Annotated in this window: 222 protein-coding genes and 1 tRNA gene (2 of these 223 cut by a window edge); 86 read left to right on the forward strand and 137 right to left on the reverse strand. The window is 70.0% G+C overall.

Annotated elements, in window-relative coordinates:
* From ABC271_RS15810 to hemE, 5 genes are all read right to left on the reverse strand, one after another.
* A protein-coding gene (locus tag ABC271_RS15810; RefSeq protein ID WP_412925792.1) for a hypothetical protein crosses the window boundary here: on the reverse strand, positions 1-153 show its 5' portion. The gene continues 126 nt to the left of window position 1, outside the view; the window shows 153 of its 279 coding nt (coding positions 1-153); the start codon lies at positions 151-153; the stop codon falls past the left edge of the window.
* The gene (locus ABC271_RS15815) at positions 143-553 is read right to left on the reverse strand and encodes a phage holin family protein (RefSeq protein WP_412925793.1); all 411 of its coding nucleotides are present in this window, start codon (positions 551-553) and stop codon (positions 143-145) included. Before ABC271_RS15815 ends, ABC271_RS15810 begins: the two co-directional genes overlap by 11 nt.
* Before the next feature lie 3 nt (positions 554-556).
* Positions 557-958 carry a hypothetical protein gene (locus tag ABC271_RS15820; protein WP_412925794.1) on the reverse strand — a complete coding sequence of 134 codons (402 nt, stop codon included), beginning with the start codon at positions 956-958 and terminating at the stop codon, positions 557-559.
* Between the two features lie 116 nt (positions 959-1,074).
* Positions 1,075-2,580 carry a protoporphyrinogen/coproporphyrinogen oxidase gene (locus ABC271_RS15825; protein WP_412925795.1) on the reverse strand — a complete coding sequence of 502 codons (1,506 nt, stop codon included), beginning with the start codon at positions 2,578-2,580 and terminating at the stop codon, positions 1,075-1,077.
* Entirely contained in the window at positions 2,577-3,614 is a 1,038-nt protein-coding gene (gene hemE / locus ABC271_RS15830; protein WP_412925796.1) for a uroporphyrinogen decarboxylase, read from the reverse strand. The genes ABC271_RS15825 and hemE overlap by 4 nt, the downstream gene beginning before the upstream one ends.
* A 100-nt stretch (positions 3,615-3,714) precedes the next feature.
* Here hemE and ABC271_RS15835 point away from each other — a divergent pair, with 100 nt between their 5' ends.
* The 20 genes from ABC271_RS15835 to ABC271_RS15930 all read left to right on the forward strand — a co-directional run bounded on the left by ABC271_RS15835 (position 3,715) and on the right by ABC271_RS15930 (position 23,053).
* Positions 3,715-5,040, forward strand: coding sequence for a glutamyl-tRNA reductase (locus ABC271_RS15835; RefSeq protein ID WP_412925797.1), 1,326 nt, complete (start codon positions 3,715-3,717; stop codon positions 5,038-5,040).
* 65 nt (positions 5,041-5,105) lie between these two features.
* Positions 5,106-5,387: a hypothetical protein gene (locus tag ABC271_RS15840; protein WP_412925798.1), complete on the forward strand. Its 282-nt coding sequence runs from the start codon at positions 5,106-5,108 to the stop codon at positions 5,385-5,387.
* A gap of 20 nt (positions 5,388-5,407) precedes the next feature.
* Complete coding sequence (locus tag ABC271_RS15845) at positions 5,408-5,980, forward strand: HhH-GPD-type base excision DNA repair protein (protein ID WP_412925799.1); 573 nt, start codon at positions 5,408-5,410, stop codon at positions 5,978-5,980.
* 134 nt (positions 5,981-6,114) lie between these two features.
* Positions 6,115-6,435 (forward strand): hypothetical protein, encoded by a 321-nt coding sequence (locus ABC271_RS15850; RefSeq protein ID WP_412925800.1) that lies wholly within the window; start codon positions 6,115-6,117, stop codon positions 6,433-6,435.
* 20 nt (positions 6,436-6,455) lie between these two features.
* Complete coding sequence (locus ABC271_RS15855) at positions 6,456-6,767, forward strand: pore-forming ESAT-6 family protein (protein WP_228161668.1); 312 nt, start codon at positions 6,456-6,458, stop codon at positions 6,765-6,767.
* A 102-nt stretch (positions 6,768-6,869) separates the two neighbouring features.
* Positions 6,870-7,214: a DUF6507 family protein gene (locus ABC271_RS15860; RefSeq protein ID WP_412925801.1), complete on the forward strand. Its 345-nt coding sequence runs from the start codon at positions 6,870-6,872 to the stop codon at positions 7,212-7,214.
* On the forward strand, positions 7,214-9,892 hold the full coding sequence (locus ABC271_RS15865; RefSeq protein ID WP_412925802.1) for a hypothetical protein: 2,679 nt from the start codon (positions 7,214-7,216) through the stop codon (positions 9,890-9,892). The genes ABC271_RS15860 and ABC271_RS15865 overlap by 1 nt, the downstream gene beginning before the upstream one ends.
* Position 9,893: 1 nt before the next feature.
* On the forward strand, positions 9,894-10,328 hold the full coding sequence (locus ABC271_RS15870) for a hypothetical protein (protein ID WP_412925803.1): 435 nt from the start codon (positions 9,894-9,896) through the stop codon (positions 10,326-10,328).
* Positions 10,325-11,158: a hypothetical protein gene (locus ABC271_RS15875; protein WP_412925804.1), complete on the forward strand. Its 834-nt coding sequence runs from the start codon at positions 10,325-10,327 to the stop codon at positions 11,156-11,158. Before ABC271_RS15870 ends, ABC271_RS15875 begins: the two co-directional genes overlap by 4 nt.
* Before the next feature lie 6 nt (positions 11,159-11,164).
* Positions 11,165-11,299 (forward strand): hypothetical protein, encoded by a 135-nt coding sequence (locus tag ABC271_RS15880; protein ID WP_412925806.1) that lies wholly within the window; start codon positions 11,165-11,167, stop codon positions 11,297-11,299.
* A gap of 97 nt (positions 11,300-11,396) precedes the next feature.
* Entirely contained in the window at positions 11,397-12,242 is an 846-nt protein-coding gene (locus ABC271_RS15885; RefSeq protein ID WP_412925807.1) for a hypothetical protein, read from the forward strand.
* Entirely contained in the window at positions 12,239-12,799 is a 561-nt protein-coding gene (locus tag ABC271_RS15890; protein WP_412925808.1) for a hypothetical protein, read from the forward strand. The genes ABC271_RS15885 and ABC271_RS15890 overlap by 4 nt, the downstream gene beginning before the upstream one ends.
* Positions 12,800-12,902: 103 nt before the next feature.
* Complete coding sequence (locus ABC271_RS15895) at positions 12,903-13,676, forward strand: FHA domain-containing protein (protein ID WP_412925809.1); 774 nt, start codon at positions 12,903-12,905, stop codon at positions 13,674-13,676.
* Entirely contained in the window at positions 13,673-14,746 is a 1,074-nt protein-coding gene (locus ABC271_RS15900) for a DUF6177 family protein (protein ID WP_412925810.1), read from the forward strand. Before ABC271_RS15895 ends, ABC271_RS15900 begins: the two co-directional genes overlap by 4 nt.
* Positions 14,746-15,006 (forward strand): hypothetical protein, encoded by a 261-nt coding sequence (locus ABC271_RS15905; RefSeq protein WP_138177080.1) that lies wholly within the window; start codon positions 14,746-14,748, stop codon positions 15,004-15,006. The genes ABC271_RS15900 and ABC271_RS15905 overlap by 1 nt, the downstream gene beginning before the upstream one ends.
* Positions 15,003-16,349, forward strand: a complete 1,347-nt coding sequence (locus ABC271_RS15910) for an EsaB/YukD family protein (protein WP_412925811.1) — start codon at positions 15,003-15,005, stop codon at positions 16,347-16,349. Before ABC271_RS15905 ends, ABC271_RS15910 begins: the two co-directional genes overlap by 4 nt.
* Positions 16,346-17,140: a P-loop NTPase family protein gene (locus ABC271_RS15915; protein WP_412925812.1), complete on the forward strand. Its 795-nt coding sequence runs from the start codon at positions 16,346-16,348 to the stop codon at positions 17,138-17,140. The genes ABC271_RS15910 and ABC271_RS15915 overlap by 4 nt, the downstream gene beginning before the upstream one ends.
* Entirely contained in the window at positions 17,137-21,303 is a 4,167-nt protein-coding gene (eccCa, locus tag ABC271_RS15920; RefSeq protein ID WP_412925813.1) for a type VII secretion protein EccCa, read from the forward strand. Before ABC271_RS15915 ends, eccCa begins: the two co-directional genes overlap by 4 nt.
* On the forward strand, positions 21,293-21,655 hold the full coding sequence (locus ABC271_RS15925; RefSeq protein ID WP_412925814.1) for a hypothetical protein: 363 nt from the start codon (positions 21,293-21,295) through the stop codon (positions 21,653-21,655). The genes eccCa and ABC271_RS15925 overlap by 11 nt, the downstream gene beginning before the upstream one ends.
* A 117-nt stretch (positions 21,656-21,772) precedes the next feature.
* Positions 21,773-23,053: a hypothetical protein gene (locus ABC271_RS15930; RefSeq protein ID WP_412925815.1), complete on the forward strand. Its 1,281-nt coding sequence runs from the start codon at positions 21,773-21,775 to the stop codon at positions 23,051-23,053.
* A gap of 12 nt (positions 23,054-23,065) precedes the next feature.
* On the opposite strand, the gene ABC271_RS15935 is transcribed toward ABC271_RS15930, so the two are convergent.
* From ABC271_RS15935 to ABC271_RS15955, 5 genes are all read right to left on the reverse strand, one after another.
* The gene (locus tag ABC271_RS15935; protein WP_412925816.1) at positions 23,066-23,539 is read right to left on the reverse strand and encodes a hypothetical protein; all 474 of its coding nucleotides are present in this window, start codon (positions 23,537-23,539) and stop codon (positions 23,066-23,068) included.
* Positions 23,540-23,856: 317 nt separating this feature from the next.
* Positions 23,857-24,789 (reverse strand): chymotrypsin family serine protease, encoded by a 933-nt coding sequence (locus ABC271_RS15940; RefSeq protein WP_412925817.1) that lies wholly within the window; start codon positions 24,787-24,789, stop codon positions 23,857-23,859.
* A 102-nt stretch (positions 24,790-24,891) separates the two neighbouring features.
* Positions 24,892-25,155 (reverse strand): hypothetical protein, encoded by a 264-nt coding sequence (locus ABC271_RS15945; RefSeq protein ID WP_412925818.1) that lies wholly within the window; start codon positions 25,153-25,155, stop codon positions 24,892-24,894.
* A gap of 76 nt (positions 25,156-25,231) precedes the next feature.
* On the reverse strand, positions 25,232-26,926 hold the full coding sequence (locus ABC271_RS15950; RefSeq protein WP_412925819.1) for an amidase: 1,695 nt from the start codon (positions 26,924-26,926) through the stop codon (positions 25,232-25,234).
* The gene (locus ABC271_RS15955; RefSeq protein ID WP_412925820.1) at positions 26,923-27,957 is read right to left on the reverse strand and encodes an agmatine deiminase family protein; all 1,035 of its coding nucleotides are present in this window, start codon (positions 27,955-27,957) and stop codon (positions 26,923-26,925) included. The genes ABC271_RS15950 and ABC271_RS15955 overlap by 4 nt, the downstream gene beginning before the upstream one ends.
* A 97-nt stretch (positions 27,958-28,054) precedes the next feature.
* Between ABC271_RS15955 and ABC271_RS15960 the strand changes: the two genes are divergently transcribed.
* Complete coding sequence (locus tag ABC271_RS15960; protein ID WP_412925821.1) at positions 28,055-29,041, forward strand: LacI family DNA-binding transcriptional regulator; 987 nt, start codon at positions 28,055-28,057, stop codon at positions 29,039-29,041.
* A 266-nt stretch (positions 29,042-29,307) separates the two neighbouring features.
* On the forward strand, positions 29,308-32,151 hold the full coding sequence (locus ABC271_RS15965; RefSeq protein WP_412925822.1) for an ATP-binding protein: 2,844 nt from the start codon (positions 29,308-29,310) through the stop codon (positions 32,149-32,151).
* Here ABC271_RS15965 and ABC271_RS15970 read toward each other — a convergent pair.
* The 4 genes from ABC271_RS15970 to menC form a co-directional block, all read right to left on the reverse strand.
* Positions 32,148-32,951: an ABC transporter permease gene (locus ABC271_RS15970; protein ID WP_412925823.1), complete on the reverse strand. Its 804-nt coding sequence runs from the start codon at positions 32,949-32,951 to the stop codon at positions 32,148-32,150. The genes ABC271_RS15965 and ABC271_RS15970 overlap by 4 nt on opposite strands.
* Positions 32,948-33,958, reverse strand: a complete 1,011-nt coding sequence (locus ABC271_RS15975; RefSeq protein ID WP_412925824.1) for an ATP-binding cassette domain-containing protein — start codon at positions 33,956-33,958, stop codon at positions 32,948-32,950. The genes ABC271_RS15970 and ABC271_RS15975 overlap by 4 nt, the downstream gene beginning before the upstream one ends.
* A 473-nt stretch (positions 33,959-34,431) precedes the next feature.
* The gene (locus ABC271_RS15980; RefSeq protein ID WP_412925825.1) at positions 34,432-35,820 is read right to left on the reverse strand and encodes a glycine--tRNA ligase; all 1,389 of its coding nucleotides are present in this window, start codon (positions 35,818-35,820) and stop codon (positions 34,432-34,434) included.
* Positions 35,821-35,897: 77 nt separating this feature from the next.
* The gene (menC, locus tag ABC271_RS15985; protein WP_412925826.1) at positions 35,898-37,031 is read right to left on the reverse strand and encodes an o-succinylbenzoate synthase; all 1,134 of its coding nucleotides are present in this window, start codon (positions 37,029-37,031) and stop codon (positions 35,898-35,900) included.
* A gap of 242 nt (positions 37,032-37,273) precedes the next feature.
* On the opposite strand from menC, the gene ABC271_RS15990 reads away from it, so the two are divergent.
* On the forward strand, positions 37,274-38,080 hold the full coding sequence (locus tag ABC271_RS15990) for an SDR family oxidoreductase (RefSeq protein WP_412925827.1): 807 nt from the start codon (positions 37,274-37,276) through the stop codon (positions 38,078-38,080).
* 7 nt (positions 38,081-38,087) lie between these two features.
* Positions 38,088-38,297 carry a multidrug transporter gene (locus ABC271_RS15995; RefSeq protein ID WP_134125877.1) on the forward strand — a complete coding sequence of 70 codons (210 nt, stop codon included), beginning with the start codon at positions 38,088-38,090 and terminating at the stop codon, positions 38,295-38,297.
* A gap of 1 nt (position 38,298) precedes the next feature.
* Here ABC271_RS15995 and ABC271_RS16000 read toward each other — a convergent pair whose 3' ends face one another.
* Both ABC271_RS16000 and ABC271_RS16005 read right to left on the reverse strand, forming a co-directional pair.
* Positions 38,299-38,991 (reverse strand): GNAT family N-acetyltransferase, encoded by a 693-nt coding sequence (locus ABC271_RS16000; protein ID WP_412925828.1) that lies wholly within the window; start codon positions 38,989-38,991, stop codon positions 38,299-38,301.
* 169 nt (positions 38,992-39,160) lie between these two features.
* Positions 39,161-40,042, reverse strand: coding sequence for an SDR family NAD(P)-dependent oxidoreductase (locus tag ABC271_RS16005; protein WP_412925829.1), 882 nt, complete (start codon positions 40,040-40,042; stop codon positions 39,161-39,163).
* Positions 40,043-40,115: 73 nt separating this feature from the next.
* On the opposite strand from ABC271_RS16005, the gene ABC271_RS16010 reads away from it, so the two are divergent.
* Positions 40,116-40,598, forward strand: coding sequence for a MarR family winged helix-turn-helix transcriptional regulator (locus ABC271_RS16010; protein ID WP_412925830.1), 483 nt, complete (start codon positions 40,116-40,118; stop codon positions 40,596-40,598).
* A gap of 51 nt (positions 40,599-40,649) precedes the next feature.
* Here ABC271_RS16010 and ABC271_RS16015 read toward each other — a convergent pair whose 3' ends face one another.
* Both ABC271_RS16015 and ABC271_RS16020 read right to left on the reverse strand, forming a co-directional pair.
* Complete coding sequence (locus ABC271_RS16015; RefSeq protein ID WP_412925831.1) at positions 40,650-41,966, reverse strand: MFS transporter; 1,317 nt, start codon at positions 41,964-41,966, stop codon at positions 40,650-40,652.
* Positions 41,967-42,156: 190 nt separating this feature from the next.
* Entirely contained in the window at positions 42,157-42,723 is a 567-nt protein-coding gene (locus tag ABC271_RS16020; protein WP_412925832.1) for a TetR family transcriptional regulator, read from the reverse strand.
* An 85-nt stretch (positions 42,724-42,808) separates the two neighbouring features.
* On the opposite strand from ABC271_RS16020, the gene ABC271_RS16025 reads away from it, so the two are divergent.
* The 4 genes from ABC271_RS16025 to ABC271_RS16040 all read left to right on the forward strand — a co-directional run bounded on the left by ABC271_RS16025 (position 42,809) and on the right by ABC271_RS16040 (position 46,672).
* Positions 42,809-43,927 (forward strand): zinc-binding alcohol dehydrogenase family protein, encoded by a 1,119-nt coding sequence (locus tag ABC271_RS16025; protein WP_412925833.1) that lies wholly within the window; start codon positions 42,809-42,811, stop codon positions 43,925-43,927.
* Between the two features lie 71 nt (positions 43,928-43,998).
* Complete coding sequence (gene purU / locus ABC271_RS16030) at positions 43,999-44,880, forward strand: formyltetrahydrofolate deformylase (RefSeq protein ID WP_412925834.1); 882 nt, start codon at positions 43,999-44,001, stop codon at positions 44,878-44,880.
* 65 nt (positions 44,881-44,945) lie between these two features.
* Positions 44,946-45,470 carry an ArsR/SmtB family transcription factor gene (locus ABC271_RS16035; RefSeq protein ID WP_412925835.1) on the forward strand — a complete coding sequence of 175 codons (525 nt, stop codon included), beginning with the start codon at positions 44,946-44,948 and terminating at the stop codon, positions 45,468-45,470.
* Positions 45,467-46,672 carry an MFS transporter gene (locus tag ABC271_RS16040; RefSeq protein WP_412925836.1) on the forward strand — a complete coding sequence of 402 codons (1,206 nt, stop codon included), beginning with the start codon at positions 45,467-45,469 and terminating at the stop codon, positions 46,670-46,672. The genes ABC271_RS16035 and ABC271_RS16040 overlap by 4 nt, the downstream gene beginning before the upstream one ends.
* Before the next feature lie 183 nt (positions 46,673-46,855).
* On the opposite strand, the gene ABC271_RS16045 is transcribed toward ABC271_RS16040, so the two are convergent.
* From ABC271_RS16045 to ABC271_RS16060, 4 genes are all read right to left on the reverse strand, one after another.
* Positions 46,856-47,743: an FHA domain-containing protein gene (locus ABC271_RS16045; protein ID WP_412925837.1), complete on the reverse strand. Its 888-nt coding sequence runs from the start codon at positions 47,741-47,743 to the stop codon at positions 46,856-46,858.
* 14 nt (positions 47,744-47,757) lie between these two features.
* Positions 47,758-48,033: a hypothetical protein gene (locus tag ABC271_RS16050; protein WP_412925838.1), complete on the reverse strand. Its 276-nt coding sequence runs from the start codon at positions 48,031-48,033 to the stop codon at positions 47,758-47,760.
* Between the two features lie 214 nt (positions 48,034-48,247).
* Positions 48,248-48,727, reverse strand: a complete 480-nt coding sequence (locus ABC271_RS16055; protein ID WP_412926181.1) for a GNAT family N-acetyltransferase — start codon at positions 48,725-48,727, stop codon at positions 48,248-48,250.
* 14 nt (positions 48,728-48,741) lie between these two features.
* A complete protein-coding gene (locus tag ABC271_RS16060; RefSeq protein WP_412925839.1) occupies positions 48,742-49,089 on the reverse strand; it encodes an ArsR/SmtB family transcription factor in 348 nt (115 codons plus the stop codon).
* Between the two features lie 90 nt (positions 49,090-49,179).
* Here ABC271_RS16060 and ABC271_RS16065 point away from each other — a divergent pair, with 90 nt between their 5' ends.
* Positions 49,180-50,499, forward strand: coding sequence for an NAD(P)-binding domain-containing protein (locus ABC271_RS16065; protein ID WP_412925840.1), 1,320 nt, complete (start codon positions 49,180-49,182; stop codon positions 50,497-50,499).
* 126 nt (positions 50,500-50,625) lie between these two features.
* On the opposite strand, the gene ABC271_RS16070 is transcribed toward ABC271_RS16065, so the two are convergent.
* A complete protein-coding gene (locus tag ABC271_RS16070) occupies positions 50,626-51,588 on the reverse strand; it encodes a serine hydrolase (RefSeq protein ID WP_412925841.1) in 963 nt (320 codons plus the stop codon).
* 48 nt (positions 51,589-51,636) lie between these two features.
* Positions 51,637-53,610 (reverse strand): M13 family metallopeptidase, encoded by a 1,974-nt coding sequence (locus tag ABC271_RS16075; RefSeq protein WP_412925842.1) that lies wholly within the window; start codon positions 53,608-53,610, stop codon positions 51,637-51,639.
* A gap of 189 nt (positions 53,611-53,799) precedes the next feature.
* On the opposite strand from ABC271_RS16075, the gene ABC271_RS16080 reads away from it, so the two are divergent.
* Together ABC271_RS16080 and ABC271_RS16085 are read left to right on the forward strand one after the other, a co-directional pair.
* Positions 53,800-55,128 carry an MATE family efflux transporter gene (locus ABC271_RS16080; RefSeq protein ID WP_412925843.1) on the forward strand — a complete coding sequence of 443 codons (1,329 nt, stop codon included), beginning with the start codon at positions 53,800-53,802 and terminating at the stop codon, positions 55,126-55,128.
* 162 nt (positions 55,129-55,290) lie between these two features.
* A complete protein-coding gene (locus ABC271_RS16085) occupies positions 55,291-55,575 on the forward strand; it encodes a hypothetical protein (protein WP_412925844.1) in 285 nt (94 codons plus the stop codon).
* 9 nt (positions 55,576-55,584) lie between these two features.
* Here ABC271_RS16085 and ABC271_RS16090 read toward each other — a convergent pair whose 3' ends face one another.
* Positions 55,585-56,226, reverse strand: a complete 642-nt coding sequence (locus ABC271_RS16090; protein ID WP_412926182.1) for a TrmH family RNA methyltransferase — start codon at positions 56,224-56,226, stop codon at positions 55,585-55,587.
* A gap of 500 nt (positions 56,227-56,726) precedes the next feature.
* Between ABC271_RS16090 and ABC271_RS16095 the strand changes: the two genes are divergently transcribed.
* The 3 genes from ABC271_RS16095 (at position 56,727) to ABC271_RS16105 (ending at position 59,154) form a co-directional block, all read left to right on the forward strand.
* Positions 56,727-58,004, forward strand: coding sequence for an Nramp family divalent metal transporter (locus ABC271_RS16095; protein WP_412925845.1), 1,278 nt, complete (start codon positions 56,727-56,729; stop codon positions 58,002-58,004).
* A gap of 9 nt (positions 58,005-58,013) precedes the next feature.
* Positions 58,014-58,649 carry a metal-dependent transcriptional regulator gene (locus ABC271_RS16100; RefSeq protein WP_412925846.1) on the forward strand — a complete coding sequence of 212 codons (636 nt, stop codon included), beginning with the start codon at positions 58,014-58,016 and terminating at the stop codon, positions 58,647-58,649.
* A 73-nt stretch (positions 58,650-58,722) separates the two neighbouring features.
* Entirely contained in the window at positions 58,723-59,154 is a 432-nt protein-coding gene (locus ABC271_RS16105; protein WP_412925847.1) for a hypothetical protein, read from the forward strand.
* Here the strand turns inward: ABC271_RS16105 and ABC271_RS16110 are convergent.
* Together ABC271_RS16110 and ABC271_RS16115 are read right to left on the reverse strand one after the other, a co-directional pair.
* Positions 59,103-61,589 carry an HAD-IC family P-type ATPase gene (locus ABC271_RS16110; RefSeq protein ID WP_412925848.1) on the reverse strand — a complete coding sequence of 829 codons (2,487 nt, stop codon included), beginning with the start codon at positions 61,587-61,589 and terminating at the stop codon, positions 59,103-59,105. The two genes, ABC271_RS16105 and ABC271_RS16110, sit on opposite strands and share 52 nt — an antisense overlap.
* 42 nt (positions 61,590-61,631) lie before the next feature.
* Positions 61,632-62,579 carry an SDR family NAD(P)-dependent oxidoreductase gene (locus ABC271_RS16115; protein ID WP_412925849.1) on the reverse strand — a complete coding sequence of 316 codons (948 nt, stop codon included), beginning with the start codon at positions 62,577-62,579 and terminating at the stop codon, positions 61,632-61,634.
* Between the two features lie 189 nt (positions 62,580-62,768).
* Here ABC271_RS16115 and ABC271_RS16120 point away from each other — a divergent pair, with 189 nt between their 5' ends.
* The 4 genes from ABC271_RS16120 to ABC271_RS16135 all read left to right on the forward strand — a co-directional run bounded on the left by ABC271_RS16120 (position 62,769) and on the right by ABC271_RS16135 (position 64,601).
* Positions 62,769-62,942, forward strand: coding sequence for a CsbD family protein (locus ABC271_RS16120; protein ID WP_412925850.1), 174 nt, complete (start codon positions 62,769-62,771; stop codon positions 62,940-62,942).
* Between the two features lie 93 nt (positions 62,943-63,035).
* Positions 63,036-63,866 carry an HAD-IIA family hydrolase gene (locus ABC271_RS16125; RefSeq protein WP_412925851.1) on the forward strand — a complete coding sequence of 277 codons (831 nt, stop codon included), beginning with the start codon at positions 63,036-63,038 and terminating at the stop codon, positions 63,864-63,866.
* A 1-nt stretch (position 63,867) separates the two neighbouring features.
* Positions 63,868-64,443 carry a YdeI/OmpD-associated family protein gene (locus tag ABC271_RS16130; RefSeq protein WP_412925852.1) on the forward strand — a complete coding sequence of 192 codons (576 nt, stop codon included), beginning with the start codon at positions 63,868-63,870 and terminating at the stop codon, positions 64,441-64,443.
* Between the two features lie 17 nt (positions 64,444-64,460).
* On the forward strand, positions 64,461-64,601 hold the full coding sequence (locus ABC271_RS16135) for a hypothetical protein (RefSeq protein WP_412925853.1): 141 nt from the start codon (positions 64,461-64,463) through the stop codon (positions 64,599-64,601).
* Between the two features lie 110 nt (positions 64,602-64,711).
* Here ABC271_RS16135 and pyrE read toward each other — a convergent pair whose 3' ends face one another.
* Positions 64,712-65,290 carry an orotate phosphoribosyltransferase gene (gene pyrE / locus ABC271_RS16140; protein ID WP_292902855.1) on the reverse strand — a complete coding sequence of 193 codons (579 nt, stop codon included), beginning with the start codon at positions 65,288-65,290 and terminating at the stop codon, positions 64,712-64,714.
* A gap of 124 nt (positions 65,291-65,414) precedes the next feature.
* Between pyrE and ABC271_RS16145 the strand changes: the two genes are divergently transcribed.
* The 3 genes from ABC271_RS16145 (at position 65,415) to ABC271_RS16155 (ending at position 68,045) form a co-directional block, all read left to right on the forward strand.
* Positions 65,415-66,260, forward strand: coding sequence for an exodeoxyribonuclease III (locus ABC271_RS16145; RefSeq protein ID WP_412925854.1), 846 nt, complete (start codon positions 65,415-65,417; stop codon positions 66,258-66,260).
* 124 nt (positions 66,261-66,384) lie between these two features.
* Positions 66,385-66,810 carry a YciI family protein gene (locus tag ABC271_RS16150; protein WP_412925855.1) on the forward strand — a complete coding sequence of 142 codons (426 nt, stop codon included), beginning with the start codon at positions 66,385-66,387 and terminating at the stop codon, positions 66,808-66,810.
* Entirely contained in the window at positions 66,807-68,045 is a 1,239-nt protein-coding gene (locus tag ABC271_RS16155) for an RNA polymerase sigma factor (RefSeq protein ID WP_412925856.1), read from the forward strand. Before ABC271_RS16150 ends, ABC271_RS16155 begins: the two co-directional genes overlap by 4 nt.
* A 121-nt stretch (positions 68,046-68,166) precedes the next feature.
* On the opposite strand, the gene ABC271_RS16160 is transcribed toward ABC271_RS16155, so the two are convergent.
* Positions 68,167-68,739: an NADPH-dependent FMN reductase gene (locus ABC271_RS16160; RefSeq protein WP_412925857.1), complete on the reverse strand. Its 573-nt coding sequence runs from the start codon at positions 68,737-68,739 to the stop codon at positions 68,167-68,169.
* A 145-nt stretch (positions 68,740-68,884) separates the two neighbouring features.
* Between ABC271_RS16160 and ABC271_RS16165 the strand changes: the two genes are divergently transcribed.
* The 4 genes from ABC271_RS16165 to ABC271_RS16180 all read left to right on the forward strand — a co-directional run bounded on the left by ABC271_RS16165 (position 68,885) and on the right by ABC271_RS16180 (position 72,965).
* Positions 68,885-70,156, forward strand: a complete 1,272-nt coding sequence (locus tag ABC271_RS16165; protein ID WP_412925858.1) for a sensor histidine kinase — start codon at positions 68,885-68,887, stop codon at positions 70,154-70,156.
* A complete protein-coding gene (locus tag ABC271_RS16170) occupies positions 70,149-70,829 on the forward strand; it encodes a response regulator (RefSeq protein WP_412925859.1) in 681 nt (226 codons plus the stop codon). The genes ABC271_RS16165 and ABC271_RS16170 overlap by 8 nt, the downstream gene beginning before the upstream one ends.
* Positions 70,830-70,956: 127 nt before the next feature.
* On the forward strand, positions 70,957-71,841 hold the full coding sequence (locus tag ABC271_RS16175) for an ABC transporter ATP-binding protein (protein WP_412925860.1): 885 nt from the start codon (positions 70,957-70,959) through the stop codon (positions 71,839-71,841).
* On the forward strand, positions 71,838-72,965 hold the full coding sequence (locus tag ABC271_RS16180; protein ID WP_412925861.1) for an ABC transporter permease: 1,128 nt from the start codon (positions 71,838-71,840) through the stop codon (positions 72,963-72,965). The genes ABC271_RS16175 and ABC271_RS16180 overlap by 4 nt, the downstream gene beginning before the upstream one ends.
* 64 nt (positions 72,966-73,029) lie before the next feature.
* Here the strand turns inward: ABC271_RS16180 and ABC271_RS16185 are convergent, their stop codons facing one another.
* From ABC271_RS16185 to ABC271_RS16200, 4 genes are all read right to left on the reverse strand, one after another.
* Positions 73,030-73,410 (reverse strand): VOC family protein, encoded by a 381-nt coding sequence (locus tag ABC271_RS16185; protein WP_412925862.1) that lies wholly within the window; start codon positions 73,408-73,410, stop codon positions 73,030-73,032.
* A gap of 15 nt (positions 73,411-73,425) precedes the next feature.
* Positions 73,426-74,112, reverse strand: coding sequence for a hypothetical protein (locus ABC271_RS16190; RefSeq protein ID WP_412925863.1), 687 nt, complete (start codon positions 74,110-74,112; stop codon positions 73,426-73,428).
* Between the two features lie 159 nt (positions 74,113-74,271).
* Positions 74,272-74,994, reverse strand: coding sequence for a hypothetical protein (locus tag ABC271_RS16195; protein ID WP_412925864.1), 723 nt, complete (start codon positions 74,992-74,994; stop codon positions 74,272-74,274).
* Between the two features lie 41 nt (positions 74,995-75,035).
* Complete coding sequence (locus ABC271_RS16200; RefSeq protein WP_412925865.1) at positions 75,036-76,805, reverse strand: glycoside hydrolase family 15 protein; 1,770 nt, start codon at positions 76,803-76,805, stop codon at positions 75,036-75,038.
* 112 nt (positions 76,806-76,917) lie between these two features.
* Here ABC271_RS16200 and ABC271_RS16205 point away from each other — a divergent pair, with 112 nt between their 5' ends.
* Both ABC271_RS16205 and ABC271_RS16210 read left to right on the forward strand, forming a co-directional pair.
* Positions 76,918-78,285 carry a glucose-6-phosphate dehydrogenase gene (locus ABC271_RS16205; RefSeq protein ID WP_412925866.1) on the forward strand — a complete coding sequence of 456 codons (1,368 nt, stop codon included), beginning with the start codon at positions 76,918-76,920 and terminating at the stop codon, positions 78,283-78,285.
* 170 nt (positions 78,286-78,455) lie between these two features.
* Positions 78,456-79,040, forward strand: coding sequence for a nitroreductase family protein (locus tag ABC271_RS16210; protein WP_412925867.1), 585 nt, complete (start codon positions 78,456-78,458; stop codon positions 79,038-79,040).
* 83 nt (positions 79,041-79,123) lie between these two features.
* Here ABC271_RS16210 and ABC271_RS16215 read toward each other — a convergent pair whose 3' ends face one another.
* The 9 genes from ABC271_RS16215 to ABC271_RS16255 all read right to left on the reverse strand — a co-directional run bounded on the left by ABC271_RS16215 (position 79,124) and on the right by ABC271_RS16255 (position 88,987).
* Positions 79,124-79,456 carry a winged helix-turn-helix transcriptional regulator gene (locus tag ABC271_RS16215; RefSeq protein WP_412925868.1) on the reverse strand — a complete coding sequence of 111 codons (333 nt, stop codon included), beginning with the start codon at positions 79,454-79,456 and terminating at the stop codon, positions 79,124-79,126.
* Entirely contained in the window at positions 79,453-79,857 is a 405-nt protein-coding gene (locus ABC271_RS16220) for a VOC family protein (RefSeq protein ID WP_412925869.1), read from the reverse strand. The genes ABC271_RS16215 and ABC271_RS16220 overlap by 4 nt, the downstream gene beginning before the upstream one ends.
* A 43-nt stretch (positions 79,858-79,900) precedes the next feature.
* Complete coding sequence (gene rraA / locus ABC271_RS16225; RefSeq protein ID WP_412925870.1) at positions 79,901-80,368, reverse strand: ribonuclease E activity regulator RraA; 468 nt, start codon at positions 80,366-80,368, stop codon at positions 79,901-79,903.
* 84 nt (positions 80,369-80,452) lie between these two features.
* Positions 80,453-82,654: an ATP-dependent Clp protease ATP-binding subunit gene (locus ABC271_RS16230; RefSeq protein WP_412925871.1), complete on the reverse strand. Its 2,202-nt coding sequence runs from the start codon at positions 82,652-82,654 to the stop codon at positions 80,453-80,455.
* A 247-nt stretch (positions 82,655-82,901) separates the two neighbouring features.
* On the reverse strand, positions 82,902-84,308 hold the full coding sequence (locus tag ABC271_RS16235) for an FGGY-family carbohydrate kinase (protein WP_412925872.1): 1,407 nt from the start codon (positions 84,306-84,308) through the stop codon (positions 82,902-82,904).
* The gene (locus ABC271_RS16240) at positions 84,308-85,750 is read right to left on the reverse strand and encodes an FAD-binding oxidoreductase (RefSeq protein ID WP_412925873.1); all 1,443 of its coding nucleotides are present in this window, start codon (positions 85,748-85,750) and stop codon (positions 84,308-84,310) included. Before ABC271_RS16240 ends, ABC271_RS16235 begins: the two co-directional genes overlap by 1 nt.
* Before the next feature lie 50 nt (positions 85,751-85,800).
* Positions 85,801-86,580, reverse strand: coding sequence for an SDR family oxidoreductase (locus ABC271_RS16245; protein WP_412925874.1), 780 nt, complete (start codon positions 86,578-86,580; stop codon positions 85,801-85,803).
* Positions 86,581-86,582: 2 nt separating this feature from the next.
* Complete coding sequence (locus tag ABC271_RS16250) at positions 86,583-88,061, reverse strand: NAD-dependent succinate-semialdehyde dehydrogenase (protein WP_412925875.1); 1,479 nt, start codon at positions 88,059-88,061, stop codon at positions 86,583-86,585.
* Positions 88,058-88,987, reverse strand: a complete 930-nt coding sequence (locus ABC271_RS16255; protein WP_412925876.1) for an NAD(P)-dependent oxidoreductase — start codon at positions 88,985-88,987, stop codon at positions 88,058-88,060. Before ABC271_RS16255 ends, ABC271_RS16250 begins: the two co-directional genes overlap by 4 nt.
* A gap of 152 nt (positions 88,988-89,139) precedes the next feature.
* On the opposite strand from ABC271_RS16255, the gene ABC271_RS16260 reads away from it, so the two are divergent.
* The 6 genes from ABC271_RS16260 to fae all read left to right on the forward strand — a co-directional run bounded on the left by ABC271_RS16260 (position 89,140) and on the right by fae (position 94,103).
* Positions 89,140-90,003, forward strand: coding sequence for an IclR family transcriptional regulator (locus ABC271_RS16260; protein WP_412925877.1), 864 nt, complete (start codon positions 89,140-89,142; stop codon positions 90,001-90,003).
* A gap of 107 nt (positions 90,004-90,110) precedes the next feature.
* Positions 90,111-90,776, forward strand: coding sequence for an ABC transporter permease (locus ABC271_RS16265; protein WP_412925878.1), 666 nt, complete (start codon positions 90,111-90,113; stop codon positions 90,774-90,776).
* A complete protein-coding gene (locus ABC271_RS16270) occupies positions 90,769-91,806 on the forward strand; it encodes an ABC transporter ATP-binding protein (RefSeq protein WP_412925879.1) in 1,038 nt (345 codons plus the stop codon). The genes ABC271_RS16265 and ABC271_RS16270 overlap by 8 nt, the downstream gene beginning before the upstream one ends.
* The gene (locus ABC271_RS16275; RefSeq protein WP_412925880.1) at positions 91,803-92,597 is read left to right on the forward strand and encodes an ABC transporter permease; all 795 of its coding nucleotides are present in this window, start codon (positions 91,803-91,805) and stop codon (positions 92,595-92,597) included. Before ABC271_RS16270 ends, ABC271_RS16275 begins: the two co-directional genes overlap by 4 nt.
* Before the next feature lie 52 nt (positions 92,598-92,649).
* The gene (locus tag ABC271_RS16280; protein WP_412925881.1) at positions 92,650-93,597 is read left to right on the forward strand and encodes a glycine betaine ABC transporter substrate-binding protein; all 948 of its coding nucleotides are present in this window, start codon (positions 92,650-92,652) and stop codon (positions 93,595-93,597) included.
* The gene (fae, locus tag ABC271_RS16285) at positions 93,594-94,103 is read left to right on the forward strand and encodes a formaldehyde-activating enzyme (protein ID WP_412925882.1); all 510 of its coding nucleotides are present in this window, start codon (positions 93,594-93,596) and stop codon (positions 94,101-94,103) included. Before ABC271_RS16280 ends, fae begins: the two co-directional genes overlap by 4 nt.
* A 62-nt stretch (positions 94,104-94,165) precedes the next feature.
* On the opposite strand, the gene ABC271_RS16290 is transcribed toward fae, so the two are convergent.
* On the reverse strand, positions 94,166-95,170 hold the full coding sequence (locus ABC271_RS16290; RefSeq protein WP_412925883.1) for a GlxA family transcriptional regulator: 1,005 nt from the start codon (positions 95,168-95,170) through the stop codon (positions 94,166-94,168).
* 85 nt (positions 95,171-95,255) lie between these two features.
* On the opposite strand from ABC271_RS16290, the gene ABC271_RS16295 reads away from it, so the two are divergent.
* Together ABC271_RS16295 and ABC271_RS16300 are read left to right on the forward strand one after the other, a co-directional pair.
* Positions 95,256-95,474 carry a hypothetical protein gene (locus tag ABC271_RS16295; RefSeq protein ID WP_412925884.1) on the forward strand — a complete coding sequence of 73 codons (219 nt, stop codon included), beginning with the start codon at positions 95,256-95,258 and terminating at the stop codon, positions 95,472-95,474.
* Positions 95,475-95,571: 97 nt separating this feature from the next.
* Positions 95,572-95,994, forward strand: coding sequence for a hypothetical protein (locus ABC271_RS16300; protein WP_412925885.1), 423 nt, complete (start codon positions 95,572-95,574; stop codon positions 95,992-95,994).
* 60 nt (positions 95,995-96,054) lie between these two features.
* On the opposite strand, the gene ABC271_RS16305 is transcribed toward ABC271_RS16300, so the two are convergent.
* The 4 genes from ABC271_RS16305 to ABC271_RS16320 all read right to left on the reverse strand — a co-directional run bounded on the left by ABC271_RS16305 (position 96,055) and on the right by ABC271_RS16320 (position 102,600).
* Positions 96,055-97,326: a glycosyltransferase family 4 protein gene (locus ABC271_RS16305; RefSeq protein WP_412925886.1), complete on the reverse strand. Its 1,272-nt coding sequence runs from the start codon at positions 97,324-97,326 to the stop codon at positions 96,055-96,057.
* 4 nt (positions 97,327-97,330) lie between these two features.
* Positions 97,331-98,539 (reverse strand): glycosyltransferase, encoded by a 1,209-nt coding sequence (locus tag ABC271_RS16310; RefSeq protein ID WP_412925887.1) that lies wholly within the window; start codon positions 98,537-98,539, stop codon positions 97,331-97,333.
* A 306-nt stretch (positions 98,540-98,845) separates the two neighbouring features.
* Positions 98,846-100,876 carry an ABC transporter ATP-binding protein gene (locus ABC271_RS16315; protein WP_412925888.1) on the reverse strand — a complete coding sequence of 677 codons (2,031 nt, stop codon included), beginning with the start codon at positions 100,874-100,876 and terminating at the stop codon, positions 98,846-98,848.
* A complete protein-coding gene (locus ABC271_RS16320; protein WP_412925889.1) occupies positions 100,873-102,600 on the reverse strand; it encodes an ABC transporter ATP-binding protein in 1,728 nt (575 codons plus the stop codon). Before ABC271_RS16320 ends, ABC271_RS16315 begins: the two co-directional genes overlap by 4 nt.
* Positions 102,601-102,742: 142 nt before the next feature.
* Here ABC271_RS16320 and ABC271_RS16325 point away from each other — a divergent pair, with 142 nt between their 5' ends.
* Positions 102,743-103,336 carry a hypothetical protein gene (locus ABC271_RS16325; RefSeq protein WP_412925891.1) on the forward strand — a complete coding sequence of 198 codons (594 nt, stop codon included), beginning with the start codon at positions 102,743-102,745 and terminating at the stop codon, positions 103,334-103,336.
* A 152-nt stretch (positions 103,337-103,488) separates the two neighbouring features.
* On the opposite strand, the gene ABC271_RS16330 is transcribed toward ABC271_RS16325, so the two are convergent.
* From ABC271_RS16330 to ABC271_RS16395, 14 genes are all read right to left on the reverse strand, one after another.
* On the reverse strand, positions 103,489-105,123 hold the full coding sequence (locus ABC271_RS16330) for a fucose isomerase (RefSeq protein WP_412925892.1): 1,635 nt from the start codon (positions 105,121-105,123) through the stop codon (positions 103,489-103,491).
* Between the two features lie 50 nt (positions 105,124-105,173).
* Positions 105,174-106,064: a ribokinase gene (locus ABC271_RS16335; RefSeq protein WP_412925893.1), complete on the reverse strand. Its 891-nt coding sequence runs from the start codon at positions 106,062-106,064 to the stop codon at positions 105,174-105,176.
* Positions 106,061-106,930: a dihydrodipicolinate synthase family protein gene (locus tag ABC271_RS16340; RefSeq protein WP_412925894.1), complete on the reverse strand. Its 870-nt coding sequence runs from the start codon at positions 106,928-106,930 to the stop codon at positions 106,061-106,063. The genes ABC271_RS16335 and ABC271_RS16340 overlap by 4 nt, the downstream gene beginning before the upstream one ends.
* Before the next feature lie 20 nt (positions 106,931-106,950).
* On the reverse strand, positions 106,951-107,682 hold the full coding sequence (locus tag ABC271_RS16345) for an SDR family oxidoreductase (protein ID WP_412925895.1): 732 nt from the start codon (positions 107,680-107,682) through the stop codon (positions 106,951-106,953).
* Positions 107,683-107,685: 3 nt separating this feature from the next.
* On the reverse strand, positions 107,686-108,597 hold the full coding sequence (locus tag ABC271_RS16350) for a carbohydrate ABC transporter permease (RefSeq protein WP_412925896.1): 912 nt from the start codon (positions 108,595-108,597) through the stop codon (positions 107,686-107,688).
* Positions 108,594-109,526 carry a carbohydrate ABC transporter permease gene (locus ABC271_RS16355; protein ID WP_412925897.1) on the reverse strand — a complete coding sequence of 311 codons (933 nt, stop codon included), beginning with the start codon at positions 109,524-109,526 and terminating at the stop codon, positions 108,594-108,596. Before ABC271_RS16355 ends, ABC271_RS16350 begins: the two co-directional genes overlap by 4 nt.
* A gap of 56 nt (positions 109,527-109,582) precedes the next feature.
* The gene (locus tag ABC271_RS16360; protein WP_412925898.1) at positions 109,583-110,884 is read right to left on the reverse strand and encodes an ABC transporter substrate-binding protein; all 1,302 of its coding nucleotides are present in this window, start codon (positions 110,882-110,884) and stop codon (positions 109,583-109,585) included.
* Positions 110,885-110,920: 36 nt separating this feature from the next.
* Positions 110,921-111,907: an NAD(P)-dependent oxidoreductase gene (locus ABC271_RS16365; protein WP_412925899.1), complete on the reverse strand. Its 987-nt coding sequence runs from the start codon at positions 111,905-111,907 to the stop codon at positions 110,921-110,923.
* Between the two features lie 249 nt (positions 111,908-112,156).
* A complete protein-coding gene (locus ABC271_RS16370; RefSeq protein ID WP_412925900.1) occupies positions 112,157-112,819 on the reverse strand; it encodes a GntR family transcriptional regulator in 663 nt (220 codons plus the stop codon).
* 72 nt (positions 112,820-112,891) lie between these two features.
* The gene (locus ABC271_RS16375) at positions 112,892-113,338 is read right to left on the reverse strand and encodes a heat shock protein transcriptional repressor HspR (RefSeq protein WP_412925901.1); all 447 of its coding nucleotides are present in this window, start codon (positions 113,336-113,338) and stop codon (positions 112,892-112,894) included.
* Positions 113,339-113,405: 67 nt separating this feature from the next.
* Positions 113,406-114,389 (reverse strand): DnaJ C-terminal domain-containing protein, encoded by a 984-nt coding sequence (locus ABC271_RS16380; protein WP_412925902.1) that lies wholly within the window; start codon positions 114,387-114,389, stop codon positions 113,406-113,408.
* 8 nt (positions 114,390-114,397) lie between these two features.
* Entirely contained in the window at positions 114,398-115,006 is a 609-nt protein-coding gene (grpE, locus tag ABC271_RS16385; RefSeq protein WP_412925903.1) for a nucleotide exchange factor GrpE, read from the reverse strand.
* Between the two features lie 12 nt (positions 115,007-115,018).
* Entirely contained in the window at positions 115,019-116,887 is a 1,869-nt protein-coding gene (gene dnaK, locus ABC271_RS16390) for a molecular chaperone DnaK (protein ID WP_412925904.1), read from the reverse strand.
* Positions 116,888-117,385: 498 nt separating this feature from the next.
* Positions 117,386-119,149 (reverse strand): DEAD/DEAH box helicase, encoded by a 1,764-nt coding sequence (locus ABC271_RS16395; RefSeq protein WP_412925905.1) that lies wholly within the window; start codon positions 119,147-119,149, stop codon positions 117,386-117,388.
* Positions 119,150-119,287: 138 nt separating this feature from the next.
* Here ABC271_RS16395 and ABC271_RS16400 point away from each other — a divergent pair, with 138 nt between their 5' ends.
* On the forward strand, positions 119,288-120,670 hold the full coding sequence (locus ABC271_RS16400; RefSeq protein ID WP_412926183.1) for an MFS transporter: 1,383 nt from the start codon (positions 119,288-119,290) through the stop codon (positions 120,668-120,670).
* Positions 120,671-120,924: 254 nt separating this feature from the next.
* Here ABC271_RS16400 and ABC271_RS16405 read toward each other — a convergent pair whose 3' ends face one another.
* A complete protein-coding gene (locus ABC271_RS16405) occupies positions 120,925-121,440 on the reverse strand; it encodes a MarR family winged helix-turn-helix transcriptional regulator (RefSeq protein WP_412925906.1) in 516 nt (171 codons plus the stop codon).
* Between the two features lie 108 nt (positions 121,441-121,548).
* Between ABC271_RS16405 and ABC271_RS16410 the strand changes: the two genes are divergently transcribed.
* Entirely contained in the window at positions 121,549-122,406 is an 858-nt protein-coding gene (locus ABC271_RS16410) for a MarR family winged helix-turn-helix transcriptional regulator (RefSeq protein WP_412925907.1), read from the forward strand.
* 87 nt (positions 122,407-122,493) lie between these two features.
* On the opposite strand, the gene dcd is transcribed toward ABC271_RS16410, so the two are convergent.
* On the reverse strand, positions 122,494-123,099 hold the full coding sequence (gene dcd / locus ABC271_RS16415) for a dCTP deaminase (protein WP_412925908.1): 606 nt from the start codon (positions 123,097-123,099) through the stop codon (positions 122,494-122,496).
* A gap of 211 nt (positions 123,100-123,310) precedes the next feature.
* Here dcd and ABC271_RS16420 point away from each other — a divergent pair.
* Positions 123,311-123,384 (forward strand) — tRNA-Gly (locus ABC271_RS16420).
* 62 nt (positions 123,385-123,446) lie between these two features.
* Here ABC271_RS16420 and ABC271_RS16425 read toward each other — a convergent pair.
* Positions 123,447-123,590: a hypothetical protein gene (locus ABC271_RS16425; protein ID WP_412925909.1), complete on the reverse strand. Its 144-nt coding sequence runs from the start codon at positions 123,588-123,590 to the stop codon at positions 123,447-123,449.
* A gap of 119 nt (positions 123,591-123,709) precedes the next feature.
* On the opposite strand from ABC271_RS16425, the gene ABC271_RS16430 reads away from it, so the two are divergent.
* Positions 123,710-124,861: an AAA family ATPase gene (locus tag ABC271_RS16430; RefSeq protein WP_412925910.1), complete on the forward strand. Its 1,152-nt coding sequence runs from the start codon at positions 123,710-123,712 to the stop codon at positions 124,859-124,861.
* 87 nt (positions 124,862-124,948) lie between these two features.
* Here the strand turns inward: ABC271_RS16430 and ABC271_RS16435 are convergent, their stop codons facing one another.
* On the reverse strand, positions 124,949-126,502 hold the full coding sequence (locus ABC271_RS16435; protein WP_412925911.1) for a Na+/H+ antiporter NhaC family protein: 1,554 nt from the start codon (positions 126,500-126,502) through the stop codon (positions 124,949-124,951).
* A 72-nt stretch (positions 126,503-126,574) separates the two neighbouring features.
* Positions 126,575-127,540, reverse strand: a complete 966-nt coding sequence (locus tag ABC271_RS16440; RefSeq protein WP_412925912.1) for an alpha/beta hydrolase — start codon at positions 127,538-127,540, stop codon at positions 126,575-126,577.
* 35 nt (positions 127,541-127,575) lie between these two features.
* Here ABC271_RS16440 and ABC271_RS16445 point away from each other — a divergent pair, with 35 nt between their 5' ends.
* The gene (locus ABC271_RS16445) at positions 127,576-128,019 is read left to right on the forward strand and encodes an Lrp/AsnC family transcriptional regulator (RefSeq protein WP_412925913.1); all 444 of its coding nucleotides are present in this window, start codon (positions 127,576-127,578) and stop codon (positions 128,017-128,019) included.
* Positions 128,020-128,052: 33 nt separating this feature from the next.
* Here ABC271_RS16445 and ABC271_RS16450 read toward each other — a convergent pair whose 3' ends face one another.
* Together ABC271_RS16450 and ABC271_RS16455 are read right to left on the reverse strand one after the other, a co-directional pair.
* Positions 128,053-129,402 (reverse strand): aspartate aminotransferase family protein, encoded by a 1,350-nt coding sequence (locus tag ABC271_RS16450; protein ID WP_412925914.1) that lies wholly within the window; start codon positions 129,400-129,402, stop codon positions 128,053-128,055.
* Positions 129,403-129,630: 228 nt separating this feature from the next.
* A complete protein-coding gene (locus tag ABC271_RS16455; protein WP_412925915.1) occupies positions 129,631-132,141 on the reverse strand; it encodes an MMPL family transporter in 2,511 nt (836 codons plus the stop codon).
* Positions 132,142-132,253: 112 nt separating this feature from the next.
* Between ABC271_RS16455 and ABC271_RS16460 the strand changes: the two genes are divergently transcribed.
* Entirely contained in the window at positions 132,254-132,835 is a 582-nt protein-coding gene (locus ABC271_RS16460) for a TetR/AcrR family transcriptional regulator (protein WP_412925916.1), read from the forward strand.
* On the opposite strand, the gene ABC271_RS16465 is transcribed toward ABC271_RS16460, so the two are convergent.
* From ABC271_RS16465 to ABC271_RS16490, 6 genes are all read right to left on the reverse strand, one after another.
* Positions 132,832-133,281: a BLUF domain-containing protein gene (locus tag ABC271_RS16465; RefSeq protein WP_412925917.1), complete on the reverse strand. Its 450-nt coding sequence runs from the start codon at positions 133,279-133,281 to the stop codon at positions 132,832-132,834. The two genes, ABC271_RS16460 and ABC271_RS16465, sit on opposite strands and share 4 nt — an antisense overlap.
* Complete coding sequence (locus ABC271_RS16470; protein WP_412925918.1) at positions 133,278-133,565, reverse strand: hypothetical protein; 288 nt, start codon at positions 133,563-133,565, stop codon at positions 133,278-133,280. The genes ABC271_RS16465 and ABC271_RS16470 overlap by 4 nt, the downstream gene beginning before the upstream one ends.
* A gap of 84 nt (positions 133,566-133,649) precedes the next feature.
* Positions 133,650-134,039 carry an ester cyclase gene (locus tag ABC271_RS16475; protein ID WP_412925919.1) on the reverse strand — a complete coding sequence of 130 codons (390 nt, stop codon included), beginning with the start codon at positions 134,037-134,039 and terminating at the stop codon, positions 133,650-133,652.
* Between the two features lie 83 nt (positions 134,040-134,122).
* Positions 134,123-135,703: a GMC oxidoreductase gene (locus ABC271_RS16480; protein WP_412925920.1), complete on the reverse strand. Its 1,581-nt coding sequence runs from the start codon at positions 135,701-135,703 to the stop codon at positions 134,123-134,125.
* Positions 135,704-135,753: 50 nt separating this feature from the next.
* Positions 135,754-135,930, reverse strand: coding sequence for a hypothetical protein (locus ABC271_RS16485; protein ID WP_412925921.1), 177 nt, complete (start codon positions 135,928-135,930; stop codon positions 135,754-135,756).
* Positions 135,899-137,269, reverse strand: a complete 1,371-nt coding sequence (locus ABC271_RS16490; protein WP_412925922.1) for an MFS transporter — start codon at positions 137,267-137,269, stop codon at positions 135,899-135,901. The genes ABC271_RS16485 and ABC271_RS16490 overlap by 32 nt, the downstream gene beginning before the upstream one ends.
* 270 nt (positions 137,270-137,539) lie before the next feature.
* Between ABC271_RS16490 and ABC271_RS16495 the strand changes: the two genes are divergently transcribed.
* Entirely contained in the window at positions 137,540-137,782 is a 243-nt protein-coding gene (locus ABC271_RS16495) for a hypothetical protein (protein WP_412925923.1), read from the forward strand.
* Positions 137,783-137,804: 22 nt separating this feature from the next.
* Here the strand turns inward: ABC271_RS16495 and ABC271_RS16500 are convergent, their stop codons facing one another.
* The 8 genes from ABC271_RS16500 to ABC271_RS16535 form a co-directional block, all read right to left on the reverse strand.
* On the reverse strand, positions 137,805-138,830 hold the full coding sequence (locus tag ABC271_RS16500; protein WP_412925924.1) for a fumarylacetoacetate hydrolase family protein: 1,026 nt from the start codon (positions 138,828-138,830) through the stop codon (positions 137,805-137,807).
* Positions 138,827-139,852: an amidohydrolase family protein gene (locus ABC271_RS16505; protein WP_412925925.1), complete on the reverse strand. Its 1,026-nt coding sequence runs from the start codon at positions 139,850-139,852 to the stop codon at positions 138,827-138,829. Before ABC271_RS16505 ends, ABC271_RS16500 begins: the two co-directional genes overlap by 4 nt.
* Positions 139,849-140,982: an FAD-dependent monooxygenase gene (locus ABC271_RS16510; protein WP_412925926.1), complete on the reverse strand. Its 1,134-nt coding sequence runs from the start codon at positions 140,980-140,982 to the stop codon at positions 139,849-139,851. Before ABC271_RS16510 ends, ABC271_RS16505 begins: the two co-directional genes overlap by 4 nt.
* Positions 140,983-141,019: 37 nt before the next feature.
* Positions 141,020-142,012: a cyclase family protein gene (locus tag ABC271_RS16515; protein ID WP_412925927.1), complete on the reverse strand. Its 993-nt coding sequence runs from the start codon at positions 142,010-142,012 to the stop codon at positions 141,020-141,022.
* Entirely contained in the window at positions 142,009-142,956 is a 948-nt protein-coding gene (locus tag ABC271_RS16520) for a fumarylacetoacetate hydrolase family protein (RefSeq protein WP_412925928.1), read from the reverse strand. Before ABC271_RS16520 ends, ABC271_RS16515 begins: the two co-directional genes overlap by 4 nt.
* Positions 142,957-142,990: 34 nt before the next feature.
* Positions 142,991-144,007, reverse strand: a complete 1,017-nt coding sequence (locus tag ABC271_RS16525; RefSeq protein WP_412925929.1) for a VOC family protein — start codon at positions 144,005-144,007, stop codon at positions 142,991-142,993.
* 105 nt (positions 144,008-144,112) lie between these two features.
* Positions 144,113-144,853: a hypothetical protein gene (locus ABC271_RS16530; protein WP_412925930.1), complete on the reverse strand. Its 741-nt coding sequence runs from the start codon at positions 144,851-144,853 to the stop codon at positions 144,113-144,115.
* The gene (locus ABC271_RS16535) at positions 144,850-145,896 is read right to left on the reverse strand and encodes a Gfo/Idh/MocA family protein (protein WP_412925931.1); all 1,047 of its coding nucleotides are present in this window, start codon (positions 145,894-145,896) and stop codon (positions 144,850-144,852) included. The genes ABC271_RS16530 and ABC271_RS16535 overlap by 4 nt, the downstream gene beginning before the upstream one ends.
* A 109-nt stretch (positions 145,897-146,005) precedes the next feature.
* Here ABC271_RS16535 and ABC271_RS16540 point away from each other — a divergent pair, with 109 nt between their 5' ends.
* Positions 146,006-147,274 (forward strand): ROK family protein, encoded by a 1,269-nt coding sequence (locus tag ABC271_RS16540; protein ID WP_412925932.1) that lies wholly within the window; start codon positions 146,006-146,008, stop codon positions 147,272-147,274.
* 41 nt (positions 147,275-147,315) lie between these two features.
* On the opposite strand, the gene ABC271_RS16545 is transcribed toward ABC271_RS16540, so the two are convergent.
* The gene (locus tag ABC271_RS16545; RefSeq protein WP_412925933.1) at positions 147,316-147,615 is read right to left on the reverse strand and encodes a helix-turn-helix domain-containing protein; all 300 of its coding nucleotides are present in this window, start codon (positions 147,613-147,615) and stop codon (positions 147,316-147,318) included.
* 1 nt (position 147,616) lies between these two features.
* The gene (locus ABC271_RS16550; protein ID WP_412925934.1) at positions 147,617-148,102 is read right to left on the reverse strand and encodes a DUF2975 domain-containing protein; all 486 of its coding nucleotides are present in this window, start codon (positions 148,100-148,102) and stop codon (positions 147,617-147,619) included.
* A 126-nt stretch (positions 148,103-148,228) separates the two neighbouring features.
* Between ABC271_RS16550 and ABC271_RS16555 the strand changes: the two genes are divergently transcribed.
* The 6 genes from ABC271_RS16555 to ABC271_RS16580 all read left to right on the forward strand — a co-directional run bounded on the left by ABC271_RS16555 (position 148,229) and on the right by ABC271_RS16580 (position 154,646).
* Positions 148,229-148,642 (forward strand): hypothetical protein, encoded by a 414-nt coding sequence (locus ABC271_RS16555; RefSeq protein ID WP_412925935.1) that lies wholly within the window; start codon positions 148,229-148,231, stop codon positions 148,640-148,642.
* Positions 148,639-149,652, forward strand: coding sequence for a restriction endonuclease subunit R (locus ABC271_RS16560; RefSeq protein ID WP_412925936.1), 1,014 nt, complete (start codon positions 148,639-148,641; stop codon positions 149,650-149,652). Before ABC271_RS16555 ends, ABC271_RS16560 begins: the two co-directional genes overlap by 4 nt.
* Positions 149,649-150,611, forward strand: a complete 963-nt coding sequence (locus tag ABC271_RS16565; RefSeq protein WP_412925937.1) for a sugar phosphate isomerase/epimerase family protein — start codon at positions 149,649-149,651, stop codon at positions 150,609-150,611. Before ABC271_RS16560 ends, ABC271_RS16565 begins: the two co-directional genes overlap by 4 nt.
* The gene (locus tag ABC271_RS16570) at positions 150,608-151,579 is read left to right on the forward strand and encodes a sugar phosphate isomerase/epimerase family protein (protein ID WP_412925938.1); all 972 of its coding nucleotides are present in this window, start codon (positions 150,608-150,610) and stop codon (positions 151,577-151,579) included. Before ABC271_RS16565 ends, ABC271_RS16570 begins: the two co-directional genes overlap by 4 nt.
* A 173-nt stretch (positions 151,580-151,752) precedes the next feature.
* Positions 151,753-153,192 (forward strand): HNH endonuclease signature motif containing protein, encoded by a 1,440-nt coding sequence (locus ABC271_RS16575; protein ID WP_412925939.1) that lies wholly within the window; start codon positions 151,753-151,755, stop codon positions 153,190-153,192.
* A gap of 140 nt (positions 153,193-153,332) precedes the next feature.
* The gene (locus tag ABC271_RS16580) at positions 153,333-154,646 is read left to right on the forward strand and encodes a cytochrome P450 (RefSeq protein WP_412925940.1); all 1,314 of its coding nucleotides are present in this window, start codon (positions 153,333-153,335) and stop codon (positions 154,644-154,646) included.
* A gap of 1 nt (position 154,647) precedes the next feature.
* On the opposite strand, the gene ABC271_RS16585 is transcribed toward ABC271_RS16580, so the two are convergent.
* The 14 genes from ABC271_RS16585 to ABC271_RS16650 all read right to left on the reverse strand — a co-directional run bounded on the left by ABC271_RS16585 (position 154,648) and on the right by ABC271_RS16650 (position 168,235).
* Positions 154,648-155,634, reverse strand: coding sequence for a Gfo/Idh/MocA family protein (locus ABC271_RS16585; protein WP_412925941.1), 987 nt, complete (start codon positions 155,632-155,634; stop codon positions 154,648-154,650).
* Positions 155,635-155,728: 94 nt separating this feature from the next.
* On the reverse strand, positions 155,729-156,601 hold the full coding sequence (locus tag ABC271_RS16590) for a ThuA domain-containing protein (protein WP_412925942.1): 873 nt from the start codon (positions 156,599-156,601) through the stop codon (positions 155,729-155,731).
* Position 156,602: 1 nt separating this feature from the next.
* A complete protein-coding gene (locus ABC271_RS16595; RefSeq protein WP_412925943.1) occupies positions 156,603-157,607 on the reverse strand; it encodes a sugar phosphate isomerase/epimerase family protein in 1,005 nt (334 codons plus the stop codon).
* A gap of 11 nt (positions 157,608-157,618) precedes the next feature.
* Positions 157,619-158,806, reverse strand: a complete 1,188-nt coding sequence (locus tag ABC271_RS16600; protein WP_412925944.1) for a Gfo/Idh/MocA family protein — start codon at positions 158,804-158,806, stop codon at positions 157,619-157,621.
* Positions 158,803-159,219, reverse strand: coding sequence for a C-glycoside deglycosidase beta subunit domain-containing protein (locus ABC271_RS16605; RefSeq protein WP_412925945.1), 417 nt, complete (start codon positions 159,217-159,219; stop codon positions 158,803-158,805). Before ABC271_RS16605 ends, ABC271_RS16600 begins: the two co-directional genes overlap by 4 nt.
* Positions 159,220-159,227: 8 nt before the next feature.
* The gene (locus tag ABC271_RS16610; RefSeq protein WP_412925946.1) at positions 159,228-160,010 is read right to left on the reverse strand and encodes a nuclear transport factor 2 family protein; all 783 of its coding nucleotides are present in this window, start codon (positions 160,008-160,010) and stop codon (positions 159,228-159,230) included.
* A 24-nt stretch (positions 160,011-160,034) separates the two neighbouring features.
* Positions 160,035-161,069, reverse strand: a complete 1,035-nt coding sequence (locus tag ABC271_RS16615) for a sugar phosphate isomerase/epimerase family protein (RefSeq protein WP_412925947.1) — start codon at positions 161,067-161,069, stop codon at positions 160,035-160,037.
* 13 nt (positions 161,070-161,082) lie between these two features.
* Positions 161,083-162,186 carry a sugar phosphate isomerase/epimerase family protein gene (locus ABC271_RS16620; protein ID WP_412925948.1) on the reverse strand — a complete coding sequence of 368 codons (1,104 nt, stop codon included), beginning with the start codon at positions 162,184-162,186 and terminating at the stop codon, positions 161,083-161,085.
* The gene (locus ABC271_RS16625; protein WP_412925949.1) at positions 162,183-162,593 is read right to left on the reverse strand and encodes a C-glycoside deglycosidase beta subunit domain-containing protein; all 411 of its coding nucleotides are present in this window, start codon (positions 162,591-162,593) and stop codon (positions 162,183-162,185) included. Before ABC271_RS16625 ends, ABC271_RS16620 begins: the two co-directional genes overlap by 4 nt.
* 89 nt (positions 162,594-162,682) lie before the next feature.
* Complete coding sequence (locus ABC271_RS16630; RefSeq protein WP_412925950.1) at positions 162,683-164,197, reverse strand: GMC oxidoreductase; 1,515 nt, start codon at positions 164,195-164,197, stop codon at positions 162,683-162,685.
* Positions 164,194-164,988 carry a TIM barrel protein gene (locus ABC271_RS16635; RefSeq protein WP_412925951.1) on the reverse strand — a complete coding sequence of 265 codons (795 nt, stop codon included), beginning with the start codon at positions 164,986-164,988 and terminating at the stop codon, positions 164,194-164,196. The genes ABC271_RS16630 and ABC271_RS16635 overlap by 4 nt, the downstream gene beginning before the upstream one ends.
* A gap of 72 nt (positions 164,989-165,060) precedes the next feature.
* Complete coding sequence (locus ABC271_RS16640; protein ID WP_412925952.1) at positions 165,061-165,897, reverse strand: carbohydrate ABC transporter permease; 837 nt, start codon at positions 165,895-165,897, stop codon at positions 165,061-165,063.
* Between the two features lies 1 nt (position 165,898).
* Positions 165,899-166,867 carry a carbohydrate ABC transporter permease gene (locus ABC271_RS16645; protein WP_412925953.1) on the reverse strand — a complete coding sequence of 323 codons (969 nt, stop codon included), beginning with the start codon at positions 166,865-166,867 and terminating at the stop codon, positions 165,899-165,901.
* Between the two features lie 75 nt (positions 166,868-166,942).
* A complete protein-coding gene (locus ABC271_RS16650) occupies positions 166,943-168,235 on the reverse strand; it encodes an extracellular solute-binding protein (RefSeq protein WP_412925954.1) in 1,293 nt (430 codons plus the stop codon).
* A gap of 224 nt (positions 168,236-168,459) precedes the next feature.
* On the opposite strand from ABC271_RS16650, the gene ABC271_RS16655 reads away from it, so the two are divergent.
* From ABC271_RS16655 to ABC271_RS16670, 4 genes are all read left to right on the forward strand, one after another.
* Positions 168,460-169,398, forward strand: a complete 939-nt coding sequence (locus tag ABC271_RS16655; RefSeq protein WP_412926184.1) for a LysR family transcriptional regulator — start codon at positions 168,460-168,462, stop codon at positions 169,396-169,398.
* Positions 169,399-169,568: 170 nt separating this feature from the next.
* The gene (locus ABC271_RS16660; RefSeq protein WP_412925955.1) at positions 169,569-170,732 is read left to right on the forward strand and encodes an FAD-dependent monooxygenase; all 1,164 of its coding nucleotides are present in this window, start codon (positions 169,569-169,571) and stop codon (positions 170,730-170,732) included.
* Between the two features lie 18 nt (positions 170,733-170,750).
* Positions 170,751-172,193: a GH39 family glycosyl hydrolase gene (locus ABC271_RS16665; protein ID WP_412925956.1), complete on the forward strand. Its 1,443-nt coding sequence runs from the start codon at positions 170,751-170,753 to the stop codon at positions 172,191-172,193.
* A 52-nt stretch (positions 172,194-172,245) separates the two neighbouring features.
* Positions 172,246-172,869 (forward strand): TetR/AcrR family transcriptional regulator, encoded by a 624-nt coding sequence (locus ABC271_RS16670; RefSeq protein ID WP_412925957.1) that lies wholly within the window; start codon positions 172,246-172,248, stop codon positions 172,867-172,869.
* A 36-nt stretch (positions 172,870-172,905) separates the two neighbouring features.
* Here the strand turns inward: ABC271_RS16670 and ABC271_RS16675 are convergent, their stop codons facing one another.
* From ABC271_RS16675 to pcaH, 8 genes are all read right to left on the reverse strand, one after another.
* Entirely contained in the window at positions 172,906-173,958 is a 1,053-nt protein-coding gene (locus ABC271_RS16675; protein ID WP_412925958.1) for a Fic family protein, read from the reverse strand.
* Positions 173,959-174,072: 114 nt separating this feature from the next.
* Positions 174,073-175,548, reverse strand: coding sequence for a C-glycoside deglycosidase beta subunit domain-containing protein (locus ABC271_RS16680; protein ID WP_412925959.1), 1,476 nt, complete (start codon positions 175,546-175,548; stop codon positions 174,073-174,075).
* An 8-nt stretch (positions 175,549-175,556) separates the two neighbouring features.
* Positions 175,557-176,858, reverse strand: coding sequence for a C-glycoside deglycosidase beta subunit domain-containing protein (locus tag ABC271_RS16685; RefSeq protein WP_412925960.1), 1,302 nt, complete (start codon positions 176,856-176,858; stop codon positions 175,557-175,559).
* An 82-nt stretch (positions 176,859-176,940) separates the two neighbouring features.
* Positions 176,941-177,345: a 4-carboxymuconolactone decarboxylase gene (gene pcaC / locus ABC271_RS16690; RefSeq protein WP_412925961.1), complete on the reverse strand. Its 405-nt coding sequence runs from the start codon at positions 177,343-177,345 to the stop codon at positions 176,941-176,943.
* Positions 177,342-178,106: an alpha/beta fold hydrolase gene (locus ABC271_RS16695; RefSeq protein ID WP_412925962.1), complete on the reverse strand. Its 765-nt coding sequence runs from the start codon at positions 178,104-178,106 to the stop codon at positions 177,342-177,344. Before ABC271_RS16695 ends, pcaC begins: the two co-directional genes overlap by 4 nt.
* The gene (locus ABC271_RS16700) at positions 178,103-179,428 is read right to left on the reverse strand and encodes a lyase family protein (protein WP_412925963.1); all 1,326 of its coding nucleotides are present in this window, start codon (positions 179,426-179,428) and stop codon (positions 178,103-178,105) included. Before ABC271_RS16700 ends, ABC271_RS16695 begins: the two co-directional genes overlap by 4 nt.
* Positions 179,418-179,975 carry a protocatechuate 3,4-dioxygenase subunit alpha gene (pcaG, locus tag ABC271_RS16705; protein ID WP_412925964.1) on the reverse strand — a complete coding sequence of 186 codons (558 nt, stop codon included), beginning with the start codon at positions 179,973-179,975 and terminating at the stop codon, positions 179,418-179,420. The genes ABC271_RS16700 and pcaG overlap by 11 nt, the downstream gene beginning before the upstream one ends.
* On the reverse strand, positions 179,972-180,784 hold the full coding sequence (gene pcaH / locus ABC271_RS16710; protein WP_412925965.1) for a protocatechuate 3,4-dioxygenase subunit beta: 813 nt from the start codon (positions 180,782-180,784) through the stop codon (positions 179,972-179,974). The genes pcaG and pcaH overlap by 4 nt, the downstream gene beginning before the upstream one ends.
* Before the next feature lie 91 nt (positions 180,785-180,875).
* On the opposite strand from pcaH, the gene ABC271_RS16715 reads away from it, so the two are divergent.
* Together ABC271_RS16715 and ABC271_RS16720 are read left to right on the forward strand one after the other, a co-directional pair.
* Positions 180,876-181,628, forward strand: a complete 753-nt coding sequence (locus ABC271_RS16715) for an IclR family transcriptional regulator (protein WP_412925966.1) — start codon at positions 180,876-180,878, stop codon at positions 181,626-181,628.
* A 115-nt stretch (positions 181,629-181,743) separates the two neighbouring features.
* Positions 181,744-182,922: a 4-hydroxybenzoate 3-monooxygenase gene (locus ABC271_RS16720; RefSeq protein WP_412925967.1), complete on the forward strand. Its 1,179-nt coding sequence runs from the start codon at positions 181,744-181,746 to the stop codon at positions 182,920-182,922.
* Between the two features lie 3 nt (positions 182,923-182,925).
* Here the strand turns inward: ABC271_RS16720 and ABC271_RS16725 are convergent, their stop codons facing one another.
* The 4 genes from ABC271_RS16725 to ABC271_RS16740 form a co-directional block, all read right to left on the reverse strand.
* The gene (locus ABC271_RS16725) at positions 182,926-184,395 is read right to left on the reverse strand and encodes an amino acid permease (RefSeq protein WP_412926185.1); all 1,470 of its coding nucleotides are present in this window, start codon (positions 184,393-184,395) and stop codon (positions 182,926-182,928) included.
* Between the two features lie 85 nt (positions 184,396-184,480).
* Entirely contained in the window at positions 184,481-185,479 is a 999-nt protein-coding gene (locus tag ABC271_RS16730) for a magnesium and cobalt transport protein CorA (RefSeq protein WP_412925968.1), read from the reverse strand.
* A 70-nt stretch (positions 185,480-185,549) separates the two neighbouring features.
* Positions 185,550-186,416, reverse strand: coding sequence for an EamA family transporter (locus tag ABC271_RS16735; protein ID WP_412925969.1), 867 nt, complete (start codon positions 186,414-186,416; stop codon positions 185,550-185,552).
* Positions 186,417-186,420: 4 nt separating this feature from the next.
* Positions 186,421-187,689 carry a serine hydrolase domain-containing protein gene (locus ABC271_RS16740; RefSeq protein ID WP_412925970.1) on the reverse strand — a complete coding sequence of 423 codons (1,269 nt, stop codon included), beginning with the start codon at positions 187,687-187,689 and terminating at the stop codon, positions 186,421-186,423.
* A gap of 184 nt (positions 187,690-187,873) precedes the next feature.
* On the opposite strand from ABC271_RS16740, the gene ABC271_RS16745 reads away from it, so the two are divergent.
* Complete coding sequence (locus ABC271_RS16745; RefSeq protein ID WP_412925971.1) at positions 187,874-188,527, forward strand: biliverdin-producing heme oxygenase; 654 nt, start codon at positions 187,874-187,876, stop codon at positions 188,525-188,527.
* Positions 188,528-188,535: 8 nt separating this feature from the next.
* Here the strand turns inward: ABC271_RS16745 and ABC271_RS16750 are convergent, their stop codons facing one another.
* The 4 genes from ABC271_RS16750 to ABC271_RS16765 form a co-directional block, all read right to left on the reverse strand.
* Entirely contained in the window at positions 188,536-189,909 is a 1,374-nt protein-coding gene (locus ABC271_RS16750; protein WP_412925972.1) for an ATP-dependent DNA helicase, read from the reverse strand.
* A 78-nt stretch (positions 189,910-189,987) separates the two neighbouring features.
* Positions 189,988-191,106: a serine hydrolase domain-containing protein gene (locus tag ABC271_RS16755; RefSeq protein ID WP_412925973.1), complete on the reverse strand. Its 1,119-nt coding sequence runs from the start codon at positions 191,104-191,106 to the stop codon at positions 189,988-189,990.
* 109 nt (positions 191,107-191,215) lie between these two features.
* The gene (locus ABC271_RS16760) at positions 191,216-192,796 is read right to left on the reverse strand and encodes a chitinase (protein WP_412925974.1); all 1,581 of its coding nucleotides are present in this window, start codon (positions 192,794-192,796) and stop codon (positions 191,216-191,218) included.
* On the reverse strand, positions 192,793-195,036 hold the full coding sequence (locus ABC271_RS16765) for a glycosyltransferase family 2 protein (protein ID WP_412925975.1): 2,244 nt from the start codon (positions 195,034-195,036) through the stop codon (positions 192,793-192,795). Before ABC271_RS16765 ends, ABC271_RS16760 begins: the two co-directional genes overlap by 4 nt.
* A 363-nt stretch (positions 195,037-195,399) precedes the next feature.
* Between ABC271_RS16765 and ABC271_RS16770 the strand changes: the two genes are divergently transcribed.
* Positions 195,400-195,987: a TetR/AcrR family transcriptional regulator gene (locus ABC271_RS16770; protein ID WP_412925976.1), complete on the forward strand. Its 588-nt coding sequence runs from the start codon at positions 195,400-195,402 to the stop codon at positions 195,985-195,987.
* 124 nt (positions 195,988-196,111) lie between these two features.
* Positions 196,112-196,967, forward strand: a protein-coding gene (locus tag ABC271_RS16775) for an IS5 family transposase (RefSeq protein ID WP_412926095.1) whose coding sequence is annotated in 2 segments (ribosomal slippage) — positions 196,112-196,429 and positions 196,431-196,967 — 855 coding nt in all. Because the reading frame shifts where the segments join, the coding sequence is not laid out codon by codon here.
* On the opposite strand, the gene ABC271_RS16780 is transcribed toward ABC271_RS16775, so the two are convergent.
* Positions 196,964-197,434 carry a helix-turn-helix domain-containing protein gene (locus ABC271_RS16780; protein ID WP_412925977.1) on the reverse strand — a complete coding sequence of 157 codons (471 nt, stop codon included), beginning with the start codon at positions 197,432-197,434 and terminating at the stop codon, positions 196,964-196,966. The two genes, ABC271_RS16775 and ABC271_RS16780, sit on opposite strands and share 4 nt — an antisense overlap.
* 50 nt (positions 197,435-197,484) lie before the next feature.
* Here ABC271_RS16780 and ABC271_RS16785 point away from each other — a divergent pair, with 50 nt between their 5' ends.
* Complete coding sequence (locus ABC271_RS16785; RefSeq protein WP_412925978.1) at positions 197,485-198,321, forward strand: NAD(P)/FAD-dependent oxidoreductase; 837 nt, start codon at positions 197,485-197,487, stop codon at positions 198,319-198,321.
* Between the two features lie 36 nt (positions 198,322-198,357).
* On the opposite strand, the gene ABC271_RS16790 is transcribed toward ABC271_RS16785, so the two are convergent.
* Positions 198,358-199,212 (reverse strand): helix-turn-helix domain-containing protein, encoded by an 855-nt coding sequence (locus ABC271_RS16790; RefSeq protein ID WP_412925979.1) that lies wholly within the window; start codon positions 199,210-199,212, stop codon positions 198,358-198,360.
* A 101-nt stretch (positions 199,213-199,313) separates the two neighbouring features.
* Here ABC271_RS16790 and ABC271_RS16795 point away from each other — a divergent pair, with 101 nt between their 5' ends.
* Both ABC271_RS16795 and ABC271_RS16800 read left to right on the forward strand, forming a co-directional pair.
* Positions 199,314-199,994, forward strand: a complete 681-nt coding sequence (locus tag ABC271_RS16795; protein WP_412925980.1) for an SDR family NAD(P)-dependent oxidoreductase — start codon at positions 199,314-199,316, stop codon at positions 199,992-199,994.
* A 145-nt stretch (positions 199,995-200,139) separates the two neighbouring features.
* Positions 200,140-201,147: a hypothetical protein gene (locus ABC271_RS16800; protein ID WP_412925981.1), complete on the forward strand. Its 1,008-nt coding sequence runs from the start codon at positions 200,140-200,142 to the stop codon at positions 201,145-201,147.
* Positions 201,148-201,159: 12 nt separating this feature from the next.
* On the opposite strand, the gene ABC271_RS16805 is transcribed toward ABC271_RS16800, so the two are convergent.
* Positions 201,160-203,157, reverse strand: coding sequence for a bifunctional copper resistance protein CopD/cytochrome c oxidase assembly protein (locus ABC271_RS16805; protein WP_412925982.1), 1,998 nt, complete (start codon positions 203,155-203,157; stop codon positions 201,160-201,162).
* A gap of 78 nt (positions 203,158-203,235) precedes the next feature.
* On the reverse strand, positions 203,236-203,523 hold the full coding sequence (locus tag ABC271_RS16810) for an HU family DNA-binding protein (RefSeq protein WP_022878194.1): 288 nt from the start codon (positions 203,521-203,523) through the stop codon (positions 203,236-203,238).
* A gap of 552 nt (positions 203,524-204,075) precedes the next feature.
* On the opposite strand from ABC271_RS16810, the gene ABC271_RS16815 reads away from it, so the two are divergent.
* On the forward strand, positions 204,076-205,953 hold the full coding sequence (locus ABC271_RS16815) for an ETX/MTX2 family pore-forming toxin (protein WP_412925983.1): 1,878 nt from the start codon (positions 204,076-204,078) through the stop codon (positions 205,951-205,953).
* A gap of 67 nt (positions 205,954-206,020) precedes the next feature.
* On the opposite strand, the gene rpsN is transcribed toward ABC271_RS16815, so the two are convergent.
* The 17 genes from rpsN to ABC271_RS16900 all read right to left on the reverse strand — a co-directional run bounded on the left by rpsN (position 206,021) and on the right by ABC271_RS16900 (position 221,910).
* Entirely contained in the window at positions 206,021-206,326 is a 306-nt protein-coding gene (rpsN, locus tag ABC271_RS16820) for a 30S ribosomal protein S14 (RefSeq protein ID WP_412925984.1), read from the reverse strand.
* 2 nt (positions 206,327-206,328) lie between these two features.
* A complete protein-coding gene (rpmG, locus tag ABC271_RS16825) occupies positions 206,329-206,499 on the reverse strand; it encodes a 50S ribosomal protein L33 (protein ID WP_013584775.1) in 171 nt (56 codons plus the stop codon).
* Positions 206,499-206,735, reverse strand: a complete 237-nt coding sequence (gene rpmB / locus ABC271_RS16830) for a 50S ribosomal protein L28 (protein WP_013584774.1) — start codon at positions 206,733-206,735, stop codon at positions 206,499-206,501. Before rpmB ends, rpmG begins: the two co-directional genes overlap by 1 nt.
* A gap of 139 nt (positions 206,736-206,874) precedes the next feature.
* Positions 206,875-207,576 (reverse strand): DNA-3-methyladenine glycosylase, encoded by a 702-nt coding sequence (locus ABC271_RS16835; RefSeq protein WP_412925985.1) that lies wholly within the window; start codon positions 207,574-207,576, stop codon positions 206,875-206,877.
* The gene (locus tag ABC271_RS16840; RefSeq protein ID WP_412925986.1) at positions 207,573-208,979 is read right to left on the reverse strand and encodes a hypothetical protein; all 1,407 of its coding nucleotides are present in this window, start codon (positions 208,977-208,979) and stop codon (positions 207,573-207,575) included. Before ABC271_RS16840 ends, ABC271_RS16835 begins: the two co-directional genes overlap by 4 nt.
* Positions 208,969-209,826: a TIGR03943 family putative permease subunit gene (locus ABC271_RS16845; protein WP_412925987.1), complete on the reverse strand. Its 858-nt coding sequence runs from the start codon at positions 209,824-209,826 to the stop codon at positions 208,969-208,971. Before ABC271_RS16845 ends, ABC271_RS16840 begins: the two co-directional genes overlap by 11 nt.
* On the reverse strand, positions 209,819-210,853 hold the full coding sequence (locus tag ABC271_RS16850; RefSeq protein ID WP_412925988.1) for a permease: 1,035 nt from the start codon (positions 210,851-210,853) through the stop codon (positions 209,819-209,821). The genes ABC271_RS16845 and ABC271_RS16850 overlap by 8 nt, the downstream gene beginning before the upstream one ends.
* The gene (locus ABC271_RS16855) at positions 210,834-211,247 is read right to left on the reverse strand and encodes a Fur family transcriptional regulator (RefSeq protein WP_412925989.1); all 414 of its coding nucleotides are present in this window, start codon (positions 211,245-211,247) and stop codon (positions 210,834-210,836) included. Before ABC271_RS16855 ends, ABC271_RS16850 begins: the two co-directional genes overlap by 20 nt.
* A 49-nt stretch (positions 211,248-211,296) precedes the next feature.
* Positions 211,297-212,157 (reverse strand): metal ABC transporter permease, encoded by an 861-nt coding sequence (locus ABC271_RS16860; protein ID WP_412925990.1) that lies wholly within the window; start codon positions 212,155-212,157, stop codon positions 211,297-211,299.
* Positions 212,154-212,966: a metal ABC transporter ATP-binding protein gene (locus ABC271_RS16865; RefSeq protein WP_412925991.1), complete on the reverse strand. Its 813-nt coding sequence runs from the start codon at positions 212,964-212,966 to the stop codon at positions 212,154-212,156. Before ABC271_RS16865 ends, ABC271_RS16860 begins: the two co-directional genes overlap by 4 nt.
* The gene (locus ABC271_RS16870) at positions 212,963-213,961 is read right to left on the reverse strand and encodes a metal ABC transporter solute-binding protein, Zn/Mn family (protein ID WP_412925992.1); all 999 of its coding nucleotides are present in this window, start codon (positions 213,959-213,961) and stop codon (positions 212,963-212,965) included. The genes ABC271_RS16865 and ABC271_RS16870 overlap by 4 nt, the downstream gene beginning before the upstream one ends.
* 75 nt (positions 213,962-214,036) lie before the next feature.
* Positions 214,037-216,616 carry a family 78 glycoside hydrolase catalytic domain gene (locus ABC271_RS16875; protein WP_412925993.1) on the reverse strand — a complete coding sequence of 860 codons (2,580 nt, stop codon included), beginning with the start codon at positions 216,614-216,616 and terminating at the stop codon, positions 214,037-214,039.
* Positions 216,613-217,653 (reverse strand): NAD(P)-dependent alcohol dehydrogenase, encoded by a 1,041-nt coding sequence (locus tag ABC271_RS16880; RefSeq protein ID WP_412925994.1) that lies wholly within the window; start codon positions 217,651-217,653, stop codon positions 216,613-216,615. Before ABC271_RS16880 ends, ABC271_RS16875 begins: the two co-directional genes overlap by 4 nt.
* Entirely contained in the window at positions 217,650-218,543 is an 894-nt protein-coding gene (locus ABC271_RS16885; RefSeq protein WP_412925995.1) for a carbohydrate ABC transporter permease, read from the reverse strand. The genes ABC271_RS16880 and ABC271_RS16885 overlap by 4 nt, the downstream gene beginning before the upstream one ends.
* A 6-nt stretch (positions 218,544-218,549) precedes the next feature.
* A complete protein-coding gene (locus ABC271_RS16890) occupies positions 218,550-219,434 on the reverse strand; it encodes a carbohydrate ABC transporter permease (RefSeq protein ID WP_412925996.1) in 885 nt (294 codons plus the stop codon).
* Between the two features lie 64 nt (positions 219,435-219,498).
* The gene (locus ABC271_RS16895) at positions 219,499-220,794 is read right to left on the reverse strand and encodes an ABC transporter substrate-binding protein (protein WP_412925997.1); all 1,296 of its coding nucleotides are present in this window, start codon (positions 220,792-220,794) and stop codon (positions 219,499-219,501) included.
* Between the two features lie 93 nt (positions 220,795-220,887).
* Positions 220,888-221,910, reverse strand: a complete 1,023-nt coding sequence (locus ABC271_RS16900) for a LacI family DNA-binding transcriptional regulator (protein WP_412925998.1) — start codon at positions 221,908-221,910, stop codon at positions 220,888-220,890.
* Between the two features lie 163 nt (positions 221,911-222,073).
* Between ABC271_RS16900 and ABC271_RS16905 the strand changes: the two genes are divergently transcribed.
* Entirely contained in the window at positions 222,074-223,516 is a 1,443-nt protein-coding gene (locus ABC271_RS16905; RefSeq protein WP_412925999.1) for an MFS transporter, read from the forward strand.
* Between the two features lie 118 nt (positions 223,517-223,634).
* Here the strand turns inward: ABC271_RS16905 and ABC271_RS16910 are convergent, their stop codons facing one another.
* Together ABC271_RS16910 and ABC271_RS16915 are read right to left on the reverse strand one after the other, a co-directional pair.
* Positions 223,635-224,294, reverse strand: a complete 660-nt coding sequence (locus ABC271_RS16910; RefSeq protein ID WP_412926000.1) for a hypothetical protein — start codon at positions 224,292-224,294, stop codon at positions 223,635-223,637.
* A gap of 326 nt (positions 224,295-224,620) precedes the next feature.
* On the reverse strand, positions 224,621-226,108 hold the full coding sequence (locus tag ABC271_RS16915; RefSeq protein ID WP_412926001.1) for a hypothetical protein: 1,488 nt from the start codon (positions 226,106-226,108) through the stop codon (positions 224,621-224,623).
* A gap of 355 nt (positions 226,109-226,463) precedes the next feature.
* Here ABC271_RS16915 and ABC271_RS16920 point away from each other — a divergent pair, with 355 nt between their 5' ends.
* A protein-coding gene (locus tag ABC271_RS16920) for an MFS transporter (protein WP_412926002.1) crosses the window boundary here: on the forward strand, positions 226,464-227,323 show its 5' portion. The gene runs 364 nt beyond the window's last position; 860 of the gene's 1,224 nt are visible here — the first part of the coding sequence; it begins with the start codon at positions 226,464-226,466; its stop codon lies beyond the right edge, outside the window.

Below are 227,323 nucleotides of genomic sequence, written 5' to 3' on the forward strand. Positions count from 1 at the left end.
GTCCACGGCCTCGCTCACCCGACGCGGAACGTTCGCCTTGACCTCGATCGCGGCCAGAGCCGCCTTGAGCTCGGCGCGCGCCTGCTCGACGGGGTCGGCGATGCCCAGGGGAACCGCCGTCTTCGGCACGGGAACGGGACGATCAATACTCATCGCCGGCCTCCTTCACGATGCGGACGTCCTGCGCGATCGCCTGACCCGGGTTCTCGCGCTTCGACAACTTCTTGAACCGCAGGTATCCCAGCAGCGCGAGGATCGCGGTGATCACGATCATCACGCCGAAGACCACCAGCGCCGACAACCAGACGGGCCACCACGACGACAGCCCGGCGATCACGAACGCGAAGAAGACGGGGACGGCCCAGAAGACGACGATCAGCGCGCCGACGAACCAACCCGCGCCGATCCCGGCGTCCTTGGCCGTCCGCGCGGCCCACGCCTTCGCGCCGTTGATCTCGGCGACGACGAGGTTGCGCACGAGCTCGGGGATGTCGCCGATGAGCGTGAACAGGCTGTCATCGGCGCGGTCACGGAAACCGCGGGGAGTCGTCATGCCTCAGCTCTCCGACGACGTGGAGCTGTTCTTGTTCGCCTGCGCTCGCGAGGTGGCTGTCTTCTCGGCGCTCTTCGCGTCATCGACGGATTCCTCGACGGCGCCGGCGACCTCGTGGGCCGACGCCTTGGCTGCGCGGCCGGCGCGCTCTGCGCGCTCCGAGACGGTGCCGGACTGCGACGCGGCACCGGTGACCGACTTCGCGCCCTTCCACACCACACCGGGCACGGACTTCAGGGCCGAGACGCCGAACGCCTTGACCTTCTCGACCTGTCCCTGGACCACGGGCTGATCCCAGACCTTCTCGGCCTGCGCCTTGATCTGCTCGTACCGTTCGCGGCCGGCGCGTGCTCCGAGCACGTAGCCCGCCACGAGTCCTACGACGAGTGCTGCTTTGCCCCTCATGGGGTCTCCTCACGCTCGATCAGTGCTGGTCGAGTCTCACGATAGCGATGTATTCCCGTTCCGGCATCCGCCCTTGACATCGTGGCAGCGTACGCGAACGATCGCGGAGCGCCCGCTCAGCCGCGGTGCCACAGCGTGGCGCTCCGCACGCGATCGGCCTCGCTCCGCGCGTCGGGAATCACCTGGGCGAGACCCGTCCCCGAGAGCCACGCACCCGTCGCCCCGAGGCCGGCCACCGAGCGGATCGCACCGCGGGCGACGGCCGTCTCTGCCGCGCGCCCGATGGCGGCACCGGGCTGCGACTGCACGTAGCGGACACGGTGCGACGCACGCAGCGTCGCCGGGGCGAGCGGCACGCCCAGCAGAGTGGACGCCTCGGCCAGCGCGAGCGCTCCGGCGGCCTCGTCGTCCAGGGTTGCAGTCGCCGGCTCCTCCCCCTGCGCCCCGAACGACACGCGGACGACGTGGATGCCGGGCTCGGTGGCATCCCGAACCCAGTCCCACTTGGCGGTCGAATGCGTGAGGGCCTTCGCGACGTGGCTGCCGGGGACAGTGAGGACGCCCGTTCCGCGGGGAGCGGCGTCGAGGGCCGGGGCGTGGACGACGAGGGTCACGACCTCGACGACGGGCGCGATCGGCTCGCCGCGGTCGAGTCCGGGCACGACAGGGGCCAGCAGCTCGCGCGCCGCCCCCTCCGGGAGGGCGACGATAACGGCGTCGGCGTGGAGGGAGTCGTCTGCGGTGCCCACGTCCCAGCCGCCGTCCGCGGGCGAGAGCCGCTCGACGGCGATCTCGGTGCGCAGGTCGACGCCGAGCTCGACGAGGCGGGCGACGAGGGCGTCCACCAGGCGAGACATCCCCCCGGCGATCCCCTCGACCGCGCCACCGGGCGCCGGGGTGCGCGGGGCGGCACCGGACACGACGGGGACGTCCGAGGCGGGTGCGTCCGCGGGTGCCGGGGTCGCGCGCGCCGCGCGGAGTTCGGCCACGGCCCCGCCCAACGAGCCGGTGCGCGTGAGAGCGGCGTTCAGGCCGGGAGCGGCGAGGTCGACATCGATGTCGTCCGGCCGGGCGGAGTAGACGCCGCTCGTGACCGGCGCGACGAGTCGATCGAGCACGCGGGAGCCCATGCGAGAGCGCACGAGGGCGCCGAGGCTGCGCTGGTGGCCGATCGTCAGCGGCGGGCGGAGACGGTCGACGTACGCGCGCCACGCACCCGCCCACCCGATCACGCGCCGCACGTCCGGTGCCCACGGATTGTCCGGGATGCCGAGCACCCCGCCCTTGGGCAACGGAGCCGCCCCGATCCCGGGCACGCCCGCGACCCACGCCCCGGCCGCGTTCGGCGGCACGACCTGGTCTTCGAGGCCGAGCTCGGCCAGCAGCGCGCGGACGACCCCGCCGCGCGTGGCGAAGCTCTCGGCACCGACGTCGAGGGTGAGCCCGCCGACCTCGGCCGAGCGCACGACTCCCCCGAAGGCGTCGGATGCCTCGAGCACGGTCACCCGCATGCCGACCTTCGCGCATTCCAGCGCAGCGACGAGGCCGGAGATCCCGCCGCCCGCGACGACGACGTGGCTCGCGTGGGCGTGCTCCGCGAGACGCTCGAGCGGATCGCTCACTCCGCCTCCCCGTGCGCGTGGGCGACGATGCGCGTGAGCACTGTCGGGTCGGCGTCGGGCGGGACCCCGTGGCCGAGGTTCAGCACGTGGGCACGGGCCGCGCGTCCCCGGGCGAGGATGTCGTCGATGTGCGCGGCGAGCACCGGCCAGGGCGCACCGAGCAGCGCGGGGTCGATGTTGCCCTGCAGCGTCGTGTCGGGGCCGACGATCGCGGCCGCTTCGTCGAGCGGCATCCGCCAGTCCACGCCGACCGCGTCGGCGATGCCGCCCAGGCGCATGTCGGCGAGGAACGGACCCGTCCCGACGCCGAAGTGGATGCGCGGCACGTCGACGCCCTCCAGCGCCGTGCGCGAGTGCGGGGCGACGAACTCGAGGAACGCCGCGCGCGAGAGGGAACCGGCCCACGAGTCGAAGAGCTGGACCGCCTGCGCCCCGCCCTCGATCTGCGCGCCGAGGAACGCGCGCGAGACCTCGGCCAGCCAGCCCGCGAGACGGTGCCACGACTCGGGATCGGCGTGCATCATGCCCCGGGCGCGGAGGTGCTCCTTCGACGGACCGCCCTCGACGAGATACGCCGCGAGCGTGAACGGCGCCCCGGCGAAGCCGATGAGGGGCACGGCCTCGTCGAGCTCGCCGGTCACGATGCGCACGGCTTCCCGGATCGGCTCGGCGGCAGCGGCCACATCGGCCGGGTCGATCGAGGTGACACGGGCGACGTCGGCGGCGGTGCGCACCGGCTCGGCGAACACGGGGCCGCGGCCCGGCTCGATCTCGACGGCGACGCCGGCCAGCCGGAGCGGCACGACGATGTCACTGAAGAAGATGGCGGCATCCACCCCGTGCCGGCGGATCGGCTGCAGCGTGATCTCCGCCGCGAGATCGGGGGTGAGACACGCATCGAGCATCCGCGTCCCGACGCGCAGGTCGCGATACTCCGGAAGCGAGCGCCCGGCCTGCCGCATGAACCACACCGGCTGCCGTTCGGGACGGTCGCCGCGGAGGGCACGGAGCAGGGGCGCGTCGGGTGAGGCCATGGCATCCATCCTCCCATTCGCGTTCTGTGAAGAACGGGGATGCCTCGACGTCGAGAGGCGGCCCGGAATACCTCGCGGGTGCCGGGCGTAGAATCTCTGCGTGCTGCTCTGTGTGAGCGCGAGTCACAAGACCGCGTCCTTCGATCTCCTCGAGCGGCTCAGCGTACCCACCACCCCCGTCGCCCCCCTGATCGCCGCGCACGACGAGTGCGTGCAGGGAGCGGTCGTCGTGGCCACCTGCAACCGCTTCGAGGCCTACGTCGACATGGACGAGCCGGTCACGGCCGCCGTCGCCGTGGGAGTAGAGGCCACGCTGAGCGCCATCGAGGCGGCGACGGGCGTGCCCGCGAGCGAGCTCGAGGGTTCGTACACCGTGCTGGGTGGCGGCGATGTGGCAGAGCACCTGTTCTCGGTGGCATCCGGTCTCGAATCCGTCGTCGTGGGCGAGGGCGAGATCGCCGGCCAGGTGCGGCGTGCCCTCACCGAGTCGCGCAACCTCGGCACCACGTCCGGAGAGCTGGAGCGGCTGTTCCAGCGCGCGTCCGAGGCGCAGCGCGGCGTGAAGAATTCGACCGCGATCGGCCGCGCCGGTCGCTCGCTCGTCCGCCTCGGCCTCGAGCTCGCCGACAGCCGGATCGCGGACTGGTCGACGCAGCGCGTCCTGCTGGTCGGCACGGGTGCCTACGCGGCCGCGACGGTCGCCGCCCTCCGCGATCAGGGCGCCGAAGACATCTCGGTGTACTCCCCCTCGGGCCGCGCCGCGAAGTTCGCCGCCAAGCACGGGCTGCGCGCCGTGTCGGCCGAGACCTTCCCCACCGCCGTCGTGCACGCCGACCTCGTGATCACGTGCACGACCAGCGAGAACCACGTCGTCAGCGCCGCGACCTTCGCCGCCGGACGCACCGCCGCCGAAGCCGCCGCGCCGGCGTCCGTCGGCTGTCCCGTCGAGCACTCCGGCCGCCGCCTCGTCATCGACCTCGGTCTTCCGCGCAACGTCGACCCCGACGTCGCCACGGTGCCCGGCGTCGACCTGCTCGACCTCGAGACCATCCGCCTCCACGCCCCGCTCGAAGAGCTGCAGGCGACGGATGCCGCGCGCGACCTGGTGCGCGACGCCGCCCGCCGCTTCGCCTCCGTGGGAGAGCGCAAGAACATCACGCCCGCCGTCGTGGCGCTGCGCGCCCACGTGTTCGGCGTGCTCGACGCCGAGGTCGAGCGCGTCCGCGCCCGCGGCGACGAGGGCGGCCAGACCGAGCAGGCCCTGCGGCACCTGGTCGGCGTGCTGCTGCACACCCCGACCACCCGCGCCCACCAGCTCGCCGAGTCCGGCCGCGGCGACGACTACATCTCGGCGCTGTCCGCGCTGTTCGGCATCGAGGTCGCCGACGCCGAAGCACCCGCCTCACGCATCGCCGACGCGGGCTGAGCTCCGGCACCACCCCTCGGGGCGAACCGTCGCCGTCACCTGCACGCGTCGGGCAGGATGTGCCCATGAGCACTCCCGCATCCGAGGTGTACCGCGTCGCTGGTGAGGATCGCCGCCGCAACGGCCTGCGATGGGCGGCGACGGTCGTCATGGGTCTGCTCGACTCCGGAGCAGACGCACCGTCGACGAGCGAGGTCGTGATCCGGCGGGTCGACGGCTCCCTCGTGAAGCGCCTGAAGCCGGGCAGCTTCGACGATTTCCAGACGCAGCTGACCGAGATCACCGACGACCTGCATCACCTGGATGCCGTGCCCTTCGCGCAGAAGTGGGTCGCCGAACCCGCGTGAACGCGCGGGACAATGAGGGCATGAGCCTGCACATCACCGACGACCCGGCCGCCGACGACCTGCTCTCGACGAACCCCCTCGCGCTGCTGATCGGCATGCTGCTGGATCAGCAGGTGGCGATGGAGACGGCGTTCGCGGGACCACTGAAGATCCAAGAGCGGGTGGGGGCGATGGATGCCAGGACGCTCGCGCACGAGGACCCCGAGGCGTTCGCGGCCGCCTTCTCGCAGTCCCCGGCGGTGCACCGCTTCCCCGGGTCGATGGCCACACGCGTGCAATCGCTCTGCGCCGCGATCGAAAAGGACTGGGGCGGGGATGCCGCGCAGCTCTGGACCCGTGACCATCCCGATGGCGCGACCGTGCTGAAGCGCCTCAAAGCCCTGCCCGGCTTCGGCGAGCAGAAGGCGAAGATCTTCCTCGCGCTGCTCGGAAAGCAGTACGGGTACGACGGCTCCGGATGGCGTGAAGCGTCGGCGCCCTACGGGGAAGAGGGCTCCTTCCGGTCGGTCGCCGACATCACGAGCCCGGACTCGTTGGCCAAGGTGCGCGAGCACAAGCGGGCCGCGAAAGCAGCGGCGAAAGCGACGGACTGACCCCTTCTACACCATGTGAGAGAAAAAGGAGAGTTCTCTCATCTTCGTTCCGCGACCGCTGACCCGTGGTTAGTGTTTCAGGGTTCGTTGCAGGTTGATTCGCGATCGAAGGGTGGGCTCTCGTGAAGTTCGCAATGGGTTCCGACACACTGGGTGTGCTGGGTAAGGCGACCTCGGGTTCGAGTGATGAGCTGTCTCTGCTGGTGCGCCAGCTGTTCGAAGCGGCCGAGCCGCTCGAGGGGCAGTTCCAGGGCGCGGGTCGTGCCGCGTTCGACCGTTTCAAGTCGCGCACCGACGCGATCTCGTCCGAGCTGAAGCTCGCGCTCGACGGCGTGCTCGGAGGAATCTCGGGCATGGACCGCTCCTTCCAGGAGGGCGAGTCGTCCATGGTCGACCAGACCACGAGCCTCGAAGCCGGATCGTCGTTCGACGCCGCCCGCTTCGGCAGCCGCTGAGAATCGGAGAGGACTGACTCATGGTGAACCAGGGAGACCGTCGCGACTACTCGATCGCGGCGTCGCAGAACGCTCAGGACAACTTCAACCGCGTCGCCGCGCAGCTCGAGTCGCTGATCGACCAGCGCGACCGCGACGTTCAGGCCGCCATGGCCGACTACTCCGCCGACGGTGTGTCCGAGGACTACCGCGGCAAGGAGGTGCGCTGGAAGAACGCCGCCGCCGAGGTGCGCGGCATCATCCAGACCCTCCGTTCGTCACTGGAGCGCAACGACGAGTCCGCCCAGACCGCGCTGAGCAAGGCTCGCGCGGCGGTGGAGTCGATCGGCTGACAATCCCTCCGGATGCCGGGTGCAGACTGCGCCCGGCATCCGTGGCGCCCGCGCGCAGGGTGAGCCGCGCGGCAGTCTCGTAATGATGAAGGGGGTCGGGCGATGACCAGCTGGAGCATCCAGCCATCAGGCGTCGTGGCCGTGCTGCAAGACGTCAACATCGATGCCGAGGCGCTCGGCACCGCACTGAACTCGCTCAGTCCCGCTCTCGAAGGAGCGGTGACCGCGACGCAGTCGGGCGCGATCTCGGAGGCCGTGCAGGCGTACTTCCAGCAGGAGGAAGCTCCCCGCATCCAGGGCATGAGCGCCCGTATCGGTGCGGCGGCGCAGGGTGTCGTCAGCGCCACCGAAGCCTACGTCGCGGGCGACACCGAGATGGCGCAGAACGCGCAGTCCGCCGCCGTCGCCGCGATCTACCCGCCCACTCTTCCGCACGGGGTGATGTGATGCCAGACGCGATCAAGGTCGATGCGATTCCGGGTGCCGACATCAACCCGGATGCCATCGACGAGAACGCCCGCACGATCGGAACGATCTCCGGCCAGGTGGCCGATCACGGCTCGAACGTGCACTTCAAGTGGCAGGGCATGGCCGGGGTCTACGAGGCACCCGAGTCGCCTACCCTGCTGGGGCTGATGGCCCCGGTCAGTTCGCAGGCCACGCAGGTCAGCGACAACCTCTCCGAGGTGTCGGCTGCGCTCATCGCTTTCGCCGCGGATGTGCGTCCGATCAAGGCCGAGCTCGACTCGCTGCGCACGCAGGCGCAGGATTTCAACGACTCGATCCAGGGCGGCGTGCAGGTTCGCGAGATCAACCCCGCGTGGACGGCGGCGCAGTCGCCGTACGGAGGGGCCACCGCCGCGCCGACCTACCAGGGTTCGTGGGGCTCGTCGACGACGGGGTCGTCGAGCGCTGCGGCACCGGACAAGTACCGCACGGTGACGAAGGAATGGCACGAGGTACAGGAGTACGTCGACCGCAACAACGAGCTGCTGTCCGCGGTGAACGCCCAGCAGGTCAAGCTGTGGGAGGCCGAGCGGGCCTGCGCGAACCGCATCCGCGCGCTCTACGGCGCCGCGCCGTTGCACGCCGCACAGTCCGAGGACGATGCTCTGGGCTACGGCCTTTCCGAGATCCCCGAGGGCACCGAGATGCCCTGGGGCGCCGAGGTCGAACGCACCGAGGGCTGCGGCGAGGCGACCGCCAAGTTCGTCTTCAAGGACTTCCTCTGGGAAGGCATCGCCGTGGGCGGCGTGTGGGGCACGATCACCGGCCTCGGCACCCTCGTGCTCGGCTACAACCCCGAGACGGGGGACTTCTTCTCCGGCGACGCTTACGGTGCAGCCTGGGGCAACCTGGGAATGCTCGTGTTCGCCGGCGCTGCCAACACCGGCATCCTGGCCCCGATCTTCCAGTCGGACTCTCTCATGCAGTCCATGGGCATGGACGGCTTCCTCCCGCAGGAGGTGCGCGACTTCAAGGCCCAGGCCGATGAAGCGGCGATCAACACCGGCAAGGCTCTCATCGCATGGGACAAGTGGCAGGACGACCCGGGCACCGCCCTCGGCGAGTCGGTGTTCAACGTCGGCACCGCGTTGATTCCCGTGGGCGGCGCGGCCGTCGCCGGCGTGAAGACCGCATCGACCGCGGCATCCGTCGTGTCGAAGATCGCGAAGGTGGCCGACTTCGTCGACCCGGCAGCGTTCGCCATGAACGGCGCGATGAAGCTCGGCGGGGCGGGTATTCGCGGACTCGACGGCATCATCGGACGTCTCGGCACGGATGCCGCAGACGGCTTCCACCTCAATACTCCCGACATGCCGTTCGTCGCCGACGACGCCGCGGCCGGGCTGCGCGCGCTCGACGACGCGGGTGTCGACCTCAGCAACGTCACAGCGCGCGTGGAAGACGGCGTCGCGGTCTACGAGTTCCCCCCGACGGATGCCATCCCCTCGGGTCGCATCGAGATGCCCGCCGGCTCGTTCGACGGCGTGCGCGGCGGCGACGTGCCCGTGCGCACGGACGGGGGAACGGATGCCGGTGTCACGGCGCCGGTGCGCGAGCCCGAGCTCGTCGGCGCCGGTGGTGTCCGCGGCGAGACGGGTCCCGGTCCGGTGAACTCGATCGTCGAGGACGCCCCCGTCCGCACCGAGACCGGTGGAGCGGGTGAGTCGACGGTCGTGCGCGACCCCTCGACCGACACGGGCGGCGGCAGCAGCCACGCCGGCGGCGAGAGCGGCGGCCACGGCGGCTCCGACACCGGCAACGGTGGCGGCCTGGGCCGCGGCGACGACACGAGCGGCGCGGGACGCGGCGACGACGCCGCGACGGGCGGGCACGCGCCTGACGGGGACGTGACCGGACCTGCGGGGGGCGACTCGCCCACCAGCAGCTCGACGACACCCGCCTCGCCTGGACGGGTCTACTCGTTGATGGACGGGACCGAACACACCACCGCATTCGCGCCTGAGGACCTCGGTGGCAGTCGTGTGACCACTCCGCTTCTGGACAAGTACGGAGTAACGCGAACGCACTTCGAAGATCTCATCAACCGCCCGATCGACACCTTGACGCCGTCCGAGAAGACCATCGTCAACGGAGTGCGAAACGAGCTCACCGCTCAGGTGACTCCGGACACGGTCTTCCAGAAGGTTCTTGACCAGCCGCACTTCGACGCTTCGGGGAAGCTGGTGCTCGGACAGGGAGAGAACATTGTTCTCCGTGACGACGGAATGATCACGGGGTCGGTGTCGGTCGCCCAAGACACCGCGCACCTGACGACGCCCGCTGATTTTTTCCAGTCGCTGCGGCTCGACTACCCCAACACCAACTTCTTGCCCGATGACAGTGGCGCCTACGTCGTACGATTCCAGGAGCAGGTCAACGCATCGGGATCCGTCAATCCTCAGCTGCACAGTTCGATGGGCGGCGACGGTTCCGTGGACCACTACAGCCCGCCGTTCACGGGCAACGGCTTCCTGAAGACCGGCGATGACATCATTCCCGAGTATCGAGCCAACCGCGTGAACATGCGTGAAGGAGCCGAGATGTGGGAAGTCCTCAGCGATGGAACTCAACGACTCTTCGCGGTGCTTCGCGCCGGAGAGTGGATCCCGGTGGGCTGAGATGTCAGAAATTCCCGTCAGCGAAACGCAGTACGACTACCGAGGTCGCCGGTACTCCTATCACTCGGGGGGTGACGACTTCGTTCGGGTCAATGTTGAAAGCGGGCCGACCCGGGACGAGTTTCCAGATGCTCTCGAGCTGCACGATGATCCCCGCGAACCGTGGGTGAAGCTGCCATTCTCGGCACTGTCTGCCTACTTCTCTCAAAAGGTGACCGGCACGTGGCACGGCGTACCCGTATCGGTCGGCCCGCGAGTGAAACGCGGTCTGGAGCGCGGCATGGTCACCGTTTGGTACGAGGGCACCGAGCCCGACGCGGCGCTGGCCGCAGGCATGTCGGGAAACCAGAATGATGGATGGTCGGCGCTTGTCGCCCCCGATGAGGTCGAGGACGTACACGTGGCTTCCACGCGACACCCGGTGGTCAGAGCATGAGAACCGTTCTGCAGAAGCTGCTGCATCCCGGCATGTCCCAGCTCGTCCGCGAACGCGGGTACTCCCAGGTCGGCGGCTCCGTCGTGCTCGCGGGTGACGCGACAAACCTGCGAACGGCCAGCGCGCTGCGGGAGGCGTACGGATGGCCGTCCGATGGCTCAGGACACGTCGATGTCGTGCGGTTCGAAGTCCCGCGGTGCGCGAACCTCGCCGTACCACCGCAGGTGGAACGGCCGTGGCCGTCGTACCCGCTCGGGTTCCTACGGCCCGTCGGTGACGAGATCGTCCCGGTCTGGAACATGTCCACGACCCGCTATTCCCCGGGGGCCGAACTGTGGCGGATTTCAGACTCCGGTGAACAGGAGGTCCTCGCCGTGTACCGGGGTGCGGCTCATGGGTGGACCGCGCTCGCGGGGCAACCGCCGGTCACGGAATGGCATCCGTCCAGTCGTTTCTTCGGTACGCGGGCGGTCTATGACGAGACCGAGTACGCCGCGGACATCCACGATGACGAGGTCGATCTCACTTCGTACGTCGAGCCGGCGTCTGCTGACTGGTCACAAGCGCGTCTCGGCGTTTGGACGAAAACGGTTCCGCTCGCGGCCTGCACCGTATACGAGCTCGATTTCACAGCCACCCTCGACGACGTTCCGCTCCGCGTGCTCGAGGAGCACAACGGCGTCGTCCGCGGGCAGCTCCTGACGGACGATCCTGAAATCGCCGGGCGACTGTCGGCCGTCATGGTCGATTACGGCGTCTTCGAGGTGTCCGGCATCCCGGGAACCGATCTCTCCGACACGAAGCTCCTCGCCAATCAACTCGTCGGTTGAGATCGGATGGCGTCAGGTCTCTGCGGCATCGTCGACGCGCTCCTTCATCCGCGAGCAGATGGTGGAGGGGCCCTGGAGGCCGCGGAGGACGTCTTCGACATGGTCGCCCGCCGCATCTACGTCCCGCTGCAACGACGCTGACCACCGGAATGTCCATGCCTGACGGTCACCCCCTCGGGGCAAGGGAAGCGGGGCAGGTCGCCCTTCGCTTCCTTCGGGTCCCAGAGGAGTACCGACAGTGACGCGACCGCAGCCCGCCGACGTCCTTCCGGCAGCCGTCGTCGCGTACCTCGGCTGGGGCCGCGCGGCGATGCCCATCGCCGACGAACCGGCGGTGGCCGACCTCGCCCAGCGCGAGGACGCCGATCCCGCCGCCCTGCTCCGTGGGGTCCACGATGCGATCCGCGCCTCCGACCGTCTCGAAGTCACCGAGCTCTCCGCGAGCGATGACGGCGGAGAGGCTCTCTACAAGCGACGCCTGCGGGCCGCCCGCCCCGACCTTTGGCCGCATGCCGTGGATGCCCTGGCATCCCGGTGGTTCTTCACCCTCCGACGGCTGGGCATCGAGTTCCAGGAGATGGTGAGAACCCGGAACGACGTGCCGTTCAGGGACACACGGGCGCAACCCGCGAAGAGGCGGACCATGGATGCCGAGACGATCCGCGCCACGGGGATCTGGGTCCGAACGAGCGACGGGTGGTTCGCCTCGACAGCGACGGTGGCGCCCGGGGAACGGCCCACCGAGTTCTTCCTCTACGACCGTGAGGGGCTGGGCTATCGGACCGTGCCGGCCGCGGAGGTTCTGCAGGTGGAGCACGTCGACGCCGAGGGACTCTACGAGGGGCATTGGATTCCGCTCGTGTCGACCTGGAAGCAGGATGGTACCCGCGTACACGCCCCCGTGCCCCGATCGGGCGCGGACTACCTGGCCGTCCTGTACCTCTACCGCAGCCCGGACTGGGATGCTCTCGTCGCTCTTCCGCGAGCGGAGGTGCACGACGAGCGCGGCGGCAACGGCGGTGTCTCGTTCCTCGTACCGCTCTCCGTACTCAGCGACTTCCGGGAGAAGGTGATGCCCCTGTGACCGACCCCCACAACAAGCGGGCAAGCGCACAGCAGCGCGAAGAAACGCTCGCGGCAATCCGCGCCGAGGGCCTCGGCGGATATCGCTGGTTCGAAGACGCAATGAACGACACGGACATCGTGGCGATCCAGCGCACGGGAAGCGGCTGGGTGGTCTTCGCAACGGATGAGCGCGCCACGGCGCAGGGCCGACGCGAGTTCACGGAGGAAGGTCCGGCGCTCGAGGACTTCCTGTCGCGCCTCCGGTCGAGCAACAGCGTCGCCGGGTGGCGCGCGCAGGTTCGCCGGGACAGCATGCCCCGCTACTTCGTCCGTGAACTCCGCGTCGACGGTCGGTTGGTTCCCGCCCGGTTGTTCCGGCGGTGCGAGACCGACCACGGACCCGTGGACGAGCTCCTCGTGGACGTCGACCACTGGACCCCGGACACGCGCGGCGTCCTGGATCGTGGCATCCGCTTTCCGATGGATTCCGACCTCGAGGAGATCTCGGATGCCGCAGCGAGAGAGATCTTCGCGATGGTCGCACGGCGCGAGTACATCCCGCTGACCCGCCGCTGAGTCGCGAATTCTGCCGTCCCGCGGGTTATCCACGCAAGGGACGGCGCAAATGCGCGGCGTCAGAGCGTCCCGCATAAGGTGAAAGGTCGAGGGAGGGGGCCCGATGACGAGCACGCACGATCCGTTGCGCTTGGCCGACGTCGATCCGCTCGTGTTCACCGAGCGTGCCCGCGGGGGCCAGATCGTCGGAGCCGTGGCGCTGGATGTCGTCATGCCCCTGGCGTTGCTGGCGGCGGGGATCGTCGTGATCGCGGCCGGTCCCCCGGCGATCGGATGGCTGCTGGTCGTCGCCGCGGTCGCGCTCCTCGCCGTCGCCGTGTGGCTCCTCGGTCGCTCCGGCCGCACCCTCGGCGCCGCGACCGTCGACGCTCGCATCGTCCGCCGCACCACCGGCGCGGCCGCGGGCGGGTCGGCGGTGTGGGCGCTGGCGTCCGGCAAGCTGGCGATGTTCGATCTGCGCAAGGGCCGCGACCCCTTCGCCCCCGCGATCGCCGCGTTCCAGTTCCCCGACGCCACTCCCGCCAGCGCGCCGGGCCGCGCCCGACGCGGCATGGTCCCGACGCTCATGCTCGACTCGGGCGAACGCCTCACGCTCGATACCGCGCTGATCCTCGGCCGCGACCCCTCGGCCCCGGTCGACGCCCCCGCCGAGGTCTACCGCTGGGCCGACATGTCCCGCACCCTGTCGAAGTCGCACGTCCGTCTCGAGTGGGACGGCCGTCAGGTCTGGGTCACCGACCTCGGCTCCACGAACGGCACCTTCGTGCGAGGCGGCGGCAGCTCGACGCCTCTCCTCCCCCACCAGCGCACGCCCGTGCCCACCGATGTCGTCCTCGAGATCGGTGACCGCACCCTGACCGTCCGGGATGCCGCATGAGCACCGTCGCACACCCCCTCCTCGACGCGGCCGGCCCCGGCTGGGCCGGCACCGAGACGCGCGCGCCGATCGTCGCCCTGACGACCGGCATGAGCGACTTCCTCCACAAGACCGCGGGCCAGGGGCTCCGGCCGATCATCGTGTCGAGCGAGTTCTCGCGCCTGACACAGCCGCTGGCGCAGGTGTTGTCCGCCGTGCAGGGGCACTGGGTCGTGCGTACGCGCACGGACGGCTTCTACGAGGCGCGCACGGGAGTTCGCCTCGCCGCGCCCGTCGACGCTCTGACAGCGGATCCGCCGACGCCCGAGAACGTGCATCCCCTCTTCGTCCGCGCGCAGGTGGCATCCACTCTGCAGGTCGTGGCGACGATCTCGACGCGACACCGGGTCAGCCGGCCCGTGCGGCTCGGTGGCGTCGCGGAAGCGGCGGTCGCGCTGTTCACCGGAACGGAGCCCGCGGCGTGGGGCGCGATCGAGCCGCTCCTCGCACCGTGGGACCGCGACGACCTCACCGAGCGGTCGAGACGCCGCATCCCGCTCGACAGCCACTGGGTCGCCGTGGGCGGCGGCGAACGCGCGGCGCTCGCGACGGTGCAGGTCGGCCGCACGAACGAGGGACTGGAAGAGACGACGCGCGTCTGGGCGGCGGTGCCGGGCGTGGGCCGCGAGGCCGGGGCGACGGCGACCGGCGAGGCGCGCGAGCTCCTCGCCCGTGCGGCAACCGTCGGCCTCCCCCTGATCGGCATCGCCTTCGCCGCGATCGGCGCCCCCGATCTGGCGCGCCGGGCGACGGCATCCCCGCAGCCCGAACCTCTGGCGCTGCTCATCGGGCCGGTGGGTATCCGGGCGCTGGGCATCGACGCGAAGCGCTGGATCGACGAGGTCGGCGGCGCCACGGTCGGCAGCCCCCGGCTCCCCGGCGTACTGCTGCCGCTCGGTTCGGTCGACGGCGGCGGGTGGACACGCCTCGATGACGTCCTCAGAACGCTCGACCCCGAGCGTCTCGGCGAACTGCTGAACCTCGCCCCGCACGTGCGGGCGCAGCTGCGCGAGCCGGAAAGGACCCGCTGATGCCCGACCAGCGCGACACCGTCCTCATCGAGCAGGCCAAGATCCAGCGCATGCGCTTGGGCGCCGCCCTCGTCTACGGCCACATCGGCGAGCGCCGCACGGTCAACGACCACATGAAGAGGCTCATGGGCTCGATCATCGTCGCCGCGATCGCGTGCGCCGCGTGCGTCGGCGTCTCGTTCGTCTCGCAATTGCTGACCGAGCGCGCCCAGCAGGCGACCTCGACCGTCCAGACCCCCACCGGAGCCGTAACGCCGTGAGCATCTACACCCGCCTGACCGTCGCCGGGTCCGAACGCCGCGCCGAAGTCGTCGTCCCCAGCGGCGAGCCCGTGGGCGCCGCGATTCCGCGCCTGCTCGACCTCCTCGGCGAGACCGCCGGCACCGTGGCGCGACCGCTCGCCGTCATCGCGCCCGACGGCGAGCAGATCGACATCGCTCTCACGCCGCAGCAGCTCGACCTTGCGGACGGCACCCTGGTGCGCTTGGTCCGCCTGGATGCCGCGCCCCCGCCGCCCGTCGTGATCGACGTCACCGATGCCGCCGCCGACGCGCACGACGCCCGCCCGGATCGCTGGGACGACCGGGCCCGCACGATCGCCGGGGGGACCGGCATCGCGGCGGCGTTCGCCGTCGCCGGGTGGCTGTCGCCCTGGTCGTCACCGACGCTCGCGGCTTTCGCGTTGCTCGCGGCCTCGGTGCTCCTCGCCGCGATCGCCACGGGCCTCGGGCTCGGCGGGCTCCGACGGTTGTCGGCATGCGTGTCGGCGGCGGCCGCGGGCCTGGCGCTGCCGGTGGGGAGTGCGACCTCGTCCGCGCTGGCATCGACACTGGCACCGACCGCCGCGATTCTCGCCGGTATCGCCGCCGCGCTCGCGACCGGCGCGACGGTCGCTCTGCTCGGCGTCGGGGTGGCCCACCGGCGCCGTGGGGCCGCGGCGGGCGGCGCGCTGGGCGCCGTTCTCGCGTCGCTGCTCCTCGGACTTCTGTTGGCGGGGGTGGATGCCGTCGCGGCCTCGGCCGTCGCCGGCGTCGTCGCCGCGTTCGCCACCGGTCCGCTGCCGTGGATCGCCCTGTCGTCGGCGGGACTCACCGACCTCGACCAGCGCGCCGCGGCCGGCTCACCGCCCGCGCGGCCCCGCGCGTTCGCGGCCATCGACGAGGCGTACGCCGCCCTGACGTGGAGCATCGGGGCCGTGGCATCCGTCCTCGGTGTGGCCGGGGTGGTGCTCGCGCTGTCCGGCACGATCTGGACGGAACTGCTGGCCCTGGCGTTCTTCCTCGTCGCGGCACTCCGCACGCGCGCGTTCCCGCTGCGGTGGCAGGGCTGGTTGCTGTGGGTCGCGGCGGGCGCGATCGCCGCCGCCGGACTCACCGTGCTTCTCGTCGGTGGTCTCGGCTGGATCGGCGCGGGCGTGGCGGTCGTCGTGGCCGCCCTCATCGCCACGATGGTGCTGGTGCGGCCGCGGCCGCACGTCCGGGCACGCCTGCGCGGTCTCGGCAACGTCGTCGAGACGCTCGCGGTGGTGGCGCTGATCCCGCTGCTCGTGGGCGCCCTGGGCATCTACGCCGAGCTGCTCGGCATGTTCGGCGGGCGGTCGTGACGGTGCTCGATGTGCGGGCGCTGTCGACCGCGGTGTTCGGCAGCGGTGCCAACGCCCGCGTGCAGCTGACCTCGTGGGATGCCGCGATCCGCGGCGGCCTGTCGACGACGCGTCGCGTCGGGGTGGTGTCGCTCTCATCCGGTGCCGGTACGAGCACGGTGGCGCACCAGCTCGTCCGCGCGGTCGCCGCGCGCCGGAGCGAACCGGTGCTCGCGGTGGACGTCTCGACCGGCACGCCCGGGCTGGCCGCGCGCCTCGGCGCCGAACCGGTGCCGCCGGACGACACGCGCGCCTCGGCCCGCACGACGGCGGAGGCGCTGAGCGGTCTCGAGGTGCGCGACGGCGTCGTCGCTCTGCGTCCGCGCGACGCCGACGACGCCGTGGGCGCGTGGCTCGGCGAAGCCGCACCGATCGCCCGCTTCTTCGATGTGTCGGTCACGGACTTCGGGGCGCGGCATCCCCTCGTCGACCTCGCCGCGTGCGCGGCGCTGTGCGACGTGGTGTGCCTGGTGGGCGACGCGCGCCGCTCACCGGCCGAACACGCCCGCTCCGTCGTCGACGCGATCGCGGGTCTCCCCGAGTCGCCGTCGGTCGTGCTGGCACTGGTCGATCACGCGCGCGAGGGCGACGGCGTCGCCCGTGCCCTCGCGACCGGCGCCGATCACCGGGTCGTCGGTGTGCCGTTCGACCCGGGTCTCGCCGCCGGGGGCCACGCGCGTCGCTCGGCGACCCAACTGGCCGTGGTGCAGCTGGCCGCGGCGCTCGTCTCTGCCACGGGGAGGGCCTCGTGACCGTCCGCATCGTCCACCGCCCCGCCCGCATCAGCGAGGCCGTCGAGCCGGCGCCCGATGTGACCCTGGCGCCGCCCCCGCCGATCGGCGAGGGCGCGACCGGATTCCCCCTGCAGTCGCTGCTGCCCATCGTGGGCAGCCTGTCGTCGATCACGATGATCGTGCTGCTGCGCAACAACCCGATCATGGTCGTGGTGGGAGCCGTCATCCTGGTCGTCGCCCTCGTCGGCGGCCTCGGCATGGCGTTCACGCAGCGCGGCAACGCCGCCCGCCAGCGTCGCGTCCAGCGGGAGCGCTACCTCGACTACCTCGAGGAGACACGCGAGGCCGTGCGGCAGACCGCCGACGCGCAGCGCACCGCCGCCCTGGCCCTGCACCCCTCACCCGGCACTCTCGTCGAGATCGTCGCCGACCCCGCCCGACGGTGGGAACGACGACCCGGGGATGCCGACTTCCTCCGCGTCCGCATCGGGACGGGCGACCTGCGCGCCGTCGAGGTCGCCTTGCCGCCCGAGCAGAACCCGGTGCAACCCTTCGATCCCGTGATGCGCGAATCGGCGGAGCGCATGGTGCGCCTCGCCGGTGTCTCGCAGGGCATGCCCGCGACCGTCGACCTCGAACGCGGCGGCCAGGTCTCCCTCGTCGGCGCACGGCCCGACACGCTCCGTGTCGCCCGGGCGCTGGCCGCGCAGATCGCCGCGTTCCACTCCCCCGACGACGTGCACATCGCCGCGGCGATCGCGCCCGCGCAGCGCCAGGACTGGGACGGCATCGATCTCCTGCCCCACCTTTCGAGCGACACCCCGCCGACCGGGGCCGTCACCGCCCGCCGCGTGGCGCCGAGCCTGCCCGAGCTGTTGTCGCTGCTCCGCGACGAGCTCCGCGACCGCGTCGCCACCGCCGCCGCCTCGCGCCGCGCGGGCCGCCGCACCAAGCCCGGACGCCTGGTGATCTTCGTCGACGAGGCCGACCACGCCGCGTCGCCCGTCCCCCGCCTGGATGCCGCCCTCGACCTGTCCGCGCTGGGCGTGACGGTCGTGCACCTCGTCGACGACCGTCTCAAGGAGCCGACGTCTGTCGCCGTCCGCGTGACGATCGACGCCGGCACCGCGACCGTCGAAACGCCCGGTTCGGGTGAGGCGGCGGTCACCGGCATCCGGATCGATCCGCTGACCCCCGCCGCGCTCGAGGTCGTGGCCCGCCCCCTCGCGGGGCTGCGCCTGACGCGCACGTCGGCCGAGGATGCCGGGACGGCCCTGGCCCCCGACGTGACGCAGCTGCTCGGCGTCGCCGACGTGGATGCCATCGACACCTCGGCCGCGTGGCGCACGCGCAGCGCCGCGGAGTTCCTGCGCGTGCCGATCGGCGTCGACGACCGGGGCGGCCCGGTGCTGCTCGACCTGAAGGAGTCGGCGCAGCTCGGCATGGGGCCGCACGGCATCTGCATCGGCGCGACCGGTTCGGGGAAGAGCGAGCTGCTGCGCACGCTCATCCTGGGCCTGGCGCTGACGCACTCGCCCGACGACCTCAGCATGATCCTCGTCGACTACAAGGGTGGGGCGGCGTTCGCGCCGTTCGCGCGGCTCCCGCACGTCGCGGGCATCATCGACAACCTCGCCGACGACCCGCAGCTGACCGAGCGCGCCCGCTCGAGCATCCAGGGCGAGGTCGTGCGTCGACAGCGCCTGTTGAAGGATGCCGGGAACGCGGCATCCATCGGTCACTACCGGCAGATGCGGCGTGACCGTCCCGAGCTGCCGGCGCTGCCGCACCTTTTCCTGGTGATCGACGAGTTCGGCGAGCTGCTCACGGCCGAACCCGACTTCGTCGAGCTGCTGCTGACGATCGGGCGCATCGGCCGGTCGATCGGCGTGCACCTGCTGCTGTCGAGCCAGCGGATCGAGGCCGGGCGCCTGCGCGGACTCGACACGTACCTGTCGTACCGGATCGGCCTCCGCACCTTCTCGGAGTCGGAGTCGGCCGTGGTGCTCGACACCCCCGACGCGTTCCACCTGCCCGCGATCCCCGGCTTCGGCTACCTGAAGGTCGACACGTCGGTCTACACGCGCTTCCGCGCCGGCTACGTGTCCGGTCCGGTGCCCGACCCGATCGAGTCCGGTCCCCGACACGACGACGCCCCGCCGGTGCTGCGGCTGCCCGCGTATGACCTGCCCGACGACTCGCCCGAGGCCGAGCAGCTCGACAGCGCCGAGCCCGAGACGCCCACCACCGGTCGGACCCTCGTGCAGGCGGCGACATCGCGGCTCGCGCGCGGCATCGCCCGCACGCGTCCGGTGTGGCTCCCGCCGCTGCCGCCCGTGCTCACCCTCGGCGGCGTCCTGCCCCAGGCCGACGGTGCCGGGACGCTCCGCGCGCCGATGGGACTCCTCGACGACCCGTCGAAGCAGACGCAGTCGCCGTGGATGCTCGACCTCACGCGCTCGGGCGGACACGTCTCGATCACCGGCGCGCCGCAGTCGGGGCGCTCGATGTTCCTGCGCACGCTCGCCGCGTCGCTGTCGTTCACGCATTCCCCGCGCCAGGTGAGCATCTACGGTATGGACCTCACGGGCGGCGGCCTCGCTCGCATCGAGCCCTTCCCGCACGTCGGCGGCGTCGCGACGCGCGGCAACCGCGAGCGGCTCACGCGTCTGCTCGAGGAGCTCACCGGCATGCTCGCCGTCCGCGAGCGCGTCTTCCGCGACCACGGTCTCGACTCGCTCGCCGACATGCGCCGCCAGCACGCCGACGGGCGCCTGCCCGACCTGCCGAGTGCGGACGTCGTGCTGCTCGTCGACGGACTCGGGGCGCTGCGGCAGGACTTCGAAGACCTCGAGACCCCGCTCGCCCAACTACTCGAACGCGGCGGCAGCTTCGGCATCCACGTCGTCGTCGCCCTCTCGCGCTGGAACGAACTGCGCATGAACCTGCAGGGCCTCATCGGCACGCGCCTCGAGCTCAAGCTCAACGACCCCGCCGACTCGCAGATCGCGCGCAAGCTCTCGCAGACGCTCCGCGCCGACGAGCCCGGCCGCGTCCTGACCGACGAGAAGCTCTTCGCGCAGATCGCGCTGCCGCTGCTCGAGGAGGTCGACGACGGCGACACCGGCGAGGCCCTCGAACAGCTCGCGCGCGAGAGCGCGGCCCGGTGGGGCGGTCAGGGCGCGGCGCCGATCCGCCTGCTCCCCGAGGTGCTGTCGCCGATCGAGCTGCCCGACGCGATCGACGAACCGGATGCCGTCCCCCTGGGTCTGCGCCAGGACACGATGCAGCCGGTGTCGCTCGACCTGGTCACGCGCGACCCGCACCTGCTCGTCCTCGGCGACAGCCGCTGCGGGAAGACGACGCTGCTGCGCGGCATCGTGCAGGGTGCGATCGACCGGCACTCCGCCGAGGAGCTCGTCGTCGCCCTCATGGATGCGCGCGGGGAGCTGGCATCCGAGGTTCCGGATGCCTATCTCGGCGGCCATGCATCGTCGGGTCGGCAGGCACGGCTGCTGGCCGAATCCATCGCAGTCGAGCTCGAGAAGCGGGCGAACGACCGCGATGCGGGCCCGCGGATCCTCGTGATCGCCGACGACTTCGACATCCTCGCCGCCGGCGGCACCGAACCGCTGCGCCCGCTGCTGCCGTACCTGGCGTCGGCACGCGACCTGCGCCTCAACGTGGTGGTGAGCCGCCCCGTCGCGGGTGCGTCGCGGGCGATGTTCGATGTGGCGCTGCAGGGCATCCGCGACACGGGGGGCACGGCGCTGATCATGTCGGGCGACCGGTCCGAGGGTGCGCTGCTGCCGAAGCTGTACGCCGAGCCGATGATCGCGGGCCGCGGCCGACTGGCTCGCCGCGGCGAGCGCCCCACGCTCGTGCAGGTGGCGAAGTTCGTCGCCAGTGCGGGTGAACCGGAGAATGCAACATCCCCGGGTTCGCCGGCGGAAGCGGCCGTGAGAGATGTGTCGCCCGAGGATGCCACCGACCCGATCCCCGAGAACGAGGATGCCGCCGTACCCGCGCCTCTCGACGAGGAGGTGGGCGAGACGCGAGAGGTCGGCGCGCCCCGCGATTCTGGGTCCCCGTCCGTACCCGCGGCGACGCCCGCACCCCCCGTTCCGGAGGGCGATGAACCGCCCCTGACCCGCCGGAGAAGAGGCAACCGTGCCCCGTAGCAGCGTCGCATTCACCCGTGAACCGATCGATATCGATGCCCTCGCCGAGGCGGTCTCCGCGGTGCTCACGCCCGAGGAACTCGCCGACACGTCCGTCGAGATCCGCCCGCTCGACGACGGCGCGGCGGCGCAGGTCGTCGTGGCCGATCGCGTCGTGCTCACGGTCCTCCTGCCCCGATTGACGCCGCCTGTCACGGAGCTCGCGCGCGTCTATGGCGCCGTCGAGACCGCCCCCGATGCCCGGTGGTCGACCGCGTGCTTCACGACGTGGGAGCCGGAGGGTGTCATCGGCGTGCGGCTGCTCGAGGCGGCCGCGGCTGCCCGCGGGGGCGTCGCCGCGCACCTCGGCTGACGACCAAGATTTCACCCGCCGCACTCGGGGACCCCGTGTTAAGAGTGCGCAACATCGCCTGCGAATAATCGGCGCCCTCCTGGTCACTCCGCAACGACCACCCGAAGGGCACCACGCATGAGCGCCGTACATCGCCACATCCCCGCACATCGACCCCCGGGAGTCGACCGTCGAGCCCTCCTTCGGAGCGCCGCTTGGACGGTCCCCGCGGTCGCCGTCGCCACCGCGGCCCCCGTCGCGGCCGCCTCGAACCCTGCGGAGGTGCGCCTCGCGTTCGACAAGCCGTCCTACGCGGGCGTGTCCTGCGGCACGATCAGCGGCGCCTCCCTCGTCCTCACCGTGGGCGGCGTGCCCGCCTCCGGCCGTGAGGTGACCCTCACTCTCGCCGGGGGATACCAATTCCCGGACGGCACGACCACTCGCACCGTCATCACGGACGTGAACGGTCGTATCGCCCTCCCGGGGATCGCCATTCCCACTCTGGGAGGCTCCGGAACGATCACCGCACTCAGCTCCGGCGCGAGCACGGTCAGCGCGGGTCTGAACTCTCCCGCTGTCACCACCCGATGGGGGCTCCGAGAAGGGAGGAATTTCCCCAGTGGGAGCCCCGGGACGCCGCCGTGGACCGCTCACCCCGTGACGGTCCGCTTCTTCATCGACGGGACGAACCTCTATCACGGCGGCGAACTGTTCGACACGAACGTCACCAAAGTCGTCGGGGGGACCTCGCCGTTCGGCGTCATGCTCCCGTTCAACGAATGGGCCCAGTACCTCAAGGGAGATACCTGGTACATCGTGGACGGCACGAAGAGCTTCGACGACACCACCCTCGCGGGCACGCCGACGACCGCCACCCCATTGACCCTCGGATTCCTGCTCGACGGGACGACGCTCTACTTCAACGGCAGCAGCGTCGACACGAACGTCACCAAGGCCATCGGTGGGACGGCTTTTGGTGCGTCGTGGGTGCAGTACCTCAAGGGGAGCACCTGGATCATCCGGGACAGCTGGGGGTCGGTGGAATCGTTCCGCGCCCCGGCCACGGCCACGGCCGTCACCCGCAACTACGTCATCGACGGCACCACCCTGTACAACCGCGGCAGCGTCTCGGCCACCGGAGTCACCAAGGCGATCGGCGGGTTCTACGGCTCCGTCCAGTGGATGCAGTATCTCCAGGGCGGCACATGGTTCGCGACATCCAGCGACAGCGAGTGGGCTCCCCCGGACGTCCACGGCGCGCCCGTCACCGCCACACCGGTGTCGCTCGGCTACTTCCTCGACGGCACCACCCTCTACTGGTGCGAGACCCCTGTCGACTACGGTGTGACCCGCGCCATCGGCGGTGACAGCGGTATGCCGGGCTGGTGGGTGGAATACCGGATCGGTCCCCTCTGCTAGCCGGCGCGACCCTCACTCCTGCGTCGGGCCACCGACGATCTGCGTGATGACGACCGCCGGTGCGGCCTCGGTGTGCCCGCACGGGCCGTCACGTCCTTCGAGGAAGGCTCCGGGCGCCAGGTCGCCGAGCGTGGTCAACCATCCACGAGCTGGATCTATCGAGTCGCCGATGTCGAATGAGCCATCAACCAGGTCGACTCGACCGGGCCCCGCGCTCGTTCCGATCGGCCAGATCACAACGAGCTCGCTCTCGACGGGAAGCAGGGCTTGGAGCACGACGCATCCCTGGTCGTTGACGGCGAGCGTTCCGGCGAGATCCTCGACGAGGCTCGCCGAGCGCGGCGGCGCCAGCCCGACGAGGATCGCCGGCTGCGCCGAGTACTCCGTCTCCCGCGGTGAGGGCGTAGGCGTCGGGGCCGGCGCTGAGCACGCAGCGAGAACCACGACAGCCGCTCCGGCGACGAGCCCGAGCCCTAGCCGGCCCATAGCCGTAGGTTGAATCGAGTCAGTGCGTTCGTGACATTGCTCCAGATGGAGATGGTGCCGGCCGGATTGGTTCCTTGATGGATGCCATACGCGACGCTGCCGAGAAACCATGGACCGCCGCTATCTCCGCCTTGGGTGATGTGAGTACCCACTCCCCGGAACGGGCCAGCGTAATAAGTCCCGCCCCCGTCTTCGGGCACTACGGTGACATTCTTGTAGATGCCCGAAACCGTGACCGTCCCGCAGCCATACCCTGTGGTATTGCCGAACTTGCACGCACCCGAGTTGAAGGGGGCTATCGCTGCAGATGCAAAAGTTCAAAGGTCGCCACCGCTGACCTGCGTCTGACCAGTGAACATCTGAGAACTCCACAGCCACCTGAAGTCCCCTCCTGGGTCAACGTCCGTCGTTGATTGGCTGTACGGCACGACCGTGAAAATGAAGTTGCTCGCGTTGGCATACGAGACGCTGCCACTACAGTGGCCAGCCGTCAGGATACCCAGCTCCGGTCCGTTGACGTTCTCAACAGGGAAGGCAGTGGAGCAGTGATAGACGCCGGCGCGATAGAGTGCGTAGCCCGCGACCCAGGCTTCGTCGTCGACGACAGGGTACGCCACATAATCGACGAGGATGGGGATTTGGGGGATCAAATTCGCGTCAGTCAGTTCGTCCTGTAGACCCGCGATCATTCCGCTGGCGCGTGCTGTGTCCATGGTTCCGGGTTCGGCCGGTGCCACTTCGACGTGGAATGAGTCGTCTCGAGAATCGAAGTACGTCATCGACTCGAACTCATCACCGGTGGCCTTGGTCGTTTCCAGCAACAATTGGCGGGAGGCGGTGTCGATGTCCGACTCGGTGTATCGCAGCCCGCCTTCCAACCGGACGCCCGGTACCGACGATGCCATGGCGACCGCGCCGGTTGGCGGATCACCCCTGAACCGGATCACGCCAGTGTCCTGGCCAGGATCGACCTCAGCCTCCGTTAAATCATCGGGGTACTCGTCGCGAATTTCTTGCACGATGAGCGCGAATGCCGCCTGCCAAGGGCTGGCCACCGATTGATCAACCGTCTCCGTCGCGGCATCGGAGATGTCATCAGAGGGAAAGTACTCGATCTCGGAGAGATCCGCGTCTTGCTTCTCGACCGCGGGAACGCCCGGCTGTTCTGCGGCAACCGGGCCGACCAGAAGAAGGGTCGCCAAGAGGGCTCCGACGATTCCGGTGACGACAGTCCGGCCCTGAACCCACATCGGGCACTCCCCATTCGGCGCCAAGATCAGATCGACCGATACGGGCGATCGATTGCCTGGATTTTGACACAGCCCGATATATGGCGCTAGCCATTCATCGGGTCAATTGACTGGGAGCGTCCGCGGGGCAATCGTCCGTGGACGCAGCACCTCAAACGCGGCCGCGAGCGCCAGCAACGCCACACCGTCGCGCGCGCGGCCCGAGAAGGTGAGTCCTGTCTGCATTCCGACGTCGGTCAGCGTCCCAGGGGTACCGTCGCGGTCGGAACCCGCGTTGTTCGATACCGCTTCGTGACGGTCAAGTCCGTCGAAGACGAGCTCGAAACGTTCTGGGGCGCGTTCGGTGCGGTGGGGCGGAAGAATCACGCCCAACCGCAGGAATCGTGCCCCACAGCCAGCGAGGCGGCCGCGCCGTAAAACGCCCGCCCCGTGCGCGCCCGCCCTACGCCCCCAGCGCGGGTGTCCGCGCCGGCACCGTCCGCCGAGGACGCAGTGCCTCGAACGCCGCGGCCAGCGACAGCAACGCCGCGTCGTCGTACGCACGCCCCGCGAACGTCAGGCCGGTCGGCATCCCGATGTCGGCCAGCGTCCCTAGTGGGACCGTCACAGTGGGCACACCGCAGTGCCGGATCGCGAGGTTCCCCGTCGCCACCCACACGCCGTTCCGCCACGCGATGTCGGCCGACGCCTCGTTCACGTCGGCATCGGCGGGCGCCACATCGGCGAGCGTGGGGAAGACCACGGCGTCGAGGGACTCGGCATCCATCCACTCCTCCAGGTCGCGGCGACGGGTCTCCTCGAGACCCCGGAGGCCTTCGGCGAGGTGCGGGATTTCGGTGAACGACGCCACCGGGTGCTCGCGGACGTGCGCGGGGTACTCCGCGATGTCATCGTCGAACCCCGTGTACCGGTCGGGCAGCGCACCCTCGGGGTGCGGGAAGATCGCCGCCCCCTCCACCTCGGCGAGGCCGGGGTGTCCGGTGCCGCGGAGGAAGTCGTCCCACGCCCACGCCGACAGGTCGACGATCTCGCGGTGCAGGAACTCCTCCGACACGAGCCCGCGCGTGCGGATCGTCGGCGCACCCGGGCGATCGCCCTCGTAGTTGCTCAAGAGCGGGAAATCGCACTCCACGACGATCGCGCCCGCGGCCTCGAGGTCGGCGCGGGCCACGGCCCACAGGTCGAGCAGCGACGGGCGCGGAACGATCCGCTCGCCGGTCGGGCCGCCGATGCCGCCGGGACCGGTGCCCGCCAGCGGGTCGGTGCCGAGGAACATGCGAGGGATGCCGATGCGCTTCCCCCGGAGCGAGGTCCCGGCCGCGAGCGCGGCGAACGAGGGCGGCCGCACCTCGGACGCCGCGGGCAGCGGAACCCACGGCTGCGCGCGCCAGAAGTCTCCCCGCGTCTCGGGGTCGTCGGCGACGATCACATCGAGGACCGCGAGGAGGTCCGCCATCGAGCGCGTGTGCGGCACGACGACGTCCATCGTCGGTACGAGCGGCCAGTTGCCGCGCACCGAGATCATGCCGCGCGACGGCGTGTAGGCGCACAGACCGTTGCAGGCCGCGGGCGCGCGGCCGCTCGACCACGTCTCCTCGCCCAGGCCGAAGACCCCGAACGACGCGGCGGTCGCCGTGCCCGAGCCGTTCGACGAGCCCGACGCGAACGCCGACGTCAGGTACTCGGCGTTGTACGGACTCTCGGCGCGGCCGTACAGCCCGCGCTGCATGCCGCCATTGGCCATCGGCGGCATGTTCGTCAGCCCGAGGCAGATCGCCCCGGCCTCGCGCAGCCGCGCGATCGTGAACGCGTCGTCCTGGGCGACGAGATCGGCGAACGCGGGGCTTCCCGCGGCGACCGTCAGGCCGCGCACCATGTAGCTGTCTTTCGCCGTGTACGGGATGCCGTCGAGCAGCCCCCGCGCCCGTCCGGCGGCGCGGCGGGCGTCGGACTCGGCCGCCTCGGCGCGCGCGTCCGGGTTGCGGACGACCACCGCGTTGAGCCTCGTCTCGGTGTCGGGGCCGTCGTACGCGTCGATGCGCGCGAGGTGCGCGTCCACGAGCTCGACGGCGGTCGTGCGGCCCTCGGCGAGCGCGGCGGCGAGTTCGGCGATGGATGCCTCGACGACGTCGATCACGCCGTCACCGCCGGCTGCTGCTGCGTGATGCAGTGGATGCCGCCCCCGCGCGCGAAGATCTCACGAGCGTCGACGGTCACGACCCGGCGACCCGGGTACACCTCTTCCAGGATGCCGCGGGCTGTGGCATCCGCCTCCTCCTCGCCGAACCCGCACGCGATCACGCCGCCGTTCACGACGAGGTGGTTGACGTAGCTCCAGTCCACATCGCCGTCGGCGTCGCGGACCGTGGCCGGCGCGGGCAGGTCGCGGATCTCGAACCGGCGGCCGTTGGCATCCGTCTGCGTCTCGAGAAAGGTGCGCAGCTCACGCGTGACGGCGTGGTCGGGGTGCGCGGGGTTCCCCTGGTCGTGGAGAAGCACGACGCCGGGCGAGGGCAGGGTCGCCACGATGTCGACGTGTCCGTTCGTGCCGAAGTCCTCGTAATCGCGGGTGAGGCCGCGCGGCAGCCACACGGCGTGCGTGGCGCCGATCGTGCGGAGCATCTCGGCCTCGACACGTCCACGGTCGGCGTAGCGATTGCGGCGCGGGTCGAGCTGCACGGTCTCGGTCAGCAGGACCGTGCCCTCGCCGTCGACGTGGATGCCACCCCCCTCGTTCACGAGCAACGACGGGACGAGTTCGGCGCCGGCGGCCTCGGCGATGATCCGGCCGTGATGCGCGGCCTTCGCCCACACCGCCCAGTCGTGGTCGCCCCAGCCGTTGAAGATCCAATCCACGGCACCCAGCACGCCGGGGCGCTCGGGGTCGACGACGAACGTCGGGCCCGAGTCGCGCATCCAGAACTCGTCGACGGGCGCCTCGAGGATCTCGATCTCGCCGCCGAGCAGGCGACGGGCGCGGGCCGTCTCTATCGGATCGACGAGCATCGTCACCGGCTCGAACGCCGCGACGGCGTGGGCGACCGCGGTCCAGGCCGCGTAGCCCGCTTCGCGCTCGGCATCCGTCTCGCCCAGGGTGGGCCCTTCGCTCGGGAACGCCATCCACGTGCGGGCGTGCGGAGCGGTTTCGGATGGCATGCGCCAGGTCATCGCGGTCCTTCGGTGGGTGGGTGGTGTGCCAATCGTGACATTAAACGTTTAAGTGATTGCAGCGCAAGATCCGATCCGTCGGGTAACGTCACCCCACGTGACCCCACGCAAGCCGACGCTGCGCGACGTCGCCGCCGCCGCAGGCGTCTCGATCGCCGCAGCCTCGTTCGCGCTGCGCGACAAGCCGGGGGTCTCACCCGAGACACGCGAGCGCGTGCTCGCCGTCGCGCGCGACCTCGGGTACGCGGTCAACGTCCCGGCGCGCAGCCTCCGCACCGCGCGGTACGGCGCCATCGGCCTGTACCTCCCGCCCGGGACCACCCGCCTCCCGTACTACACCGAGTTCGCCTTCGGCGTCGTGGATGCCGCCGACCGCCTCGGCCTCTCGGTCATCCTGCTCCCCCATCGGGATGGGGATGACGCCTCCCCTCCGACGGCATTCGTCGACGGGTACATCGTCGTGGATGCCACGGCGAAGGATGCCGGCATCCCGGCGATCCTCGACACCGGACGACCCGTCGTGAGCTCCGAGCAGCTGCTCGGCGCAGAGGATCGGGTCGCGGGCAGCGTCGTGTCCGACCACGGCACCGCGACGCGCGAACTGCTCGACCACCTCGCAGATCGGGGCGCCGAGCGCATCGCGATCCTGCTCCCGCCGGAGGGCACAGCGTGGAGCCAGAATGTCGCCCGGGCGTACGAGGAGTGGAGCACCGAGCGCGGTGGCATCCCCCTCTCGCGTCGAATCGGGTTCGTGCCAGTGCCCGACGAGGTCGCCGCCGCGGTGTCTCAGGTGATCGAAGGCGCGGATGCCGTGGTCGTCGTGCCGAGCGGATCCGCGGTGCCCGCCCTGGCCGCCGTCGCCCGTGCGGGGCGTAGCGTCGGCGACGACCTGCTGCTCGCCGCGTACGTCGACGAGCCGCTGAACGCCCTGCTGACCCCCACCGTGACGGCACTCGACATGCAGCCGCGCGAGGTCGGCGCCGCGTGCCTCGAGGTCCTCGCCGGGGATGCCGATCGCTTCCGCGTTCACCGCCCGCTGCTCCGCGTGCGCGCGAGCACCGGCGCAGCACCGCTCGGTCGTTGAGTTCCGAGGCTCGGCGCGGCGGCGGGACGCCCTCCAGGGTGGCAACGCCGCGCCGTTCAGTCGCGCTAAGTTGCACGACTTAACGGCCCCGCCGACACTTCGCCGCGACCGAAGCACCAGCGCAGCCCGGGCACCACCTTCGGGGAGCCCGGCGGCATTCAGGCGCGCCAAGTTGCACGACGTGGCCGCCCCGTCGACGTTTCGCCGCGACCGAAGCACCGGCCGCAGCCCGGCGCGGCGACGCCCGCGGACCTAGAGTGAACACCGTGCAGGTGAGGTTCTTCGGCGGCCTCTCCGTGTCGTGGGGCGCGGACGAGGGAGCGGTTCCCGGGCGCGGGCAGCAGGCTCTGCTGCTGCGCCTCGCCGTCGACGCCGGAACCACCGTGGGCTACCGCGCGCTCGCCGACGACGTCTGGCCGACCGACGCCCCGGAAGACCCGCGGGCGGCGCTGCAGTCGCTCGCCTCACGCTTGCGGCGGGCGCTTCCCCCCGGCATCCTCGCCTCCGTTCCCGGCGGCTATCGCCTCGACGTGGCACGCAACGACATCGACATCACGCGGTTCCAGGACCTCGTGGCCACCGCGCGCTCGACGGGCGACGTCGCGCTCGCTCGGGAGGCTCTCGACCTGTGGGTCGGCGACCCGTGGATTCCGCACGACGGCTTCGACTGGCTCGTCCGCGACCTGTGGCAGGACCGCGGACACGCCGAACGGCTGGTCGCCGCCGCACCGGCCGCACCCGCGGTGGACTCCCGGCTCGCTCCCGCGGCGATCGTCGGTCTCGTCGGGCGCGCCGAGGAACTGGATGCCATCCGCGAGCGCCTCGCCACCGACCGACTCGTGACCGTGATCGGGCCAGGCGGTGCCGGGAAGACCACGCTCGCGCTCGAGACCGTACGGGCTGCTTCCGACGCCCTCATCGTCGAGCTCGCGCCCGCGACATCCGGCGAGGTATGGGCGGCTCTGTCGGGAGCAGTGGGGCACGGCATCCGGATGAACGAGAATGCGAGTGTCGCACCGGCGACGCCGCGTGAACGAGTGCTCGACGCGGTCGCCGGGCGCGACATCGTCGTGCTGCTCGACAACTGCGAGCATGTGATCCGCGAGGCCGCCGAGGTCGCCCACGAGTTGCTGCTGCGCACACCGGGGCTGCGAATCCTCGCGACCAGCCGCGAGCCTCTCGGAGTGATCGGGGAGGCGTTCGTCGACCTGGGCCCGCTGCCCGAGCTCGACGCCGACGAACTCTTCGCCCGACGCGTGCGCTCCGCGCGCGGCACCCCGCCCTCGCCGGAGGAACGCGCCACGGCCGCGAGCATCGTCCAGCGTCTGGACGGACTGCCCCTCGCGATCGAACTCGCCGCCGCGCGCGCCCGCACCCTCACCCTCGCCGAGATCGACGCCGGGCTCGGCGATCGGTTCGCACTGCTCTCGCACGGTCCGCGCCTGAGCCCCGACCGCCACCGCACGCTCCGGGCCCTGATCGACTGGAGCTGGGACACCCTCACCGATGCCGAGCGGGTGGCCCTGCGCGCATCGTCGGTGTTCCCCGATGGCATCGGCAGCGGCGACGCCGGTCCCGTGGCCGAGGCGTTCGGGGTGGATGCCGCGGTCTTCGACACCCTCGTCGATCGGTCGCTGCTCGTGCGGCGTGATGGCCGCTTCCGCCTGCTGGAGACGGTCCGCGAGTACGGACTCGACCGGCTGCGAGCGGAGGGAACCGAGACCGAGTATCGGGAGCGCGCGGCCGACGTGCTCACCGTTCTCGCGGCGTCACACGAGAACACGATGCGCGGGCCGGGGTTGCGCGCGGGACTCGTGTGGTTCGACGCCAACGAGGAGAACCTGTCGTCGGCGCTGCGCACGCGCGCGGCCTCGCCGGACCGGCGACCCGGACGACGTCTCCTGCGCGCCCTCCTCTGGGCGTGGGCGGTCCGGGAACGCATGGAAGAACTCCGTCCCGCGCTCGCGACGTTCAGCGACCCGGACGCACCGCTCGACGACGAATCGAGCGTTGTGATCGAGGCTCTCGCGCTGTTCTCGGCATCCTTCTCCGGGGTGGGGCTGGCGTCGACGTACGATCCCGTGGCCTTCGCAACGCGCCGCGCGCAGCTGGCGGAGGCCGCACGTCGGCATCCGTCCGAAGTGTCGGTGCTCGCCGGGCCGCTCCTCGGTCTCGCCGCGTCTGTGCTCGAGGCCGCCGAGAACGGTGTTCAACGTCCATGGCGCTTCGACATCTCGGAAGACGAGATCACGGCCGCACCCCCGTGGTCACGCGCGATGTTCCATGTCATGCGCGCGGGGGCCGCGGTGAACGCGGGCGACCCGGGCGTCCTCGGAACCGAAAGCGAGAAGGCGCTGCGCCTGTTCACCGAGGTCGGCGACCCGTGGGGGACGGGAATCTCCAGCCAGCTCCGGTCGGAGTGGCTCACGCTCTCCGGCCGCCTGGAAGAGGCGCTCAAGGTGACCGACGACGGCCTCGAGGTCGTGGCGGGCATGACGTCGATGTCCGACCTCCTTCAGCAGCGGGCCCAGGGTGTCGGCATCCTGCTCCGGCTCGACCGGCTCGCCGAGGCACGGGCCCGCGCCTCCGACATGGAGTCGATCGCCGTGGCGGACGGCTCGGCGCGAGCACTGACCCAGGCTCGCATGGCGTCGGCGCAGGTCGAGATCGCGGCGGGCGACGGGGAGGCTGCCCTGCGCCAGGTCGCGCAGATCTCCGTCGAAGCCGCGTTCCCCGAGCAGGTCGTGGCCTGGTGCACCGCGTTGCGCGCCGAGGCGCTGCTGCTTCTCGACCGGCCCGACGAGGCTCGTACGGCGTTGCGCGAGGCGCTGCCCCAGGCCGCGAGGGCACGTGATCACCCCGTGGTCGCGACGGTACTCGTCGCCGTCGCCGGGTGGAACGCCACCGCGCGACGCTTCGACATCGCCCGCGAGGCGCTCGCGCGTGCGGAGGCCATCCGCGGGGCGGACGACGAGCTGGATCCGTTCCGGCGCTGGGTCGGGGAACGCCTCGGCGCGGACACCGGGGAAGTTCCGGCATCCGCGCCCGGCATCGCTCCCGCCCTCCTGGGCGTCGTGGATGCCGACGTGCTCACGGCCCTGCTCGACTAGGCCTTCCGCATGTAGGCGCGGACGGTCAGCGGGGCGAAGACCGCCACGATCACGGCCGCACCGACGAGCGACAGGACCGCGTCGGAACCGAGCGTGCCCGCGTTGACGAGATCGCGGACGGCTGTGACGAGGTGCGACACCGGGTTGATGTCGACGAACCACTGCAGCCACGACGGCATGGTGTTCGACGGGACGAACGCGTTCGAGAGGAACGTCAACGGGAACAGGATCAGGATCGACACGCCCTGCACGCTCGACGCGGTCCGGGCGATGACGCCGAAGAACGCGAAGATCCAGCTGATCGCCCACGAGCAGACGATGACCAGGATGCCGGCGAGCACCACGGCACCGAGGCCCCCCGCGGGCCGGAAGCCCATGATGAACCCCATCGTGAAGGTCAGCGTCGTGGCGATCGCATACCGCACGGTGTCGGCCAGCAGCGCTCCCGAGAGCGGGGCGATGCGGGCGATCGGCAGCGACCGGAACCGGTCGAACACGCCCTTGTCCATGTCCTCGCGCAGCTGCACGCCCGTCACGACCGAGGTCGTGATGACGGTCTGGACGAGGATGCCGGGGATGATGATCGGCAGATAGCTCGCGACGTCGCCGGCGATCGCGCCGCCGAAGATGTACGTGAACATCAGGGTGAACAGGATCGGCTGGACCGTCACGTCGATGAGCTGCTCGGGCGTGCGACGGATCTTCAGCAGGCCGCGCCAGGCCATGGTCAGGGTGTTGCGGAACGTCTGACCGAGCCCCGCGGTACGGGGCAGGTCGCGCTCGAGAGTCAGGGCGGTCATGCGCGGACTCCTTCCAGGTCGGTGGCGCTCTCGCGCGCCGCATCGTCGTCGGCCGGCACTCCGCTGCCGGTGAGGGTGAGGAAGACCTCGTCGAGGGTGGGCTGCTGCACACTGAACTCGCTCAGGTGCACGCCCGCGTCGCGGAAGGCCACGAGCAGATCGGTGACCTGGTCGGGGTCGGACATCGGCACCGTGAGGCGCGCCGCCTCCGGAGACACGATGGCCGTGGCATCCAGGACCCGTCCGATCGTCGCGCGGGCGACCTCGAGGTCGGAACCGGGCTGCAGGCGCAGCACGAGCGACGCCTGACCCACGGATGCCTTGAGCTCGAGCGCCGTGCCCTCGGCGACGACGCGTCCGCGGTCGATGACGGCGATACGGTCGGCGAGCTGGTCGGCCTCGTCGAGGTACTGCGTGGTGAGCACCACCGTGGAACCGGTCGCGACGAGGCGACGGATCGTGTCCCACATCTGCCCGCGGGTGCGGGGGTCGAGGCCCGTGGTCGGCTCGTCGAGGAAGATGAGCGGCGGCTGGGCGATGAGGGATGCCGCGAGGTCGAGGCGACGGCGCATGCCGCCGGAGAACTTCGCGAGCGGCCGGGACGCCGCCTCGGTGAGGCCGAACTCCTCCAGCAGCTCCGTCGACTTGCGGCGGGCGTCGGCACGCGACAGCCCGAGCAGGCGAGCGAAGATGATGAGGTTCTCGGTGGCGGACAGCTTCTCGTCGACCGACGCGAACTGCCCCGTGAGGCCGATGAGCTGCCGCACGATGTGCGCGTCCTTCACGACGTCGTGGCCGAAGATCTCGGCCCGTCCGCCGTCGGGACGCAGGAGCGTCGTCAGCATGCTGATGGTGGTGGTCTTGCCGGCACCGTTGGGGCCGAGGACGCCGTAGACGGTCCCGGCTTCGACGACGAGGTCAACGCCGTCGACGGCCCTGTTCGAGCCGAACGTCTTGACGAGCCCTTCGGCTCGCACCGCGGGAACGCGGGTGGATGAAGTGGTCATGACGACAGGATTCGCCGGGCGTCCTGTCGCACCGCTGTCACGGCGGGGGTGGTGCTGTCACGGCGCTGTCACGCCGTGTGTGTCGCCGTGTGTGCCGCGTCCGGTCGCGCCAAGTTGCACGACTCAGCTCCCTGAGCGACGGATTGCCGCGACCCAAGAGCGCGACACCCTGGATGCCGCGGGCTCGAGTCCGTGGCATCCGCGGGGCCGAGTCCGTGGCATCCGCGGGGCCGAGTCCCGTGGCATCCGCGGGGCCGAGTCCCGTGGCATCCGCGTGGCCGAGGTCGCGTGGCATCGGCGGGGCCGAGTCCGTGGCATCGGCGGGGCCTCGGTCGCCGAGACTTCATCCCGCCGACAAGTCCCTTGCAGGCTGCAAGGGAGACGTCGGCGCGATGAATTCTCGCGGTCAAGGACACCGGATGGGGGCAGTGCGCGACGGGGCAGGGAGCCGCAGCGACGCCCGGCCGCCCCGGTCAGGCGCCGCGCAGCCGTTCGGCGAGGTAGGCGTGCAGGCCGTCGAGGGGGATTCGCTCCTGACCCATCGTGTCGCGGTCGCGGACGGTCACGGCGTTGTCGTCGAGCGAGTCGAAGTCGATCGTGACGCAGTATGGCGTGCCGATCTCGTCCTGGCGACGGTAGCGGCGACCGATCGCGCCGGCGTCGTCGAAGTCGACGTTCCAGCCGGCCGAGCGCAGCCGGTCAGCGACCTCGCGGGCCAGCGGCGACAGGCGCTCGTTGCGCGACAGCGGCAGCACGGCGGCCTTGACGGGCGCGAGGCGCGGGTCGAGCTTGAGCACCGTGCGGGTGTCACTGCCGCCCTTGGCGTTGGGGACGTCCTCTTCGCGGTAGGCGTCGACGAGGAACGCCATCATCGCGCGCGTGAGACCGAACGACGGCTCGATGACGTACGGGGTGTACTTCTCACCCGAGGCCTGGTCGAAGTACGTCAGGCTCGAGCCCGAGGCATCCGAGTGGCTCTTCAGGTCGTAGTCGGTGCGGTTGGCGACGCCCATGAGCTCGCCCCACTCCTTCCCCGGGAACCCGAAGCGGTACTCGACGTCGATCGTGCCGGCGGAGTAGTGCGCCCGGTCGTCCTCGGGAACGTCGAACCGCTTCATGTTGACCGGGTCGATACCGAGGTCGACGAACCAGTCCCAGCACGCCTCGACCCAGTGCTCGAACCACTCCTGCGCCTCGGCGGGGGGCGTGAAGTACTCGATCTCCATCTGCTCGAACTCGCGCGTGCGGAAGATGAAGTTTCCGGGGGTGATCTCGTTGCGGAACGCCTTGCCGACCTGACCGACGCCGAACGGCGGCTTGCGACGGGATGCCGTGAGCACGTTGGAGAAGTTCACAAAGATGCCCTGCGCCGTCTCGGGGCGCAGGAAGTACAGGCCCGACTCGTCGTCGACGACGCCGAGGTAGGTCTTCACGAGACCGGAGAACGCCTTGGGCTCGGTGTACTGGCCCTTGGTGCCACAGTTGGGGCAGGGGATGTCGGCGAGACCGTTCTCGGCCTTGCGTCCCTTGCGGGCCTCGAAGTCCTCGATGAGGTTGTCGGCGCGGAAGCGCTTGTGGCAGTGCAGACACTCCACGAGCGGGTCGGTGAAGGTGGCGACGTGCCCCGACGCCTCCCACACGCGCTTGGGCAGGATGATGCTGGAGTCGAGCCCCACCATGTCGCCGCGGCCGCGCACGAACGTCTGCCACCACTGACGGCGGATGTTCTCCTTCAGCTCGGTGCCGAGGGGGCCGTAGTCCCACGCCGAACGCGAACCGCCGTAGATCTCACCGGCCTGGAACACGAACCCGCGGTGTCGAGCGAGCGAGATGACCTTGTCGAGGCGGGACTGTTCGGCCACGGTGGCTCCAATGGTCGGGAAAGTTGTGGGTGCGAGCGCGACTGCGCGGCATCCAGTTTATCGAGCGATGCTGCGACTCATCGCGTGATCCGCTCGCGCTGCACCGTGAACGCGTCGAGCGCGGCCTCGTCGATGTCGACGCCGAGGCCCGGGCCGGTGGGCACGCGCACGTGTCCGTCCTCGATGACGGCGGGCACCGTGACGATGTCGCGGTCGTAGAAGCGGGCGGATGCCGAGATGTCGCCGGGCAGCGTGAACCCCGGGAGGGCCGCGAGCGCGGCATTGGCCGCCCGCCCGATGCCCGTCTCGAGCATGCCGCCGCACCATACCGGGATCCCGGCGGCGCGGCACCGGTCGTGGATCGCGAGCGCCTCGAGGTAGCCGCCGACCCGGCCGGCCTTGATGTTGATGATCGCCGCGGCACCGAGCTGCAGGGCGTCGGCGGCGGCCTTGTCCGACACGATCGACTCGTCCAGGCACACGGGGGTACGCAGACGCTTCGCGAGCGTCGCGTGGTCGACGAGGTCGTCCTCCTGCAGCGGCTGCTCGATCAGGAGCAGGTCGAACGCGTCGAGCCGTTCCAGCGTCTCGGCATCCGCGAGGGTGTAGGCGGAGTTGGCATCCACTTGCAGGGGGATGCCGCCGAACGCCGCCCGCACGGCGGCGGTGTCGTCGACGTCGCGCCCGGGCTTGATCTTGATCTTGATGCGGACGTATCCCTCGTCGAGGTACGCAGCCACCGCGTCGACGAGCGCCGCGGGGTCGCGCTGGATCCCGACCGAGACCCCCGAGGGCACGCGGTCCTTCTCGGCGCCGAGGTAGGAACCGAAGCTGCGCCCCTCCGCGCGCAGCGCGGCGTCGATGACGGCGAGCTCGAGTCCGGCCTTGGCCATGCGGTGCCCGACGACGGGGTGGAGGATGCCGGCGACCTCCTCCGGCGTGAACGTGCGGCGTTCGAGCAGGGCCGGCGCGAGGAAGCGGGCGAGGACGTCCCCCGCGCCCTGCGTGTATTCACTGGAGTAGGACGGCTCCGCCTGGGTGACGACTTCGCCCCACCCGGCACCGTCGGCGGTCTCGGCGCGGACGACGATCACCTCGCGCACCGTCTCGGTGCCGAACGACGTCGTGAACGGCGACACCAGCGGGATGTGCAGGACGCGCAGCTCGACGGCATCCAAAGTCACGGGAGCGGCGGAAGTACGGGGCGGCATGACGGCAGGGTATCCGGCGTTGCGCGCCCGGGCTCGCGCCCGCGGCGAGCCGAACTCCGGAGAATTCGACGCTCAGAGCGTCCAGCGGGCCTCCAACGCCCGAGAGCGCCCATTTCTCAGGAGTTCGGCCCGCCACGACGACACCAAGCGCGGCGACGGCACCAAGCCGGCGACCGTAACGCCCTCGCGACCCCGGGGCAAGGGCGGCGCGCGGCGCGCAGGCAGCGCGTAGCGTCATCGGCATGACCGACTTCACTCCCCGCCATGCGATCGTCACCGGTTCGGACTCGGGCATCGGAGCGGCCACCGCGCTCGCGCTCGCCGAGGCCGGCATGGATGTCGCCGTGACCTATCACAGCGACAAGGACGGCGCCGAGTCGACCGCCGCGGGCGTCCGTGCCCGCGGAGGTCGCGCGATCGTCGCGCAGTTCGACGCCACCGACTTCGATTCCGTCCCTCGCGTCGTGGATGCGATCGCCGACGACCTCGGAGGCCTCGACGTCTTCGTCAACAACGCCGGCGGCGGCATCGGCGGACCGTTCCTCGACCTCGACCTCGACACCTGGCGCACCGACATCGCACTCAATCTCGACGGCGCCTTCCTCGCCCTGCACACCGCCGCGCGACGCATGGTGAAGGCCGGCAACGGCGGTCGTCTCATCGCCGTTTCGAGCGTGCACGAGCACCAGCCGCGCGTCGGCTCGGCGCCCTACGTCGCCGCCAAGCACGGCCTCGGTGGGCTCATCAAGACCATGGCGCTCGAGCTCGGGCAGTACGGCATCACCGCGAACGCCGTCGCGCCGGGCGAGATCGCCACGCCCATCAACAACATGGATGCCGAGGATGCCGACCGCATCCACCGTCCCGGCATCCCGCTCGGGCGCCCCGGCAAGCCGGACGAGGTCGCCGACGTCATCCGCTTCCTGGCCTCGCCGTCCAGCTCGTACGTGACGGGAGCGAGCTGGGTGGTCGACGGCGGAATGCTGCAGATGGGCCCGCAGGCCGGGTCGCACATGGAGTCGGACGCGTGGCGTTCGGCCGGAGAGTGAGGGCGCGATGAGCGACGAGAAGAGCTTCGAAGAGAACCGCCACGATCAGCTGACGAGCGCCCCGAAGGCGACGGAGGAGGATGCCGCTCCCCGCTTCGACGTCACGAAGCGCGACGGCGTCACCCGCATCGACGTGCGTGACGATGCCGCCGTGCGTCCGGGTCCCGGTCAGGGCGACCCCGCCGCGGAGAAGGACGAACCCGTCTCGGGCGACTGAGTCAGACGAGCAGGTACCCACGCCGGTCGATGCCGCCGATGCGGAGACCGGATGCCAGGTACTTCCGCATCTCGTCCCGCACGCGGTACCGCCATTCGGCGGCGGACGCGGGGTCGGTGCGGCGCAGACCCTCGATGTCGTTGGGGATCTCGACGACCGCGCGTACGGCATCCTCCGTCGGGGTCGGGGCGGGCGGCTCCGCAACCGCCCACGACGCCAGCAGCCGGTCGGACTCGTCGCCGCGGTTCACGTCATCGGGCATCTCGCCGTACTGATTGACGAGGTACTCCGTCGCGTGCGCGCCGAGGATCGCAAGGTTGAAGTGCGCATTGCGGCGGATCAGCGGGTCGAACGTCCACGTGATTCTGCCGATGCCCCGCTCGAGCGCCCACTCGCGCTGGTGCGCCTTGAGCTGGCGCCCGAGCCCCCGCCCTTGGTGGCCGGGCAGGATGCCGGTGATGTGCGAGTGCATCGTGCGGTCAGCGGGCGGGCCGAAGAACGCCGCGGACGCGCCGATCATCCGGTCGCCGTCGTAGAGGCCGACGACGTAATTGCCGGAGTGTTCGAGCGCGCGCAGGATGTTGGACGGCATCGTCGCCCGATCGCCGACCCACACGTCGTCGAACAGCCGCGACCCGGCCTCGATGGCCTCCAGGGTGTCGAGCGGGCGGATGTCGATGCCGGTCGTGCTCATGCTCCGAGTCTGGCATCCGCGTCAGCGCGGAAGCACCCCGCTGGCATTGCCACCTCGTCCCACTTCCGGCGGAGCATGTCCCACTTCTTGTCACCTGGAGGCGTCCCCGGCGGCAAGAAGGGGGACAGGGAAGGGATGCCATGAGTCGGCGTGGTCTCTCCCACCCCGACTACCGACCCGGCGAGGTCACGGCGAGCAGGCGTTCCGTCTCCTCCCAGAGCCGTCTCTGCCACGTGGGGTCGTCGCCGGGCGCGGTCGGGACGATCGGCGTGGCTCGACGGACCGTGAAGTAGGAACCGGAAGCCCCCGCGTAGGACGGGTCGAGCGCCGCGGCGACGATGAGGCCTGCTCCTCGACGCGGGTCGCCGATACGAAGCCAGGACAGGACCCGCGCCAACGGCCGGGCGAAGCTCAATTCCCGCCCGAGACCGGTCACGTTGAATCCTGGGTCGACGGCGATGACGGTGACGTCCGAGGGAGCCACGCGGCGCGCGAGCTCGACGCTGAACATGATGTTCAGCAGCTTCGTCTTTCCGTAGATCAGTGAGGACTCCCGCGCGCCGAACGGACTCTCATCGGTCAGGTCCGACGGCAGCGTCAGCTCGCCGTGGCGGCGCGAGGCCTCCGACCCGACGTTGACGATCCTCGCCCCGGGCTTGGCGGCGATCCGCGGGAGCAACGTCCTCGTCAACAGCCACGGCGCGAGGTAGTTCACCGCGACCATCTCGGCGTAACCGTCGGGGGTGACGCGCTGCTCGAATGCGTGGAGTCCGGCGTTGTTGATGAGCACGTCGATGTGCGCGTAGGCGTGGGCGATCCTCTCCCCCGCCGCCCGCACCTCGGCCAAGCGGGTGAGGTCGGCCGACACGACGTCTATCTCGGCGTCGGGAACCGCCGCGAGGATGTGGACGCGAGCACGCTCGGCCCGATTCGCGTCGCGAGCCGGCATCACGATCCGCATCCCCCCTCGCGCGAGCTCGGTCGCGGCGATCAGCCCGAGTCCACTCGTGGCACCGGTGATGACCGCGATGCGCCGGCGGGCACTGTCCATGAGATCGACCTCGCTCCTCGGACCACTCGTTCGATAAAGTGGGTATTTCTCCACTATACAAAGTGATAGGAAAATGTCCACTATCAACGATGCCCCCGGCACCGACGACCGCGAACGGCTCGTCCTGGCCCTCGGCGCCGAGCTGAACGCGCTCATCGGCGCGTCCCGCGCCCTCACCGAGCGCTCCGCCGCCGTGTTCCACCCGGAGCTGCGCCCGGCCGCCTTCCACCTCGCACGGTGGCTCTTCGCCTACGGACCGGCCAAGCCCAGCGTGATCGCGGACGCCGTCGCGATGGATCGCAGCTCGACCAGCGCTCTTCTCGGACGCATGAAATCCCTGGGGTTGGTGGAGAGCCTCCCGGACCCGGCAGACGGTCGAGCGGTCCGCTTGTCCTTGACCGATGACGGCACAGCCCGCGTTCTGGCCGCACTCGATCTGCGCGGCTCGTCGTTCCTCACGCGCCTCGACGGATGGCGGACGGAGGACATCCGCGCCTTCACCGACCTCATGCACGCCTTCAACGCGTCACCCGGCGACGCCGAGCGGGACGACTGACCGGCACGGCCCAGCCGAAAGGCCACGGCGCGGCCCGCGAACACTCCCGCGTCAGCGCGGAAGCACCCCGCCGACGTGACGAATCGTCCGGCCGCGTTCGATGACGATCGCGATCCCACCGACCAGCCACAGCGGCAGCTGGGTGAGGAACGCCCAGCGGAAGGCATCCAGCGAATAGGTGTCGGGGCTGCCCGCGCCCTGGACGTCCATCGCGATACCGATGAACAGGATCGCCAGGAGCGCGGCGAGGAAGCCGCCGCCGTTGACGATGCCGGTCGCGGTGCTCAAGCGGTGGCTCGGAGTGAACGTGCGGGCGTGATCGAACGCGATCATGGACGCCGGTCCGCCGGTCGCCAGCGCGAACATCAACACGATGAGGAGCCACAGCGGAGCGGGGCCGGGCCACGCGGCCACGACGATCCAGACGAGGGCTTGGAAAACGACGGTCGGCAGCACGAGCCAGCGCGAGCGCCGACGCGGGTGCCGACTCGAGAGCGCGCCGATGACAGGACCGCTCACGATGCCGAACAGCACGAACAACGTCATGATGCCCGAGGCGGTCGGGGGCGCGAGTCCCTCGCCCGCGGTCAGGAACGGGAATCCCCACAGCAGCATGAACGCGGTGCCCGCGAACGGCGTGGTGAAGTGCGACCAGAACCCCAGCCGCGTGCCGGGATGGGCCCACGACTCACGGAACCCCTGCCGCAGATCGGGAGCCGAGGTCACGACGCGGATCGCGCCGGTGCGCGTGTCGACCGACAGGTCGACCGGGTCGTCACGCCGCTCGGGGGGACGGTTCCGGATGATCGCGTACGTCAGCACGGCGAACAGCACGCCGAGGCCCGCGACGCTGCCGAACGCGACACTCCAGCTCGTGGCGTGCAGCAGGGCGGCGAGCGGCACGACGGCGACGATCTGGCCCAGCTGTCCGATGATGCCGGTCATCTGCACGAGCACGGGCGCGCGCTGCGCGGGGAACCACGTCGCGATCACACGCAGCACGCTCGGGAAGATCATCGCGTCACCGGCACCGATGAGCACGCGGGCCAGGATGCCGATCCCCACCGCATCCGCGAAGGCCATGACCAGCTGACCCGCCGCCATCAGCACCATGCCGATCGCGATCATAGGACGCGCGCCGTAGCGGTCGAGGAGGAGTCCGACGGGGATCTGCATCGCGCCATAGACGAACAGCTGGATGACGGCGAACAACGACAGCGCCGAGGCATCCGCGTGGAACCGCGTCGCGGCATCCACCCCCACCGCCGACAGCGACGTGCGATTCACGATCGAGACGACGTACGCCAGCACCCCGACCGCCCACAGCGTCCACGTCCGCCAACCGGGGCGTTCGAGGGTGCTGATCACGGCAAGTCCTGGGGAAGAAGGGGGCGGATGCCACGGAAGACGGCATCCACCAGGCTAGTCGCGGGCGCCGACACGGCGGGTCGGTGGGGTCCGTCCGGGTGGGTCGGTGGGGTTCGTGGTGGCCCCGGAGCGGCGCTCGTGGCCCCGGGACCACGGACGGCGCCCCGGATCCCGCGCGGCGCCGATCGCCTCAGGCGTCGCCGAGCGCGCCGGACATGTCGGCGCGGACCGCGGCCAGATGCTGCGTCAGCGGGGTGCCGGGGTCGTCGGCCAGCCACCGCTCGAGCGCGATCTGCAGCAGCTCGACCGCGACACCCGCGACCACGCGCGCGGTCGAGGGATCGACGCCGCGGGCGACGTAGCCATCACGCAGCGCATCGCGGAGGTCGGCCTGCTTCTGCAGGTCGCGCTCGCGGAGGGATGGCTCGGCCCCGATGAAACGCCGCGCGGCCTCCATCTGCGCGCGCCGGGGTTCGAACCGCTCGCCGGCGAGCACGTGGAATCCCCGCCACGCGATCGAGAACGGCGTCGCCCCCGCGGGCGCGGCGGCGACGATCGAGGCGGCGAGCGCGGGAATCTCGTCGTCGCCGAAGAAGACCTCGCGCTTGTCGCTGAAGTGGCGGAAGAACGTGCGCCGGGTCACGCCGGCGCGCTCGACGATGTCGGGCACCGTGGTCGCCTCGAATCCGCGCTCCGCGAAGAGCTCCAGCGCCGCGGCGCGGAGCCGCTCCCGTGTGTCCGGTGCCCACCTGGCCATGTCGATGATCCTAAGTGATGACTCACAGTGTCATCACCTGCGGTACGGTGAAGACACCGAGTGTCATCACGACTGAGAGGCATCCATGCCCGTCCAGAACGCCGCAGTGCTCCCCACCCCGCGCGCACGGCTCGAGGTGATCGCCGCGGACATTCCGCAACCCGCCGCGGACGAGATCCTCGTGCGCGTCCACGCCGTCGCGATCAACCCCGTCGACTGGGTCATCCAGGGCACCAGCCGCGTCACCTACCGGTGGCTGCGGACCCCTGCGGTCCTCGGATCGGACGTGGCAGGAGAGGTCGTCGCGGTCGGATCCGGTGTCACGCGATTCCGGGTCGGGCAGCGCGTGTTCGGCCTTGCCACCGGAACCGACCGCGGGCGCGACCCCCGGCGCGAAGGCGCGTTCCAGGAGTACACCGTCCTGCTCGAACGGCTCGCCGCACCGACGCCCGACGCACTCTCCGACGAGGAGGCCGCAGTCTTCCCCCTCGGCGTGTCCACCGCCGCGTGCGCGCTCTTCCAGCCCGGCCACCTCGGACTCCGGATGCCGATCGACGGCACGCCCACGGGAAACGGGGGCGTGGTGGTGGTGTGGGGCGGATCGACGAGCGTCGGAATGAACGCCGTCCAGCTCGCCCGCGCCGCGGGGTACGACGTCGTCTCGACGGCCTCCCCGCGCAACGCCGCGACCGTGCGCTCCCTCGGCGCCGACACCGTGGTCGACTACAGCTCGGCGAGCGCCGTAGACGACCTCGTCTCCGCGATCGGGGGCCGCCCGGTGGTCGGAGCGGTCGCCCTCGGCGCGGGGTCGACCGACGCCTGTATCGACGTCCTGCGCCGCACCGGCGGTTCGCGGCTGGCGATGGCGAGCACGCCCGTGTCGCTGGCCGACCTGGTCGGGCGACGACGACTGTTCCCCGCGATGCTCCCCGTCTTCGGCCGCATCGGCCTGACCACGGCGCGGTCGACCCTGCGCGCTCGGCGCGCCGGCATCCGAGCCGGATTCGTGTGGGGCAGCAGCCTGCGCGACGACGAGGTGGGCCCGGGGCTGTGGGGCGGGGTCATCCCGCGCGCGCTCGCCGACGGCAATCTCCGACCGATGCCGGAACCGCTTGTCGTGGGTGAGGGGCTCGCCGACATCCAGGGCGCCCTCGATCGTCAGCGCGCCGGAGTCTCGGCATCCAAGCTCGTCGTCCGAGTGTAGGCCTCGGCCGAGTGCCGTGTGCCCGGGCGGGCGTGTCCGTCGTGTTCACTCAGGCACGGCAGAATGGTCCGATGGTCTCCGCGAGTCCCCACCTGCAGCCCGATCACGCGTGCCTCATCGTCCACGGCAGCGACACCCCCGGCATCATCGCCGCGGTCTCGGCTCTCATCGCCCGCCAGGGCGGCAACATCGTCGCCTTCGACCAGTACTCCGACGACCCGCGCGGAGGGGCGTACTTCCAGCGCGTGGTGTTCCACCGGCCCGATCTGGCGGCCGCGCTCCCCGCGATCGAGGCAGACCTCGACGAGACCCTCGGCCGCGGTTTCGAGCTGGAGTGGAAGGTCACCGACCTCTCGACGCCGAAGCGCATGGCGATCCTCGCCTCGAAGCAGGATCACTGCCTGCTCGACCTGCTCTGGCGCCACCGTCGCGGCGACCTGCCGGTGAGCATCCCGATGGTGGTGTCCAACCACACGACCTCCGCGGATGACGTGCGCTCGTTCAACGTGCCGTTCTTCCACGTCCCGTCGACGCCCGGCCCCGACAAGTCGGCATCCGAGGCTCGCATCCTCGAACTCCTCGTCGGCAACGTCGACTTCGTCGTGCTCGCGCGGTACATGCAGATCCTCTCGCCCGAGTTCCTCGAGAAGCTCGGGGTGCCGGTGATCAACATCCACCACTCGTTCCTCCCGGCGTTCATCGGCGCCGAGCCGTACAAGAAGGCGAAGGAGCGCGGCGTCAAGCTCATCGGCGCGACCTCGCACTACGTCACCGGCGACCTCGACGAGGGGCCGATCATCGAGCAGGACACGGTCCGCGTGACGCACGCCGACTCGGCCGCCGAACTGGCCCGCCGTGGCGCCGACGTCGAACGGCAGGTCCTCTCACGCGCCGTCCTGTGGCACGCCGAGGACCGCATCATCCGCCACGGAAACCACACGATCGTCTTCTGAGTCCGCCCGTCGCGACCCCCAAAGAGGCATTTGACGGTCGCGGGGCGGCGCGCCAACATCGACCCATGTCCCGCATCGACGAGCTGCGCGCGACCGCGCACCCCCTCCGACTCCGGATGCTTTCCCTCCTCACCGGCGCCGCGCTGAGCGCCGCCGAAGTCGGTCGAGAACTCGGCGTCTCGCAGGCCGCCGCGAGCTATCACCTGCGTGTGCTCGAGCGAGTGGGACTCATTCGCGTCGTCGAGACCATCCGAGTGCGAGGCGGGGATGCCAAGCGCTACCGCCACGAGTCGTCCTCGCGCCGCGTCGATCCCGCCGCTCCCCCGCCGCCGCGGGCCCCGATCGACGAGGAGGCCCCCTTCGTCGAGGCGATGATCGGCGAGCTGCGGCGGCGAGCACGCCGGCGCGCCGACGGACCCGGTGTCACCGCGGACGCGGAGCTGTGGGTCGATCCCGAGGTCTGGCGGCGGGTCGTGCACCACGTGGCCGAGGCGTCCGCGCTCCTCCACACCGCCGCCCGACCGCCGCGCACCCCGGGAACACGGCCCGTCTCGATGACGGCCGCCCTCTTCCCGCTCGTGCGCCCGTGAGCCCGCGCGGACCGCTCGGTCACGCCCCGTTCCGCTGGCTCCTCGCCGCGCGCACGACGAACATCGTCGGCAATGCGGTCGCCCCGATCGCTCTCGCCTTCGCCGTGCTCGACTTAACCGGCTCGGCCGCCGACCTCGGGCTCGTCGTCGCCGCCCGGTCGATCACGAACGTCGCCATGCTCCTGTTCGGCGGCGTGCTCGCGGACCGGCTGCCCCGCAACGTCGTGCTCGTGGGGACATCGGTCGCGGCCGCGGGGACGCAAGGGGCCGTGGCCGCCCTGGTCATCACCGGCTCGGCGACCGTGCCGGCGCTCGTGATCCTCAGCATCCTGAACGGTGCCGTGTCGGCCGTGAGCCTCCCGGCATCCGCGGCACTCGTGCCCGACACCGTGCCGGCCGAGCAGTTGCGATCCGCGAACGCGCTGCTGCGCCTCGGGTTGAACGGCGGCACGATTCTCGGAGCCTCGGCGGGTGGCATCCTGATCGCCACGTTCGGACCGGGATGGGGTCTGGCGGTGGATGCCATCGCCTTCGCCGCCGCGGCGGCGTTCTTCTCGCGGCTCCGACTGCCGGAACGGGCGCGGAGCGACGGCGAACGGACGTCGATGCTGTCCGACCTGCGCGAGGGGTGGCGTGAGTTCACGAGCCGCTCGTGGGTGTGGATCGTGGTGTTGCAGTTCGCCGTGCTGAACGCCGCGTTCACCGGGTCGGTCGCCGTGCTCGGGCCCGTGGTCGCGGACGAGACGGTCGGCCGAACCGCGTGGGGCTTCGTGATCGGGGCACAGACCGTCGGCTTCGCCGTCGGCGCCGTGATCGCTCTGCGTTGGCGGCCTCGGCGGGCCCTCGGCATCGGTGTCGCCGCGATGGCGTTCGCCGCGGTTCCGGTGGCGACCCTCGCGGCTGCGCCGACCGTCGCCGTCCTGATCGCCGGGTTCGCTCTCGGCGGCTTCGCGACCGAGATCTTCGCGATCGCGTGGGATCAGTCGCTGCAGTCGCACGTTCCGCGGGAGGCGCTCTCCCGCGTCTACTCGTACGACATGGTCGGGTCGTTCGTCGCGGTGCCGCTCGGGGAGGCGGTCGTCGGCCCCGCCGCGCACGTGGTCGGCACGGCCCCGGTCCTGTGGACCTGCGCGGCGCTCATCGTGCTGTCCACGCTGGTCGCCGCCTCGATGCGGAGCGTCTGGCGGGTGCGCGCTGCCTGACCCGGCGCGTTCTTCGCACGCGCGGCGCCCGTTCCGGGCCCCCTGCTCCCGCTCCGGGTTCCTGACGCCGAGACTGCATCCGACCGACATCTCCCTTGCAGCGTGCGGGGGTTTGGTCGGCCGGATGCAGTCTCGCGGGGTCGCGGGGTCGCGGGGTCGCGAGGTCGCGGGGTCGCGAGGGCGTCAATCGGGGTCGGATGCCTTCGACAACGGGCCCGTGCCGCCGCGCGGAGGCTGCTTGCGCTGGCGTGCGAGCTCTCCACCGACGCGGCCGCCGTAGGGGCGGCCGTGATCAGCCCATTCGGCGCGGAAGTACGCCAGGCGCCAGTCGCCGAGCTCGATCCGCGCGCCGGTGCGCAGAATGCGGCCGTTCCCGCGGCGTCCCTCGACCGCGGCTCCGCCACCGCCGACGACGTCGAAGCCGTACAAGACGTACTCGTCGTCGCCCTCGTGCCGGATCTCAGCGTGCACCGGCGCGAGGCCGGCCAGGCGCAGGTCGGCCTCGTCGCCGGACCCGATGACGGTCTTCGTGGGCAGCAGATCGAACTCGCGAGGCGGTCGCCCATCCCAATCGCCGGTGCCGATGGCGAAAATGAGACGCGGTCGCCCCGAGCCCGGGGTGTAGTGCGTCGTGGTGATCCGGCGCCGCACGAACCGGTTCACGGTCGGCACGAGCGGCAGCGGCGTCCCCGGCGGCACGGGGAAGGTGAGCGACTCACCGCCCTTCCGGCGAGTGAGCAGCGGCGCGACCGCCGCGACCGATCCCAGCCGGATATGTGGCGAGCCGGTGACGACCCGCTGCAGAAGGCTGCTCTTGACGTCGCCCAGGTGCAGGATCGGGCCGTCCGGACCCTCCACTCGCACCGAGATGCCGCGCCGAGCGAGCGCGTCGGCGATGGTCGACAGCTCCGCGAGTGTGCGGCGCCCGTTGCCGGGGAGGCGGGACGGATCGTTGACCGTCACCCGCACCTCGGATCCCGCGGCGGTGATCGTGCCTTCGAACCGGGGGAGGGTGGCATCCGCCCCCGCCTCCTGTTCGGAGAAGGCGAGGTCGATGTCGAGGCGCACCATGACGGCGCCTACCCTCAGTTGCCGCGGTACGGGTCGGAACCCGGCGCGGTGTCGTCGCTAGTGGTGACGCGGAGGGTGCCGTTGAGCTTCCACGTCGCGCGCGGGGCGTCGGGGCCGATGTCTCGGGGCACCTCGACGGTCATGTCGACGAATGAGTAGTTGACCGCGGCGCCGCGGCCGGTCAGGTACGACCACATCTCTCGGCCGAGGTCGGTCCAGTCGGTGATCGAGTGCCCTTCGGGGCCGGAGGAGTTGGCGAACGGGTCGGTGGTTGCGGTGGTGTCGGACATCGTCCCTGTCCTTTCTGGTGTTCGGGGGCACCAGGGTCCCACCGGCCGCATTGCGAAACGAGGGATTGCGTTCCCGCTCCCTTTGCGGGATAACCCGCGCGACTTCCCCGCCCCACTCGTCCGCGAGACTTCATCGCGCCGACAAGTCCCTTGCAGATTGCAAGGGAGACGTCAGCGGGATGCAGTCTCGGCGAACCACGGGGGCGAACAGCGCTCAGACCAGGCGCCGCTCGACCAGGATCGTGTCGCGCCACTGCCCCGCCCAGGGGCCGTGTGTCATGAGGGCGATGCGCTCACGCCGTCCGACCCGGCGGAAGCCGGCGCGGTCGTGCAACGCGAGGCTCGCGGTGTTCTCGGGGAAGATGCTCGACTGCACGGTCCAGATGCCGGCCGCGTCGACGGCATCCAGGAATGCCGCCAGCAGTATGGTTCCGACGTGCCGGCCCTGCGCGTCCGGTGAGACGTAGACCGAGTGCTCCACGACGCCGCGATAGACCTCGCGCGCGGAGACTGCGGACGCCGCGACCCAGCCCAGGACCTCGCCCTCGTCCCCGACGGCGACCAGCCGCCCCAGCGAGAGCTTCCCGGCGTCGAACGCCTCCCAGCTCGGAGGTGAAGCCTCGAACGTCGCGTTCCCGGTCTCGATCCCCCACCGGTAGATGTCGAGGACCGCCGGCCAGTCCGCCGCGGTCATCGGACGAACGGCGGTCACGGGCGGAGGGCCAGCGACGCCTGCTCGAGAGCATCGGTCACGACCCGGTAGTACGCCCAGCGACCCCGCTGCTCGCGCGTGGCGAGCCCGGCGTCGACGAGCAGTTTCATGTGATGGGAGACGGTCGGTTGAGAAAGCCCGACGGGCTCGGTGAGGTCGCAGATGCAGGCTTCTCCCTCATCGGATGCCGCGATGAGCGAGAGCAGCCGTACTCGCGTGGGGTCGCCGAGGGCCTTGAAGGTCCGCGCGATCCGCTCCGCCTCCTCGGTTGACAGAGCCCCACCGATGACCGGGGAGCAGCACACCGCGGCGTCGGACGGAAGGAGAGGCAGCGTCGTGGGCATGGGTCGATTCTGGCACGTCACATTGACATTCGTCGATACATCGAGCAATCTCGATCCATCGAGGTCCATCGATACGGAGGAGTGAGGCTGATGGTGAACGAGCTACCCGTCGTGGTGATCGGCGCGGGTCCGCAGGGACTGGCCGCCGCCGCGCACCTGGTGGAGCGCGGGCTTCCGGTGGTCGTGCTGGAAGGCGGTTCGAGCCCGGCGGCAGCGGTCGCCGAGTGGGGTCATGTACGGCTGTTCTCCGAATGGCCCGAGCTCGTCGACACGGCCGCGGCGCGGCTTCTCCAGCGCACGGGGTGGACCGCTCCGACGGCGGGGTACCCGACCGGCAGGCAGTGGATCGACCGCTACCTCGCTCCGCTCGCCGCCGAACTGGGCGACCGCGTGCGATACGACTCCCGCGTCGTGGGCGTCTCGCGCCTCGGCCGCGACCGCCTGGTCGATGCGGGCCGAGCGGACCAGCCGTTCACCGTGCACGTGCGACCGGCCGACGGCGAGGAATGCCGGCTGCAGGCACGCGCCGTCATCGACGCGTCGGGAACATGGTCTTCGCCGAACCCCGCCGGTGCGGACGGCCTGCCGGCGCTCGGCGAGAGGGCCGCGGACGGACTGCTGACCTACCGCATCCCGGACTTCCGCGACCGCGAGGGCTTCGAGGGGAAGCACACCGTCGTGATCGGGTCCGGGCACTCCGCCCTCACGGCGATTCTCGCGCTCGCACGGATGGCCCGCCGCGACCCGAGCACCACGGTGACGTGGGCGCTGCGCCGCGCCACCGCCGGCAACGCCTTCGGCGGCGGCGACGCGGACGAACTCCCCGCACGTGGCGCCCTCGGCATCCGGGCGAAAGAAGTCGTGGATGCCGGACTGGTGTCGCTCACGACGGGCTTCCGCGTCGAACGCGTGAGGGTGGATGCCGGTCGGCCGACGCTGATCGCCGAGGACGGGCGCACGCTCACCGCCGATCGCGTGGTGGTGCTGACGGGGTTCCGCCCTGATCTGTCGTTCCTGTCGGAGCTGCGTCTGGAGTTGGACCCCACGCTGCAGGCTCCCGTGCGCATCGCCGCAGAGATCGACCCGAACGTGCATTCGTGCGGTTCCGTCGCGGCGACCGGCGCGGCCGACCTCGCACAGCCCGAGGCCGACTTCTACCTCGTCGGGGCGAAGTCGTACGGGCGGGCACCGACCTTCCTCGCCCTCACCGGGTACGAGCAGGTGCGGAGCGTCGTGGCAGAGCTCGCCGGCGACCACGAAGCGGCCCGTCGCGTGGAGCTGGCACTCCCCGACACGGGCGTGTGCGGCGGCGCGGGTCTCTTCGATGCGTCCGGCGCCTCGCTGGGCGGCGCGTGCTGCGCCCCTCCGGCGCGGGTATTGCAGATCGGCCGCGCCCCGGCATCCGTCTGACCGATCGACCCGCGAGACTTCATCGCGCCGACAAGTCCCTTGCAGGCTGCAAGGGAGACGTCAGCGCGATGAAGTCTCGGCGAACCACGGCGGGCCACGGCACCGAACCGCGAGGGGCCGGGGGCCTCAGAACACGTACTCCATCAGCTCGACGCCGAGCACGCGGAAGGCGTCGTGCGCGCGCAGGCGGTGTGCGATCGACAGGTCGTCGAAGTTCACGATCATCGAGAACGCCACGCCGGCGCGCGGCCCGCCGAGCACACCCGCCTCCGCCCGCACCCCCTCGGAGCGCCCCGTCTTGTTGATGAACAGCAGGCCGTGCCGGTCGTTCTCGTGCGCGAACGGATCCAGGCCGGTGGCGGATGCCACGAGCGACAGGTCGTGATTCAGGCTCAGCCACTCGGCGACCTGGGCACTCACGCCCGGTGACACCACTGTGGAGTTGACCAGGCCTGCGAACACGCCCGCCATCTCGCGCGCCGTCGACAGCGCGACGTGCGGCGCGTCGTCGGGTCCGCGGTCGTCGCGGAACCGATCGAGCAGCGCGGTACGGCGCAGGCCGAGCTGTTCGATACGGGAGCGGACCGCGGGCAGCCCCACCCGCTGCAGCAGCGCGTTGGCCGCGAGCGCATCGCCGGTCGAGGCGGCGAGCACCGCCACGTCCGAGAGCGGGAGCGCCGGTGCCTTCAGGTGCTGCCACACTCCCCCGGCGGACGCCGAGTCGACGGTCGAGCGATCGACGATCTCGAGCGCGTCGACGCGGCCCGCCTCGATCGCCGCGGCCACCTCGATGAGCAGCGGCACCACACCGAGCCCCGCGACGGGAAGCGTGACGAAGTCGTCTCCTTCGAGCACCGCCGAGCCGCCGTCGAGGTCGTCGATGCGCACCGAGACCTTGGCACCGGATGCCGCGAGCTCATCGAGCGCCCGGAGCGTCGCCGTGAACGACCGGCGACCGGCGGCCGCCCTCCGGGGCAGACGTCGGGGTCCTTTTCGGGCCGACCCGCGGAGGGCCGGGGCGTCGCGTCGCGACGACTCCACGGGCCCTCCGGCGGGTTCGGGTGTTGCGGGCTCGGGAACCGGTGGCATGCCCACGAGCGTGGCTCCTTCCGGGTCAGGAGAGCAACAAACGCGACCTCACCAAATGGTGACGCGCTGGTCTGCGTCCAACCAGAGGGCGTCGCCCTCGGTCACGTCGAACGCATCGTAGAACGCGTCGATGTTCCGCACGATCTGGTTGCAGCGGAATTCGTTCGGCGAGTGGGGATCGATCGTCAAGAGGCGGATCGTCTCGGCATCCCGCCCCTTCTGCTGCCAGATCTGCGCCCAGCTGAGCAGGAGCCTCTGGATGCCGCTGAACCCGTCGACCGAGGGACCGTCGGCGGGCTCGTCCTCGCCGAGGGAGAGTCGGTACGCGCGGATCGCGATGCCCAGGCCTCCGAGATCGCCGATGTTCTCGCCGATCGTGAGGGCGCCGTTGACGTGGTGCTCGGGGCTCAACCCTTCGGGGACGAGCTCCTCGTACTGGGCGATGAGCGCCTTCGTCCGCTCCTCGAACGCCGCGCGGTCGGCATCCGTCCACCAGTCGCGCAGCGACCCGTCGCCGTCGAAGCGGCTGCCCTGGTCGTCGAAGCCATGGCCGATCTCGTGACCGATCACGGCGCCGATGCCGCCGTAGTTCGCGGCGGCATCCCGGTCGGCGTCGAAGAACGGGTACTGCAGGATCGCCGCCGGGAACACGATCTCGTTCATCAGCGGGTTGTAGTACGCGTTCACCGTCTGGGGCGTCATGTACCACTCGTCGCGGTCGATGGGTTGCCCGACCTTGGCCAGCTGACGGTCGTGCTCCCAGACGTGCGCACGTCGGACGTTACCGACGAGGTCGGCAGCGTCGACCTCGAGCGCGGAGTAGTCCTTCCACTTCACGGGGTAGCCGATCTTCGGCGTGAACGCGTCGAGCTTCGCGAGCGCGCGCTCCCGCGTCTCGGGCGTCATCCACTCCAGCCCGGTGATCGACTCACGGTACGCCTCGATGAGGTTCGTCACGAGCACGTCCATGGCATCCTTCGCCGCGGGCGGGAAGTGACGCTCGACGTAGACCTTGCCCACGGCTTCGCCCAGCGCCGCCTCGACGAGGCCGACGCCGCGCTTCCAGCGCTCGCGGTTCACCGGGACACCGGTGAGCTGCGTCCCGTAGAACGCGAAGTTCTCGGCCACGAACTCCTCGGACAGGAACGCCGCGGCCGAGTGCACGATCGCGAAACGCAGCCACGCCTTCCAGTCCTCGATCCGGGCGTCGACCAGGAGCACCGAGAGGGACTCGACGAAGCTCGGCTGGTAGACGACGACCTCGGCGAAGGCGTCCTCGTGGCCGGGCGCGACTCCCTCGCGCCACGGCACGAGGTCGATCCCGGCGAGACCCACGGTCTCGTCCCACGAGCGGAGGTTGTAGGTCTTCACCGCGTCGCGGCTGTCTTCCCGCGACCAGTGGTGCGTGGCGAGATCGGTCTCGAGCGCGAACACACGATCGGCGGATGCCGCGGGCTCGGCGACACCGGCCAGCTCGAACATGCGCTCGATGTGCGCCCGGTAGGCGGTGCGCGTCTCGGCGAAGTTGTCGAGGCGGTAGTAGCTCTCGTCGGGCAGCGACAGGCCGCCCTGGTAGATCACCGGCACGTAGCGCGTGGGGTTGCCAGGGTCGGGCTCGACGAAGAGGGTCAACAGGCCGCTGACGCCGTCGCGCTCGAGTTCGCCGACGAGCCGGAGGAAGCCGGGCACGTCGCTCACGGCGTCGACGCGCGCGAGCTGGTCGCCCAGCGGTGCCGCTCCCGCCTCCTCGATGCGGGCGGTGTCCATGAAGCTCGCGAACAGGTCGCCGATCTTTCGGGCTTCGCTGCCCGGTTCGGCCTCCTGCGACTCCTCCACGATGGTGCGCACGTCCTTCTCGGCCTGCTCGGCGATGAGATGGAAGCTGCCCCATCGGGCTTTGTCGTCGGGGATCTCGGTGCGCTCAAGCCAGCGGCCGTTCACGTGGCGGAACAGGTCGTCCTGCGGGCGGATCTCGTCGCTCAGTTCTTCGAGCGCGAGACCGGAGCGGGGGGTCTCGGTCATGGAGACAGGATAATTGCCCCGGCTCCACGTCGGCTCCGGATGACGGCCCGCGGTACACAACGAAGGAGAACCCGAAGCCCATCGCCGCCGCACGCCGAAATTCCGCCCCGAGCCGTGCAGATCTCCTTCGTCATGTCGCGGGCGCCACGACATGCCGGTCGTGTCGGAGGGCCGCCCTAGGCTCGAACGGTGACCACACCCGCACCGGCGACCCTGAACCGCGCGATCGTGCGGCTCGCCGTACCCGCGCTGGGCGCCCTGGTCGCCGAGCCGTTGTTCCTCATCGTCGACGGCGCCATGGTGGGTCACCTCGGGGTGGCGCCGCTGGCCGGCCTCGGCATCGCCAGCGCCGTGCTGCAGACCGTGGTCGGGCTGATGGTCTTCCTCGCGTACTCCACGACCCCCGCGGTCGCCCGACGCTACGGCGCGGGCGAGTTGGGGCGAGCGGTCTCGGTCGGCATCGACGGCATGTGGTTCGCGCTCACGATCGGGGCGGTGCTCGCCCTGGTGGGCGTGCTGGCGACGCCGGTGCTCGTCGGCGTGTTCGGTGCGGCACCCGACGTCGCCGAGAACGCCCGCGTCTACCTGTCGATCTCGATGTGGGGCCTACCTGCGATGCTCGTGGTGTTCGCCGCGACGGGGCTGCTGCGCGGCATGCAGGACACCGTCACGCCGCTGTGGATCGCGGGGCTCGGCTTCGGCGCCAACGCGCTGCTCAACGCCCTGTTCATCTACGGCTTCGGCTGGGGCATCGCCGGTTCGGCGGTGGGCACGGTCGTCGCGCAGTGGGGGATGGTGGGCGCCTACGTCGTGATCGCAACGCGCCTGGCGCGGAGGCACGCGGCGTCGCTGCGCCCCGAAGCCGGCGGACTTCGCGGCACGGCGCGATCGGGAGGGTGGCTGTTCGTTCGCACGCTGAGTCTGCGCGCCGCGTTCCTCGCGACGGTGGCGGTGGCCACCGGGGTCGGCTCAGCGGAACTCGCCGGATGGCAGATCGCGTTCACGATCTTCTCGACCGCCGCGTTCGCGTTGGATGCGCTCGCCATCGCGGCGCAGGCGCTCGTCGGCAAATCACTGGGCGCCGGCGACGTCGCCGGAGCGCGTCAGGTCCTGTCCCGCACGGTGGCGTGGGGCCTGTGGTTCGGGGTTGCCGTCGGGGCGCTCGTGGCCGCGGCATCCGGAGTCCTCGGTCTCGTCTTCACGGGTGACCCCGAGATCGCCGCCCTCATCCAGCCGGCGCTCCTCGTGCTCGCGGTCGCCCAACCTCTGGCGTCGTTCGTCTTCGTCCTCGACGGTGTCCTCATCGGCGCCGGCGACGCGCGGTACCTCGCGATCGCGGGGCTGCTCAACCTCGTGCCGTACGTCCCGGCGCTCGTTCTGGTGGCGATGTTCGCGGGCGGGGGCGCCACGGGCCTCGCATGGCTCGCCGCCGCGTTCTTCGGCGTGTACATGCTCGCCCGCGCCGTCACCCTCGGACTCCGGGTTCGTGGGAGAGCGTGGATGACATCGGGTGCCTGAGACGCGCACGCGCCTCGGGGGACGCGGGTGCCTCGACAGGGGCGAGCCATCGCCTGCACTCATGCCCGCAGATCATGTCCGTTCACGACGTGCGCCCGCGTTCCCGCACGGACTTCGCGAGATCTTCACACGCCCGTCACCGGGAGTCCCTATCCTGGTCGCATGCGGGGGCATGTGGTGGCGACGGTGATCGTGGCCGCCGCGCTGATTCTGGCCATGGCCATTTTCTGCGCGGGCGGCTTTTATTTCGTCGAGTACGAGGTGTGGGATGCCTCGACGTCGGCGTACGTGTATCGCAACAGGCCGTTCTCGGGTGCGGTATTCGGAGTCTCGGTGATCCTCAGCGCCGCTGTTCTGTACGCCGCGGCGCTGATGCTCCTGCGGACGGGTCGGGTCCACGGATCGCGCCCCCTCGACGAGTGCCCGCAGCGCACCGAGGTGCACTGACCGTGGGGTTCACGCCCAGCGTCGACACCACTCGTACATGACGACGGCGGCCGCGGAGGCCGCATTGATCGACCGCGTCGACCCGTACTGGGTGATCTCGATCACGCTCGACGCGGCGGCGAGTGCGTCGGGAGAGAGTCCCGGCCCTTCCTGACCGAACAGCAGCACGCAGGCCTCGGGCAGCTCGGCCCGATCGACCGGAACCGATCCCTCGACGTTGTCGATCGCGAGCACGGGGAGGCCCTCCCGGCGCGCCCACTCGACGAACGCGGCGACGTCCTCGTGGTGCCGCACGTGTTGATACCGATCGGTGACCATCGCGCCCCGACGGTTCCAGCGCCGCCTGCCGATGATGTGGACCTCGGCCGCGAGGAAAGCGTTGGCGCTGCGGACGATCGACCCGATGTTGAGGTCGTGCTGCCAGTTCTCGATCGCGACATGGAACGGATGCCGCCGCGCATCGAGGTCGGCGACGATGGCATCCATCGTCCAGTACCGGTACGCGTCGACGACGTTGCGTCGATCACCCTCGGCCAGCAGCTCGCGGTCGTAGCGCGGGTCGTCGGGCCACGCGTCCGGCCCGCCCGGCCACGGCCCCACCCCGTGGAGGGGCGCGGGTGCGTCATCCCCCGGCGTCGCGTCGTCAGGCACCGGTGTCGCGTCTTGGGCGCCCGGCGTCGCGTCTTCGGCGCCCGGCGTCGCGTCTTCGGCGCCCGCCGTCGCGTCTTCGGCGCCCGGCGTCGCGTCGTCAGGCACCGGGGTCGCGTCGCCGTGGGTCACCGGTCCAGGCTATCCGCGGCAGCGGCGCGGCGTTCGGTCGCGCCAAGTTGCACCACCGAACCACCGCACGCGCACTTCCCCGCGACCCAAGCCTCACCCAGCTCCGCTCCACCGCCTCCATCGCGCCAAGTTGCACCACCGAACCACCGCACGCACACTTTGCCGCGACCGAAGAAGTCACCGGCCGCGGCGCTGACCTCGTGCCATTCGGCGCGACGGAACCCCCAGTCGTGCCATCCGGCGCGACGGAACCCCCAGTCGTGCCATTCGGCGCGACTGGGCCCTGCGCAGCACCACGTGACGCGACCGTGCGCGACTTCCGACGACATGCCTCATTTTTCGGTGGCCCGAAATATCGCTAAGGTTTCGGCATGCCGAAAACACTGGATGCCGCGCCCCCGCGCCGCGCCACGCGCCGTGCGGCATGGCTGCTCGGGCCGGCGATGGTCGCGGGCGTGGCCTACCTCGACCCGGGCAACGTCGCCAGCAACATGACGGCCGGGGCCGTCTTCGGCTACCTGCTCGTGTGGGTCGTGGTGCTCGGCAACGTGATGGCGTGGCTGATCCAGTACCTGTCGGCCAAGCTCGGCATCGTGACGGGCGAAAGCCTTCCGCAGCTGTTGGGCCGTCGCATCCAACGCCCCTGGCTGCGGCGGGCCTACTGGGTGCAGGCCGAACTCGTGGCGATGGCCACGGACGTCGCCGAGGTCATCGGCGGCGCGGTCGCGCTCAACCTGCTGTTCGGCATCCCTCTGCTGTGGGGCGGGGTGATCACGGGAGTCGTCTCGATCGCGCTGCTCCTGGTGCAGTCGCGCCGGGGGGCGCGCGCGTTCGAGACCGTCGTGATCGGACTCCTGCTCATCATCGCGGTCGGCTTCACCGCGGGTCTCTTCTTCGCGCCGCCCGACCCGGCGGGCGTCGTCGGCGGACTGCTCCCCCGATTCGACGGCGCGACGTCCGTGCTCCTGGCCGCATCGATCCTCGGCGCGACGATCATGCCCCACGCGATCTACGCCCACTCGGCGCTGAGCCGCGACCGTTTCGCGCCCGCCGAGCCCACCGCGGCCGCCGACCTCGAGGCCGCCCGGGGCGTCTCGACCCGACGGCTCCTGCGGGCGACACGGTGGGACGTCACGATCGCCCTCGCCGTCGCGGGCACGGTGAACCTCGCGATCCTGCTGCTCGCCGCCGCGAACCTGACGGGAGTCGCCGGTACGGACAGCCTCGAAGGCGCCTACGCCGCTCTGCGCGACGGACTCGGGCCGCTGGTCGCGACGTTGTTCGCCGTCGGGCTGCTCGCGAGCGGACTCGCCTCGACGTCCGTGGGGGCGTACGCGGGCGCCGAGATCATGCATGGGTTGCTGCGCATCCGCGTTCCGCTCCTCGTGCGCCGCCTCGTGACGCTCATTCCGGCGCTGCTGATTCTCGGTGTGGGTCTCGACCCCACGGTCGCCCTGGTCCTGAGTCAGGTCGTGTTGTCGTTCGGCATCCCGTTCGCCCTCATCCCCCTCGTGGTGTTGACGTCCCGACGCGAACTCCTCGGGGTGCATCGCAACCGCGCGCTCACGACCGCGGCGGGTGTGGCGGCGTCGGTGTTCCTCGTCGCGCTGAACGCCGTCCTCCTGTGGCTGGTGTTCACCGGAGGTTAGGCTGGGCGCGTGGAATCGCCCGTGGCCGACGACTATCTCAAGGCCATCTACCACCACACCGAGTGGCAGGACGACCCGATCACGCCCTCGCAGCTCGCCGGCGTGCTGAGCCTCGCTCCCTCGAGCGTCACCGAGATGGTGAAGAAGCTCGCCGCGCAGGGGCTCGTGAGCCATCGCCCGTACGGTCCGGTGTCGCTCACGCCTGCCGGTGCGCGGCGGGCGGCGTCGGTCATCCGCCGCCACCGCCTCATCGAGACGTGGCTCGTGCGCGAATTCCACTACTCGTGGGACGAGGTCCACGACGAGGCCGAGATCCTCGAGCACTCGCTGAGCGACCGTCTCCTCGAGGGCATCGACGAGCGGCTCGGACGCCCGCGGTTCGACCCGCACGGAGACGCGATCCCGGATGCCACCGGCGCCGTGCACCGTGAGCCGTTCGTGCTGCTGCAGGACGCCACATCGGGTCATTCAGGACGCGTGCTGCGCGTCAGCGACCGCGATCCCGAGCTGCTTCGCGCGCTGGTGGCGCTGCGCATCGACGTCGGCCACGAACTCGAGGTCGTCTCACCCGACGTCGTCCGCGCCGACGGAGTCGAGGTGCCGCTGCCCGAGGGCGCCGGCGCCTCGGTCTGGCTCGCGCGCTGAGCGCCCCGCGCACGACGCTCCGCCGTTACGCTGACCCCACCGGCTCCCGCGGAGCCACCGAGGGGAGGCATCCATGACCAGCACCGTCGAGGTCCATCGACCTCTCCCCGTCACCGTCGCTGTCGTGCTCGTCTACGTCGGGGGGCTGGCGAACACGGCGCTGGGCGTCCTCGTCCTGCTCTCCCGGTACCAGGTGGATGCCGAAGAGGTGCTGCCCGTGTCGCTCGTGGGCGCCGCCACCATCTTGCTGGGCCTGCTCACCGTCGCCGGGGGCTCCTCGCTCGCCCGCGGCAGCCGCTTGGCGCGGAACCTCCTCACGGCGTACCTGTCGCTGCTCGTGATCCTGCAGGGGCTCGCTCTCGCCCTCACGGAACTCGAGCCGACGATCGTCATCGCGCTGCTGGCCGCGGTGGCGGTGCTCGCCGCGGTCTGGATCCCGCCGACGGCGCGGCGCTACTTCCGGCCCGACACCGTCCCGGTGACGGAGCCCTCACCGATGCTCTGAGCCGCGTCGGCGTCACGGCGAGCGGATGCCGGTATCCGGAGCATTCGCCGCACGAAGCGACGGTGCGCGAACCGCACGATCTCGATCGCGCCGACGGCCGCGATCACGACACCCGTCACGAGCCACGCGCCGTCTTCGCCCGGGTCCTGCAGCTGGAAGAACTGTCCCAGCGCCGGGATCGTGAAGATCGCCGTGAGCGCGATGAACATCGCTCCGATGACCAGCACTTTCACGCGCGTCACCGGGCGCGAGAGAACGGTCAACACCCAGATCGCGACGATCGCGAGAATGATCGTCGCGCCGGTACGCAGTTGCTCGACGCTGAGCCCGAGGGCCATCGCGGCGCGCGTGTACAGCGTCAGCGCGACGGCGATGACGAGACCGGCCGGGATCGCGAAGCTCAGCGACCGGCGGAGGAAACCCGGCACGTATCGCTGCGTGTTCGGAAGCAGCGCGAGGAAGAAGGCCGGGATGCCGATCGTCAGGCCGTCCGTGATCGACAGCTGGCGAGGCAGGAAGGGGAACTCCATGACGAGAGCCCCGAACAGCACCGCGAGGCCCGTCGCGTAGACGGTCTTCGTCAGGAACAGCATCGAGACCCGCTCGATGTTGGCGATGACCTGACGTCCCTCGGCGACCACCGAGGGCAGGTGCGAGAAGCGGCCGTCGAGCAGCACGAGGCGCGCGACCGCCTTCGTCGCCGCGGCGCCGGAGTTCATCGCGATGCCGATGTCGGCGGTCTTGATCGCGAGCGCGTCGTTGACGCCGTCGCCGGTCATGGCCACCACGTGTCCGCGGGCTTGCAGTGCCGAGACCATCCGCTTCTTCTGGTCGGGCGTCACGCGCCCGAAGACGGTGTGCTCCTCGAGGATGCGCCCCAGCTCGACATCGTCGTCGGGCAGGCCGCGCGCGTCGTAGCCCTCGTCGACGTCGAGTCCGACCTCGCGCGCGATCGCCGCGACCGTTCGGGGGTTGTCGCCCGAGATGACGCGCACGGCGACTCCCTGTGCACGGAAGTACGCGAGTGCCTCGGCGGCGTCCGGCCGCACGGCCTCGACGAAGGTCAGCACGGCGACCGCGACGGCGCCGGAGGGGAAGCGTTCGGCCGCGACATCGGCGTCGTCGAGCGCTGCGTCGGTGTGGGCCAGCACGAGGGTGCGACGCCCGGACGACGCCAGGCGGGTCACGGCCGCGCCGAGCTCGCTCGTGGCATCCGCGGCGGTGTCTCCGAACACCATCTCGGGCGCCCCGAGCACCCACGCCCCGGGCGCCGCGCCCTCGAACGAGACCGCGCTCCACTTACGGGCGGACGAGAACGGGATGCGCTGCGCCACCGTCAGCGGCGCCGCGACAGGAAAGGGCTCGCGCAGACACTGGGCGGTCGCGTTCGCGTCCTCCGCCGCGCCGTACCAGGCGAGCGCGTCGCGCCACCCGCCGACCGTCTGCATCTCGAGGGCGGCGTCGAAGCGGATCTCACCGGCGGTCAGGGTGCCTGTCTTGTCGAGGCAGATGACGTTGACGCGCGCGAGGCCCTCGACGGCCGGCAACTCGTTGACCAGCACCTTCTTGCCGGCCAGGCGGGCCGCGCCCACGGCGAAGGCGATGGACGTCATGAGCACGAGACCGAGCGGGATCATCGCCGTCAGCGCCGCAATCGTATTCACGACGGCTTGCGACCACGTGCCCTGCTGCCACGCCTCGACCCATCCGCCGGCGACCATCATCTGGGCGTTCAGGACGAGGAGCCCGATCGGCCCGATGCCCCACCCCACCCACCGGAGCACGCGGTCGATCGAGGTCCGCAGCTCGCTCGAGACGAGCTGGAACCGCTTCGCCTCGGCCGCGAAGGCGTTGGCGTACGACTCCGCCCCGACGCGGGTGACCCGCGCCGTCCCCTCGCCCGCCACGACGATGGATCCCGACAGCGCCTCGTCGCCCGGCCTTTTGTCGACGGCATCCGACTCGCCCGTGAGCATCGACTCGTCGATCTGCAGCGCGCGCGTCTCGACGACCACGGCGTCCGCGGGAACCTGGTCGCCCGCGCGCAGCACGAGCAGGTCGTCGCGGACCACCTCGGCCGGGGCGATCTCGGCGTCGACGCCGTCGCGGCGCACGCGCGCACGGGGGGCGTTCAGCAGCGCGAGGCGGTCGAGCGCCGCCTTGGCGCGGAACTCCTGCACGCACCCGATGACCGCGTTCGAGAGAGCCGCGACGCCGAACAGCGCGTCTTGCCAGCGGCCGAGGACCAGCAACACCAAGAAGCACGCCGCGACGATCCCGTTGAACAGCGTGAAGACGTTGGCGCGCACGATGTTCCACGCCGACCGGCTGCTGTCGGCGGAGAACGCGTTGGTCTGGCCGGCGGCGACCCGCTCGGCGACCGCGGCGGCGGTGAGTCCTCGCGCGTCGCCGACGTCGCCGGTCGCCTGCTCCATGCGTTCACTGTAGGGGCAGGGCCCGACATCGCGGGGGCGGATTCAGGATGCCGCGCGCCGCACCCTCTCGAACGGCCACCGCACGTGCGTCGCGGTCTCGCACGCGAGCCAGAGATCCGCACCGAGGGCGCCGTCGCGCGTCCGCCGCGCGGGAGTCGCCGGACGCGGGGTGCCGCGCACGACCTGCGCCGGCCCGTACATCGCGCCGCCCTCGGCGAGCGGATCGGTCAGCGCGCGCACGAGAGCCCAGGCGCCCTCGTCCTTCGACTGTGTGAACGGCGCCTGCAGGTTGTCGACGAATCGCGTGAGGCGCGTGGGCTCGTTCACCCCGCGGATGCCACGAGTGCGGCCGCTCGTGGAGTACCCGGGGTGCGCGACGAGGCTCTCGACGGGCACGCTGTGCGCGCGCAGGCGGCGGTCCGCCTCGAGAGCGAGTGCCGTCGTGGCCGCCTTCGACTGCACATAGGCGCGCCACGGCGTATACCCCTCGACGAGCTCCGGGTCGGTGGGAACGTGCTTCCAGAGCGAGGTGGACATGCTGCCCACCCACACCATGCGCCCGCGCGCGGTGGCGAGGGGCTTCAAGAGTTCGCCGCCGAGTGCGAAGTGCCCGAGCACGTTGGTGGCGAACACGCGCTCGTGCCCGCCCGCCAGCTCGCGCGTCTTGGGCGGGTGCACGATCCCGGCGTTCATGAGGAGGCCGTCGAGTCGACCCCGGGCGCGGACGGTCGCCGCGGCCGCCCGCACCGAGCCGAGGTTGCTCGTGTCGAGCAGGAGCGTCTCGATCGAGGCATCCGGATGCGTTCGACGCACGGCCGCCTTCGCCAGGACGAGCCGGTTCGGGTTGCGGCCCGTCAGCAGCACATGGGCACCCGCGCCGGCGAGCTGCTCGCACGAGAAGTAGCCGAGACCGCGGGTGGCCCCGGTCACGAGGTACGTGCGGCCCGAGAGGTCGGGAAGGTTCCGGGGGTCCCACTCGTCGCGCGCCACCCTTCGACCCTAACCAGATCCCTCGGCCCCGTCACGGGTGCATTCCGGATGCGGAATACCGATCTCGTGAACTTTTTCGCTCGGTCGTGTGACGAAGGCTCGTGTCGCTACGTCTGAGATGTGAGCACACCGGCTCCGCCGCGGCCATCACCCGGCGCGACGAACGTCATTTCAAGGAAGGAACCGATCATGGGTCTCGACGACAAGATCAAGAACGCCGCACAGGACATCGTGGGCAAGGCGAAGGAAGCGATCGGTAACGCCACCGACAACGACAAGCTCGCCGCCGAGGGCAAGGCCGACCAGGTCAAGGCCGACGCGAAGAAGGCGGGCGAGAACGTCAAGGACGCGTTCAACAAGTAACGCCTCGCTGTGAAGGGCCGCCGCGCTTCGCGCCGGCGGCCCTTTCCGCGTCCACCCCCTCGCCGTGTCGGACCCCGGCGATAGGCTGAGCCCATGCGAACCCGTGGCGACGTGGAGTGCTGGCTCACCGACATGGACGGCGTGCTCGTCCATGAAAACACCCCTGTGCCGGGTGCCTCCGAGCTGCTGGCGCAGTGGCGGGCCGAAGGAACCCCGTTCCTCGTGCTCACCAACAATTCGATCTTCACCCCGCGCGATCTGAGCGCTCGCTTGCGCTCGTCGGGTCTCGTGGTGCCCGAGTCCTCGATCTGGACCTCGGCACTCGCGACGGCGGATTTCCTGCAGTCGCAGATGCCGGGCGGCTCCGCTTTCGTCATCGGCGAGGCGGGGCTCACCACCGCCCTCCACGAGGCCGGCTTCATCATGACCGAGACCTCGCCCGACTACGTCGTGGTCGGCGAGACGCGTAACTACTCGTTCGAGGCCATCACCAAGGCCATCCGCTTCATCCGCGACGGTGCCCGCTTCATCGCCACCAACCCGGATGCCACGGGCCCCTCCCACGAGGGCGTGCTGCCCGCGACAGGCGCGATCGCCGCCCTCATCACGAAGGCCACCGGTAAAGAGCCGTACATCGTGGGCAAGCCGAACCCGATGATGTTCCGCTCCGCCCTGAACCGCATCGGCGCGCACTCCGAGAACACCGGCATGATCGGCGACCGCATGGATACCGACATCGTGGCCGGCATCGAGGCGGGGCTGCACACGGTCCTCGTGATGACCGGCATCAGTGACCAGAACGAGATCGAGAAGTACCCGTTCCGGCCCGATGAGATCCTGGCATCCGTCGCCGATCTCGTCCGCGACGAGCCCATCGAAACCGACCTCGCCGACGGCGAAGAGGGTCTGAGCGAAGGCCTGTGACATGGGTGTGCTCGACGACGGGGTGAAGGTCGCGGCGATCGACGCCGTCGAGTGGAGCCTGTGGCTCGAAGAGAACCACACCGTGTCGAAGGGCGCGTGGCTCCTGCGCGGCCGCGGAGCCGAAGCGGGCCGCTACATCGAGTACGAGGATGCCATCTGCGAAGCGCTGCGCTTCGGGTGGATCGACGGCCCCGTTCGCGTGTTCGATGAACTCAGCTCGGGGCTGTGGTTCGCGCCGCGCAAGCCGAAGAGCGGGTGGGCGGCCACGAACAAAGCCCGCATCGCGCGACTGGAGGCGGAAGGTCGGCTGCGTCCCGCCGGCATCCGCGCGCTCGAGGTGGCCCGCGCCAACGGCGCATGGGAGCTGCTCGACGGACCCGAGGCGGGTATCGAGCCGCCCGAGCTCACCGCGGCGCTGAACGCCCTGCCCGCCGCGCGGGCGAACTGGGACACGTTCCCCCCGTCGAGCCGAAAGTTCGGACTCACGCAGATCGCGATGGCGGTGCGACCGGAGACGCGCGACGCGCGGATCGCGAAGATCGTGGCCGACGCCGCTCAGGGGAAACGCCCCGTGTAATCGGAGAGGATCGACCCGTGGACGATCGCACCCTCTGGCTGGGAACGGCCTTCCTCATCACCGCCGGCACGCTCGTGGCGTTCATCGTGCAGTGGCGCCGCTCCCGGCGGGGCAACCGCCGCGACCCGTTCGACGGCCCGGGAGACGGCGGCGACTGACGGCTGGCTGCGGCGGGGCGAGGCGCCGATGGACCATGGCGGTAGGGTCTCGGTATCCCGTGCCGGCACCGCACACCGGCCCCGCCGCACGCGCGGCAGGCGGTGACGGATTACTGCGGCTGCAGGCCCAGGTCGTCGAGGTCGATGGACGCCAGCCACTGCAGGCCCGCGGCCTCGATCGCGGCCTGCGCGCCCGTCTTACGGTCCACGATCACGGCGACCGCGACGACCTCCGCGCCTTCGCGGCGCAGCGCCTCGACGGCCTTGAGAGCGGACTGACCGGTGGTCGAGGTGTCCTCGACGACCACGACGCGCTTGCCCGCGACATCCGCGCCCTCGATCTGGCGGCCGCGGCCGTGGTCCTTCGGCTCCTTGCGCACGACGAACGCGTCGAGCGGGTGGCCCGCGTGCACCGACTCGTGCATCACCGCGTTGGCGATCGGGTCGGCGCCGAGGGTGAGCCCACCGACGGCGACGACGCCGTCGAGGTCCTTCACGAGGTCGAGCACGAGGCGGCCGATCGCGGGGGCGGCGCGGTGGTCGAGCGTGAGCTTGCGCATGTCGACGTAATACGTCGCCTTCTTGCCGCTCGAAAGGGTGAAGTCGCCGTGGAACACCGCCTCGGCGTTGATGAGGCCGATGAGGGCCTGACGGTCGGCTTCGAGCTCGGGCGTGGAGGCGGCAGTCACGGCGTCGATTCTATGTGTCCATATAGATCACGTCGGTCGTGATCAGAGCGGATCAGCCTCCTCCGCCACGTCAGGCCCGGGCGCACGCAAGAGCATGTCCCCGGCCGAAAGTAGGCTGGATGCCATGCGCTTGGCCACCTGGAACGTCAACTCCGTCCGCGCCCGCGTCGCCCGCACCGTCGAGTTCGCCGTGCGCGAGCACATCGACGTTCTGGCGATGCAGGAGATCAAGTGCAAGACGGAGCAGTTCCCGTACGCCGCGTTCGAAGAGGCCGGGTACCACGTCGTCGCCCACGGTCTGAACCAGTGGAACGGCGTCGCGATCGCGAGCCGTGAGCCGATCGAGGACGTCGAGATCGGCTTTCCCGGAATGCCCGGGTTCGAGAAGGGCAAAGAGGGTCCTGACCTTCCGAAAGAGGCGCGCGCGATCGGCGCGACGATCGACGGTGTGCGGGTGTGGAGCCTGTACGTGCCGAACGGCCGCGGGCTCGACGACCCGCATTACCGCTACAAGCTCGACTGGCTCGAAGCCCTGCGCCGCCACACCGAGGACACTCTCGCAGCCGACCCGGGCCTGGCCCTGGCCCTCACCGGCGACTTCAACATCGCGCCGACGGATGCCGACAACGGCGATCCCACGGTGATCGAGGGCGTGACTACCCACGTCTCGCCGCCCGAGCGCGCCGCGTTCGCGGCGTTCGAATCCGCGGGGCTCACCGACGTCGTGCGGCCGCTCATCCCCACCGGCTACACGTACTGGGACTACAAGCAGCTGCGCTTCCCCCGCAACGAGGGGCTGCGGATCGACTTCATCCTCGGCTCCCCGGCGTTCGCCGACGCGGTGCAGGGCGCCGAGATCCACCGCAACGAGCGCAAGGGCGAGGCACCCAGCGACCACGTGCCCGTCGTCGCCGACCTCGACCTCTCGCGGAACGAGGACGACGACGATCTGCCGATGATCTTCGGCTGACGGCATCCTCAGAACTTTTCTCGTCGCCCTGTCGATTCCGGTGAGTGCCGTTCGACGCGATAGTAGGGGCAGGCATTCGCTCCCCGAAGGCGCTCGACCGAGCACACGACGAGAAGAGTTCACGATGAAGTACATGCTGATCATGCGCGGCACCGACGAGGCGTACGCGGCCTACAAGCAGATCCCCTTCGAGCAGATCATCAACGACATGGGCGCGTACAACGAGTCCATGATCAACGCGGGTGTCCTCGTCGCCGGCGACGGCCTCGCGGAAGACATGAGCCAGAACTTCGTCGTCGAGTTCGGGGGCGAGGAGCCCGTCGTCACCGACGGCCCCTACGGGGAGACGCACGAGCTCTTCAACGGGTTCTGGATCATCGAGGTGTCCAACCGCGATGAGGCCATCGAGTGGGCCCGACGGGCGCCGCTCATCGCCGGCAACAAGCTCGAGGTGCGCCGCGTCACCGACGAGACCGATTTCGCCGCCTTCGCCGACAACGAGTACATCCAGAAGGAAGAGGGCTGGCGCGAGGAACTCTCCGGGCGGTGAGCCCCGACACCGACCTCTCGCGCCGCGTCGCGGCGATCTGGCGCATCGAGGGTGCGCGGATCGTCGCGGCGCTGGCGCGTGTGGTCGGCAACCTCGGTACGGCCGAAGACCTCGCGCAGGACGCCCTCGTCGAGGCCGTCGAGCAATGGGAACGAGACGGCGTGCCGCGAAACCCCGGGGCGTGGCTCACGGCGGTCGCGAAGCGCCGCGCGATCGACGGGTGGCGGCGCGAGCAGCGCCTCGGCGAGAAGTACCGCCTCCTCGCCGCCGATCTCGACGAGGTGGCCGACGACGTCTGGGAGCCCATCGACGACGACGTCCTGCGCCTCGTCTTCGCCGCTTGTCATCCGGTGCTCTCGCGCGAAGCGCAGGTGGCGCTGACGCTGAAGGTGGTGGGCGGGCTCGACACCGATGCCATCGCGCGCCTCTTCCTCGTGCCCCTGCCGACAATGCAGCAGCGGATCGTCCGGGCGAAGAAGGCGCTGAGCGCGGCGCGCGTGCCGTTCGCCGTGCCCGAGCCCGCGGAGTGGCCCGCGCGGCGCACCGCGGTACTGACCGTCGTGTACCTCATCTTCACCGAGGGCTATGTCGCGAGCACCGGCGACGCGGTCCTGCGCACCGAGCTCGCTCATGAGGCCCTGCGGCTCGGGCGCGTTCTCTGCGGGCTGCTCCCCCACGAGCCCGAGGTGCTCGCCCTCTCGGCCCTCATGGAGCTGCAGGCCTCCCGCTTCGCGGCCCGCGTCGATGCGAACGGGGATGCCGTGCTCCTGGCCGACCAGGATCGGCGGCGCTGGGATCGCTCGGCGATCGCTCGCGGCTCCCTGCTTCTGGACCGGGCTGATGCCCTCGGCCGCGGACGGGGTCCTTATGCGCTGCAAGCGGCGATCGCCCTGTGCCACGCGGAGGCCGCGAGCGTCGAGACCACGGACTGGGACAGGATCGTCCTGCTCTACGAAATGCACGGCCGGATCACCGCGAACCCGGTCGTCGAACTGAATCGCGCGGTGGCCGTGTCGATGGCATCCGGTCCCTCCGAAGGGCTCGCGATCGTGGACGCGATGGATGCCACGCCCCTGCGCGGCTCGCATCTGCTGCCCTCGGTGCGCGGTGAACTGCTCGCGCGGCTCGGGCGTTTCGCGGAGGCGCGCGCCGAGCTCCTCGACGCCGCCGGCCTCACCCGCAATGCGCGGGAGGCCGCGCTGCTGCGCCGGAAGGCCGAAGCGCTCGGGGCCTGATCCGCCTGGGCCCCGCGCCGCCCGGCGCCCCGAGACACAGGTTTGGGGCGCGTTCTTCGCTTCGGGGCGTGAATCGCATGCCCCGAAGCGCGAAACGCGCCCCAAACCGAGAAACCGTGCCTCAGGCCGCGGGAACCTCCGCGGGAGCGGTGCGCTTCACCAGGGTCACGAGTGCCTCGATGATCGAGCGGAGGAACGCCGCGGTGCCCTCGTCGTTGACGGTGCCGTCCTCGTCGAAGAGGCCCGGCGTCGACTGGATGTAGCCCTCGGGCTGACCGAGCACGAGAGCGTTGTAGTGCAGGAGGACCGAGCGCAGGTGCTGCTGGCCGGCGGCGGTGGCGATGCCACCCTGGGACGTGCCGATGACAGCGGTGGGCTTGTCGTTGAATGACGCCTCGCCGTAGGGGCGCGCCGACCAGTCCAGCGCGTTCTTCAGCACGCCCGGGATAGAACGGCTGTACTCCGGGGTGACGATGAAGACCGCGTCGGCATCCTCGATCGCGTTCTTGAAGTCCGTCGCGACCTGAGGGAAGTTCCCGTCGTAGTCGGGCGAGTAGAACGGGAGGTCCTTGATCGGGATCTCCTTGAGCGTCACGCCCTCGGGCGCGACCTTCTCGAGCGCCTTCGCCAGGCGACGGTTGATCGAGGTGCTGGAGATGCTTCCGACGATGTAGCCGATCGTGTATTCGGTCACGATGATCCTTCCTGTGATGCCGGGGGCGCGGGGGCGCCCGGGTGCATTCATGTGCAAGCTTTTCGTTCCGCGGCCCATTCCCCGCGGGGGTTGACTCCGTCTCGAGGGGGATGCCGAGCAGGCGGAGCCCCCATAACGTGGAGGGATGCCGAATCTCACCCGCGCGCAGTGGCGCAGCGACATCGTGCTCGCGGCGGTGCTGTTCGTGGGCGGGCTGCTCAGCGCGGTGCTGTCGGCCGTCGCGGGACTCTACGGGGATCAGCAGGCCGAGTTCGTCCTCGCGGTCGTCTACGTCGCCGTGCTGTCCGTCCCGCTCGCGTTCCGGCGACGGTGGCCGTCCATCGTGGCCGTGATCGTCTCGGCGGCGTACTTCTTCGCCGTGACCCTGCGGGTCCCCGAGGTGTACGCGGGCAACATCGCGATGTTCATCGCGATCTACACGGCCGGCGCGTGGTCGACGAACCGTCGCCGGGCCACGATCGTGCGGGTGGCCATCATCCTGGGGATGTTCGCCTGGTTGTTCGTCGTGATGTTCCAGGACGCCACGATGCCGGTGGACCAGGTGCCCGAGGGCTTCCCGTCCCGCACCGGCGCATTCTCGCCCTTCGTCGCCTCACAGCTGCTCGGGCTGGGGATCAACGCGCTGTTCTTCGGCGGCGCCTACTTCTTCGGTGAGCGCTCATACCAGCAGCGCCTTCAACGCACAGCGCTCGAGGAACGCACCGCCGAGCTCGAGGCCGAGCGCGAGATCACGGCCGCCCAAGCGGTGGCGCTGGACCGGGTGCGGATCGCGCGCGAACTCCACGACGTCGTCGCGCACCACGTCTCGCTCATGGGCGTGCAGGCGGGTGTGGCCCGCTCGGTGATGGACCGCGACGCCGAGAAATCCCGCGAGGTGCTGAGCGGCATCGAAGAATCGGCGCGGACATCGCTGCGCGAGCTCCGCCAGCTGCTCGAGACGTTGCGGACACCGGATGCCAGTCACGGAAGCGAGCCGAGCACCGACACCGCTCCGACGACCCACGGGCTGGCATCCATCCCCGCGCTCGTCGCGGAGACGTCGGCGGCGGGACTCCCGACGACGTTCGCCGTCATCGGGGAGCCGGTGGCCGAGCCGTCCCCGGTCGTGCAGGTCAACCTGTTCCGTATCGCCCAGGAGGCGCTCACGAACGCCCGCCGGCACGCGGGTCCTGCTGCGACCGCCGACGTGCGTGTCCGCTACGAGGGCACGACCGTCGAACTCGAGGTGACCAACACGGGTCGCCGCGGCTCCGGCGCCCCCGGTCTCGGCCAGCGCGGCATGCGCGAACGCGCCGCCGTGTCGGGCGGCAGCATCGAGATGGGCCCGCGCACCCGCGGCGGGTATCTCGTGCGAGTCCGGGTGCCGCTCGCCACGGCGGAGGTCACGCATGCCTGAGCTGCGCGTCCTGCTCGTGGACGACCACGCGATGATGCGGGCGGGGTTCCGCACGATCCTGTCGCTCGAGGACGACATCGAGGTCGTCGGCGAAGCGGGGACGGGCGTCGAGGCGATCGCGGCCGCCGCGGCGCTGCGACCCGACGTGATCTGCATGGACGTCCAGATGCCCGACATGGACGGGCTCGAGGCCACCCGGCGCATCGTCGGCGATCCCGCCTCTGCCGCCGCCGTGCTCATCGTCACGACCTTCGACCGCGACGATTACCTGTTCGACGCTCTCGCGGCCGGAGCCAGCGGCTTCCTGTTGAAGAACGCCGGGCCCGAAGAGCTCGTGGGCGCGGTCCGCGTGGTGGGCGCGGGCGATGCCCTCCTCGCACCGGAAGTCACGCGCCGCGTCATCGCGCGGTTCGCGGGACAGGGCGGCGGTGCGCCCGCCCGCGAGCCCTCGACCCCGCCGGCCGAGGGGCTCGTCCTCGCCGAACCCCTGACAGAGCGCGAAGCCGAGGTGCTCAAGCTCGTCGCCGAGGCACTGAGCAACGCCGAGATCGCGGCGCGCCTGTTCATCGGTGAGGCCACGGTCAAGACGCACGTGTCGAACCTGCTGCAGAAGCTCGGCGCACGCGACCGGGTCCAGGCCGTGGTGCTGGCGCACCGCCACGGCCTGGCCTGACCGCACCGCGCGACCGCGGCGGGCCCGGACTCCCCCTCAGGGAGGAGGGGCGCAACCCGCCCCGGGACGGATGCCGCGTCGTGTCGGCCTCCGTAGCGTGGAGTCCATCACCAGAAAGGGGTGGACCGTGCTCGAACTGAACGGCATCACCAAGAGCTACGGCGGACGCCGCGTGCTCGACGATGTGAGCTTCACCGTGGCTCCGGGCCGGCTGACGGGCTTCGTCGGCGGCAACGGCGCGGGCAAGACCACGACCATGCGGATCGCGCTCGGCGTTCTGGGCAAGGATGCCGGCACCGTTTCCATCGACGGGGCCGAGCTCACCGCCTCCGACCGACGCCGCTTCGGCTACATGCCGGAGGAGCGCGGCCTTTACCCGAAGATGAAGGTGGCCGAGCACATCGCCTACCTCGCGCGTCTGCACGGGTTCGGCAAGGCCGAGGCCACCGCCAAGGCCACCGCGCTCCTGGAGCGTCTCGGCCTCGGCGAGCGCCTCGGCGACCTGGTCGAGACGCTGTCGCTCGGTAACCAGCAGCGGGCCCAGATCGCCGCCTCGCTCGTGCACGAGCCGGACGTGCTGATCCTGGACGAGCCCTTCTCGGGACTCGACCCCCTCGCCGTCGACGTCGTGGCGGGCGTGCTGCAGGAGAAAGCGGCAACCGGCACGGCGGTGTTGTTCTCGTCGCACCAGCTCGACGTCGTCGAGCGGCTGTGCGACGACCTGGTCATCATCGCGGCGGGCACGATCCGCGCGGCGGGGAGCCGCGAGGCCCTCCGCGCGCAGCACGCGACCCACCGCTACGAGCTCGTCTCGGGCGGGGACGCGGGGTGGCTGCGCGACCGGCCGGGGGTCACGGTCATGGACTTCGACGGTGGGTACGCCGTCTTCGACGCCGCCGACGACGCTGCGGCGCAGGCGGTCTTGCGCGAGGCGGTGGCCCGCGGCGACGTCGCGAGCTTCGCGCCGCAGCGACCGAGCCTTGCCGACATCTTCAAGGAGGTCATCCAGTGAGCACCACAGCGACGTCGCAGGGAACGACCCGCGGTACCCCCAGCGAGCTCAAGAGCGTGTGGCTCGTCGCCGAGCGCGAGATCGGCTCGAAGCTGCGCAGCAAGGTCTTCGTGATCTCGACGGCGATCCTCGTCGTCGCCGCCCTCGCGTCGGTGTTGTGGGGCGGTTTCGCCGCGCGCGACGCCGGGGGCAGTGGCATCCCCGTCGCCGTGACGAACCAGACGCAGCCGGCTCTGTCGGGGCTGGCCGGAGTCGACGCGACGGTGGCTGACTCGGACGACACCGCCCGCGCGCTCGTCGAGGACGGGACGGTGGATGCCGCCCTGGTGTCCGGGTCGACCAACCCGGCGTTCGACTACACCGTCGTGGTCAAGGACGGGGTGCCCGCCGCGCTCCTCCAACTGCTCAGCGAGACCCCGGAGGTCGAGACGATCGACCCCGGCGCGGGTGCCGCGGATGCGCTCCGCTACCTCATCGCGCTCGGCTTCGGCATCGTGTTCTTGATCGCGGCGAGCACCTTCGGCGGCACCATCGCTCAGAGCGTCGTCGAGGAGAAGCAGACGCGGGTCGTGGAGATCCTGATCTCGGCGATCCCGGTGCGGGCCCTGCTGGCCGGAAAGGTCTTGGGGAACACGATCCTCGCGATGGCCCAGATCGTTCTGCTCGCGGCGGTGGCGGTGATCGGGTTGGCGGTCACCGACCAGGTCGGGGTGCTCAGCGCCCTCGGCGCCCCGATCGCGTGGTTCGCGATCTTCTTCCTCTTCGGGTTCATCCTGCTGGCGTCGCTGTTCGCCGCCGCGGCCGCGATGGTGTCGCGCCAGGAGGACATCGGCGCCACGACCACCCCGATCACGATGCTGGTGATGGCGCCGTACTTCCTCGTGATCTTCTTCAACGACAACCCCGTCGTGCTGACGATCATGTCGTACGTGCCGTTCTCGGCACCGGTGGGGATGCCGCTGCGGATGTACCTCGGTGACGCCCAGTGGTGGGAGCCGGTGCTCTCGCTGCTGATCCTCATCGCCTCGTGCATCGCGGCGATCGCGATCGCCGCCCGCATCTACCAGAACTCCCTGCTGCGCATGGGGGCCCGCGTCAAGCTGGCAGAGGCGCTGCGGGGCTGACCGGCTCGGGCCCGGTCACCGGCGGGATGGATGCCACGGCTTCTGGCATCCATCCCGCTTTCCGTCACTCCTCGAGGACGGCGAGGACGTTCCCCGCGGGGTCGCGGAACCACGCGATCAGCGGGCCGCCCTCGCGCATGATTCCGCGCGAGTCGGTGGGGAAGTCGGCGTCGTCGTAGATCTTCGTCTCGACGCCGCGCGCGTGGAGGTCGTCGACGGCGGCCTCGACGTCTGCCACGGGGAAGTTCAGCACCGTGAACGTGGCCGGGACGTGATGCGGTTTGCCATAGACGAGCACGCTCCCCCCGGATGCCAGGTGGAGCCGGAGGAAACCGGACCCCTCGAGCACCTCCACACGCAGGCCGAGGGTGTCGGCGTAGAAGCGGTGGGCGGCGTCGAGGTCGTCGACGGCGAAGCCGGAGAAGGCCCCCTCGGAGTGGAACATGGTCGTGCCCTTTCCCTAGTTCGGCCTCACATAGGCCGTTACGCTCTCGGACAGTCGGATCGGGGTGCCCGCGACGGTGTCGTCGGCCGGGTCGTCGATGGCGACGGTGAGCTTTTCGTCCACGCCGAAGACCGCCGCGCCGGGCTGCGCGCCGCTGGCGCACCCCGCCGACCAGGGCCGATTGTCGCTGGAGGTGAAGACCGCGACGCAGCGACCGTCGCCGTCGTCGGGCAGGGCGAGGTAAATACGGAAATCGCGGATCGTGGCGATGTAGCGGATGCTCGCCGGGTCGATGCCGCTGTCCGAAAGGATGTCACCGGAGATCACGTCCTCCGCGGTCTGGACGAAGGCGAGTTCGGGCAGGTCGGCCGCGGACGAGTCCGCCGATACCGGAGCGTTCGCCAGCCCGTACCCGGTCGCGACGCCGAGACCGACCAGGGCGACCGCGGCGAGGGCCGTGAGGATGCCACGGAGGACGGGGCGCGGGGCGGGGCGGAGAGGCTCGTCGGCTCCTGACGCGTCGGTCTCGGGGTGCCGCGGCTCGGCCCCACCGGCAAGAGGGGGCTCGTTGACACGGGTCGCCGTGCGGGCGCGGTCCTCGAGCGCGCCCAGCCGCGCGATGTCGTCGGGCGTGGGTGCACTCCCCCGCCCGCCGTACACGCGCTCGCGCAACCGTGCGAGCTCGACGTCGTCGTCGCTCATGCGACGACTCTAGGCGCGTGTCGGACCTCGCGGCGTGCGCTCAGCGATCTGCAGCGGCTCAGTGGCATCCGCCGAAACCCACTGACTTTGCGCAGATCACGGAGCTTGTGCAGCGCCAGCCGGGGCCGCCTGCGCCGCGGCACACCAGCGGCCGCCCCGTCAGTCGCTGACGTACGCCGTCACCGACTCCGAAAGCCGCACGGGCGTGCCGCGAACCGACATGCGCGACGTGTCGCCGAGCGCGATGTTCAGGTTCCTGTCGACGCCGAACACCGCACCGTCGTCGAACGGTCCCCCGGTCGTGCATCCCGCCGACCACGGCTGGTCGTTCACGACGATGAGGGTCACCACACAGACGCCCCCTCCCCGTTCCCGCTGAGCCAGGAAGACGCGGAAGCCGCGCATCACGGCGATGTACCGGGTGCTCGTGGGGTCGATGTTGCTGTCGTCGATGATGCTGACCGGGATCACGTCGTCGTCCGTCTGCGGGAAACGCAACTCCGGATATGGCGCCCCGGAGGTCGGTGACGGCGTGGGCGAGGCTCCGACGAACGCGGGCATGCCGACGCCGGCGGCGTACCCCGCCCCCAGCAGCACTCCCGCCGCGGTGAGTGCCGCGATGACCGCAAGCGCGCGGTGGGGGTGGGCCCTGGCATCCATCTGGCCGTCCTCGACGGGCTGCGGCGGATCCGTCGGGACGGTGGGCGGAGCGGACGCCCGGGATCGGGGCTGCGTCTCGGGAGTCGGAGCCGGCGAGCGCCGGGCGCGGATCCCCTCTTCGAGGGCGGCCAGCCGGGAGATCTCCTCCGCCGTCGCCGGGGTGTCATTGTCGCCGTACACGCGCTCGCGCAGGCGGGTCAGCTCGACGTCATCGTCGCTCATGCCCCGACTCTAGAACCGTGGCGACCCGGGTGGGGCGGTTGTCAGGAAGCCGTCGCCCCCAGGGCGTCCGCCGCGCCGACCAGCGCGAGATGCGACAGCGCCTGCGGGGTGTTGCCGGCTTGCCGCTTGCCTCGCGGGTCGTACTCCTCGGACAGCAGGCCGACGTCATTCGCCACAGCGGTCAACCGGCGCATCAGGGCGACGGCGTCGTCGCGGCGGCCCGTGTGCGCGTACTGGCCGACGAGCCAGAACGAGCATGCCAGGAACGGGTACTCGTCGCCCGCGAGACCGTCGACGCCGGTCGTGCGGTACCGCAGCAGCCAACCATCGGGCATGAGGGTCTGCTCCATGCGCTCCACGGTGGCGAGCATCCGCGGATCGTCGTACGCGCAGAACCCCACCTGCGGGAGGATCAGCAGCGAGGCGTCGACCTCGTCCGTGTCGGCGTGCTGGGTGAACCACCCGCCGGCGTGCACCCCGTGCGCGTCGATGTCGGCCTGAACGCGGTCGCGCATCTCCCGCCACGTGTCGACCTCGCCGTCCAACCCGTTCTGCTCGACGGCCCGGATGCCACGATCGAACGCCGCCCACACCATCGCGCGCGAGTGGGTGAAGAAGTGCGGGTCGCCACGCATCTCCCAGATGCCGTTGTCGGGGCGGTCGAACCACTGCGCGAGCTGGTCGAGCAGCGCCCGCTGCAGCGCCCACGAGAACGACGTCTCCTCCACGCCCGCGTCGCGCGCGGCCTCGAGCGCGACCATGACCTCACCGATGACATCGGCCTGGTACTGGTCGACCGCGCCGTTGCCGATGCGCACCGGCTGGGCACCGTCGTAGCCGGGGAGGCTCGTGATCTCGCGCTCGGGAAGGTCGCGCTCCCCCGCGATGCCGTACATGATCTGCACGTCGGCGGGGTCGCCGGCGATTGCGCGCAGCAGCCACGTCCGCCACCTGTGCGCGGCGTCGAGGTACCCGTGGTCGATGTACGCGCTCAGGGTGAGGGCGGCGTCGCGAAGCCACACGTAGCGGTAGTCCCAGTTGCGTTCGCCTCCGAACGACTCGGGGAGCGACGTCGTGGCCGCGGCGACGATGCCCCCGGTCTCGGCGTGCGTCAGCGCCCGCAGAACGAGGAGCGAGCGGGTGACGAGCTCGGCGTGCTCGCCCGCCGCCTGCACGCGCCGCGCCCACGCGGCCCACCATTCGACGGTGTGTTTGAGCGTGGCATCCACGTCGATCGGGGCGGGTGCCGACCGCCACGACGGCCCCCACGACAGCACCGAGTCCACGCTCTCCCCCGCCACGGTCGTCCACAGCGCGCGGTGCGCGGTGTCGACGGCGATCAGGCGCGGACCGCGCAGGATCACGGCATCCGGGCCCGCCACGGCGAGGATCGCGTGCTCGTGACCCTGACCGACCTGACGGACCCACGGCACCGCGCGGGCGTAGTCGAACCGGAACCGGACCTCGCTGACGAAGTCCACCTCGCCGGAGATCCCGACCACGCGCCGGACGAGCGCCTCGATCCCCTCGTCGATCGGCATCGCGTCGTGCACCTCGGCGACGCCGGTCGACGTCTCCCAGCGCGTGACGAGCACGAACGTGTCGTCGTCGTAGCGGCGGGTGACCGTGGCATCCGGGTCGGTCGGACGCAGCGACCACGCCCCGTGCGACTCGTCGCCCAGCAGCGCGCCGAACATCGATGCACTGTCGTACCGGGGCAGGCACAACCAGTCGACACTGCCGTCCCGGGAGACGAGGGCGGCGGATCGACAGTTGCTGAGGACGGCGTAGTCCTCGATCGCGGTACTCACCCTCGTGATTGTGGCAGGGATGCCTGCTTCACGGCCGAGCATCTCGCTAGCGGCATCCGTGTGCCCGCTGCAAGCGACCGTGAGTGTCGCTGGGGAGCGCTACGGTGGCCCCATGCCTGCGGACACCACCCTCATCATCCTGGGCGCTTCGGGCGACCTCACCTCGCGCCTCCTGCTGCCCGCCCTCGGGCAGCTGCTCACGCGCGAGCCGAACCGCTCGCTGCGGTTGCACGGCGCAGGCATGGAGGACTGGACCGACGACCACTGGCGTGACGTCGTGCGCGCGTCGTTCGCGACGATGGGCGCGGAGGGAGCCTTCGACAAGGTCGCCGAGACCACCTACACCCGGGCCGACATCACGAAGGCGGCCGACCTGCAGGCGCTCCTGGATGCCGCGGAGGGCCGGCCCGCGCTGTACTTCGCCGTCCCGCCGGCAGTCGCCGAGAAGGCCTGTGTGGCGCTCGGCGACGTCACGATCCCCACGGGCACGATCCTGGCGCTCGAGAAGCCCTTCGGCACCGACGAGGCGAGCGCCCACGCCCTCAACGTGCAGGTCGCGCAACACGTGCCCGAGAACCAGGTGTTCCGCATCGACCACTTCCTCGGCCGGTCGACGGTGCTGAACCTCCTCGGCGTGCGCTTCGCCAATCGCCTCGTCGAGAGCGTGTGGTCGGCCGACGACATCGCCGCGATCACGGTGGACTACCCCGAGAAGCTCGGGCTCGAGGGACGCGCGGGCTACTACGACCAGGCGGGCGCCCTGGTCGACATGATCCAGAGCCACCTGCTGCAGGTCATGGCCTTCGTCACGATGGAGCCGCCGGCCTCGCTCGACCAGCTCGACCTCCGGGATGCCACCGCCGCGGTGCTGCGCGCCACCCACGTGTGGGACGACGACCCCGTGAAGAACTCCCGCCGCGCGCGCTACACCGAGGGCACGATCGGCGATCGGCACTTCCCGTCGTACGTCGACGAGCCCGGGGTCGACCCGTCGCGCCAGACCGAGACGCTCGCCGAGATGACGGTCGAGGTGCGCACGGCCCGCTGGCAGGGCGTCCCGATCGTCCTGCGTTCGGGTAAAGCTCTGGGGCCGGATGCCGGCGACCCGGCGGTGACCGTCACGTTCAAGCCCGTGCGGCACCTGCCCCACGGTTTCATCGGCGAGAGCGACCCCTCGGTGCTGACGTTCTCGCTCGGCCCCGACACGATGAGCCTCGGACTGAACGTCAACGGCGCCGACGACCCGCTCGAACTCGAGCGCGTGACGCTCGCGGCCGACCTCGGCGAGGGCGGCATGAAGGCCTATGGCGAGGTGCTCTCCGGCATCCTGGACGGCGATGCGATGCTCGCCGTCCGTGGTGACGCCGCCGAGCAGTGCTGGCGGATCGTCCAGCCGGTGATCGACGCGTGGCGTGCCGACGAGGTGCCGCTCGACAGCTACCCCGCGGGGACCGCGGGGCCGGCGGACTGGGGTCTGTGACGGGCGGGGGTCTGTGACGGGCGGGAGTCTGTGACGGACTGGGGCCTGTGACGGGCGGGGGTCTGTGACGGCGACTTTCTCCGTCACACGGGAACACCGGGGTCCGTAAGCGCGTTCGATGGACTGGGTCAACGGCGCCCCGGCATCGTTCTTACCCCCAGGAGTACCCCATGTCACACGTTCTCGACCGCACCGCTCAGACCGACGTCCCGATCCTCGACGTCCTGGCCGAGCGCTGGAGCACCCGCGTCTTCGACGCCGAGACCCCCATCGACGAAGAGGCACTGCGCGCCGCCCTCGAGGCAGCCCGCTGGTCGCCGTCCGCCAACAACACGCAGCCGTGGCGCTTCCTGCTCGCCCGCCGCGGCACCGATGCGCACGCGCACGTCGTCGACGCGCTCGTCGGCTTCAACCAGGGCTGGGCTCCGACGGCGGGTGCGCTGCTGGTCGTCCTGGCCGAGACCGTCGACGCCGAGGGCAACGCCCGCCCGTGGGCGACCTACGACGCGGGTCAGTCCGCCGCGTTCTTCACCGTCGAGGCCCACGCCCGCGGCCTCGCCACCCACACCATGGGCGGCTTCTCGGGCGATGCCCTGCGTACCGCGTTCGACATCGACCCGCGCTTCACGCCCGTGACCGTGATCGCGGTGGGCGCCTTCGGCGATCCCGCCGCCGCAGACGAGGCCGTCCGGGCCCGCGAGTCCGCTCCCCGCACCCGCCGCCCGATCGCCGAGTCGCTGCTCCTCGACGCCTGACGCCCCTGCGGTCTGAGGCATCCGTCCGCCCCCGCGCCCCGTCGCGCGCGTCCCGCGCCCGAGGTCACACGATCTCGCCGAGATCACTCGCTTTTCGCCGAAACGTCGGGTGATCTCGGCGAGGTCGCAGGATCTCGCGGCTGACCGGCACCCCACCGACCCAACGCGACGATGACCTCGCGCAACGCCTCGCCCCGCTCGGTCAGGGCGTAGGCGCGGGTGTTGTGCTTCAGCGGAAGCCGTCGCAGAACTCCGGCCTCCTCGAGTTCGCGCAGCCGCACCGCGAGGATGTTCGTGCCGACGCCGAGGTCGCGCTGCAGGTCGCCGTAGCGCTGCGGGCCGTCGAGCAGCCGCGCCACGATGAGCAGCGCCCAGCGGGCACCGACGACGTCGAGGGCCGCGGCGAGATCGCTCACTCGGCCGCTTCGGCGTCCGGCTTCATCCAGAACGGTGAGTAGTGGTAGCCGTCGGGGTCGTCGAACTGGCGCTGGTACATGAAGGGGTAGTCGTCGGTGTCGCCGATGCGACCGCCCGCCGCGCCCGCGCGCTCGACGAGCTCGTCGACGGCCTCGCGGCTGCCGAGGTCGAACGACACCGTGATCTTCGACGGGGTGTCGGGCCCGCCGATCAGGTCTTCGGTGCCGCCGACGGCGGCGTACATCTCCCGCGAGCCGAGCATGACGTACTGCTCGGGCGCGATGGCGAAGCACGACACGTTGTGGTCGGACATCTGCTCGTTCAGCGTCCAGCCGAGGGCGGTGTAGAACGCGGTCGCCCGTTCGACGGACTCGACCGGGCACGTGAGGAAGAGGCTCATGGCCGTGATACTTCCAAAAGTGAAGTACGCCGTCAAGACCCCGTCAGCGCTCGACCAGCACGCCGTCCGCGTCCGCCCACACGTGCCGCCCCGGAGTGAAGACGACCCCCGCGATCGTGACGGGCACATCGACCTCGCCGACGCCGTCCTTCGCGCTCTTGCGCGGATTCGAGCCGAGGGCCTTCACGCCCAAGGGCAGGGATGCCATGGCCGCGCGGTCGCGGATCGCGCCGTGCACGATGACCCCCGCCCACCCGTTCTCGACCGCGGACGCCGCGATCAGGTCGCCGACCAGCGCGGACTCGAGCGATCCTCCGCCGTCGACGACGAGCACGGCCCCCTCGCCGGGCGTCGCGAGCACCCGCTTCACGAGGGCGTTGTCGCGGTGACAGCGCACCGTGCGGATGGGGCCGTCGAAGGCCACGCGGCCCCCGAGGTCGAGCAGTTGCAGGGAGAGCGAGTCCAGTTCGTCGCCGCGCTCGTCGTAGAGGTCGGCCGTCGCGATCGTCATGCGGCCAGGGTAGCGACGCACCCCACGACGGCACGAAGAAGGGGATGCCACGCGCCCGGCGCGGCATCCCCTTTCGGCATCCGTCTACTCGACGATCTCGGCCTCGATGACGTCGTCGTCGAGGTCGCTCTGTTCGGCGGCGGGACCGGTGCTCGTGAGCACCAGGGACTCGCCGTCGCTCGCGACGTCGACCTTCACCACATCGCCGTCGTGGACGCCGCCGGCGAGGATCGCCATCGCGAGGCGGTTCTGCACCTCGGACTGGATCAGGCGGCGGAGCGGACGGGCTCCGTACACCGGGTCGTATCCGCGCTCGGCCAGCCACGACCGCGCGTCGGGCGTGACCGCGAGCGTCAGACGGCGTTCGCGGAGGCGCTTGTGCAGCGCGTCGACCGCGAGCTCGACGATCTGGGCGAGGTCGTCCTCGGTGAGCGCCTGGAAGATGACGATGTCATCGAGACGGTTCACGAACTCGGGCTTGAACGCCTGCCGTACCAGCGCCTGCACCTGCTCGCGCTTGGTCTCGATCGACAGCGTCGGGTCGATGAGGATCGGCGAGCCGAGGTTGGAGGTGAGGATCAGGATGACGTTGGTGAAGTCGACCGTCCGCCCCTGGCCGTCGGTCAGCCGGCCGTCGTCCATCACCTGCAGGAGGATGTCGAACACTTCGGGGTGCGCCTTCTCGACCTCGTCGAGGAGCACGACGCTGTACGGGCGTCGCCGCACGGCCTCGGTGAGCTGGCCACCCTGCTCGTAGCCGATGTACCCCGGAGGGGCACCGACGAGCCGGGCGACGGAGTGCTTCTCGCCGTACTCGGACATGTCGATGCGAACCATGGCGTGCTCGTCGTCGAACAGGAAGTCGGCGAGCGCCTTGGCGAGCTCTGTCTTGCCGACACCGGTCGGGCCGAGGAACAGGAACGAGCCGACCGGTCGGTTCGGGTCGCTGATGCCCGCACGCGAGCGCCGCACCGCGTCGGACACCGCCTTCACGGCATCTCTCTGGCCGATCAGGCGCTTGCCGAGCTCGCGCTCGAGGTGCAGCAGCTTCTCGGTCTCACCCTGCAGCAGACGACCCACCGGGATGCCGGTCCACGCGGCGATGACAGCCGCGATGTCCTCCTCGGTGACCTGGTCGTTGACCATGCGGTCACCGGCGGGCTCTTCGCGTTCGGCCGTCATCAGTTCGCGCTCGAGCGCCGGGATGTCGGCGTACAGAAGCCGCGACGCGCGCTCGAGGTTGCCCTCGCGCTGAGCGCGCTCGGCATCCACGCGGGCGGCGTCGAGCCGCGTCTTCAGATCGCCGACGCGGTTGAGCGACGCACGCTCGCGCTCCCAGCGCGCCTGCAGCTCGTCGAGCTTCGACTGCTCGGCGGCGAGGGTCTCGCGCAGGGCCGCCAGACGCTCCTTCGAGGCCGCGTCCTTCTCTTTCTTGAGCGCGAGCTCTTCGAGCTTCAGGCGGTCGACGTGCCGACGCAGTTCGTCGATCTCGAGCGGGGCCGAGTCGATCTCCATGCGCAGCCGCGACGCGGCCTCGTCGATGAGGTCGATGGCCTTGTCAGGCAGCTGGCGCGACGGGATGTACCGGTTGGAGAGGGATGCCGCGGCGACCAACGCCGCGTCCGCGATCGCGACCTTGTGGTGCGCCTCGTACCGCTCCTTGAGACCGCGGAGGATCGCGATCGTGTCCTCCACAGTCGGCTCGCCGACGTACACCTGCTGGAAGCGGCGCTCGAGGGCAGCATCCTTCTCGATGAACTCGCGGTACTCGTCGAGCGTGGTCGCGCCGATCAGGCGCAACTCACCGCGGGCGAGCATCGGCTTGAGCATGTTGGATGCCGCGACCGAACCCTCACCGCCACCCGCGCCCATGAGCACGTGCAGCTCGTCGATGAACGTGATGATGCGTCCGTCGGACTCGGTGATCTCTTTGAGAACGCTCTTCAGGCGCTCCTCGAACTGGCCGCGGTACATCGCACCGGCGACGAGCGCCGAGATGTCGAGAGCGACGAGCTCTTTGTTCTTGAGGCTCTCGGCGACGTCGCCCGCGACGATGCGCTGCGCGAGGCCCTCGACGACAGCGGTCTTGCCGACGCCGGGCTCGCCGATGAGGACCGGATTGTTCTTGGTGCGGCGGGTGAGCACCTGGCTGACGCGCCGGATCTCGCTGTCGCGCCCGATGACGGGGTCGAGCTTGCCCTGACGGGCCCGGTCGGTGAGGTTGATGCCGAACTGCTCGAGGGCGCTCCGCGCGTCCTCCTGCCCCGGCTGCTGGGTGGCGTTCATGGTGTCTCCTGGAAATCTTTCGCAAACTTGAGTTGCATTGACTCAAGTTTAGCAGTGCGGCGCCTTCCGGGCAATGGTGCCCGAGGCGACGGCGAGGGCGTTGCACGTCCCGCGAGACTTCATCACGGCGACGAGACCGGCGCGGGCTGCAAGGGAGATGTCGGCGCGATGGAGTCTCGCGGGTCACACGGCCCCGGAACGCCGCGATGCCCCGGCCCGGGAGGGACGGGGCATCGGGGGAGCGGACTCACGGACGCGCGGACACCATCCAGTCCGACAGGTCGGCCACGCGCGAGCGGATGCGGCGGTGCCAGGGCCGCAGCGCACGATACATCTCTGCGTGGTCGCCGGGGAGCACCGGAGCGCCGGTTCCCGCCATCGCGGCAACAGCGGCATCCCAATCCGGAATTAGACCCGCCCCGACCGCTGCACAGATCGCGGCACCGATGCCCGCGGCATCGTCGACGAGCGCCCGCCGCACCGGCCGCCCGAGCACATCGGCGACGATCTGCACGAGCAACGGCGACTGCGCGCCGCCGCCGGTCACGATGACCCCCGCCGCGGCGACTCCCCGCTCGCGCTCCATGTCCTCGATGTGATCGGCCATGGTGAAGGCGATGGCCTCCAGCACGGCCCGGTAGAGGTGCCCGCGCCCCTGCGCGCCCGAGAAGCCGACGAATGCGCCCCGGCGATTCGGTTCGTCGCCCGGTGCGAGCCAATCCAGGACCGCGGCGACTCCTTCGCATCCGGGGGCGACGGCTTCGGCCTCGGCGCCCAAGCTCCGGTCGAAGGCGTACAGGTCGCCCTCGGGCGCGTCCGGGTGCAGAAGATTCCGCAGCCAGCTGACCGTCCACATGCCCCGTCGGATGCCGGTCGACTCGGCGAGGTACTGCCCCGGGCGCGCACCGAAGTTGACCCAGTGCGCGGCACCCGCACCCGGCGCATCCGCGACGGTCATCGCGGCGATGTAGGTACCGAACGACAGCAGCACGTCCGCGTCGGACGACAGCCCGGCACCGAGCGCCTCGACGGCCTTGTCGTTCGATGTGGCGAACACGGGCACACCCTCGGGGAGCCCCGTCAGCGCGGCGGCGGCGGCCGTGACGCGGCCGAGCTCCGCGCCCGGGTCGACGAGTTCGCTCAGCAGCGCGCGCTCCATGCCGGTGGCATCCGTGGCATCCGGCGAAGGAGACCACCGCCAGGTGTGCTGATCGATCGGCCAGAGCCCCTGGTAGTTGCCCGCCGCGTCGCGGAACTCCCCCGTCAAGCGGTGGGCGACGTACCCCGACGACGTCACCACGTGCGCCACGTCGAGCCGCGGCACGTGCGGCTGCGCGACCCGCTCGTCCATCCAGCTCAGCACGGGTTCCGCGAGCGTTCCGTCCGCGCGGAGCAGCGCCCGGCAGAACCGGATCGTGCAGAGCCCCACCCCGACGATCTCGTCGGGACCCCCGTCGAAACGCTCCATCGCGGCACGGCATGCGCGCACGATCGAGTCCCACACGTCGTCGTCCGGGTGCACGCTGCGCCCCGGTGCGGGGGCGGCATACGGTCGGAGCCCCACACGCGCCTGCGCTCGCACGCGCCCGGTCTCGTCGACGATGAGCACTTTCGTCGACTGCGACCCGTTGTCGATCGCGACGACGACGGGCATCAGTCCGCCAACGCGAAGATCGTGCCGGGGTTCATGATGCCGTGCGGGTCGAGCGCGGCCTTCATGCGCTCCAGCAGCACCAACGCGCTGCCGTGCTCCTCGGCGGTCCAGGCAGTCCGGTACTTCCCGATGCCGTGGTGATGCACCATCGAACCGCCCAGGCGCAGCGCCTCCTCGACCACGATCGCGTTGAGCGGCTCGTGGTACTCGGTGATCTCCTCGCGCGGTTCGCACCGGATGTCGTAGTCGTACACGAAGTACAGGTTCGTCCCCGTCTGGTAGCTGTGCGAGGAGTGCGCGCCGAGCATGGTGAGGTCGGCGGCGCGGGGCAACTCCCGCCGCACGCGTGCCATCACCGACTCGTAGAGCTCCACGACGCGCGACCAGTCGACCGAGACCTCGGTCGTGTAGCCGAGGTGCGCCTTCTCGAGCATCTCGCGCTTCTCGCGGTCGATCTTGTCCTGTCCCCAGTTGAGGTTGTCGAACCACTGCGCGATCAGGGCATCGTCGACGCGCTCCAGCGGCTTCCCCTCCGCCGCCTCCGCGATCGCCTCCGCGGTCGCCTCGGCGAGCCGCCGGGGCCCCTCCGCGACGAGGATGACGACGCTCTTCCCCTCGTGGAAGTGCGCGAAGTGCTGTCGCGCGTCTTCGGGCGAGTACACCCGCGCGACGGACGGGCGGTACCCCCGCGTCACGAGCTCGCGCAGCAGCTCGATGCCGGCACCGAAGTCGTCGGTGAGGAAGCCGAAGAAGCGGTTGTTCTCGGGCGTGTAGGGCCAGATCTTCACGGTGACCTCGGTGACGAAGGCGAATGCGCCCTCGTTCCCGATGATCAGGTGGCGGATGTCAGGACCGGCGGCCCGACGCGGCACGTTCTTGATACGCGTCACGGTGCCGTCGGCGAGAACGGCCTCGAGTCCGACGACCATGTCTTCGATCCCGCCGTACAGCGTCGAGAACTGCCCGATCGACCGGGTCGCCACGAGACCGCCGTACTGGGCGAGCGGCTTCGACTGCGGCGAGTGGCCGGTAGTGAAGCCCTGCGCGCGCAGCTCGTCCTCGACGCGCTGCAGCGGCACGCCGCACTGCACCGTCACCATCATGTCGACGGGGTCGATTCTCAGCGTGGCATCCATCCGCGAGCCGTCGAGCACGATCGTGTCGGCGACGACGGTCTCGAGGCCGCCCTCGGTGGCCGTGCGGCCGGTGCGCGGAACGACGGCGATGCGGTTCTCGTCGGCGAACCGCAGGACCGCCGCGACGTCGTCGGTCGACCGCGGATAGGCGATAGCCGCGGGGAACGGACCATCGAAGATGCCGTGCACGGCGGAGTACTTCTTGAAGCGATCGACGCTGGCCTCGCGCAGCTCGGTGTCGCGGGTGTCGACGGCGTCGGCGCCGAGAAGCTCGATGAGGCGCGCGGCGATGTCGGAACGGGTCAAAGGGGAACGGGAATCGGCCATGTCGGTCTTCCTGGATCGGTGTGGTCGGGTCAGCGCAGGAGGTAGCCGCCGTCGACGACGAGCGTGTGCCCGGTGACGTAGTCGCTGGCGCGGCTGGAGAGGAACACCACGGCTCCCATGAGGTCGGCGGGGTCGCCCCATCGGCCGGCCGGGACGTGATCGACGATGCGGCGGTTGGCCCCGGCATCCGATCGGGTCTTCTCGGTCAGGGCGGTCGCGAAGTATCCGGGCGCGATCGCGTTGACCTGGATGCCGAACTCCCCCAGTTCATCGGCGTAGGCCTTCGTGAAGCCCACGATGCCGGCCTTGGATGCCGCATACGCCGGCGACTGACGCCCGCCGAGGAACGAGAACAGCGACGCGATGTTGATGATCTTTCCGCGACCGCTCGGGATCATGACCGCGGCGGCAGCACGGGCGAAGTCGAACGCGGCGGTGAGGTTGACCGCGATCATCGGATCCCACTTCGCGCGGTCGAACGCGACGACGTCCTCGCTCAGCAGGTTGATCCCCGCCGAGTTGATCAGCACGTCGACGCCGCCGAACCGCTCGACGCACGCGCGCACGACCCGGTCCGGCTCTCCGACGGCGGTGATGTCGGACTGCACGAAGGCGTATTCGCGCCCGTGCGCCTCGATCAACCGGGCGGTCTCTCCGTCATCATCCGCGAGGGAGGGCACGAACACGTTCGCTCCGGCCGCGGCGAGCGCGAGGGAGAAGGCACGGCCGAGTCCGCCGTTCCCGCCGGTCACGATCGCGGTCTTCCCCGTGAGCGAGAAGAAGTCCGTAGTGAATTCGCTGATGTCCATGCTCAGGCGCTCCGGGAGGCGAACGGGTCGGCGATGCCGACGTAGACGGTCTCGAGATATTCGTGGATGCCTTCGGCTCCGCCCTCGCGGCCGAGCCCGGACTGCTTGACACCACCGAAAGGGGCGGCGGGGTTGGAAACGACTCCCGCGTTCACGCCCAGCATGCCCGTCTCGAGGCGCTCCGCGAGGCGGAGGCCGCGATCGAGGTCACGGGTGTACGCGAAACACACGAGTCCGTACTCGGTGTCATTGGCCAGTCGGATCGCCTCTTCTTCATCGCGGAAGGTCAGGACGGGGGCGACGGGGCCGAATATCTCCTCACGGAGGATGTCGGCGTCGGCGGGCACGTCGACGAGAACGGTCGGCTGGTAGAAGTAGCCGGGCCCCGGGATGGCGGAACCGCCCACCGCGATGCGCGCGCCCTGCGCGACGGCGCCCTCGACGAGCGAGGCGACCTTGTCGCGGGTGGCCGCGTCCACCAGGGGGCCCACCGTCGAGGTCGGATCGGTGCCGCGGGCCGGAACGAACGCCCCGATCCGCTCCGCGAAACGGCGGGTGAATTCTGCCGCGACCGACTCGTGCACGAGGAAGCGGTTCGCCGCGACGCACGCTTCGCCGCCGTTGCGCATCTTGGCGAGCACGGCGCCCTCGACAGCGGCACCCAGGTCGGCGTCTTCGAAGACGAGGAACGGGGCGTTGCCACCGAGTTCCATCGACACCCGCAGCACCTGCGCGGCCGAATCGGCGATCAGGCGTTGCCCCACGCCCGTGGACCCCGTGAACGACAGCTTGCGCAGGCGCGGATCGCGCACGAGCGGACCGGTGACCGCGCCGGCGTGGGTCGTGGGGATGACGTTGAGCACACCGTCGGGCAGTCCCGCTTCCCGCAGAACCTCGGTGAGCAGGAGGGCGGTGAGCGGCGTCAGCGCAGCCGGCTTCAGCACCATCGTGCAGCCCGCCGCGATCGCCGGGGCGATCTTGCGGGTGGCCATCGCGAGCGGGAAGTTCCACGGCGTGATGAACAGGCACGGACCCACGGGGCGCTGCACGACGAGCAGGCGGTTGCGGCCATCGGGCGCCGCGGCGTACCGGCCGGAGATGCGCGGCGCCTCCTCGCTGAACCAGCGTAGGAACTCCGCCCCGTAGGCGACCTCCCCGCGCGCCTCGGCGAGGGGCTTGCCCATTTCGAGGGTCATCGCCAGGGCGAAGTCCTCGGCCCGCGCGGTGACGAGGTCGAACGCGCGCCGCAGGATCTCGGCCCGTTCGCGCGGGGCGGTCCGCCCCCACGACTCCTGGGCCCGATGGGCGGCGTCGAGGGCCGCGTCACCGTCGGCGATGCTCGCGTCGGCGACGGTCGTGAGGACGTCGCCGGTCGAGGGGTCGATGACGTCGAACCGGTCACCGTTCGACGAAGCCCGCCACGCACCGTCGATGAACAGGTCGGTGGGGAGCGACGCGATGAATGCGCGTTCGTCGGTCATCGCGCGACCTCCGCGGTGGCGGCGGCCCGACGCAGCGGCTCGCCGAGCAAGTCCTCGTAGAGGCGGAACGGGGCCATCTCACCGGCGCGGTCGCCGTACATGGCCTTCGCGCGCCGGAACTGCTGGTCGACGAGACCCGAGAGCTCGTACGGCATCCCGACCGAACGCGCGAGGTCGACGGACAGGCCGAGGTCCTTGCAGGCGAGAGCGAGGGCGAAACCCTCGTCGTAATCCCCGTGGTCGAGGATCGACAGCACGTCGTGTTCGACGAAGTTGCTGTTGGCGGGACTGGCGACCAACGCACGCCGCAGCACGTCGAGGTCGACCCCGGCCTTCACCCCGATGGAAAGCACCTCCGCGGTGGCGATCAGGTGCGAGAACCAGAGCTGGTTGATCATGAGCTTGACGGCGTACCCGGCGCCGTGGCCGCCGACGTGCAGGATCCGCTCCGGCTCGCCCATCGCCTCGAACACCTCGCGCAGGCGTGCGACGTCGGCCTGGTCGCCCCCGATGAAGATCTGCAGCGTCCCGTTGGCGGCGCCCACCGACATGCCGCTCACCGGCGCGTCGAGGATGTGCAGGTCGGGACGATCGGCGCGGGCACGGTCGGCCACGTCGGGGACCGACGTCGACATATCGACCCACGTGCCACCGTCGGGCAGCGCGGCGAGAAGACCGTCGGGCCCGCGGAGCACCTGGTCCACGTGGCGGGGGGTCGGGAGCATCGTGATCACGAGATCGGCTCGGGATGCCACCTCGGCGGCGGTCTCCGCCCACAGTGCGCCTCGCGACACCACTTCTGCAGCCGCCTCGGGCCGCACGTCGGTGACGACCAGGGGGAAGCCGGATGCCTGCAGGTTGCGGGTCATACCGCTGCCCATACTGCCGAGGCCGATGAATCCGACGGTAAGTGTGCGCTTCGTCACGGGATCAGTCCTTGAGATCGTGGATCGGGGGCGAGCGCTCCTGCGGCTCTCGTCTTCGAGCCCGCCAGTGGCGACCGCACCGCCACCATAGATCGAGGATGCCTTAAGAACATCTCTTGATGTGAATATGGCAACGGGTTAGTGTTCCGGCCATGACCGATCATGCACCGGCGCCCCGTCGCAACTCGTCCGGCCTTGCCCGCGATGTCGAGATCCTCGAGATCCTCGGCTCAGCCGAAGCCGTGGCCGGTGGTGGCCTCGGAGTGTCGCGGGTGGCGCAGCTCACCGGCCGAGACAAAGCCGTCGTGTCGCGCAGCCTCGCGACACTCGCCGATGCCGGGCTCGTCGATCGAGACGAGAACACGCTGGCGTACCGCCTGGGCGCGCGCCTCTACGCAATGGCCGCCCTCACTGTGGAGAGCACCCTCACCCGCGAGTCGCAGCCGATCCTCCGCCGCGTCGCCCAGCGAGCCCGCGAGACGACGCATCTCTGCGTGCTCCGCGGCGGCAACGTCCTCACCATCGCGAGCGAACTGAGTCCGCACGAGTTCCGAACCGCCGGGTGGGAGGGCGTCACGACGGCGGCGTGGCGCACGCCGTCGGGGCGGGTGCTTCTCAGCGACTGGGATGACGACTCCCTCGAGCGGTGGTACGCCGAACACGGTCAGGACCAGGCGATCGTCGGCCCCGTCCCGCCGCACGCGGCGGGCTTCTCGGTCCTGCCCAGTCCGCCGGCGGATCGCCAGGTCGTTTCCGATCTCGCGAGCCTGCGCGCCGAGCTCGCTCGCATCCGCGCCACCGGATACGCGTTGCTCGACGAAGAACTCGAGCTCGGAGTCGTCGGGGCGAGCGCCCCGGTGCGGGACTTCACCGGTCGCATCGTCGCCGCCCTCAACGTCAGCGCACCGAAGACCCGCATCGGGGATCGCCTGGAAGGGCTGGCACGGTTCGTCGCCTCCAGCGCGAAGGACCTCTCGCGCTCCATCGGCTTCGCGCCACCCACCGCAACTCCTTAGCCTTTGCCATATACGCAACACCGGTTGAAGATAATCAATCCCCCGCCCTACAGTCAGCCGCAGCCGTGATCCACGGCCCCATCTCGATGAGGAGAGGAGTGCGACGCATGTCCGACTTCGACCTCGGCGGGCTCCTCACGTTCTGGAGCCGCCGCAGCGACGACATCGCCGACCTGGTGCTTCAGCACGTCGCGGTCGTCGCGCTGAGCATCGTCATCGCCGCCGTGATCGGCATCGCCATCGGCATCGGCGTCTGGAACCGCCCGGTGTCGCGATCGCTGACGATCGCCGCAGCCGGCGTCGCCCTGACGATCCCCTCGCTCGCGCTGCTCGCGCTTCTCACCCCGGTCCTCGGTCTCGGGTGGACGCCCACGGTGTTCTCGCTGGTGTTCTACTCGCTCCTGCCCATCGTCCGGAACACGGTCGTCGGCCTTCGCGAGGTGCCGCCGGCGATCATGGAATCCGCCAAGGGAATGGGGATGTCACCGGGCCGCATCCTTCTCTCGGTGCAGCTGCCGATCGCGTGGCCCATCATCCTCACGGGCGTCCGCGTGGCGGCGCAGCTCACCATCGGCATCGCGGCGATCGCGGCCTACGTCGCCGGACCCGGCCTCGGCCAGTTCATCTTCAAGGGACTGTCGTCACTCGGCTCGAAGAACGCGCTGAACTTCGCGCTGACCGGAACCCTGGGCGTCATCGTCCTGGCACTCCTCATCGACGCCGCCTTCGTTCTCATCACCCGCGTCACCACCTCAAGGGGGCTCCGTGTCTGACACCACCACCACTTCCCGCACGTCCACGGCGGACGCGTCCTCGGGGGTCGGCATCCGCCTCGAAGCCGTGACCAAGGTCTACCCCGGCCAGTCGGCCCCCGCCGTCGACGCCTTCTCGATGGATGTCGACCCCGGCGAGCTCATCATGTTCGTCGGCCCGTCCGGCTGCGGGAAGACGACCACGATGAAGATGATTAACCGCATCATCGAGCCCACCTCGGGCACCATCTCCATCGATGGTCGTGACGTCCTCTCCCTCAACCCCAACGAGCTGCGCCGGCACATCGGCTACGTCATCCAGCAGATCGGACTGTTCCCCCACATGACGATCGGAGAGAACATCGCCGTCGTCCCGAAGCTGCTCGGATGGTCGAAGAAGCGCACCGCCGACCGGGTCGAGGAGTTGCTCGAGACCGTCCAGCTCAGCGGGGATTTCGCCGCACGGTACCCGCGCCAGCTCTCCGGTGGTCAGCAGCAGCGCGTCGGCGTCGCCCGCGCCCTGGCTGCCGATCCGCCCGTGATGCTCATGGACGAGCCGTTCGGCGCCACCGACCCCATCACCCGCGAACGCCTGCAGGCGGAGTTCCTCCGGCTCCAGGAATCCATCGGAAAGACGATCATCTTCGTCACGCACGACTTCGACGAGGCGATCCGGCTGGGCGACCGCATCGCGGTGCTGTCCGAACGCAGCCGCATCGAGCAGTTCGACACCCCCGCGGCGATCCTCGCCGCTCCGGCGAACGACTACGTGCGGTCGTTCATCGGGCACGGCGCGGCGCTCAAGCGCCTCGCCCTCATCCCGGTCGCGGACGCCCCACTGGGACCCGCGGGGGATGCCGGATCGGTCACGGTCGCGCTCACCGACAACCTCCGCGATGCGCTGGACCTCCTCGTGCTGCACGGCTCATCCACGGTCACCGTCGTCGACGGCGACGGACGGCCGCGCGGCACCCTCTCGATCGAGCGGATCTCCGCCGCCCTCGGAGTCGAGGTCACCGACCTCTCCCCGCACCCGGATGGCGCACGATGACCACCGTCACCACCGAGACGCAGAGCATCGGCGCCGCGCGCCTGGCCGCCACCCGCGGGGCACGGCGAGGAAAGCGGATCTGGCGCCGATTCCTCACGCCCGCGATCGTCGCCCTCATCCTCGGCGCTCTGGCCCTGTGGGTGTCGTCGCTGACCCTCGACTCGATCGAGCAGCGCACGCTCAACGCCGACTACCTCTTCCTGCGCATTGGGGAGCACCTGAGTCTCACGGTCGCCGCATCGGCACTGGTGGCCGTGCTCGCGATCCCGGTCGGCATCCTGCTCGCCAAGACGCCGTCGCGTGCCGTGCGCGGGTTCGTCCTGGCCCTGGCCAACATCGGTCAGGCAACGCCCGCGGTCGGCGTCGTCATCCTGCTCGCGATCATCTGGCAGACGGGATACACCACGGCGCTGGTCGCGCTCGTCATCTACGCGTTCCTGCCCGTGCTGCGGAACACGATGATCGGCATCGAGCAGGTCGACGGAGCCATTCGCGAGTCCGCCCGAGGGATGGGAATGACCCCCGCCCAGGTGCTGGGCCGGATCGAGCTCCCTCTCGCCGTGCCGGTGATCCTCGCGGGGCTCCGGACGGCGCTGGTGTTCTGCGTCGGCGTCGCCACCATCGCGACCTTCATCAACGCCGGCGGACTCGGCGACATGATCGTCAACGGCCTGAAGCTCCAGCGCTACCCGGTGCTCGTCGTCGGGGCGGTCCTCGTCGCCTGCATCGCCCTTCTCATCGACTGGATCGCCGGCCTCGCCGAAGACCTGCTCACCCCCAAGGGGATCTGATCCCCACCGTTCCACCTGCACCACTCACCGCACCACACCCCAAGGAGACACAATGAAGCGTCGCCCGCTTCTCTCGCTGACCGCCGTCGCGGCTCTCGGCGCCCTCGCCCTCACCGCCTGTTCGGGAGGCTCCGGCTCTGCCGGGTCCGCCGCGGGCGGAAGCGACGAACTCGCCGGTCTCACCGGTCAGATCGGCTCCAAAGACTTCTCGGAGCAGTACATCCTCGCGTACATCACGACGGAGCTGCTTAACGCCCGGGGCGCCGACGTCGAGGCCAACACCAAGCTCGTCGGCTCAGCGAACGTCCGTCAGGCCCTCGAGAACGACGAGTTCCTCGGGTACTGGGAGTACACCGGCACGTCGTGGATCACCTACAACGGCAACACGGCGCCGGTTCCCGGTGCCGAGGCCCAGTTCGACGCGACGAAGAAGGCGGATGCCGCCAAGGGAATCGCGTGGCTCGATCCCGCCCCGCTGAACAACACCTACGCCTTCGCCATCCGCGCGGACAAGGCCGAGGAGCTGGGTGTGAAGACCCTCTCGGACGTGGCCAAGCTCCCGGCGAACGAGCAGACGTTCTGCATCGAGAGCGAATTCTCCACGCGCGACGACGGCTGGCCGGGACTCAAGGCCGCTTACGGCCTGAACGTGCCGGACTCGAACGTCGCGCTCCTCGACACGGGCGTCATCTACACCGCCACGCAGAAGGGCGATGACTGCAACTTCGGTGAGGTGTTCCAGACCGACGGGCGCATTCCCGCGCTGGACCTGGTCGTTCTCGAGGATGACAAGGAGTTCTTCCCGGTCTACCAGGGGGCGTTCACGCTCAAGCAGTCGACCCTCGACGAGTACCCGGCGATCGCCGACGTCATCGCCGAGATCTCGCCTCTGCTCACCACGGAGGAGATGCAGAAGCTCAACGCGAAGGTCGACGTCGACGGAGACGACCCCGAAGACGTCGCGACCGACTGGCTGAAGGAGCAGGGGCTCATCGGATGACCGCCGACGTGCAGATCGGCGAGAGCTTCGTCGGCGAGGGAGCGCACGCCGCCCACATCAACACCGTGCTCGGGCACCGCGACGGACCCGTCGGCACGGCGTGGGCGACGGCGCTGGCCAGCCCCAGTGCGGGCCACGTCCCCTTCGTGGCCGTCCTGCGTCCCTCACTTCCGGTGAAGCCGCTCACGCTCTTCGTCACGAAGTCTGCGCCCGAGAACGACGCCCATGGGCTGTTGATCTGGGGACCGGCGCAGGCGGGGGTGGCATCCGGAATCGCGGACGCCGTCGCGGACGGCGAGATCCCGGCCGAGTGGGCCGATTCGCACGCGGTCATCGCCGCCGTCTGGGTCAACCCCGCGGCCACCGACGCCGAGCAGATCTATCGCAACAACCGCCAGGCGGCCCGCGAGGCGATCCGCAACGGCGCGCGGTCGCTGCCGGCGACGGAGGAAATGCTGGCCGCGCGCGCCGAGCCCTGGAACCCCTTCTTCACGCCCGCGTCCTGAGCGGTTCGAAACGGCCCCACCTTCGGGTGGGGCCGTTTCTCTTTCCACAGGCCACGCACCCGTCAGGCCGGCACGGGCTCCCGCACTGCCGCCGGCGGAATGGATGCCACGGGCTCATCCGCGCACGAGAACCGGGCGCGGTAGGCGGTCGGGGTGAGTCCCATCGTGCGGGCGAAGTTCTGCCGCAGCACGGCCGCGGAACCGAAGCCGCACTCGGCGGCGATGCGATCGAGGCCGAGGGTCGTCTCCTCGAGGAGGCGCTGCGCGTGCAAGAGTCGCTGTCGCGCCAGCCATGCCGCGGGTGTGGCACCGAAGTCGGCCTTGAAGCGGCGCGCGAACGTGCGCGGCGACATGTGTGCGCGTGCGGCGAGCCGCTCGACCGGAAGGTCGGCGTGGAGGTTCTGCAGCATCCACTCGGTGACCGGCGCGAGAGACAGCGACGTGTCGACGGGGAGGGGCGCGGCGATGAACTGGGCCTGGCCGCCGTCACGCTGCGGCGCCACCACCATCCGCCGCGCGATGCGGTTGGTGAGCTCGGCGCCGAGCTCCTGGCGCAGGAGGTGCAGGCACGCGTCGAGCCCCGCAGCGGTGCCCGCACTCGTGATGATGTTGCCCGCCTGGACGTAGAGCACGTCGGGATCGACCTCGATCCGCGGGTACATCCGGGCCATAGTCTCGGCGTATCGCCAGTGCGTGGTGGCACGGCGACCGTCCAGCACGCCGGCGTCAGCGAGGACGAACGAGCCGCTGCACACGCTCAGCAGCCACGCACCCCGTGCGTCGACGCGACGGACGAGCTCCGTCACGCGCTCGTCGATGGCACCCCATTGAGCCCGCGGCACGGGCGCGAGCACCAGGACGTCGACGTCTTCGGCGGCATCGAGGCCGAGTTCGACATTGATCGAGAAGCCGATGTTCGACGGTACGACCCCCGGGTCCGGACTCACGATCCGGAAGTCGAAGTTCGGGATGCCGTCATCACTGCGGTCCAGTCCGAACGCCTCGCACGCGAGACCGAACTCGAACGGCGCGAAGCCGGGCTGGACGACGACGGCGACCGAGCGCATGAATCCTCCGGGTGGCAGAAATACGACGAATGACGTCCATCATGCCACTCGTGGGCATGATTCGTACGGACGTAGCTTATCTGCCATGGCATACCTCATCGCTCTCGGCATCCTGTCCCTCCTCGGCGTCGTCGCAACGCTGTGGCTGATCCGCAGTGACGGCTACGGCCCCGTGCCCGTCGACGAGTCGCGGCGGGTCGTTCCCGAGCCCGCGCCGGCCGACCCTGTCAGTGCTCCGCTGACCCCGGAGCCGGCCCCACGTCGGCGCAGCTTCGCCCACCGACCGGCGCGCAGCGCACCCTGAGTATCGGCTCCGTGTCTGCGCGACACCCTTGCGGGGCCGGCGGGGCCTTGTTTGCGTGGAGAGGTCAGAACCTCATCCCCCCGAGAGGAGCACGACCATGAAGAGCAAGATGAAGAAGCCGCTGCTGTCGGCTCTCGCGGTGTCCGCCGTCGTCGCCGGCGCCGCTCTGGTACCGTCCGCCGCGCACGCTCAAGTGCATGCCGGGATCTTCCTGGACGGCAAGGACGAGACGACCACGATGTGGAACGTGACGAACGGTCCCCTGCCCGGCGAGCCCACGCCGGTGTACGGCAACGCGATGCCCTCGTTCCCCGCGGGCAAGCAGTTCGCAGGCATCGAGAACGGCTACGCCGAGAAGAAGTTCCTCGTCACCGAGACCCCGGGCGTCGAGGGTGGAGTCGCGACGTGCGTGGATGCCGGATCGATCACGTTCGTCGATTCGGGGACGTCGAAGGCGTGGATCGCCCGCTCGCCCGTCGACTACACGTGCAACGTCGGCGAGTCGATCCGGATCACCTGATCTGGCAGTTCTCCTCGGCGGGTCGTGGCGACACGGCCCGCCGCTCGTTTGTGCGGCTCCTCAGGCCCGAACGCGTTCGTAGACCTCGACCATCGCGGCTGTGCGCGACGATTGACGGAACCGCTCCCCGATGGTGGGATCCACCGCGACCGGCGACCCCGCCGCGATGTCGGCGGACGCACGACGCAGCGCCTCGGCGAGCGCCAGGACCGTGGCATCCGGAACACTCCAGACACCGGCGCCCAGTTCAGCGGCGATGTCCGGGTCGCTGACGACGGCCGGCGTCCCGAGCGACGCCGCCTCGAACACCGTCATGCCCTGCGTCTCGAAGCCGATCGACGTCTGTACGACCGCGTCGGCCTCGGCGAGACGCTCAAGCGTCTGGGCGTACGGCATCCGGCCCGAGAACCGAATGGATGCCACCGGCCGCGAGCGCTCCACGAGGCGTCGCGCCGTGCGGAGCTGCGCTCCGCCGCCGATCACCTCGACATCCGCGTCGATTCCGGACGCGGCGACCGCCTCGAGGAAGGGCAGCAGCCGCTTCTCGGGACTCATCCGGCCGATCCACACGAAACGCGGACGTCCCGGGCGGCGTCCGGCGGGACCGGCGGCAAGCGCCGCATCGAGGATGTCGTCGTCGATGCCGTTCCACACGACGTCGACTCCCGAGGCCGTGCCGACGCCCGTGGCGGGCGCGCGGCCGCTCCCCGACGCGCTGCCGACCCCGGACGCTGAGCCACCGGCCGGAAGGGCGCCGTGCGCCTCGAGGCGTCGGGCGAAATGCGCCGAGGGTGCCGTGACCGCGGTCGAGAGCCGCGCGAGGCGCCGTAAGTAGGCCCAGCCGTCGTGGCCACCCTCGCCGCCGCGGCCCGGAATCGCCCGGCGCAGAGCGCGCCGCGCCCACGCGTTGAGCACTCGCAGCACCAACCCCGGAAACGGCGCCGTCGCCTCGATCCCGACGTCGACACGGTTGTGCATGGTGTGCACGACGGGCAGCCCGTGCCGCGCGGCGTAGCGGTGGCCGATGAACGCTCCCCAGAAGTCGGCTTGCACGTGCACGACGTCGACGGGGGGACGGCCCGCCATCGCGGCATCCACGAAACGATCGGTCCGGATGCCGGGCCACGACAGGGCGTACTCCCGGTCGGGGGTGACCGGGATCGACGGGAGATCGACGTAGGCGGTGTCGGCGGGGACGGGACGGTGCATCCGCGGGGCGACGACGGTGACGGTGTGCCCGGCGCGCTCGAGGAACCGCCGCTGCAACCGCATGGACACTTGCGCACCGCCCAGCGACTCCACGTGCTGGTCGGCGAACATCACCACGTGCACAGGGTCACTCCGGCAGGGGGCGTCCGCGGTACAGCGCCTCGAACGTGTCGAGTGTGCGGCCGATGTCGTGCACCTTCACCCCTTCGAGCGAGGCCTGCTGCATGCGGCGGCGGTCGTCGGGCGAGGCGGTGAGGACGTCGGTCAAGCGCGCGGCGAGCTCTTCGACGTTCCCGGGCTCGAACAGGTAGCCGTTCTCGCCGTCGTGGACCAGGTGCGGCAGGGCGACAGCGTTCGCGGCGACGACCGGGAGACCGGATGCCATCGCTTCCATCGTCGCGATGGACTGCAGCTCGGCGATCGAGGCGATGGCGAAGACGCTGGCCCGCGTGTACAGGGCGCGGAGCTCTTCTTCGGAGGCGTGCCCGTGGAACGTGACGCGGTCGGCGACACCCAGCTGCTCGGCGAGCTGCTCGAGGGTGCGACGCTGGTCGCCACCGCCGACGATGTCGAACGTGGCGTTCAGTGCGGGATCGAGCTGAGCGAGCGCGCGGAGGACGATGTCGATCCCCTTCTCGGTCGTGAGGCGTCCGACGAAGAGGATGCGGTTCGCGTCGCGCGGCTCGAAGTCAGGGGTGTAGTTGGAGCGGTCGATGCCGCACGAGACCGGGATGACGCCCGTGATGTCGATCGTCGACTCGAGGAAGTCCGCCGCGCGGCGCGTGGGGGTGGTGACGGCGCGCGTGAGGGCGAACGTGCGCTGGGCGTCGGCCCACGCGAGCTTCACGAAGATGCGGTCGAGAGAGTCGGGGAGCGTCGTGAAGTCGAGGATGTTCTCGGCCATCACGTGGTTCGTCGCGACCACCGGGATGCCACGCTTCCGCGCCTCGCGCGCGAGTCCGCGCCCGATGATGATGTGGGACTGGATGTGGACGACGTCGGGCTTCACCTCGTCGAGCACCCGCCGGGCGTAGTGCTTCGACCGCCACGGCAGGACGAACGTGAGCCAGTCGTGCGGCAGGAACCGCCAGGAGGGCAGCCGATGCATCGTCATCGGCTCTCCCTCGATCACTTCGGTGAAGACGCCGGTGTTGCGGTGGCCGGCGCTCGGGGCCATCACGTGGACGTCGTGGCCGCGCGCCACGAGCCCCGCGGCGAGGCGCTCGGCGAAGCGTGCCGCACCGTTGACGTGCGGGAGGAAGGTGTCTGCTCCAATGAGGACCGTCAGAGGGCGGTCATCCGAAGATGAGGGGGCGGGCGTCGCAGGAGTGGTCACGGGTGGTGAGGCCTATCTGTGCGGCGGAACGGGTCGCACTGTGCGGTGCATGCGCCCCTCAACTGTACCCGAGGGGGTTCGGGGGACCCCGGATGCCGAGGCGCTGAGGCATGGGCGATACCGGGACGCGTCCGGTTCCGGGGTGGCTGCCTTGGGCACGCGCCGCGTCGTGTTCGGGCGGGTCGCGCGCCGCGTCATGTGTGGAGCGGGGCACGCGACGCGTCGCGTTTGGGGCGGAATTCTCCGTTGGGGCGGAGAAATCACGCCCCAAACGAAGAATCCCGCCCCAAACCCACCGCCGCGAGGTCAGCTGCGCGCGACGCTCGGGTCGAGTTCGGGTGCGGCCGCCTCGTCGCCCGCGGCGCTCTCGAACTGCGACTGGTACAGGCGCCAGTAGGCGCCGTGCGCCGTGATGAGCTCGTCGTGCGAGCCCTTCTCGACGATGTCGCCGTGCTCCATCACGAGGATGAGGTCGGCGTCGCGGATCGTGGAAAGCCGGTGCGCGATGACGAACGACGTCCGGCCCTCGCGGAGCGCGGCCATCGCCTGCTGCAGCAGCAACTCGGTGCGGGTGTCGACCGACGAGGTCGCCTCGTCGAGGATCAGCACCGACGGTCGCGCGACGAACGCCCGCGCGATGGTGATGAGCTGCTTCTCGCCCGCGGAGACGTTTGCGGCATCCTCGTCGAGGACCGTGTCGTACCCCTCGGGCAGCGAGTGCACGAACTGGTCGACGCGGGTGGCCACGGCGGCCTCCACGATCTCGTCGTCGGTCGCCGACTCGCGGCCGTACCGGATGTTGTCGCGGATGGTGCCCGCGAAGAGCCACGGATCCTGCAGCACCATTCCCGTGCGAGAGCGAACGTCATCGCGGCGCAACTCGCCGATGTCTTGCCCGTCGAGGAGGATGCGTCCGCCGTCGAGTTCGTAGAACCGCATGATGAGGTTCACCAGCGTCGTCTTACCGGCACCGGTCGGGCCGACGATCGCGACCGTCTGACCCGGCTCGACACGGAACGACAGGTCACGGATGAGCGGCCGATCGGGCGTGTACGAGAAACGGACCGACTGGAACTCGATGACGCCGCGTCCTTCGACGTGCGCGGGGGCGTCCGCGGCATCCGGCTCCTGCTCGTCGGCGTCGAGCAGCGCGAAGACGCGCTCGGCCGAGGCGGTGCCGGACTGGACGACCGCGGCCATGCCACCGAGCTGCGACAGCGGCTGCGTGAACTGTTGCGAGTACTGGATGAACGCCTGCACGTCGCCGAGGCGGATCTGACCGCCGGCGACCATGAGACCACCGAGGACCGCGATGCCGACGTACGTGAGGTTCCCGACGAACATCATCCCGGGCATGATCATGCCCGACAGGAACTGGGCGCGGAAGCTCGCCTCGAACAGCTCGTCGTTCTCGACCTCGAACTTCTCGCGCGCGTCCTTCTCGCGGCCGAAGACCTTCACGAGCGCGTGACCCGAGAACGACTCTTCGACGCGGGCGTTGAGGCGGCCGACCTTCTTCCACTGCTCACCGAAGGCCTTCTGCGAGCGCGGGCCGATGACGCCGAAGATCACCGCCATGAGCGGCAGCGAGACGAGCGCGACCAGCGCGAGCTGCCAGGAGATGCTGAACATCATAATGAGCACGCCGACCACGGTGAGCACCGAGGTGAGGGCGCTCGAGAGCGACTGCTGCATCGTCTGAGTGATGTTGTCGATGTCGTTCGTGACGCGCGAGATCAGCTCGCCGCGCTGCACCTTGTCGAAGTACGCCAGCGGCAGACGGTTGATCTTGGCCTCGACGTCTTCGCGGAGGCGCCACATGGTGCGCACCATGATCACGTTGATGACGTAACCCTGGATCCACGACAGCAGCGACGAGCCCACGTAGATCGCGAGCACGGTCACGATGACGACGCGCAGGGCGTCGAAGTCGACACCGGCGCCCACCTGGAAGTTGTCCATCGCCGAGACGATGTTCGCGACGTCTCCCTGACCCGAGGAGCGGAGGGCGTCGACGACCGTCTCTTTCGGCGTCCCCTCCGGGAATCCCTGGGCCAGCGACTTCGAGACCACTCCCTCGAAGATGATGTTGGTGGCGTTGCCCAGGATGCGCGGCGCGAGCACCGCGAGCACGACACCAACGGCCCCCAGGAACGAGACGAAGGCGAAGGTCCATGCGTGAGGCCGCAGCAGGCCGATGAGTCGCCGGAAGCTCGGCCCGAACGCCGACGCCTTCCCCGGCGCGACGCTGTTCCAGTCGCCGGAGTTCTGGCGCGCCTGCTCGGCGAGTTCGAGCTCGGCGCGCTCCTCTTCCGTGAGGGCATCGGGAGTGCTCATGCTTCCACCCCCAGCTGCGACTCGACGATCTCGCGGTAGGTGGGGCTCGTCTGGACCAGCTCGTCGTGCGTGCCGAGTCCGACCATGCGCCCGTCTTCCAGGACGACGATGCGGTCGGCCCCGGTGATCGTGGAGACGCGCTGCGCCACGACGATCTTCGTGACGTCGGGTAACTCGTCCCACAGCGCTTTTCGCAATCGCGCGTCCGTCGTGAGGTCGAGGGCCGAGAACGAGTCGTCGAAGACGAGCACGCGGGGGCGATGAACGATCGCTCGGGCGATGGCGAGGCGCTGGCGCTGCCCACCCGAGACGTTCGTGCCGCCCTGCGCGATACGGGCGTCCAGGCCGCCCTCCATCTCTCGGACGAAGTCGCTGCCCTGCGCGATCTCGAGCGCGCGCCACAGCTCGTCGTCGGTGGCGTCCTCGCGGCCGAAGCGGAGGTTGGAGGCGACCGTGCCGCTGAAGAGGAAGGGCCGCTGCGGCACCAGACCGATGCCCCGCCACAGTTCGTCGAGGTCGGCCTCGCGCACGTCGACCCCGCCGACCCGCACGGCGCCGCCGGTGACGTCGAACAGGCGCGGGATGAGGGAGATGAGGGTGGTCTTGCCGGCACCCGTGGAACCGACGATCGCGACGGTCTCGCCCGGGGCGGCCGTGAAGCTGATGCCCGACACGACGGGGGCTTCGGCACCGGGGTACGAGAAGGCGACGTCGTCGAACACGACCTCGCCGGGGGCGGGGAACGCGGCGACCGGGTTCGCGGGGCGCTCGAGCGTCGAGGTGCTGTCGAGGACCTCGCCGATGCGCTCGGCCGACACCGCGGCGCGCGGGATCATCACCGTCATGAAGCTTGCCATGAGCACGCCGCCGAGGATCTGCGCGACGTACTGGATGAAGGCGAACAGCGTGCCGATCTCGACACCACCGGCATCCACCTGGATGCCACCGAACCAGATGACGCCCACCACGGTGACGTTCAGCACGAGCATCGCCAGCGGGAACAGGAGGACGAAGAGCGACCCCACCTTGCGTCCGACGACGAGGATGTCGGTGTTCGCCCCGCGGAAGCGCTCCTCTTCGATGCGCTCGCGCACGAACGCCCGCACGACGCGGACGCCGGTCAGCTGCTCGCGCATGACGCGGTTCACGGCGTCGAGCTTGGTCTGGTAGCTGCGGAACAGCGGCACCATGCGCGCGATGATCAGCGCGACGAGCACGAGCAGCACCGGGACGGCGACGCCGATCAGCCAGCTCAACCCGACGTCCTGCTGCAGGGCCATGATGATGCCGCCGATCGCGAGGAGCGGCGCGCTCACGAGCATCGTCGCGCCCATCATCGCCAGCATCTGCACCTGCTGGACGTCGTTGGTGTTGCGCGTGATGAGCGAGCCGGCGCCGAACTGCGACAGCTCGCGCTCGGAGAACCCGCTCACGCGTTCGAACACGTCACGGCGGATGTCGCGCCCCGCGGACATCGCGGCCCGCGCGGCGAAGTAGGTGGCGATCACGGATGCCACGATCTGGCCGAGTGATATGACCAGCATGAGCGCCCCGCGCGACCAGATGTAGCCCGTGTCACCCCGGGCGACGCCCTGATCGATGATGTCGGCATTCAGGCGCGGCAGGTATAGCGTCGCGACGGCCGACGCCGCCTGGAAGAGGAGGATGGCGACAAGCAGCCAGCGATATCGTGAGAGATAGCGGATGAGGAGCTTTCCGAGCACGGCGTTCTCCGGGTGTCAGATCGGTGCGGTGCGACCACCGCGAGATAAGAGTGGCACGAACCTCCGACATCGCGAGAGTGCTTCCGCGGAGGGCGTACGTCGGCCCCGGCAGGCTGGCATCCCGGCTCGTAGGCTAAGTGTCATGCCTCGACTCCAGGCCGACGCCCCCGCCGACCTCTGGGTGCCCGTCACCGGCTCGCTCGGCCTGCGCGGACGCCGACACCGCAAGGCCGCGATCCGCATGCTGCTGACGCAGGCGAACCGCGCCGTCGGCGCGACCGAGCGCCCCGGCAGCGGGCTCTTCGCCTGGGTGGCGAGCCAGGCCGCACCGTTGCTCATGCGCCGAGCCGCGGGCCGCGTGCTCGTGTGGGTGTGGCGGAGCGACCCCGACCTGCTCGTCGTGATGGCGCAGCTGCAGGAGGCGACGCCGCAGCTGCGCGCCGCCCGCGCGATGATGCCGATGGAGTACGACGACACCGAGGCCTTCCGCAATCCTCACCTGGGGGTCGGCGAGAAGCTCGCGATGCCGCTCCCCTCCGACGCGCGCACGCCGCCGTTCGCGACCTACACGTGGGACACCGGGGCCCATTTCGTCACCGTCACCGCGGTGTGCGCCGACCGCCAGCGCTTCGGCACGGTCATCGGCGCCGTGGACGACCTCGCTCGCACCCTGCGCGTGGTCGACGACCTGCGGGTCGGTGAGGCAGCGACCGTCCTGCGACTCGATCCGGCGTGAGCGCTGAACGGAGCGCGTTCGTGATGTCGCAGAACCGGTGGCGGTATCGGTCGGGGCGGCTCATCGAAGACCCTCGCGGTGACGGCTCGGGCTGATCCCTCGAGCCGAGAGAGATCGTGAGGAACCGTACCGCGAGGGCAACGGCGCCGCCGCTACAGGGTGACGCGACCGACGAGATTGACCTTCACGCCGATGTGGTCGAACATCGCCGCCTTGGCGAGGAGCGCACGGTCGGCGGTTTCCGCATCCGGGGCGTAGACGACCTGGGCGTGGTTGGCCTTGTGCCGAGCCATGAACTGATCGCGGTCGATGTCGTGCAGGACGACATGGGCGATCGGCCATTCGGGGTTCGTCATCTCCTTGCGGCGACGGGTCTCTTCCTCGGGCAACTCGATCACCGAGCCGCGAAGGAGGTCCACTTGCAGGATGCCGTCCGCGAGGAACACCCGCGAGATCACCACCTCGCCGGGCCGGGAGACACCGTTGATGGTCGCCCCGCCGGCGGGGAAGAACACCTCACCCTGGCGCCATCCCTCGGCGTGGTCCCATCCACCCAGGTGCGAGGCCGGGACCGACCCCGAGATCTCGTAGACCCAGACGAACCGGCCCTCGTAGTCTTCACCCCACCGCACGTCGTGCAGCGTGTTGTCTGGTACCAGGCCCATCGCGCGCCAGATGCGGTCGGTGATCAGCGCATCGACGGCGACACCCTCGTCGGCCTCGTTGAAGTGCGGGAGGGCTCGTCCCGCGAAGAGTTCACGCTGTCCATCGCGGGAGAACACCGGCGGGCGGTCCGTCGTGTTGAGGATTCCCTCCGCCAGATCCGAGGCGGGCACGAGGTCCTTGAGCCCCTGCTGGTACTGGATGCCGACGGCATCCACACCGAAGTCATCCGCGATGCGCACCGCGGCGATGTACATCTTCAGCTGCCACTGCACCTGATCGCGCGTGAGCTCGGTCGCGGGGTCGGCGCCGAACCGGAACACCATGCCCGCCGACGTCAGCCAGTCGAACGTGGCGTCCGCCTCGGCATCCTCCACACGCAGCATCTCGGCGTAGAGCGCCGACTGCGACAGCCGCTCCTTGTAGATGCCGATCGGGTTGAGCAGCTCGTCGTCGAAGATCGCGTTGTACATGCCCATGCAGCCCTCGTCGAACACGCCGATGATCGCCTTGTCCAAGAGCAGTTCGGCGCCCAGCGCGCGGCCGAGTTCCACCTCCGGAGTCTCGGGGAGGGCGGGGAGCGTCCGGACGTGCGAAACGTCGTGGGCGATGCGGCCGGTCGCGATCCACTCCCGGAGACGGGATCGGAACCAGTCGTCCGTGAAGTCGACCGACCACAGTGTCGAGTGCTCCTTGCCCATCTTCGCCAGCCCCGCGTTGAGCCCCAGCAGGCCCACGAGTCCCGGCCACTCGCCGGCGAAGTTCGCCAGCGTGAGGACGGGTCCGCGGTGGGTCCGGAGTCCGGCGAGAACGTGGTGCGAGTACTGCCACACCGCCTCGGCGACGATCAACGGCGCATCGGTCGGGATGCCGGTGAAGACCTCGAGGCCCATGCGCTGGCTCGAGATGAAACCGTGTCCGGTCGCGGGATCGACGTCGTTGGCGCGCACCACCGTCCATCCCTCCTCGGCGAAGGCGGCGCTGATGGCTCGCTCCATCGCCTCCTGCGTCGGCCAGCCGGCGACGTTCGCCGACTCGCGCAGATCACCCGAGGCGATCAGATAGGCGGTGGATGCCGGCGCCTCGGGGCGGGGACGGAGTTCGGGCAGGGTGTAAGGGTTCAACGCGTAGTCCTTTCGTCGGGAGGCGCGGGGATGCACGGCGGGGCTCGTCGTCAGTGCACGCCTGCGAAGCGCTCGATCTGTTCGCGGGTGCCGTATGACGCGGCGGCTCCGCGGTGGGCGACCGCGTATGCCGCGGCCTGGGTGGCCACCGCAGCGGAGGTGGCCAGATCCGCCCCGGCGGCGAGCCGGGCGGCGAGGGTGCCGACGAACGCGTCGCCGGCCCCGGTGGTGTCGACGACCTCGACCGAACGGGCGGGCAACCGCTGCGTGCCGGCCGCCGTGCGCACGACCGCTCCGTCGGCACCGAGAGTGACGACGAGGGAGCATGCGGGCAATGCCCCGGCCTCCGCCGTCGGATCGATACCGAGTTGTGCGGCCTCGATCTCGTTGACGACCAGGGGATCCGCGGTCGCAAGCGTGTCACCGCCCACCTCGACGAAGGGCGCGAGGTTCAGGACGAACCGGGCACCGACTGCGCGGCACGCGGCGGCGACGGCGTCGATGACCGCCCGCGACACCTCGCCCTGCACGAGCACGACGGTCTCGGCGGCCCAGTGGCCCGCGGCCTCGCGAACCATCTCGGCGTCGATCACGGCGTTGGCCCCGGGATCGACGAGGATCAGGTTCTCGCCGCGGGGGTCGACGACGATGAGCGCGCGCCCCGTGGACCCGGGGACCGTCCGCACGCCGTCCACGTCGACGCCGTGGCCGCGGAGGCTCCGCAGGGCGTCGTTGCCGGTGGCATCCTGACCGACGGCCCCGACGAGGGCGACGTCCGCCCCGGCGAGGGTCGCGGCAACCGCCTGGTTCGCCCCCTTGCCTCCGAGACCGCGGAGGACAGGGCCGGTGAGCAGCGCCGTCTCCCCCGGTACGGGCCACGACGCCACGGGCAGTGTCTCGTCGGCGTTGATGGAACCGACGACGACGACCGTCGCGGTCACCGGTACGTGGCCACGACGCGCTCGATCTCCGCGAGCGCGGCGTCATCGGGCGCGGCCAGCGCCATACGGCAGACTCCGTCCGCGACGCCCATGATCCGGTAGGCGGCCTTCATCCGTGCCATGTCACCGCCGATGACGGCCACGACATCGTCGACCGCGGCCTGCGCACGAGCGAGCGCGTCCGCGTCGTCTCCGTCTGCGGCGCGGGCGAGATCGCGGAACGGCTTCGGCAGCACCGACGACACCCCGGACACGACGCCCTGCGCCCCCGACTCTCCGGCGGCCACGAGCTCACGGTCGGCACCGGTGTACAGCACGAAGTCGTCGGGCACGACCGCGCGGTACGCGGCAAGCTCGTCGAGCGAGAGCTCGCTGACCTTCGCTCCGACGACCGCGGGCAGTTCGGCCAGGCGCGCCAGAAGGGCTGGCGAGACCGGGATGCCGCTGCGCTTCGGGTACACGTAGACGTACAGCGATCCATCGCCCACCGCGTCGGCGACCTGCGTGAAGTAGTCGTAGACCGCTTCTTCCGTGGCGGGGAGGTAGTACGGGGTGAGGGCGGCGAACTCCGTCACCCCGAGCTCGCGCGCGACACGGACGCGGCGGACGGCCTCGTAGGCGCTGGGCTGCCCGACATGCGCGATGACCCGCAGGTGGCCGGAGAGCTCGTCGACGGCCATCGACACGAGCGTGCGGAACTCGTCGTCGTCCACGGCGGGGAACTCCCCGGTGGTCCCGAGGACGAACGCGCCCTCGTTTCCCGACCGGGCGACGTAGCGGAAGATCTCGCGGCTCCCGTCGACGTCGAGGGCGCCGTCGGGGCGGAAGCTGGTGGGGATGGCGGTGACGATGTCACGACGGGACATGGTGGACCTTTCGGCTCGGATCAGGCGTAGGAAGAGTTGGCGGCGGGGGTGACGACGAGCTCGTTGACGCACACGCGCGCGGGCAGACCCGCAAGCCAGGCGATCGCCTCGCCGAGGTCGTCGGGACGCAACATGAGCCCGCGCGCTTCGGCGGAGGGCGGGTCGGGGCGGGTGTCGAGGATGTCGGTGGACACCTCACCGGGGCACAGGTGCGTCGCCGTCACGCCACCGCGTCCTTCCGCGGCGTTCAGGGTCTCCGCGAGAACGCCGAGCGCCGCCTTGCTCGCCGAATAGGCGGCGCCGGCCCCCGGCGAGAAGCGCCATGCCGCCCACGACGAAACGAGGACGATCCTGCCCTCACGTCGTTCCCGCATCGCGGGCAAAACGGCGTGGATCGCACGAACGGCACCGTGGAGGTTGGCATCCATGACGTTCTCGATGTCCGCGGGCTCGACCGAATCCCAGAACCGCTGCCGCACGTTCGTCCCGGCGCTGTAGACGAGCGTGCCGACGGGGCCGTGACGGTGGGCGATCGCCTCCGCCGTCGCGAGAACCGCGGACGCGTCCCCGACGTCGAGGGCCGCGGCGGAGGCGGACCCGCCCGCGGCGCGCACCCGGTTCACGACGCGGTCGAGTTCACCTTGGCGTCGCCCGGACACGATCACATGCCGGTCTGCCAGGGCCAGCGCCCACGCGGCGGCCTCGCCGATGCCGGAGCCGCCCCCGATGATCCAGGCGGTTGATCGAGGCACGCGTCAGCCCTTCGTTGCGCCGGCGGTGAGACCGCTGACGACGTACTTCTGCGCGATGAGCGCCACGATCATCACGGGCACCGTGATGACCACCGCGGCCGCCATGAGCCCGCCCCAGTCGACGGCGGCGTAGCTGGTGAAGTTGACGATGGCGACGGGGAGCGTCCTGGTGCTCTGGCTGGAGAGCACGAGCGCGAAGAGGAAGTTGTTCCAGCTGAAGATGAACGACAGGATCGCCGCCGTCGCGACACCCGGCACCGAGAGAGGAAGGACGACCCGAACGAAGGCCCCGATCCGGCTGGTGCCGTCGATCTGAGCGGCCTCCTCGAGCTCGACGGGGATGCCATCGAAGAAGCTCGACATGATCGCCACGACGAGCGGCATCGTGACGAACAGGTGCGTGAGGATCAGCACGGTGTAGGTGCCCACCAGGTGCACCTGCGAGAACAGGAAGTACCAGGGGATGAGCAGGCTCACACCCGGGATCACACGCGCCATCAGCAGGAACGCGGTCGTGCTGCGCGCCTTGTACCGGGCGATGCCGTACGCCGCGGGCACGCCGACGGCCAGGGCCAGGAGCGTCGCCCCCGCGCCGACGAAGATGCTGTTGCCGATGATGGGCAGGAAGTTCTGCGCGCCGAACACGGTCCCGTAGTTGCCAAGGGTGGGTTCGAAGGAGAACGTCTTGGATGGGTCGACGACGTCGAGGTTGCGCTTCAGGCTCGCCAGGAACATCCAGATCAGCGGGACCAGGAACGACAGGACGACCACGGCGATCGCGACGACGCGGGCGACACCGCCGACCACGGCGGCCGGCCGAGGGCGGCGGCGCTTCGGGATGGGGGACCCCGCGGTCGAGGGCGATGCGGATGCCGAACGACGGGTGGTGGCGGAGGGAGTCAGGGTGGCGCTCATGAGCGGGCTCCTCGATTTCGCAGGATCGCGAGGGCGAGCAGGACGACGATGATCAGGACGAAGAAGAGCATCAGCAGGGCCGATGCCTTGCCGTACTGGGAGAACTGGAACGCCTGCCCGTAGGCCAGGATGTTCAAGGTCTCGGCCTCGTGGCTGGACCCGCCGCCGATGCCCTTGGTGGCGTAGATGATGTCGAAGGTCTTCATCGCGTCGATGGACCGCAGGATTGCGGCAGCGGCGATCACCGGAGCCAGGAGCGGCAGGGTGATGTGGCGGAAGCGCTGCCAGGCGTTCGCGCCGTCCACGCGGGCCGCCTCGTCCGGCTCCTCGGGCAGAGTGGACAGCCCCGCGAGCAGGATCAGGATGACCATCGGAGTCCATTGCCAGACATCGATGAAGATCAGGGTGTTCAGCGCCATCGACGGGTCGGAGAGCCATCCCTGCGGCGGCAGTCCGAGGAAGCGCATCACGACGTTGGCGAAGCCGATGGAGGGCTCGAAGATGAGCAACCACATCATGCCGACCGCGACGGGCGTGGCCACCAGGGGCAGGAGGATGAAGACGCGCACCAGGCTCTGACCGCGGAACGTCTTGCGTAGCAGGAGCGCGATGGCCAGACCGAGGACGATCTCGAGGGCGAGGGCCATGCCGGTGAAGTAGGCGGTGCGCCCGACGGCCGGCCAGAACCGCTCGGTGTCGGTCAGCCAGCCGATGTAGTTCTCGAACCCGACGAACCGGAACGGTCGTGAGACGGCTCCCGCGGAGTCGGTCATCGAGAGGAACACGGTGTAGCCGATCGGGAAGGCGATCAGCAGGGCGATGAACACCACCGACGGGGCGATGAGTATCCATTTCAGATGCGCGTCGATCCAGTCGACGGCTCGGGTCGCGGGGGTGACGCGACGGCGTGAGGCGGTGAGGGTCGCCATCGTTCCTCTTTCGGTCGGGGACGGGGCCCCGGCGGCGTCGCCGGGGCCCCGTCAGGTCACTTCTCGGAGTCGAGGAGGTCCTGGAACTGGGAGTTGGCGGATGCCGCTGCCCCGGCGACGTCCCCTCCTTCGATCGCGGTGATCACGGGGCCGCCGACGATCTCGCGCGCCGCCGCGACCTGCTCGAGGCGCGGACGGTCATGGCCGACGCCGTGGTCGGCGACGTTGCGGACGATGTCGACGAGTCCGGCAGGGAAGGACGCCACGGCGGCATCGTCGGCCCACGCCGACTGTCGCGCGCCCGGAACGGTCTCATTGGCGAGCAGCCACGTGGTGTTCTCCTCGTTGGTCACCCACTTGATGAAGTCCCACGCGGCATCCTTCTTGGTGGAGAACTCGTTGATACCGACCGTCTGGGAAACGATGTTGTAGAAGTGGGAGCCCGCGGGACCCGCCGGGAACTGAGCGAAGCCGACGGTGTCGACGACGCTGCTCTTGCTCGAGTCGAGGAAGGTATAGGCCTGGCTGTCGGCGTCGATGTAGAACGCCGCCTTGCCCTGGGCGAACAGCGCGGATGCCTCGACCCAGCCCATGTTGGTTGCTCCGGGAGGGCCGTACTTGCTGAGCAGGTCGCCGTAGAGCTGGATGGCCTCGACCGCCTCGGGCGTGTCGATGCTGGCGTTACCGTCCGCGTCCTGGAAGTCGGCGCCATAGCTGTACAAGAACGACGACAGTTGCGTCACCAGCGGCACGCGCGAGCCGCGCATCGCGATGCCGTACACGCCGGCGTCGGGCTTGTTGAGAGCGGCGACGGCCGACTCGAGCTCGTCGAGTGTCTCCGGAACCGGGATGCCGGCCGCCTCCAGGAGGTCGGTGCGGTAGTAGACGATCTGGCGCTCGGTCATGACGGGGACTCCGTAGACGGTGCCGTCGAGCTGCACCGCGTCGCGGGCCGCCGGCTGGAAGTCTTCCCAGTTCCACGCGGCATCCGAGGAGACGTAGTCGGTCATATCGGCGAGCCAGCCGTTGCGCGAGAACTCCCGCATCACGTCCTGCACCTGGAACGCCATGACGTCGAAGTCGGAGGACGACGCGTTGAGCTTGACCTTGTAGTTGTCGTTGAGCTGCTCGTTGCCGTAGGCCTCGATGTTGACGGTGATCCCCGTCTCGTCCTTGTACTTCGTCGCGAGCGTCTTCACCCCCTCGACCCAGGGGCTGTTGGCGGCCACGACGGTGATCTCGGAGACGGGGGCGTCATCGCCGCCTGCTCCGCCGGCGCATCCGGTCAGCGCGAGTACGACGGCGCCTGCGGCGGCCAGTCCCGCGACGACGCGTCGGGTGTGCGGTGTAGTGAACATCGGTGTTCCTCTCGGGGTGTGTGATTGCAGCAGGAGTTATGCGACGAGCGCCTCGGGAAGGCGCCCGGCGAAGACGTCGACGATCGCCCGGGCCGTGGCCAGGCCGATGCGCTCGTACGCTTCGCGGCTGTCCGCCGCCGCGTGCGGCGCGACGACAACGTTCGGGTGAGCGAAGAGGGGGTTCTCGGCCGAGGCGGGCTCGACCTCGAAGACGTCGAGGCCCGCGCCGGCGACGCGACCGGATGCCAGACCCCGCACGAGCGCGGCCTGGTCGACGAGCCCACCGCGCGCGGTGTTGATCAGGATCGTGCCCTCGCGCATCGCGTCGATGAGGGTGTCATCGACGATGTGGTGGGTCGCGGCGGTGTGGGGCGCGTGCACGCTGACGATGTCGACGTCAGCGACCGCCGCAGCCGCGCTGTCCGCGAGGCGGACACCTAGTCGCGCGGCGGCGGCCTCGTCGGCGAACGGGTCGTACGCGGTGACCGCGACGTCGAAGCCGTGCAGACGGCGGGCGACGAGCTGAGCGATCGCGCCGAATCCGATGAGGCCGATGGACTTGCCTGCCAGTTCGCGTCCGACGAAGCGGTCCCAGCGGCCGGCCTTCGTCGCAGCATCCATCTCGGGCAGACGGCGCAGCACGGCGATCATGAAACCGATCGCCAGTTCGGCCACCGCGGCGGCGTTGCCGCCGGGGACGTTGACGACGTGGATGCCACGGATTCGCGTCTCGTCGAGGTCGATGTTGTCGAGGCCGACACCGAGGCGCGAGATGATCTGCAACCGGTCGGCGTGGGCGAGGGCGGCGCTGTCGTAGACCTCCACGCCCGCGACCGCGGCGTCGGCGCCGGCGAGAAGGGCGTGCAGCTCGGGCTGCGTCCACGGCACCGTCGCCTCGTTCTCGACGAGGGTGAACCCGTGGTCGAGCAGCAGCTGCCGACCGGAACCGCACAGCTCGGCGTAACGCACGGGTCCGACGATCACGGTGCGGCCGTCACCGACGGCGGAGGAGGCGGAGGTCATCTTGCGGAGCCCTTCTGGACGGCGAGGGGATCCGAAGAACCGATCACCATCGAACGATCTGTCTACTGTTAACAGTTACCATATGGGCGGGATCGGTGGGTGTCAATACGCGGTGCCGCCCCTTTGCGTCCGTCGCGCGAGGGCCCGCATGCGCGCGCGACGGCTGGGCGCGTCACCGTCGAACGGCGCGCGGAATCGTCGGACGAGCGGGGTGGCCTCCGCCGCGTCCGCACCGGGTGGGCGCGCGCGTCAGGCGGTGGAGCCTGCCGCGAGACCTCGCAGCACGTCGCGGACGTGCCCCTTCGCGAGCGTCAGATGGAGGCGCAGGCGGTGGACGGCGGCATCCACGTCTCCCGTCCGGATGACGTCGAGGAACCCCTGGTGGTCCTCGGTCGCGGAGGCGATGTCGGAGGTGTCGCTCAGTTCGAACAAGATCGCGAAGATGCGCTGGTACGGACGCCACGCGTCCACCAGACGGCGGTTCTGCGAGTTGGTGTAGAAGCTGGTGTGGAACTCCATGTCGAGCTCCGCGAAACGCTCGCCGTCGTCGCTGCTCGCGGCGGCCGACATGCCATCGACGATGCGCTGCACGCGATCCCAGTCGCTTGCGCTCGCGTTCTGGATGGCCAAGCGGATGGCGAGCGATTCCAGCGCCTCCCTCACGACGTAGAGCTCCTCCACGTCGCGCAGGTCCATGGCCCGCGCGTACAGGCGCTTGCGCCTGTCTTCGGCGAGACCCTCGACCTCCAGTTGACGGAGGGCGTCTCGCACCGGTCCGCGGCTCACGTCGAAGCGCGCGGCCAGGCTGTCTTCCGCCAGGTGCGTGCCCGGCGGGATGACGCCGCGGATGATCTCGACGCGCAGGCGATGCGCGATCTGGTCGCCCATGGCGAGGGGTCGAAGCTCCGACACGTCTGCTCCCAACTGTCGACCGTTGACAGACTACCTCGGACGCTCTTCACCCGATGATCGGTTCGTGCTGCGTCAGTCCTCGTCGTGATCGAAGACGCCGCGAGGACGCCACAGCACGATGTCCGTCGCACGCCGCACGCGCGCCCCGTGCGGCAGCGTCACGACCGAGCCGGTCGCCCCGGCGGCGAACACGCGCGCGCCCGGACGCGATTGACGCTCGGCGAGGAGCTGGCGTTCGAGATCGTTGACGCGGCGAGCGAGGTCGTGCACCTGCTCCTCGAGCGCGAGCAACCGCGCGATCGCGGGCAGGCTCATGCCCTCGCCCGACAGGCGAGCGACCTCGCGCAGCTGCTGCACGTGACGGCTCGAATAACGCCGGGATCCGCCCTGCGTGCGAGCGGGCACGACCAGACCGAGCCGGTCGTACTGCCGCAGGGTCTGCGGGTGCATGTTCGACAGCTCGGCTGCCACGGCGATCGCGAAGATCGGCGCGTCCTCGTCGATTTCCTTCTGGGACACGGCCTCTCCTCTCGCATCGATCGCCGGCTCCTGGCATCCGATTGTGGCGGATGCCAGGAGTCCAGCGTTACTGCCGCGCCTTGGCCATCAGGTCGGCGCGGGGATTCTCTTTCGGTTCGAGCGCGTGGAAGCGCTCGAGGGCCTCGCGGGCGGCGTCGTCGAGGTGGTCGGGAACGGCCACCTGGACCTCCGCGAGCAGGTCGCCCGTCCCCTTGGACGAATGGATGCCACGCTCCTTGACGCGCAGCACGCGGCCCGACGGAGTGCCCGGCGCCACGCGCAGCCGCACGGGCTCGCCCCCGAGGGTCGGCACCTCGATCGTCGCTCCGAGCGCCGCCTCGGTGAAGGTGACGGGGACCGTCAGCCGCAGGTTGAGCCCGTCGCGGGAGAACACCGGGTGGGGCCGGACAGCGACCGTCACCACGATGTCACCGCTCTCGCCGCCGTCCGGGGAGGGACGACCGCGACCGCGGAGCCGGATCTTCTGGCCGTCGGAGACGCCCGCGGGAATCTTGACCTTGAACGGCACGCCGTCCTCGCCCTGCAGGGTGATCGTCTCGCCCTTTGCGGCGGTGATGAAGTCGAGCGTCGTTCGCGCCGTGACGTCGGCGCCTCGCTGCGGACCGCCGAATCCGCGGTACCCGCCGGACGGCTGACCGAACCGGCCGGAGCCGAAGCCGCCGCCCTGCTGGTCGAACATCGAGAAGAAGTCCTCGAATCCGCCCGTCGCTCCCCCGCGCTGCTGCCCGAAGCGGCTGAACACGTCGTCGAAGCCGCCACCGCTCGCGGTCCCGGGTGCCGAGAAGCGCGCCCCGGAGCCCATTGCCCGGATCTGGTCGTACTCCTCGCGCTGCTCGGGGTCGTTGAGCACCGAGTAGGCCTCGCTGATCTCCTTGAACTTGGCCTCGGCCTTCGCGTCACCCGGGTTCGAGTCGGGGTGGTACTGGCGCGCGAGCTTGCGGTACGTCTTCTTCAGATCGGCAGCGCTCACGTCCTTGTCGACACCGAGGACCTTGTAGAAGTCCTTGTCGAACCAGTCCTGACTCGCCATGCGTCCTCCTACTCGACCGGCACGGCGACGACGACCTTGGCCGGTCGCAGCTCGACGGAGCCGAGGCGGTAACCGACCTCGACGACCTCGAGCACCGTGGCCTGGGTCACACCCGGAGTGGGCGCCTGGAAGATCGCCTCGTGGTGCTGCGGGTCGAAGGGCTCGCCGGCGGTGCCGTACGAGACGACGCCGAGGCGCTCGGCCACGGCCCGCACCTTGTCGCCGATCGCGGAGAAGGGGGTGCCCTCGACGAGGTCGCCGTGCTTCTCGGCACGGTCGAGGTCGTCCATGACGGGCAGCAGGCCCTTCACGGCCTCGCCCTTGGCGCGCTCGATCTCGCGCTCGCGCTGCTCTTCGGTGCGCCGCCGGTAGTTGGCGTACTCGGCCTGCAGGCGCTTGAGGTCGATCAGCAGCGAGGCCTCCTTGTCGGAGGAAGCCCCCTCTGCGGCGGCCTCGGGCGTCTGCTCGGCGCCGAGGATGTCTTCGATCGTCAGGCCTTCGGCATCCGGGGTCTGCTCGCCCGACGGCGCGGGGCCGGAGGTGTTCTCCTCCGGCCCCGTCGTCTCGTCAGGACCGGCGCCCGAGCCCTGGGGCTGTTCGTCGTCCTTGTGTGCCATGGGATCTGTCGCTTACTTCTTGTCGTCGGTGTCGTCGTCGACGACTTCGGCGTCGATGACGTCTTCCTCGGGGTTCGGCGTCTCGCCGTTGCCGGGCTGACCGACGTTGGGGTCGGCCGGCTCGCCCTGAGCCTGCGACGAGGCGTAGATGGCCTCGCCGAGCTTGCCCTGGCTGGCGTTCAGCTTGTCGAACGCGGTCTTGACCGCGTCGTCGTCGTCACCGGCGAGAGCCGTCTTGAGGGCGTCGACGTCGGCCTGGACGTCGTTCTTGACCTCTTCGGGCAGCTTGTCCTCGTTGTCCTTGATCAGCTTCTCGATCGAGTACGACAGGGTCTCGGCCTGGTTGCGGGTCTCGGCGGACTCGCGGCGCTTCTTGTCTTCCGCCGCGTTCTCCTCGGCCTCGCGGACCATGCGCTCGATGTCCTCCTTGGGCAGCGACGAGCCACCGGTGATGGTCATCGACTGCTCCTTGCCGGTGCCCTTGTCCTTCGCGGACACGTGCACGATGCCGTTGGCGTCGATGTCGAAGGTGACCTCGACCTGCGGGATGCCACGGGGAGCCGGGGCGATTCCGGTGAGCTCGAAGGTTCCCAGCGGCTTGTTGTCGCGGGTGAACTCGCGCTCGCCCTGGAAGACCTGGATCGCGACCGACGGCTGGTTGTCGTCGGCGGTGGTGAAGGTCTCGCTGCGCTTGGTCGGGATGGCGGTGTTGCGCTCGATGAGCTTGGTCATGATGCCGCCCTTGGTCTCGATGCCGAGGCTCAGGGGGGTGACGTCGATGAGAAGGACATCCTTGCGCTCGCCCTTGAGGACACCGGCCTGCAGGGCTGCGCCCACGGCCACGACCTCGTCGGGGTTGACGCCCTTGTTCGCGTCGCGACCGGTCTCCTTCTTCACGAGCTCGGCGACCGCGGGCATGCGGGTCGAGCCACCGACGAGCACGACGTGCGCGATGTCGTCGACCTTGACGCCGGCTTCGCGGATGACGTCCGAGAAGGGCTTGCGGGTGCGGTCGAGGAGGTCCTTGGTGAGGTCCTCGAACTTGGCGCGCGTCAGCGTCTCGGACAGCGACACGGGGCCCGAGTCGGTGAGCGAGAGGTAGGGCAGGTTGATCGAGGTCGAGGTCGAGCTCGACAGCTCCTTCTTGGCCTGCTCCGCGGCCTCCTTGAGGCGCTGCAGGGCGATCTTGTCGCCCGAGACGTCGACGCCCGTGGTGTCCTTGAACTGCTTGATCAGGTAGTCGACGACGCGCTGGTCCCAGTCGTCTCCACCGAGGCGGTTGTCACCGGCGGTCGAGCGCACCTGGATGGTCGAGAAGTCGTCGTCCTTGCCCACCTCGAGGAGGGAGACGTCGAAGGTTCCGCCACCGAGGTCGAAGACGAGGATGAGCTCGTCCTCCTTGCCCTTGTCGAGACCGTAGGCCAGAGCGGCCGCGGTGGGCTCGTTGATGATGCGCAGGACGTTCAGGCCCGCGATCTCGCCGGCTTCCTTCGTCGCCTGACGCTCGGCGTCGTTGAAGTACGCGGGCACCGTGATGACGGCATCCGTCACGCTGTCGCCCAGGTACTCCTCGGCGTCGCGCTTGAGCTTCTGGAGGATGCGCGCGGAGATCTCCTGCGGCGTCCACTTCTTGCCGTCGACGTCGAACGTCCAGGTCGTGCCCATGTGACGCTTGACGGACGAAACGGTGCGGTCGACGTTCGTGACGGCCTGGCGCTTGGCGGTCTCGCCGACGAGCACCTCGCCGTCCTTCGTGAACGCGACGACCGAGGGGGTCGTGCGGAAGCCCTCGGCGTTGGCGATGACCTTCGGCTCGCCACCCTCGAGCACGCTCACGACGGAGTTGGTCGTCCCGAGGTCGATTCCCACTGCACGTGGCATATGTGTCTCCTTGATCATGAGCCGGGCGGATGCCACGACTCGGGCTTGGTGCAAAGTCTGCTGCGCGGGTTGAGCCGCGATGACTCAAGGCTAGCGCAGGGCGTTTCGGGCGTCAAGGAGACTTGATATGAATCGGCTCAACTTCTGCCGGCGGCCGGGTGCCCGCCCGCGGCGCCGCGCGCTCGGCCGGTCGGTCGGTCGGTCGGTCGGTCGAGGCCCCTCGTCCCACTTATGGCGGAACATGTCCCACGTGTTGTCGTATGGGAGCGCTCCAAACCGCAATAAGTGGGACGCGGTCCCGGGGGGGGGGGGGGGGGGGGGACGCGGGCGGGGGGGGGGGGGACGCGGTCCGGGGTGGGGGACGCGGGCGGGGGGGGACGCGGTCCGGGGGGGGGGGGGGGGGGGAGGGCGCGCCTCGCGGGCGCGGCGCGGCCTGCGCACACGCCGACGCCCCCGCGACCGGAGAGGTCGCGAGGGCGTCGGAGGGATGCCGTGGGCTCAGTCCCGATCGCGATCGCGCCGCTGCGGCCGGTCGCTGCGCTTCGCGGAGCGGCCGCCCTGATCGAGGCGCAGGTCGATGAGGACGCCGGAGATGCGGGTGTCGGTGAGGCGGTTCAGCGTGTCACGCGACAGGTCGGCCGGAAGCTCGACGAGCGAGAAGTCCTGGCGGATCTGGATCGCGCCGAAGTCGTTGCGGCGCAGGCCGCCCTCGTTCGCCAGGGCGCCGACGATCTGACGCGGTTCCACGCGCTGCCGACGACCCACCGCGATGCGATACGTCGCAAAGCGTCCGTCGCGTTCCCGCCGCGGCCCGCCGTCGCGGTCACCGTCGCGGGACGCGCCCCCACCGTCACGGGAGGGACGCTCCCGGTCGCGGTCGAAGCGCGGCTGCGAGAACGTCTCCTCCTGGAGGAGCAGCGGGGTGTCGCCCTGGGCCACCACGGCGAGCGCCGCGGCCACGTCGGCCTCGGGCACGTCGTGATGCTCGACGTAGTGCGCCACGACGTCGCGGAACGTCGCGATCGCGGCGGTGTCCTCGAGAGCGGCAGTGATCGCGTCGTCGAAGCGGGTGAGGCGCGTGGCGTTGACGTCGTCGACGCTCGGCAGCGACATCTCGGTGAGCGGCTGCCGCGTGGCCTTCTCGATCGCGGTGAGCATGCGCCGCTCGCGCGGGGTCACGAAGCTGATGGCATCCCCGGATCGGCCCGCGCGGCCGGTACGGCCGATGCGGTGCACGTACGACTCGGTGTCGATCGGCAGGTCGTAGTTCACGACGTGGCTGATGCGGTCGACGTCGAGGCCGCGGGCGGCGACGTCGGTCGCGACGAGGATGTCGAGCTTGCCCGACTTGAGCTGGTTGACGGTGCGCTCGCGCTGCACCTGGGCGACGTCGCCGTTGATCGCGGCGGCGGTGTACCCGCGGGCGCGCAGCTTCTCGGCGACCGTCTCGGTCTCGTTCTTGGTGCGCGTGAAGACGATCATGCCCTCGAAGTTCTCGACCTCGAGGATGCGGGTGAGGGCGTCGATCTTCTGCTGGTACGACACGATGAGGTACCGCTGGGTGATGTTCGCCGAGGTCGTGGTCTTGGTCTTGACCGTGATCTCTTCCGGGTCACGGAGGTACTGGGCCGAGATGCGACGGATCTGCGCCGGCATCGTGGCCGAGAAGAGCGCGACCTGCTTGTCGGCCGGGGTGTCGGCGAGGATCGTCTCGACGTCCTCCGCGAAGCCCATCTTCAGCATCTCGTCGGCCTCGTCGAGCACGAGGTACTTCAGCTCGCTGAGGTCGAGCGTGCCCTTGTCGAGGTGGTCCATGATGCGACCGGGGGTGCCCACGACGATGTCGACGCCACGGCGGAGGGCCGACAGCTGCTGCCCGTAGCCCTGACCGCCGTAGACGGGGAGCACCGAGACGCCCTTGATGTGCGCCGCGTACTTCTCGAACGCCTCGCACACCTGCAGCGCGAGCTCGCGGGTCGGGGCGAGCACGAGGGCCTGCGGGTTCTTGTGGCCGGTCTCCATCTGCGACAGCACGGGCAGGGCGAAGGCCGCCGTCTTACCGGTACCGGTCTGGGCGAGGCCGACGACGTCGCGACCCTGCAGAAGGACGGGGATGGTGGCGGCCTGAATGGCCGACGGGGTCTCGTAGCCGACGTCCTTGAGGGCCTTGAGCACAGCGGCATCCAGTCCCAGATCGGCGAACGTGAGCTGCTCGGGGAGGGTGTCCGACTCGGCGGAGGGGACGGGGGTTTCGGATGCCATGACTCCACGGTAGCCCGCCCGCCCGGGAAACCCCCGTTCGCGGCGGGTCGAGGGTCTACCCTGAGCGGACGCGCCGACGGCGGCGCGCCCGCGCGCGAGGTCTCCGCGCGTTCACCGAAGGGTCCTAACGTGAGCGACATGTCGTCTCCCGGCGCCGCGTCCGCGGCATCCGTCCCCTCCACCGATGGCCGACGCCCGGTCCTGGCCTGGGCCCTGTGGGACTGGGGGTCGGCGGCGTTCAACGCGGTCGTCACGACGTTCGTGTTCAGCACGTATCTGGCGAGCACGTACTTCGTCGATCCCGCGATCGTGGCCGCGGCCGGCGAGGACGACCGCAACCCGGAACTGGTGAGAGCCCTCGCCGACAACGCCAGCATCGTCGGCACCGCCCTGATGATCGCGGGCATCGCCGTCGCCCTCCTCGCCCCCGTGCTCGGGCAGCGCAGCGACGGCACCGGGCGGCGCAAGCTGTGGCTCGGCGTGAACACGGGCGTGATCGTGCTCGCGATGGTCGCGATGGTGTTCGTCGAGGGCACCCCCGCGTACCTGATCCTCGGCGCGACCCTGCTCGCCGTGGGAAACGTGTTCTTCGAGTTCGCGAGCGTCAACTACTACGCGATGCTGTCGCAGGTCTCGACCCGCGAGAACATCGGCCGGGTCTCGGGCTTCGGCTGGGGCATGGGGTACGTCGGCGGCATCGTCCTGCTGCTCCTGTTGCTCGTGCTGTTCATCCAGGGGTTCGGGAACCCGGATGCCGCGGGCCTCCTCGCCGTGCCGAAGGACGGCGGGCTGAATGTGCGGCTGGCGATCCTGGCATCCGCGGTCTGGTTCGGGGTTTTCGCGATCCCGGTGCTGGTGCGGGTCCCCGAGATCCCGGCGCAGAGCCGGCAGGTGCGGGTCGGGTTCTTCGCGTCGTACGTGCTGCTGTGGGGGACGCTGCGGTCGCTCTGGCGCGACAGCCGGCCGGTGCTGCTGTTCCTCGTCGCGAGCGCAGTGTTCCGTGACGGACTCGCCGGGGTCTTCACGTTCGGCGCCATCATCGCGGCCCAGGTGTTCGGATTCTCCTCGACCGAGGTGCTGTACTTCGCGGTCGCCGCGAACGTCGTCGCGGGGATCAGCACGATGTTCTCGGGACGCCTCGACGACCGGTTCGGCCCGAAGCGCGTGATCGTGTTCTCGCTCGTGGGGCTCATCGTGCTGGGCAGCGTGATCCTGTTCATCGGCACGTCGCAGCTCGCGTTCTGGGTGGCCGGGCTCGGCCTCGGAATCTTCGTCGGACCCGTCCAATCGGCCAGCCGCACCTACCTCTCGCGGGCGACGCCGGAGGGTCGCGAGGGCGAGATCTTCGGGCTCTACGCGACGACGGGCCGCGCGGTGTCGTTCCTCGCACCCGGCCTCTTCGCGCTGTTCGTCGGGCTCACGGGCGATACCCGCCTCGGCATCCTCGGCATCGTGCTGATCCTCGCCGTGGGGCTGGTGCTCATGATCCCGGTGCAGAACCGCCCGGCCGCGATCCGCTGACGCGGCTGCGCCGCGGCCCGGCCGCGCGGGCGCCGGGCGCCGGGCGGGTGCGGGCGCCGAGGCGGGCGCCGGTGCGGGTGCGGGGGGGGCGGGCGGCGAGGCGGGTGCCGAGCGGGCGGCGAGGCGGGCCGAACTCCTGAGATTTGGCACCTCGCCGAGCACGCAACGCCGCAATTCCCACAAGCGGGCCACGCAACCCGATATTTCTCAGGAGTTCGGCACAGCGGAACGGCGTGAGACGGGATGCCGTCGGCTCAGTCCTGCGGCCAGGCGTCGGCGAACTTCGCGAGGAGGCGCGCGAAGTCGGCGCGCTCGGCGTCGGTGAAGGACTCCAGCGCGGAGCGCACGGCATCCCTTCGCCGACCCCGCAGGCTGGAGACGAGGCGCTCCCCCTCGGCGGTGAGGCGCACGCGCAGGCGCCGGGCATCGTCGGGGTCGGGCTCGCGCTCGACCAGCCGCATCTGCACGCCCTGTTGAACCAGGCGCGAGGCGCGGGGCTGGTCGACGCCGACCGCATCGGCGATCTCGCTGACCGACAGCGGACCGCCCGCCGCGAGGAGGGCGTCGAGCATACGCAACCGGGCGACACCGGCGAACCGCCCCGAGCCGGGGTCGGCCCAGGGCGGGCCCCCGGGGAATCCGTGCGGACCGTGCCCGCGGTGCTCGTGCGGGTGGGGGCCGCCAAAGCCTCCGCCGAACGGGGGACGGGGACGCCGTCCGCGGATCTTCGCGAGGGCGGCGGCGATCTCGTCGGCGGGGTCGGCGGTCATGAGCCGATTTTACATGTCTCTTGACAAGCATTCGGAATACATGTCACAGTACATTCGTTGTCACATGACATGCAACGGCGGATCTCCCGCCCACGAAAGGAAACCCCCATGAACACCTCCACACCTCTGGATCCCCGCAGCCTCGCCCATCGCCTTACGACGGTCGGCCACGCGCTGCACCATCGCCTGTTCGCGCAGCTGCGCGACGGCGACCTCCACCCGAAGACCGTCCTGGTGCTCCGCGCCATCGACGGCCGCATCGACGCCCCGTGGATCACCGAGCGCCTCGCCCGCGGCGGCAAGCGCCTCACCGGCCTGGCCGACCGCGGCTGGATCGAGCGCACCGACGACGGCTGGGCGCTGACCACCGAGGGCCGCGCGGTCCTCGATCGAGTGGATGCCGATCGCGCGACGATCCTCGCCGACGTCCCGGCCGAAGAACTCGAACGTCTCGTCGCCGCCCTCGACACCGTGTCGGCCGCACTCGGCATCGACGAGACCGAACACCAGGGCTTCGGCCCCGGGATGCGCGGATCCGGTCGGGGCGCCCGCGGATTCGGACCCGGCTTCGGCCCCGGCGCGGGCTTCGGGCCGTTCGGGCGCGGGTTCGGCCCCGGCGCCGGCTTCGGGCCGTTCGGCCCCGGCGTGCGCGGCGGGTTCGGCCCGGATGCGCACGGCTTCGGTCCGAGCGGGCGCGGCCAGCACGACACCGACGCCGAGCGCCACGGCGGGCACGGTGAGCACGAAGGCCACGGCCACCACACGCACGGCGACGCCGACCGCCAGGGTGCGCACGAAGGCCGCGGCCACGGCCGCGGGTGCGACCCCCGTCGCGGCGGGCACGGACACCACCGCGGTCACGACGACCGCCGGGCGGTGCAGCGTGCCTACGAGCGCGGCTTCGACGCTGGTTTCAGCCGCGGCCGTGAGTCGTCGGCATCCGGTGAGCCCACGGCATCCGAGTGATGTCCGATAAACGCTCGCCCTCGCGAGAAACGCTCACACGCGGCGTTTCTCGCGAGGAACGGCGTTTCTCGCACAGCAACAGCCGGATCAGCGCCCGGCGGAACCCGCGTCGCTCGTGCCCACGTCGGTGCGGTGGAAGTTGAGCGCCGAACGCGACGCGGTCGGGCCGCGCTGACCCTGATACCGATTGCCGTAAGGCCCCGAGCCGTACGGGTTCTCGGCGGGCGACGTCAGGCGGAAGTAGCAGACCTGCCCGATCTTCATGCCGGGCCACAGCTTGATCGGCAGCGTCGCGACGTTCGAGAGCTCCAGTGTGACGTGCCCGGTGAATCCCGGGTCGATGAACCCGGCGGTGGAGTGGGTGAGCAGCCCCAGCCGCCCCAGCGACGACTTACCCTCGAGACGGGCGGCCACGTCATCCGGCAGGGTCACTCGCTCGAAGGTCGACCCCAGGGCGAATTCGCCCGGGTGCAGGATGAACGGCTCGTCGGGCTCGACCTCGATGAGCCGCGTGAGCTCGGGCTGATCTTCGGCCGGGTCGATGAACGGGTACTTGTGGTTGTCGAACAGCCGGAAGTAGCGGTCGAGCCGCACGTCGACGCTCGAGGGCTGCACCATGGCCGGATCAAAGGGGTCGAGCCCCAGGCGTCCGTCGGCGAGTTCGGCTCGGATGTCGCGGTCGGAGAGCAGCACGCGCCCAGCCTAGGGCGTACGCACCGCGCGGCACCTGCCCGATCCGCGAGATGACACGATCCGCGCGAACGCCCACGATCGGGACGACCAGAACGTGTGCGCTCGCACGGAACGGGTGATCTCGGCATCCACAGGGCATCTCGGCCGCCCGCATGGAACACGGATGCCACGGGCGACGCTGTTATGCTGGCGGAAGTGCCGTCAGGCGCTCGGGGCTGTAGTTCAATGGCAGAACTTCTGCTTCCCAAGCAGACAGCGCGGGTTCGATTCCCGTCAGCCCCTCCAAAGATCCGACAGGTCGGCTCCGTCGACGGGTGAGCCCGCGCAGCCACGTCCTTCCCCGGCGTTCAGTTGATGCCCCTGCACCGCGGGCAGCGCACCGAGACGGCGTTCCAGCCGGGCTTGCCCCAGAAGGCGCGGGCGCAGTGGCGGCAACGATGCGCGGCGGTGTACTCACCCGCGCGGGACTCGGATGCGGTGACGGTGTCCATGGTGTTCCCTTCGTCGGACTCGATATCCGCTCTACCGATCCCCACCGATCCCCACCGATACCGCCGGGATCGGTTGAACGTTCTGGACCGCGTCGCAGACGGTCCAGGAAGAGGGACGGATGGCATCCGACGAAGTCACCACCTGGCTGGAAGGGCTTCTGACCGAACGGTTCGCGACCTTCGACCGGTCGCCGAACAGCCGAACGCTCGACGAGCTGTACATCCTCGTCGGCACGGCGAAAATCGCCGGACTCGACGATCGGTACGACGAGTATCGGGCGGAGCTCGTCCGCATCCGATCGCGCGTGCCGTCCGCTGCGGCACCGGAAGTCGCCCCGTCGCCGTCCGTCAGCGCCCCGCCGTCGCCGCGCAACGAGGACATTCGCGACGCCCTCCGCCGTCGAGTACGGGGCCAGGATGCCGCGATCGACCGGGTCGTCGATCGCCTGGCCGTGCGCCGGGCGGGGCTGAGCCTGCGGCCGCAGCGGCCGGCCGGGGTGTTTCTGTTCGCGGGGCCCACCGGCGTGGGGAAGACGGAGCTGGCGACCCAGCTCGCCATCGCCGAGTTCGGCACGGTCGACGCACTCATTCGCCTCGACATGAGCGAGTACGCCAACAGGGAGTTCGGGCTGTCACGTCTGGTGGGCTCCGCGTCCGGTTACTCCGGTCACAACGAGCCCGGCGGGTGGCTCACTACGCGCGTCATCGCCCGACCGCGCAGCGTGCTCCTCCTGGATGAGATCGAGAAGGCCGATCCGCTCCTGTGGAACACCTTCCTCCAGGTCTTCGACGCCGGCAGACTCACCGACGGTCGGGGGCAGACCGCGGATTTCGCCGAGACGACAGTCATCCTGACCTCGAACCTCGGTGTCCGCGAGTCCGCGACGCGGTCCGCGGGGTTCGGCGAACCGGCCACGACCCCGAAGATGCGGCAGCTCGCCGCGATCGAGGCCGCGCTTCCCCCTGAACTCCGCAACCGCATCGACGAGGTCATCGTCTTCGAGCCGCTCCCGCTCGACACGATCGCCGAAATCGCGACCGCCGAGATCGACGCCCTCCTCGCGCGCATCTCGAGGCACGGGTGGCGGGTGACGGTCGACCCCGAGGTTCCGCGCTGGCTCGCCGAGACCGGGTTCCACCCCGACCTCGGCGCCCGCCACCTCCACCGAGTCATCGAACGCGACTTCCTCGGCCTGCTGGCGTCGCAGCAGGAGCGGGTCGTGCGTGTCGCTCTGGGCCTGGACGGGCTGATCGCGATCCCGCGGGGATGAGCAACACACGAACCGGCGTGGGCGCCTCCCCTGGGCACACCCACGCCGGTCGGTGACACGACGAGCTTCAGATCCCGCGGAGCGCGATCACGCGACCGCTCCTTCCGGCTCCATGGAGTGTCCCCTCGGCGCGGAGTCATCCGGCCGGGCCACGGGCATCCCGTCGGGCCCCTCGAAGCGGCGGCCCCACCCGGTGAGGACGGAGAACGCGATCACGGCCGTCAATGCGAAGGGGTAGAAGCACGTGAGGAAGATGCTCGTGGACGAGAGCGTGACCACGCCCTCCCCGTACCCTTGCGTGAGCTGGCTGGCGATCAAGAGGAAGATGCTCCCGATCGGCATGACGGACCCGATACCCAGGGTGAAGCAGTCCATGACGTTCGCGCGGCGATAGGGATGCAGCTGCGCGACAGCGCCGACGCGGTCGGCGACGGGGCCGTACAAGAGCATCGCCGGGCTGTTCACGCCCGCGAAGATCGCGCCGGTGAGGGCGCTTCCCACGCCGATGATCAGCTCGGCCCCGAGCGGTGTGCGCGCCAGAGGCGACCGCGTGACCAGAGTCACGATGGAGTCGAACACGCCCGCCCCCTGCATCACGCCGATCATCCCGAAGATGATGATCCCGAGGCCCATCATGGGCAGCATGCTCTGCAGACCTGTCACGAGGAAGCCGCCGACGGCGCCCTCGGCGTTCGGGGCGATGATGTCCGCCGGGGTCATGAGCCCCGTGGCGAGACCGAGCACGATGCCGAGCACGATGCCGACCGTCGCGGCGAGGAAGAGGTCGCGCTTCCAGTACGCGACGATCAGCAGCGCTGCCACGGGGATGGCCATGACCAGGTTGAGCGGGTTCCCCGCGACGATGTCGGCACCGCCGGATCCGCTCTGCGAGGCCCGGACGACACCGAGCACCAGGAAGAGCACCGCGCTGATGAGAGCGGCGGGCAACGCGTAGCGGGTGCGCGCCCGCACCACGCCGCCGATGTCGGCGACGCCGCTGCGACGGCGGTACCGCTGCGTGGAGGCGGAGACGATCGTGGTGTCGGAGATGGGAGCGAGGTTGTCTCCGAACAACCCGCCGGACACGATGGCCCCCGCCAGGAGGAGCGGATCGGCTCCGAGCAGGACCCCGGCCGGGTAGAAGACCGGAAACGCGGTGAACATCGTTCCGAGCGAAGAACCCGTCGCCATGGAGACGACGCACACGATGATGAACGTGACCGCCACGAACACCCCGCCCCCGATCCCGACGCTCTGCGCGAGCCAGATGAAACCGGATGCCACATCCACCTGCGTGATGAGCGCCGAGACGAGCCCGATCGCGAGGAACAAGACCAGCAGACTCACGGACGTCGGGGAGGAGACGCCCTTGACGACCCACTCCCAATAGCGGCCGTACGAGCGCGAGAGGGGGGCGGCGAGGAACAGACCGACGAGCCCCGACACCGTCAGAGCGTTGACGTCGAATACCCCGAAGACCATGAAGAAGAGGACGACACCCACCAGGAATGTCGCCGGAGCCACGAGAGCCCCGAGGATGCCGATGGAGAAGGTGAGGGGCCCGGGAGCCCCGTCAGCGGGAACGAACGCCGCGTCGTGGTCGGGTGGGACGGGGCGGGGGTGATCGCGCAATTCGGACACAGTGGAACTCCTAACGTTGGTGAGGCCGGGTGGTGCTCTTCGAACGATGGGTGGAGCGGGGTTTCGCGACGTTCAGGCGGACGGGCTGTCCAGCCTGAGGCCACGGCGGAGTGCCTCGATGAGGCCGTCCATGACGCGGGCGCTGCTCTCGGCGAGAGGTGCCAGTTCCACGGAGCCGTGGAAGGTGCCCGGATGACAGTGCAGTTCGACGCGAACGCCGGCCCGTAAGAGGCGCACGGCGAAGTCGATGTGGGAGTCTCGAATGGGGTCGAACTCCATCGCGGCGATGTACGTCGAGGGCAGTCCGCTCAGCGAGCGCGCACGCGCGGGCACCGCATAGGGCGAGACATCGGGATCGTCCGGGCCGGCGTAGTCGGGGCCCAGATACGCGTTCCACACCCGTTCCGCCGTGTCGTCCCCTCCGAAGGGCTGGTCGGGGGACTCTTCGCCCCCCTGCCATCGATCGTCCGTCGCGGGACTCAGCAACAGCTGGAACATGATGGCCGGCCCCCCTTCGTCTCGCGCCCTCAGCGCGGTGCCGGCCGCGAGCCCCCCGCCCGCGCTGGATCCGGCAACCGCGATGCGCGAGGGGTCGATCCCGAGCGTGGCCGCGTGAGCGAACACGTACGTCAGCGCGGCGAAGCAGTCATCGAGGGGCGCGGGATAGGGGGCCTCGGGCGCGAGCCGGTAGTCGACGTTCGCGACGGTGATCCCCAGACGTCGCACGACCTCCAGGCAGAAGTAGTCGAAGTCCTCCGACCGGCCCAGAACGAAGCCACCCCCGTGCATCGCGATGAGGACCGGGGTCGTGCCCTCGACGCCCGTCGGCCGCATCAACCGCAGCGAACCCGCCGCCCGGTCGTCCTCCGAGGGAAGGGCGACCCTCGTCACGTCTACTCCCTCGTACGACAACGCGGCGTGCAGCGGGGCGAGCAGCGCATCGCTGACCGCGCGCGCCCCGGCGACATCGGCGATGTCGAGGCGGGGGAGCACGGCGGCGACGCGGGCTACGTCCGGATCCATGGTTGAGGCATCCATACTTCTTTCCTTTCTGAATCTGCAACAATGTGCCAATGGACCGGGTCGATCTCGCAATAATCGAGCAGCTCCGCCAGAACTGCCGACAGACCAACACCGAGCTGGCGGATGCCGTCGGGCTGACGCCCTCGCCGTGCCTCCGTCGCGTTCGGCGCCTCGAGGAGGCCGGCGTCATCACCGGTTATCACGCGAGCTTCAACCCGGACGCCGTGGGTCGAGGTTTCGAGGTGCTCGTGGGCATCGAGCTCCAGGATCAATCCCTCGAGAACGCGGTCCGCTTCGAGGCCGAGCTGGTTGCCCACCCGGAAGTCATCGAGGCGAGGCGGATGTTCGGCTCACCCGACTTCGAGGTCGTCATCGCGACGGAGAACCTCGCCGCCTACGAGCACTTCCTCACGTCGAAGCTGCTTCGCCTGCCCGGGATCGGCCAGGTGAAGTCCCGCTTCCCGATGCTGCGCTTGAAGTCACGGACGGGATAGGCCCCGCCTCTCCAGAGTCGACATGAGCGGTCGTCACGTCGTCTCCCGTGCGGCCGTCAACGACTCGTCCAGGATCTCCAGTCCGAGATCCAGATCCTCCACGCTGGTCGTGAGCGGCGGGGCGATCCGAAGGATGCTGTTCACCCCGCGCATCTGAGCGATGTTCAGGTGCAGGCCGCGCTTGAGGCATTCCGCGGTGACGGTGGTCCCGAACTCGTCCGCGGGCTCTTTCGTCTGGCGGTCGGTCACGAGCTCGACGCCTTGGAAGAGTCCGCGACCACGGAGGTCGCCGATGTGTTCGTGCCGCGCTGCCAGCTCGACGAGACCGGCACGCAGTCGCGCACCCTTCTCGCGCGCGACGAGGTCGTACTGCTCGTCTCGCAGGACGTTCACGACGGTGAGACCGACCGCGGCGGCGAGAGGGTCGGACACGTGCGTCGTGGTGAACATGAAACGACGCTCGGCGCACACGGCCTCGATCTCTTCGCTCGTGATCACGGCCGAGACCGGGAGACCCGCCCCCAACGTCTTCGAGATCGTCAGGATGTCGGGAGCGACACCCTGATGCTGGAATGCGTACCAGTCGCCGGTGCGGCACAACCCTGTCTGGGCCTCGTCGAGGATCAACAGCATCCCGCGCTCATCGCACTTTCGGCGGAGCGCCGCGAAGTAGCCGTCGGGCGGCACGATAAGACCGCCCGTTCCCAGGATCGGCTCGGCGATGAACGCGGCCAGGCTGCCGACGGATTGACGGTCGACCATCGCGAATCCGAAGTCCAGTTCCCCCTGCCAGTCGTGCTCGCCGTCGGCGTTCCGGAACACCGACCGGTAGGGGTTCGGCGTGGGGATGATGAGGTTCCCCGGCGCGATCGGACCGTAACCGGCGCGAGAGAGGCTGTAGGTCGCCGCCCCCGCCGCGTGGGTGGAGCCGTGGTACGACTGATCGAACGAGACGATCTCGTGTTTGCCGGTGTACAGCTTGGCCATCTTGATGGCCGCCTCGTTGGACTCCCCGCCCGTGCTGAGCACCATCGTCTTGCTGAGGGTCGGGGGCAGCGTCTCGGCGAGCGCCTGCGCCAAGTCGACGACGGGGCGGGTGATCATGCCGCTGAACAGGTGATCGAGAGTGGAGATCGACCGGGTCACGGTCTCGACGACGGCGGGGTGGGAATGCCCGAGGAGCGAACTCATCTGACCGGAAGTGAAGTCCAGGATGTCGCGCCCGTCCTCATCGAAGAGGTGGCTGCCCTCTGCCCGGTCGATGACGGTCGGCAGGAATCCGGCCGGGCCGTATCGGACGAGGTGGCGTCGAGCGGTGTCCCAAAAGCCCTCCGGATGCCGCGATGCGCTGACAGCGGGTGGCGTCGGGGATGTCATGGTCATGCGTGCGTTCCTCCGGTTTCGGTGTGATCGCCACGCTAGGGAGGAGGGCGCACAACGCGATTGCGACGTTGGGAGTGATCGCATGCGGGAACGCAATTTTCGTGCCGAGCAACGGCATTTGGAGCAATGATCCACTCAGGAAACATGCCGTTCACGCAAGAGAAACGCCGTCGAATCGAGCGAACGGCGAACCGGAGAACCGTGAGAGCGAACGCCCTGCACATCCCCTCAGTGGTGAGTCGGGTGCCGCCGCTCCAGCGCGGAGCCCTCGACATCCACGTTCGGGACGATCCGGTCGAGCCAACGCGGCAGCCACCAGGCGGACCGGCCGAGCAGGTGCATGACGGCGGGCATCAGCAGCATGCGGACGACGAAGGCGTCGAAGAGGACTCCCGCCGCGAGGCCGAGACCCATGGACTTGATGATCACCGACTCGCTCGTGATGAAGCCGCTGAACACGGCGATCATGATGATCGCCGCGGCGATCACGACCGTACGACCGGCGCGGAATCCTTGCGCCACGGCCAATCGGGCGGGCGACCCGTGCACGAACGCCTCACGCATACCGGTTGCGAGGAAGAGCTGGTAGTCCATGGCGAGCCCGAACAGGATGCCCACCAGGATGACCGGCAGGAAGCTGAGGATCGGTCCCGGCTGGTGGATGCCGAGCAGGTCGCTGAACCATCCCCACTGGAAGACCGCGGTCACCGCGCCATAGGTCGCGAACAGCGACAACACGAAGCCTCCGGTCGCGATGACCGGGACCAGGATCGAGCGGAAGACCATCACCATGATGAGGAACGACAGTCCGACGACGACCGCGAGGTAGAGCGGCAGGACGGCGGCCAGACCCTCGGAGATGTCGATGTTGATCGCTGCCTGGCCGGCGACGCCGAGAGCGATATCCCCGTCGACCGGCGGGAGCGAACGGAGATCCCGCACGAGACGCTCGGTCGACTGGCTGTTGGGGCCTTCGCTCGGGATGACCTGGAAGGCGGCGAGGCGGGAATCGTCGGAGACCGCGACGGGGGCGACCGCCACGACATCGTCCTGCGCGGCCAGGCGGCGGACGACCTCGAGCTGCGCGTCCTGAACCTCGCCGTCATCGAGACCCTCGGGAAGAGCCGCGGTGACGAGGAGCGGTCCGTTGACTCCCTCACCGAATGCACTCTCTGTGACCGTGTAGGCGCGGTAGGCGGTGGAATCCTCCGCTTCCGAGCCACCGTCCGGAAGTCCGAGCCGCATCGACAGCGACGGGATGGCGACCACCAGCAGGGCGGCGACCGTCACGATGACCGTCACGACCGCCCGGATGCCGGACATGGGCCGCACGCGCGACCGCGACGTCTCGGCCGTCTCCGCCGCCCGCGCGGCACGTGCACGCGCCCTCTTGCTCAGCACCCGAGAACCGGCGAGGCCGAGGAACGCCGGGATCAGCGATACCGCGATGAGGACCGCGATCGCGACGCTGATCGCGCCGGCGGTTCCCATGAGTCCGAGGAACGGGATGCCCGTGATGTTCAGCGCCAGCAGCGCGACGATCACCGTGGTTCCGGCGAACACGACGGCATTGCCCGCCGTACCGTTGGCGAGCCCGATCGACTCCACCACGTCGGCCCCCTGGAGCAGCTGACGCCGATGGCGATAGAGGATGAAGAGTGCGTAGTCGATGCCGACGGCGAGGCCGAGCATGACACCCAGGATCGGCGTGACGGACGCCATCTGGATCACGCCCGAGAACGACAGCGTGGCCATCGCGCCGATGGCCACACCCACGAGCGCGGTGACGATGGGGAACGAGGCGGCCAGTACTGAGCCGAGCACGACGACGAGCACGATCGCGGCGATCGCGACGCCGACGGCCTCACCCACGCCGAGGATCTCGGGAACGCCCTGCGAGATGTCGGTCGAGATGCCCACCTCGACCCCGTCGATCGAGGCCGCCCCGAAGTGGTCGACGACGGCGTCCTTCGATTCCTGCGAGAGCTCGAGCCGGGGCTCGGTGAACGACACGTTCACGATCGCGGTCGACCCGTCCTCGGAGACCACGCGGATGCCGTCGGCGTACGACAGCAGTTCCGCCCCGCGCTCCAGCTCGGTCTCCGACGCTTCGAGAGTCGCCAGGCCCTCCCTCACCTGCTGTTCGCGGGCGTCCAGCTCGGCCTTCCCGGCGTCGATCTGCGCCTGCTGCTGGTCGAGCGCCGCCAGCCCCGCAGTACGCCCAGGCTCCGGGGCTGCCTGCAGCTGCGCGCGTGCGGCATCCAGCTGGGCCTGTCCCGCCTCGAGGTCCTGCCGAGCGGCGTCGATCTGCTGCTGGCCGCTTTCGGCCTGCGCGCGCCCCGCCTCGAGTTGCGCGCGCCCGTCCTCCACCTGCTGGCGGCGGTCGGCGAGTTGCTGCGACGTCGCGAACGGGTCGATGACGTCGGCGACGTCGGGCAAGTCCCGCGCCGACTCGACGAGGGAGGTGATCTCACGACGCTGGTCGTCGCTGAGGCGGGAGCCGTCGTCGGTCGAGAAGACGATGGTGCCGCTCGCACCGCTGAAGTCGGGCAGCTCATCCTCGAGTTGCGCGATCACGTCGCCCGAGGCCGTGCCGGGGATGTCGAAACTCGACGACAGACCCTTGAACCCGACGAGGAAGCCGCCGACGGTGACGACGAGGATCAGCGTCCACGCGGCGATGACGACCCAGGCGCGGCGTGCCGCGAACGTGCCCAGTCGGTGAAGAAGCTCGGCCATCGGCATCCCTCGGCTCGTAGACTCGGTGGCTCTGCGCCGGGACCATGGAGGGTGCCGGCACGCCGTCGATAAAGTAACACGGACCGTCTCGTCTCAACTGATAGGAAGCTCCATGGCGCAATCCCGCAGTGGACCCGTGCGGAGCGAAGCCGCCCGGCGGTCGATCCTGACCGCTGCCGCGCAGATCTTCGCCGAGCGCGGCTACGACCATCTGACGATCGAGGGCATCGCCGCGCGCGCGGGCGTGGGCAAACAGACGATCTACCGGTGGTGGTCGTCCAAGAGCGACATCGTTGCCGAGTGCCTGCTCGAAGGAGCCTTGCTCCCCGGCCAGCTCTCCCTCCCCGACACCGGCGATATCCGCCACGATCTCACCGCGTGGCTACGGGCGATCGCCGCGGTCATGGACAGCGAGTCCGGACAACCCCTGATCCGTTCCCTGATCGCGGCCGCGACCGAGAATGCCGAGATCGGGCGTCGCCTGCGCGACAGTCTCGCCGACGCCGACTCTCTCGCGGACCGACTGCGTGTCGCCGCGGGCACGGAGCCCAACCTCGCCGCCGAAGCACCGTTCACGGAGCTCTCCGAGGCCCTCGTCGGCGCCATCCTCTTGCGCGTGCTGAGCCGATCGCCGATGGACGACGCGGTCATCGACCGACTGCTCGCCGCGATCCTCGGCCCTGCGGCGGGCTAGCCGACGTGCCGCTGCGTGACCACCGACCGCGCCCGGAACCACAGTGCCAGTTCGGCGAGCGCGCGAGCCGTCAGGGTCTCGTCTCCGGAGTCGAGGTCGTCGAAGCTGTCACGGAAGCCCGCGGGTGGTGGCGCGGTCGGCGCACCGATCGGCTCGTATCCCATCGTCCAGTCGGCGAACCGGCGCTCCTCGATCTGTTCCGAAACAAGGATCCGTAGGTCACGGTGCCGCGGATCACGGCCGATGCGGTCGATGGCATCCCGAACTGCCGTCTCCGGCCCCTCGAGGACCTGGAGGAACCGGCCCCCGCGGTACAGCAGCAGGCCCGAGAGGTCGGTGCCGACGTTGGCGACGCGGCTGGACTCCAGAAGGCGCGCGAGGTCGCCGTCGTCGAACGGCACGGCCGCGGTGCTCGAGTACGTGAGCGAGTAGAGGTTGTCGGTCAAGAGAGGACCCCCGATCCGGGAAAGGCATCCCGTACCTGACGGAGCTCGATCTCGGGCGCGGCGGCCGCCGTCGCCTGCGTGTAGGCATGGGTCACGGCCGCCATCGCCGCGACGAGACCGGGAAAGCGCCCGACCGGACGGGAGCGGCCGTTGTAGGCCCAGTAGGTCCCGTCGGCCTCACGGTCGATGTAGCCCAGGAATGCTCCGCGCGCGCTCGCGACGTAGAACCCTTCCTCGACGCGAGACCATACGATCCCGGCCCCGGGGCGATCGTCAGCAGTCATGCGATGTCCTTCCGCCCCGACAGAGGGACCCTCCGAACGTACCGGGGACCGCCGACACCCCGCGCCACTTGACAGACAACCGGGTCAGACCACAGCGGCCCGGATCGCCTCGGCGTCGTCGGTTCCGGATGCCTCGACGATGCGCCCGCGCACGACCCGGTACATCGCGAAAGAGGCGATGCTGACCCGTCGACGCGTCGGCGCCACGTGCCGGAACACTCCCGTGTGCGCGCCGCTTCCGCGGAGGTGGACGGCGAGGCGATCCTCCTCGACGAGCACCTGGATGCGTCGCCACTGCCAATCCGGGAAGCCGTGAAGCAGGTCGGCGTACTCGTCGAGCCACGCGTCCGCGCCGGCGGGGAGATGCGCACGGCGCACGCCCGGGTCGAGGAACTCGCGCAGCGCCTCGGGATCGTGGCGGTTCATCGCGTCGAGGAACTCCTGGAACCACTCGCGCGTCTCCCACTCCTCCACCTCTCGATTATCCGGGCGGTCGGGAGCGTGAGGGGTCACGATTTGTCGCCTCGGCAGGCCGAGAAGCGACAAATCCTGACCCCTCACGCGTCACGCACGGCACCGAGCTCTTCCGCAAGACGGCGTGCGCCGCGGACGGCGATCGCGACGCTCGTGAGCGTCGGGTTCATCGTGTTCGCCGTCGGGATGAGGCCGTTGCCGCCGACGAGCAGGTTCTCGAAGCCCCACACCCGCGAGTACGGGTCTGCGACGGAGGTCTCGGGGTCGATGCCCGCGCGCATCGTCCCCATGAAGTGCAGACTCGACCCGTTCGGCAGCAGCCGCGGCTCGGCGATGAACGAGCCGAGCGCCGCGCCGGCGCGACGCAGGCGCTCGGTCGCCTCCGCGATCTCGGCATCCTCCCGCTCGGTCAGGGCGTACTCGATCGTGAAGTTCGGCAGACCGCGGTAGTCGAGTTCGTCGTCGCTGAACGTGACGCCGTCCTCGACGCGCGGGAACTTCCGCGTCCCGAACCCCATGTTGATGTACCCCCAGCGGTTCCCCGCGGCGGGGTGCGCGGGGTCGAGCGGGAAGGGCGGGGTCTCGGCGTACATGATTTGCGCCGAGTACGGGTGCTCGGGCTCGGAGAAGGGGATGCGGTTGACCGCCGCGACCGGGTCGGCGGGGTTCATCGCGCGCCGCGCGAGCTCGGCTTCCAGTTCGTCGTCGGAGACGAGTTCGCTCATGCGCTCCCCGTCGAGCACGACGGTTCCGATGACGACGTGGTGTTCGGTGAGATACCGGCCGAGAGGTGCGGGGCGGATGCCGGAGGCCCAGAGCAGCTGCGGAGAGCGGAATGCGTCGGCGGCGACCACGACCGCGTCGGCCGGCACGAACGCCTCCTCGTGCGTGCGGAGGTCTTCCACGACCACACCTCGCACGCGCGCACCGTCGTGCTCGATGCGCCGCACGAGGGTGAGGTCGCGGAGCTCGAAACGCTCCGCGGTGTCGGTGCCCGGCTCGATGAGCGGGCCCAGCACCGTGTCGGTCCCGGCCCAGCGCATGGTGCCGTCGGGCTGCGGGTCACCGGCGACCGGCAGCGTGCTCACGCCGTAGCCGTCGGGCAACTCGGCCCCGAACTCGCGGTCGAGGAGGGTGCGGATGGCCGCGCCCACGGGCGAGTCCGAGAACGCGGCGCTCTGCTTGTGGAGCAGGTCTTCGGCGGTGGAGACGAGGTCTTCCCACTCGTCGTCGCCGATGAAGTCGAGCTTCTCGCTGAAGGCCGGCCGAGGGATCGCGCACGTCCAGTGCGCCCCCTGGCCGCCCACGTTCGTGGCGGCCGCTGCCGCCGGGAAGGTCGGGGCGTGCGCGGAGCCTTCCCCGCCGAAGTCGAGCAGGTGCGTCCCCTGGCGCGCCGTGAACATGCCCTCGACGATCGTGCCCGAGGGGAGGCCGAGCGAGTCGCGGTACTCCCCCGCCTGGGGCCCCTGCGACCGTTCGCGCGCGCGGGCCTTCTCGTCGGGATCGGCGATGTTGCGCACGCTCTCGCCGGGACGCTCGGTGACCTGAGGGCCCGCCTCGAACATGATCACGCGGGCGTGCGGAAGCGACTCCAGCAGCACTCGGGCGTAGGCGGCACCGATGGGTCCGCTGCCGACGACGGCGATCGTGGGGGTGTCGGACATGTTCTCTCCTTCGAGATCAGGCGGGCTGAGAGATCAGGCGGGCTGAGAGGTCAGGCGGGCTGACGGTCGACGTCGGACACAGCGGCCAGGGGCGCGGGCGCGTCGTCGGAGAGGCGCCCTCCGGGCAGCAGGAGCGCGAAGACGATCCCGCACGCGTAGACGAGCGCGAGCCCCAGGAACACCGGCGCGAACGTGTCATGGTAGATGACGGCGACGGCGTCCTGCACGTCCGGAGACGCTGCGCGGACCACCGCGGGGGTGAGGGTGTCGGCATCCAGACCGACAGGGAGGGACGCGGCGACGCCGAAGCCGACCACGCCGCCGACGATCGCCGTGCCCACGGCGGAGCCCACCTGGCGCACGAGATTGGTGGTGGCGGTGACCGCCCCCAAGGTCGGAGCGGGCGGCCGCGCTCTGGACGACGGCGAAGATCAGGTTCGTGAACGAGCCCGTGCCGATGCCCACCGCGGCCATCACGATCATCGGCACCCACAGCGGCGCCCCGGCGGGCAGCGCGGCCATGGTCGCCAGACCCGCCGCCCCCAGCACGGTGCCGAACACGGGGTAGAAGCGATATCGACCCGAGCGACTCACCAGCCACCCGGTGAGCAGGTTGCTGACGAGCATGCCGAGCACGGTCGCGATCGGGACGAGGCCCGAGACGGTGGCGGTCGTCCGGTACGCCATCTGGACGTAGGTGGGCACGTAGGCGACGATCGCGAACAGGCCCGAACCGACGATGAGCGAGAGTCCGAGGCAGGCGAGGATCGTGCGGTTGCGCAGGATGCGCGGTGGCAGGATCGGCTCGGCCGCTCGCCGTTCGATGGCGATGAGGGCGAGGATGCCGATGACCGCAACCGCCGCGCACGCGAGCGCGGCCGGACGCAGCGCGTCGTCGCCGATCCAGGTCACGGCGAGGACGAGCGCGACGAGCGCGCCGGTGAAGACGACCGATCCAGGGATGTCGAAGCGGGGGTGGGCCCCACCGGGGAGACGCGGCACCGCGATGACGGCGAGCGCGAGAGCCGCCACCCCCACGGGGATGTTGATCCAGAAAACCCACGACCATCCCCAGAAGTCGGTGATGAGACCGCCGACGACGGGTCCGACGACGATCGCGACCGGGAAGGCGGTGCCGATGATCGCCAGATAGCGGGGGCGCTGGCGGGGGCTGGTGACGCGGGCGATGATCGTCTGCGACATGAGCTGAAGCCCCGCGGAGCCGAGTCCCTGCACCACGCGGGCGGCGATCAGCCAGCCGAGGTCGGGAGCGAAGCCGCACGCGAGCGAGGCGACGAGGAACAGGCCGAGCGACGCGAGGAACACGCCGCGGGGGCCGACCACGTCGCCGAGTTTGCCGAGGACGGGCAGCATCACGGTGGCGGCCAGGGTGTAGCCGACCATGATCCAGCTCATGTGCTCGAGCGCGCCGAGATCACCGGCGATCGTGGCAAGCGAGGTCGAGACCACCGTGTGGTCGAGGGCGCCGATGAAGGACACCGCGAGCAGGGCCCCGACGAGAACGCGAAGGCGGAGGGGGGAAAGGACAGAAGGAGACACAGTCATCGGAAGAGGCACCCGTGAGACCAGGCGATCGACGCGACCGTGTGTGCCGCTACGGCTCCCTCACCGCGCGAACGGACCGTGCAGGCCCCGACGTCGCATTCAGCATACCCCGACTTATGTTTGTTTTCAACATTAGTGCGGAGCCGGTCGATGTGAACGACCTATGAACAGATCTGCCCCTGGCGAGGCATCTATGGGTCCCTGTGCGCAGAGCACGAGGACCACCGCCACCCCCTGGAGCAGTGGCCCGTGCCGCCCAAGGGGGCAGCCATGACCGATAAGGCCCTGAGCGACAAGGCGTTGGTGTCGCGCATCCGCACTTACATCCTCGTGATGGTTCTGAGCTTCTTCGTTCAGGGGTCATTCCTGGCGAACGCGCTGCAGTCCGATGACCAGGGATCTTGGATCCTCTGGGCGGTCAGTCTCGCCGTCGCGGTCATCCTCCTCACGTACGCCTGCATCCGCGTCGTCCCCCTCTCCCGCGAGCACCGCCGCCGGACCTGGGGGACGTGAAGGAGGAGCACCCTCCCCGTGGTCAGCGCCCGGCCGCGACTCCCGCGCCCGTCGCGCCCCCGGGGACGACGGAGTCTTCCCGGAACCGCGCCCGCGACCGTTCGCGCGCTCGCGGAACCGCCGGGGCGGGTACACGCTCCCCCACCACGTTGACGATCTCGCCGACACCCTCGATCACCATGCGCACCTCGTCGCCGGGTTCCAGCGGACGCGGGTCGAGGCCGCCGCGGCGGCCCCACAGCTCGCCGAGGCATCCGCCGTTGCCGACCGTCCCCGACCCCAGAACGTCCCCGGGGACGACGACGGAGTTCCGCGCGGCGTACATCACCAGCTCGGGGAACGGCCAGCCCATGTTGGACACGAGGTCGTGCCCGATGAGCTCGCCGTTGACCAACAGCTCCGCGCGCACCGCGAGGAAGCCCTCGGCGTCGAGGAACGGTTCGAGTTCGTCGGCCGTGACGATCCACGGACCGAGCGTCATGGCGAAGTCCTTGCCCTTCGCGGGACCGAGCCGAACCTTCATCTCCCGCGACTGCAGGTCACGCGCCGACCAGTCGTTCATCACGGTGTACCCGAAGATGTGGGCGATGGCGGCCTCGGCATCCAGGTTCTCCCCCTCCGAGCCGGGCACGCCGCCGATCACCGCGGCGAGCTCCAGTTCGACGTCGAGCCGCTGCGTCTCGGGGATCGCCACGACGTCGCCGGTCGCACGAACCGTGTGCGGATTCGTGAAGTAGAACGTCGGCGCCTCGTACCACTCGGGCACGACTTCGCTCTTGCCGTCGACCGACGCGCTCACGCCCTCGACGTGCTCTTCGAAGGCGACGAAGTCACGGATCGAGGTCGGCACGAGCGGGGCGAGCAGCCGCACCTCGGCCAGCGACCGCGCCGCCGCCGAGTCGCGCCGCGCGAACAGCGCGCGCGCAGACGCCAGCCCCTGCGCGAGAACCTCTGCCACACGCAGCCCGTCCGGGAATGGCACCACGGTCTCGCCGTCCACGAACCCCTCGCCGATGTCGGCGCCGTCGACCCACCGCGCGATCCTCACGCGTGCACCCGCGTGCGCAGCAGCGCCTCGGCGTTGCCGCCGAGGATCGCGGTCACGTCGGCGTCGGCGAGCTCCGCGCCACGGACGAACCCGACGGGGTCGTCGAGCCCCATGTCGAAGGGGAAGTCACTGCCCAGCAGCACCCGGTCGGCCCCGGCCGCCTCGACGAGCCAGCGCAGCGCGCGCTCGTCGTGCACCACCGTGTCGAACCACAGCTTCGAGAGGTAGCTCGAGGGAGCGTGAGCGCAGCCGTGCGCCTCGGGCCGCACCTTCCAGGCGCGGTCCGATCGACCGATGGCCGTGGGCAGGTATCCGCCACCGTGCGCCGCCACCAGGCGGAGTCCCGGATGCCGGTCGAGCACGCCCGCGAAGATCAGGTGCGAGAGCGCGACGGCGTTCTCGGTGGGCTGGCCCACCGTGTTCGACAGGTAGAACCGGTCGAGGCGCTCATCGAGAGAGCAGCCGAAGGGGTGCAGGAACACCACCGCCCGGAGCTCCGCGGCGCGCGCCCAGAATGGCTCCAGCCGGTCGTCGCTCAGCTCGACGTCGCCCGCGAACGACGAGATCTCCACCCCCGCGAGCCCGCGCCCGAGCACCGCGTCGTCGAGCGCGTCGACGACGAGGTGCGGGTGCTGCAGCGGCACGGTACCGAGGCCGACGAGACGGTCGGGCGCCGCCGCGACGTGCTCGGCGATGAGGCGGTTGGCCTCGCCGGTCGCCCACGTCGCGAGGCCCTCGTTCGCCCACGGGTAGAAGTGGTTCGGCGAGGGGCTGACCCACTGCCGATCCACTCCCTGGGTGTCCATGGCGGCCAGGCGCGCCTCGACCGAGGTCAGGCGCGGGAAGCGCTCGCCGATCATGCGGCCCGAGGCCTGCAGGCTCGCCAGGCCGTTACGGCGTAGCTCCAGGTCGGCCGCGGCCTGCACATCGTCGGGTACGCGCCGTTCGACCTCGGCGTGCAGTCCCGGCATGAGCAGGTGGGCGTGGACATCGGTGACGCCGTGCGCCTCGACGGCGCTCATGCGCGGGACGCCGTGAGCTGCGCGACACCGAACATCAGACCGCCCATGTCGGCGTCGCGGACGCCGTCGAGTTGCCACTGCCCGAGCTGCACCGACGCGTCGACGATGGCCGTTGCCCGCGCCACGCGGCGCTCGTGGAACGCGTCCCACAGCGCCTGGTCCACGGCATCCCGCTCCACCAGCAGCTCGGTGAGCACCGCCGCGTCCTCGAGACCCTGCGCGGCGCCCTGCGCGATCGTCGGCGGGCAGCTGTGCGCGGCATCGCCGATCACGACGACGCGGCCGCGATTCCACGGCGCCTCGACGAGGTGACGGGTGAACCAGGTGTAGTTGGCGTCGGCGCCGGCCTCGATGTCGGCGCGGATGTGATTCCACGGCCCGTCGTACGCACGCGACTGCTCGACCATGATGCGCCGCGCTTCTTCGGGCGACACCTGTGAGCGGTCCTGCGCCGCCTCGACGAGGAACGCGTACATCGTGTCGTCGCCGGTGGGCGTGTACCCCGCGATGTACATCGGGCCGCCGTAGTAGAGCTCGCTGCGGTCGACGTCCGGCGGCAGCGACACGAAGGTACGCCAGATGCCCATGCCCGTCTGCTCGGGAGAGACGTGGATGCCGATCATCTCGCGCACCGAGGAATGCAGGCCGTCGGCACCGATGAGGAGGTCGAAAGTGCCAGCCGGTTCGCCGTCGACCTCGACCGCGACCCCGTCGTCGGTCTGCGAGAGGCCGGTCACGCGCCGGCCGAAGTGCACGCGCACGCCGTGCGACTCGGCGGCCGAGAGGAGGATGCGCGCGAGATCGGGGCGCGACATGCCCATCGTCGAGGGGTAGTCGGGCCCGCCGGTCTTGAGGTCGGGGAGGGCGGCGACGACGGGCGCACCGGGGCCGGGGGCGCGGAGGTTGAGACCCTCGAACGCCTTGCCCGCAGCGGCCACCTCGCCCCAGACGCCGAGCTCGTCGAAGACGCGGAGCGCGTTGCCCTGCAGCGTGATGCCCGAGCCGCGCGTGGAGAGCGCCGGCTGGGCATCGTAGAGGTCGACCTCGACACCGGCCCTCGCGAGGAAGATGGCGGATGCCAGGCCCGCGACGCCGGCACCGGCGATCGCGACTTTCTGAACGGCGGTCATGTCAGAACCTCTCTGTTCTTTCGACGGTGATCAAGATCTACAGCAGCGCGACCGGGTTCACCGGCGACCCGACGGCACCGGTGATCGGGAGCGGCGGCGCCGAGAGAAGGAACTCCCAGCGTCCCGCAGATTGGCACGCCTCGGCGAGCGCCTCGAGGTTCCACATCTCGCCGATCGTGAGGCCGAGGTTGGGAATGACGACCTGGTGGAGCGGCTGGAAGGCGGGCACGTCGAACTCGTTCGGCCGCACCTCGAAGCCCCAGGTGTCGGTGGCGATCGCGGCTATCTCGGTGCGGTGCAGCCACCCGGCGGTCGTGAGCGACAGCCCGGGCGCGGGTCCTCCCGCGTAGTCGCCCCAGCCGTCGCGACGCACGCGCGCGAACTGGCCGGTGCGGACGAGCACGATGTCGCCCCGGCCGACGGTGACTCCCTCGGCGGCTGCGCAGGCGTCGAGGTCGGCGGCGGTGATGGCGTAGCCGTCGGCGAGCTCACCGGTCTCGGGCGCGAGGTGGCGGCCGATGTCGAGCAGCACGCCGCGCGACACGATGACGTCGGCGGCGTGCTCGATGCCGGTGACGAGGTCGCCGTCGCTCGTGACGACGTCGCCCGCCCGGCGCCCGTTCCACGCGAATCCGTGGTCGAAGATATGCCCCAGCCCGTCCCATTGGGTCGAGCACTGCAGGGGCATCGCGATGACGTCGTCGGCGCCGCCGATGCCGTGCGGGAAGCCCTGGTTGCCGCGCTCGGCATCCGTTCCCGTGTCGGTCATCGTGTGCACGGGATTGGTGCGCCGACGCCAGCCCTTTTGCGGCCCGTCCGTGTCGAAGCGCTGCGAGAGCGAGATCGAGCGCCCCTCCCGGACGAGCGCGGCCGCTTCCCGGCGCTTCGCGGCGTCGATGAAGTTGAGGGTGCCGAGCACGTCGTCCTCGCCCCACCGCCCCCAGTTCCGGTAGGCCTCGGCGCGCGCGCCGATCTCTGCCTCCGGGTTCTGCCGGTCGAGGTCGGCCGGGTCCTCCGACGGCGCGCTCATGCCGTCGGCTCCGCGACGCAGTGCACGACCTGCGTGCCGAGCGCCCCGATCGTCCCCGTCATGACGTCGCCGTCGCGGAGGAACCTCTTCCAATGCTGGCCGTTGCCGGCCGGGCTGCCGGTGAGCAGCAGGTCGCCGGGCAGCAGCGGATGCGTCTGGGACGCCGCCGACACGAGCGCGGGCACGTCGAAGAGCAGGTCGGAGGTGTTGGCATCCTGCATCACCTGTCCGTTGAGCTCGAGGCGCACCGGGGTGTCCGCGGGGTCGACGAACCGCGCGGGCACGAGGAGCGGGCCCGTCGGAAGGAACCCGGGCGCGTTCTTCGCGCGGTACCAGTCGGTGCCGATCTCCTTCATGTCCTTGCGGAACACGAGGTCGCGCGTGGTGATGTCGTTGACGATCGTGTACCCGGCGACGTGGTCGAGCGCCTCCTCGCGCGACACGCGGAACGCCTCGCGCCCGATGACGACCGCGAGCTCGAGCTCCCAGTCGTGCACGTCGCTGTACCCCGGGAGAGCGAGCGGCACGTCGTCGCCGACGACGCACGCCGTCAACCCGATGAAGAAGTACGGTTCGCCGCTGCGGGCGCGCTCGTCCATCATGTCGGCGGCGAACGCCCGCGCCTCCTCGGGGGTGCGATCGGTGTTCTGCGTCAGACCCGCCGCCACCAGCTCGATGACGTGCTGGCGGTAGTTGGCGCCGGTCTGCAGCACCTGCCGCGGCTCGACGGGCGCCGTGAGAGTGACCTCCGACAGCGGATGCCACTCCCCCGGCGCCGCGGCGAGCGCTTCGATGCGATCCCAGTCGGGGTCGGCGAGGAACGCGTTCAGGCCACCGCCGAGCTCGTCGTCGGCCAGCGCGCGGATGCGGTCGCCGGCGACGAGGCCGACGCGCACGGCATCCCCGTCTCGGAAACGCGCGAGGGCGAAAGGTGCGGTGGTCATGGTGGTGCTCACTTCTCCCGACGGGGATCGACGCTCAGCCCCGACCCTGGACGGCGTAGGGGTTGAGCAGGGCGTCCTTGATCTCGTCGGGCACACCCTCTTCCGTGGCGCTGGGGCCGTCGGCGGGCGGGAACGACTCGGTCATCGACATCGGCATGGCGCCGTTGCGGTACATGTTGTTCGACCCGAGCGACGGCTTCCAGGTGTTGGCCTCCCAGTCGGGCACGTAGTTGCGGTAGCCGCCGGTGTTCAGCTCGATGCGCAGCGTCGAGGGCTCGCGGTAGTAGAGGAACGTCTGCTCGCCAATGCCGTGGATGTTCGGGCCGTACTCGATCGGGATGCCGTTCTCCATGAGGGTGTCGGCGGCGATGAGCAGCTCCTCGCGGGTGTCCACCCAGAAGGCGTAGTGGTTGATGCGTCCGGCGCGGGTCGAGCCGTCGAGCACGACGCCGAGGTCGTGCGACTTCTCGTTCGTCGTCAGCACCGAGAAGACCGAGATCGGGGCCTCATCGAGGACGGTGCGCGCCATGAAGCGGAAGCCGAGCGTGTCGACGTACCACTTCACGAAGGCGTCGACGTCGCTCGTGGCGACGGTGACGTGGTCGAGCTGGCGGGGAGCGCCGGCGATCGAGCTGCGCTTCTCGGGGCGGTCGGGGAAGATCGAGGCCGTGTGGGGCTCGGGGCGGTGACGCTCGACGTCCCAGTGCAGCGTCATGTTGTGGCCGAACGGGCCGGTGAAGCGGTACGCGCGGCCGATGCCGCGTCCCTCGAACCACTCGCCCTGGATGCCGGTCGCCTCGACGCGCTTCGCGGCCTCTTCGAGCGCTTCGGCCGACGAGGTGCGCCAGGCCATGGTCTCGAGCGCGGGCTCGTCGCCGCGGACGACGACGACGGAGTAGGAGTAGTAGTCGCCCCAGCAGCGGAGGTAGACGCGGTCGTCCTCGCGCGCGACTTCGGTCAGACCCACGCGGTTGACGTAGAAGTCCACCGAGGCATCGACATCGGGCGTCGTGATCGCAACGAAGGACAGGTGCGAGAGAAGCTTGATCATCTTCGATCCTTTCGGTGAATCGGGCCGTTCCGACTCTTCTTCCACTATCCGACCGAAGTCCGTATCAGGGAAGCCGATCCTGTGGATGCCGACTATCGACGGGGCTTATTCGACGCCCAGGATGCCGTCGTCGTGGGCCAGCTCCGCGAGATCGCCCGGTCGCGCGCCCGCGATGATGGCATCCCGGAGCCTCCGGAGTGCCACGCGCTCGGCCACCTCCCGCTTCGGAGGCATGAGGCGCCGACCCTCGGCGTCGTCGTACGCGACCTGGATGGTCGACTCCGCGGAATCGATCCGCACCTCTACCCGGCGCGGCCCGAGGACGGTCGCCGTCAGCACGTCGCCGACCCCCGATCCGCCCAGGGCCCGCGTGACCGTGACGCCGACCGACCCCGCGGCGAGGGCGAGGGTGTCGGCGCTCGGGGTCGCGGCGTGGGCGAGGACCTCGAGTGGGCCGCCCGCGAGGACCCTCGCCCAACCGACGGCATCGCGGAAGAGCATCGCCGCCTCGGACGGCGAGCCCCACGCGTCGATCACGATGTGCGCCGCGGGGACCGGCGCGAGAGCGGCGACCACGTCGGGGCGCAGTCGACGGCGAGCGACGACGATCGGCACATCCAGCGCGCGCAGCCGCTCGTGGGCTGCAGCGGGAGCGGGCTGCGGCTCGTCCACCACCACCCCGGCGGCATCGGTCAGGCGTTCCACGCGATCCCACCACGCGCCGCGGCCGTCGACGATCCTCAGCACGCCGGTCGCGTCGGCATCCGCCAGTCGCACGAGGGGGGCGAGTTCGGCGACGGCCGCGCGATACGCGGCGAGGTCGGTCCACACCGGCATCGCGCTCATGCGGCCACCCCCGAGCGAATCGCGGCGGCAGCGCCATCGGCCACGGCGATGACGAACGCGGCATCCGCGCGGAGCTCGTCGTACTCCATCGCCGTCTCTCCTCGCAGCAACGCGGCGAGCGCGCGCCATTCGGCGTCGTAGCCGTCGCGCCGGTCGATCGGATACACCGTCTGGATGCCGCGTCCATCGCGGACCGTCGTCCGGGCGCTGCCGGCGTGGACGAACGGCGGAGGGAACTCGACGTCGATGCGCGCGCCGTCGGTCGCGACGTTGACGCGCCATAGCGAGTCCGCACCCTCGGGACCCATCACGGCCGTGACACGGACGAGCGCCTCGGCGGAACGGAGGGCGAGGTCGAACCCGATCGGTGCGACCGCTCGCGCCCACACGACCTCGGTCGCATCGGGAACGAGGTCGCGGACGAGCGGCAGGTCGTGCACGGCCAGTCCGACGACGAGCTGGCGCACGATCCGTGCGTTGAGTTCGACGTCGTCCGGGTCGAGCGGTGGCCGGACGGGACCCGGTGCCGTGGGGAGCGGCGCACCCATCACGAGCTCGTGATAGCGACCGTTCGGGGCGAGGGACAGGGTCACCGACACCGACCGCACCCGGTCGCGCGTGGCGTGGAGGTGGTGAGTGGCTCGCGACCACGCGGGATCGAACAGGTGATTGGTCCCGACCACCAGCAGCGCGCCGGCCTCGGCGCACTCGGACACGATCTGCTCCGCTTCGGCGAGGGTGGTGGCGAGCGGCTTCTCGCAGAAGATGGCGCGACGGCCCGCGGCAAGGCTCGCTCGCACGTGCGCGGCGTGGTGCTCGGGCGGACTGCACACCGCAACGACCTCGACGTCAGGGTCGCTCAGCAGGTCCTCGACGCCCGACGAGGACCGGGCGTCGAAGCGTTCGGCGATGGCGGCGGCGCGACCGCTGCCCGCGTCGCTGACGTGCACCACCCGGAAGTCGCCAGCCGTGCGGGCGAGCGTCGGCGCATGCAGAGCCGCGACCCCGGGTCCTGCCCCGATGATGCCCACACCCCAGGTCATGTCGCTCCTTCGCGCCACTTCAGCCCGAATAACGCTGAAGTCCGAGACTAATGAACCATAGATGGCGCGAAACCGGGAGCGGAGAGCCTTCGCTGTGTGAAGATCGAGCATGGCCAACGTCTCCACTCTTCGCTTCGGCGCACAGACCGACGAGGTCACCAGCCTGCTGCGGATCGTCAACATGGTTCGGCTCGGCGAAGCGGTGACGCGTCCCGAGATCGGCCGCGTCACGGGCCTCGGCCGCGGGGTCGTCGCCCAGCGCGTCGACCGGGCCGTCGAGATGGGGTTCCTCGAGGACGCGGAGTACGCACCCTCCTCGGGCGGGCGCGCCCCGCGCACCCTGCGGTTCCGCGCCGAGCGCGGGCGCATCGTCGTGTGCGCGCTCGGCGGATTGCACATCCACGTCGGGATCACCGACCTCGACGGTGAGATCCGCGCCGAGGCGCACCGCGAGTGGGACATCGCCCGCGGCCCCGACGAGACCCTCGCGGTCGCGACGACCATGGTCGACGATCTGCTCGAGAAGGACGGCGACCCGACCGTCTGGGCCGTCGTCGTGGGAGTCCCCGGTCCCGTCGACTTCGAGACAGGTCGCCCGGTGGCACCGCCGATCATGCCCGGGTGGAACAACTTCGACGTCCGCTCCCGCTTCGAGGAGCGCTACTCGGCCCCGGTCTGGGTCGACAACGACGTCAACATGCTGGCCGCCGGCGAGCGTGCCCGCCGCCGGGAGGACAACCCCGACCTGATCTACTGCAAGGTCGGCACCGGCATCGGCGCTGGACTCGTGTCGCACGGACGCCTGCACCGCGGGGCGAACGGCGCGGCGGGCGACATGGGACACGTCCGCGTCCCGGGGGCGCGGCAGCAGTGCCGGTGCGGGAAGATCGGATGCCTCGAAGCCGTCGCCGGAGGCTGGGCTCTCGTGCGCGACGCGCGGGAGGCCGTCGCGGCGGGCGGCACCGGCGCGATCGCCGACATCGTCGCCTCGGGCGCCGAGCTGAACCCGGAGGACATCTCCCGGGCCGCCGAACGCGGCGACGCCCTGGCGATCTCGCTGATCCAGGCCTCCGCGCGACAGGTCGGGGAGGCCGTGGCCGCCCTGGTGAACATGTTCAACCCGAGCGTCATCGTCGTCGGCGGCGCCGTCGCCGCCGCGGGAGAACTCTTCCTCGCCGAAGTGCGCCACCGCGTGTACGAGCTGTCGCTCCCCCTCGCCACTCGTGACCTCTCGATCGTGACGAGCGTCAACGACCGGCGCGAGCCGCTGCGCGGCGGCGTCGACCTCGCGCGCGAGCAGCTGTTCGAGGCCACTTTTCCCCGGTGGTTCGCCGAGGGGCGCCCGACTCTCGCGGCGATCCGCGGCGAGGCCGCCTGACTCTCCGTCTCCGAGCCGGGCCTGCAGGACGCGTCGTCGTCCTACGACCGCAATGAGGGCGCATGCGGGGGCGGACTCCGCAGTTCCGTCGCAGCGAGGCCTTCCGTGTCACGGGCGCCCGCACCGGGCGCGGTGCCATCGGGCTCCCATCGCAGCAGGTCACCGGGCTGGCAGTCGAGAGCGCTGCACAGAGCGTCGAGCGTCGAGAAGCGCACCGCTTTCGCCCGGCCGTTCTTCAAGACAGCGACGTTAGCGGGCGTGATGTCGATCCGTTGCGCCAGCTCGCCCACGCTCATCTTGCGACGGGCGAGCATCACGTCGATGTCGATGACGATGGGCACGTCAGATCACGTCCCCGAGCTCACCGCGGAGGCTGACGATCTCCCCCTCGCTGGCGATCGCCTGCCGGAGGAGCCCACGCAGGACGACGACGAGCAGGCACGCACCACCCATGACGACCGCGGCGCCGCCGATGAGACCCACGACCCCGGGAGCGATCTCCCCCGGCGCCAGGATCATCGCAAGAGCCGCCAGGACGATGGCAACGGTCGCCACCGACCACGCGATCGTATCCACCTCGCGGAAGGACGACTCGGCGAACACCACCCCCCTCCGGGTCTTCGACAACAGGCGCCACACGCAGACCCCGCAGATCTGCAACGCGATCACGCCGATGGCCAGCAACCCGACGAAGACAGCGCGCAGAACCGGCGGCGCACCCTCGAGATCGCGATACACCGCCGGCAGGATGATCCCCTCGACGAGGATTGATCCCGCCAGCGCCACAGCGATGGCGGCCTGGGCTGCGCGGGTCGAGATGGCGTTCATTGCGGCTCCAATCGCCCGAGAAACGGTAAGAATCTATCGATTAACGATAGATTACACGAGGCGCCGTTGCGTGATCTCCGATTCGCTTCTTCCTGTTTGCGACATTAGTAGGTAGTTTTAGGACCTATGGTCCTGACCGCGCTGCGCGATGATGCGCTGCACACCCTCCCCGACGGGTACGCCCTTCGGCTGTCCCTGCCGTGGATCCGCTCGCTCCCCCTCGCCGGCCTGGTCGATCCCGCGGTGCGCATCGACGGGCACTCCACCCCCGCGACGGTGGTGCTCGGCGATCGCCGAGTCGACCCCGCCGATCTCGAGACCGAGACCCTGTGGTGGCACCTGCAGGACCGCGTCGCGCTTCACGTGACGGATGCCGGGAGCCCTGGCATCCACGAGGTGTCCGTGTCGTTCGGGCTCGAGGTCCCCTACCTCGAGGGCGGGCCCGATGGGCCCCTGCGTCTGCCCTTCTTCTTCACCCGCGCCCTGGACACGGAGACTCCGACGACCGGCGTCTCACGCGACGTCGGGAGCCTCGCGTGAGCGCGCTGCCCGCGGGGTGGACCCTGTCGGCCAGTGCGTTCAACCTCACGCCCGAGGTCGTGCGCGCCGAGCACACGGCGCCCGATCTCGCCCTCACCTTGGTCGAACGGGGCCTCGCCTCAGCGATCGAGGTGGAGCTGGGCCAGCTGTGGCGCGGCTACCCCGACGCCACGCTGGACGAAGCCCGAGCCCTCCGCGATCGCCTCGACGGCGTCGGCGGACGCGTGAGCATTGTCGGCATCAGCATCGACGAGTGGGACGGACATCGTCGTCGCACCGACGACGAGCGCCTCGCCTTCCTCGTGCCGCAGTTGCGCACGTCCGCCGCCCTCGGCGCGCACTGCGTGCGCATCCCCCTCGGTCAGGCCGGCGCGATCCTCGAGCGCACGCTGCCCCTGCTCGAGGAGCTCGACCTCGTCCTGTACGAGGAGGCACAGGGGCACCAGACGCCGGCCGCCGTGCCGGGGGCCTACGCGCTGCTCGCCGAGATCGACAGCCCCCGCATCCGTCTGCTGCTCGACATCAGCATGCTCATGCCCGCGCTGCCCGTGACCTACCTGGAGGAACTCGCGCGGGGCGGCGTGGATGACACCCTGGTCGCACTCCTCACCGACCACTGGCGCGAGCCGGAGACGCACGGGGCGGTCATCGACTACCTGCGCGCCGGGAAGGTGCCCGGTCCGGTGCACACGCTCTACATGAACCTGCTCGTGCGGTTCGGGCGCTCCGACATCGCCGACGTGACATCCGTCCTGCCCCTCCTGGGCGCGGTGCACCTGAAGTTCTGGGATCTCGATGATTCCGACGACCGACTTTCCGACCCCCTTCGCGACGTGGGCACCGCCCTCGCCGCGACGGGCTTCACCGGCACGCTCTGCAGCGAGTGGGGCGGCCAGGAGTGGCTCGACGACGACCCGTGGGAGATGACCTCGCGTCATCTTGCGCTGGCCGCCGCTCTCCTCTCCGACCGTCCCCCATCCGCATCCCTTCAGAGAGCGAGCACCCCATGACCGACCGACCCCCCATCAAGTGGAGTTACATGGACCACTGGCGGGCCCAAGGTCCCGCCGGACCCTACGACCAATGGCAGTCGCGGCTGGCGATGAAGCGGTTCCTGCAGCAGGTGGCCGCCGTCGGCTTCGACGCGATCGACACCTTCGACTTCCGCATCTGGCAGATCTTCGAGCAGTACGGGTCGGTGGCCAACTACCAGGAGTTCGTGCAGGAGCAGGGCCTCGAGCGCATCGTCAACACCTTCCACGGCGTGTACTACACCCCCGACCGCTACGCGCCGGAGGTCCCGGCGACGCACGCGACGATCCTCGAGGACTTCCAGCGGACGATGGACATGTGGTCCGGCATCCAGCTCGACAACATCATCGTGATGCCCGGATCCCGCTACTTCGACGAGGCCGGCGTGCCCGATGACGGGCTCAAGCACGCGGCCGACATCTGGGGGAAGGTCGGCGAACTCACGCAGCAGTACGGCGTCAACCTCACGTGCCACCACGAGTTCTACGCCGGCATCCGCACGCGCGACCAGATCGACCGCTTCTACTCGTACGCCGACCCGCGCTACGTGAAGTTCTTCGTCGACACCGCGCAGCACTGCATCGCCGACGTCGACCCCGTCGACGTGTACGAGAAGCACCACGAGCGCGTGACGGGCTTCCACTTCAAGGACACCCGCTTCAAGGACACCAACGAGGACTACCGAATGTTCCCGGATGCCGAGGTGTCGGCGAAGACCACCGAGAAGTGGTTCTACGAGATGGGCACCGACGAGGGGCTCGTCGACTTCGAGGCGATGATGCGCTCGGTCCGCGACAACGGGTACACCGGCTGGATCAGTGTCGAGCACGACAAGGCAGACAAGCTCGGCGGCGACTACGCCGAGAGCACCGCAATCGCCCGCTGGTACGCCAAGAACGTGCTGGACGGCATCTACAACGAGGCGGTGGCGCGATGAGCGACGTGCGCTGGGCCTACGCGATCAACCAGTGGGACACCAACATCGACTCGTTCGTGCGCAAGCGCGAGCACGAGCGGGCCTTCAAGACCGCGTCGATCAGCGGTTTCTCGGGCGTCGAACTCACCGCGGTGAGCTTCGGCGCGTGGGAGCCGCTCGGGACGCCGCAGCAGATCGCCGATCTGTACGGCTCGGTCGAGAAGTTCGGAGAGTTCCTGGCCTCGTGCGCCATCGACGCCGTGAGCAGCTACGTCTACGACCCGGCAGTCGGGTTCGAGGTCGAGATGGGTCGCGGGCCCGACCCGCTGGATCCCGCGTCGGTCGGCGAGATCACCCGCACCGCGCGGTGGTTCGCGGATGCTCTCCGCCGCCTCGGCGGGAGCGTGCTCGTCGTGCGCGCGGCACCGTCGGCGTGGCAGACGGGGGTGCTCACCGACGAGCAGATCGGCGTGCTCGCCGACCTGTGGAACACGGTCGGCGAGGCGATCGCGGCCGACGGCATCGCCCTGGGCCTGCACGTCGACTTCCTCTCCGCGCTGCGCCTGGGCGATGGCATCCATCGCCTGCTCGCCGCCACGGACCCGGGGAAGGTCGGCCTCGCGATCGACACCGCCGAGTACGCCATCTCGGGCATCGACCCCGTCGCGTTCTACCGTCAGTACGCGGATCGGGTCGTCCATGTGCAGCTGAAGGACGCGCGCGAGACCGTGGACGACGCCGAGGCGTCGACGCCGCACGCGGAGCAGTTCATCCGCACCGAAGGTGGGGCGCGCAAGATCCTGCGCTGGTTCTACGAGCCGAGCGACGAGCGCGCCCTGGTCGACTTCGAGGGCTTCGTGGGCGCGCTCGCCGAGCACGGTTACCGCGGCTGGATCGTCGTCGAGTCCGACCAGAGCCCGCACCCCGCCGAGAGCACGATGGTCGCCGGGTGGTACGTGCAGAAGGTGCTGCAGCCGCTGCTGGGGTGAGGCCCGCTCGCGTGGGGGGTCGTGGGGGCTGCCGGCTCTCGACCCCTCACGCGAGGATTCGAGCTCGGGGTCGCGCGGCATCCTCTCCTCCCCATCACGTCGTCGCCCCGAGTTGTCCACGGGAGGCCCTCGCGGCGGGCGTGAATGTCGGAGGTCGTCGCTAGCATGCACACATGTCTTCTCCAGAGCCCTCGGCGACACCGGAAGACGGGGCCGATGCCCTGTCCGCGGTGCTGATCGAGGTGCTCGCGGCGGACTCCGGTGTCGCCGCCGCCGAAGCGCGGCGCACCCGGGCGCTGGCCCGTGCGGGGCACGTGGCGCTGCGAGAGATGGCGGGCCAGCGGGCTTCGTCTCGCATGGCGGAGCTGGCGATGCGCGAGGTGGCGTCCGAGCTCGCCGCGGCGACACACCTGTCGGATCGCACCGTGCAGGCGCAGATCTCTCGCGCCATGGTCCTCACCGACCACCTCCCGGTGACCCTCGACGCCTGGGAGGCGGGGCAGCTTTCGCGCATGCATGTGCACGCGATCATGGATGCCGCGACGGCGGTGCCGGTGGAGCGGCGGGCCGAGTTCGACCTGCTCGCCGTCGCCACCGCCGAGGGGCTGAGCCCGGGCCGGCTGCGCTCTCGACTCGCGATGCTGGCCGAGCGCGTACAGCCGACGACCCTGACCGAGCGGCACCGGGCGGGGCGAGCGAGCCGCGGGGTGCGGGTGGTGGCCGGCGAGAACGGCATGTCCGACCTCATCGCCACGCTTCCCACCGTGCTCGCGGTCGCGGTGCACGATCGACTCACTCAGCAAGCTCGGGCGATCATCGACGCCCGTGATGATCGGCCGGCTACGGCCGAGACCGACGCCCGTGGGGGCGGTGACGGCCCGATTCTGTCGGCAGTGGACGGGCCCGCCGCCTCGCCCGCTGTTCCCGTGGAACCCGACACGCGCACGATGGATCACGTGCGGGCCGACGTGTTGGCAGACCTGCTGCTGACCGCCGCTCCCGATGCCGACCCCACCCGCGCCGATGACGGCGCGGGGACGCTCGGCGCGATCCGCGCGCGGGTCCAGGTCGTCGTTCCCGCGCTGACGATGCTCCGGCCGGGGAGCGAGAACGTGAACCCCGCGGAGCTCGTCGGCCACGGCCCCATCGACGCCGACACCGCCCGCCGGCTCGCGCAGACGACGCGCGTTCCGTGGGACCGGGTCATCACTCACCCCGTGACCGGCGCGGTCTTGCACACGGACACGTATCAGCGCACGACGGCGATCGACCGGTACCTTCGCGCGCGAGACCGGCACTGTCGGTGGCCCGGCTGCACCGTTCCCGCCATTCGCTGCGAGATCGACCACAACCACGACTGGGCTCGGGGCGGACCAACGGACGTGTGCAACCTGAGCTGTTTTTGCCCGAGGCACCACACGCAGAAGCAGTTCACGAGATGGAGGGTTCGGCAACTCGACGGCGGGGTGATGGAGTTCACCTCGCCCACCGGTCGGGTCTACACCGACTCCCCGCAGCCCTACCCACCCGGTGTCCGCTTCACCGAGGCGCCCGCCGAGTCGCCGCCACGCCCTTTGCCGCCACCGGTCGAGCACGACCCCGCGCCCTTCTGATCCCGCGCGCTTCTGACACCGCGCCCTTCTGACACCGCGCCCTGCTCAGGGGTGCAGCGCCCGGCGGGACGCCGTTAGCACAGCACTCTCCCGCGCGCCGCCCCCTCGGGCAGCGACGCGAGTCGTGGAACCGTGCGCTCATGGCATCCCCTCTCACCCCACTTCGTGACGACTCCCTCTCGCTCCTGGTCCGCGGCTACGACTTCGGCGCTCATCTCTGGCGGCGGGCCGAGAAGGGCGCCCGCGCGGTGCCGTTCCGGCTGCTCGGGCGGCCGGCGCTGCTCGTCCGCGGCGAGGAGGGCGTCCGGCTGTTCTACGACGAGTCGAAGACCCGCCGCCACGGCGCGATGCCGATGTTCATCCAGGGCTCGCTGTTCGGGCACGGCTCGGTGCACAGCCTCGACGGCGAAGACCACCGGCATCGCAAGGCGACGTTCGTCGACGTGCTGTACGACGACGCCGAGGTCGACCGCCTTCTGCCCGAGCTGGAGCGCGAATGGGGCGACGAGGTCCGCGCGTGGGTCGCGGGCGGACAGCAGACCGCGTACGACGCGGCGGTGGGGGCGCTCGGCCGCGCGATCCTGCGGTGGGCTGCGATCCCGGGGACCCCAGCTGCGCAAACGCGCTGGGCGCGGCGCCAGGCGCAGATCGTCGATGGCTTCGGTGTGCCGTACTCGCCCGAGTACCTGTTGGCGCTGCTGAACCGGCGCTGGTCGGACCGGCACGCGGCGAAGCTCATCGAGGCCGCCCGCGAGCGGCGGCTGCACCCCGCCGAGGGCACCGCTCTGCACGCGTGGGCGCACCACCGTGATCGCGTCGGCGAGCTGCTCAGCGCGCGGCAAGCCGGGGTGGAGCTGCAGAACAGCTTCCGCCCGATGATCGCCGTCGCCCGGTTCGTCGCGTTCGCCGCGAAGGAACTCCACGATCGCCCCGAGTGGCGCGAGCGCATCGCCGCCGAGGTCGCCGAGCGGGGCCGGCTCGTCGGCGGGGAGCTGTCCACCATGTTCGCGCAGGAGATCCGCCGCACGGCACCGTTCGTGCCGATGCTGCCCGCCTGGGCCACCACCGACGTCGAGCTCGACGACCAGCGCGTGCCCGAGGGCGGCCGCGTGCTGCTCGACGTCCTCGGAACCGACACGGACGCGCGGGAGTGGCCTCGGGCTTCCGACTTCGACCCGGAACGCTTTCGCGGGGTCGAGGACTACGAAGCGCTCGCCGCGTTCGTCCCGCACGGCGGCGCCGACGTCGCCACCGGGCACCGCTGCCCGGGCGAGAAGCTCGCTATCGCCGGGCTCGCGACAGCCATCTCCGCCCTCAGCGACCCGCGGATACGCATCAGCGGCCGCGGCCTCGACGTGAACCGACGGCGGATGCCGACGAAGCCGCGTTCCGGCGGCCGGGTGCGTCGCGCCGACGCGCCGTCTGCCTGCCCGTTCCACCGATCAGGCGCGTGAGTCAACGCGGCAGCAACCCGGCGGCGCGGTAGATCGCGTCGACCGTGCGCATGGTGCCGACGGCGCGGAGGGCGTCGAGAATGCTGGGACCACCCGTGCTCAGCACATCGCGCACGTGCTCGAGTTGCCGGGCGTAGCTGTTCTCGGCCGGGTCGACCACGACCTCTCGCAGCACCACGCCGTCGGGCGAGGTCACCGTGAGGGTCGCGCCCCACTGCGGCACGATGACGCTCGTCGCCCGGAGCGACGCGGCGCTCCCGAAGACCCGCACCTCCATCGCACCGGCGTCGTCGCCGAGGAACGACGCCCGCACTGCGGCGGGGATGCCCCCGGGCAGCCGCAGTTCGGCATCGGTCTGCAGGTCGATGCGGGGATCGGCCTCGTACGTCCGCGCCGTCGCCGCCACGACCTCGGGCTCGCCGAACGCCGCTCGGAGCAAGTCGAGGGCGTAACAGCCGACGTCCATCACGGCCCCGCCCGCGAGGTCGCCGTCGAGGCGGATGTTGCCCGGCTCGACGACGAAGTGCGGGATGCTGAAGTCCACCTCCACCCGCCGCACGTCGCCGAGGACCCCCGACCCGATCGTGGCGAGAAGCTCCGCGATGAACGGATGAAGACGGTAGTGGAAGCCGACGAACGCGCGTCGGCCGCTGGCATCCGCCGTGTCCGCGATGGCAGCCGCGGTCGTCCCGTTCGCCGAGAGGGGCTTCTCGCACAGCACGTGCTTACCCGCCTGCAGGGCCCGCGTCGCCCACTCGGCGTGGACGATCGGCGGCAGCGCGAGATAAACCAGGTCGACCCGCGGGTCGGCCAGCACCGCGTCGTAATCGCCCCACGCCGGCACATCCAGCCGCTCGGCGAAAGCCCGCGCCCGCTCGGGGTCGCGCGCGCCGATGGCCACGACCTCGACGCCGTCGACCGTGCGCGACGGCTCGACCATGGCGCGTTCGGCGATGCCTCCGGCACCCAGGATGCCGACCCCGATCATGCCCGCGCCACCGAGAAACGCGGTTCCTCGCGAGACACGGCGAGACGCGCAGTGTCTCGCAACGGATCGCGTTTATCGACGCCCACGGACGGCATCACGCCTCGCCGTTGTAGTACGGCCAGGGGTTGATGCGTCGGTCGCCACGGCGGTCCGGACCAGTCAACGTCACCTCGCCGGTCGCGGCCCATTCGACGCCGCGCGGGAACATGCGGATGAACTCGATCCGCCGGAACGTGTCGATGTCGTGCCCGATCGTGATCGTGAACGACCGACCCGCGCCGTACTCGTTGATCCACGCGAGCGGTTGGTCGGTGTTGATGCCCGGCAGCGCCGCAATGCCCTCCGGCGGGATGTCGACGGGGTAGTGCGACATGGGCCAGACGGGCGCCTTCTCGTACGCCTCGAGGTCGTCGAACGTCGTGAGCAGCACCTGGGCGCCCTCGTACATCTGAACGCCGACGAGGATGTCGTCGCCGGTGACGGTCCACGTCTCGTTGATGCCCTCGGTGATCGGATGCCGGGGCTCGGTGGTCCGCAACAGCGCCTCGCCCCACGGGCGGGGACGCAGACCCGTCTCCCACGCGCTGAGCTTGGCGCCGCGCATGACGTTGTACTCCTCGGGGTAGCCCCAGCGGTCCTCCTGCGCGGCGGAGCCATGGAACCACACGATGCCCTTGCCCTCGTCGTGGACGAACCGCAGGATCGCGGCATCCGTCTCCGCCCCGAAGCCGGTCGCGATGTCGTGGTATCCGTCGCGACCCTCGAACACCACGATCAGCACGTCGTACTTGTCGATGACACTCGCCGGCAGCCCGCGCGGGTCCTCGACGACGCGGACCTTGAAGCGTCCGGTGTCCTCCAGGAGCGTCGTGATCCACTGGTTGTGCAGCCGGAAGCTGCGGTGGGCGTTGTCGTGCTCGACGGTCATGTGCCCCGAGAGGATGAGCACGTTCAGGACGTCCGTCATGTCAGTCCTTCCGAGAGAACGCCGCGTCGAAGAGCTGGTGCGGCGGGGTGATCTGGGCGAGCTTGCGGACGAAGGCGAGAGCCTCGGGGCCGCCGACGAGACGGTCCATGCCGGCGTCCTCCCACTCCACGCTCGTGGGACCGTCGTAGCCGATCGCGTTGAGCGCGCGGAACAGAGGCTCCCACGGCACGGCGCCGTGGCCGGTGGACACGAACGTCCACCCGCGGCGCGGGTTGTCCCACGACAGGTGCGACCCGAGGACGCCGTTGCGGCCGTCGAGGTTGGTCACCGATTCCTTGCAGTGCACGTGGAAGATGTGGTCGGCGAAGTCCAGGACGAACGCGACCGAATCCAGCTGCTGCCACACGAAGTGCGACGGATCGAAGTTGAAGCCGAAGCTGTCGCGATGACCGATGGCCTCGAGCGTCTTCTTCGCGGTCCAGTAGTCGTACGCGATCTCGGACGGGTGCACCTCGAGCGCGAAACGCACGCCGACCTCGTCGAAGACATCGAGGATCGGGTTCCACCGTTCGGCGAAGTCGCGGTAGCCCGCCTCGATCATCGCCTCGGATGCCGGCGGGAACATCGCGACGTACTTCCAGATGCTCGACCCGCTGAAGCCGGTGACGGTCGATACGCCGAGCTTTGCGGCGAACCGGGCCGTGTTCTTGAGGTCTTCCGCGGCGCGCTGCCGCACCCCTTCGGCATCCCCGTCGCCCCACACGCGCGAGGGCACGATGTCGTGGTGCCGCTCATCGATCGGGTCATCGCACACCGCCTGACCGACGAGGTGGTTCGCGATCGCCCACACCTTCAGGCCGTTGCGCTCGAGGATGTCGAGCCGCGACTGGACGTAGTCGGCGTCGTCCCAGCGGGAGACGTCGATGTGGTCGCCCCAACAGGCGATCTCGAGGCCGTCGTAGCCCCACTCGCCCGCGAGGCGTGCGACCTCTTCGAACGGCAGGTCGGCCCACTGGCCGGTGAACAGGGTGATCGGGCGTGCCATGACGAAACCTTTCAAGCAGGAAGGGAGGATGCGACGCTCGTCCACGCCGCGTCGGCGGAGGAGCTGCGCTCGACCGCGTCGAGCACCCGCTGCACGGCGAGGCCCTCCGCGAACGAGGGGTGGGGGTCGGTCCCGCCGCCGATCGCGTCGACGAGGTCGACGACCTGGTGGCTGAACCCGTGCTCGTAACCGAGCATGTGCCCCGCGGGCCACCATGCCGCCACATAGGGATGCACGGGCTCGGTGACGAGGATCTGCGTGAAGCCCTGGCGGCCTTCGGGCGCCGTGCGGTCGTAGAACTGCAGGCTGTTGAGGTCTTCCAGGTCGAACGCGAGCGCGCCGCGGTCGCCGGACACCTCGATCGTCAGGGCGTTCTTGCGGCCGGTCGCGAACCGCGTCGCCTCGAACGACGCCAGCGCGCCGTTCGACAGGCGCCCGGTGAAGATCGCGGCATCGTCGACGGTGACGTCGCCGACGCCCTCGCCGGCGGCGCCCGACAGCCCCGAACCGGAGGCCTGCAGCGGTCGCTGCTTCACGATCGTCTCGAGGGTGCCGGTGACGCTCTCGATGCCGAGACCCGTCACGAACTGGGTCATGTCGATGATGTGCGCGCCGATGTCGCCCAGCGCGCCCGATCCGGCGTGCTCCTTCTGCAGACGCCATGCGAGCGGCATCCGCGGGTCGACGAGCCAGTCCTGCCGGTACGCCGCGCGCACCTGCTGGACGGTACCGACGGCACCCTCGGCGATCATGTCGCGCAGCAGCGTCACCGCCGGCACGCGACGGTACGTGAATCCGACCATCGACCGGATGCCGCGCGCCCGCGCCCGCTCCGCCGCCGCGGCCATCTCCTCGGCCTCGGCGACGGTGTTCGCCAACGGCTTCTCGCACAGCACGTGCTTGCCCGCCTCGAGCGCCGCGATCGCGATCTCGGCGTGCGAATCACCCGGGGTGACGATGTCGACGATGTCGATGTCGTCGCGCGCGATGACCCCGCGCCAGTCGGTGGCCGAGTCCGCCCAGCCCCACTTCGCGGCAGCGGATGCCACGGCATCCGCGTTCCGACCGACGACGACGCTCATCTCCACCGGGCGCGCCAGGTCGAACATCCGCGGCGCCTGCCGCCACCCGACCGAGTGCGCCGCCCCCATGAAGCCGTAGCCGATCATCGCCACGCGGAGGGGCTGGGCGGAGGTCATGCCAGCACCAGTTCGCGCTCGACGGGCACGCGGTTGGTGACGTAGCGGCCGGGACCGCCGTCGGCGCCCGGCATGATCTGCATGTAGAGCAGACGCATCGTCAGGACGACCTCGACGGTGACCGTCTCGCCCGCCGCGGGCGGGGTGTCGAGGTGGATCAGAACGTCGGGTCGGTCGGCGACGAACCACAGGGTGTCGGACTGCTCGGGCAGCTCCTCGACGCGGTATTCGCGGCCTTCGAGTGAGAAGCGCAGGTCCTCCGTCGGGACCTCGACACCGTTCACCGTGGCGGCGACGCCATCCACGGCCGACAGCCAGAGGCTGCGATACCACGGCAGTTGGAGCGATACGGCGAGCCCGTCGTCGGTGCGACGGACGTCCTTCTCGGCGAAGAGGGAATTGTGAGTGGCCACGGTGGCTCCTAGGCGAAGGTGTCGACGAAGTGCTCGTGCGCGACCGGCGGAACGGGCTCGAGCTTCTGCGTCGTCTCGGGGCTGTAGGGGTGGTTCTTCGACGGCACCGGCTCGTCGGCCGGGGGCATGAAGACGGGCTTGCCGTCGTCGCCGAAGTACATGAGGTCGAGGTCGAACGCGCCCTGGTTCTTCAGGCCGAAGCTCACCCAGTTCTCCTCGAAGGGGGCGCGGGCCAGCTCGTAGCAGCGGAACTTCCAGAACTTCCACTCGCCGTCCTGCTTGAGGAAGTCGATGGCGTACTTGCACCACACCCAGTGGGCCCAGACCTTCTTGCCGAGCACCTCGTCGGGCGAGTACATGTCGGGGAACGCCTCGGCCACGGTCGGGTCGGTCAGGCCCGACTCGGTGCCGGCCATCATCCAGACGCCCTTGGCGGTCTTGCCGTCGGCGGCGACCTCGATCACGGGCGTGTTCGTGGCGTGGAGGATCAGCTTGCCCTCGGGGTGGGGGCGACCGCGGTGGTAATCGGTGACGCTCTGCCACGTCGTGTACTGACCGGCGTTGGTGTACCGGGCGCGGATGCCCTCGGTGCCCTCGTTCACCCACATCGGGATGATCTGCTCGTCCTCGAACGCGTTGTGCAGGTACATGTAGCGGTTGAACAGGTTCTCGACCTGTCCGCGGTCCTCGGCGCGCTGCGCGAGGGCCTGGGCGGCCTCGACCTGCTCGCGCAGACGCGAGACTTCGGCGACGAGGTCCGAGATGGATGCCTCGGTGGTGGTGTTCGACACGGGTACTCCTTCGTGATGCGGGTGTCAGGCCGGCTGGCGCGCGGCGACGGACTCTTCGATGGCGGTGCGCATGAGCGCGTGCTGCTTCTTCACGAGGTCGATGGGGTCGCTCTCGCCGAGGTCGCTGAAGGCGTGACCCTCCCACTCGCTCGAGAGGTAGCCCTGGTATCCGCCCTCGACGAACTGCTTCACGATGCGCGGGATGTCCATGGCGGGCTCCTGCCCGTCGGCGCCGATGTCGTAGAACTTCGCGTGGACGTGGAAGATCTGCGGCATGATGTCGAGCCACTCCTCCGGCGGCACGAGCCCGTGCATGTTGAACGCGAGGCGCGTGAACGGTCCGAAGCGCAGGGGGTCGACACCCTCGCCCGAGAGGTAGTCCTCGAACTTCTGGTTGCGCACGTGCATGGGCGTCGGCTCGTGCCAGATCTCCTCCATGACGGGGAAGTGCTTTTCGTCCATGCCCATCTGGCCGAGCGTGCGCAGCAACGTCGGGGAGAGGGAGTGCATGGTCGAGGAGAAGTCGGCGGTGAAGCCGAGGCGGTCGGACTGCAGCTCGTCGTACATCTCGCGGATCTGCAGCACGTGCGGGTCGTTCGGACCCGACGGGGCGTGGATCTCATACCCGAGCTTCTGGTCGTACTTCTCGGCGAGCGGGAGGAGGCTGCGCAGCAGATCCTTGCCGTGCGAGCGGATGACGACTTTCTTGAAGCCGAGCGTGTGCGCGGCCTTCAGCTGCCGGGCGAGGAAGTCGTGCTCCTCATCGGGCGTCATGTCGCGGTCCTTGCGGCGACCCATGTCGAGGTTGGTACCGACCGCGCTGGCCTCGAGGCCGTACTTCTCGAGCGAGTCGAACCACAGCTTCACGAAGTCGTCATCGACGTCGGGGTACGACCGCAGCAGCTGCGCGAAGTTGAACTCCACGCCCGGTCCGATGCCCTGGTCGTGCACCTCGCGGATTAGCGTCTCGGGCGTGTACAGCCCCGCGGCGAACTCGCTCGTCATCGAATACAGGGTGGTCCCGAGCGTGATGCCGGTCCCGGCGATGCCGTCACTCATGGCGGGTGTCCTTTCAGGCGCGCACGGCGTGCGCGAGGTGGGTGTCCAAGACGCGCCGAGCCTCGGCGGCATCCGTGATCATGCGCGAGCCAGCGGCCTCGGCGGCCGTGCGCTGGATCGCCTGCTCGGCGCGGATGATCTCGAACGGGCTCTGCCAGTGGTTCCAGTGCCAGCCCTCGTACTCGCTCGACACGGCACCGCTGTAGCCGTTGTCGACGAGCAGCGTGATGAGATCGGCGACGGGCACCGAGGGTTCTTGACCGTTCTCGTCGATCCCGAAGAACTTGCCGTGCACGTGGCGCACCCAGGGCATGATCTCGAGCCAGTCGTCGACCCGGGCCGGGCCGAAGAGTCCGGTGCCGTTGATGCCGAAGTCGATACCGAGGTCGGGGCGGCCGAACTGGTGCGAGAGCCCGATGAACCGGCCGAAGCGCTGACCGTGGTCGGCCTGGTCGGCGGGCGGACCCTGCTCGTAGTACTCGTCCCAGAGGGCGACGACGGCCGCGAGCAGCTCCTCGGACGCGCCGCGGCGGCGGTACGCCTCGAGGAGCGACGGCGCGAAGCCGGTCACCGTGGCGCCCCAGTCCATCGTGAAGCCGAGGAAGGGCGAGCCGACCTTCTCGTAGCGGTCGCGGAGGGCGAGGATGCGCGGGTGCGAGGCGTACTGGTCGGCGTGGACCTCGAGCGCGAGCGTGACGCCGTACTCCTCGGCGATGGGGGCGAGCGCCTCCATCGAGTCGGGGGTCAGCGAGATCTGCACGCGCGCGATCGGGAAGCCGAGCTTTGCCGCCGCCGCGATCTGCTTGCGCATGTACGCGATGAGCTCGTCCTGGTCCATGAGCTTGTCGGGACGCAGACCGATGTCGGCGTTGACCGCGAGCGACGTACGGACGAGGCCGACCTCGTCGATCAGGTCGGAGAAGCGGCCGGCGAAGTGGTCGTCGATCTCGGGGAATCCGCGGAAGCTCGAGAACCCGATGATCTCCAGGCCCGGCCCGAAGCCCTCGGCCGCGGTCTTGCGGATGAGCTGGTCGAGGTCGTACTCGCGTCCGTGGAACGCGCGGGTGAAGCTGTACAGCGTGACGCCCTGGAGGGGCGTGCCCTTCTGCGCGGTCATGCGAGGGCCTCCTCGGCAGTGCGGACGGACATCGTCTTCGTGTCGTGCTCCTCGATGTGGAGCACCTGGTCGTCGGCGATGATGATGTACGGGATGTAGAGCTCGAGATCGACGCGCACGTCGTGCTCGCCTTCCGCGGCCAGCGCCAGGTCGCCCGAGAGCACGGCCGAGTCGGTGGGGAACCACCACTCCCGGGTGTTCGTCTTCATCTCGGCGAAGGTGAACTCCTCACCGTTCATCTGCCAGCGCAGCGACTCGGCCGGAGCCTCGACGCCGTCGATCGTGAGCTTCGCCGCCGAGATGCAGGATGCCGGGAGCGCCCGGTACCAGGGCAGGCGGACTTCGACCGCCGCGCGTCCGTCGTGGGCGCTCAGCGTGCCCTGTTCGATGATGCGATCCGGGATCACCGGGACCTCCTCGTCGGTGCGACCGAAGCCGCAGACTTCTTTGTCTTGATTTCTACAGTCTATTGTCGGATTCCTGCATAAGCAAGGAATCAGACGAGGGATGCCGCGATCCCGCGGGCCCCGCGGACGGCCAGCGCCACGGACGTCAGCGTCGGATTGCACGCGGTCGCGGTGGGGATGACGCCGTTGCCCGCGACGAACAGCCCCGGCACGCCCCAGACCTGGCTGCCGGTGTCGCACACGCTCGTCCCGTCGTCAGCGACACCCATGCGCGTCGAGCCCTGGTAGTGCAGCGACGACCCGAGCGGGAGCGTGAACGGGCGGTCACCGACCGGGTCGCCGATCGCGTCGGCCAGCCGCGTGATCTCTTCGCGTGCCCGTTCGATCACCTCCCGATCACGATCGGAGAGGGTGTAGTGGATGCGGGGAGCCGGCATCCCGTATCCGTCGAGGTGCTCGTCGTCGAACTCGACCCGGTCGTCGGACTGCAGGTCCTTCGCGCAGAACAGCCCGAGACCGACGATCGACCCGGGGATGACAGGGTCGTCATCGGCAAGCGCGATGGGCGAGGCGTCGAGCTGCATGATCTGCCCGTGGAACGGGACGGCGTCGGTGAACGGAACCCAGCTGACGCCGCTGTACTCGGCGAGCCCCGTCGTCGGAGCGTCGTCCCCGAGGGGTGCGACGTCACGCAGCCGCGACGCGTACACCACCTGGGCCTGGTCGTTGAGGTAGCGGCCGAGGGCGGCGGGGCGCACGCCCGATGCCCACAGCAGCTGCGGCGTGCGCAGTGCGTCGGCGGCCACGACGACCGCCCGCGCCGCGATCTCGTGCTCCTGGCCCGACCGCAGGTCGCGCACGACGACGCCCGCCGCGCGCCCGTCGGCGAGCACCACGGAGGTCACGAGCGACTCGTCGATCAGCGAGAAGTTCGGGTTCTCGCGCGTGACGTCGCCGAGAACCACGTCCGACCCCGACCAGACGAGGCGCCCGTCGTCGCGTCGGTGCACGGCCAGCGGCATCCGCTGCACCTTCGTCGCCTCCGTGCGGTCGGCGTCCACCGCGGCCGCCAGGCGTTCGCGGACGATCCCCCCGAACGGGGCGGAGTCGAACGCGTTCCGCGTGACTCCGAGCAGACGCTCGGCCTCGAGGAGGAGTTCGTCCATGTCGGGGAGGAAGTCGATGCGCTCGCTCTCGTTCGGCCACGGGCACGCGCCGGTCCAGTGCGCGGCCATGCCGCCGACGTTGCTCGACATCGCCACGACCGGCAGGCCGTCCTCGCCGTCGAAGGCGTAGCCCTCGTCGAGCAGGAACGTTCCGGGGCGTGCGCCGCGCACCCCCGCTTTGGCCTCACCCGGGCTCGCGACCTTGGTCCCGCGCTCCCCCGGCCCCTCCGACGCGGCCTGCGCGCGAACGCGCTCGGCGGGGTCGGCGATGTTCTTCACGTGGGCGCCGGGCGGATCCGACACGGTCGGGCCCACCTCGAACATGGCGATCGAGAGGCCGGGTGCACGCTCCGACAGCACGCGCGCGTAGGCCGCCCCGGTCGGACCGCTGCCGACGATGACGACATCGACGGATGCCGGGTACTCCCGCGCGCTCATGCCGCGCCCGCGATCTGGACGACGTGGGCGACGGATGCCTCCGACGCGGTGGTCGGGTAGTACTCCAGGCCGACCGGCCCGTCGTAGCCGCTCCCGCGCAGCAGGCGGAAACGCTCGGCCCAGTCGAGGTCGCCCGTACCCGGCTCACCGCGACCCGGGGCGTCGGCGAGCTGCACGTACCTGATGAGGTCGCCGGCGTTCGCGAGCTCCGCCTCCATGTCCTCCCCCTCGACGGCCGAGTGGTAGATGTCGTAGAGGACACCGAACTGCGGGGAATCCACGCCGCGCGCGACGTAGACGGCCTCCGACGTGCGGTCGAGCAGGGAACCCGGGTGGTCCACGCGGACGTTCACGGGCTCCAGGACAAGGGTGACGCCCGAGCCGGCGATCTGGGCGATCGCCTTCTGGTAGATCTCGATGAGCTTGTCGAGCTGCACCTGACGCTTCCACCCGCCGAAGCCCGTGCCGCTGCCGACGACGATGCGGGGGCAGCCGAGGTCCTGCGCGATCGCGACGCCCTCGTCGAGCTTGCGGTAGAACTCCAAGTGGTCCCACGGCGGGATCATGAACTGCGTGCGGGGCTCGGCCAGCTGAGCCGTGAGCTGCGTGCCGGTCTCTTCGAGCGCGGCCTTGAGGGCCGGGAGGTCCTTCGGCGTCGCCGGAGCGTCCGCGCCGGTCGGACCCCACATCTCCACGGCGTCGAAGCCCGCGGCGGCCGCCGCGCGTACACGGTCGTGGTAGTCGCCGGCCTCGGTGAAGAGGAGTTCGATGTTGGGAGCGAGCTGGTACATGGGGGTCCTTTCGTTGTGCGGGCGCGACGACCGATGGATGCCGGGTGTCCTGGCATCCATCGGGGACGCGTCTCAGCCCTTGAGGCCGCCGGCGAAGCCCTGGATGAAGCGCTTCTGGGCGAAGAGGTAGAAGGCGAGGATCGGCACCATCGAGACGATGACGATCGCGAAGATCTGGTTCCAGGCCGACACGAGGGAGCCGATGTAGTAGTACATGGCGACCGGGAGCGTCTGGTTGGCCGAGCCGCCCAGGAAGATCAGCGACGTGAAGAAGTCGTTCCACACGATGAGGCCGGCGAGGATCGCGACGGTGCCGGTGGCCGGCGACATCAGAGGGAGAACGATGCGGAAGAAGATCTGCGTGCGGCTGGCCCCGTCGATGGTCGCGGCCTCCTCGTATTCGGTTCCGAGGCCCCGGAAGAACCCGGCGTAGAGGAAGATCGCGAGCGGCGGCAGCATCCCGGTGTAGAGGATGATCATGCCCCACGCCGAACCGGTGAGCCCGAGCGATCGAGCCCCGATGTACAGCGGCACCGTGCCGAGCTGCGTGGGCAGCACGATCGCGACGAGGAAGAGGTAGTACACCGCGCGGCTCCAGCGGCGGGTGCTGCGGGCGATGACGTAGCCGGTGAGCGATCCGAGCAGCACCATCAGCACGATGCTGCCGGCGGTGATCACGATGCTGTTGACCAGGCCCAGGACGACGTTCGAATTGCCGGTCGCGGTCAGCACTTTCACGAAGTTCCCGAAGTCCGGAGCCGCCGGGGGCGCCAGCGTCGACGACGTGATCACCTCACGGTCGGACTTCAGCGCCGTCGTGATGAGGAAGTAGAACGGCAGGAGGAACACCAGCGCCAGCAGCCAGAAGCCGAATTCGCGGAGCGCCGTGAGCTTGGTGTAGCGGAACATGTCAGGACTCCTCGGAGCGGCCGGCGGTCACGCGCTGCTGCACGACGGCGAAGACCAGGATGATGAGGGTGAGCAGGAGCGCGAGCGCTGCGCCGTAGCCGAAGTTGCCGAGGGCGAAGGACTGCTTGTACACCTGGGTGGCCAGGGTCTCGGTGGCCGCGGCGGGTCCGCCGCCGGTGAGGGCCATGATCTGGTCGAAGACCCGCAGCCCGTTGACCAGGCCCAGTGTCGTGGCGATCGCCACCGCGGGACGGATGGAGGGCAGCGTCACATGCCAGAAGCGCTGCCAGAGGTTCGCTCCGTCGATGGCGGCGGCCTCCTCGATCTCGACCGGCACGGCGGCGAGGCCCGCCATGTAGATGACCATCGCGAAGCCGATGTTCTGCCACACCAGCACGACGAGGACGGTCCAGATCGCCCAGGTCGGGTCGGCCACCCAGGCTCGGGCGATGTTGCCGAGACCCACCCCCCGCAGCGCGAGGTTGAGCGGACCGTTGTAGTCGAAGATGAACTTCCAGATGTACGAGGTGGCCAGGGGGCTCAGCACCACCGGCATGAAGAAGAGGGTCCGCAGGACGTAGCGGGACTTCAGGCCGCGGTTGAGGCCGAGGGCGAAGGCCAGACCCAGGATGTTGCTGAGGATCACCGAGCCGAAGGCCAGGAACAGCGTGTTCCCCAGGGCACCGAGCTTGGTGGGGTCCTGGAAGATCTTGACGAAGTTGTCAAGGCCGATGAGCTCGAAGGCACCGATACCGGTCCAGTTGGTGAAGGCGAAGAACCCGCCGATGCTCGTGGCGACGTAGTGGATGCCGATGACGAAGAGGATGCCGGGGAGGGCCCACCACCAGTATCCGAACTTCAGCAGTCCGGGCCGTCGCGGAGCCGGGGCCCGGCGCCGTCCACGGCGCGGCAGGACCACCCGCTCGGTCTCGGTCCGAGCCGCATCGCTCGGTCGAAGGGTTGTGCTCATGACGTCCTCGTCTCCGTGGGGATGGGTGCGGCTCCGCCGCCCGGGACCTCTCGGGGTCCCGGGCGGCGGAGGAGGTCAGTTGCCCCAGGCGGCGTCCATGCTCTGGAGCACCTGGTCGATGGTCGTCTGACCGGTCAGCAGTCCCTGTCCGCCGACCTGCAGCGCCTCGTAGACCGAGGGGTTGGGCCAGATGTTGTTCGGCAGCGGCGTGTACTGCTTGTTCTTCAGCAGATCGGCCACGGGCGCGTAGATCGTGCCGGTGAGGTCGAGCTTGTCGAAGGCCGACACGGGCAGCTCGCCGGAGAGCTCGTAGTAGCGCTGCTGCTGATCGGGCTCCGCCATCCACTCGAGGAAGTCCTGCGCGGCCTCCTTGTTCTTGGCCTTGGCGTTGATCGACAGCGTGTAGTTGGAGCTCCCGAGCACCATCGGCTTGCCGCTCTTGGCGGGGAAGGGCTCGACGGCGAACTCGGCCTCAGCGGGCGCGGCCTTGGAGATCTCGACCGCGGCACCCGACGGGATGAAGCTGCCCACCGAGGTTCCCTGGGCGAGGCCGTTCGTGATGGCGTCGAAGCCGCCGCCCTCGGCGCCGGGCTGGAAGCAGCCGGCGTCCTTCAGGTCGATGAACGTCTGGAGGGTGTCCTTCCAGCCCTGGCTCTCGGCGAAGGTGACCTTGCCGTCGGCGCGCTGCTGGTTCCAGTCGGGCGTTGCCGAGTACACGCGGGTCGCCGAGATGCCCTGGATGGTCAGACCGACGTTCGGGCCGGCGGCACCGGCGAGGGCGAGGAGCGACGCACCCTGGCCCTGCAGCGACGAGCACGCCGCGGTCAACTCGCTCATGGTGGTCGGGAAGTCGGTCAGGCCCTTCATCTTCGCCGTACCGAGGCTCGCGACGACCGCGCCGATCGTGAAGTCGAGGGGCTGGCCGTAGACCTTGTCGTCGACGGTGTAGACCGACTCGCTGCCGGGGATGATGAGGCTCTTCGCGGTGTCACCGAGGGGCTCGAGGAATCCGGCCTCCGCGAGCGGGATGATGCCGCGGGCGTCGCCCGACCCCGGAGTGGTCTGGATGACGTCGGAGGCGTTCCCGGCCTGCAGCTGCGTGCGGATCGTCTCGCCGTACTTGTCGTTCGGCGTGGGGTTGGTGGTGATGGTCACACCCTCGTGCTGCTCCTGGTACTCCTTGGCGAGGGTTTCGTACGGGCTCTCGAGGTTGTTGGAGGTCGCGAACGTGAAGGTGAACGACTTCCCGTCCCCCGAACCGGAGTCGCCGGAGGTGGAGCCGGAGCATCCGGCGAGGACGAGGGCTGCTGCAGTGGGAAGAGCGAAAAGACCAACGAGCCGCGTGACGCGACGGCGGGATTGGGTCATGGCCAGCCTTTCTGACGACGTTGTCGGCGGCCCCTTCGGTGGAGCGCCTGTGCTGTGTTCCTCAGTATCAAGTGGATGCGCCGAAAAAGCACATAAGTCTTGCGGATAGAGCACATAAGACCCGCCGGAGCGATGGCATCCATCCCCGCGATGCGAGGGGTGCGGCGCATAGACCCCGTGGATACACTGGCGGGACGCATATCCGAGCGAAGGATCACATCGTGGTGACCGATCATGCGACGCTGTCGCGCCTCGACCTCAACCTGCTCATCGCGCTGGACGCGCTGCTCACCGAGCGCAGCGTCACACGCGCGGCCGACCGGCTCCACCTCAGTCAGCCGGCGTTGAGCGCCTCGCTCGCTCGGCTGCGCACGCACTTCAACGACCAGATCCTCGCCCGACGCGGGAACACGTACGAGCTCACGCCGTTCGCGGTGCGCCTGACCGATCACACGAGCACGGCCCTCGAGGCCGCCCGCCGGGTTTTCGAGAGCCAGGCGTCGTGGTCGCCCGCCGAGTCCACGCGCGAATTCTCCATCTACGGCTCCGACTACGGATTCGTCACCGTGGGCACCGTCGTCTCCCAGCTCGCCGCCGAACAGGCCCCCGGGGTGCGGTTCCGGTACATGTTGCACAACCCGGGCATCGTCGAGGATGCCGCCAACCGCCTGCGCTCCGCCGACGGCATGGTCATCCCGCACGGCCCGGTCTCGGAGCTGCCGTACCTCGATCTGTGGCAGGACGACTGGCTGGCGGTCGTCGCCGACGACAACGACGAGGTGGGCGAATCGCTCACGATGGAGAACCTCGCCGACATGCCGTGGGTCCTCACGTTCCAGTCGCGCTCGGCCTTCACCTCCGCGGCGCGTCAGATCCAGCAGCTCGGGGTCGAACCGCACATCGAAGTGGTCCTGGAGAGCTTCCTCTCGGTGGGCCACTTCGTCAGCGGCACCCGTCGCGTCGGGCTCGTGCAGTCGGCGCTCGCCCCGCACCTGCTGCGCATCGGCGGCATCCGCGTCGTGCCCCTGCCCTTCGCCGCCACGCCCATCGTGAGCGCCCTGTGGTGGCATCCCTCGCACAACCGCGATCCCGAACACGAGTGGATGCGGGGCCTCTTCGCCGAAGCCGGCCGCCGGATCGCCGCGGGGCACGCGCCGCACTGAACAGCTGCTTCGCATCAGCGATCGTGATGGACGGCATCGGGATGCCACGGCTCCCATCGGTGCTCATCCCCGGTGTCCGAGCGCTACTTTCAAAATCAGAACCAACGTCCTGATTCTGTAAATCGTGCGTTCGTTCATCATCTCGACGCCCGCTCAGTGAGGAGCACACCATGGCAGAACCGTTGCGCATCCTGATCGTCGGCGCCGGGATCGGGGGCCTGAGCACGGCCTCCGCCCTGGCCCGCATCGGCGCGACCGTCGACGTCATCGACGACAAGCCCGAGATCAGTGTCGCCGGCGTCGGTTTCGGGCTGCGTATCAACGGCCTGCGCGCCGTGCGCGACATCGGCCTGCTGGAGGACGTTCTCGAGATCGGCCATCCCGCGCCGGGGATCGACAACTACGACGCCGAGGGCAACCTCCTCAGCACCATGAGCTACGGCACTCAGGACGAGGGCCTTCCCGGGTGCGTGACGATGTCGCGGATCGCCTTCCTCGAGCTCGCCGCGCGGCACGCCCGCGAGAACGGCTGCACCTTCCGGATGAGCACGACCGTCGCGGCGATCGCGCAGGACGACGACAAGGCCACCGTCACCTTCAGCACCGGCGACCAGGTCGACTACGACCTGGTGCTCGGCTTCGACGGCCTCCACTCGCAGATCCGCCGCGAGTACTTCGGTGAGAAGTACGCTCCCCGCCCGGTCGGTGGGGTCGCGTGGCGCGCGGGGCTCCCCAACCGCCGCAAGATCATGCAGCCCATCATCTGCCAGGGCTACGGCGGCAAGATCATGCTCACGCCGCTGTCGGAAGACACGATGTACATGGTGCTCACCGTGGCCGAGGAGGGGCGCCCCCGCTACGACGCGAGCAGGATGGCGGAGATCATGCACGATCGCGCGGTCTCCCTCACGCGCGGATCGGAGTTCCTGGCCGACGCGCTGGCAGACGTGCGTCACGCCGAGAACGTCGCCTACACGCCCTACTCGACCGTGTGGGTGCCATACCCCTGGTTCCGTGGCCGCGTCATGATCCTGGGCGACGCCGCGCACACCATGACGCCGTACCTCGGGTCGGGGGCCGCCATGAGCATCGAGGACGGCGTCGTCCTTGCGCAGGAGCTCGCGAAGGATCAGTCCCTGCTCGATGCGCAGCTGAACTTCATGAAGCGCCGCCTTCCGCGCGTGCGCGCCGTCCTCGATCGCTCGATCGAGTCGATGCTCGAGGAATTCGATTCCGTCACCGACGAGACGTACCGCGCGCGCATCGATCACCTCCGCCACGACGAGCCGATCGCGAACGAGTACGCGAACCGCCTCCTGCGGATGCCCTACTGACCCCTCGAGGAGACGCACGTGTCGCACACTTCCGCCACCACCCGCACCCTTGTGGTGGATGCCGCCCGCGAAAGCGCCTTCCGACCGCTGAACGGCGTCGGCGGCGTACCCGGACCTGTGGACGGCTACCCGGACTTCCCCGACATGACGCCGCTGTGGCGCGAGGCGGGGGTGACGGTCGTCCGCTCGTTCGACTGGGTCTCCCGCCTCGACACGCGCGACAACCCCGAGAGCCTGTTCCCCGACTGGAGCGCCGACGTCGATGACCCCGCGAGCTACAACTTCGCGGCCACCGATCAGTGGGTCGAGGCGGTGCACGCCATCGGCGCCGAGGTGATGTTCACGGTCGCCAGCTCGATCCCGAAGAACAAGCTCCCCACTGAGGACCTCGAGGTCTACGGGCGCGTCGTCGAGCACATCGTCCGCCACTACTCGCAAGGGTGGGCCGGCGGGCCCGCGAAACCCGTCCGCATCTACGAGTTCGGCGATCAGCCCGACTTCGGCCCCCTGCACTTCGCCGGGCGGCCCGAGGAGTTCTACGCCATGTACCGCGCGTTCTGCGAGGCGGTTTCCCGGGTGGATGCCAGCCTGACGGTCGGTGGACCGTCCCTCGCCTTCTCGCTCGAAGCGGGCTCTGCGTACCGCGAGGGTTTCCTCGAGTTCGTGCGCGAGAACGACCTCCCCCTGCACTTCTTCTCGTTCCTCTGGTTCACCGACGGAACCCGCGATCCGCTCGACTACCGCTACGTGTCGCGCGAGCTGCGGGAGGTTCTCGATCGGCACGGGTTCACCGACACCGACCTGACGCTCAGCTACTGGAACTACCTCGCGGTTCCGAGTAGCTCTGCGCCGGCTGGGGAGAAGGGCGCATTCCAGGCCGCCACGGCGATCTCCTTGCAGGACACGGTCATCGACCACGCCTTCTTCTTCCGCGCCGACAGCGGACGCGACCCGCATTACGGGTTCGTCGACGCGGGTGGCGTGGGCGACGTGGACGGCAACCCGGACGAGCGTTCCCACGCGCTGGTTCTGGCCGGCCGCGCACTCACCGGGCGGCGCCTCGCCGTCTCGGGCGGCGACGAATCGGGCCTCGCCTGCGCCGCCGGCCGCGACGGCGACACCGTGCGCATCCTGGTGGCGAACTACGTCGCGCCCGACAGTGCCCTCGCCCCCCGCGAGGAGGATCGCTTCACCTTCCGCATCCCCATCGGCGAGCAGCGGATCGAGCTGGGACTGACGCTGCCGCCTCAGCGGAGCGAGCTGGCATCCGCGGGAGTGGAGTCGGTTCGCGTCGAGGTGCGCAACCTTCCGTGGACGGATGCCACCGTCCACGCCACGATCGCGTCCCTAGACGGTGTGGTCGAGGGGCCGCGCCCGGTGCCGGTGTCGGCGGCGGGTACCCTCCAGCTAGACATCGCCCTGTCGGCCCAGTCGGTCTTCCTCGTGGAGCTCACGGCCTGACGGCGGGAGCGACGGGATGAGAGCGATGGGGGGACGACCGACCGTGAACGGGATGTCGGAGCCCAAGCAGCAGCGCAGCCGCGACTCGTTCGCAAAGGTGCGCGCCGCCGTCCTCGAGCTCCTGCACGAGCGTGGCACGGGCCAGTTCTCGCTCGCCGAGGTCAGCGCGAAGGCCGAGGTCTCGATCGGCTCGATCTACGGCCGGGTCGCCAGCAAGGTCGAGCTGCTGAGGGTGATCCAGGGTCAGGAGTTCGATCGCCTCGACGTCGAGACCGAGGAGCGCGTGGGCGCCGCCGGAGTCGGAGCCGCGAGCTTCGCGCGCGCGACGGCCGAGATCGTCACGGTGTACGCCGAGATCCTGCGGGAGAACCGCGACCTTCTCTCCCCGTTCTTCCTCCTGGGAGTGGAGGATGCCGAGATCCTCGACCGCGGTCGGCACTCCGGCGATGCCGGGCAGGCGGTCTTCCTCCGGGCGCTGCTCGCGGCCGCCGAGGAACACGGCGTCGACCTCACGCGGGAGCGGGCCGACTGGGCGTTCGAGATCTTCTACAGCCTGTGCGTGCGCTACCTCGGCCTCGGCGTCACGGCGACCGCGAGCCCGCACGACGCCTACGCCTGGCCCGACCTGCTCGAGCGCCTCTCGCGAACGGTGTACCTCACGGTGTCGTCGGACTGACCCGGCGAGCAGTCCTTCATCGGGCTTGTCGCCCTGTCACTCGCCGATACGAGTCCAGGTGGCGGAGCGGCCCGCGCCGTCCGATTGCACACTCCCGGCGACGCGGAGCTGGTCCAAAACGAGACGGATCGTCTGGTCGCTGACGCCCGGCAAGGCCGCGCGGATGTCCGCGATACGGAACGTCGCGGGGGCATGATTCGTGACGTAGTCGCGGACGCGATCCTGCTTGCTACCGGTCGACCGGTTCGCGGCAGTGATGGCAGCGAATCGGTCGTAGGAGTCGTGCAAGACGGTGACGAAGTAACGCAGCCATGGCCACGGGTCGTGGTCACCCGTGTGCCAACCATGGGTCGAGGCCAACAGACCGGCGTAATAGGCATCGGCCGTCTGGGCGATTCGGTCCTCGAGTGAGACATATCGCGTGACGTCGTAGTCCGCGTGTTGGAGCAGGGCATTCGTGATGGCTCTCGTGATGCGCCCGTTGCCGTCGTCGAACGGATGGATGGTGAGCAGGTCGAGAACGAACAGACCGGTGAGCAGGATCGGGTGATGCCGATCGGCGTCCATCGCCCCGTTGTAGCGGGCGATGAGCTCGTCGAGGTGGGACAGTGTCTCGGTCGGCGCCACGGGAGTGAAACGTGTGGTTGTGCTGCCGTCCGCGTTGCGGTCGACGACGAGGTTCGCGGTGGTCTTGAACGCACCGCCTGGTATGTCCGTATACCGGAAGAGCAGGCGGTGCAAGTGCAGGAGGAGGCCGACGTTCAGCGGACGCCACGACTCCTGGTACAGATAATCCAGCGCCTCTCGGTAGCCTGCGAGTTCTTGCTCGCTGCGGTCGCGCAAGCCGGTGACCTCGCCGCCGAGGATGGCAGCAGCTCTCACTTTGTCCGCGACCACCACACCTTCTATCGCGGAGGATGCCTCGATGCTGGCGACGCGTGCCCGCTCAGCGAGTGAAGTGAGGAGCGCGGGGAGCTTGTCCCGAAACAGCGCTTCACTCCCCCGCCCGGTATCGACCGCGCGGAGTGAGGCGACAACATCGAAGGGCACGGATCCGATGAAGTGGTCGAGGTCTACGAACGATCTCATCGCGCCCTCAATCCACTAAAAGTACTATTTCTACCTTCATATTAGTAGGTTTAGGAGCTTCTTGAGAGATGCGTCGGTCGCGCGCCTCACGCATGCGTCCGGGAGCGGGCGAGGTTACCCCGCCGGCACCGCCCGCATCGACGCGCGGATCAGGTCGTGCTGGCGCCGGACGAGCAGCAGCGGGTCGACTTCGCCGAGCTCGGCGAAGGCGTGGCCCTCCCATTCGCTCGACCAGAAGCCGCGGTAGCCGCCCTCGACGAACACGCGCACGAGCTCCGGGTAGTCGATTGCCGGCTCCTGACCCTGCGCGTCGATGTCGTAGAACTTCGCGTGCACGTGCAAGATCTGCGGCATGATGTCGGCCCACTCGCGCGGGTCCACGTGGCCGTGCATATTGAAGGCCAGGTGCGCGAACGATCCCAGGCGGCCCGGATCGAAGTCCCGGCCGCGCAGGTAGCCGAGGAACTCCTGCTGTCGCGCTTGCATGGTGGCATCCGTCGCCCAGATCTCCTGCAACCTCGTCACCGCCGCGTCGTCGAGACCGGCACGCCGCACGGCACGCAGCAGTGTCGGCGACATCGCGTGCATCGTCGACGAGAAGTCGGCGACGAAGCCCAGCAGCGGCGAGTCGAGCTCGGCGTACGTCTCGCGCACGCGCAGGATCGGTTCGGCGTTCGGGCCCATCGGCGCGTGGATCTCATACGCGAGTTTCAGCTTGAGCTCTTCGGCGATCGGCAGGAGCCGGCGCAGCAACTCGGGCTTGGCCGACTGGATGCGCACGAGCGGGAAGCCGAGCTTCTTCGCCCCCTCGAGCATCAGCTTCGAGAACGCGAACTCCTCGTCGGGGGTCATATCGCGGTCGCGCCGGCGACCCATGTCGAGGTTCGCGCCGAACGAACTCTCCACGAACCCGTGCCGGTCGAACGCCGCGCGCCACGTGCGCACGAAGTCGTCCCCGACCACCGGATAGGTCGGCACCATCTGGGATGCCACGATCTCGATGCCGGGACCGATCCCGAGCTCCGCGACGCGGTCGAGCAGGCCGTCGAAGTCGTACCACCCGGCGCGGAACTCCGCGCTCGCCGAGTAGAGCGTCAGACCGAGGCGGAACGGGTCGTCGTCGGTCGCGGGCGGCGACGGCGCCACCTCGTGCACGAGCGACGGGGGCGCGGCATCCGTGTCGACGACCGCGAGGGTCTTCACATCGTGCACGACGTTCGGCACGTACATGCCGGGCCCGCCGTCCTGGCCGGGCGCGATCTGCATGTACGGCAGGCGCAGCTCGCCGTGCAGCACGACGTCGTGGGTCTCGCCGACCGCGACGGGCTCGGCTCGTCGGGCCACGAGCAGCGGGTGCTGCTGCAGGAACCACAGCGTCTCGCTCTGCTCCGGGAGTTCATCGAGGCGGTACGACGCGTCGCCGAAGTCGACGCGGAGGTCATCGGCATCCACCCGTTCCCCGTCGACGGAGAGCTCGAGCGTCGTCACGGACGAGAGCCAGAGGCTGCGATACCAGGGGATCGTGAGCCGCAGCGCGAGTCCGTCGGGGTGGGGGCGGAGGCTGTCGTCGTGGAGGAGTCCGTTGGGCATGGCGCGCCTCACAGCCGGTCCGCGATCTGGCGAATCAGCGAGTGCTGTCGGCGCACCTGCTCGATCGAGCGCCACGGTTCGCGCTCGCCCTCGTACTCGCTGGAGAGATACCCGGTGTACCCGGCGTCCTTCAGCGCGCGGAGGACCGGCTCCCACGGGATCTGCTTGTCGTCGAGCTCTTCGTCGATGTCGTGGAACTTCGCCTGGATGAACACGACGTTCTCGATGACGTCGAACACGTCGTTGGGGTCGACGTGGATGCCGTCGAGGAACGCCGGACGCTGACCCGGCAGCTCGCCGGGCTTGAGCGGGATGGGGCGGTCCTGGAAGATCCCGGTGTCCAGCAGCAGTCCGAAGTGCTTCGTGCCGGTGCGGCGGATGAGAGCGATGTAGTCGTCGACGACCTCGTGCTTGATGGGGGTGGGCGAGTGGATCTCGGGGCAGATGATGACGTCGAGCTCCTCCGCGAGCGGGAGCGATGCCTCAACCGCTTCGGTCCAGATCGGGTGCGGGATGAGGTCGCTCGACACCACGCCGATCTTGGGCCGGACGAACCGGAACCCGAGGCGCTTCGCCAGCCGCAGGTCGCGCTGGAGAGCCGCGGCGCCCTCCTCGACCGTCATGTCGCGGGCGTGCGGGCCGCTGGAGTGCAGGCGCGTGTCGATCCACGAGCCGTAGTTCGTCGGCTCGAGGCCGTACTTCTGCAGCAGCGCGAACCACTGGTCGACCCACTCGTCCGAGGGGTTCGGGTAGTTCGGGATGTGCGCTTCGCCGAGGATCTCCAGTCCCGTCGCGCCGAGATCGGCGATCGACGCCATCGCGGTCTCGAGGTCCATGACCGTGCCGAAGTCGGTCATGTAGCTGTAGAGCGAGACGCCGTACTGGAAGGGGGCGCCGGATGCCTCGGGCGCGAGCGTGACGTCCTTGGTGACGCGGTAGGTGCTCGGCTGGTGCTCCTGGGGGATGTACGACATGCGCAGCCGCAGCTCGATCGACAGCGGGTGCACGCCGTCGGGCAGACCGCCCGGCAGTGGCACGGTGATGATCGCGGCGTCTTCGAGCGGCCAGCGCACCCCGTCGCCGTCCCACAGCTCCGCGAGCGTGTACCGCTTCCCCTGGAGGGTCCACAGCGGCACGTCGGGCGCGACATCGACCAGCCCGGGGATGCTCACGCCGATGCCGTCGATGAGGGATGCCGCCATGCCGCGATAGGACGGCATCCGGACGCGGAACTGGAAGCCGGTGATCTCGTCGCCGTCGCGGACGTTACGGAATCCGACGGACTGGATGAGGTCTCGCTCGAGAAGCATCGTCGCTCCCTCTCTCTGGGGTTCGCTTCGACGCTACCGCCCTTATGCCTCTTTCAGACATAAGGGCTTCTGATCCTCGGTATCAGCTCCGCGGTTCCGCAAACACCTCGGTCGCGATGCGGAACGCGGTGTTCGCGGCGGGAACACCCGAATAGATCGCCGACTGCAGGATCACCTCGCGGATCTCGTCGACGGTCAGGCCGTTGCGCAGAGCCGCACGCAGGTGCATCGCGAGCTCCTCGTGGTGTCCGTGGGCGATGAGCGACGACAGCACCGCGACCGACCGCGACCGGCGGTCGAGACCCGGCCGCGACCACACATCGCCCCACGCCACGCGCGTGATGAAGTCCTGCCAGTCGGCCGTGAGGTCCGTCGCCGCCGCGGTCGCGCGGTCGACGTGCGCGTCCGACAGCACCTCGCGGCGCACCGCCATGCCCTGGTCGTAGCGTTCGCCGTCGGTCAGTCCGGTTCCGTCGGGGCGGGTCATCGGGTCTCCTCGGGGGATGCGAAGAACGAGCGGAGGAGGGATGCCACGGCCTCCGGCTGTTCCGCGGGCGGCAGGTGTCCGGCGTCGTCGATGCGCGCCGTGCGCCCACGGACCACGCCTCCGGCGATCTCGATCGCCTTCTCCTCGGATGCGACGACGTCGAAGGCGCCCCACGCGGCGAGCACGGGCACCTCGACCCTGCCCAGGGACGAGCGCACGTCGTAGGCCCCGAGCGCCTCGCAGCAGCGGGCATAGCTCTCGTCGTCGGCGTCCTGCAGCACGTGCAGGAGGCGCCCACTGAGCTCGGGGCGGCGGGCCATCGACCCGGGGGCGAACCAACGCTGCGCCGAGCCGATGATGAGGCTCGAGGTGCTCTGAGCCCGCGCCTGCGCGGCCCGATCGGCCCACGACGCGGGATCGCCGAGCACGGCCCCGGATGCCACGATCGCCGCGGCCCGCAGCCGAGGCCCGTGCCGGAGCGCGAGCTCCAGGCCCGTCGCGCCACCGAGCGACACCCCGGCGTAGAAGAACGTCTCGTCGGGAACGGCGGCGGCCACGGCATCCGCGAGATCGGCGACCGTGAACGGCCCGGTCGCCACCGGCCCCGCGCCGTGACCGGGGAGGTCCCAGGCCGAGACGCGGTAGTCATCGGCGAGCAGCGGCACGACGTCGTCCCACAGGATCGTCGAGGTGCCGAGCGAGGGACCGAGCACGACGAGGGGTGCGCCCGCGGGTCCGACGGGGGCGGTCAGCGCGATCATCGGGGGTCCTCCGTTCGTGCCAGGCGCGGCGCGAGCCCGACGTATCCCGCCGGATCGAGCAGCGCATCGAGATCGAGATCGCGGGTCTCGGGCAGCGCCCGCAGCGCTTCGGCGAGATCGCCCTCCCCGCCGACGAGCGCCGCGAAGCGGTCCGCCCCGATCAGCGGGACGAGCACGCCCCGCAGGCGCTCGCTGACGATCCGGCCGCCCGTGAGCGCGAGGTTGCGGGCCGCGGCATCCGCGTCGATCCGGAGGTGGGCCGCGAGCGACGACGCGTGCCACGACGCCCCCAGGGCGAGGCGCAGGAGTTCGCGCAGCGTCGGCCATTCGGCGTGCCACGCGCCATCGGGGCGCTCGTCGACGGCGAGAGCGGATGCCAGGTGCAGCGTCGCGGCCAGCTGCGGCGCGCGCAGCGCCGCCGACCGGATGAGCACGGCCTCGGCGGGGTTCTGCTTCTGCGGCATGGCCGACGACCCGCCGCCCGTGCCCTCGGCGACCTCTCCGATCTCGGTGCGGCTGAGGGTCGCGACGTCGGCCGCGACCTTCCCGACCGCATCGATCGCCTGCGTGAGGGCGTCGCCCAGCTCGGTCACCGGCCAGCGCGTGACGTGCCACGGGGCGTCGGGCACATCGAGTCCCGCGGCCCGCGCGTAGGCGGCGGGCAGGGCGGCGGCGGCATCCACCGATCCCGTGATCTCGACGAACGACGCGAGCGTTCCGCCGGCACCGGCGAGCTGCGCGGGGAAGACGAGGGCGTCGAGCCGGTCGACGGCGCGACGGATGCCACGCTCCCACGCCGCCACCCGGGCACCGACCGTGGTGGGGACCGCGTGCTGCGTGAGGGTGCGAGCCGCCGCGACGGTGCCGGCGTGTGCCTCGGCTTGCGCGCGCAGCCACTGTGCGGCGTGCGTGAGCGAGGCACGCACCTGCTCCACCGCGGTACGGGCGACGATCATCGTCGCGGTGTCGAGGATGTCCTGACTCGTCGCTCCGCGGTGGATCCACGGGGCGGACTCTGCCGGGACGCGAGCCTTCAGCTCGCCGACGAGCGGGATCACCGGGTTGCCGCCGGCCACCGCCGCAGCCGCGAGGGCGTCGAGGTCGATGCCGAGCGACGGCGAACCGTACTTCTCGTCGATGCCGAACGCGTGGTCGACGGCGACCGCGACCTCTCGAGGTGCGATGCCCCCATCGGCGTAGGCGGCGACGAGCGCGCACTCCGCGCGCACGAGCGCGTCGAGGTACGCGCGATCCGAGACGAGGATGTCGTGACCGACGGTCGCGGGCGAGAGCAGGCCCGCGTCGAGGGGGTCAGAAGGCAAGGAAGACCGTCTCCTTCTCGCCCTGCAGCCGGATGTCGTGGTGGAGGTGTCCGTCGGGCGTACGCGTCGCCACGAGGCTAGCGCGCTCGTCCGCATCGAGCGAGGACAGCAGCGGGTCGGCGGCGAGCGCCGCGTCGTCGCCGGGCACATAGATGCGGGTGTGCAGCTTGTTCGGCAGCCCGCGGGCGAAGACGATCGCGGCAAAGAACCCGGGCCGACCGTCCGACCCGCCGGGCGTGCGCGTCCAGAACTCGTAGTGTCCTTCGTCGTTCGTGAAGGCCCGCCCGAAGCCGGTGAACGTGTGGTCGTCTCGCCGGAACGCGCCGCGCGCGCGGGACACGGAGCCGTCGGCATCCGCCCCGAAGATCTCGACGAGCGCGTCGGGGATGGGGGCTCCCGCGCCGTCGAACACGGTGCCCGAGAGCACGATCGCGCCGGGCGAGTGGGGGAAGGCGACCTCGTGCTGCTTCGGGAATTCGAGCCCGTAGGCGAAGAACGGGCCGACGGTCTGGCCGGGGGTGGGGCGGTGGGTCTTCGGGGGGATCATGCGTCGCCCTCCTGCTCGAAGTAGGTCTGGTCGGGGCCGTCGACGACGATGTCGAAGCGGTAGCCGGTGGCCCATTCCGGTGAGGTGAGGTCGTGGTCGTAGACGCCGACGAGGGCGTCGCGGTCCTTCTGCCGGTGGATGCTGTTGTAGATCGGGTCGAGCGCGAACAGCGGGTCGCCGGGGAAGTACATCTGCGTCACGAGACGCTGCGTGAAGGACGTGCCGAACACGGAGAAGTGGATGTGGGCCGGCCGCCAGGCGTTGCGGTGGTTCTTCCACGGGTAGGGGCCGGGCTTGATCGTCGTGAAGGCGTACTCCCCCGCGTCGTTCGTGATCGTGCGTCCCGCGCCCGTGAAGTTCGGGTCGAGCGGGGCGGGGTGCTGGTCGCGCTGGTGGATGTAGCGTCCGGCGGAGTTGGCCTGCCAGATCTCGATGAGCTGGTTCGCCAACGGACGGCCCCACGAGTCGAGCAGCCGGCCGCGCACCGTCATGCGCTCGCCGAGCGGCTCGCCGGCGTGCTGCAGCGTGAGGTCGGATTCGATCGCGGCGACATCGCGCTGGCCGTAGGCGGGCGAGAACAGCTCGATGGTCTCGGGGTCGACGAGCTTCGGGTTCTTCGTGGGGTGACGGAGCACGCTCGACCGATACGCGGGGAAGTCGTACGAGGTGGCCGGGAGTTTCTCGCCGGCGGCCTCGCGGGCGTCCAGCGCGGCGTGCGCGGCCTGGATCTCTCGGGTGATCTCGTCCTGCGTCGCCTGGTCGGGGGCGGCCAGCAGCGACTCGGGAGCGGCGGCGGGGGTGCGGGTCATCGGGTCTCCTTCGACCGATCCATGTTCCGGCACGCGCCCGCTCGCACGCCAGCGTGTTCTCGCTGAATGGGAATCGTGGCATCCTGAGCCCATGGCCAACTCCCCCTCAGGCGATTCGGTGACCGATCGCCTGGTGCGCATCCTCGAGACCTTCACCCCCACGCGCACGGCCCAGACCACGGCGGAGATCGGCCGTCGCGCCCAGCTGCCGAGCTCGTCGGCGCACCGGATCGTGAACGAGCTCGTGGATGCCGGGCTCCTCGAGCGCGACGACGAGCGGAGGGTCCGCGTCGGCATGCGGCTGTGGGAGCTGGCGACCCGCTCGTCGCACGCGCTCCGCCTGCGGCAGGCGGCTCTGCCGTTCATGGAGCGGGTGCAGGTGCGCGTGCGCGAGCACACCCAGCTCGCGATCCTCGAACAGGACGAAGCGCTGTTCCTCGAGCGTCTGAGCGCACCGGACTCCGGCGCGAACATCACCCGCGTCGCCGGCCGACTGCCCCTGCACGCGTCGTCCTCGGGCCTCGTCCTGCTCGCGTTCGCTCCGCACGACCTGCGGGAGCGGGTTCTCGGCCACCCGCTCGCCGCCGTGACCCCGTCGACGATCGTCGACCCCGGGGTGCTCCGGCGCACGCTCGCCGAGATCCGCACGCTCGGCCACGTGATCGCGCCGGGGTACGTCGACGAGGTGTCGACGGGCGTCGCGGTTCCCGTGCGCGACGAGACCGGGGCCGTGATCGCCGCCCTTTCGGTGGTGCTGCCCCGCGACGCCGAGACGCAGTTCGCCCTCGGTGAGCTGCACCGCGCGGCCCGCGACACGGAGCGGGCGCTGGGCTACCGCCGCTGAGTCCCCCCTCCACGCCCGGAAGACGCGGGGGCGGAAAACTCCGTTCAATGGGAATACGGGCGTGGGGCGACGGCATCCGCGCCAGCATCGGCGGGTACCCGTCGAAGGAGACGCCATGACCACCACCGTCCGCACCCGTGTCGCGATCGTCGGCGCCGGACCCGCGGGACTCCTTCTGTCCCACCTGCTCGACGCCGCCGGCATCCCCTCGGTCGTCATCGACCAGCGCTCGCGCGACGAGATCGAGAGCACGATCCGCGCCGGCATCCTGGAGCAGGGCACCGTCGAACTGCTCGACACCCTCGGCGGCGCCTCGCGTGTGCGCACCGTCGGTCACCGCCACGACGGCATCGAGCTGCGATTTGCGGGCGAGGGGCACCGCATCGACTTCCCGGCGCTCGTCGGTCGCTCGGTCTGGCTCTACCCGCAGCACGAGGTGCTGAAGGATCTCATCGTCGCGCGGCTCGCGGCGGGCCAGGACCTGCGCTTCGGCGTCACGGCGGAGAGCGTCCAGGATGCCGAGACGGACCGGCCCCGTGTCATCGCCCGCGACGCCGAGGGTCAGCCGTTCGAGATCGAGGCCGAGTTCGTCGTCGGCTCCGACGGGTCGCGCAGCGTCGCCCGCGCCGCGGTGACCGGATCGAGCACGGGCGGCTACTTCCGCGAGTACCCGTTCGCGTGGTTCGGCATCCTGTGCGAAGCGCCGCCGAGCTCCGACGAGCTCATCTACAGCAACTCTCCCGACGGCTTCGCGCTCGTCAGCCAGCGGTCGGCGACCGTGCAGCGGATGTACTTCCAGTGCGACCCCGAGACCGACACGGCGGCGTTCTCCGAGGCGCAGCTGTGGGACGAGCTGCAGAAGCGCGTCCCCGGCACGACCCTGAAAGAGGGGCCGATCTTCCAGCGCGACGTGCTGCGCTTCCGCAGCTTCGTCGCGCACGACCTGCGGCGCGGCCGCGTCGCGCTCGTCGGCGACGCCGCGCACACCGTCCCGCCCACGGGGGCGAAGGGCATGAACCTCGCGATCGCCGACGTGCGGCTGCTCGCCGACGCGCTGCGCGCTCTCCTGCTCGAGGACGACGCGCGCCCGCTCGAGACGTATCCCGAGCGGGCGCTGCACCGCATCTGGAAGGCCCAGCACTTCTCGTGGTGGATGACGAGCCTGCTGCACGTGGCCCCGGATGCCACCGACTTCGACCGCCGCCGCCAGCTCGGCGAGCTGCGGGCGGTCACCGAGTCCGAGCACGGCAAGGCGTACCTCGCCGAGGCGTACTGCGGCTGGCCGCTGGGCTGAGCCCTACTTCCGGTCGGGGCGGAACGGACTCGGCACCACGGGGTGCGCGCCGGTATAGCCCTCGCGCTCGGCGGCGAGCTCGGCGATGAGCTTGCGCCGAGCGAACCAGCCGATCGTGATGAGCACGCTCGCGACGAGCGCGACGAGCGCCGTCGCGGGCGAGTCGACGAACACGAGCACGAGCACCACGACCAGGAACGCCAGCGTCAGGTAGCTGGTGTACGGCGCCCAGAACAGCCGGAACGACGGGCGCACCAGCTCACCGCGGTCCGCCAGCTGCTTCAGGCGCATCTGGCACAGGATGATCGTGGCCCAGGTGACCAGGATGCCGACGGCCGCTACGTTCAGCACCGTCTCGAACGCGTCGCTCGGGGCCACGAAGTTGATGACCACGCCGAACAGCGCGACGAACGCCGTGATCGCGATACCGCCGTACGGTACGCCGGCCTTGTTCATCCGCGCGGCGAACTTCGGCGCCGACCCCGCGACCGCCATCGCGCGCAGGATGCGGCCGGTGGAGTACAGGCCCGCGTTGAGCGACGACAACGCCGCCGTCAGCACGACGAGGTTCATGATGACGTCGACGCCGGGGACGCCGATCGACGCGAAGAACGTCACGAACGGGCTCTCGTCCTTCGAGTACGCGGTGAAGGGCAGCAGCAGCGAGAGCAGCAGCACCGAGCCGACGTAGAACACCGCGACGCGGATGATGACCGAGTTGATCGCGCGGGGCATGACCTTCTCGGGGTTCTTCGTCTCGCCCGCGGCCGTGCCGATCAGTTCGATCGAGGCGTACGCGAACACCACGCCCTGCATCAGGATGATCGCGGGCAGGATGCCATTGGGGAAGAAGCCGCCGTTGTCGGCGATGAGCGAGAACCCGACCGGGGCCCCCGTGGGGGTGCCGAAGACGACGAAGTAGATGCCCACCAGGAGGAACGCGACCAGGGCCGTGACCTTGATCAGCGCGAACCAGAACTCCAGTTCGCCGAAGACCTTGACCGACACGAGGTTCACCGCGAGGACGGTCACCAGCGCGGCCAGCGCCCACACCCACTGCGGGACGGCTCCGATCCACGGCACGTACTTGCCGAAGAAGTTCATGTACAACGCGGCCGCCGTGATGTCGACCATGGTCGTCGTCGCCCAGTTGATCCAGTAGAACCAGCCCGAGACGAAGGCCGCCTTCTCGCCGAAGAACTCGCGCGCATAGGACACGAACGAACCCGAGGTCGGGCGGTGGAGCACCAGCTCCCCGAGCGCGCGGAGGATGAAGAACGCGAAGAGGCCGCATACCGCGTAGGAGAGCACGATGGCGGGACCCGCTTGGGCGAGGCGGCCGCCGGCTCCGAGGAACAGCCCCGTGCCGATGGCGCCGCCGATGGCGATCATCTGCACCTGACGCGAACTCAAGCGTTTGTGGTAGCCCTCGTCCTCCAGGTGGACGGTCGAGGTCGTGAGGGGCTCGGCCACGTTGCCGGAGCCCGAGGGAGTGGTGTCTGTCACCCCTCCATCATTGGCATCCGGCCGTCCGCGCCCGTGAAGCGCGCCGGATCGGTCACAGCCAGTGCTTGACCTTGAACGTCACCCAGAGCCCGAACGATGTCGCGGCCATGAGACCCAACGCCATCGGGTAGCCCAGCGTCCAGTCGAGCTCGGGCATGTTCTTGAAGTTCATGCCGTAGATCGCCCCGATCAGCGACGGCCCGAACAGGATCGCCGCCCATCCGGAGATCTTCTTCACCTGCTCGTTCTGCTCGAGGGAGGTCTCCGTCTGCCGGTGCGTGACGAGCGTCGCGTTCACGGTGAGCGCGTTGTCGAGGATGGCGCGGAGCGAGACGAGCTTGTCGCACTGGCGCAGCACGTGGTCGAGCACGTCGCGGAGCGAACGTTGCAGTTCGATGTCGACCCCGTACTTGTCCGCTCCGCGCAGCAGCGCCTGCAGCATGTCGCGCAGGGGCTCCGTCGCGCGCTGGAAGTGGATGACCTCGCGCGCCAGTTCGTAGATGCGCTGCGTGAGCTCGGTGTCGCCGACCCCGAACAGCGCGTCCTCGATCTCGTCGACGTCGTTCTGCAGACCCGCCGCCACCGGGTCGTACTGGTCGACGACCTCGTCGAAGATCGCGTAAAGCACGGCCTCGGGACCGCGGGCGAGGAGCTCGGGCTGTCCTTCGAGGCGGTGGCGCACGCGGGAGAGGTCGGGCACTTCGGCGTGGCGGACCGTGACGACGTAGTCGGGCCCGACGAACACGTGCAGTTCGCCGAACTCGACCGTCTCGGTCTCGTCGATGTAGCGCGCCGGACGCAGCACCGCGAAGAGGTTGCCTCCGTACCGCTCGAGCTTCGAGCGCTGATGCCCGGCGAGCGCGTCCTCGACGGCGAGGGGGTGCAGGGAGAACTCGGCGGCCACCCGCTCGAGCTCTTCGGGCGAGGGGCGCAGGAGGCCGATCCAGGCCATGCCGCCGTGGGCCTCCATGTACTCGAAGGTCTGGTCGAGGCTCGACGGGTTCTCGATGCGGTGACCGTCCACGTACACGGCGCTGTCGATGATGGGCATGGTTTCGTTCTACCCCCGGAAAGGAAACGGCGGATGCCACTGGCGCGGGGCGGGTGGACGTGGCATCCGTTCAGCCGACCGGCTCGACCGCGGCGCGACGGGAGGCCGCCCTGACCGCTCCGATGCTCGCGGCGATGACGAGACCGATGCCGGCGATCTCGAGCCACGACAGGTGCTGACCGAGCAGGAGGAAGCCCGCGAGCGAGGCCGTCGCCGGGCCGAGGCTCATCATGATCGCGAACGCCGACGCCGGCAGGCGTCGGAGGGCCATGAGCTCGAGTGCGTACGGGATCGTCGACGACAGCACCGCGACGGCGGCGCCGAGTGCGAGGATCTCCCACCGCAGCAGCCCGGCCCCCGCCTGGGCGATCCCGAACGGCAGCGAGATCACCGCCCCGACGGTCATCGCGAGCGCCAGTCCGTCGAGGCGTGGGAACTCCCGGCCCGCGCGGGCCGAGGCGAGGATGTACAGTGCCCAGCTCGCCGCCGCGCCGAGCGCGAAGACGACGCCGAGGGCGTCGAGGCGGTCCCATCCGCCCGCGCCGAGGGCGACGACCCCCGTGAGCGCCAGACCGACCCACAGCCATCGGGCGACGCCCGTGGCCGTGAGGATCGACAGCGTCAGGGGCCCGAGCACCTCGATGGTGACCGTGACGCCCAGCGGAAGCCGCTCGAGCGCGAGGTAGAACAGCCCGTTCATGGATGCCAGCACCACACCGAACCACACGACCGACCGCCACGCGGCGGCGCTGTGCCCGCGGAGTCGGGGCCGCGCGATCGCGAGCAGCAGGAGGGCGGAGAACACCAGGCGCAGCATGACGATGCCGAGCGGCCCCGCGTGAGGGAAGAGCATGACGGCGAACGACGCCCCGACCTCTTGGCAGGCGAGCCCGACCAGCACGAGGGCCGCGGCCGGCCCCTGACCGGACCGCCTCATCGCATCACTGGGCGGGAGGGCAGATCGCGATCGTGCCGAGGTTGTCGCGCATCTGCTGCGCGGTCCACGGCAGACCCGCTTCGGGCACCGTTCGGCCGTCGGCAGCGGGAGCCTTCGATGCGATCGCCGCGAGCTCCCACGCGAGCCAGGCGCCCGCCATGTCGCTGGCGCCCGAGTTGTTCAGCACCACGGCGACGGACATGCCCGTGGAGGGGTCGGCGAACGCTCCCACGATGTACCCCGGCGCCGATCCGTACTGGCCGATGAGGGAGCCCGCCTGGAACGCGCCGCCGGCGGCGGTGAACCACGTCGGCGCGTCGGCGCTGACCGGCACGGGGGCCGAGAATCGGTCGTTGCCGTCGGGCAGGAGCGCACCGGTCGCGAGCGCCTGCGCGTAGCGACCGAGATCGGTGATGTCGGTCACGACGCCGGAGTCACCGGCGCCGAAGCTCGCCGACGTGACGGTGAAGTCGGCGGGGTCGGTGCAGTTCCACGCGCCGTCACCCCCGCGCAGCGACCAGTAACCGTTGAGCGCGTTGGCCGATGGTGCCGCCGCGGCCGGCCCGGGAAGGGAGGTTGCGTCGAGCCCGAGTGGGCCGGCGACGCGTTCGGCGATCAGGTCGTCGAGCTTCTCGCCGGTCGCGCGTTCGACGGCCATGCCCGCCAGGAGGTAGTTCGTGTCGGAGCCGGCGAACGCCGCCCCCGGCGCGTTGAGACGAGGGCTGGCGATGCCGTAGGCCATCAGTTCCCGGTCGCTCCAGGCGCGATCGGGGTTGGTCAGCACCTGGTTCGCGAGGGTCGCCTGGTAGGCACCGAGACCCGACGTCCCATCGCACAGCTCGCGCAGCGTGATGTCGTCGTACCCGGGGAGACCGCTCACCCAGGTGGACACCGCGTCGTCGAGGGAGAACGTGCCGCCCGCGGCGAGCTCGTAGACGATGTCGCACGTCATGGCACGCGTCACATCGGCCGCGCGGAAACCCATGTCGGCGGTCACCTCGGCGCCGCCCGGGCCCTGGGTTCCGAGGCCCGACACCCACGTGCCGCTCCACGGCGCCCACACGCCGACGATGGCACCGGTGGAACCGGTGATCGCCATCGCCGAGGTGACGGCATCCCGCAACTGCGTGACGGTGTCATCCGGAAGGGAGGACTGCACCTGCTCGGGCACGTCGATGGATGCCGACGCCTGCGGCGTGCATCCGGACAGGGCGACCGCGATGATGCTGGCTCCCGCGACCACGATGGCCGCTGATCGGCGCCAACCCCGCATCTCTACCCCCACGATTCCGCGCGCGACGAAGCGTGCACTCGAAGAATTCAAACACACGCTGAACAATCGGAGCGTCCGCTTGCGCCCCGCCGGAGTCACGTCTGCATCACGGTTGCCGCCCTTTCTCGGCACCACGTGTCCACGGGGAGTTAGGTTCCCCTAACCCTTTGCGTATGATGTCCGCATGGCCGCCGTCGCTTCGTTCTCCGCCGCCCTGCGCGAGCGGTCGAGCGCGGCGAACACGTCATCCCCTCTCACGGACTTCCTGGTCGGCCTCGTCACCGGCGCGTGCACGCGGGAGGACTACATCTCCCACGTCATCCAGCAGTGGTTCATCTACGAGGCGCTCGAGGCCGGCGCCGACTCGCTGCGCGATCACCCGGTCGTCGCGGTGTTCTTGAGCGAGAAGCTCACCCGCCTCCCCGCGATCGCCGCCGACCTCGAATTCCTCGTCGGCCCCGACTGGCGCGAGCGGGTCGCCCCGCTGCCCACCACCCAGGCCTACGTGTCGCGCATCCGCCACCATGCCGCGCGGTGGCCGGGCGGTTTCGTGGCGCACCATTACACGCGTTACCTCGGCGACCTCTCCGGCGGGCCGTCGATCGGGCGACTCCTGCAGCGCCGGTTCGGCTTCGAGACGAACGGGATCGGCCTGTACCTGTTCGCCGACATCGCCGACCCGACGGCGTTCAAGCGCGTCTACCGGGAACAGCTGGATGCCGCCCCCTGGGACGACGACGAGAAGACGCGTGTCATCGATGAGGTGCTCGTCGCCTACCGTTTCACCACCGAGCTGTGCGCGGACCTCGTCCGCGCGAAAGCATCCCAGGTCGCCTGAGGGCGGTGTCAGGCCTCAGCCGCTTGCTGGCGACCGAGCCATGCCTGCTTCATGAAGCGCCGCACGTCCTCGTCGACGCGGATGTCGCTCGGACGCAGGGGGCGGGACAGATACAGCCCGTCCAGCGAGGTCAGCCGGCTCAGCGCCACGTACGTCTGCCCGGGCGCGAACGCCCCGGCGCCGAGATCGACGACGGCGCGGTCGTAGGTCTTCCCCTGTGACTTGTGGATGGTCACGGCCCACGCGAGCCGCAGCGGGAACTGCGTGAACTCGGCCACGATCTCGCGCGAGAGGTTCTTGGTGCCGGGGTCGTAGGCGTACCGATAGCGTTCCCAGACCGCCGGCTCGACATCGTGCTCGATCCCGTCGACATCGACGCGCACGCTGTCACCGGCGATGCGGGTGACGGTGCCGATCGTGCCGTTCACCCACCGCGGCGCCTCGCCGAACTGCGCCGAGTCGTTGCGCAGGAACATCACCTGCGCGCCGATCTTGAGCGTGAGCGCGAGCTCCGCCGGGTAATTGGCCTCGCCCCGCCCGAAGTCGCCCGAGATCTCGGCGTTCGCCGTCTGGGTGCGGCCGACCAGCTCCTCGAGGTGGCGGCGATTGATCTCGTTCACGCGATCGTTGCGGGTCGCGAGCGTGATGATCGGGTGCTCTCCGTCGTCCGGATGAGGGGGCGTGCGGGCACCCGCGGAATTGAGGATGCCCGCCATCTCGGCCGTCACACGCCCGTAGCGCACCGCGTTGAGCAACGTCTTGAAGCCCGGGTCGGACTGCCGGTGGATCTCGACGAGTTCGTTGACGTGCAGGTCGGCGCCGTGCCGACCGATGTCGATGAGCCCGTCGCCGGACGCTTCCCCCGACCACACCTTCGCATCGAAGAACCAGAACGATCGGTAGTGGTCGCGGATGTACCGCGCCTCGTCCCCCCGCGGCGGGACCGGCGCGAGCTGGTACGGGTCGCCGAACATGACGATCTGCGTCCCGCCGAACGGCTCGGCGCGACGACCCCGTGCCTGACGGAGCGAGCGGTCGATGGCATCCATCAGGTCGGCGTTGACCATCGAGATCTCGTCGATGACGAGCGTGTCGATGGCGTTGAGGAGCTTGCGCGTCGCGTCGTTCTGTTCGATGTCGCCGTTCGCGATGAGCCCGATCGGCAGCCGGAACAGCGAGTGGATCGTCTGCCCCTCGACGTTGAGCGCCGCGACACCCGTGGGTGCGCATACGGCGATCTGCTTCTGCGTGTTCCACGCCAGGTGTTGCAGCAGCGTCGACTTGCCCGTGCCCGCGCGGCCCGTGACGAACACGTGCTCCCGTGTGTCCTCGATCAGCCGGAACAGCGCCTGCTGCTCGGGCGAGAGGGGAGGCGTGGTCACCGGTTCATGGTAGTTCGCGACGGGTGCCGGGGGCGGGAGCGATGTGGATGACCCCGGGTATCCGGCGTCAGGGAACGGCTACGCCCGACCCGCCGCCACCCGCGCCAACCGGGAGAGCTCGATCGCCCGGGCGTCCACTCCCCCGGGGTTCGTCATCCGGGTGGGGATGTAGCCGAAGGCCATGTCGTACATCGGGTCGGCGAAGGCGATCGCGCCACCCGCGCCGTCATGACCGAACGCACGGAAACTCGCGAACGGCATGTCCGCGTGGGGCTTCATGAAGACGATTCCGAAGCTCATGGGGATGTGGAGGACGACGTCACGACCGCGCACCTGCACCTGCGCCATCTCCGCGAACGTGTCCGACGGGGCGATCGGAGCGCCGATGTGACCGAGCGTCGCCGCGTACAGCCGGGCGAGGCCGCGCGCGGATCCCACGCCACCGGCCGCGGCGGTCCCTCGGCGCCGCACCGCGACGGAATGCGGACCGAACCCCGCCAGGATCGGATCACCCGGGCGACCCAGGCTGCCCATCGCGGCGGCGAACAGGTTGTCGTACGGGCCCGGACCGGGAACGACGTCGTTCGCGGCCGGGCGCGGGTCGACGTACCGAGCAGACTGATCGTCCGGCAGACCGAGGAAGAAGTCGATGTCGCGCGGGGCGCGGATCCGGGATTCGTAGACGTCCTGCAGCTCCTCACCCGTGATGCGGCGGACCAGTTCCTCCATCAGGATGCCGATCGTGATCGAGTGATAGCCGAAGGTGCTGCCGGGTCGCCACAGCGGCCGCTGACGGGCGAGCCGCTCTGCTCCCGCGCGGGAGTCGATCGCGTCCTCGGGACGGATGCCGTCATCCGTGGCCGGGAGCCCGGCCTGGTGCGACAGGAGCTGACGGACGGTGATCTCGCCCTTTCCCGCCGCCGCGAACTCCGGCCAGTAGTGCGAGACCGTGCGGTCGAGATCGAGGGCACCCTCGCCGAGGAGCAGGGCCATCACGGTCGCCGCCACCCCCTTCGACACGGAGTAGACCCCGGTGATCGCTTCCGCCCCCGGCCCGCAGGACAGGTCGACGACGACGTCGTCACCGATGACGACGCACAGCTGTGCCCCGTAGTCCGGGTCGGCGGCGGAGAACTCCGCGAGACGCTCGCGGACGGATTCGTAGTCGGGGTGGACCCGACCCTGGACAGAGTTCACGGCATCCTCCTTGTGACAGTGCCCCCGATGGCACACCGCCGCCCCCGATGACGGCAGGTCGAGGATACTGCCAGCCGCGCTCTCCCGAGCACGGCAGCGGACCGCCCGCTCAGCAGACCGCCTGATCCCCACCGACGCGGCCGGCGGGTACCGGCATCCACGGGGATACGCCCGGGTCCGTGGACGCGGCGGCGGGACTGTCGCCCTGCGTCCACCATTTGGCCTGGAACGCCGCCCCCTCGAGTTCGACGCACTGCCCGGCCGTGTACACGGCGGCACCATCCCACGCGGGCAGGAGTCCCGCGGGCAGCGTCGGTTGGGGTTGAGGGCTCTCCCCGACGAGCACCGGCCCGATGATCGTCCACGGCGAGTCGCTCGCCGCCACCGTAGGGTCGTCGGGCTGGGCGCCCCTGGTCCACCACCGCGCTTCGTACACGGTGCCGTGCCAGACGACCTTCGTTCCGGCGAGGTAGGTACTGGCCGAAGCCCACACGGGGTAAGGACTGCGGGCGGGGTCGTCCGTCGGCGCGGGTGAGACGGGCGTGGGCATCGCGACGTCGGTGGCGGGCGCCGACGCGGTGAAGCCCGCCCCCAGCAGGGCGGCGAAGGTGGCGTCGCCCTGCTCCACGCCGCTGCACGCGTCCGAGACGACACGGACGTCCGCGTAGTTCTCGCCGCACGTCCGGTCACGGTTCAGCGACCACATCGACAGTCGGCCCAACCCCTGGGCGACGGCGAAGGTGTTCAGCTGTCGCGCATCGTCGAGACCGAACACCTCCTGCTCGACGTCGTTCTGCCCGATCATCGGCGTCGCGCCGACCTTCGCCCACGCGGTCGCGTCGCTGAGCGAGAGGCCGGCGTGGGCGTACGTGTCGCGGAGCTGATCGTGCACGGCGGTGAGCGCATGCTCGGAGACGTCCGCCATGCTCCGGCCACCGAGGTCGGTCCCGTAGTCCATCGTCATGGCATTCACGCCGGCGAGGTCGACCCCGGCGTCGAGCATCTGGTCCACGGCGGCGCGGCCGTCGTCCGTCAGACCCCGCTCGGAGACGGGCAGAGTGAGCCACACCGCCAGCGGGTGCCCGCTCGCCTGGCGCTCGCGCTGCAGGTCGGCCACGGCGAGCGCACGCCGGAGCCCGGCCACACGATCCGCGAGGTCGTCGTTCTCGATGTCGAGGTCGATGCTCGCGACGACGTACCGGTCGACGACATCCGCGTACGCCTCACGAAGGGTGTCGACGTCGGCGCAGACGGTCGCCAGCTCGCTGTTGGCCGCACCGCCGAAGGAGATGACGACATCGCCTCCGTGCTGGCGCAGCCGGGCGATACGACGGTCGAGGTCGAGGTCGTCACCGGCGCCGTCCAGCGAGTACGCGGTTCCCCAGGACGGAGTGCACTCGTCCGCACCGGCGGCGACCACGAACGACAGCACGACATCGCGCTTCTCGTCGTGACGCGGGGTCTCGAAGTCGTACGCGGGGGTCGCGGTGACGTCGACGTACCCGGCGAACCAGGGCGCCGGGACGTCCGCGCGCGCCTGGTCGGCCACCAGGAATCGGTATCCCGTGACCGCACCGGCGGCGACGACCACGACGACGGCCAGTCCCGCGATCACACGCCACGGCGACAGACGCTTGCCGTGGTGGGGTCCCGGGGCGGGCGGGGAGACATAACTGACGCGGGAGTTCATCGGATGCCGAGATCGCTCGTCGATGGCACGACGGGGCGCGCCTCCGTTTCGAACTCCGGGGGTGTCGTCTGCACGGTCGCGCGGTCGCCCACCGCGGGGTACCCGTGGTACAGAGCGGCCTCCCAGTCGAATTCGATGCCGGCCGACGGGTGCGCGGCCGGGCCGGACGCGACCGGCACCCACATCCAGTCCGTCAGGCCGAGCCACACGTCGACCAGGGAGTTGCGTACGCCGATGTTCTCGACGATCGCCCAGGCGGCGCAGAGGGAGTTGAACCCGGCGAAGGCGGCGGTGCCCCAGTTCTGCGCCGACGCGTTCCACCACGCGGTGACGACGGAGAAGATGAGGATCGCCCAGGGGCTGACCACGTAGAGCAGCTGCGTCGCCGTTCGGTCACGGACCTTCGGCGTCCGCGCGAACGGGATCTTGCGCCCGGTGAGGGCCTGCTCGACGGACTTGAGGACGCCCGCGAGGTTCACCGGGAGCAGGATGAGGTTGAAGCCGTAGATCCGGAAGATGTCCCGCCGTCGGTAGCCGGTGTTGCGGAGATCACTGGCCTGCGACAGGAAGTAGGGCAGGGCGGCGAGGACCACGAGCGGACTGAGAAGCGCGCTGTCGAACGGGAACGCGAGGAGGAAGACCAGTCCGACGCTCGCCCACGCGAGCGAAGCCATGTAGTTCACGCGGAGGAGCCATTCGGTGAGCCGCACCGGGTTGTCGGTGCGGCGTCGCGCTCGGGCCTGGGCGAGGAACTTGGGGAGGATGAGCAGCCCGCCGTTCGCCCAGCGGCGGCGCTGGACGACGAGCGAGCCGAAGTCCGGGGGCGTCGCGCTGTAGCTCAAGCGCTCGGGGTAGTTCACGAGCGTCCATCCGCGCTGAGTGAGGTCGATGCTGGACTCGGTGTCTTCGATGACCGTGCGGTCCTGCACGTAGCGGCGCACCTCGAAACCGGGAGTGGACTCGATCTCGAGGATGTCGTCGAGCGCCTCCATCCGGATGACGGCGTTCGCCCCCACCCAGAACGTGGCACCGTGGGCGGTCATGCCCTGGTGGAGGATGTGCTGGATGTCGGTCGTCGCGCCAGCGAGGCGTTCGATGCGGGTCGGCGCACCGCGGAAGGAAGAGTACGGCGTCTGCGTGACGGCGACGCGTTCGTTGCCGGGCTGCTCGAGGAAGTAGACCAGGCGCAGGCAGTAGTCGCGGAGGAGCAGGGAGTCGGCGTCGAGGGTGAGCAGGTACTCGGCGTTGGGCACGACGAGGTCCGCTTCCGCGGCCCCCGAGACGAGCCGGAGGTGCGTGCCCTGCGGGTTGCGCTCCGCGCGGTAGCGGCCGCCCATGAGGCCGATGTACGCATTCAGGTTCATCGCCTTGTTGGGCTCGTGCGACAGAGAGGCGTAGGCCTTGCGCTCGAAGACCGCCATGTCCGCGGTGAAGATGCGGGTGAGTCGTCGCTGAAGACCGAGGAGGCGGTCCGACTCCGGCGCTCGCCCGGCGGACAGGGCGGCACCGAGGGCCTGTGCGGTCAGCTCGAGATCGTCCGCGAGGCCGCGGAGCACCTGATCTATGAAGAACGTGTCGACATGATCCTCGTGAGGCTCGGTGTCGGCCATGTGGCGCAGCCACCGCACGGCTTCGGCGTAGGCGAGGTGAACGCGTCGGACGGCGTCCTGTCCCGCCCGCCCCGTCGTCAGCAACTCGTGCTCGAGCGTGAGGAGCGACTCGGAGAACAGCGATCGCGGGCCCTCGAGATCCGCTTGGATGCCGGCGGCGAGCGCGCGCGTCGCGGCGAGCCGTGCCCGGTCGGTGGGATCGGTGGGCGAGGGCGGGTCGTCCAGGAGCAGGACGACCCTCAGGTCGGGGTACTCCTGCAGCGCTGCGGACCAGAGCGTCTTGCGGATGACCGACGGCTCTTCCGCATACGAGGGGACGAGCACGGTGAGGCCGTCACCGTGCCCGGTGAGGAAGTGCTGGTCGAGTTCTGCGCGCGCCGCGCGGGTGTGACGACGGAACCGGCCGAGCGCACCTTCTCGGGCGACCAGGTACATCAGCGCCGACAGGGTGAGGAAGGTCACGACCGCGGCATACAGCCACGCCTCGACGGACAGGAGGTACTCGTCGGGGCCGTAGGACGTGAGCTGCCGCACGACGGTCGTCAGGATGTAGGCCGCCCAGGCGACCACGGTGACGATGATCGCCGCGCGAGCCCACACCAGGGTCGCGGCAGACGGCTTCGTGTGCACGGTGGGCAGGGGGACGCGCGTGCGCTCGGATCCCCACTGCCGCCTACGGACGTGTGGGAGCGCTCCCACGCGCTGTCGCAGACGTCGGTTCGATCGAGACATGGTTTCCCCTGAGCGTCGCGGGTCGAGTCCGACGCTGAGCGCCCGTTCGGGTCGAGCGCGATGGCCCGCTCGCCGCCGCGTTCGTGCTCGGGGCGGGCCGCTGATCAGACTGCACCCGATCGACGGTTTCCCGCCTCCGTTCGACCCTGCTCGGGGACAGAAATGCGGATTCCTTGCGCCGATCTTGCGCCGACCTTGCGCTTCGCCGGATCTGGTCAGGTGACCAAAGGCTTCGGGGCCCACCGAGAATATGCTGTGTCGATGCCCGACGCGCACGAGAGAGGCACCCGGCAGGCGCTCATCGAGGCGGCTGTAGAGGTGATCGCCGCCGAGGGCATCGTCGGGGCGACGACGCGCCGGATCACCGACGCGGCGGGTCTCCCCCTCGGCGCTCTGCATTACTGGTTCGCCACCAAGGGTCACCTCCTCGAGGCGGTGGCCGAGCACATCCTCGCGAGGATCGCCGAGCGGATGGGGCAGGCGGGTCAGGCGCCCGATCTCGCCGACCAGCTGCTGTGGCTCTTCGAGGATTCGGGCAGGTACGCGCCGGAGGAGCAACTGGCGTTCTTCGAGATCACGATGCAGTCTCTCCGCGCCCCGGCACCCGTCACCTCCCGGACGGGTCAGGGCGACGTGGCCGGGTTCGGCGAGAAGATGCTCGAGCCGTGGCGCGCCGGCGCCGATGCGACCCTTCCGGGCGGATTCCCCGCCCTCGTCGCGCTGGTCAAGAGCGCCACCATCGGCATGTGGTTCGAGCGACTGAGCCTCGACGAGCACGACATCCGACCCGGGATGGAGTTGCTCGCCGAACTCCTCCGTCATGTCCCGCGCGCGGACCCGACGGACTGATCTGACCGCTGCCGCGCTCCCCGATGCGCGGCCCTAGGGCGTGTTGATCAAGAGGTTTCGCTCCTCGGTGGGTGAGTCTTGAGCGGTGACGCGACAGGAGATCTCTGACGAGGTGTGGGCCGTGATGGAGCCGTTGATGCCGACGGTGTCCGGGAGGTCGAGGCCGTGGGCGGATCATCGGTTGGCTGTCGAGGGGATGGCGTGGAAGTACCGCACCGGGGCTCCGTGGCGGGATGTGCCGGAGCGGTTCGGGAAGTGGAACTCGATCTACAAGCGGTTCAACCGTTGGGCCGTGGACGGCACCTGGGAGAAGCTGCTGGCCGAGGTGCAGAAGCGGGCCGACGCCGCGGGGAAGATCGACTGGGTCGTCTCGATCGACTCCACGATCGCTCGTGTGCATCAGCACGGCGCGACCCTGAAGCGGGACACAGGGGGCTCTGCCGAATCACAAGAATCCGTGGTTCGAGCCGCTTGATCACGGGATCGGACGCTCCCGTGGCGGGTTGACGACCAAGCTGCACCTGGTCTGCGACGGTCGCGGCCGGCCGCTGGGGATGATGATCACCGGCGGGAACATCAACGACACCACGATGATGACCGCAGTACTCGAGGACATCCGCGTCCCCCGCGACGGGAAGGGCAGGCCACGGACCCGACCGGACCGGGTGCTCGCCGACAAGGGGTACCCGTCGAAGGCGAACCGGGCCTGGCTCCGCGACCGCGGTATCGCCGCGACCATCCCGGAGCGTGATGACCAGGTCGCGCACCGCCGCAAGAAGCCGGGCCGGCCGATCGACTTCGGCGAACAGCAGAAGGAACGCTACAAGGGCCGCAACGTCGTCGAACGCTGCTTCAACCGGCTCAAGCAGTGGCGCGGCATCGCGATGCGCTCCGACAAACTCCTCCGCAGCTACCGAGCCGCCGTCAGCCTCGCCGCCACGCTCATCTGGATCAAATCAGACTTGATCAACACGGCCTAGGGGCCGGGGTGCGGCCGAGACGGGTCGCCCGCCGCGGGCAGCGGCGGCTCGGTGCGGACGACGAGCCATGCCGCCTGACCCGCGAGCACGTCCGCGACGTGGCTGCGGAACCGGTGGCACTCCGTGATGTCGTGCGAACGGCACCGCAGGGCGTGCTCGGTCATCGCCCGGGCCTGCGCGATGTCGGCGGCCCGACGGTCGAGTTCCGCGACGTGCTCCTCGAGGACGCGGTGTCGGTCGGGTGCTCCCTCGTCGAGGAGCACGCGGATCTGGTCGAGCGACATCCCCGCGGCCTTGTTGCGCAGAATCACCGCGATGCGGACGAGGTCGGGGTCGCCGAACCGTCGGCGGCCGCCGGCGTCGCGCGTCGGGTGCAGCAGCCCCGCGTCCTCCCAGTGCCGCAACACATGGGGCTCGAGCCCGAACCGGCCCGCCGCGTCGCCGATCGCTTGATCATTTGACTTCATGTCGACATGAAGTCACACGATGGTCGCGAACGCAAATGAAAGGAGCCCCCGTGTACGAGGCCATCATCATCGGCGGCGGTCCCGCCGGACTCCAGGCCGCCCTCACGCTCGGCCGCATGCACCGCCGCACCCTGCTGCTGGACTCGGGCGAGTACCGGAACGCGACGGTCGATCACGCCCACAATCTGCTCGGCAACGACGGCACCGCACCGGCGGACCTGCGCGGCCGAGGCCGTGACGAGCTCTCCGCGTATCCGACGGTGGAGATCCGGGATGCCGCGGTCTCCGTGGTCGCAGCCGAGACCGACGGCGTTCGCGTCGAGGTCGCGGGCGAAACACTCCGCGCGGAGTACGTCGTGCTGGCAACAGGCCTCGCCGACGAGCTCCCGCCCATCCCCGGGCTGAAGGAGAACTGGGGCAATCGGGTCGCCAACTGCCCGTTCTGCCACGGCCATGAATTCGCCGGTCGCCCGGTGGCCGTCCTCAACGCATCGCCGCACGCGGCGATGCTGCGCGGAATGCTCCTGCCGGTGGCATCCGAGGTCATCGTCCTCGACCCGGCGCGCGTCGTGCGGGCGGAGAGCCTCGACGACGGACTGCGGATCGTGCTCGACGACGAATCGACCATCGACGCCGCCGGCGCCTTCGTCGCTCCCGTCTCGCGGCAGCGGGCCCCCTTCGCGGCGCAACTCGGCCTCGAAGTGCAGGAGTCCGGGGCGGTGCGGATCGATCCGTTCGGACGCACGAGCGTGGAACGCGTCTTCGCGGCGGGCGACATGGCCCACCCCGATCACTTCCCGGGGCCGATGGCGACGCTCGCGGCGGCGATCGCGGCGGGGCAGCTGGCGGCCGTCGCCATCGTGCAGGGCCTCTCCGCGCCGCGGTGAGTCACAAGGCGGACGCTGACCTCACGCTCTCGCCCTTCACCGCTCTCGCGATTCCGCGCCGCCCGGTGCGAGATCCTGCAAGCCCATGACGCGGAGCAGGTCGAGGCGGTCGGCATCGGGGGTCCCCGGCGCCGTCGTGTACACCACGACCCGGAGATCACCGCCGGGAACGCTGAGCACGTCGCAGTCCACCTCGATCGCGCCGACCGGGGTCTGAACGCGTTTGCGGCTGCTGCGGTGCTCGGCGATGTGGGCGGAATCCCACCGCCGCTCGAATTCCGGTGAATCGCGGCGCAGGCGCGACACGAGGTCGGCGAGATCGCGGTCGGCGGGATAGCGTCCGACGGCCGAGCGGAGGTCGGCGACCAGGTCGCGCGCGAATTCCTCGTCGTGCACGGCATCCCATTCGATTCCGTCGTGTCCACGCAGGAAGTGTCGCCATACGACGTTCCGCTCCAGGGCGGTGCGCTGAAGCGGGTCGCCGTCGATGGTCGCCCAGAGCGTGTTCCACAGAAGCAGGTCGTGAGCGGCGGTGAACACGGCGAGAGGCACGTCACCGAGGCGGTCGACGAGACGCTGGACTCCGGGAGTGATGTGGCGCGGTACGAGCCCATGAGCGGGAGGCGCGGACCCGGCGGCACGGTAGAGATGGTCTCGCTCCGCTGTCGTGAGGCGCAGAGCCGTGGCCAGTGCGCCGAGAAGCTGCGCGGAAGGGTGGGTGGCGCGACCCTGCTCGAGGCGCACGACGTAGTCGACACTCACACCCGCGAGAGCAGCAAGCTCTTCGCGCCGAAGCCCCCGTGTGCGGCGTCCCGGCCCTCCCGGCAGCCCGACCGCCTCGGGACGAACGCGCTCGCGCCACGATCGAAGCACGCTCGCGAATTCACTCATCGCTCCATCATGCGTCGCTTTCTCTCGGGGAGCCTGGTACCGGCAGTCCCCCGTCCGGTCCATGCCTGGGAGCTTCTCCCCGACCGACGAAGGATGGAGCCATGACAACGACACTCATCACCGGGGCCAACCGCAGCCTCGGTCTGGAAACCGCGCGCCGCCTCATCGACGCGGGGCACACCGTCTACGCCTGTATGCGCGACCTCGCACAGGCGGGCGAGGTGCAGACACTCGGCGCACATCCCGTCCGCCTCGACGTCACCGACCAGTCGTCCGTGGATGCCGCGTTCGCGGCGCTTCCCGAACTCGACGTGCTCGTCAACAATGCGGGCGTCCTCGGAACTTCGCACGGCGTCGACGACCTCGATGTCGACGCCATGACCGACGTCTTCGACACCAACGTCATGGGCGTCGTGCGCGTCACACAGGCGGCACTGCCGCTCCTTCGACGCTCCTCGAACCCGGTCATCGTCAACGTCGCTTCGGGCGTGGGATTCGCGCGCTGGCTGACGACGCCCGGACACGACGAGTTCGGGGTGCCCTCCGTGCCCTACGCCGCGTCCAAGGCAGCGGTGATCGCGCTCACCGTCCAGTACGCCAAGAACCTGCCCGACATGCGCGTGAACGCCGCGGACCCGGGGTACACCGCCACCGCCTTCAACGGATTCAGCGGTCACCAGACCATCACCCAGGGCACGGACGCCACGGTCGCGCTCGCAACGATCGATCGCGACGGTCCGACCGGCGAGTTCCACGATCGAACGGGCGTCATCGCGTATTGAGACGGCTCACAGCGACCTGCGCGGTCGACGTATTCCGCGTCCGCGCAGGTCGCTTTCCTAGACTGGGTCCGTGCACGCAACGGACGGGGGCCCGGTAGCGCCTACGGGTGCTGCCTCGCCGCGCCCGCGCCGACTGGCGCGTGACTTGACGATCCTCGGCGTCGTGGGCCTTCTCCTCGTCGCCGCGCTCGGCGCCGGAGCGGCTGCCGCGTACCGCGAGCTGTACAGCCCCCGTGCGTTCGTCCTGCACTACATCGACCTGCTCCACGACCGACGGGCGACGGATGCCCTGGCGGTTCCGGGCGTCGCGGTGGACTCGGTAGAGCTCGAGAAGGCGGGCCTTCCCGCGACGGCATCCGAGGCGCTGCTGCGCACCGACGCACTGCAGACGATCAGCGACGCACTCGTGACGAACGAGGTCGCCGACGGCGACGTGACCCGGGTCACCGTCGACTACCGAGCCGGCTCGTACACCGGTCGCACCACCTTCGCGGTCCGCCAGGACGGCTGGATCGGCGTCGTTCCACGCTGGCGTTTCGACGTCAGCCCCCTCGCCGTCGTCGATCTCACCGTGCGCGGGTCGATGCAGTTCTCGGTCAACGACTTCGAGATCGACAAGCGGCAGGTGTCGATGGACGGGGCGGATGCCGACCCCTCCGCGGCCGTCCCCCTGCTGGTGTTCTCGCCGGGCCTGTATTCCGTGGCGGTGGACACGGCGATCTCGGCGACGCCCGGCGTGGCCATCCTCGCGGACTCGCCGCTCACCGACGTGCCGGTCGAGATCCAAGCGGAGCCCACCGAACAGTTCGTCTCGGTCGTTCAGCAGCGTGTCGAAGGCTTCCTGACCACCTGCGCGGAGCAACGAGTGCTGCAACCCACCGGCTGCCCGTTCGGGTTCACCGTGCGCAATCGGATCGACGACGCCCCCACCTGGTCGATCTCGCAGCAGCCGACGGTGTCGGTGCTGCCCGACGGCGCCGGGTGGCGCATCCCCTCCGCGCGGGCCGTGGCCCACATCGAGGTCGACGTCCGCTCGATCTTCGACGGGTCGGTGCGCACCGTCGAAGAGGATGTGCCGTTCACGGTCGACGGCCAGATCTCGGTGCAGCCCGACGGCTCGGCATCCATCACCATCGGGGGAAGCCTGGACTGAGCGCCGGACGGGTCAGCGGCCCTGCGCAGCCTGGCGTTCGGCGATGCGCGCATCGCGTTCGGCGATCCGCTGCAGTTCCGCGTTGTACTCGTCGAGCTCGATGTCGCCGACCCGATCGACGTGGCGGTCGCGGCGGCGCTGCTGCCGCTCGTCGCTGCGACTCCACTGGATCGCGACGGTGATGGCGAGGATCAGCGTCGGGATCTCGCCCACGCTCCACGCGACGCCGCCGCCGGTGTACTGGTCTTGCAGCGGGGTGGCGCCCCACGTCCGCCCCATCGACCCGAACCACTCGGCCGCGATGAGGCCGGAGTTCATCATGATCGCGATGCCAAAGAACGCGTGCATCGCCATGACGGCGATCAGGATGAGGAGCCGCCCCGGGTACGGCAGACGGTAGGGCACCGGGTCGATGCCGATGAGGCTCAGAACGAACAGGTACCCGGTGATGAGGAAGTGCGCGACCATCCAGATGTGGCCGACGTGGTCGTACAGCGACCACCGGAACAGGTCGGTGTAGTAGAACGCCCACAGCGACACGATGAACAGCCCCGCGGCCACGAACGGATTCGTGAGCACCTTCGCGACGGGGTTGTGCACGGCCCACAGGATCCACTCGCGGCCACCGCGCGAACCGTCCTCGCGCTTTCGGATGGCGCGAGCGGCGAGCGTGACGGGGGCTCCCGCGACCAGCAGCAGCGGGATCGCCATCGACAGCAGCATGTGCTCGATCATGTGCACGCTGAACAGGTAGTCCTGATAGACGTTCAGCGGTCCGGAGGTGACCCAGAAGACGGCCAGCATGCCGAGCGACCACAGCACCGTGCGGTGGATGGGCCAGGCGTCGCCGCGCCGGTGCAGACGCCATACGCCCGCCAGATAGAAGAAGAGCCCGAAGCCAGCGACGAACGTCCACAGCAAGTCGATGTCCCACGCCGTGAACCAGCGATCGATCGTGAACTCCGCCGGGAGGGGCGAGCCGGTGAGCACCTCGGCGGGCGTCTGCCCGATCGGGGGAAGGTCGGCGGCAGGAGGAGGCGTGCGGGCGAGGGCGACGGCGACGCCGCTGGCGACACCCATGAAGACGAGCTCGAGCAGGACCACCCCCCAGAATCGGCGCGATCCGTTCTCGCTGCCCATCCCGGCGATGAGACGTCGGCGGTACCAGGCGCCGAGGATGCCCATCGCGACGAGCGCGGTGACCTTGACCAGGACGAGGATGCCGTACGGCGACAGGAGGTTCTGCCAGCCGACGAGGCCGATGGACGCGCGCACGGTGCCCGAGATCGCGACGACGATGAAGGCCACGAGCGCGATCGAGGAGTACCGCAGCAACGCAGCCTGGACTTGCGCGCGCGTCATCGCGGGGCGGACGACGACCAGCAGGATCAGGCCCCCGAGCCACACGGCCGCGGCGAGGATGTGCAGCACGAGCGAGGTGACGGCCGCCGTGTGGCTCGCCTCGGTTCCCGCGTGGCCCTGCGTGCCCATCGGAATGAGGGACGCGAGCGCGAGGATGGCGACGAGGAGCGTCGGCACCCAGGTCCGCACGGCGAACGTGAGCACCGTGAGCACGGCGCCCGCGATCGTGGTGATGAGCCACGCCGGACCGATCTCGGTCTCGACGAGGAAGCGCCCCAGCTGCTGACCGAAGACGGCGTCGAGCGTGGGGGTGGCGTTGATGACGTTGAGGAACGTCAGGAACCCGGTCGTGGCGGACGCCACCGTGAAAACGGCGGCACCGATGGATGCCGTGTCGAGAGCGATCTCGAACGGCCGCTCCCCCGCGGGAAGCGCGAACAACGCGAGGACCAGCGAACCCACCATCGTCGCCGCCGACAGGTTGACCACGAGCGTCGCGGCGGGGAGACCCCACCGGACGAAGGGACCAGGGTCAGCCAGCAGCGACGGCGCGGCACCGCCGCCGTAAGCGAGACCCGCGACGACGCAGATCACCGAGACCACGACCAGGATGACGGGTCCGGCCACGCGCAGGGCTCGGGGATTCACCCCCCAAGCCTACGTCGCGCGGGAACGCAAGAGGGGGGATGCCAGCCGGCATCCCCCCTCTCACAGTGTGCTGTCGTCTTACTTGACGGCGGCCTTCAGCTTGGAGCCGGCGGTGACCTTGACGCGCTTGCCCGCGGGGATCGAGATCTCCTCGCCCGTCTGGGGGTTGCGGCCGGTGCGGGCCGACGTGGCGACCTGCTCGAACGCGATCCAGCCGGGGATCGAGACCTTGCTGCCCTTGGCGACCGCCTCGGAGACGGTGGAGAAGAGGGAGTCGAGCACGCTCGACACGGCGGACTGGCTCTGCCCGGTCGCGCTCGCGATGCTCGCGACGAGCTCGGTCTTGGTGATGGACTTGTCGGCCATGTGGTTGTCCTCCAGGCGACGCTCGTGTCGCCTCTCGTTACATCGGACGAGGAGGAATCCTCCTCGGTGGTCGGGAGACCGCCTCGACAGTATCAACCGAACCGCGGAATTACGCGGATTTTGATGGATTTCGCCCGTAGGAGGGCGGCGTGTCGCGAGTGAAATGTGACGCGAGGGGCTCGTGGGGCCCGCGACGACCCGAACTCGCGCCTCCGGGCGGTGGCAGAGGGCGACCACGCATCAACCTCGGGTGACGGGGCAGGCAGAGAAGGTTGAGGCGGTTGTCGAGCGACGGTCTACCGCAGCTGACGCCCCGTGTCCAGGCGTATCACGCGGGCTTCCTCGTTTGCCCGGACATTGCTCGCCGAACGACGACGACGAGGCGCTCTCACCCTCCCCAACCCACGACACGCACCGTTGCTCCGCTCGGGGACCGACGGGACGATCGCCGGACGGGCCGCAGCAGCGACCCGGACGAACGGTCACCCCCCGGACTGCAACGTCGCATTCGCGCGGTGGCCGGTACCGACACCCTCGAAAGGCCGACGAACGATGACGCACACGCAACGAAGAAGACTGCGAAACCTCAGCACTCTGTGTGCCGCTTCGCTCATCCTCGGAGCCGTCCCCGCCGGGTCCGCCCTCGCCGCAGACTCGTACCCCACTCCCTCTCCGACGCCCAAGGGCGACCCGAAGATCATCGAGGCGTTGCAGAAGGCGCCAGAACTCGCCGACGTGACGTTCGACGCCTCGGGAGTGACCTTGCAGACCGGCGACGCCGTGGCGACGAACGAGAAGTGGATCTCGGACGACCACGAATTCCTGGACGATGACGTGAAGAATCCTGTCTGGCCCGACGCATGGCTGGTGGGCGGCAAGGTCCAACCGAACAAGGTGCTCAGTTCCTTGAGTTTGACGTGGGCTCACACGAATACGTTCACCACCACAAGAACCCACGACTTCAGCTTCGGGGTCACCACGGGATTCACTTACACGCAAGGGATGGAGGTGGGAGTCGAGGGGACCAAGGTCTCGGCCAGCATCGCCTACAAAGCCGAATTCAACTTCACCTACAAGTACGGCATGCAAGAGACGGTGTCGACGTCGGACACGAAGACGATCACGTCCCCGCCGCAGAACGAGCAAGTCCTGCCGGGGTTTGGCCTGCGTGTTCGGAAGTGGGTCGATGTGGGGTCTTATGAGGCCGATATCGTGATCCCCGCCACCCTGAGCGGCGACGTCATTTTGAAGAAATGTGGAACGAGCGTGAAGGTGCCCATCGGACGTCTCGCCGCGATGAAGCGAGACGAGGATCAGGGCCCGCTCTTCCCGGACACCACTGTCGACGGAAATATTCTCCGTCAGTACGCCACCGCGCACTGGGTCGCGAATGTCGCCGCCCGAGCACACACGGAGATGACCGACACATACCTGGCCACCGGTGCTTCGATATCCAGCATCACCGACGATTCCTGGGGTGCCATCCCCGGTAAGGCGTCGAGTCCCTCCGCCAAGACGCGCTCGCTCCCCTCGATCACGACCCAGGCGGAAGCCGACGACTCCCTCCGCAGCATCGTCCCGTGCGCGACCCCGTCCGACCTCAACACCAGCGGGGGCTCCCCGGGCACGTGGACACCCACGGGACTGGGCACGGTCGCTGTCGGCAATCACGCGTACCTCAAGGGCGACAAGACGCTCGTCTACGTCGACTCGGTCCTCGATCGCAACGTGACGAGCGTTGCGGGCGGATGGTCGCCGGGGAACGGAAAAGACTGGACGACGTATGTCCGAGCCGACGGCCGAGGGTACACCCGCGTCCTCGACGGAAGTGTGGGCCAGTTCGAGCGTACATTCGCCGCGGGAACCCGCGCGGTGGGCTTTCACACCTATCTCACGCCTACTGGTGACCTCTATTACGGCAGCAGGCGAATCGCGCAGAATGTCACATCAGCCACGGGCGGCTGGGCCTCGGTCGATTGGGTCACCTATGTCAGTGACGGCAAGGGGTACACCTGGGGGAGCCATTACACGACCGGTCCCGTCGAGGACAGCGCCCTGCCGAGTGGAACCGCAGCAGTCGGGATTCGCACCTACCTCGCTCCGGACGGGACCCTGAGTTACGGGGACACCGTCGTCGCGACCGGTGTGACCTCCGCGACCGGCGGCATCGGGAGCGGTTCCGGCATCAGTGCCTATTGGATCACCTTCGTCGCAGACGGCCGCGGCCATTCCTGGAACGCCGGCAACCGCTCGATCCGAGATGAGGTCTGGCTGCCCGACGACGCGAAGGCGGTGGGGAACCACCTCTACCTCGACGCCGACGGGTACCTGTATTTCGTCGACAACGAGGTCGCCCAGAACGTCTCCAGCGCCGTGGGCGGCTGGGGCTCCGGGGCCGACTGGGCCAGCTACGTTCGCGTGGGGTCGTAGCAGTCGGCGAACGCCGAAGGGCGGGGGCTCCTCTCGGAACCCCCGCCCTCTGCGGTGCAATCGGTGCTTACCAGCTCGACTTGGTCACGCCGGGCAGCTCACCACGGTGGGCCATGTCGCGGAAGCGGACACGCGAGACGCCGAACTTCGTCAGCACACCACGGGGGCGGCCGTCGATGACGTCGCGGCTGCGGACGCGAGCGGGCGACGCGTTGCGGGGCAGCTTCTGCAGGCCCACGCGGGCGGCCTCGCGGGCCTCGTCGGTCGCGGTCGGGTCGACCAGGGTCTTCTTCAGCTCGGCGCGCTTCGCGGCGTAGCGCTCGACGATGACCTTGCGCTGCTCGTTGCGCGCGATCTTGCTCTTCTTAGCCATGCTTAGCGCTCCTCTCGGAAGTCGACGTGCTTGCGGACCACGGGGTCGTACTTCTTCAGCACGATGCGGTCGGGGTTGTTACGGCGGTTCTTGCGCGTCACGTAGGTGTACCCCGTGCCGGCGGTCGAACGCAGCTTGATGATCGGACGGACGTCCTGAGCCTTCTTCGCCATTACAGCTTCACGCCCTTCGCCTGCAGGTCACGGACGACGGCTTCGATACCGCGCGCGTCGATGACCTTGATGCCCTTCGCCGAAACGTTGAGCTTGATGTTGCGACCCAGCGACGGAACGAAGTAGGTCTTCTTCTGCACGTTCGGGTCGAAGCGGCGCTTCGTCCGGCGGTGCGAGTGCGAGATGTTGTGACCGAAGCCGGGAACCGCTCCAGTCACCTGGCACACTGCTGCCATGGTGATGTCTCCTTCTGTACCGTGACACCGGACGGTGTCACCCAAGATCCCTTGTCTGCACCCCGTTCCGGGCGCAGCACGAGGCCAGGATCGGAAGAAGGGGTACGTACTGCGTGCTGGAGTGCGCGCAGACAAGCGATCAGTCTAGCATGCCCGGCGTGTCGCCTTGACGAGCGGCGGCCTCGGCGGCGCCGCGCCCCCACCGGAACGCCGATACCGTCGGGTCGCCGTCGATCCAGAACCGCCACGGGAAGGCATCCGTCCCCGCGATTCCCGCCACGCCCACCCGCGGACCGGAGACGACCCGCGACGAGATCCGCTCGGGCAGGAGCAACCGCGCCCGCGCCCCGGCGCGCTCGACCCCGGTGACGGCGTCGATCCCGTCGTGGACCGGATGCCGAAGGCCCACGGCATCCCCCAATCGTCCGGGTCCGCGGGCCAGGTCGCGCGGCACGCGCACGACGCCCCGGCGTTCGCGTCGACGCCGCTCGGCCACGTCAGCCCCCTCGATCACCTCGCCGCCGCGCAGCAGGACACCGCCGGCGACCCCCTCGGGACCGCACACGACGTTGACGCACGAATGGATGCCGTGGCTCAGATACACGTAGAGGTGTCCGGGCTCGCCCCACATCGTCGCGTTCCGCGCGGTCGGACCACCGCGGGCGTGCGACCCGGGGTCGGGACGATCGCCCGTGCCGAGCCCGTGATACGCCTCCACCTCCGTGATGCGCAGGACCACGCGTTCCCCCGCCACGACGGTTTCGAGGTGGGCGCCGAGGAGGAGCGGCGCGACCTCGACCGGCAGGGCGGCCAGGTCGTCGCGCGTCGCGGGGCGTGTCATCCCGGGGGCACCTGGCACCACGAGAGGTCGAAGCCCTGCAGGGCCGCGAGCTCCTGGCCCGTGTCGATCTCGACGAGGTGCGTCTGCAGCCGACCCGGCAGCGGGAGCTGGTAGCGGTCGAAGGGGTTGTCGATGGCCTTGGGCGCCACGAGCACGGCGGCGTATCGCCCACTCGGCGACACGCACGTCTGCAGCACCGTGTCGCTGCCGGGCACTTCGAGGAGCGGCCGCACCGTGCCGTCGGTGTCGACATGGCCGATGGTCGTGGCGCGGAACGCCCCGTCCGACCCGATGTCGGCGAACGACCGGATCGTGCCCGCTCCCGTCCCGGGCACGGGGGTGGCGCGCCCCGGCATGCCGGGGGGATCCACCGGGTCTTCGAGCGCCTGTTCCGATCCGTCGGTGAGGTTGATCTCGCGGATGCCCTCGAGACGTTCGACGATCGCCACCGAGGAGCCGCGCGCGATGCCGTCGATCGACAGCGCGCTGCCCAGGGGCGCGGCGTTGCCGCCCTGTGCGTCGGTCAAGAGCAGACGCGAGTCGAACGTCAGCACGAGCATGCTGTCGGTGTCGGGCACGAACCGCCAGTCGGCGACACGCACGTCCCCGCCGTTCAAGCCGATCTCGACCGGCGGCACGTCATCGGCGGCCGACGCCGTGAAGAGTTTGCTCTCGCGTCCTCCGGCGGTGCCGAGGGTGGCATCCGAGAAGGTGAATCCGACGCGCTCACCCCGGTCGGCCGACTGCAGGTTCGAGACGAACCCGGGCCCGGGCAGGGGGATGTCGTGGGCGTTCTGCCCGTCGAGATCGGTCACGATCACCCGCGCGCGGTCGTTCTCGCGAACCGACACGACAAGGTGGTTGGCCGTGGCACGGAAGTCTTCGATGTGTTCGTGGGTGAAGACCGGAAGACCCGCCTCACCCTTCAAGTCCGTGCGGAAGATCGTGTCGCCGTCGGCGGTCCCGCGCTGCATCAGGAACGCCGTCAGGGGCGGGGTGCGGAAGGACTCGCTCAGTGTCGACGCGGGTCCGGCGCCGAGGCCCTTCACCGCGTTGACGGTGACGGTGTAGTCGGAGTCGTCCCGCAGCGGGAGCGTGAACCGGATGCCGACGCTGCGCCCCGACGTGTCGACGGTGAAGGGCGTAGCGGGTTCGACCTGCACCTGCGAGGGATCGACCTTCTCGAGCGACTGGGTCGTCGTGAGGATGACACGGGCACCGGATGCCGCGACGGCGGCGGCCGGGTCGACCTGCACGTCCGTCACCCGGGGACCTTGTGCGACGGAGACCACACCGCCGACGCCGCCCACCAGGACGAGCGCGCCGAGCACCGCCGCGAAGGCGAGGAGGAACCCGCGACCGCGACGCTTGCGCGCGCGGGCGCGGCGGGAGTCAGTACTCATACGGATCCGCCGGCTCGTCGATCGCCGCGACCTGGTCGGCGCGCACCTCCAGCGCCCCGTCGCCGCTCGATCGCACCGTCCCGGTCACCGTCACCCACTGCCCCGTCGACGGAGCGGATACCGACGCGGTGATCGGCAGTCGCGCGGTCTGCGCGTCGATGACGCAGTGCGTGATCACCAGGCGCGTGAGGTCGAAGGTCGCGCCGTCCTGTCCGGGCGTGATGAACCCGGTGAGGGTCACGGGCTTGCCGTCGAAGGTCTCGGGGTTGGTCGCGTGCGCGAAGATCGCCGACCAGTCGCCGATGCCGAACGTCGACGTGTCGCCCGAGGCGGCGAGGGTCACGACGTCGGAACCGACGAACAGCGGCGGAGCGCCGACGTCGCGCGACACGGCGAGCTCGGCCGAGAGCGAGGCGGGCGGGGTCAGGAGAACCGCGACGACCGCCCCCGACGCGATCAGTCCGCCGCTGAACGCGGCGACACCGGCGACCGTCCATCGCGGGCGGGCGGCGAGGTGATCGTTCGCGGCGTGGTCGTGCTCGTCGGGCGCGTCGGCGTGGTCGTGGTCGGCGTGCGCGAAGGCCTCGCGGCGCGCGGGCGCCGACCCGACGGCGTGCCCGTGCGCGTGGTCATGGCCGTGGTCGGCCTCGGCGCCGAGGGGCAGGGCGAACGTCGCGATCGCGCCGATCACGGCGACGACCGCCATCCCGATGGCGAACCACGCCGAATCCGGGTTCACGTACAGCGCGAGGCGTCCGGTGAGCCACAGCGCGATGGTCGTGACGGCGAGACACGTGGTCAGCCCGACACCGAGCCACCGCGTGGCGAGAGCACCCGTTCTAGACAAGGAGGTTCACCACCGTTCCGAGCGCGAAGGCCGAGAGCACGACCACCGCGGTCAGGCCGACGAGCACGCGCGTGGTGAACGTCGTGCGCAGCAGCGCGTACATCTTGAGATCGACGACCGGACCCACGACGAGGAACGCCACGATCGAGCCGGGCGTGAAGGTCGACGCGAACGACAGGGCGAAGAACGCGTCGACGTTCGAGCACAGCGACACCACGACGGCCAGCACCATCATCGCCGCGATCGAGAGGGCCGGGTCGGAGCCGATCGCCAGCAGCGCGCTCCGCGGGATCAGCACTTGCACGGCCCCCGCGATCATCGAGCCGATGATGAGGGCGGGCATGACCGACCGGAGCTCCACGACGAACTGCGCGAGCGACCGGCGGCCCCGGCCACCGCGTTCCTGGACGACGATCTCGCACGTCTCGAGGAAGCGCTCGGTGAGGAGCTTGTCGGGATCGGGATGCCGGCTGTACAGCCATCCGATGAGGTTCGCGACGAGGAAGCCGCCGATGAGACGCGCGACCAGGATGCCGTCGCTGAAGCCGAACGCGGCGTGGGTGCTGATGATCACGATCGGATTCACGATCGGTGCCGCCACGAGGAAGGTCAGCGTGTCGGAGACCCGGAACCCGCGCATGAGCAGGCCACGCGCGAACGGGACGTTGCCGCATTCGCACACCGGGATGAACATGCCGAGCAGCGACAGCACCGCGCGGCGCGCCCAGGGGGTGCGTGGCATCCATCGCTCGATCGCACCCGGCGGCACCCACACCTGCACGATGATCGAGAGCAGGACGCCGAGCACGACGAACGGCAGCGACTCGATGAGGACGCTGAGGGCGAGGGTGAGGCCGTCCTGCGCACGAGTGGGGAGCGGCGCGGAGAAGAAGGTCGGGGCGAAGGCGTCGATGAGGAACAGCGCCGCGACGACGACGACGCCCACGCCGAGGCCGACGAGGGTGCGGGTGACGCCGGAACGCGGGGGCGCCGACGCGACCGTGCGACTACTCGTCGCCACGCTCACGGGCGCGCGCCTGCGCGCAGTCGGCGCAGATACCGAAGATGTCGACGACATGCTCGGCCTGCGAGAAACCGTGTTGGGCGGCGGTGCGCTGCGCCCACTCCTCGACGGCGTCCGCCTCGATCTCGACCGCGACGCCGCACGAGCGGCAGATCAGGTGGTGATGGTGTCCGCGGGTCTCGCACGCGCGGAAGAGGTTCTCACCCTCGGGGCTCTGCAGCGAATCGGCATCGCCCTGGGCGGCCAGCCCCGCGAGTGCCCGGTAGACCGTGGCCAGTCCGATACCGGTGTTCTCGTCGCGCAGGGTCGCGTGCAGCGACTGCGCGCTGACGAAGCCGCCGGCACCGGCGAGAGCTTCGCGCACGCGCTCGCGCTGCCACGTATTGCGCTGGACCATGCGGGAAGTCTACCGAGGCGATCGGTGAAACGGCTGGGGACGCCGGGCGCTACAGCGCCCGCGTGGTGCGGTCGCGGCGAGCACCGATGAGGCGGCACACCAGGTAGATCGCGAACGAGATCGTCGTGATGTAGGGGCTCACCGGCAGCGTTCCCGCGACGGCCAGCAGCACACCACCCACGGCCGAGACGAAGCCGAACAGCGCCGCGAGGACCGGAACCGAGAGCGGCCCGGATGCCACCCGCATCGCGGCCGCGGCCGGGGTGACCAGCAGCGCCATCACGAGCAGCGCACCGATGATGTGCACGGCGACGGCGACGATGAGGCCGAGCAGCAGCATGAAGCCGAGCGACACCGCGGTCGTGGGAACGCCTCGGGCGGCGGCCGACTGCGGGTCGAGCGAGTCGAAGCGCAGGGGACGCCAGATCATCAGCAGCGCCAGCAGCACCACGAGACCGATCACGACGAGCCAGCCGAGCTGCGCGCTCTGCACCGACACGATCTGTCCGGTGAGCAGGCTGAAGCGCGTGGCACTGCGGCCGTTGTAGAGGGAGAGACACAGGATGCCGATGCCCAGACCGAACGGCATGAGCACGCCGATGATCGAGTTGCGGTCGCGAGCGCGCGCGCCGAGGAGACCGATGATCGCCGCCGCGATGAGCGACCCGACGATCGAGCCGGAGACCACGTCGACTCCGAGGAGGAGAGCGACCGCGGCACCCGCGAACGACAGCTCGCTGATGCCGTGGACGGCGAACGCCATGTCGCGCTGCATGACGAAGACGCCGATGAGTCCGCCCACGAGCCCGAGCACGGCACCCGCGTACACGGAGTTCTGCACCAGCTCGAGGATCGCCCCGTACTGGCTCACGCCGCCGAACAGCGCGTCGCCCACGTCGGCCCAGTTCATGCGTCGTCCTCGTCATGGTGGTGGTGGGCCTCGTCGGCGTCGGGTGCCCCGACGACGACGAGTCGCCCGCCGGCGCGGGTCACGAAGACGGGCGCGCCGTAGAGGGCGCTCAACGTCTCGGACGTGAGCACCTCGTCCGGAGTGCCGAGCGTGAAACGGCCGTTCGCGATGTACAGGATGCGGTCCACGTGCGCGAGCACGGGATTGATGTCGTGGGTGACCAGCAGCACGGCGGCGTCGCGCTCGCGGCGGTGACGGTCGATCAACCGCACCACGGCCTGCTGGTTGGCCAGGTCGAGGCTCGTCAGCGGCTCGTCGCACAGCAGCAGCCGGGGGTCGTCGGCCAGCGCCTGGCCCACACGAAGCCGCTGCTGCTCGCCGCCGGAGAGCAGCCCCACCGGGCGGTCGGCGAACGCGTCGGCACCGACGGCGGTGAGCAGTTCGGCGATGCGGGCGCGATCTTTCCGTCGCGAGAACGGCAGCCCGAACCGGTGCCCGTCGACCCCGAGACCGACGATGTCGCGACCGCGCAACGGCGTTTCGCGCGGGAGGGGCCGCTGCTGCGGCACGTAGCCGATGCGCCGGTTGCCCGCCCGCCGGACGGGCGTGCCGAGCGCCTCGATGGTGCCGTCGCTCAGCCGCTCGAGGCCCAGGATGGCCCGGAGCAGCGTCGTCTTGCCCGAGCCGCTCGGGCCGAGGATCGCAACGAGCTCGCCGGGCCCGACCTCGAGGTCGAGCCCGGACCACAGCTCTCGGCCGCCGCGTTCGAGCGCGGCTCCGCGGATGCGCAGGGGTGTGACGTCGCTCACGCCGCCAGGGCGTCCGACAGCGCGCTGATGTTGCTCTGCATCCACGAGAGGTAAGTCTGGCCCTCGGGGAGGGTCTCGGTGAACTCGAGCACCGGAATGTTCTTGGCCTTCGCCTCGTCCATGACCTGCGTCGTCTCGGCGCCACCGGTCTGCGGGTTGACGATCATGACCCGGATCTCGCCCGAATCGATGAGCTGCAGCGACTCCAGCAGGGTCGCGGGCGGCACGTCCTGGCCCTCTTCCACAGATTCGCTGAACTCGTTCGGGGTCGCGTTCACCAGGCCCGCGGCTTCGATGAGGTAGACGGGCACGGGCTCGGTGACGAACACCTTCGCGCCGGCATCCTTCGCCTCGATCTGGCCCAGCGAGTCCTCGAGGCCGGCGATCTGCTGCACGAACGCGTCGGCATTGGCGGTGAAGCCGGCCGCGTGGTCGGGCGCCAGCTCGCCGAGGTGCTCGGCGACGGCCTTCGCGAGGTCTTCGACCGTGTGCGGGTCGTACCAGACGTGCTCGTTGAAGCCCTCGATGTGGTCATGACCGTCGCCCTCGGCGTGGTCGTGGTCGTCGGCGCTCTCGCTGGGCGAGGCGCTGGCGTCGTCGTGCGACTCCGCGCCGGGGTAGTCGTGGTTGTACTCGACGGCGGTGAGGACCTCGGCATCCGATCCGCTGGCGTCGATGAGCGACTCCATGAACGCGTCGTAGCCCGCGCCGTTCTCGATGACGAGCTGCGCACCCTTGAGGGTGAGCTGGTCCTGCGCGCTGGCCTCGTACTCGTGCGGGTCCTGCGTGGGCGACGTGATGATCGAGGTGACGTCGACGAAGTCGCCCCCGATGGACTCGGCGATCGAGCCGTAGACGTCGGTGGATGCCACGACCGAGACCTTGCCGGACGCGTCGGTCGTGCCGCCGGCCGAGGGAGCGGTGCCGGCGCAACCGGCGAGGGCGAGCACGGAGGCCGCGCCGAGGACGAGGGGGGCGAGGAGGCGTCGGGTCATGTCCCCCACTGTAACGGTAGTGATAACCGTTCTCAAACTCAGCAGGGCCGGCCGCCCGCCCGCCCAGATCGCCCGTCAGGCGCCGACCGCGACCGCCATCGGCGTCCCGAATGCGTGCACGCCGGACCCGACCTCAAACGTCCGACCGTCCGGCAGGTCCACCACTCCCGTTGCCCCCGTCGGCACCCGCACCTCCACGTGGAGCTCACCCGCCTCGATGCGCCAGGCGATCGCGGCGCGCCCGTACGGCGTCTCGTGCTCCGTGGCCGCGTGCGCGAGCCCGCCGCCGGGGCGCGGCGCGAAGGAGATGCGCCGGTACCCGGGGTCGAGCGGTGCGAGGCCGCCGACGGTGCGGTGAATCCAGTCGGCGACCGCGCCGAGAGCGAAGTGGTTGAACGAGGTCATCCCCCCGGGGTTGACCGTGCCGTCGGGGAGCAGGCTGTCCCACCGCTCCCACGTCGTGGTCCCGCCGGAGAGCACCGTGTACATCCACGAGGGGCATTCCTTCTCCAGCAGCAGGTCGTACGCGACGTCCACATGCCCCGACCGCGTGAGCGCGTCGGTGATCAACGGCGTCCCGGCGAAGCCGGTCGCAATGCGGTTGCCACCGGCGCGCACGAGCTCGGCCAGTCGGGCGCCCCAGACGTCGCGCTCGGCGACGTCGGTGTAGAGCTCGAACTCGATCGCGAGGGCGTATGCGGTCTGTGCATCGCTGCTCAGCAGACCCGCGCCGGTGACGTACTCGCCGCGGAACGCATCGCGGACCTCGGCCGCCAGGCGTGAATACGTCTCGACGTCATCGAGGCGTCCGAGAACCTCGGCCATCTTCGCGAGGTGAAGGCTCGACCACGCGAAGTACGCCGTCGCGACGAGGTATCGGTCGGTCGTGGCATCCGCCGGATCGTGCGGCGGAGCCGCCGGGTCGAGCCAGTCGCCCAGCTGGAACCCCGTGTTCCACAGGCGCGAGGGACCGGCCAGCCGCGCGACGAGATCGACCCACTTCCGGGCCGAGTCGTACTGGTCGCGGAGGATGCGCGCGTCTCCGAACTGGCGGTACAGGGTCCACGGTGTCAGCACGGCGACATCGCCCCAGGCCGCCCCGGGACGGATGGGGGTCCACTCCTCGCCACCCGGGATCACCGGCACGTACCAGGGCACGGTCCCGTCGGGAAGCTGCTCGACCGCGACATCGCGCAGCCACGAGCGGAGCATGCCGGAGCAGTCGTAGAGGAAGGATGCCGCGGGCGCGAAGACCTGCAGGTCGCCGGTCCAGCCGAGGCGTTCGTCGCGCTGCGGGCAGTCGGTGGGGATGTCGACGAAGTTGTCTCGCATCGACCACCGCACGTTCTCGTGCAGGCGGTTCAGCAGCGGGTCCGACGAGGCGAACCAGCCGGTCCGCTCCATGTCGGTGTGGTAGACCCGCGCCGTGATCGCTCCGGGAGCGATCTCCCCCGGCCACCCGGCCACCTCGGCATAGCGGAATCCGTGGATCGTGAAGCGCGGTTCCCACTCGAGCGTCCCCCCGGCGTGCTCGAGGACGTCGGTGGCCGCCGCCCCCCGCAAGGGGCGGGTGTAGAGCTCGCCGTCCTGCAGGACCTCGGCGTGGCGCAGGGTGACGACCCCGCTGTCCTCTGCCGTGAGCGAGAGACGCAGGCGTCCGGAGATGTTCTGGCCGAAGTCGAGGATCCACGCTCCCGTCGACGATCTGGTCACCTCGACCGGTGAGAGTTCCTCGGTGCAGCGCACCGGTGGTCCCTCGGGGGCGACGAGCGTTGCGTGGTCGACGGGAAGCAGGCGCGCGGGCGTCCAGTCTCCGGCGGCGGCGGCCCAGTCGTCCTGCTGCAGTCGCGCGTCGAAGTGCTCGCCCTCGTAGATGCCGGTGGTCAGGATGGGGCTCGGCGCCGCCTCCCACTCGGCATCCGTCGCCACGACCGACCGCGAGCCGTCGGCGTGCTCGATCTCGAGCTGGGCGATGAGGCCGATGTCACTGCCGTAGAGGTTGGGGTACCCGCCGTGGAAGCCGAGACGCCCGCGGTACCAGCCGTCGGCGAGCCACGAGCCGATCGTGTTCTCACCCGCGCGGAGGTGCTCGGTGACGTCGTACGTGTAGTACCGCAGCCGCTCGCCGTAGACCGTCCAGCCGGGCGACAGCGCGTCGTCGCCGACCCGACGGCCGTTGATCTCGACCTCGTACAGGCCGTGCGCCGAGACGTACAACCGGGCGCGGGAGACCTCGAACGCCACCTCGAACGCCCGCCGGACGCGCGGCGGACGGCGCAGCGATTCGGGCTCCTCGTCCCACGCGGGCCCGACGACACCGGCGACCCAGTCGTCGGCATCCAGGAGTCCGGCCTCCACACGCGACGCGGGCGACCAGTCGGATGCCGCGTCATCGTCGCTGAAGACCCGAACGCGCAGCGTGGCGCTCTGACGGGACACGAGGGGGGCGAAGGGCCACTCCACGAGCACGGACTCGGCACTGCGCACGATGCCGGAGGTCTCGGCACCGCTCTCGGTCACGATCTCGAGCTCGTAGCCACCCTGCCGCCATCCGGCGGGGGCCTCGGTCTTCCACGACACCCGAGGGGTGGCGACGCCGATGCCGAGGGCATCGGGGAGGTGTTCGAACGTGAGGGGGGATACGTCAACGGTCATGCGGTCGTCATCTCATCCTGCTGCGGGTGGACCATGGGCTTGAGGGCGGAGCGGTCGCGCCCGGGGAGAAGCAGGGCGTCGTGGACCCCGCCGAGGGGATGCACGCTCGTCACGAGTCGACGCAGATCCACTCGTCCGCTCGCCGCGAGCGCGATGGCATCCGGGTACTGGTTCGCATACCGGAACGTGCCGGTCAGCACGATCTCGCGCGACTGAATCACATCGAGCGGCAGCGTCACGTCGCCGTCGGTCGACATCCCCACCAGAACGGCGCGGCCGGCGGGGGCCAGCGCGGCGATCCCGGCGCGGATCGCGGAGGGCACACCGGAGCACTCGATGAGCACCGTGCGATCGGTCGGCAGCGGGTCGGTGCGCGGGTCGACGATGCGGGACGCACCGAGGTCGGCCGCCACGGCCAGGCGCTCGGCGGAGACGTCGCTCACGCACACGTCCGCCCCCTCGACGAGCGCGACCTGCAGTACGAGCAGTCCGACGGGGCCCGCACCGCTGACGAGCACGCGATCGCCGATGCCGACGCCGGCTTTGCGCACCGCCCACAGCGCCACGGCGAGCGGCTCGATGAGCGCGGCCTCGTCGTCGTCGAGGGCGTCGGGCACGTCGCGGGCGAAGTCGGACGCGATGACGACGTGCGTGGCGAAGGCTCCGTCGATCGGCGGGGTGGCGAAGAAGCGCACGCGGGGGCACAGGTTGTACCGGCCGGCGCGGCACTGCTCGCAGCGCCCGCACGGCACGCCGGGCTCGAGGGCGACGCGAGCGCCGAGGCGGTCGGGCGAGACATCCGCGCCGAGCGCGACGACCACACCGGATGCCTCGTGCCCGAGGACGAGCGGTTCCTCGACGCGCGTCGAACCGATGCGGCCCTCGCGATACCAGTGCACGTCCGAGCCGCACACACCCACCGCACGGACCTCGACGAGCACCTCGTGCGCGGCGAGCGCGGGGACGGGACGCTCCTCCACGACCGTGGTGTCGATCGCCGTCATGACGGCCGCGCGGAGGGACTCCGGGGGCGTCATCCCTTCACCGCGCCGCTGGCCAGGCCCGCCATGATGCGCTGGTTCAGCACGAGGTAGATGGCCAGGATGCCGAACACGTTGATGCAGATCGCGGCGAAGAGGGGTCCGTACTGCGTCGCGCCGAACTGCCCGGTGAAGTTGAGCAATCCGACCTGCACCGTGCGCAGTTGCGACGAGTTGGTGAAGGTCAGGGCGATGAGCAGGTCGTTCCAGAAGAAGAAGAACTGCACGAGCGCGACGGTCACGATCGAGTTGCGGGCCATGGGGAGCGCGACGGAGAAGAAGGAGCGGAAGATCGACGCACCGTCCAGGGTCGAGGCCTCGAACACCTCGCGCGGGATCGCACGGAAGTACGTCGCCATCATGAACACGGTCAGCGGCAGACCGGTCGCGGTATACGTGATGATGAGCGGCCAGAGCGACCCGGTGATCCCGGCCTGGAAGTACACCGAGAACAGCGGCAGCAGGATCATCTGACCGGGCACCATGATGCCCGCGAGGAAGAGCAGCAGGATGCCGCCCCGGCCGCGGAAGACCATGACCTCGAGCACGAAGCCCGCGGCGACGCCGAACAGGAGCATGAGCGCGAGCGCAGGGAAGACTGCGACGACGCTGTTGCCGAGGTACTGGCCGATGTTGCCGGTGACCCAGGCGTCGACGTAGTTCTGCAGATTCAGCTCGCGGGGCAGCGCCCACGTGGGGGCGTTGAGGAACTCGTCCTGGCTCTTGAAGGAGTTCATCAGCAGCCACAGCAGAGGAAGGACCTCGATGGCGACCAGCAGGACGATCAGGACGGTGCCGGGGGTGCGGCGCAGGGCTCCGGCCCGTACGGCGGGCTTCCGGCGCGGGCGCAGCGGCTCGGGGGTCTGGGGCAGGGTGGCGGTGGACATGGGGGATCAGCCCTTCGTGGCGTCGCGGCGAGACGACCGGAAGATGAAGACGGTCACGATCAGGCACAGGATCGTCAGCAGCAGCGCGATCGAGGCGCCGTAGCCGTATTCGCCGTAGCTGAACGAGGTCTGGAACATGTAGAGCGTCAAGGGCGTCGTCGCCGTCCCCGGTCCGCCGTTGGTCAGGGCGACGATCGAGTCGAAGACCTTGAGCGTGCCGTTGATCGAGAAGATCACCGACGACAGCAGCACGGGCAGCGACAGCGGCAGGACGATGCTGCGGACGAGACGCCAGCCGTTGGCTCCGTCGAGTCGCGCCGATTCCATGATGTCGTCGGGGATGTCGAGCAGCCCCGTGTACAACAGCACGGCGTAGAAGCCCATGGAGCGCCAGAGGTCCATGATCACCAGGACGACGATCGCGCTCACGGGGCTGCCGAACCAGTCGACGGATGCCACCCCGAACACGTTCAACAGGGCGTTCACGGGGCCGGTCTGCGGCGCCACCTCGAACAGCTTCTGGAACATCAGGGCGACGGCCACCGTGGGGATGATGACGGGGAAGAAGACCAGGGTGCGCACGACGCTTCCGCGATTGCGGAGCACGAAGACGTAGAACAGCGCGAGCAGGTAGCCCAACAGCACCTGCCCCACGGTGATGATGACGGCGTAGAGCAGGGTGAACCGCAGCGCCTCACCGACGCGGGGGTCCGTGAAGAGGCGGGCCAGGTTGTCGACCCCGACGAATTCGAACCCGGAGATCGCGTTGCCCTCGAAGAGCGTGTAGCCGAGTGACCACACCACCGGGATGAGCATGACGAGGGTGTAGACGATGAGTGCCGGGCCGAGCAGCAGCGCGATGGCGCGCGGATCGCCGAGGACTTTGTTCATGGGGTTTCCTTCACGGGGGACGAAGGGTGGGGGCGACGGACGTCGCCCCCACCCGGGAGGTCACTCAGCCCAGGTCGGCCTGCACGAGGCTCATGAAGTCCTGCGGCGAGGTCGCACCGGTGATCAGCTGCGCGGCGTTCTTCTGGCTCGTCTCGGTGGCCTTGGCGCTGAAGAGCGCTTCGAACCACAGCACCGACTCCTTGGTCGACGAGATCTGGTCCTGGACCAGCGACGTCAGTTCGTCGACCTGGACGTCACCGTCGACCGTGAAGCCCGAGATCGTGTCCGCCTTCGACAGCGACTCGGCGCCGTAGTTGTTCGCGATGCACGTGAGCCACTTGCCGGTGTTGTCGTTGTACGCCTTCGCCGACAGCGCCATCGGCAGACCGACGTTGGCCGGGGTCTGGCTCGCGTCGCCGGCGCCGCCGGTGACGTTCGGGAACGGCAGGAAGCCGATGTTCTCCGAACCGATCTGGTTCGCCGTCTCGTCGGCGAAGTTCGCCAGCGCCCAGCTGCCCATGTAGAAGAAGGCGGCCTTGCCGGTGAGGAAGGTGTTGAACGCGGTGTCGTAGTCGATCGAGCCCACGCCCTGGCCGAAGTACCCCGCGGCACCCAGGTCGGCGACCGCCTGAGCGGCAGCGACGTACTCGGGGTCGGTCAGCTTCGCCTCGCCGTCGGCGACCTTCTGAAGGGCGTCGGGGCCGAGGTCGCGGAAGATGTATCCGCTGATCAGGCGGGTGATGGGCCAGCCCTGCTCGCCCGAGGCGGAGAACGGCTGGACACCGGCGCCCTGGAGCTTCGCCGCGGCGGCGGTGAGCTCGTCCCAGGTCTCGGGGACCTGGATGCCGTTGTCGCTGAGGAGCTTCTTGTTGTACCAGATGCCCTCGATGTTGTACTGGTACGGCAGCACGTTGAAGCCGCCGTAGAGCTGCTCGATCGTGGAGATCGCGGCGGGCTGGATCTTGTCGATGACACCGAGGTCGGTGAGGGTCTTCTTCAGATCGAGGACCTGGCCGCCCTCGGCGAGTTCCTTGGTGAGGGCCGGAGCGTTGCCGGCCGCGTACTGCGTCGGCAACGCGTTCTGCCCGGCGAGCAGTTGGAGCTTCTGGTCGAGCTGCGTCTGCGGGACCGTCTCGACCTCGAGCGGCTGCGCGTCGTTCTCTGCCTTGCACTGGTCGGAACTCAGGCTCGTCAGAAGATCCGGGATCGTTGTGTTCTCCTGGTTGACCAGGAATGAGAACTTCGACCCGGCGGCCGCGTTCCCGCCACCGCCGGCGCAAGCGGTGAGAGCCAGGAGCGCGGCGGCACCTGTCGCGACGATGGCGACCGTCCGACGCGACCGCGTGAATGCTGTGGACACTTTTCCTCCTCGAAAATGCACCTCGGTCATTGAAGCGCTTCAAGAGGATTATGCAAGGCGAGATGGACGGAGTCAAGAATTTTTTGAAACGCTTCAGACCTCGGCGGAGATGGCGCGTTCGCGCCCGACCGTGCTCTCGCGCACCACGAGCTCCGGCTTCAAGAGGGTCGTGACATGGGTGTGCTCCGCCCCGTCCTCGATCTCGGCCATGAGCAGCCGCACGCCTTCCCGCCCCATGTCGAGCCCCTGCATCTGCACGGACGTGAGCGGGATCATCCCGCCCCACGCCGCGGAGTTGTGGTCGCAGCCCATCACGGCGACATCGCCCGGCACCTCGATGCTGTGCGCGTTGAAGACCTGGATGATCGCCATCCCGAGGAGGTCGGTGACAGCGATGACACCGTCGAGACGCCCGGCCCGGACCTCGCCGGCCAGTTCTTCGCCGGCCCGGAGCCCCCCGGGCGGATCCAGGTTCTCTGTCGGGACCTCCTGCAGCGACACCCGCCCGCCCTCTTCGTCGACCGCACGGCGGACGCCGCGGCGGCGCAGGGCGACGGGCTGCAGGTAGTCGCGGCCGCCGACGAACGCCAAGCGGGTTCGCCCCAGATCGATGAGGTGCCGGGCGGCGAGGTAGCCGACCTCCTCGTTATCGACGAGCACCTGACAGCAATCGTTCTTGCCGGAGTCGTAGTTCAGGACGACGGTGGGACGACCATGGCTACGGATCCGGGCGACGTCGTCGCTGGCATCCTGCATGGGCGCCAACAGGATGCCACTGACCCGGGCTTCGTCGAAGAAGTCGAGGTCGGCGCGCTGCTGGTCGACACGATTGTCGCTGTTGGCCACGAGAACGTTCATGGCCAGCTCGGCCGCGAATCGCTGGGCCCCGCGGGCGATGTCGACGAACAGCGAGTTGCTGATGTCGATGACGACCAGACCGATGCTGCGCGAGCGCCCGGCCGCCAGTTGCTGGGCGTTGGAGTTGCGGACGAAACCGAGCTCCGCGATCGCGCCCTGCACCTTTGCCAGCGTCGCGGGAGACACCTTGTCCGGGTGGTTGAGGACGTTCGAGACCGTGCCGAGAGCGACTCCGGCGACACGCGCGACGTCGGCCATGCTCGGCGTCCGTTGCCCGTTCGACACCCGCGCCCCCTCCGTCCGCCTCGACCGTCTGCTTCGGATGCTAGCCGATCCGCGGACGCGTTTGATGCGTTTCAATACCCGGCCGGTGGATCCGTGGACGAGCCCTCGGCCGCGAGGGACGGATAGCCTGGGAGCGATGTCACGGGACGAGAACGCGCGCAGAAGATTGTCCCGCAGCACCCCGAACGGCGCGGTCGTCGCGGTTCTCGCCATCGCCGGCCTCTGCTCGTCGTTCATGTTCACCCTCGTGGTGCCCATTCAGGCGAAGCTCCCGGAACTGCTGAACGCCTCGCGGGATGACACCGCCTGGGTGGTCACCTCCACGCTCCTCGCGGCGGCCGTCATCACGCCGATCGCCGGGCGCCTCGGCGACATGTACGGAAAGCGGCGCATCGTGCTCGCGCTGTTGGCTGTGATGATCGCCGGGTCTGTGATCGCCGCGCTGTCGCCCGGCATCGTCGGGCTGATCGTCGGTCGCGCGCTGCAGGGCGCGGTGGTCGGCGTCGTCCCCCTGGGCATCTCCATCCTGCGCGACGTCCTTCACGAGAACCGGGTCGACAGCGCGGTGGCGCTCATGAGCGCCACCCTCGGCGTCGGCGGGGCGGTCGGCCTCCCCATCAGCGCCCTCGTCGCGGAGAGCACCGACTGGCACTGGCTGTTCTGGATCGCCGCGGCCCTGGGCGCCGTCGTGTTCGTCCTCGTCATCGTGATCGTCCCGGTGAGCGTGCTGCGCACCGCCGGACGGTTCGACGTCATCGGCGCGACGGGACTCGCCGTCGGCCTCATCGGCATCCTTCTGGCCATCTCACGGGGGAACTCGTGGGGCTGGACGTCGCCGCTCACGCTCGGTCTGGCCGTCGGCGGCATCCTGGTCCTCGTCGCCTGGGGATGGTACGAACTGCGCATCGACGATCCGCTGCTGGATCTGCGCGTCGCCGCACGGCGGCCGGTGCTGCTGACCAACCTCGCGTCGATCGCGATGGGCTTCGCTCTCTTCACCTCGAACGTGTCGCACCCGCAGATTCTCGAGCTCCCGACCTCCACCGGCGTCGGGCTCGGCCTGTCGCTGCTGGCCGCGAGCCTGGTGGTCATGCCCTCGGGTCTGGTGATGATGGTGCTGTCGCCGCTCTCGGGAGCCCTCGCCCGGACCATCGGTCCCCGGGTTCTGCTGATCGCCGGGTCGGTGTCGCTGATCCTCGCCTACGGCTTCAGCCTCGTGCTCGCCACCGAGGTGTGGCACTTCGTCGTGGCGAACATCCTCATCGGCTTCGGCATCGGTTTCGGCTATGCCGCGATGCCGATGCTCATCATGCGTTCCGTGCCGCCGAGCGAGACGGGCGCGTCGAACGGACTGAACGCCCTCGCGCGGTCGCTCGGGACCAGCACGTCCGCCGCGGTGGTCGGCGTCGTGCTCGCGACCCTGTCAACGGGCGAGGGCGAAACCCGCGTTCCGACGGCGCAGGCCTTCGGCGTCTCGTTCGCTCTGGGCCTGGGCGCGGCGATCGTGGCGCTCGTCCTCGCGCTGCTCATCCCCACGCGTCGGGTGCCCAGCGAGAGGCATCCCGCGCTTCCCGAGTGACGCCCGCGTGAGGGGTCACTTTCTGTCGCCTCGACGCGTGTCCAGGCGACGAATATTGACCCTTCACGCGGCGGCGGCGCCACCCCGGAGGGTGACGCCGCCGGAGACCCGGGGACGATCAGCGCAGGATGCCGCCGAGGTCGAGCGCGCCGTCGACCACGTCATCCACATCGGACGTGACGTCGCCCACGACATCGTCCACCGAACCGGAGATCTCGTCGACCGAGCCGGAGACGTCGCCGACCGAGGCGCCGTTGTCGCCCGTCGAGACACCGGCGTCGCCGGTGGAGACGCCCGTGTCGTTGCCGGACCCCACGGGGGCCTCGACCGGAGCGGTCACGTCGTTGCCGGAGCCGACGTCGTTACCCGAGCCGAGATCGTTGCCCGATCCGATCGGCGCCGTGGTGTCGTTGCCCGACCCGATCGGGGCGGTGGTCTCATTGCCCGAGACGACCGGGGTCTGGTTGCCCGAGGCGACGTCGCCGTTCAGCGAGTCGCTCACGATCGGACCCTGCACGAGCGGCCCGATGTTCGCGATGTCACCGACCGCGGTCTGGGGGCTGGCGGTGAAGTCGCCGCTCTCGATGAGGCCGCCGACCCAGGTGTAGAACGGGTCGGACGCGTCGACGAACTGCGTCGCGGTCGTCGAGGCATCCGTCGAGGTGACGGTGTCGTCGGCCGATGCCGGCAGCGCCAGTCCGGCGACGGCGAGAGCCGCAGCTCCGGTGCCGGCCGCAGCGATCATGCCGATTCGGGTCTTCGTGTTGTACGTACGCATCAGGTTTCCCTTTCCGTTTCCGTTTCCGTCTACGGCGCTTCCGCCGCATGTGGGGTCATCCGAAGACGACCGGAAATCGGATGGGTGGGAAGCCGACCGGATGACGATCTCCGGTGTCGTCCGACCGACACGATCCGCGCCCTGACGGCGATCGCGGGAAACCCTGGCAGAACCCTGGCAATGCGCGACGGGCGGGGCATCTGGGCCCCGGTGGCCGCCGCAGCCCGTCCGCGCCCGCCGGGATCGACCGGGTTCAGGTGGGCGGCGTCGAGGCCGCGCCGCGTCCACGAGCGCGCGTCCGTGCGGCCGGTAGCGGCGAAGCCCGCCTAAGGGACCTCGGCGGAGAGCAGCTCCCGGATCAGCACGGCCATGTTCCCACCGAGCTGGGCGTGGTGATCCGTCACGTAGACGACGTTCGAGTGCGTCGTCACGTGGAGATCGAACAGCGTGGCCGCGAACCATTCCAGCGAGACCCACAGCTCGCCGTCGCGCCGCACGGCCTCGGTGCGCATCGCCCGGACGCGACCGTCGACGAGGATGCCGACGTTACCCCGGGCGAAGTCGACGACACGTCCGTCGGCCAGGCGGAGCGTCGCCACGTCGCCACCCTCGCGGAGATCGAGTTCGGCGCCGAAGGCCGTCGCGAGGAGACTCGACGGCACGTAAAGCGAGGAAACGCGCACGAGGGGGGCGCCGGCCCGTCCGTGGTACTGCGTCCCCTCCCACCGGAAGACCGGTCCCGGCAGCCGCACGCGTTCGCCCGATACCCAGGCGACGGTGCACCCCTCGGCGACGGCGACGGCGAAGGTGTCCCCCCGCAGCTCGAGCTCGGGTCGAGTCCTGTGAATGGCGCCATCCGGCGCCCGCCGCACGCCCGAGAACAGGTGATCCCAGACGAGTTGCGCATCGTCGAAGGTCTGCCCGTGATCGCGCCCGTGGACGTCACGGAACACGACGTCGGCGAACTCCCCACGGTAGAAGGCGAAGTTGTCCACTCCGCGCACGGCGATGGTGGGCGGAGTGCGCACGCCGTTCACCCGGAGCCAGTACTCGAGGTTCTGCCGCACCAGCTCCGTACCGTTCGTCGCGTAGTGCTGCGGGCCGGCATCCAGATCGAGGCGCGACTGCCACATCGAAATGGGGCCACCTTCGTTGAGGACCTCACCGCTCTCCGTGAACAACAGCGAGGGGTCGATCGGAGCACCCGACCCGGCGGCACCCGCGAGCACGGATCCCGCGGCACGGACGAAGGTCGACGTCATCGACTCCCCCATCGACATGCCCTGCAGAAAGACCCGTTCACGATCAATCGAGTACTCGTCGGCCGCCCACTCGATGAGTCCCCGAATGAGTCGGATGTCGTGGTTTTCCTCGGCATTCCGAGCGGGCGGGTTGAGATAGAGGCCCTCGGGGTTGGGCGCCGTGAGCGCGTCGACGTGCTCGGGCGCCATGTCGATATTCCAGAAGCGCCGGGACCCGGCATCCGGGAAGATCACGACGAAACCCTCGCGATCGGCGACGTTCGTCCAGGACGAATAGACGGCTTGTCCCCACCCGGTCATCAACCCGCCGTGGAGGGAGATGACCAACGGGCACGGTGTCGCGGGGTCGTACGACTCCGGCACGTACGTGTACCAGCGGTCCGTCGATCCCGGGACGATGGTGCCCGTCATCTCCTCGAGACGCGGCGGGTAGGGCTGGGAGTTGTTGCCGTTCTCATTGACGACGACCTCGCTGCCTTTGAGGTGCTCCGGCAGGTAGTGCCGGTTGTCATCGTCGGGAACGCCGGGCCGGATGCGGGTCACACCGGTCACGGTCGACCACCTCGCTCATCGGCACGCAGGTCACTCGTGATCATCACCGATCTCCGATCCTCTCGTGGGCGTGGCCTGCCGCGGTCGAGCACGTCCGCGGCCTCTCTCACTATCGCGTGGCCGCGCGTCCCCGACAGCCGCCAGGTGGCGGATCGCCACGTCGCGATTGCGTCTGGCGGGCGGATCAGCCGCGCCGTCTCGCTCAGCGAACATGGCTGTGCCGCCGGAGGAGGCGGGGCGATCTCCCTTGAAGGGACGCCACGGATGCCAAGGGAGTGCCAGTGCCAGAGCGTCGACACCCGTGCGCGACGGCACCCGTCCCGAGCGCGCCGAGCGAACAGATCGGCGCGCGCGCATGAGGGCGCGCCGCGCCGATCGTCCCCCCATCTGGACGCCCCGGTTCTCGAGTCTGTTCGCGATCAACTTCGTGATCACCTTCGCGCAGTTCATGACCCTCGTTCTGGTGCCGAAGCTCGCGGCGTCGCTCGGCGCGAGTTCCCTGGTCGTCGGGTTGGTGGCCGGTGTCTTCGCGGTCACGGCGCTGGCGGTCCGCCCCGCCGTGGGCTGGGCGACACTGGTCGTCCGCCACAACTACCTGCTCGCCGGCACGGTCGCGCTGATCCTGGTCGCCTTCGTGCTCTACGCGGTATCGGACAGCATCCCGCTCCTGATCGGAGCGCGTCTCCTGCACGGTGCAGCCATGGGCTTCCTCGCCCCCGTGACGCTCGCGATGGCGAGCGACGCCCTGCCGCCGAGCCGGATGGCCGAGGGCGTGGGCACCTTCTCCCTGGGGCAGGCGGTGAGCACCGCGGTGGGCCCGTCCGTCGGACTGTGGATGGAGACGTCCTTCGGGTACCGCACCAGCTTCTTCGTGGGGGCCGCCATCATGGCCGTCGCGGCGATCCTGGCGCTCCGGGTGCGGTCACCTCGGGCACCCGGGGGCCCGAGCACACCGTGGCGCTTCTCCTCCTTCCTCGCGCGCGAGGCGCTCGTCCCGGCCGCCATCATGTTCTTCCTCGCGGGCGCGTTCTCCTCGGTCAACGCGTTCATCGTGCTCTACGGCGAGGCGCGGGGGGTCGACCAGATCGGCCTGTTCTTCGCCGCCTACGCGGTTTTCATCCTGCTCACGCGACCCTTCGCCGGTGCTCTCGGGGACGCGCGGGGACTGACGGTCGTCATCGTTCCCGGGATGGTGCTGTTCGCGGTCTCGTTCAT

Origin of the sequence: Microbacterium canaveralium (assembly GCF_047238045.1) — a bacterium.
Taxonomy (GTDB): Bacteria; Actinomycetota; Actinomycetes; order Actinomycetales; family Microbacteriaceae; genus Microbacterium.

Coding starts and splice junctions, on each gene's coding strand:
- ABC271_RS15815 (WP_412925793.1), bottom strand. CDS start 553: ATGACGACTCCCCGCGGTTTCCGTGACCGCGCCGATGACAGCCTGTTC.
- ABC271_RS15820 (WP_412925794.1), bottom strand. CDS start 958: ATGAGGGGCAAAGCAGCACTCGTCGTAGGACTCGTGGCGGGCTACGTG.
- hemE (WP_412925796.1), bottom strand. CDS start 3,614: ATGGCCTCACCCGACGCGCCCCTGCTCCGTGCCCTCCGCGGCGACCGT.
- ABC271_RS15840 (WP_412925798.1), top strand. CDS start 5,106: ATGAGCACTCCCGCATCCGAGGTGTACCGCGTCGCTGGTGAGGATCGC.
- ABC271_RS15845 (WP_412925799.1), top strand. CDS start 5,408: ATGAGCCTGCACATCACCGACGACCCGGCCGCCGACGACCTGCTCTCG.
- ABC271_RS15850 (WP_412925800.1), top strand. CDS start 6,115: ATGGGTTCCGACACACTGGGTGTGCTGGGTAAGGCGACCTCGGGTTCG.
- ABC271_RS15855 (WP_228161668.1), top strand. CDS start 6,456: ATGGTGAACCAGGGAGACCGTCGCGACTACTCGATCGCGGCGTCGCAG.
- ABC271_RS15860 (WP_412925801.1), top strand. CDS start 6,870: ATGACCAGCTGGAGCATCCAGCCATCAGGCGTCGTGGCCGTGCTGCAA.
- ABC271_RS15865 (WP_412925802.1), top strand. CDS start 7,214: ATGCCAGACGCGATCAAGGTCGATGCGATTCCGGGTGCCGACATCAAC.
- ABC271_RS15870 (WP_412925803.1), top strand. CDS start 9,894: ATGTCAGAAATTCCCGTCAGCGAAACGCAGTACGACTACCGAGGTCGC.
- ABC271_RS15875 (WP_412925804.1), top strand. CDS start 10,325: ATGAGAACCGTTCTGCAGAAGCTGCTGCATCCCGGCATGTCCCAGCTC.
- ABC271_RS15880 (WP_412925806.1), top strand. CDS start 11,165: ATGGCGTCAGGTCTCTGCGGCATCGTCGACGCGCTCCTTCATCCGCGA.
- ABC271_RS15895 (WP_412925809.1), top strand. CDS start 12,903: ATGACGAGCACGCACGATCCGTTGCGCTTGGCCGACGTCGATCCGCTC.
- ABC271_RS15900 (WP_412925810.1), top strand. CDS start 13,673: ATGAGCACCGTCGCACACCCCCTCCTCGACGCGGCCGGCCCCGGCTGG.
- ABC271_RS15905 (WP_138177080.1), top strand. CDS start 14,746: ATGCCCGACCAGCGCGACACCGTCCTCATCGAGCAGGCCAAGATCCAG.
- ABC271_RS15930 (WP_412925815.1), top strand. CDS start 21,773: ATGAGCGCCGTACATCGCCACATCCCCGCACATCGACCCCCGGGAGTC.
- ABC271_RS15935 (WP_412925816.1), bottom strand. CDS start 23,539: ATGGGCCGGCTAGGGCTCGGGCTCGTCGCCGGAGCGGCTGTCGTGGTT.
- ABC271_RS15940 (WP_412925817.1), bottom strand. CDS start 24,789: ATGTGGGTTCAGGGCCGGACTGTCGTCACCGGAATCGTCGGAGCCCTC.
- ABC271_RS15955 (WP_412925820.1), bottom strand. CDS start 27,957: ATGACCTGGCGCATGCCATCCGAAACCGCTCCGCACGCCCGCACGTGG.
- ABC271_RS15970 (WP_412925823.1), bottom strand. CDS start 32,951: ATGACCGCCCTGACTCTCGAGCGCGACCTGCCCCGTACCGCGGGGCTC.
- ABC271_RS15975 (WP_412925824.1), bottom strand. CDS start 33,958: ATGACCACTTCATCCACCCGCGTTCCCGCGGTGCGAGCCGAAGGGCTC.
- menC (WP_412925826.1), bottom strand. CDS start 37,031: ATGCCGCCCCGTACTTCCGCCGCTCCCGTGACTTTGGATGCCGTCGAG.
- ABC271_RS15990 (WP_412925827.1), top strand. CDS start 37,274: ATGACCGACTTCACTCCCCGCCATGCGATCGTCACCGGTTCGGACTCG.
- ABC271_RS15995 (WP_134125877.1), top strand. CDS start 38,088: ATGAGCGACGAGAAGAGCTTCGAAGAGAACCGCCACGATCAGCTGACG.
- ABC271_RS16000 (WP_412925828.1), bottom strand. CDS start 38,991: ATGAGCACGACCGGCATCGACATCCGCCCGCTCGACACCCTGGAGGCC.
- ABC271_RS16005 (WP_412925829.1), bottom strand. CDS start 40,042: ATGGACAGTGCCCGCCGGCGCATCGCGGTCATCACCGGTGCCACGAGT.
- ABC271_RS16010 (WP_412925830.1), top strand. CDS start 40,116: ATGTCCACTATCAACGATGCCCCCGGCACCGACGACCGCGAACGGCTC.
- ABC271_RS16020 (WP_412925832.1), bottom strand. CDS start 42,723: ATGGCCAGGTGGGCACCGGACACACGGGAGCGGCTCCGCGCCGCGGCG.
- ABC271_RS16025 (WP_412925833.1), top strand. CDS start 42,809: ATGCCCGTCCAGAACGCCGCAGTGCTCCCCACCCCGCGCGCACGGCTC.
- purU (WP_412925834.1), top strand. CDS start 43,999: ATGGTCTCCGCGAGTCCCCACCTGCAGCCCGATCACGCGTGCCTCATC.
- ABC271_RS16035 (WP_412925835.1), top strand. CDS start 44,946: ATGTCCCGCATCGACGAGCTGCGCGCGACCGCGCACCCCCTCCGACTC.
- ABC271_RS16045 (WP_412925837.1), bottom strand. CDS start 47,743: ATGGTGCGCCTCGACATCGACCTCGCCTTCTCCGAACAGGAGGCGGGG.
- ABC271_RS16050 (WP_412925838.1), bottom strand. CDS start 48,033: ATGTCCGACACCACCGCAACCACCGACCCGTTCGCCAACTCCTCCGGC.
- ABC271_RS16055 (WP_412926181.1), bottom strand. CDS start 48,727: ATGACCGCGGCGGACTGGCCGGCGGTCCTCGACATCTACCGGTGGGGG.
- ABC271_RS16060 (WP_412925839.1), bottom strand. CDS start 49,089: ATGCCCACGACGCTGCCTCTCCTTCCGTCCGACGCCGCGGTGTGCTGC.
- ABC271_RS16065 (WP_412925840.1), top strand. CDS start 49,180: ATGGTGAACGAGCTACCCGTCGTGGTGATCGGCGCGGGTCCGCAGGGA.
- ABC271_RS16070 (WP_412925841.1), bottom strand. CDS start 51,588: ATGCCACCGGTTCCCGAGCCCGCAACACCCGAACCCGCCGGAGGGCCC.
- ABC271_RS16075 (WP_412925842.1), bottom strand. CDS start 53,610: ATGACCGAGACCCCCCGCTCCGGTCTCGCGCTCGAAGAACTGAGCGAC.
- ABC271_RS16085 (WP_412925844.1), top strand. CDS start 55,291: ATGCGGGGGCATGTGGTGGCGACGGTGATCGTGGCCGCCGCGCTGATT.
- ABC271_RS16095 (WP_412925845.1), top strand. CDS start 56,727: ATGCCGAAAACACTGGATGCCGCGCCCCCGCGCCGCGCCACGCGCCGT.
- ABC271_RS16105 (WP_412925847.1), top strand. CDS start 58,723: ATGACCAGCACCGTCGAGGTCCATCGACCTCTCCCCGTCACCGTCGCT.
- ABC271_RS16110 (WP_412925848.1), bottom strand. CDS start 61,589: ATGGAGCAGGCGACCGGCGACGTCGGCGACGCGCGAGGACTCACCGCC.
- ABC271_RS16120 (WP_412925850.1), top strand. CDS start 62,769: ATGGGTCTCGACGACAAGATCAAGAACGCCGCACAGGACATCGTGGGC.
- ABC271_RS16125 (WP_412925851.1), top strand. CDS start 63,036: ATGCGAACCCGTGGCGACGTGGAGTGCTGGCTCACCGACATGGACGGC.
- ABC271_RS16130 (WP_412925852.1), top strand. CDS start 63,868: ATGGGTGTGCTCGACGACGGGGTGAAGGTCGCGGCGATCGACGCCGTC.
- ABC271_RS16145 (WP_412925854.1), top strand. CDS start 65,415: ATGCGCTTGGCCACCTGGAACGTCAACTCCGTCCGCGCCCGCGTCGCC.
- ABC271_RS16150 (WP_412925855.1), top strand. CDS start 66,385: ATGAAGTACATGCTGATCATGCGCGGCACCGACGAGGCGTACGCGGCC.
- ABC271_RS16165 (WP_412925858.1), top strand. CDS start 68,885: ATGCCGAATCTCACCCGCGCGCAGTGGCGCAGCGACATCGTGCTCGCG.
- ABC271_RS16170 (WP_412925859.1), top strand. CDS start 70,149: ATGCCTGAGCTGCGCGTCCTGCTCGTGGACGACCACGCGATGATGCGG.
- ABC271_RS16185 (WP_412925862.1), bottom strand. CDS start 73,410: ATGTTCCACTCCGAGGGGGCCTTCTCCGGCTTCGCCGTCGACGACCTC.
- ABC271_RS16190 (WP_412925863.1), bottom strand. CDS start 74,112: ATGAGCGACGACGACGTCGAGCTCGCACGGTTGCGCGAGCGCGTGTAC.
- ABC271_RS16195 (WP_412925864.1), bottom strand. CDS start 74,994: ATGAGCGACGATGACGTCGAGCTGACCCGCCTGCGCGAGCGCGTGTAC.
- ABC271_RS16205 (WP_412925866.1), top strand. CDS start 76,918: ATGCCTGCGGACACCACCCTCATCATCCTGGGCGCTTCGGGCGACCTC.
- ABC271_RS16210 (WP_412925867.1), top strand. CDS start 78,456: ATGTCACACGTTCTCGACCGCACCGCTCAGACCGACGTCCCGATCCTC.
- ABC271_RS16220 (WP_412925869.1), bottom strand. CDS start 79,857: ATGAGCCTCTTCCTCACGTGCCCGGTCGAGTCCGTCGAACGGGCGACC.
- rraA (WP_412925870.1), bottom strand. CDS start 80,368: ATGACGATCGCGACGGCCGACCTCTACGACGAGCGCGGCGACGAACTG.
- ABC271_RS16230 (WP_412925871.1), bottom strand. CDS start 82,654: ATGAACGCCACCCAGCAGCCGGGGCAGGAGGACGCGCGGAGCGCCCTC.
- ABC271_RS16235 (WP_412925872.1), bottom strand. CDS start 84,308: ATGCCCGTCGTCGTCGCGATCGACAACGGGTCGCAGTCGACGAAAGTG.
- ABC271_RS16245 (WP_412925874.1), bottom strand. CDS start 86,580: ATGGACATCAGCGAATTCACTACGGACTTCTTCTCGCTCACGGGGAAG.
- ABC271_RS16250 (WP_412925875.1), bottom strand. CDS start 88,061: ATGACCGACGAACGCGCATTCATCGCGTCGCTCCCCACCGACCTGTTC.
- ABC271_RS16260 (WP_412925877.1), top strand. CDS start 89,140: ATGACCGATCATGCACCGGCGCCCCGTCGCAACTCGTCCGGCCTTGCC.
- ABC271_RS16265 (WP_412925878.1), top strand. CDS start 90,111: ATGTCCGACTTCGACCTCGGCGGGCTCCTCACGTTCTGGAGCCGCCGC.
- ABC271_RS16275 (WP_412925880.1), top strand. CDS start 91,803: ATGACCACCGTCACCACCGAGACGCAGAGCATCGGCGCCGCGCGCCTG.
- ABC271_RS16280 (WP_412925881.1), top strand. CDS start 92,650: ATGAAGCGTCGCCCGCTTCTCTCGCTGACCGCCGTCGCGGCTCTCGGC.
- fae (WP_412925882.1), top strand. CDS start 93,594: ATGACCGCCGACGTGCAGATCGGCGAGAGCTTCGTCGGCGAGGGAGCG.
- ABC271_RS16290 (WP_412925883.1), bottom strand. CDS start 95,170: ATGCGCTCGGTCGCCGTCGTCGTCCAGCCCGGCTTCGCGCCGTTCGAG.
- ABC271_RS16295 (WP_412925884.1), top strand. CDS start 95,256: ATGGCATACCTCATCGCTCTCGGCATCCTGTCCCTCCTCGGCGTCGTC.
- ABC271_RS16300 (WP_412925885.1), top strand. CDS start 95,572: ATGAAGAGCAAGATGAAGAAGCCGCTGCTGTCGGCTCTCGCGGTGTCC.
- ABC271_RS16315 (WP_412925888.1), bottom strand. CDS start 100,876: ATGAGCACTCCCGATGCCCTCACGGAAGAGGAGCGCGCCGAGCTCGAA.
- ABC271_RS16325 (WP_412925891.1), top strand. CDS start 102,743: ATGCCTCGACTCCAGGCCGACGCCCCCGCCGACCTCTGGGTGCCCGTC.
- ABC271_RS16340 (WP_412925894.1), bottom strand. CDS start 106,930: ATGTCCCGTCGTGACATCGTCACCGCCATCCCCACCAGCTTCCGCCCC.
- ABC271_RS16350 (WP_412925896.1), bottom strand. CDS start 108,597: ATGAGCGCCACCCTGACTCCCTCCGCCACCACCCGTCGTTCGGCATCC.
- ABC271_RS16355 (WP_412925897.1), bottom strand. CDS start 109,526: ATGGCGACCCTCACCGCCTCACGCCGTCGCGTCACCCCCGCGACCCGA.
- ABC271_RS16360 (WP_412925898.1), bottom strand. CDS start 110,884: ATGTTCACTACACCGCACACCCGACGCGTCGTCGCGGGACTGGCCGCC.
- ABC271_RS16365 (WP_412925899.1), bottom strand. CDS start 111,907: ATGACCTCCGCCTCCTCCGCCGTCGGTGACGGCCGCACCGTGATCGTC.
- ABC271_RS16380 (WP_412925902.1), bottom strand. CDS start 114,389: ATGGCGAGTCAGGACTGGTTCGACAAGGACTTCTACAAGGTCCTCGGT.
- grpE (WP_412925903.1), bottom strand. CDS start 115,006: ATGGCACACAAGGACGACGAACAGCCCCAGGGCTCGGGCGCCGGTCCT.
- dnaK (WP_412925904.1), bottom strand. CDS start 116,887: ATGCCACGTGCAGTGGGAATCGACCTCGGGACGACCAACTCCGTCGTG.
- ABC271_RS16395 (WP_412925905.1), bottom strand. CDS start 119,149: ATGGCATCCGAAACCCCCGTCCCCTCCGCCGAGTCGGACACCCTCCCC.
- ABC271_RS16400 (WP_412926183.1), top strand. CDS start 119,288: ATGTCGTCTCCCGGCGCCGCGTCCGCGGCATCCGTCCCCTCCACCGAT.
- ABC271_RS16405 (WP_412925906.1), bottom strand. CDS start 121,440: ATGACCGCCGACCCCGCCGACGAGATCGCCGCCGCCCTCGCGAAGATC.
- ABC271_RS16410 (WP_412925907.1), top strand. CDS start 121,549: ATGAACACCTCCACACCTCTGGATCCCCGCAGCCTCGCCCATCGCCTT.
- ABC271_RS16425 (WP_412925909.1), bottom strand. CDS start 123,590: ATGGACACCGTCACCGCATCCGAGTCCCGCGCGGGTGAGTACACCGCC.
- ABC271_RS16430 (WP_412925910.1), top strand. CDS start 123,710: ATGGCATCCGACGAAGTCACCACCTGGCTGGAAGGGCTTCTGACCGAA.
- ABC271_RS16440 (WP_412925912.1), bottom strand. CDS start 127,540: ATGGATGCCTCAACCATGGATCCGGACGTAGCCCGCGTCGCCGCCGTG.
- ABC271_RS16445 (WP_412925913.1), top strand. CDS start 127,576: ATGGACCGGGTCGATCTCGCAATAATCGAGCAGCTCCGCCAGAACTGC.
- ABC271_RS16450 (WP_412925914.1), bottom strand. CDS start 129,402: ATGACCATGACATCCCCGACGCCACCCGCTGTCAGCGCATCGCGGCAT.
- ABC271_RS16455 (WP_412925915.1), bottom strand. CDS start 132,141: ATGGCCGAGCTTCTTCACCGACTGGGCACGTTCGCGGCACGCCGCGCC.
- ABC271_RS16460 (WP_412925916.1), top strand. CDS start 132,254: ATGGCGCAATCCCGCAGTGGACCCGTGCGGAGCGAAGCCGCCCGGCGG.
- ABC271_RS16470 (WP_412925918.1), bottom strand. CDS start 133,565: ATGACTGCTGACGATCGCCCCGGGGCCGGGATCGTATGGTCTCGCGTC.
- ABC271_RS16480 (WP_412925920.1), bottom strand. CDS start 135,703: ATGTCCGACACCCCCACGATCGCCGTCGTCGGCAGCGGACCCATCGGT.
- ABC271_RS16490 (WP_412925922.1), bottom strand. CDS start 137,269: ATGACTGTGTCTCCTTCTGTCCTTTCCCCCCTCCGCCTTCGCGTTCTC.
- ABC271_RS16495 (WP_412925923.1), top strand. CDS start 137,540: ATGACCGATAAGGCCCTGAGCGACAAGGCGTTGGTGTCGCGCATCCGC.
- ABC271_RS16505 (WP_412925925.1), bottom strand. CDS start 139,852: ATGAGCGCCGTCGAGGCGCACGGCGTCACCGATGTCCACGCCCACCTG.
- ABC271_RS16510 (WP_412925926.1), bottom strand. CDS start 140,982: ATGACCGCCGTTCAGAAAGTCGCGATCGCCGGTGCCGGCGTCGCGGGC.
- ABC271_RS16515 (WP_412925927.1), bottom strand. CDS start 142,012: ATGAGCGCGCCGTCGGAGGACCCGGCCGACCTCGACCGGCAGAACCCG.
- ABC271_RS16520 (WP_412925928.1), bottom strand. CDS start 142,956: ATGACCACCGCACCTTTCGCCCTCGCGCGTTTCCGAGACGGGGATGCC.
- ABC271_RS16525 (WP_412925929.1), bottom strand. CDS start 144,007: ATGATCAAGCTTCTCTCGCACCTGTCCTTCGTTGCGATCACGACGCCC.
- ABC271_RS16530 (WP_412925930.1), bottom strand. CDS start 144,853: ATGAGCGCGATGCCGGTGTGGACCGACCTCGCCGCGTATCGCGCGGCC.
- ABC271_RS16535 (WP_412925931.1), bottom strand. CDS start 145,896: ATGACCTGGGGTGTGGGCATCATCGGGGCAGGACCCGGGGTCGCGGCT.
- ABC271_RS16540 (WP_412925932.1), top strand. CDS start 146,006: ATGGCCAACGTCTCCACTCTTCGCTTCGGCGCACAGACCGACGAGGTC.
- ABC271_RS16550 (WP_412925934.1), bottom strand. CDS start 148,102: ATGAACGCCATCTCGACCCGCGCAGCCCAGGCCGCCATCGCTGTGGCG.
- ABC271_RS16555 (WP_412925935.1), top strand. CDS start 148,229: ATGGTCCTGACCGCGCTGCGCGATGATGCGCTGCACACCCTCCCCGAC.
- ABC271_RS16565 (WP_412925937.1), top strand. CDS start 149,649: ATGACCGACCGACCCCCCATCAAGTGGAGTTACATGGACCACTGGCGG.
- ABC271_RS16570 (WP_412925938.1), top strand. CDS start 150,608: ATGAGCGACGTGCGCTGGGCCTACGCGATCAACCAGTGGGACACCAAC.
- ABC271_RS16575 (WP_412925939.1), top strand. CDS start 151,753: ATGTCTTCTCCAGAGCCCTCGGCGACACCGGAAGACGGGGCCGATGCC.
- ABC271_RS16580 (WP_412925940.1), top strand. CDS start 153,333: ATGGCATCCCCTCTCACCCCACTTCGTGACGACTCCCTCTCGCTCCTG.
- ABC271_RS16585 (WP_412925941.1), bottom strand. CDS start 155,634: ATGATCGGGGTCGGCATCCTGGGTGCCGGAGGCATCGCCGAACGCGCC.
- ABC271_RS16590 (WP_412925942.1), bottom strand. CDS start 156,601: ATGACGGACGTCCTGAACGTGCTCATCCTCTCGGGGCACATGACCGTC.
- ABC271_RS16595 (WP_412925943.1), bottom strand. CDS start 157,607: ATGGCACGCCCGATCACCCTGTTCACCGGCCAGTGGGCCGACCTGCCG.
- ABC271_RS16600 (WP_412925944.1), bottom strand. CDS start 158,806: ATGACCTCCGCCCAGCCCCTCCGCGTGGCGATGATCGGCTACGGCTTC.
- ABC271_RS16615 (WP_412925947.1), bottom strand. CDS start 161,069: ATGAGTGACGGCATCGCCGGGACCGGCATCACGCTCGGGACCACCCTG.
- ABC271_RS16620 (WP_412925948.1), bottom strand. CDS start 162,186: ATGACCGCGCAGAAGGGCACGCCCCTCCAGGGCGTCACGCTGTACAGC.
- ABC271_RS16630 (WP_412925950.1), bottom strand. CDS start 164,197: ATGAGCGCGCGGGAGTACCCGGCATCCGTCGATGTCGTCATCGTCGGC.
- ABC271_RS16635 (WP_412925951.1), bottom strand. CDS start 164,988: ATGTACCAGCTCGCTCCCAACATCGAACTCCTCTTCACCGAGGCCGGC.
- ABC271_RS16640 (WP_412925952.1), bottom strand. CDS start 165,897: ATGTTCCGCTACACCAAGCTCACGGCGCTCCGCGAATTCGGCTTCTGG.
- ABC271_RS16645 (WP_412925953.1), bottom strand. CDS start 166,867: ATGAGCACAACCCTTCGACCGAGCGATGCGGCTCGGACCGAGACCGAG.
- ABC271_RS16650 (WP_412925954.1), bottom strand. CDS start 168,235: ATGACCCAATCCCGCCGTCGCGTCACGCGGCTCGTTGGTCTTTTCGCT.
- ABC271_RS16660 (WP_412925955.1), top strand. CDS start 169,569: ATGGCAGAACCGTTGCGCATCCTGATCGTCGGCGCCGGGATCGGGGGC.
- ABC271_RS16670 (WP_412925957.1), top strand. CDS start 172,246: ATGTCGGAGCCCAAGCAGCAGCGCAGCCGCGACTCGTTCGCAAAGGTG.
- ABC271_RS16675 (WP_412925958.1), bottom strand. CDS start 173,958: ATGAGATCGTTCGTAGACCTCGACCACTTCATCGGATCCGTGCCCTTC.
- ABC271_RS16680 (WP_412925959.1), bottom strand. CDS start 175,548: ATGCCCAACGGACTCCTCCACGACGACAGCCTCCGCCCCCACCCCGAC.
- ABC271_RS16685 (WP_412925960.1), bottom strand. CDS start 176,858: ATGCTTCTCGAGCGAGACCTCATCCAGTCCGTCGGATTCCGTAACGTC.
- pcaC (WP_412925961.1), bottom strand. CDS start 177,345: ATGACCCGCCCCGACGGAACCGGACTGACCGACGGCGAACGCTACGAC.
- ABC271_RS16695 (WP_412925962.1), bottom strand. CDS start 178,106: ATGATCGCGCTGACCGCCCCCGTCGGACCCGCGGGCGCACCCCTCGTC.
- pcaG (WP_412925964.1), bottom strand. CDS start 179,975: ATGATCCCCCCGAAGACCCACCGCCCCACCCCCGGCCAGACCGTCGGC.
- pcaH (WP_412925965.1), bottom strand. CDS start 180,784: ATGACCCGCACCCCCGCCGCCGCTCCCGAGTCGCTGCTGGCCGCCCCC.
- ABC271_RS16715 (WP_412925966.1), top strand. CDS start 180,876: ATGGCCAACTCCCCCTCAGGCGATTCGGTGACCGATCGCCTGGTGCGC.
- ABC271_RS16720 (WP_412925967.1), top strand. CDS start 181,744: ATGACCACCACCGTCCGCACCCGTGTCGCGATCGTCGGCGCCGGACCC.
- ABC271_RS16730 (WP_412925968.1), bottom strand. CDS start 185,479: ATGCCCATCATCGACAGCGCCGTGTACGTGGACGGTCACCGCATCGAG.
- ABC271_RS16735 (WP_412925969.1), bottom strand. CDS start 186,416: ATGAGGCGGTCCGGTCAGGGGCCGGCCGCGGCCCTCGTGCTGGTCGGG.
- ABC271_RS16740 (WP_412925970.1), bottom strand. CDS start 187,689: ATGCGGGGTTGGCGCCGATCAGCGGCCATCGTGGTCGCGGGAGCCAGC.
- ABC271_RS16745 (WP_412925971.1), top strand. CDS start 187,874: ATGGCCGCCGTCGCTTCGTTCTCCGCCGCCCTGCGCGAGCGGTCGAGC.
- ABC271_RS16760 (WP_412925974.1), bottom strand. CDS start 192,796: ATGAACTCCCGCGTCAGTTATGTCTCCCCGCCCGCCCCGGGACCCCAC.
- ABC271_RS16770 (WP_412925976.1), top strand. CDS start 195,400: ATGCCCGACGCGCACGAGAGAGGCACCCGGCAGGCGCTCATCGAGGCG.
- ABC271_RS16780 (WP_412925977.1), bottom strand. CDS start 197,434: ATGAAGTCAAATGATCAAGCGATCGGCGACGCGGCGGGCCGGTTCGGG.
- ABC271_RS16790 (WP_412925979.1), bottom strand. CDS start 199,212: ATGAGTGAATTCGCGAGCGTGCTTCGATCGTGGCGCGAGCGCGTTCGT.
- ABC271_RS16795 (WP_412925980.1), top strand. CDS start 199,314: ATGACAACGACACTCATCACCGGGGCCAACCGCAGCCTCGGTCTGGAA.
- ABC271_RS16810 (WP_022878194.1), bottom strand. CDS start 203,523: ATGGCCGACAAGTCCATCACCAAGACCGAGCTCGTCGCGAGCATCGCG.
- ABC271_RS16815 (WP_412925983.1), top strand. CDS start 204,076: ATGACGCACACGCAACGAAGAAGACTGCGAAACCTCAGCACTCTGTGT.
- rpsN (WP_412925984.1), bottom strand. CDS start 206,326: ATGGCTAAGAAGAGCAAGATCGCGCGCAACGAGCAGCGCAAGGTCATC.
- rpmG (WP_013584775.1), bottom strand. CDS start 206,499: ATGGCGAAGAAGGCTCAGGACGTCCGTCCGATCATCAAGCTGCGTTCG.
- rpmB (WP_013584774.1), bottom strand. CDS start 206,735: ATGGCAGCAGTGTGCCAGGTGACTGGAGCGGTTCCCGGCTTCGGTCAC.
- ABC271_RS16835 (WP_412925985.1), bottom strand. CDS start 207,576: ATGACACGCCCCGCGACGCGCGACGACCTGGCCGCCCTGCCGGTCGAG.
- ABC271_RS16840 (WP_412925986.1), bottom strand. CDS start 208,979: ATGAGTACTGACTCCCGCCGCGCCCGCGCGCGCAAGCGTCGCGGTCGC.
- ABC271_RS16855 (WP_412925989.1), bottom strand. CDS start 211,247: ATGGTCCAGCGCAATACGTGGCAGCGCGAGCGCGTGCGCGAAGCTCTC.
- ABC271_RS16860 (WP_412925990.1), bottom strand. CDS start 212,157: ATGAACTGGGCCGACGTGGGCGACGCGCTGTTCGGCGGCGTGAGCCAG.
- ABC271_RS16870 (WP_412925992.1), bottom strand. CDS start 213,961: ATGACCCGACGCCTCCTCGCCCCCCTCGTCCTCGGCGCGGCCTCCGTG.
- ABC271_RS16875 (WP_412925993.1), bottom strand. CDS start 216,616: ATGACCGTTGACGTATCCCCCCTCACGTTCGAACACCTCCCCGATGCC.
- ABC271_RS16880 (WP_412925994.1), bottom strand. CDS start 217,653: ATGACGCCCCCGGAGTCCCTCCGCGCGGCCGTCATGACGGCGATCGAC.
- ABC271_RS16885 (WP_412925995.1), bottom strand. CDS start 218,543: ATGTCCACCGCCACCCTGCCCCAGACCCCCGAGCCGCTGCGCCCGCGC.
- ABC271_RS16890 (WP_412925996.1), bottom strand. CDS start 219,434: ATGAACAAAGTCCTCGGCGATCCGCGCGCCATCGCGCTGCTGCTCGGC.
- ABC271_RS16900 (WP_412925998.1), bottom strand. CDS start 221,910: ATGGCCGACGTCGCGCGTGTCGCCGGAGTCGCTCTCGGCACGGTCTCG.
- ABC271_RS16905 (WP_412925999.1), top strand. CDS start 222,074: ATGTCACGGGACGAGAACGCGCGCAGAAGATTGTCCCGCAGCACCCCG.
- ABC271_RS16910 (WP_412926000.1), bottom strand. CDS start 224,294: ATGCGTACGTACAACACGAAGACCCGAATCGGCATGATCGCTGCGGCC.